The following is a 230,686-nucleotide window of genomic DNA, read 5'->3' as shown; positions in this document are numbered from 1 at the left end:
AATCAATTGAACAACTACTTTACACCTGAATTCTTGAATCGTTTTGATGGAATCATCGAGTTCAGTGCTTTATCAAAAGAAAACTTGATGACGATCGTTACTCTTATGCTTGATGATGTCAACCAATTGTTGGCGGCTCAGCAATTGCATGTGGACGTCCCTACGAATGTCAAAGAAAAGCTGGTTGATCTTGGCTACGATCCAGCAATGGGCGCACGACCATTACGTCGAACGATCCAAGAACAAATCGAAGATGGCATTGCCGAATTCTATCTTGATCATCCAACGATCTCTGATCTTAAAGCAAAATTAGATAAAGACGATAAAATCGTCATTACTTCTAAACCTGAACGTTTAGTCAAAGAAGCAAACAACGAACCGACAGAATAATTCCACACTCAAATGGTAGAAAAAATTGAGCGGAGAGTTTGCCACTCTCCGCTTTTGTTTTTATTTTTGGAAAAGATAGTAACGATTTTTTCTTATTCGTTTATTTTTAAGAAGACAAAATGCTGTTCATTTTACTAAAAAAAAATTATACTTAATGTAAGTTATTTCTTAAATACATAAGAGAGGTGAGCGCCATGAAACTAGTTAATGTAACAAACAGCCATTCACGATTAGTTTTAAACCAATTAGAAAATACAGATGCACATATGGTAAAGGTGTATACCGCAGGAAATACAACCGTTATTTATACAGAAGCTCCTGAGCACAATGAAATCGTCCTGATGAATGAAAACCGCAATATCCAACCAAAGGAAATTGAAGAAATCCAACACTACTTCTTAAAAAAAATCCATGACGCTGAGTACCATCCTGAAGACATCCAAGTGATCGAGTTACCTGGCTTAGTAGAAATCTCTATTCCAAAAAGAAATTTAAATGCACCAATTGCTATGTAGTACTAAAAAGTAAATCATGAATCAAAAGGGTTTTGTCGAAGTCACTTGGCATTCCCTTTTTTTCTTTTTCCTATTTCCAACTTCTCTCCCCTTTACTGGGCGATCCGCTTGGATGATCGAGCGGATTTCTTTGACGATCCGTTCATTCTTTTCCCAGTTCTCAATATCTAACATCTGACATAATTGACGCATTTTTGCTTTTTTTCTTTCAATACGCTGTTTTTTCTCGATTTCTGTTTCCATTTGTTCCCTGCTTTCTTTGCTTATTTTATATATATGTACGCAAAAATATTCTAATCTATTTTTTTATTTGATTTTAATTGATTTTTTCAAAATAACCAAAAAAACGTTAAAATCCAACAAAAACACACGACAATTCGCTGAAAACATGAATTGTCGTGTGTTCGTTTTTTATTTATATACTAAATAAATATTTTTAAGCTTTTATGCTAAAAATGGATCAATTGAACCAGCAACGAGAACCACTGATTACATCAAACTTTTTAATTTTACGTTTGGATATTTGTCAGCAAACCAGCGCTCTGCAAACTGGTTCTCAAATAAGAATAGCGGTTGATCGAAGCGATCTCTCGCTAAGATGTTACGACTAGAACTCATTTTCTCATCTAGATCTTCCGGTTCGATCCAACGGGCAATCTTATTACCCATTGGTGACATGATCACTTCTGCATTGTATTCATTCAACATCCGATACTGGAAAACTTCAAATTGCAATTGTCCAACTGCCCCGATGATGTATTCTTCGGTCACATAGGTTTTATATAATTGAATGGCACCTTCTTGTACCAATTGATTGATTCCTTTGTGGAATGATTTTTGTTTCATCACATTTTTAGCCGTTACTTTCATGAAAAGCTCAGGCGTAAATGAAGGTAATTCTTCATAAGCTACTTTTAGTTTTCCTTCATATAATGTGTCACCGATTTGATAGTTTCCGGTATCATACACACCAATGATATCTCCAGCTACAGCATTTTCAACATTTTCTCTGGCATCTGCCATAAATTGCGTGACATTACTCAATTTTAATTTTTTGTTCGTCCGCTCTAATGAGACGTCCATTCCTCGTTCAAAAGTCCCTGAACAAATTCGTACAAATGCAATACGATCTCGGTGAGCTGGATTCATATTGGCTTGGATTTTAAAAACGAAGCCGGAAAACTCTTGTTCATAAGGGCTGATTACTTGATCTTCACGTGTTTTGTGGCCATAAGGAGATGGCGCCAAATCAACGAATGTTTCTAAAAAGGTCTGTACACCGAAATTAGTCAACGCTGAACCAAAAAATACTGGTGTCTGTTCCCCACGAGCAATTTTTTCTTCATTAAATGAATCCCCAGCTTCTTTTAACAGCTCTACTTCTTCTAATACTTGCTCGTACAACGAATTATTTCTTAGTGGATGATCCTCCGGTAAGTGACCCTCTTCATCTAATTGAGCCAAGCGTTCATCTTGATAATTCTCAGGACGATAAAATTCTACTCGGTTATGATGGATGTCGTATAATCCTTCCAGTCCTTTCCCCATGCCGATTGGCCAATTCATTGGGCAAGATTCGATATCTAATAACTCTTCTAATTCTTCTAAAAGATCAAGCGGTTCTCGACCATCTCGGTCCAACTTATTGATGAAGGTGAAAATAGGAATGCCTCTTCTTTTGACTACTTGGAAAAGTTTTTTCGTTTGTGCCTCGATCCCTTTTGCGCTATCGATTACCATGACCGCACTATCGACCGCCATCAACGTACGATACGTATCTTCTGAAAAGTCCTCATGCCCAGGGGTGTCTAAAATATTGACTCTTTTTCCGTGATAATCAAATTGCATCACTGAACTGGTAACAGAAATCCCACGTTGTTTTTCGATTTCCATCCAGTCAGATTTTGCAAAATTACCTGTTTTCTTTCCTTTGACCGTTCCTGCTTGGCGAATCGCACCACCGAATAAAAGTAGTTGTTCGGTGATCGTTGTTTTCCCCGCATCCGGATGGGAAATGATCGCAAATGTGCGTCGATTGTCCACTTGCTGTTTTAATTCTGGATTATTCATAAATTTACTCCATTCTTCATTTGTCTATTGCTTCATAAAAGAGAACCCCTTCGACTATTCGATAGTTCCTCTATCCTTTTCTTCAACTCAAATAGTATAGCATGGATCTTAAGTTTGAAAAAGTAAGCGAAACAGTTTTACTTTTTCTTTTCATTTGATATCTCCAAAAAAAGAACAGATACATCACTTCAGAAAGCAAGTAATATATCCGCTCTTTGTTTCGTTAAAAGATCATCGAAGGTGCTTTATCTTCGTGGTTCGTCGTCTTCAAAATCTTTTTTGAAATAGCGACGTTCTTCTTCAGGCTCAGCTTCTATTTCTTCTGGATCATGGAAGATCACACGAATTTTAAGTATTCTTGAGCCTTCCATTTCTTCAGAGATCAAAGTAATGTTTTCAACATCAAATGACAGCTTTTCTCCTTCATCAGGGATCATACCTAAAGCAGTGATCAAGTAGCCAGCCATTGTATCCACATCACTCATGTGTAGATTACTTTCAAACGCCTCATTGAATTCATCGATCAGCATTCGACCTTGGATGATATATTCGTATTCACCGACTTGTTCGTAGAGATTTTCTACTTCGTCTGACTCATCATCGATTTCTCCAACGATTTCTTCAAGTAGATCTTCCAATGTCACTAAACCTACGACTCCGCCATATTCATCTAATAGGATCGCCATTTGGTTTTGTGTTTTCTTCATTTCATATAATAGATCATCAATAAAAATCGTTTCTGGAACAAAAAGCGGTTCCTGCATGATTTTTTTGATCTCTAAGTTTTCGAACCCAAATTTATGGGCAGCTTTTAATAAATTTTTCGTATGAAGGATTCCAACAACTTTATCTTTGTCTTCATTATAAACAGGAATCCTTGAGTAATTCTCCGATAGTACTTCGTTGACATTTTCTTCAATGGAGTCATTAATGTCGATCATAAAAGCATCTGTTCGAGGAACCATTACTTCCCTTGCAACTTTTGTGTCTAAAGAAAAGACACCTTGAAGCATTTCCAACTCTTCGTTGTTCAATACCCCTTCGTTTTCAAGCATATACCGCATTTCGTCGCGGGTCATCTTTGAATCTTCATCGTCAAAAGTCATTGGTGTAATCCGTGCCAACAAGCTGGTAGATGCAGATAACAGCCACACGAAAGGTTTCGCTACGACACCGATCATTCGGATCATACCAGAGGTGAAATTCGCTACCTCTTCTGATTTATTCAAGGCGATCCTTTTCGGGTATAATTCTCCAAAAACAATCGAAACATAGGTCAAAATAGCCAGTACGATAATATTTGCAATACTTCTTGCTGCGGCACCGCCACCTAATAGTGGGGCTAATCTTACGGATAAAGTATTAGCTAAAGATGCACCAGATAAAATATTGACCAAAGTGATTCCTACTTGGATAGTGGATAGGAAGTTATTTGGGTTCTGCAATATTTTTAAAAGCTTTTTAGATTTAACATCTCCTTCTTCCGCTTTTTGTTCGATCCGATTTTTATTGATCGATACAACTGCAATTTCGGAAGCTGCTAAAAAAGCATTGATCAATGTCAAAATGATCAATAATAAAATTTGCGCTAACAGCGGCTGACTCTCAGGGTCAGCATTCATAATCGCATTCTCTCCTTATTCATTTAAATTTTTATTTTTTTATAGAAAAAAACGTGGCTAAAGGTAGCCACGTTAAAATGGTATCATAAAGAAAATTTCTTTGCAATAAAAATAGCCATTACATCTTAAGATTCAAGAGTTGTTGCGATTTTTTTCTTATTCTCATTTTGTTTATCTTCTTTAACGATCTTGACGATATAAGAAATGATTGTTTTACAAATGGCATAGAATGGTACTCCTAGAAAAATCCCTAGTAGTCCGGCAATATTCCCGGCAACCAGTAAAACGATGATGATTGTCAAGGGATGGATCTTCAATGATTTTCCTATGACATTTGGATAAATGATATTCCCATCCAATTGCTGAACGATCAAGACAACCCCACAGCATAGCAGTGCTTTGAATGGATCATTGAATACTGTCACTAAAAACGCTGGGGCTAAACCTAAATATGGACCCAAATATGGAATGAGGTTAGTCAACCCTGCTATCACCCCGAAAAGAAAGGCGTAATCCACACCTATTGCAAAATAACCTAGAAAAGTGAATGTCCCAACGAATAAGCATTCGATTGCTTGTCCGCTGATGTAATTTGCTAATGTTTTATTCAATTGTCCTAATAACTCAACGATTTGTTCTCTCCGTTTTTCTGGGAAGAACCGTTTGATATTCGGTACAAGTTTTTCGCCATCTTTCAACATGTAAAACAAGATGAATGGTGCGGTAATAATAACGATGGTTGCTGAAGCAATCGTTCCAACGATCGAGCCTAAACTATTGGACAACCCACTTAGAAATTGTTGGATGATCGTACCATATGAGATATCCAACTGTTCAAAATATTTATTGATATCGACATCTTTGAATACGGACCATTGTGCGACTTCTGCTAACCAAGTCTCTACTTGACGAATAAAGTTAGGCGTATTCGAGGCCAAAGAAGAAATTTGTTGAACTAAACTTGGGATGACACTTAACAAGATCCAGACCAGAGCGGCTACTAACAATAACAGTACGATTGCTACTGCCCAGATCCGTTTCATTTTCGTTTTCATCAATAATCCAACGATCGGATTCAAAATATAATACAAAAAACCAGCAATCAAAACTGGTGCAAATAATGTGGAGAAGAATGTCCCGATTGGTTGGAAGACAAAGTTGATTTTCGAGGACACTAAGATCAATGTTGCTAAAATCAACAATTCAAATGACCAGAACATCAACTTTGATTGTTTTAACTTATCGAACAAATAATTCCCTTCTTTCCTTTTTTATGATATTATATAACATTCTTTTGAAAAAATCTGTTATTTTTGTTTTTATTATAGGCACTTTTCATTCCGATCACTTTACAGTATACTACTGGAAAGAAAGGTGGCTGTTTGATGAAAGTAGTTCATACAAAAGATACAATGAGTCCTATTTATCTCGATGCTGTACGTATCAGAAATCAAGTCTTCGTTGTCGAGCAAGGTGTTCCCTTCGAGAGAGAAATCGATCAGGATGAGGCACATTGTGTCCATTTCGTCCTTTATACAGATGCGCATGAGGCGCAAGGTACCGTTCGTTTACTGCCACTTGAAAATGGTCAGATAAAAGTACAACGTATGGCGATCCTTGCCGAATACCGTCAACAAGGTTTGGGGCAAGTCTTACTAAGAGAAGCAGAGTCTTTTGCTAAAAAACAAGGCTTTGATACGATCAAATTAGGCGCTCAACTGACCGCTATTCCTTTTTACGAGAAGCTTGATTATCACCCCTACGGTGAAGCCTTCGAAGATGCAGGCATCCAACATCTCAACATGAAAAAAAACTTGTGAAGCATCTAAGTAAAAACAGTAAGTAAGATGAAGATCCCTTCACTTACTTACTGTTTTCGTTTACTTTTGCGACAATTGCTTGTAACGGTCATACCAAATATCAATATAGCCTTCTGAGAATGGGCCATCTCCATTATTGATCCAGTCAACCAAAATCTTCACGTTCTCTTTTAAAATGAAGTCAATATCACTTGGATAATTCATCATTTGACTATGCATTTCATATTCATCGACATCTAACAAGCGCTTCTCGCCATCAGGAAAAACCTTGATATCTAAGTCATAATCAATATATTTTAATGCTTCATCATCTAATAAAAAAGGTGAAGCCAGATTACAATAATAGGAAACCCCCTTTTCTCTGATCATTGCTATTACATTGAACCAGTATTTTTTGTGAAAGTATACAATCGCTGGTTCTCGCGTCACCCAACGTCGTCCGTCAGACTCTGTGACAAGAGTATGATCGTTGACACCGATCATTGAATGTTCGCTTGTTTTCAATACCATGGTATCGCGCCACGTTCGATGCAATTTGCCGTCGTGTTTGTAACTTTGGATCGTTACAAACTCTCCTTCTTTTGGAACTCCCATCGCAATCCTTCCTTAGCAACATTTTGTGCTTTGTGTTGGGGTGTTCATTACACCGACATCGTAATTATTATAGCAATAAAAATCATCTTTGCCTAGAAAGGATTACTATTGTTTCGATTTTTATCCAACTGCTGGACGAGCTTCATTTGCACTTTCGGGAAAACCACTTGTTCAAACGCTTCTGGTATCAGCCACTGTGTCTGTTTTCCATTCTCAGACAGGTCTTTTGCATTCTTAGGCAATCGACCATAAAACAATAAAACATGCCATTTCAAGTGACTGAAGATATGCGTTACTTCCCCTAAGTGACGTTTTTGCCATACAACTTTGTCCACATGAGCAAAAGGCAATACTGAAGCACCATCTTCAGCCACTAATGCCTCATCGAACAAACTGATTTCGTCCGTAGGCTGCCAGTCTGATTCTAATTTTCCATATACTTCTTTCGTTACTTCTACCATCGGAAATGTCCACATATCAGCGAGTAGTTTTTGTTGATCTCGTTGTTCAAAATAATAAGCACCCTCTGCGTTTTCAATCGCGGCACAAACATAATAAACATCTCGTGGCTTGGCTTTTTTTGTTTTGACAGGGTAGGCGGTTTGGACCCCTTTTTCTTTTGCTAGACAAAATGCTTGGATCGGGCATTCTTCACATTTAGGCGAGGTCGGCGTGCAGATTGCTGAGCCAAGATCCATCAATGCTTGATTGAACTCACCTGGATGCTCTTCGTCAATGATTTTCCGCATGGCTTGATCAAATACTTTGCGACTCGATGCTTTCGCAATATCTTCTTCGATACAAAACAGTCGACTAACCACACGCATGACATTTCCATCGATCGCTGGTTCAGGTACCCCAAAAGCAATACTTGCAATTGCCCCTGTCGTATAAGGACCGATCCCTTTTAATGTACTGATTTCTTCCGGTGTTTGTGGCATCTTTCCGTCAAAATCTTCCATGATCTGTTTTGCGGCAGCTTGAATATTTCTGACCCGCGAGTAATAACCTAAGCCTTCCCAAGCTTTCAGCAGTTTTTCTTCGGGTGCTTGCGCCAACGCTTCGATCGTTGGGAACCACTCCATAAAGCGATAAAAATAATCAATGACTGTATCGACTCGGGTTTGTTGCAACATGATTTCTGATATCCAAATACGATAAGGGTCTTGATTGTAGCGCCAAGGGAGATTTCTTTTCTCGAGTTCATACCATTCAATGAAACGTTCTTGAAACTCTTTTGTTTTTTCTGAAGACCAGTTTTCCCATTCTCTACTCACTTGTTTCTTCTTCCTTTTCTATAATAAAGCGTTGGATCATCTCAAAATCAAAGCCTTTTTGATAGAGACTCTGCTTTACTTTCATCTTTCTTTTCTGCGGTTCAAAGCGACTGTTCTTACGCCAGATCTTCTCACCTTGTTGTACTAAAAGCTCGTATTCAGCTTCTGGATCAGTTTCCTGTGGTAATGTTTGTATCGCTTCTTGGATCACATCATTAGTAAACCCTTTTGTCATCAACTTCTGTTGGATATTCCGTAATAGATCCTTATGACTTTTTGCACGATTTTTTTCGTAAGTCTTTTCCGCTGTTTGTCGTGCATTTTCTACTTGCTCTTCAAACGGATACTGGCTTAAAGACTGCTCGATCACTTCTGGCGAGAGCCCTTTTTGTTGCATTTGCTGTGCTAATTTTTTTGGTCCTTTGTCACTCAAACGCATATTCGTTCGGACGTAACTTTCACCAAAAGTCAAATCGTCCACAAGACCTAATTCTTTTAATTTTTCAACGATTTTATGACGGTCTTCTTGTCCGATTTCTTTGTCTTTTAAATAGATCCGAATTTCTTTTTCCGTTCGTAATTGGTAACTCAAATAATTCAATGCTTGTTGTAAGCCAAAATCATAACCTGTACTTTTTTTGATTTCAGCTAATTTATCTTCTGTTAATTCTTGTCCTTTTAATAAACGATAGCGTACTAAAATATCTTCTGATACTTGTAGTGTTTCGCCATCCGAAAGATCGATCTGATAAAAAGGCCCTTTGCCTTTACTGATTCTTGCAATAGAAAGCAAACTATCCCTCCTCGAACATATATTCCTATCATAACATAGAAAATCCCCAACTCTCGCTATAATATGTTAGAATATAGCCACATAATGATAAAAAAGGGAGATACCTATGCCAGAAGCAATTGTTAAAAACGGCCAAACGATCACATTGAAAATCAAACGTTTAGGGATCAACGGAGAAGGAATCGGCTACTTTAAACGCATGATCGTCTTTGTTCCGTATGCTCTTCCTAAAGAAGAAGTCGTAGTGAAAATCACCAAAGCGACCCCTCGCTATGCCGAAGGACAACTAGTCAAAGTTAAAAAAACAAGTAAGGATCGTGTGACTGCTCCTTGTCCAGTCTATTATGAATGTGGCGGTTGTCAATTGCAGCATCTAGCGTACCATGCGCAGTTGGATTTCAAAAAAGATTTGCTTTTGCAATCGTTAGAAAAATTCAAGCCCGTCGGCTATCGTGAGTATCCACTTTTACCGACGATTGGAATGGACGATCCTTGGCGTTATCGGAACAAAGCGCAATTTCAATTAAGAAAAAATAAACAAACAGGCAAAATCGAAGCTGGGCTCTATCAAGCCAACTCTCATGACTTAGTGGCGATCACTGATTGTTTAGTGCAAGAGCCAGCTACACAAAAAGTGATGAATACAGTCATTGATTTATTGAATAAATATGATTTACCGATTTATGACGAACGTACTGATAGTGGGATTTTCCGCACGATCATGGTTCGAGTGGGTATACAGACAGGTGAGCTACAAGTTGTCTTTATTACTAGAAGTCAAAAATTCCCACAAAAAAATGTCCTGATTCGCGAGATCAATCAGCAACTCCCTGAAGTTGTTTCGATCATGCAAAACGTGCAACCTTTAAAAACCTCCCTCGTGATGGGCGACGAAACAAAACATATTTGGGGAAAAGAAGCCATTGAGGAACGAATCAATGAAGTGACTTTTGACCTTTCACCTCGTGCCTTTTTTCAGTTGAATCCTCAACAAACAGAAGTCTTATATGGTGAAGGAATCAAAGCTTTAGCCATCGAACCAGAAGAAACGATCGTAGATGCTTATTGTGGTGTTGGGACAATTGGTTTGAGTGTAGCAAACAAAGCAAAAGAAGTGCGTGGAATGGATACGATCCCCCAAGCCATTGCAGATGCACAGAAAAACGCACAACGTTTAGGGTATGAGAATACTCGTTATGAAGTGGGGACGGCGGAAGAGCTCTTACCAAAATGGTTGAATGAAGGATTTCGTCCGGATGGGATCATCGTTGATCCGCCACGTACTGGTTTAGACGAGCAATTGATCCAAGCAATTTTAAAAAACCCACCGCAAAAATTAGTTTATATTTCTTGTAATGTTTCAACTTTAGCAAGAGACCTCGTCCAATTAGCGAAAGTTTTTCACGTCGAGTATCTGCAGTCTGTCGATATGTTCCCTCAAACAGCACGTTGTGAAGTTGTCGTGAAATTAACAAAAAAATAATTCAACAGCGCCAACCAGAATCCTTATAAAAAATAAGCATTTTCCTCTGCATAGGTCAAAAACTATTTCAGAGGTCAATGCTTATTTTTTTATCCGATCATTTCTGATCGAATCTTATTTCATTTGTTTTTTTCGTTTCAATAAAGTAAAAAGCGTTTGAACTTGTCCTTTGAAAGACATGACATCATCAAAAATATCTTCGCCATCATTCAACATCTTCACTGTGATCCAACCTAATGATTCAGTGATCGTACTAGCGACAGTTGCGTTGATTGCTGCACCAGCCACTGTACCTACTGCCGGAATGATCTTGATGATATTCCCTACTGCACTTCTACCTAAACTAACAACGATCAACTCTTTTGAGACACTCTTACCTAATGATTCAGACCACGATTGCCCAAATAACTTGTGGAGACGTCCCATCATCGTTAGCTGAACAGGTACAAGTAAAAAAGCATCTGAAAAAGGGATCGGTGAACAACCGATGATAGCCGCTGTCAAAGAGGCCGCATGAATCGTTGCATGGCATTTTCTACGTAAAGGTTCGTCTACCCCTTTTAAGAATTCTTCAAATAGACGGTCGAATTGTGTTTTACTCTTTGCTAATGTTTGTTCCGCCTTGCTTTTCGACGAATCAAAATTTCGTAAAATAGCTGCGGATGTTTTTTGGGGAAGTCTTTTCATTGTTTCAGCAAAAAAGGAAGCAAATTCTTTTTGTTCCTCAGGTGTTTGCTCCAATGTTTCTTCCAACTCTGTTTCCTCATGTTCGATTACAGTATCTTCAATCGATTCTTTATTTTTCTTTTTTTTACGTAAAAATTTTTTCATTTGATTTCCTCCGTAACCCATTTCTTCTGGTATCCTTACTTCTATCATACAATACAATCTGAAGTTCGCCAAAAAAATGGGACCATCATTGTACCTGCCCCCTTTTGATTTTAGGTGGTTCGAATATACAAATAAACACCCATGAAGTGAAAATGAGAGTCACTTCATAGGTGTTCTTTATATGATCAGTTAAAAAGGTTTCTCTTCAAGGTTTATCTATTGAACATTGACATCGATTACTTGGTAGAACGCATTTGTTGTATCTGAAATATTCCAAACAGCTAAAATCACGTTGTAACCTTTTCTATCTTGAGGAACAGTAATTGTTTGATTTACTGTTTTTGGTGGAACTGTTGCTTTATCATCGATTTTTGTGATCAATTCAAAATCGCTGAATTTCAAAGGTTGGTTTTGGTTCCAACCTGGTTTTGTAATGTAGTAATCCCAAGTGCTTGTGCGATGTTGTGCAGTTAAGTTCCAAGTGATATTCAAAGGACCAGCATTAATTACACTTTTATGCCAACGATTGGCTGTCTGTTCATCTAATGGTTCAAATCCACTGACACCTGCACTCGCGATTTTTCCATCGATAAATGTATTTTTAGGGGCTTCAATACTTTGTGGTTCCCATTGTGCGCGTCCAACGTTTTGATTCAAATTACCTGCAGCTGCTGTACCGAAATAGGCACGACTCCCTGGAGATGTCACATAACCATGTGCATAACCAGATGTACCAAATCCAAACAAACCTAACATAACAATTCCTACGAACATCATAACACTAAACTTTTTCATAACTGAACCTCCTATTTTTGATAGGTTCATTGTAAACGTTTTCTAAAATAAAAACAAACGTTATGCTTTTATAACTTTATTGAAATGAATTCATTTTAGTTAAAACGATAAAAACGTTGTTTTAACAGCGTTTCCCATATGATAACTATAGTTATTTACCTAAAATGTTTTTTGATGCACTTAATATTTTCTTAATGTTTCAATATACATATTGTTTTTTACGTAAAAAGAAGAGAGCTTTTTTAGGACTCTCCTCTCTTACTTATCTATATAAATAATAACTTAACTATCATTTTTCAATACAAGTTATTAATATTTTTACTATTTATCATTTTATCTATGGAGTAATAAGAAATAGCTAGATTATTTAGTCACAAGTCTCCATGGGCCATAAGGACCAGATTCACTCGGAATATCATTTTGTGTCCAATGTCTCGCTTCATAGATCAGCCCTTCATATGTAACACGCTCTCCACCTAAGTAAACTGTTGCAGGGTCCCAAGCTGGTAGAGTAGATTCTGATTCTTCAAGTGTTGTAAAAGTATAAGTTGCTGCATCCGAAACATTTCCAGAACGGTCTTCTGCAACTACTTCGACTGTGTAAGTCGTATTGCTCTTCAAGTTTTCAAAGGTATGAGACACAGCCATTGTTGTCGCTGATACTGTTTCGCCTGCACCAGTTAATTTAAGATTGTAACGAGCAATGCGATCGTTATCCGTTGATGCTGTCCAATTGATACGCGCGCGTTGTGTCGTAATGAAATCTGAACCTACATTTGTCGGTGTTGATGGGTTTTGTGTATCTTCAGGCATTTCAGAACCATCTGTAAATCTTTGACCAACAGTTAAGAATTCATATTGGTTTTTCACTTGTCCTTGTCCACCGTCTACTTTGGCATCACGATTCATTGACCAGTATGATACCATACCGATTTTACGCTCTTTAGCGTGTTGTACAACCAAGTTGAACATATCTGTTGTAAAGTAAGGATGCTGCTCATTTTCAAATCCTACAGAAGGAGTCGTACCTAATTTTGCATAAGCTTGCTCATCTGTTAATGTTTTACCAGCGTATTGTTTGTAGTGATTTTTTAATTGAACCATTGTGTTATCTACAGCATCTAGTGAGCCTTGCGCATAGTCTGCCACACTTGATCCATAACACATCGTCATGATATTCACGTTAGTTAAATCAACGCCCGCTTCTAAATAAGCTTGTAAAACAGATAATCCTGTTGAAATCAATCCTGTAGGCATAACTGGTAATGTCAATGTTACTTCAACACCAGTTGCATCTTGTAATCGTTTTACCGCTTTAGCATTTGCTAGGTTTTCGTGATAACCCATTGCTGCCGCTTCTACGTCAAAATCGATACGAGTGAAGCCATAACCTTGGATTACTTCCATGTAAGCATCATAAAGCATATCTTCATCTTGTGTTACTTCCCAGAAGGCACCAGAATTTAATCCGCCAAATGACACAGCTGCATCTCCGCCTACTTCTCTTAACTCACGGATCGATTGCTTGATTCCTTCATATTGCCATTCGTCACTATCACTTTCACTCAATCCATTGAAACTTCCCCAAGCCCAATCAAGTTTACCATTTTTGATCCCTCTAGCTTGCATAAATCCTAGATTAAAGAAACGTTGACCTGTTTCTCTAGCAATTGCTGCCATATTTAAGGCACCTTTATTTGACAACACTTCATCTGAAGTATACGCCGTGATATCTACGAATGGTGCTACGACTTGTTCTGGCCACTCGATTCCTTGACCTACACCAAAATCAGGTGTTGCGCGAACTGTTTGCTCTGTTGCCGCTCCTTGCTCTTCATTTAAAAACAACGGTGCAACCAATAAGCTACACAAAGCTGCTCCAGCTAATAATCTCTTTACACTTTTTTTCTTCATTTTCCAAACTCTCCCCATTCAACTAATTCATTTCCCTTGTTCGTAATCGATTACAAATTTTATAATATCAGATAACTCAAAATAATATAACAAAAACAAAAAAGAAATTAAGGTTATTTAATCGTTTTATCTCCGTTTTATAGTTAAATAAAAAAGAAAAAACAAAAATGTTCGGTATTGCAACAACGCTTGAAAATTAACGTATAAATGCTTTTTCAATGGTTAAAACACCTCGATACTATCTTATACAGGTCAATATGTATGCTAAATTAACATTTCTTAAAATAACTTAAAAAATTACAAGCCATAAATAGGTGCTGTTATAAATAAATATGTTAAACTGTCTAAAGAAAGGAGTTTTTTTTATGGTATACACTATCAATCGATTAAAAGATTATCGTTTGTGGGTTTGCATTATCGGAATCGTTGCTTTAGGATTTTTATCTGGCATTCTTAGCGGCAATCCGGGAAGTTATTATTACTCGTTACAACTCCCAGCTTTTGCACCACCTAGTTGGATTTTCGGTCCTATGTGGACGATCCTCTATATTTTAATAGGCATTTCTTTGTACTTCATTTTAAATACACAAAATCAAAAACACCGCACTAGACTATTGTGGCTCTTTACAATTCAATTCATCTTCAATCTTTTATGGTCAGCTTTATTTTTCAATGTGCAAAATACTTTGATTTCTGCTATCGATATCACTTTATTAATGATTTTTCTAACAGCTTTGGTTTATCATTTATGGCTGCACAATCGCACAGCAATGTGGTTGACGATCCCTTACTATTTATGGGTATTTTTCGCGTCCATTTTAAATTACGCGATTTTTATTTTGAATTAAATCTCAGCTAAAGTGATTCGTCCGACTATAATAGTTAATACAAAAAAAGCTACGTGGATTTCACGTAACTTTTTTTGTATGAACTATTATTCGAAATTTTTAACCAATTTGTTTCCAAGGACCGTATAATCCAGAAGTACTTGGATTATTGTTTTGCGTCCAATATTGTGCTTCATAAACAATACCATCATAGGTCACTTTATTCCCTTGGAGGTATACTTTATCCGCTTCCCACGCTTCAATCTCATGACCACCTTCCGGAGTTCCAGAGATCAATTCCCACGGACCATATAGGCCTGATTCACTCGGTATATTGTTTTGCGTCCAATACTTAGCACGGTACAGAGCACCTTTATAAGATACAACTTCTCCGCCTAAATAAACTTTTGCCGCCTCCCATGCAGGAGCCTCGTCTGGTTCTTCCGGTTCTCCAGGATCTACTACGTCAGCTAACGTTACGAATGATAGTTTAGCGGTATCTGAAATATTTCCAGAGCGATCTTCTGCATTAATCTCTACGGTATATTCTGTATTGCTCTCCAAATTTGTGAAGGCGTATGAAAGTGAGGTAGTTGTGACATTAGTAGTTTGTCCATTTCCTACTAATCTTAAGTTATATTTTGCCACACGGTCATTGTCAATCGCCGCCGTCCAGTTGAAACGTGCACTATTTTTCGTGATATCGCCAACAGAAAGATTTGTTGGGACAGATGGTTTTTCTTTATCTTCCGGAGTTTCGCTTCCGCCACCATTATTACCTTCAGCAAATGCTTCACTCACTTTCAAGAATTCAAATTGGTTCTTTATTTGCCCTTGTCCGCCATCTGTTTTTGCATCACGGTTCATCGACCAATAAGAGACCATGCCAATTTTACGTTCTCTTGCATGTTCGACAACTTGATTGAACATTTCTGTCGTGAAGTATGGATGTTGTTCGTTCTCAAAACCAATCGAAGGAGTTGTGCCTAATTTTGCATATGCCTCTTCATCAGTCAAAGTGATACCAGCATATTGACGATAATGATTCTTCAATTGGACCATGGTATTATCGACCGCATCTAATGATCCTTGTGCATAATCAGCGACGCTCGGACCGTAACACATCGTCATAATATTGACATTGGTCAAATCGACCCCTGCTTCTAAATAAGCTTGTAATACGGATAGTCCAGTCGAAATCAAACCAGTCGGCATAACAGGTAACGTCAACGTCACTTGGGCACCAGTAGTATCTTGTAGGCGTTTGACTGCTTTTGCATTGACCAAATTTTCTGCATAACCCATTGCTCCTGCTTCCACGTCAAAATCCACACGAGTAAAGCCGTATCCTTGGACCACTTCTACGTAAGCCTCATAAAGCATATCTCCATCATGGCTAACTTCCCAGAAAGCACCAGTGTTCAATCCACCAAATGAAACAGCCGCGTCTCCGCCAACTGCTCTTAATTCACGGATCGTTTTTTTGATTCCTTCGTATTGCCATTGATCACTGTCATTCTCGCTCAATCCGGCAAATCCACCCCACGCCCAATCGATCTTACCATCTTTGATTCCTTTCGCTTGCATGAATCCTAAATTAAAGAATTTTTGCCCTGTCTCCTGTGCGATCGCTGCTAGATTCAACGCGCCATTATTCGATAACTCTGTACCTGACGTATAAGCCGTCATATCCACAAATGGTGCAACGACTTGTTCTGGCCATTCAATACCTTGCCCTACACCAAAATCAGATGTTGCTTTGACTGTTTGTTCTGTGGCTGCACTTTGTTGTTCATTCAAAAACAACGGCGCTACTAGCAGACTGCATAATGCAGCTCCAGCCAATAATTTCTTTAGACGAACATTTCTTTTCATTCGTATGTATCTCCCCCATCAACAATTTTATCTCGTGCTATGTATTTTTCTCTTGCACAACGATATCATAACAAATAAAAATTAAAAATATAACATTTTTAAATAAGAATTAGTGTTTTTTAATTTAGAGTATAAAATAAAAGATTACTCGTTTTTGAATAAAGTACCGCAAACCCCTAATAAAAAATGTTTTTGAGACTTTTTTGCAACAAATAAAATCTATCTATCATTCTAAGTTATGTTCCGTTATAAGAAAAACACTTAAAGTAAATTAAAAATAACGTATTTTAAAAAATAAAATAAAAAAACAGTGTCTGGGACATTAGTTCTCCTACACCACCTAAAACGAATAACCAGCGGGAACATAAGTAACCTCTTCAGAAATAAGGCGCCATCCACAAAAATTTGAAGAACAATTTTCGTGGATGGCGCCTTATTTCTCGAAGCTGAACACTTCTGTCCCGACCTCTATCTACTCATTTTATTTATTGTATAAATCATATGAACAAAGCTTTATTAATAGCCATTGCCTGTCCAAGTCTCTGTACCTTGCTCGTTTTGCTGACCGCCGTATGGGTCATAATATTGTTGCTGGTTATACTGATTCGGGTCGTAATATTGAGAGGTGTCTTCTGAGTAGACCGACTGCTGACCGTATCCATCAGTGCCATATTGATTGTACGTGTCTTGCGAATACTCAGATGTCTCACCGGTCGTGGTGTTAGCAGTGGTATTCCCTTCGCCATTTTCTGAGTCATCATAAAACATCATATAGGCATTGTCATTTTTTAAGTTAGGCAACGTATCACTTGGCTCGATTTCTAATTGTTTTTTCAATTGATTTTGGATCGATAATAAGTCATTCTGACCGAGTATTTGGTAGTACACATCATTGATCGTCGTGTCTTTACCTTTTAGCTGGTCTTGCTTGATCGTCTTGAAAGCAGCGGTGTAATTCGTTGCAATATCAAGCATATCATCCCAATCCAAATCAGTTGTCACATTGTTTCCAGCAGCATCCAGAAGTTTTCGATAATTGCTTACGCCATCGAGACTGACTACTTTATTGACGATTTTTGTTACGACCTCACGTTGGCGTGCTTGTCGGCCGATATCACCTTCAGGATCTTCATGACGCATTCTTGCATATGCCAACCCTGTTTCACCATCAACTGTTTGTTTTCCTTCTGGAACATGGACACCATCTAAAGTAAAGTCGATTTTATTGTCGATCTCGATCCCACCTACTGCATCGATCAAGTCCTTCATACCATCTAGATTGATTGTGACATAGTGGTCAATAGGGATATCAAGTAATTGTTCGATCGAATTCATTGCCATCTCCACGCCACCAAATGCATAAGCATGGTTTAACTTATCGACCGTCCCATATCCGACGATATTCGTATAGATATCTCGGTCCAAACTAATGATCGTTGATTTTTTTTGTTGTGGATTGACGGTCACGACCATCATCGTATCGGATCTCCCTTGTTCTGTGCGTCCAAGACCACCTGTATCTAACCCTAACAATAATACTGAAAAGGGTTCTTGGTCGTCGATACTTACACGATCGTCACGTTTTGCTGATACACGATCAGATTGTTTTGAAATCCGATTGACTGTTTGGCTCGCCTCTCCCATAAACTTGATTCCATAAGCTGAAACTCCGCCGACGAGAAGTACGATTATTCCCAATAAAGTCAATATCACTTTTTGCCACCGCTTCATAATACACCTCTATCATACATATTCTTGATTATTCTCTCATACACCCAATCATTCAGCAATCCACCTACTTAATCCTAATAAAACTTTAAAAAATAGTGTTTATCTTCGTGATTTATATGTATTTTTTGTAAAATTCTTAATTATCATACCATAGGGCGCATGAACAGAAAAGAAAGAAAGCGATTCTTTTTATACGTTTTATTGGATTTTTATGATTTTTCGTTCAATAAATAAAAAAGAAATGGTTATTTTTATGATTTGTCTATTCCTTTCTACTGAGCTTCTCCATCAAAAAAATCGGAGACAACGAAAATGAAATAACTTTTTTCGTTGTCTCCGTCTTTTTAAATTTTTTCAAAAGTGAATGTAGTTGAAAAAATATTGATAGTTTTCCTTGTGTGGTTCTTAGCTCACGCCATTTCTTGCAAAGAAAACTGGCGAATATACTTATTGATCTCATGAAAATCGCTACCTGTGACTGACCCCTTTGCCAAAACGATACTATCATTCGTCAAATGCTGTTCGATATTTTGTGTTAATTCAGGTAACGTTTCAAACCATTCGTATTTCTGGTCATTTTTACTTTGTTCATTGAATAATTCTCTGAAATGTTCCCCATAGCCATAAATATGATCTGCTGGTACGTCTGTTAATGCCTCCATCACTTGCTGATGGACATTTTCAGAAGCATTTCCTAAATCCGCGATTTGCCCTAAAACCAATATCGATTTTCCATTATAAAATGGGCGTACTGCTTTAAAGTAGTCGATTGCATTTTTCATAGCAGGTAATGACGCATTGTGTGTATCATCAATAAAAGTAAAAGATGGTTCATTCGGATAAACCTTTCTTTCTAAAACTTTAGGTAATGGTTTGAATGTCTCGAAAGAAGCAAGATAAGAAGAAACATCCCCTTTGATCTTCCAAATGGCTATCAATGTCGCCAACGTATTAGAAATCATCCCTAAAGAAGCAACACTGAGACGGATCTTGAACTCTTGCTCAAAAAAATGAATGCCTACTTCACAAAACTCTTTTTTCTGTTCAACGGATGAGACATATACATCTCTACTTGTGTCATATAGTGAATAAGTAAAAATTTCTGTTGTTTTCTTTTCGGCTGCTTGAATGAGTATAGCTAACTCTTCATCGCCCATGTCCGTATTGATGATCGCTGTACCATTCTTTTTTAAACCGTCAAAGATTTTTGATTTATAGTAAGCGACATTCTTAGTCGTTTTCAAGGAACTAAGATGGGCTTCACCTATCGAAGTCACGATTGCTATATCGGGTTGGATTAAAGTAGACATCGAACCCGTGTCATAGGTATTCAACGCATTAAGGGAAACTTCAAGGTTCAATAAATCAAAGTCTCCTACTAATTGACTTAAATAAAGAGGAATCGCGAATCTTACATTATGATTTCCGCGATTTTCTAGAACCTTTTCCTCTTTGAACGCATGGGTGATCATCATACGTGTAGATGTTTTTCCAGCAGAACCAGTAATCGCAATCACTGGTTTTTGGAATTCTTGGCGCATTTGATTGGCAAATTCTAATAGGAAACGCCAACTATCTTGGACAATGAATTGCGGTGTCGTCACAAGAGGGTCTTCGATTGGATGTTCTGTGACAATCAGAGCAAATTGATTTTCCTTTCCTTTGATTTGTTCATTTCCGTCCGCCCATTTGACTGGGCGCATTTGGTTGATATATTGACGCCGTTCATTTGTTATACAAACAAATAATGTTTTAGAATAATCTTTGGTTTGTTTTAGATGTCCGGAGAAGTACTCCAGTTGATCGATCTCCTGATCCAAACTAGCATACTCTTTAAAATAAGAACCTTCGATATCACTAAGTAATTGCTTGATCGTATTCATCTTTTCACCTACTTCATTTACCATTTTCCACGTTTTGGTCTTGCTTGATTGACATATCTTCTTGCTTTTTGATCAATTCGTTTGGGAGAGTCATCGGCATCAACTTCCCATGGATAAAGCCCTTCTTCATTTTTCTCGTATTGGCTTAGATCCGTTTCTAGCGATTCTGATTGATGATGCTTTTTCTTTTTTAGACGATAACCTAAATAGGAAATCCCGATCAATGCCAATGCTGCAAGACGAATAAATGCAACCATCTTATTCACTCCTTTTTATAATGACTTCGATAATTGATCAATCCAGACAAAAAATGCTCTGCATCATCGATCCGCATTCGAAAACGATCATGTCTTGCAAAAAAACCATAACTAATACTAACTGGTTTTTTAAAGAAAAGCGCATATTCTGGAAACATGACTCCTGTTTTGATTTCATGAGAAACGCGCTTCTTCATCACTGTATCGATTCGTTCCTTTACTTCAATGAAATCATTTTGCGTGTTGAAAAGTTCATTTTTTAGTTCACTATGTTCCAGCTTTCCCATCATTTTGGACGCTGCCACAAGTAATTCAAGCATTGTCGGGTAGGCAGTATCCCGCTGCTCAATAAAGTTGATATTTTCGAGGGCATTTTTGATTCCAAAACGATAATATGCAATTTTTTGTTTATGTTTTAGCATCTCGTTTGTCGCATAGCTCAACCAATGATCATGATATTTTTGATAATCTTCCATGACAAAATGTTCCATCAAGATTTCACACGTACTAAAAATCGCAGGATCATTTAGAATCTCATAAGCTCTTAGCAAAGAAAATAAAGCTTCCCCATCATAATAAATGATCCGAAAACGCTCTTTGATCGCCAATTGCTTATCCAGAACATGGATTGTTTGGTTATCTTTTGAGATAAATTTTCCAGAAATCGTATCAACAAGTTGTTCCAAGTACTTTTTATAAAAACTATCCTCAGATACTTGGATATATTTTGCGATTGCTAAAATTGCAGTTGCTTGGGCACCTAATTTGTATTCGATTTCTTTATTGAAATAATCTTTGACCAAAAAATATCCCTGTTCATTCGTTGTTAAGTTTTCAATCCCCCAAGCAAGGCCTTTTTCTGCCTGTAGCAACAGTTCATGATCTGAGAAATACTCAGCAGCTTCAATCAACGCATATAATGAAGAGAAATGTCTGACTGAATTATAGCCCTTGATTAATTGGTCATAACAAGGATAATAACCGTAGATAAACTGTCCAGTGTTAGTTAGCTGTCCTTTTAGATACTTACTTCCTTCTCTTATGACGGAATCAGTCACTTCATTCAAAGACTCTTCAGTGATCTTTCTCACCTGATTTCCATTTCCGTAATCTTCAAGCTTGATTACTTCGTCGTTTTCAATATAATAAGCTTTCGTTTTAAAAAGATAGATGTTCGAACGCATTAAGTAACTTAAATCCACCTCTTCTCGATTGTATTTTCGTTTCACATATCCTCGAAAATTCTGTGGATCAATTTGTAGATTCGGATGATTTTTTCCAATAATATGTGTTTTCACCGGTTTGATAATGGCATTTCCTACTAATTCTTCTTTTAAAAAAGAACGTTTCCTTAGCCCATCAAACCGTACATTAAAATCTATATAATTATTGCGCTTGATTTTTTTTAATTTTTGGTTTAAAAAGTCGAAGTCGATTTTTTCTTCTTCGGTTACAAGATCCATTCTTAAATAGGAATTTTTATCCCATTGATTCGTTTGATAAGCAGTCACGATATTATTCCAAAGCTGAGAGATATTTTTCCCATGTAACTCTATCGTTTTTCCACGTTCTTTGTTTTCACCAGTAGTAATGATGACGGTTTTTCTTTCTGTCTCCATCTCTGTGGTATCCAAGATATCTTTTAAAGTCGAGAGTCTACTACGTGTCTGCACTAGCATCATATCACCTCTATCAGAAATAGCTATGACAAGCAGACAATGTTCCGATTGCCATAGCTAATTTTCTAGTTCCTGTTCGTTAATCTTCTTTATTTTTTTTGGATTTCCAGATACCAACTCCTGAAAGTAGTGCAGTGATCGCACCTAACCAAGAAGTGGCAACAGAAGAATGCTCAGCTGTTTTAGGATACATTTTCGGTGTCGCTGAGTGGTGTCCACTAGGATTTACTCCACTTCTAGCAGATGACCAACCAGATTGGTTGCTTGTTCCACGTGTACTTAAGAACAATCCAACTGGATCTCCATCTGGATCATTTCCTGGGTCTCCCCCGTTGGTTCCAATCCCGCCTAGACGACCATCGGCGTCTGCATCAGCGTCTGCATCTGCATCAGCATCTGCATCGGCGTCAGCATCAGCGTCGGCATCGGCGTCGGCGTCAGCATCGGCATCGGCATCCGCATCGGCGTCAGCATCGGCATCGGCATCTGCATCCGCGTCAGCGTCAGCATCCGCATCGGCGTCAGCGTCGGCATCCGCATCGGCGTCAGCATCAGCGTCGGCATCGGCATCCGCATCGGCGTCAGCATCCGCATCGGCATCTGCATCAGCATCTGCATCGGCGTCAGCATCTGCATCAGCATCTGCATCCGCGTCGGCGTCAGCGTCGGCATCAGCGTCGGCATCTGCATCAGCGTCAGCATCCGCATCCGCGTCAGCATCGGCATCGGCATCAGCGTCGGCATCCGCGTCAGCATCAGCGTCAGCATCCGCATCAGCGTCGGCGTCGGCATCCGCATCCGCGTCAGCATCGGCGTCGGCATCCGCATCCGCATCGGCATCAGCGTCAGCATCCGCATCAGCATCAGCATCCGCATCGGCATCAGCATCCGCATCCGCGTCAGCATCAGCATCGGCATCGGCATCAGCATCCGCATCGGCATCGGCATCGGCGTCAGCATCGGCATCCGCATCGGCGTCAGCATCGGCGTCAGCATCTGCGTCGGCATCGGCATCGGCGTCGGCATCCGCGTCGGCATCTGCGTCGGCGTCAGCATCCGCGTCGGCATCTGCATCGGCGTCGGCATCCGCATCGGCATCCGCATCGGCATCCGCGTCGGCATCAGCATCCGCATCGGCGTCAGCATCCGCGTCAGCATCAGCATCGGCATCCGCGTCAGCATCCGCATCAGCATCCGCGTCGGCATCAGCATCCGCATCGGCGTCGGCATCTGCATCGGCGTCAGCATCGGCATCCGCATCGGCGTCCGCATCTGCGTCCGCGTCAGCATCGGCGTCGGCGTCAGCATCGGCGTCGGCATCGGCATCGGCATCCGCGTCAGCGTCAGCGTCAGCATCGGCGTCAGCATCGGCGTCGGCATCTGCATCGGCGTCGGCATCTGCATCGGCATCCGCGTCAGCGTCGGCATCAGCTTCTTCATCATCCGGGATAATTGCCGCCGTTGGTAAACTTGGATTATCATTTTGATCGTAGGCAATTAGTTGGATATCATCAAGCGGCGCAACATCGTCTTGAGAAATCGGTATCGTAAATGCACCTGTCGCATCTGCTTGACCTTCAGCGATCAAATTGTTGGCATCGTCATAGATCCGCACTGTAGCATTTGGATCGGCTAACCCAGTGACTTCATATCCTTCTGTTGAATTTCCTGTAACTTCAACATTATAAGGTGCAGTTACTTCGGCTGCTTGGTAAAAAATCGGTGAATAGCCGTCAGTAGTTGAACCTACATTAAGGTTCAACACATCTGCTTTCACAACAGTTCCTACAAAGCCTGCTTCATAAGGAGTTGATAAATCAATTCCTGCATTTGCTAAATCAGCATAATTCGGATCTTGGATCGTTGTCGGGATTGTGATTTCTGTTCCTCCTAGTACACTCGCATCTGCTACAACACCAACCAAAGAGGAAGTTGGTCCTAATAGACCTGTTGCAGTGGCAAACGCTAAGTTAAATACCGGTTTAACAGTTGCTGCCAAGGCAGTATTGACAATCCCAGCTGCCGCATTTCCTAAAAGGCCACTCCCAGTTGCTTGTAGCGCCTGAACGGCATTGTTCAAATCAGTTAATATTTCTGTTAACCCTTCTCTAACAACTGTTTCAAGTGCCCCATCAAGATCACCGTAAATATATTCATCACCTTGTACTTGCAATGGAATTTGCACTTCAGCAGAAGTCAACGTACTTAGATTTTGTAATAAGTTCAGTTGCTCATAGACTTCGGCAAGATTCACACTTGCTAATGGATTCGCACTCAACAAGGTATCAATTGCCGTGATCAAAGGAGTGACTGCCCCATTTACTGCATTCAGCAGTGGTGCTAATTCATCTTGTGGAAGTAATATATCTGTTTGGACAGTCCCGGGGCCTGCCGGAGAAACTAACCCCTGCATTTCCTCTGGAATCACTAAGACAGCACGTCTCGTTCCATTTAATAAATTCACATTGATTCCATTTTCTCCTGAAATCGTAAAGTCAACGTTTCTACTCGTCCCACTAAGCTGATAAGGAGCTGAAGCTGTCGTGCCACTTGTATTAGCTGTAGTCAAAGTATTGAATATCTGTCCACTGACCACATCTGCATAAGCTTGCTGCGTGCCAAGGGTAAATAAAGGTGTTGCAATTGAGATTGGAGTAACCCCTAACATTATTCCTGCCGCTATCGACGTACCTATCAATATTGTTTTTTTAGATCGTCTTTTGGCACGCGCCTTTTGATCCATACTTTTTTTGTAATCCTTTTTCATTCCCGTTCCCCCTAAAGCAGATTCATGTATTTTTGTTCTCCCCCACAGATTGAATCGACACGAATAAGTATGCTTTCCCTTGAATGACACTCCTTTACCAAAAATTTAAAAAGATATCTTTTTAATTTTTCTCATTACAACTTAAGTTATCTTGAATAGTAGCAACGACGATATAAGAAATCTATCATTATGTTCTGATATATTTTGAAATAACTACCTAAAAATAGAACACAACACCTAAAAATGTATATGTAATCGTTATCTTATGCAAAAAAATTTATTTAAAAGTCTAAATAACATATAATATTATTTGAATAGAGTATTATTTCTTATTTATTTTTACACAAAAAACGGGTACTAGATCTTTATTAAAATAACTAAAAAAACATTAGTACACCATACGATTCTCTACCACAAAAGCTATTGAATAAATTTATAATTATTATATTTTGAATAAAAATATAACGTTTTATAATAATTTATCTGTCTATTTTTAGTCTACTCAAGAAGGAGGTTCCTAATTGAATATTCATTCTATACTAGAGAAAAATATACAAGTACAACTGACTATTTTAAAAAGCTGTTACGAGTCACATCAACCGCTGACAATCGACGACCTTTCAGGTCTACTCCGCATAGATAGACGTTCCGTTTTCAATTATTGCGAACGCCTGTGTTCACTACCGCAAAATACTATATTCAAGAAAGACGGATCTAGTTACCATTTTATTGGTGACAATTATGACTTTCATCAACTGAAACTAGCAATACTTGAAAACTCGTTGAATTTCCAAATACTCAAAGCCGTCTGTCTACATTCAAATCTCACGCTTTACGAGTTCGCCGCTCATCACGGGATCAGCGAATCCTTTCTCAGACGGCAGTTGGCTCAAGTGAATCATTTCTTCAGTTACTACGATTTGAAACTAAAAACACGAGAAGGTACTATTTTTTTCAGTGGAAAAGAAACTCAAATTCGCTACACGATTTATTTGTTTTTATGGGAAGTATACGAAGGAGTGGAATGGCCTTTTTTAACGCTCGATTTCCAGAAGGTTTTAACGACAGTAAAACAAGTTTTTACCAATATCTCACTAAAAAAGAACAAAATAAAAACGATGGAATGGTGCTTCATATTAGCTGTTAATATCAATCGATCCAAGCAAGGGTATGCTGTCCCTGAACATGAACTTCCTCACTTTTTAGATCCTATGTTAGCAGGTCTTTCTGAGGTGATCAAAGACCTAAAATCGATTATTTCTGTTTATAATTTACCTTCTTCTGATTTAAATTTTATTTTGTTGTGGATACAAACTCGCCCACAATTTTACGTAAATAAAAATATTATGGTTCACACATCAAAGGTTCATAAAAAAAATGCAACCCCGATCAATGAACTTCGTGATCAGTTTTATCGTTACATGGTATCAGTTGGGATAAAGTCCAATGAAATCACCTCAAAGAAAAAGTTATTAGATGCAACATTATATGCAAATGGTATCCATGATTATCTTTTTAGCCCTTTTTCTGGTAAAAAACGAGAAGTTACTGATTTTATCGAACGAAATTATCCCTATTTCTATCAAAATATGGTTGATTTGACCCAACAAATGCAAAAAAATCAGTTCCCATGGCTTCAATTATCTACGTTGATCGAAGCATTTTTAGTCATCGCCCCACCTACATTTTTTGATAAAGAGATCAAAGTAAAATTAGAGAGTGATTATCCATTAAGTATCGAATTATTATATGTAAAGGTTTTACAGGAGCAATTACGCTTATATCTGAATGTATTTTTCACTAATGAACTATTGTTAAACCCTGATGTAATTATTCGCACAACTGAAGCACCTACCAAAATAATCAGTTATGAAAATGAAATTCCTTATATTACGATCCGCGATGACCTCTCTGGTTCAGAAAATAAACAATTAGTTCAAAGAATCAAAGAAATTATGTATGGCGACAACCAAAAGTAACTGGTTTTTCTTGTAAAACTATTTTTTCTAGAAAGAGAAAATAAAGAAACAAAAAGAAGATACGGCAAGCCGTATCTTCTTTTTCGTCAACATGATCTTATAATTTAGATACTTCAGCAGCTTGAGGACCGCGCGCACCTTCAACGATAGAGAATTCCACTTCTTGGCCTTCTTCTAAGCTTTTGAAGCCATCGCCTTGGATTGCTGAGAAATGTACGAATACATCGTCTCCGCCATCTACTGTAATAAACCCAAATCCTTTTTCATTGTTGAACCATTTTACTGTTCCGTGTTCCATAGATATATAGCCTCCAAAAAAGTTCTTGCAAGTAACCCTTGCACAAACATTATACCGAATTTAGAAAACGCTCGCAAGCATTGCTCCGTTAATTTTCTAAATTCAATGGTCAGTGGAAGAGTGCTATTTTATCCTGCGAAATGCTTGTTTACTTCATCCCAATTCACAACATTCCAGAAAGCTTCGATGTAGTCAGGGCGTACGTTTTTGTATTTCAAGTAGTAAGCATGTTCCCATACATCTAGACCTAAGACAGGTTTCTTGCCTTCCATCAATGGTGAGTCTTGGTTGGCTGTAGAAGTAATTGCTAGTTTGCCATCTTCAAGGACTAACCAAGCCCAGCCTGAACCGAAACGTCCTGCTGCTGCTTTTTTGAATTCTTCTTTGAATGTTGCAAAATCGCCAAACGTTTCGTTAATTGCGTCTTTGATTGCTCCTGTTGGTTCGCCACCAGCATTTGGTGCCATGATTTTCCAGAAGAATGAATGGTTCGCATGTCCACCACCATTGTTACGTACAGCAGTTTGAATGTCAGATGGAATAGCATCCATGTCTGAAACTAATTCTTCTATTGTTTTTTCACCTAATTCAGGATATTTTTCAATCGCTGCATTTAAGTTTGTCACATAAGTATTGTGATGTTTATCATGATGCAAATGCATCGTTTCTTCGTCAATATATGGTTCTAATGCATCAAATGCATATGGTAGATCTGGTAATGTGTAAGTCATAAAAAAATTCCTCCTCAAATTTGTTGGATATCTTTACACTAAAAGAGTAACAAAGTGAGGGGAATTCTTCAATTGTTATGCCTAGTCTTCCAATTTTTCGCTGGTTTCTGCTGGCTCTTCGATGATTTCTGTCTTATTAAAGATAAATAATTTACTAAAGACGTAATTTGCCAATACGACTAAGACCTGTGTAATGATTTTAGCCACATAATCATTCATATCCAACCCTTTGATCATCAAGAACATGGCGCCCATATCCAGTCCATAAGAAACGATTCGGTAAAAAACAAATTTCCCAAATTCAATAAATAAATGCGTATAACTTGGAGATTTGGATCGAAACACCCATACTTTATTGGTGACAAATGCAAACAAAACAGAACAGATCCAAGAAATCGTATTCGACACTGGCATCGATAACTGGAAGATTTGTTGCGCGATTGCATAACTGACGAAGTTGACAACTGTTGCTAATCCACCAAAAAATAGATAGATGAAAACTTCCCAATATCCTTTACTTTCTAAATAGCTTTTAAATTGAACATAAACCTTCATTATTCTACCTACCTTATCTATCATTCTTTCCTATCATACTCTATCTGCTAATATTTTTCATCTCTAGAAAACAATGAACGATAAGAATATAACCTTATCTATCGTGAGAGAATGTTTTAGAACTCTTGTAATTCATAGCATACTCCGCTAGAATTGCTAGTGATGACAATTCTACAGAAGGAGTAATTATGACAACAAAACAATTAATCATTAGCTCATTTGCTCGATTCACCGAGCTTAAAAATGCTAAAAACGTATCATTTGGAAAATCATTAGTCTATCTTTTATGTTTAAGCATACTGATGGCACTACCTATTTCTTACCAAATTTTTCAAGTGCTAGACACGATCAAATCAGATGGTCAAAAAATTGCATCTGAAATTCCAGATTTTAAGATTCGTGATGGACAAATCGATTCGCCAACAAATGAAGGTTTTATTTATCAAACGGATTCGATCATCTTCACCTTTGACCCAGAAGGAAAACGTACCCCTGAAGATATCTCTTCAGATTTGATAGGGAACTTCCTAAGTGTCGGTCTTCTGAAGGATCAGTTGGTATTAGCTTTACCGAATACTGGCACGACTTCGGCATTATTGAACAATAACCAATTTGAATTTGAGTATACGAATAATGCCTTAAAAAATCTAACTGGTGAAAGCTTACGCAGTACATTAAGTGAAGCAACGATTCCTTTTTGGATCAAAGCCTTAGTATTTTTGATTTCAATTTATCCTAGCTTTTTAAATTTGATCATCACTTTACTTATGGCAAATTTTGCAGCTTATGTATACGCAAGATTACGTTTAGCTAAAGTAACTTTTCTCGATTGTTTAAAAACGATGATCTATGCGATATCTTTACCTACTGTTATTGCAACGATCCTGATGATTTTTGCCCCTACTTTCGATACGACAGCGTTTATTGCATTTGCCGGCATATTCATTTTCGCTCAAGCAGTCAAAGGCTGGCCAAAAATCCAATTACCAAAATAAAAGAATCTCTGGGAGAGGTAGTCACTACACACCTCTTCTAGAGATTCTTTTTCATTTAATAACCTTCATTCAAATCGATTTCATTTACTTCTAATTCTGTTTTGTCTACGTAGGATTTTAAGTTTGTCAGAAAAATATCCATAAACTTCGTTTGGAAATGTGGTGTCTGACCGGCAATATGAGAGGTGATCAACACATCTTCTCTTTCCCATAATGGACTATCTTTTGCTAATGGTTCTTCTTCAAACACATCTAAAGCCGCAAAAGCCAGTTGACCATCGTCTAACGCAGCTATTAAATCAGATGTTTTTACAGAAGGCCCACGTCCTACATTGATGAATAGCGCTTCTTTATCAAAAGCTTCAAATACTTTTGCGTCAAACAATCCTTTTGTCTGATCTGTCAAAGGTAAGATATTCACCACAATCGTTGCTTTCGGCAAGATTTCTTTTAATTTCTCTAATGGATAAGTCTCTTTGAAACCTTCCACTGGATGTCCAGATGTATTGATGCCGATACATTCTAAACCAAATGTAGCTGCCTGTTGTGCCAATTTTTTTCCAATATGTCCAGTTCCAATAATTAGTAATTTTTGATCTGCCAATGCCTGATAATGGATATCTGATCCTAGCCACTCTTTATTGAACTGTGCTCGTTGAGCTTGGAACAATCCACGAGAATAGCCTAAAATAATGCCCATGGTATGCTCACTGATCGATTCTACATGGATACCACTCGCATTGGAAAGTAAGATATTTTTGTCAGCGAATTCGTTTAATGGAAGATTATCTACTCCAGCAGAAATCGATTGGACCCATTTTAAGCTGTCAGAAGCGAATATATCTTCTTGATAATCACCATTCCAGCCGATACTGATCGCTATTTCAGAAAGTTCGTCGGATGCTACTTCCGTTTGAAATGAATACTCTGGTGCTATTTCTTTGATCTTTTCGATAAATTCTTCACGAAACGAACGTACTGAATAAATAATTTTTTTTGTCATCACACCCCATCCTCTCTACCTATCAGTCTAGCTTAAACTCTCAAAAGAATGAAGTAGGATGCACTTCATACCTTGAACGACTTTTTCCTTTAATGACCACTGTAAAAGTGAATCAGCGTTTGACTGTCTAAAAAAACAAGCCTAACAATCCGAAAGTAAGTAAAACTTACTTTCCGTTCGTCAGGCTTGTTTTCCTAAATATATAAGACTATCTCTCACCTTATACATCCGCTGTTTCTTGGAAATGATATGTTGGTTCATCTAATTGAGGATCATAATCTACAACCAGATCATAGCCTTTGAAGAACCAATCATCGGCTTCATCAATAAAGAATAATAGACCATCGATCTTTTCTTGTTTCATCGGACGTTCCGGAAACTCCACAGACATACCGATTGAAAATCCCTCATGTACTTCTGTTTTGCCATATACTTTCCCAAAAAAACGGATACCATAATTTTCAGGTAAATCTACCTCTGCTTGAAACCATTCTTTTGCTTTGTCCGTTATTGTTAATTCCATGTGATGAGCCCCTTTTTATTGATTCATTTTATCATCAAGTATATCTACATCTTCTGTTTCTCCGATAACAAGTAGATTATCATTTTCACGTACATATTCGTCTGCGGCTGGCGACACTACGACAGAACGATCGAAGCGCCGGATGGCTACCACAGTCAAATCAAATCGCTGTCTGAAATTTAGTTCTGCTAACGTTTTATTAAAGAACTTGGGATTAGACACCCGAATCTCAGCAAGCGAAAATTTGTCTGACAGCTCTAAATAATCCAAAATATTTTTTGAAACAAGATTATGTGCGATCCGTATCCCCATATCCCTCTCAGGATGAACAACGCGATCTGCACCGATCTTTTCAAGAACCCGAGCATGATACTCATTTTGTGCTTTAGCTAAAATATTCGGAACGCCCATTTCTTTGACCATCAGAGTCACTAAAATACTTGCTTGGATATCTTCTCCAATTGCTACGATCACATGATCAAAATTTCTGATCCCTAAAGATCGTAAAGTCATTTCATCTTGTGCATTCGCAACCACTGCATGTGTTGCGATATTCATATATTCATTCACGCGATCTTCACTGCTATCAATGGCTAAAACTTCTTGTCCAGCTTCGACTAATGTCCGACAGATACTACCGCCAAAACGTCCAAGTCCTACGATTGCAAAATTCTGTTTCACTTTTCTCCTCCTTTTTCCATTCCATTTCAAGTATAGCAAAGCCACTCTAAAAACAAAAGTAACCCTGCTTTTCTTTACGGAAAACCCTAATTTTAATGGAGGGTCAAGAGAAGGACTACTATGGTAGACCATAGAATATTCCTTGATGTTTATACTAAAAAGGTATGCCTATATATACTAATTATTCCTACAATAAGTAACCTAAGAATACGTTAACTGAAATAAAGTAAATAAATAACCCAGCAATATCTTTGATCGAGGTAATGATCGGTGCAGATCCAGCAGCTTGATCAATATTCAATTTCAATAAGATAAAAGGAATCAAAAAACCCAAGGCTGCAGCTAAGGTCATTGCAAAGACCAAGGAGATTCCCACAGCTACACCTAACAATGGAATCCCTTGCCATACAGAAGCGACTATTCCAGATACGATCCCTACAACAATCCCTAAGCTTAAACCGATCCCTGTTTCCTTCAAAAAGTGCTTAATAAATGTGTTTAGATCAATATGTCCTAAAGATAATCCGCGAACAAAAACCGTCGATGACTGCGTCCCTACATTCCCACCCATATCCATGATCAAAGGAATAAAAATAGCAACAGCGGCCACTGATTCTAACGTTTGTTCAAACTCATCGATCACTAGACCAGCTAACATCCCTGCGACCAATGTGATGGCTAAGAAAGGCAACCTGACTTTCCAGATTTGCCAAAGACTGCCGTTGATCAGTACTGTACTACGATCAGCTTCTACAGAGGCGACATCTGCTAAACCAGCGGCATTGAACATATCCTCGGTTGTTTCTTGCTCTAAGACATCGATAGCGTCATCCACTGTCACAATGCCGACTAGTCGTGTTTCTTTATCCACGACGGGAATAGCGATCAAATCTAACTCTTGTAACAATCGTGCGGTTTCTTCCTGGTCAGTGTCTGTGGTTACATAAGCAACATGCTTGATCATGATTTCTTCAATGCGTTGATCACTTTCTGCAATGACTAAATCCTTTAATGATAGGACCCCTTCAATTTTTTTCGCCATATCTGTCACATACAAAATATAGATTGTTTCCATTTCTTTGGCTAATTTTCTGATTTTATGCAGTGCTTCTTCAACAGTCATTTCTTTCTTTATTGAAATAAATTCAGTCGTCATGATCCGTCCAGCCGTCTCATGTTCATAGCCCATCAATCGATTCGTCGTTGCACGCTCTTCTTCGGAAAGCTCTGCCAATAATTTTTTAGTCACACTCGCTGGTAATTCGTAAAACAACCTTACCCGATCATCTGGAGCCATCTCATTTACAAATTCAATCACTCCCTCATCCGTAAAAGAGCGAAGCAAGTCTTGTTGGACAGCTGGTTCAAATGTTTCAAAGATTTCGAGAGCTTTGTTCTTTGATAATAATCGAAAGACAAGAACTTGCTTATCTGAAGGTAGCGTAACAAATAGTTGGAGCAATTCCACTTTCTCGATCGTTGCTAAATAGTTCTTCAATTCTTCAAGCTTTTTTTGCTCAAGATAGTTAAGAATCGTCAATTGTGTTTCTAGGTTATTTGTATCATTTAGTGTTCTCATCTCGCATTCTCCTTTGTTACATCGTTTTTTCGATATAAACTTGTTGGATGGATTCGTTTAGAAAAACAGGAAGTACATAAAAAAGACGGCCTCCAAAAGAAGCCGTCTCATAAGATCCCATCAAAATGGTACCAGTGTTTACCTGAACGAACTTCTCGTCTGAGCTTTAGCACTAAAAGACGTAATTCTGGAAATATGATCCAGATAGCTACGTTAAGCACGCCTTAAGCCGACGTTGCCTGTTATACCCTGTGGCGTCTCTCGACGTTTGAGGGCAGTAGCCTGTGTTCTTTTAGGAGCCTCACCTAACAAGTTTTTATAATTAAACCCTACAGGTAAAATTGGTTTTTGTCAATAAGAGGATGAGTATTTGATAAAAAAATCCGGAATATTGTTAATCGTATCCCAATATAGTTATGCAATCATCCATTTTGTTTATTTTTACTTTACCAATCCATGCTTGAATGCGTAAATGGCAGCTTGCGTACGATCTTCCACTTCTAGCTTCGCTAAAATATTAGAAACATGTGTTTTGACTGTTTTCAAAGTGATAAACAATTCGTCTGCGATTTCTTGATTGCTTTTTCCTTCAGAGATCAACATAAGAATCTCATTTTCGCGATTCGTCAAATCATCGTGTAAGATCGGCTCATTGCGTCGACTCATTTTTTCCATCATTTTCGAGGTTACTTCAGGTTCAAGCACACGTTCGCCTCTTTGAGTCGCACGAATCGCATCAGCGATTTCATGGGCTGTCGATGTTTTAAGTAAGTAGCCCGTTGCGCCAGCTTCAATAGCTGGATATACTTTCTCATCATCAATAAAACTCGTGACGATAATGATTTTTGCTTCTGGCCAATCTTTGAGGATTGCTTTTGTAGATTCGATCCCGTCCATTTCTTCCATGACTAAATCCATTAAAATCACGTCCGGACGAAGTGCCATGGCTTTCTCATAGCCTTGCCGCCCATCCTCAGCTTCTCCGATCACTTCGATATCTTCTTGGATCGATAAATAGGATGAAACCCCTAAACGTACCATTTCATGATCATCGACTAGTAGTACTTTTATCATTTTTCCGCCTCCTTTATTAAAGGAACTTTGATTTCCACACTTGTTCCTTGTCCTTTGAAACTAATGATTTTTACTGTTCCACCAATACCTGCTACACGTTCTCTGATATTGTTTAGTCCGTAGCTACCGGTTTTTGTTTCATTCATATTGAAGCCAGTACCGTCATCGATCACTCGTAATAAAAGATTATTATCGATTTTATGCAGATACACTTCTAATTCATTGGCTTTTGCATGGCGTAACGTGTTTGAAAGTAGTTCTTGAACGATCCGGAAGAGATGATCTTCAATCGAATCAGATAAAGTGATATCTTCAATATCCCATTTCAATGCAATTTGTATCTTGTTTTTTAATTCTTTTAATAATTGCTCGATTCCTTGTTTCAAACTTTTTTCTTCAAGATTGACTGGTCGTAAATGTAGTAGCAACGCACGCATTTCAGATTGTGAAGCATTGATGATATCCGCTACCATCCTTAGTTGTTTACGAAACATTTCAGGCGTATCACTTTTTTCTGCTTGTTCCGTCAGAGCAGACATCATCATCATCGCTGCAAATAATTGCTGGGAAACTGAATCATGGAGCTCACGTGCTAAACGATGTCTTTCTAATTCTAAGATTTCTTCTTTTGTTTGTCCATCCACATATTGAGGTCGACTCGTCAATATTTGAAGTTCACTTGAGACTTCAACCATTTTTTCTTTGATTTTGGTTATTTCTTTTTCAATTTCTTTCACGTATATATCGTCAGAAGCGCTTGGTAAGGAATCATTTAAAACTTTTGCTTCATAATTGCCGGAAGAAATTGCACGTAATTGTTCTTCGATTTTCCCATAACGTGCTTTTTGTAAAAGAGAGACAATCAAAAAAACAATCAGGCCCACACCTGACGAAATCGCTAGTAAGTGAAAGATCAAAGGCACATATAAAATTCTGGCACTTAATAAAGTACGCCAAAAATGAGTTTGGTTGCTTGCGTAAAAATAAGTAAAAAAAGAAAATAAAATGACGATAAATGAGGCGATCGAAGCATAGATAGCTAGCATCGGTCGAGAAAGTTTCTCTATCATGCTCGGATCACCTCAATATCTCCAATCAATGTATTCGTAATGATTTTTAAACGACGTGGATTTTCATCGTAATCATTGCTATAGATTTTGATTGACTCATTCTTCAATGAGAATTGTTCTTCTTCAAATTGTACATTCCCTACTAAGGTTGCGTGCTCAAGACTGATTGCAATCCCTAAAGGAACTAAGATCCGTGTTCTACCGATGCCTTTTCTGACGATAACGATATTATCATCTTTAGGTAACAAGGTGTTTCCTAAATCAATGATCGTATCTCCTGAAAGAAGCGCGATATTGATATCGTCCCATTCATACACATCATTACCAATTCGCTGGTTACCGAATAATTGTTGTTTCTTTCGTTCATTGTTGTGGGACTTCACTTGCTCTGTTTGAACCATAATGATTTGTTTTTTTCGCCAAAAAGCATTTTTGGTTAGATCGATCCCAGAAATCTCTACGCCTTTAAGACCAATGAACAAGACAGCAAAAACTGCCATTACCCATAGCGCTGGACTATTGATCAAACTGAAGAAAATAACTAATCCACCTAGTACAAATTGAAAATTTTGAAAGCCCGATCTCGGTGATTTTCGCAATGCAAGATAGATATTAAAAATACCAAATAAGACTAATAGTAATAATTCAACATTATTTACGATTTGCCAAACTGCAAAGATCAATAGTAATGCTTCTACTACTATAAAAAAGCGCCAAGAGCTATTCATCGCTATTCTCCTTCCCTTTTCATTCTCTTTTTTATCATACCTATTTTTGTTTCGAGATGCTATAGGACTTTAGATGTAACTATCGATTTCTACAGCAAAAGGCCTGGGACTTTGTGTCATGGTCCCAGACCTTTTGCATAGACAAACTAATAATTAATTATCTGTGTCCAAATTTCTACTTATGCTTGTGCAACCTTGACGATTTTTACTTGCATATCGCCACCAGGTGTTGAAATCGTCACTTCATCATTTTTATACTTACCGATCAAAGCTTGTGCAATCGGTGAATCATTGGAAATTTTTCCAGAGAACGGATCTGCCTCAGCACTTCCTACGATCGTGTATTCTTCTTCTTCTCCGTCTGGTAACTCAATGAACGTCACTGTTTTACCAATAGACACTTCATCCGAATCAACCCCATCGTTGTCAATGATCTGTGCGAAACGGATCATATTCTCGATTGTAGTGATGCGCCCCTCTACAAAAGCTTGTTCATCTTTAGCTGCTTCATATTCTGAGTTCTCAGATAAATCACCAAAGCCACGGGCGATTTTGATTCGTTCAATGATTTCTCCCCGTTTAACTGTTTTTAATTCTTCTAATTCTTGCTCTAATTTTGCTTTTCCTTCAAGCGTCATAGGATATACTTTTTCTACCATGTATAACTCTTCTCCTTTTTCTATCGAATACCGCAAAAGGTAATCTTTTACGGACTACAGTCCAAAAAAGATTACCATGCTTTTTCTAAAATGTAAATGTTTTTCTAAAAATAAATCAAGATGTAGATAACGTTCAATTTTAGTTATTTACGTATTTTTGTACTAATTCCATATGCTCCTCATATGTTTTTGCAAAATAAACCTCACCTGTAGTGATATCTGCGACAAAATAGTAATAATCATTATCTGCCGGTTCAATCACAGCTTGGATAGCTGCTTCACTTGGACTGTTGAATGGTCCTGGCCCATATCCTTTATTTGTATAAAGGTTATAAGGTGAATCTACTGCCGTATCTTCATAAGAGACAAATTCTTTGTGTTCGCCTAACGCATATAAAATAGAAATATCTGATTGCAATGGCATTCCTATGTCAATGCGATTATAGAAAACTCTGGCAATATTTTTACGATCTGATTCAGATACCCCTTCTTTTTCGATCAATGAAGCAAGTGTCATGATTTCTTGAACCGTATGATTTTGTTGCTTGATCGTAGAAAAATAAGGTTGTAACACGGTATTCGTTTTTTCGACCATCTGAATGATCAGATCTTTAAGTGACATATCTTTATAGTAATCATAAGTCGCTGGGAATAAATAACCTTCTAAGCGATACTTGGTGTTTTCTGCCTTAGCTGCACTTTCTAATAAATCAGGGTATTTTTGAGTCAACTCAGTGAAAAAGGCTTCATTTTTTAGTAGATCTAAAAATTCCTGCTTATCTTTCCCAGTGATTTTTGCTACTCGTTCTGCAATCTGCTCTGCATCAAATCCCTCTGGTATCGTGATCTTCCCATCTGCCACTTCTGTAGGTTCTGAGGTGCCACCTTCTTGGAGCTCTTTACCGATTTCATCTAACGTCATGTTAGGGGCTAATTGATAGAAACCAGCCTGAAAACCAGTCATATTTTTAAATTTTGTATAATAATTAAATACGATACCGCTCTTGATGATATGGTCTTGTTCTAAAATCTCTCCGATTTGCTTATTTGAAGAGCCACTAGGTATTTCGATCGAAACCAATTGTTCATTCTCTGGGTCTAAAGGTTTTAAACCACTATCAATATAGCGATAGACCGTAAAACCAAATACACATCCAATAATTAGCAACGTAAGCGCAATCACTAAAATAATTTTTCCTACGATTTTATCTTCTTTTTTACGTAGGTCTTTTCGCTTACTGACTACATCTGTCGAATCAGTTGTATTCTTTTGTCGTCGTGTCTTCTCATCTGGATGTTGTTTGTTTTCTGACAAAACAACTCCTCCTTACTATCAACTTCATAACTTTATTCATTATACATGAAATTCAGGCGGAGGTGAATTATTTTTAACAATTCTTATGTCAAAATTGTAAGTAGTAAATCGATTCTCTTCGGCTTAAAATAGAAAATAAAATGATTCTTATTTACTAAATAACAATAATCTGCTTATTTTAATCACTAAGCTCCTAAACAGGAAGGATTGATAGACATGAACAAAAGTAAACATTTGAAAAGAAAACCAGCTTCCCGTTTTTCTTTTTCTCAAAAACTCTGCTTATTCATTTTAGTCGTAACTATTGGGATTATCACATGGTCTACCTATGAAATGGCCCAGTCAAGAGTATCCGCTTCGATTCAAGTAGCAAATGATTCCTTAGACTTGACCGAAGATGAACAAGCCCTTGCCGATCAGATCGATCAATTGTTACAAAAAAATGATTATGTTGGATCTGTCTATATTCGTAAAAATGGTCGAGTGATCCTTGAAAAGGGCTACGGATACGCTAACGAAGAGGCACAGCAACCAAACACTCTATCTTTGTATTATCAAATCGGTTCGATCCAAAAAGCAATGACTGCGCTACTGATACTCAAACAAGTTGATCTAGGGAAACTTTCTTTAGATACTAAACTGGCTAAATTTTATCCCCAAATCAACGGCAGCAACAAAATCACGATCAAAGATTTACTATATATGCGATCAGGATTGAAAAAAACAGCTTCTCCGACCGTACCGATGAATGATCAAGAGGTGATCCAATTTGCGCTTGATCATCTCGAATATACCAATGATCAAAGTTACAAATATGAACCATTGAATTTCACATTATTGACAGGTATTTTAATGAAATTGACCCATCAACCATACGAAAAATTGGTGTATGATCAAATCATCACTCCGTTACAGTTAAAACAGACGACCTTCTATGACCAAGTCAAAAACACTTCAGAACACGCAGTTTCCTATCAAATGAGTCCAGACGATGATTATCATCAAGCTTTGACTGAATCTGAAACAGATATACGCAATGAATTAGGAACTGGAAATATCAGTATGTCCGTGTATGACTTGAACGAATTTTTTACAAAAGTATTAAAAGGAAAATTGATTCCACAAGATTTACTTTTTTCTCTTTGGGGAAAGAATTTGAGTGGACGTCCATATAACGGCGGGGTCTACAGTGGGAGAGATACAATATTTGCTCAAGGGAACATCAATCGGTTCCATGCAGTATTAGCAATGAAAAAAGATACTTCTGATGCAGTTGTGTTGGAAAGTAATATCCAAGCCGATAAAAAATATAAAACAACAGCCACCGATCTTAGAGATCAGATTTATAAATTGATGGGAAATGATGAATAAGCAATTTGTTTACTTGCCATCTGTGGATAATTGAATAAGAATGAAGAAAACCTTGTATAAGCATTTTGGCTTGATACAAGGTTTTCTCAGTTGTTTCCTAGATATAGAAACTTTATGATTGTGTCGTATTTATTTCTGTTGCTAAATATTTTCTCATGCCATCAAGTATGCTGTGTTTAGGTTGATAACCTAGTGCTGAAAGCTTAGTGATATCAGCTAAAGAGTCATGGATATCTCCAGTTCTCTCCTCTTGGTAATCCAACAGTAATTCAACTTCAAGAATCTGATTGATCGTCTGGATCAACTCAAGTAAAGTTGTACTATTTCCCGTTCCAACATTGAATTGTTGCCCTAATGCTTTTTCTTCTTTCGAAACAAGCAATAAAGCTTGTACGACATCTTCAACATAGACAAAATCTCTTGATTGACTGCCATCACCGAATAAAGTAAATGACGCTTTTTCACCAGCAAGTTGCTTTTTATAGCGATCCACTAAAATAGAGATCACCCCGCTGTACGGCGAATTTGGATTTTGATTTGGACCGTATACGTTGAAGAAACGTACCGCAGTTCCTGGCACATCATACAGATGACAATAATCAAGTACATATTGTTCAGCAGCAAATTTATCGATAGCATAAGGCGTCAACGGTCGTATAACTGACTCTTCTTTTTTAGGTAGTGTTGGTTCATCTCCATAAACAGCTGCAGAAGAGCTAAATACGATACGCTTTAAATTTGGCTGATACTTACGAATCAACTCAAGTAACATCAAGACACTATCAAAATTCACTCGGTGAGTTTCCAGCGGACGTTCAACAGAATCAGCAACACTAGCTATAGCAGCTAAATGGAAGATATAGTCAAACTGGTGATTGTTTAATAGTTCTTCCATTGCTTTTTCATCAGCTACATCCCCCTCAACGAAGTCAATGTTTTTGGTGGAATCAAGATTTTCTTTATTTCCCATAGATAGATCGTCGATAACGACTACTTTATTATTTTCACTCAAATGATTGGCTAATGTAGAACCGATAAAGCCGGCTCCACCAGTGATCAATATGTTATACACTTTGTTCCCCCCGAATATTTATTAAAAAACATAAGCCTATTTTAACATGCTGGCGTAACGAAAACTATGAATTCTCTAGTATTAGAAAAGCTAAGTGTTAAATTATGGAAAGAACAGACAGAAAACATCCAATTTCTATCTGTTCTAATATTTCTCTTTATCAACACTACTTATCGAAGAATATGAGCTTTTTGATTTTTATAGTGTCTATCATAAAGAGGATTATCCATTTTTTCGTTATTTTTCATATTTATAAATCTCTTGGAGTTCATTTGATTCATTTAACAATTTGGGTAATAAAAATTCTAACCATTTAAAATCTTCTTCGCTGTCAATATCTAAAATTAAGTAATCTTTCATTTCTATAATGCCACAATTACCATCAAACAGATAATCATTGTCTCTTAAAAATTCTGGTTTAAACGAATACATTGAAGCATTCATTTCAAAAACATCAGGTGCCTGCTGTCTAGAAGTATAGTGCGATGAATTGACTATTGTCACGGTATTATCAATAAGCTTGACCATATTGAAATAAGGATTACGTCTTGCTGGTACAACAGAAAAATATACGTCTTTATCCATATTTTTCATGTGCAGTGAAATCAACTCTTCCAGATTAGAAACTTCTCGTAAAGGTGATGTTAAATCTAAATCTACTATCAAATCGAAGAAATGGTTTTTCGTTTTTAGATTTAAATATGTGTCCCTTATCACTTCGATTTTTCCAACAGTATCTGTGGCGAGCTGCGGTTTACGCGATATAATTTTTACTTTATCGTTTAGTTTTTTAGTTATTTCAATCAATTCATTACTGTCTGTATTCAACGCAATTGTACAACAATGCTCAGGATGTTTTTTCTTATAAATCTCAATGATTGCTAAAGCATAATGCACTAATGGTTTTCCAGATAAAAATTTTAAATTCTTATTTTTAAAACCTTTAGATCCTGCTCTTCCGCAAATAGTAAATAAAATTTCCATTTATTTTTCCTCGGCAATCTTTAGTACTTCATTCGCATGATATAAACTATTCCAATTACTTTTGTTTGTGATAACATTTTTTAAAAAATATTTTAATTCTTCTTCATACATATCATTAGAGTTCTCAACTAACTTACACACTACGCTATTATTTATGCTCACTTCATTAGTTAGTAAATTTATTTCAACTAATCCTTCAGTGGTAAATAGTTCCAATTTACGCATCGGGTCTTTACCAAAATAGTCCAAATGTACTTCGACGATTTTATCTTCATAACTCAATAAGTAAGTGGCTAAATCATTACTACCTATTTCAAGATGAGAAAATTTACCAAACTGCTTCTTTACTTCTTTTGGAAAGCCAAATAAATGAATAATATAGTCAAGTTCATGTATACAATCTAGTTCTACTCCACCTCCCATTGATTTGTATGCAGAATAATTAACCCTATAATCAGTGTTTTTCCGCCAATCAGGTAGATAAGTAGAACAAGTTGATCTAACAGAATATATGTTAGAGTCCATAATTTTTTTACGAGTCAAATCCATAATTTTTTTATATCTTAATGGGGCAGCTACGTAAATATTTTGTTCGTTATAATCATATTCAGCCAAATCAACACTTTCAGAAAAAACTGGTTTTTCTAAAAATATATAATTTGCCTTTTTATAAATCATATTCAACGTTGGAAGATGTTTAAAGGTTGGATTAGTAATAAACGCTAGATCATAGTTATCTTTTAACTCCTCTTCGTGTTCAATATATGCGATATCAGAAAATTCCTTTTTACCACTACTACTATACGCAGTAATATCAAATTTAACGGAATGTTCATGCCCAAATTTTATTAAATTTTTTAAATGTCTCTTTCCAATTGACCCTAATCCAAAAAAAATTACTTTCATTTTATGTTGCCTCAATTTCATTGATTAAATTAATAATATAGTCATCTTTTTCAAAAGTATATTCTAGCTCATTTTTAAATTTTAATGCATCAAAAAATTCCTTTATTTCTTCAAGGTACGCATCTTCGATAATTGTATGAGAGTAATTGCTATCATGCTCAATCTGATCGTATAAATTAATCTTTTCCATACTAGCATTTGTATCATTCCATGAGAATAAAGTTTCTGGATTACCGCCCCATTCAATGAACGTTCCTTCACCTATTACTGTTAATTCTCTTTTTGCACTTCTTGAAAGAATGTCTACAGTTAAGGTGCCAACAACTCCATCAACGTGCTCGATCAAAAGATTATAGCTATCTGGATAATCTATATCAAGTTGAGATAATTTTTTTGCTGTTACAGTAAAGCTATTAACTCTTCCAAATGTATTGATGATCCATGGTAATTCAATTGCAAAAATTTCTCTACAACCATTCGTGGTTTTATTTCCAACAAAAAAATTACGATAGTCTTCCCAAGGATGCCAATCTGGAAGGTACTGGCCAACATGATATCGATAAGAAACGTTTCTATCCTTACGGATTCTTGATTCAATATATTGAATCTCTTTTCTTTTAAGAAATGTAGAAGATAAATATAGTAATTTATCTTTATTTTTAGCAATATCGATTACTTCTGTATAGTAATTATTTAATAGATTGATTTCCGTAAAAACATGACAATCTAAATTTAGCGCATCTTTTATTATGCTCTCATGAGAGATAGGAGAAGTACATACGAAAACTATATCAATTTTAAATAGATTTTTTGCAGCTTCTAAATTATCATACGTGGGTATGCTATATTTTTTTTCGACCTCAACGCAACGTTCCTTATTAGTATCGATTCCACATACAAGAATATCTTTAAAGTTATTTTGGATAAGACGCAATCTTCTTTTACCCATCGATCCTAATCCTACAATTCCCACTATCATATAAATAGCACTCCTATTTCAATAATTTCTTAATTTTATTGATAACGTACTCTTGCTCATCCTCAGACATATTACTACCAGATGGCAAGCAAAGGCCTCGATTGAATAAATACTCTGATACGCAAATATCCTCGCTATGATAATACATCTTTGACTCTTTAAATAATGGCTGCAAGTGAAGTGGTTTCCATAAAGCTCTTGTTTCAATATTATGTTCGTTCATTTTACTTATTAGTTCGACTACCTGATCAATTGAATAAAAGTTTTTAATAGTTAACGTTGATAACCACCGATTTGGTTTCATATTTTCTACTTCAGGCATCATTTCTATCTGATCAATTCCTGAAAAAGCATCTCTGTATCTATCAAAAATTGCTCTACGTTTTGTAACACGTTCGTCTAAAACTTCCATCTGTCCTCGTCCAATCCCAGCAGATATATTACTTAGACGATAATTATACCCTAATTCACTATGCTGATAGTATGGAGCTTGGTCTCTTGCTTGTGTAGCTAAAAATCTAGAGTGATCTACATATTTTTTTTCATTTGCTATTAACGCTCCCCCACCAGAAGTAGTAATAATTTTATTTCCATTAAATGAAAATATTCCAATTGTACCAAATAATCCTGAAGATAAACCATTATAAGTGGAGCCTAAAGATTCAGCTGCATCTTCTACTATCGGTACATTATATCGATTGGCAAGAGCTATAATTTCTTCATACTTAGCCATCTGTCCATATAGATTTACAACTATTATTGCTTTAGGAAGTTTATTGTTTTTTTCAGCTTCTTCTAAAGCTTTCCCCAATGCAATAGGGCTCATATTCCAAGTATCTGGTTCAGAATCAATAAATATAGGTATTGCACCTTGATATAAAATAGGATTTACAGATGCAATAAATGTGAATGAAGGTGCAAAGACAATATCGCCTCTCTCCACATTTAGTAAACGCAATGCTAAATGTATAGCAGCTGTTCCAGAACTTAAAGCTGAAGCTCCCCCTTTAGAGCCGGTATAGTTTGTAATACTTTCTTCAAATTTATCTACATTTTCTCCTAGTGGTGCAATCCAGTTATCTTTAAACGCTTTTTCAACATATTTTTCTTCTGTTCCACCCATGTGTGGGCTTGATAATAGAATTTTAGAATTCAAGATAGATTCCCTCTTTCATTATTTTAGCTGGTGTCCCATAAGACAAAGTATAAGATGGGATATCACTTACAACCGTACTACCTGCACCAATTATACACCAAACACCGATTTTCTTCATTTGTATACATTGAGAACCTATTCCAATATGGGTACCTTTCCCTACATGTACTCCACCAGCTAGGGCTACATTTGGTGATAGATGAACATATGATTCGACTATACAGTCGTGTTCAATGATTGAACCTGTATTGACAATTACATGTTCACCTATCAGTGAACCAGGATTAACCACAGCATTAGCAAAAATAACAGTTCCAACTCCAATTGAAGTATCAGTTGACAATACTGCATTCGGATGAATGACTATTCCATAATTTTCATTTGTCAAACTTAAATTATCGGCAATCTTTTTTCTCAATGCACAATCACCCAAAGCAATTACAAACTTATAATTATCTTTTTTAGTTAACTCATTAATTTCACTTATCTTACCTAGATATGCTAATCCTTTTAAATCAGTTATATTATCATCGAAAAACCCATGTATTTCAATGTTTCTTAATTTTAAAATATCGATAATAACTTTAGAATGTCCTCCTGCACCAATAATTATATATGGATATCTAGATGAGCCTAATAAGCAATTCTTTTCTGAATCCACTTCAATTCTTCCTTATCTATCAGAATTTGGTTTAATTTCTCAACAATTCTTTGTGAACTTTTACCATCACCATAAATATTTTTAACATTTGATAGGTTATCTAAAAAAAGAGGTGATTGTATTTTTTTTAAAGCTAGTTGGATCTCCTCTACTTCTAATTTTACATTAATCGTATTTTTAGATTGTTCCCGTCCATTTTGTCTTGATCCTAGATTAATAACTGGAATTTTAAAAGACGCTGCCTCAATGATACCTGACGATGAATTACCAATCATAAATTTAGACTCTTTTAGTATGGTTAAATATTCATCCGAAGCTAAATTAGTGATATAACAGATATTTGATAAAGAGTTTTCTTGGTAAATTTTACGAATAAGTTCGCTACCCGCATCGCTATTGGGTAGTATACATAATATGTGAAAATTTTGATCTCGCATTGCGTTAATCAATGTCATAACTTGCTGGTTTATTTTATCCATTTCTGTTACTACAGGATGGAAAATTTGTAACGCATATTTTTTTTCATCAAAATTTAGATTATATTTTTTTTTGATTTCTTTGTAACTAGGTAACTTGCTATTAGCGATGGTGTCGATCCTAGGTGCACCTACATTGAATACACGCCAACTATCTTCTCCCATCTTCAATAAGCGTTCTTTACTTTTTTCTGTTGCAGTAAAATGAATCGAAGCCAATTTGGAGATTGCATGCCTAATTGACTCATCTACCGTACCGGAGCGTTCACCACCATGTATATGCGCTGTTTTTATACCTAAATATAAACAGGCAATTGCAGCAGCCAGCATTTCTCCTCTATCACCTAACAAAATTACAAAGTCAGGTTCATATTTTTCAAAGATAGTTGTAAAGCCACTTAGTTCCAAGGAAAGTGAACGTGCCATGTTACCTTTAGTGTTTTCTAAAAAAAGGCTGTGAATTTCTCCCACTATTTCAAACTTGTCTGCTGTAATCAACTCTTTCGTGAGGCCATATTTATTTGCCAGATGCATACCAGAAATAATAAATGAAACATCCCAACCATCTTTTTTCAAGGCTGAAGCTACAGGTTTATATATACCGTAATCAGCACGGGTACCACTAACTATGAGTACTTTTTTCATTCAACATCTTCCTTCAACAATACACTATCTATCCCTATTGATTTATTAACTTTCTTTCCAATACACTGGTACAAATATTTAGGTGGTAAACCATTCCCTGGGCGTTTGATTGTGAGACAATCTTCAGTTAAAACATCCCCTGGTTCTAAGTCTTTTGTCACAACTATGCTTTTCCGTGCTACCTCTTTTGTACTAATTTCAGAAGGCATTGCCCTTTTTACACCATTACCCAAAAATACTTCCGCGTTTCTAATATGATCGACAAATCGCTCAAATTCTTCCGGATTTAAAGAAGCTTTATGGTCCGGTCCAGGAAGAGACTTATCTAATGTAAAATGTTTTTCTATAACTTTAGCCCCTAGTGCAACTGAGCAAATTCCTACATCATACCCTAATGAATGATCCGAATATCCTACAGGTAAATCAAACTTTTCTCTCAATGTGTTTATAGCAAATAAATTAATATCTTCTGATGCAGCAGGGTAATTTGAGGTACAATGCAAAATTGTCACTGGACTTTCTGTAAAGCAATTAACAGCTTCTTTTACTTCCTCTAAGTCAGACATGCCTGTTGATAATAGTACAGGCAAACCATACATATCAATCTTTCTCAGAAAAGGAATATTTGTTAAATCTCCAGACCCAATTTTAAATCCTTGAACACCAATTTCTTTTAGAAATGCTGCACTTTCTTCATCAAAAGGTGTAGACAAAAACTCTATATTATTTTTAATACAATAATTCCGAATCTCTACAAAATCTGACTTTGTTAATTCTAACTTTTCAAGCATTTCAAATTGAGAAGTGTTGGTTTGCATGTTATCTTTCTGATATTTTGCCATTTTTGCTTTTTTGGATACTAACTTACTTGTTTTAAATGTTTGAAATTTTACTGCATTAGCACCACATTCTTTGGCTTTATCGATACTTTCTAAAGCTAAATCGAGACGACCGTTATGATTCACTCCAATTTCTGCAATCACATATACTTGAGATTTCACTTTTCCACCTCCTTACCAATTAACAACATTATTTTCTTTTAATATATCAAGAAATTCTTGTTCATTCATTAAATCAGTTGTATCAGAAGAATAAGCAGTAATTTTTATTTTTTCATAACCTTCATATATCGAATCTGTTGCATGATAATTAGGCGGAATAATGTACATCTCATCATTCTCATATGATCTTTCAATCTCATCAGCAGTCATTAATTCTTCATATAATTTCTCGCCGGGTCTTATTCCAACTATTTTTATTTTCCCCTGATATTTTTTATCGTGTGTATTGTTATAATATTGAACTAAAGCGTCGGCAAGTGTGGATATTTTAATTGAAGGCATCTTTAGTACATATGTTTCGCCAAATTTCGAGTTTATAGCGGCTAAAAGAACTAATTTCGCTGCATCAGGAATAGACATCATAAAACGTGTCATATTATTATCAGTTAATGTAATATCTTTGTCATGTTCTAGCTGGCTACAAAAAAGCGGAATCACAGAACCGCTAGAACCTATCACATTACCAAATCTTACACATGAGAAAATGGTCTTTGTTTTCCCTTTGTATTGGTTTGCTGCAATAATTAGTTTCTCACTTAATAATTTGGTCGCTCCCATCGTATTTGTAGGACTAACTACTTTGTCAGTACTTATGCCTACAAAATGTTTAACCTCATTTTTTATTGCTGCATCAATTATGTTTTGAGTACCCATAACATTTGTTTTAACGGCTTCCATAGGATTATACTCGCTCGCGGGTACATGCTTCATTGCTGCAGCATGAAAAATTATATCAACATCTCTACATGCAAAGTCAATTCTTTGAGAATCTCTAATATCTCCGATCAAAAATCTTAGATTAGAATAAGCTGAAAGCTCTTGTTGCATAAAAAATTGTTTTTCCTCTCCACGGCTAAAAATCCTTATTGCCTTGGGCTCATACTTTAATAACTGGCGTACAATCTCGCTTCCAATAGATCCAGTTCCACCTGTTACTAATATCGTTTTTCCTTTAAACACAGTTTTATCTCTCCTTATGAATTATACTCGTTTATAATTCTATCTTTATTTTTATAAAAATATATACCAGAAATTATAATTAACAAAACAATTAGTATATAGCGAAAAATTAACTGTTCAATCAATATATGAAGCACCAGTGAAAATAATGACACAAAAATTACTATGATACTTATTTTTTTAGTATCAAATAATTGTTTACCAATAATTCTTTTTGCAATATTATAATGAAAGAGAAATAATAAAAAGTAAGTAAAAACCGTAGTGTATCCTGCAGCTATTATTCCATAACGAGGAATAAAAAGCATATTTAATAAAATATTGATTACCGCACTAGCAACTGTCCCTACTGCTATAAATGTAGTCTTTTTCTTATAAAATTCCGCGTTTACAGGTAAACTATATAGAAACTGAAAAAAATAACCCAATGAAATAGGTATTACTAAAGATAACCCAGAATAATATTCTTTTGGCGCCATTATTTTTGCTAAATCAATTGAGATTACCATCACAATCATTGCAACAAAAGTAAATGCTAGTAAATAATAGTTACTTACTTTCCTCACTGTTTTTTCATTACCTTTACTCATTTCATTATAAAACCACGGCACCCATGCATTGTTCGTTGATGCCCATATAACACTTAATATTATTCCAATATTACTAATATATGAATATATCCCCCCAGAAGCTGGACCTAAATATGAATTTATCATGATTCTATCAAATTGTGCCAAAACAATATTTGCTACGGAGTGAGGAATAAGTGGTAAAGATATTTTTAGCGCATAAGACCATTGTGTTCGGTCAAAAAAGTATTTTCCCTTAATCATAATCCTCAGATAAATAACTAAACTGATTAATACAAGTGCTAATGTACCTCCAACTACACGGCCCACATATTTATCTTGAGAGAATATGGTTTGCATCAAGACTACTGAGACCCCAATATTTAGCATAGTAGATATAAAAGATAAAATTAAGAATTTAAAATGATTAAAATTAATAGTAAAGTATGCTTGGATATAGCTAATAATAAAACTAGCGAAACTTTGGATCAACATTAAGTTGAACAAAATTTGATTCATATCAAAAAAAGTATTAGAAAACGCAAAATATAGGTTTCCGATTAACATGAATGCCCCAAGCGAAATAGTCGCTAACGTTAGAACAGATGACATAAATTGATTAATTTGTTCTTTATAATCAAAGCTAGCATTGTTTACTGCCGAATTTAAGCTTAATCCGATTAGGATAGAAAAAATTGATACAAATGATGCAAAATTATTTATTAATCCATATTGTTCTTGAGTAGTAATATTAACAAAAATCGGAATAGTAATAAACGAAATACCTTTGATAAAAAAATTACCAATCGTATACCAAAAGCTAGAAGTAACTAATTTAGATTTGGAGAGCGTGTTAAGTAATCCCATAAACTTATTCAACCAACTTTCTTAATTGATCCCAATTAGCAGGGAGTAAAATTTTCATTTCAGATACTTCATTATATTTTTGACAAAATAATACGATATTTTCCAATATTTCTTTCTTTTCATTAGGTAAAGTTGAAAACTCATTTATTATTAGCTTAGCTAATAATATTGAATGGACTTTCTTCTCAAACATCATAGATGGAGAGAAGGAGATTGTAGAGATTGGGCTTATTATTAAACTATTCGAAAAATCATTTTCCGCCAATAAAACTTCAAATGGTAAAGCGGAATTCAATAACTGGTTCTGTCCATAACGGTTAATTTCAACTCTTGGATGAAGTTTGACTAAGATTTCTTTTTTTTTTGGAAGAATTTCTTTGATTTTTTCAAAGATCTGTGTTTCATCGACTCCGTAGCCATCTTTAAGTAAAGGTTGATCAAAGAATAAACACTTGTTTCTGATAAAAATTTTTTCTACTCCAAAAATAGTCGAAAAAATTCCCATTAGATCACTTTCTTCTTTTATTTTTGGAATTCTAGTGACTTTCTCTACATTGTAAAGCAACAATTCTGGACAATATACAAAGTAAGAATTAAATTTTTTTTTGAAAATGCTATGTTTATTGATTAAAGCAAAGAACTTCTGTATGTTTTTGCTTGTCGTAAAAACTTTATTGTTTAAATACGTTCCTAATCCATCTTCTATATAATTCATTTTGATGTCCGGATTATTTTTATGAAGTTTTGAGAATAAAATCTTTGAAAAATAGTTTTCACCTTGTAAGAAAATCTCATCATACCTACTTAGGTTGTCAGAAAAAAATGGATTGTGGTTAGTTATCAAATTAAGTTTTCTCTCTATAAATGAGCCCATTTTCTTGTAGTCAACTAAAACTACTTTATCAAATATTCCCAGTTCATCTATCCGACGGCTATAAGCCTCAGCATTTTCAAATTCAGAATAGATAAAAAGATCTCCTTGTGCTTCATGGTAGAAGTTGTGGTATACATTTATTATATTAATTAAGTGTAGTGGAGTCCAAGCAACAAAGGCTAATCTCATATTAATTCTCCTTTTTTAAATACATAAAAGATATATTTCCTAAATAATACCAAAATACTATTGATATTACATCACGCTTATTAAACAAGAGATGGGATTCCACTAATTCATTTGCAAAAATAGATAATAAGAAAATTAATACTATCCCTAAAAGGGCATAATCGATCTCCACACTTTGAGACTTCTTTATAAAGAATAATTTAATTAATTTAAAAATATTACACATATAAAATATATAAAAACAAATGAAACCAATTATTCCACTTGATACAATTACTTGGATATAACCATTATGCATATTCCCATGAGCTCGTCTTAATTCATTTATATCCATAGAATTAAGCTGCACTTTGTCTAGAACAGTTCCATCACTATTTCCAAAAAAATCAGTTTCGCCATGACCAAAGAATAGAGTTGGTTCTGTCGCTTTAACAGCAGCCTTCCAAATTGAGAATCTACCAGCTGAAAATTCAGAATTACCATCAGAATGTTGTACAACAACTTTGTCTGGTCTGTCAAGATTATCTTCTACTTGATCTGTTTTCTTTATTTCTATTTTATTTTCGATTGCCACGGGGATTTTTGCTAATAGATTTTTCGCATAAGTATTTCCAATAGTAAAGAAAACTAGAAAAATAAGCGCTATGGCTATTAACCATCGAATATTAATACTAGTCCTTTCAGTAACTGCCTTTCTAAAACTCGATTGAAAAAGAAATACAAGAAAAAGGAATAAAAAGCTGATTATAACTAACTGAGCACCTCTTGAGGATGAAAGTATAATATAAATAACTTGTACAGCAAAATTTATAATATATAAAAGTTGAATTTTTTTTGTTAAATTATTAAGCAGACCACTAAAAATGCTTAATATTATGGAAGTATAACCAAACATTGCCCCCACATTAGGACTAGTATATACTCCAAATAGTCTGTTTTCGATAAATCCTTGTCTTGCTACTATACCTGGAGTTCCGGTTGGAACACGATAAGAAATTAAGAGCACAAATTGTACTATCGAAATAAACGTTGCAATTAAAATAATAACTATGAATACATTGTTAAATTGAATTATTTTTTTCTTCCTCGTTTCACTATCTTGTGAGAAGTCCACTGGGTAAATAACTATCAATGTAATCATTAAATAAACCAGATTATAAATTGATGGTACAAAAAAATAAGCTCTATTTAATAATACAGTGATCATAAAACTTACTATTCCTAGAATCAATAAATAAGAATAACGCATTTTAAAAAAACTTCTTTTTATTAAAATTTCATATACGATTATAATACTGCCCCATACCACAGCACCCTTCATAGGCATGTTAGCTATGTTGTAAGTGCTTGGCATAAAATAAATTAAACATATAACTAGGTTTACAACTCTAAATAGATCACGGTTTAGTACAACAGATTCAAAGCAAGATATTATTTTATTCATCTTCATTTCCAACTTTCAGAATTTCTTTATCGATTTTATTTAAAAGCTTATCTGAGTACCCTGATTTTACTTTTCTGACAAAGAGTTTATCACTATTTTTTATTTGGTCAAAATCATGCTCATCAAACCATTTATTCATTGAAGGATCAATTATATGAAGATTGGCTAACTTCGAAGTTTGCAATGGTGTATCTTGTTCATTTGCTAGTTTTATTGGTTTATCTGGCCCTCCTATTAAATTATTATATTGAAAGGAGGAGTTAAAAAAAAGAGTATGAAAAAATTTTTCATCAGATGCAAACATACCAATTCTAAAGTTTAAATAATCTTTTTTATTAGCTGTATATGTCTCCATTAATTCAATCAAGCAATCCTTAGACAAGGCCCACCACTGCGAGCCATGATACAAATCAAACTTACGATGTCTTATTTTTTTAGAAAGCTTAAACCTTCTTAAAATACGATTAATTACTGCTCGAAATACTTTGAATATTGTTGTATTACTTTTATTTATCATCGGATAATCATGCTTTTGATAAACATCAATATGTTTAGCATATAATTCTTTGTTTTCATTTTTGTCCAAATTGATTCCACGAATAAACTCAACATTTTTATTTTCTTCAAAATAATGATAAATATAGGCACTAGATTTTATTGGATAATCAGAACCTGATAATAATACATATTTTAAATACTCTTCATTTTTCAGCGCTCTAGTCACTAAATTGATTTCAGCTTGAACTATCGAAAATCCCCCCCAATAAATTTTAATTCGCTCCTCATTATCCAAAAATATCACATTGTCATAACCTTTAAATTCATTAATAAAAGGTCGAATATTCGTTTTTTTATCAATATGAATAAAAAAAACTGCGTTTGTGTTTAGACGATCCACTAATCTTTTCAAGTTATAAACATCATTATAAGCTAATACTAAATAACATATATCTTTCAACATTAACCCTCCGAAACATTTAGAAATCAGTTCTTTATGCTCTTATTATATATTGCTTCCATCTGTTTAGCCGTATATGAAACATCATATTGTTCCAAATCTGGAGTAATTTCATTTGTATAAGGTTCCAATAATATTTGTTTTGCCCATTCTTTTTTTGTTGCTTTCAACGGTAAAAAGATAACATTATTTGTTAGCTTAGTATCCTTAGAGATAGTTTCAGCTAAAACAAGTTTTATTTCAGCTGCCTGAGCTTCTAGACCAACCATTGGAAGTCCTTCATAAAGAGATGTCATTACAAAGACATCAATAATTGATAATAACTCTGGGATATCATTGCGCTCACCTAAAAGTGTTACCTTGTCGCTTATGCCTAATTCATTAATTTTATTTTCTAATTCTAATCTTAGCGAACCTTCACCAACAATCAGAAGATAAGAGTTAGATTTTATTTTTATTATTTCTGAAAAAACATCCAATAAATATATTTGATTTTTTTGCTTTTCTAATCTTCCAATATTCCCTACAATGAAAGCTCCGTCAGGAATAGACAATTCACTTCTTTTAGCTTTTTCTACTTCATTGTTTTTTTTGTACATTTGCATATCTATACCATTATGAATGATTTTAAAAGGATGTTCTCTAAATAAACTTTGACCAGCTTCTTGGCTTACGGCTAAAAATTCAGTCGCATTATTCAATAAGAGATGTGTCAAAAAAAATCGTAGAATATTCATAATAATGTTTTGGGATTTCCCATCTTCTGTTGCATGGCTATGAGCAATTCTATGTTTAATTCCATTTTTTTTTGCCAGCCATAAATTAATTCCACCACCAAAATAAACCTCATTATGTGCTACATCGAAGGATTCCTTTTTCAATAAACGGTTCACTTGGAATAAGTATTTAATAATATTTTTTTTAGGATTTGCTACAACAAATATGCGTCCACCTAATTGCTTGATTTCTTCATGGTAATCCGTTACATTTGTGAAATCATCATATATCAAAAAATCGAATTGGTATTTACTACGATCTATTTTTCTATATAAATTCATCATAAACGATTCTGCTCCACCTAAACCCATTCTTCCTTGAAAATGAAGTACTCTTTTCATATTAAATCCTTTCTAATACTTTCTCTTAATATTTGCCATTACCTTTGGCATTTTTGTTTCTATAAATGAACCTAGATAGAACACAAATGTTACAAGTGGTATTGGCAAATTGAATAAAAGTTTAGTGATTTTTTTTGTCAAAGTATCGGTTATAGCAATATTCTTTGCTTCCTTGACTAAATCATCTTTTAAAATATTCTTTATTTCATTTTTTTTCTGTTGAATAGTTATTTCGTTAGTCTCAAAAATAGAAAAAATGACAGACGTTGTACCTTTCAGTAATAGTGCTGCCATCCCATCTTTATGTTCATTATTTGTTATAGCGTTACTACGTTCGTAAAATTCTTTAAATGTCTCAAATTTATCTTTTTTATATTTATTTGTAATTCCTTGACTACTTTCAAATTCATAGATATATTCAATTTTAGGATTCATAACTACCTGATTACAATATTTATAATAATCTAGATTAAATATCCGATCTTCACAACTGTGGTATTTTTCAAACCGAATACCATACCTTAAAATTACGTCTCGTCGATAACATTTATTCCAAACAACATACAATAGTTGTCTATTCATTAACTTATACATATCTAAAAGAAATTCACTATTACTTTGATATGTGTATCCATCTACAAGATAATTTTTTTCATCCACTATCTTATCCCTATCAATCGTTCTAAAAATAAAGGAACTTATAATCAAATCTACAAATGGATTCTTAGAAATAATAGCTGAATAATCATTTAGAATATTTATGTCTGGAAAATCATCTGCATCAAAAAAAAGCAGGAAATCTCCATTAGCACGTTCGATTCCGTAGTTTCGTGCAAATCCAGGACCTTCGTTCACTTTGTTTAACAGTCGAAAGCGAAAATCTTCAAATATACAATCTCTTATGACTTGTTCTGTATTATCTGTTGATCCATCATTAATAAGTAAGACCTCAAATTCTTCATTATTAAATTTTTTTAATATACTAATTAATTGAACGATTGTCTCAGCTGCATTGTATACTGGTATAACAATACTGAATTTTGGTGTAGACATCCTTTCACCTCAAATTATCTTAAAATCTTTTCGCTAGGAAATCTCATTTTTTTCAAAGATGTGTATATTTCCTCTTCTTCTAACCCTTGAGAGGACATTTTATCAAAGAGAATCTTGATTGTTTGTAATAGGATTTTTAAATCCATCATCAAAGAATACTTTTTAATATACAATAAATCAAATCGTAACTTGCTGTTATAATCAGAAGCATATTTTCCATATACTTGTGCATAACCAGTGATACCTGCTCGTACATTATGTCTTAAATAATAGTACGGGTTTTCTGCATTGAATTGATCTACAAAAAAAGGACGTTCTGGTCGTGGACCAACAATGGACATATCACCTTTTAGTACATTAAAAATTTGTGGGAGCTCATCAAATCGGACTGCGCGAATGAACTTACCCACTGGCGTTACTCGAGCATCATTACTTTTTGCTAAAACTGGTCCGGAATTGGCCTCAGCGGTTGCTGTCATTGATCGGAATTTGTAAATAGAAAATTCTTTTTGATTTTTAGTTATGCGAACTTGTTTATAGATTACCGGTCCTGGAGAAGTGATTTTGACTAATATTGCTGTCAGTAACATAAACGGTGAGGCAAGAATCAATAAAATAAATGACACAACAATATCGAATAATCGTTTAAATAATTCATATTCAGGTTGAATTCTAAATCCAGAAGCTTCAATGATACTTTCATCTTCAAAGTTCATGATATTCGGATTAATCATTGTTAGGTTCTCGAAGGTTGTATTCAAGAATAATTTTTTCTCTTTTTTAGTAATTAATTGATAAATTTTTGTCTTCTCTTTTTCTTCTATATGAGAAGCTATATATATGATATCTATGCTGTCAATCATTTTCTTCACATTTTTATAATAATGATCTACAATCACAGCCTCAACTTTATGCTTATTATTTTTTTTAGATTGGAAGTTTTGTATAGCCGGAGCCACATCTTTCTCAAGCCCAATTATTATCACCTTTTTATCTTTACTTACACGTAGATATAATTTGTAAACGAGTATCCGATATATGCTTAATAAAAATGCTCCTACAATAAAAGAGATTAAAATTACTGCTCGAGGGAAGGCGAACCATCTACCAACAAAAGTAACCACCATGATACCTAAAGACATTAATACCTGTCCAATAACTGTTACAGAGACGATATCGCTAATCATACGGTTATAGAAAACATATACTCCTAGTAAAATATTCAGCGCGACAAAAATAATGGAAGTAAAAAAAGCTGAATACTGAAATGTCTCAAAATTCCTTAACGGAATTTCTCCTTGAAACTTTATTAAGAAACTAATATATATTGCTGCATTGTAGACTAGGACATCCATTATGATAATAAGTATCCGTCGGGCAGCATTCCATTCTCCATTTTTATTCATTTATACACTCCTAACCACAAAATAATACCTTAATCATCTTACCATAGCACTATGTAAAAAACTAGTGAATAACCAAATTGTAACCTAATTTCAAAGATTTCTTTAGTCACTTAGGTAAGGTATAAAATCATGTTAAATAAGAACAAAAATAGAAGTAAATTTTGGCTGCTCAGCAAGAAAAAAGTAGCTCCATGTACTGGGCTATCATATTTAAAAACTACTGGTTTCCACAGAAAAAACTCATTCTTTCAAAGTTAAGAAGTTTTTAAATTTGAAATCAATGACTAGGTTTTGATGTGAGAAAATATTTGAAACAAATAAAAAAAATAGAAAAAGAGATATCCAAATTGATAGAATTAAGTCGTCTAAAACAAACTCTCTCAAGAAAGGATATCTCCATGGACTATCATACTAAAAAAATACTCGGTTTAACAGATAAAAATATTATTTTCCCTACAGAATGGCTTTCTGAAAAGAAAGAAGGTGGTATTACCACCTACGTGATTCATGGACGCTTAGATTACACTCCCACTTGTTGTACAAAATGTGGAATTAAAAATGAAGGACAAGTGATTAAATATGGTACGCATCAAACCACCATTCAATTATTACCAATTCATTCACATAAAACTGTCTTCAATCTTAAGAAAACTCGCTTTCTGTGTAAAGAGTGTGGCTCAACTTTCTCGTCTGAAACTTCTTTAGTCGATAGAAATTGTTCGATTTCTGTCGACTTGAAACGAAAAATCATGGCAGAATTAGCGACCAACTCCAAAGGATTCTTATCTATTAGATAGCTCACACTACCGTTATGATTATTCGTTTAAGCGACCGATGACTGAAAAAACCACAGTCGATGAACTACTAAGCTATGATTCCACATTGAAGCTGGCTTATGACACCTATCAATTTCTTCTGTATCACTATAAACAAAAAGATACAAACTACTTTTTTGAAGTGGTGAATACTTTAGACGCGCAGCTTCCTGAATGGTTTCGCAAGAAGCTCACTTTCTTAAATAAATATAGAAAAGGAATCGAAAATGCCTTCAAAACACCCTATAGTAACGGAGCATTAGAAGGGACAAATAATAAAATCAAAGTCATTAAACGTGTCGCTTATGGTTACCGTAATTTCCTCCATTTTCGTGACCGCATTTACTTGATTCAAGACTTAGTTTTCCAAGATCAATCCAGAACAAAAAAGAATCAATCGAAGCCTCTTTCTGCTTCGATTGATTCTCGATGAAATTCTTTCAATTTGAACTCACCAACACTACTTGTCGAAGAGCCACAAAAATTTGAAAATCAATTTTCGTGGCTAGGGCATTATTTCTAAAGGTTGAACACTTTTTCCGGATTCCTACATATGAGACAATCTAAACCGATTTTAGCCTCGTTATGCTTAACATTGCTATAATCGGTTTGATTGTTGAATTGATAAACATGACAAAACGATAAAAGCTAAATTGTACCACTATCTTACTCTGTGCTGTTAAAAAAGGATTTTCAAGTACTTCTTTTTTCAGTTTTTTATATAGGCAAGATTTTTAACTATCTATCAGCAACAGATAAAACTTGGATAATTGTTTATTTTGAAATCATATTATGTCGAACATTTATTCGATCAATTCAAACTAAATAATTGAAAATCTTTGAGAAATATATATTAGTCTAATCAGTGTGTTCTTTTTTTTACATTATACAAATAAAAAATAAGTAGAATTAACGATAGTATAGAGATAATTAAGGATACTTTTGATAAATATGTGTATGGATACTTGATTGAGACTTTATTTATTCCATTTTCACCTTTTATAGTAATCAAGGGACTGATTTGCTTAGGTGTTTCAATATCCTTGGAATTGACATTAACCCTTAAACCCTTGTAATGGAATACAGGAAGAACTATCGTTTTATCTTTTGATGATTTAAAAGTAAATATAATTTCATCTTTGTTTGGAGAAAAACTACTAGCAATAACTTGTCCATTTTCTGTAACCTGATGATTTTTCAAAAGTAATTGCTGTTTTTTATAACCCTTAGGAACATAGTCAAAGTTTTCAAAATTAGCAAGTTTGTTTACCATCTGTGAATTAGAATAAATTCCTTGGATATTCATTTCTTTTACCAGATTAACTACAGATGAGTAATTTAATATGGAGACAGCTAGTATTAATATTAATATGGTATCTCTTCTCTTTGTATGTGAAATTTTTTCTAGCCACGGGGAAATAAATAAGACTCCTGAAAAAGATATAAACAATGTTGAAAATATCATAAACCGCCAAGGCGCTTGAATAATATTTAAAGGAGTGTTTTGTAGTGCAAACCACGGAAAAATTTTCGTGCAAAGTAGAATAGATATTACGCCCATAGAATAAGTGAATTTAGATAAAAGCCCTAATTTTTTAAAGTTTATTGTTAATATAACTAGAAAAATAAGCAAGACTAAACCAATACCAAATGATAGTAAATCTGAATCTATACTTCCAATCAAAAACTGTTTACCTAGATATATTGCTCTTTTTTGCAATATATCCACGTAAGGACGATTCAAATCTTGGTATAGTGTTTGTTCAATCATAGGGCATATAAATGCTAGTGAAAGGAGTAACGTAACAATAGTTGCTTTTATTAATTTAATTACTATAGAAAATTCCACCTTCTTTTTTCGATAGAATTGAAGTATTAACGCAAGTACAATCATTGATACAGTCATTGCCACAGAAAGGACATGTGTATAAGTCAACAAAGTCATGCTAATTGCCAATATAATCCATGATTCTTTCTTGGAGTCGTAGAGTTTTATAAATCCAAGTAAAATAAGGGGGGTGATTGACATCGCGAGTAGTTCTCCTAGCGCTCCACGAAGAAATATTTCTACACTCCTAAATGAAGATGTTGTATATATAACAGCAAAAATAAAACTAGTAAAATTTTTTTTACTAATTTCAAACATTACATAATGGCATATAAATAGCGTAAATAATGTAACAACATAAAGGAAAAGATTATAACCTATAGCCAAATTTGTAAATTTAATTAACAAAAATAAAGGATATATTGTCAACCATGGATAAAAGATATTAACTTGCATACCATATGATCTAAATGTATTAAAATTAATAGGGGAACTAAAAATAGATTCCAAACTTAAAGCACGATTGATATGAAACGCACTATCATAAAAGCCAAAAATCTCCATATTTTTAAACGCCGGAAATAAGTACAAAAAGCTAACAAACACGTAAATTATAAATATTTTAATAAATATATATTTTTTTTTCATATATCTTCCTCACATTTTTTTATATTATAACAATAGCATTTTTTACTTAAATAATCTAGCTAAATAAAAATTTATGTACTAAGTTTCAGTAACACGCTGAAACTTAATTATAAACTCTTGGAAGAATATCAATACTCTTCCTATTCAGCGAATCAGCACTAAGCATCTCATAAAACCTAATTTAATCTTTACCAAGATGGTCGTTTATACTACCATTTTATAATCATAATGTTTCATCAGTGAATAGTTAGGACATTCAACAAATTAAAATTAATAGGATCATTTGACAGTATTTCGATTTCACTAGTAAACCATAAAACGAAGGTCTCATGATATTAAAATTAATTATATTGATCCATCTGCTTAAGCAATATCTTTAAAGTTCCAGTTTCCCTCGTACTCCCTACTTTCTTCCGTATAGCTATTATTTCCCTCTGAATTAACGATATGCTCAGCACGATTAAAAGTAACTTTTGTAGGGAATCATCATAAGGGAATTAAAGTAATAATGAGTAAATAATAATCCTGGCTATTTTATCTATTACCCTTACTAACTGATTCATTTCTTAATTTACTATTGTATTTGCTCGAGTATTATAAGCGATTATACCTTTCATCTATCTTGTACACAGATGATTGAGTCCACCTCCCTCGTATTATACTTTCGAATTAAGGTTATTTGAACAGTGTAAAAATTTAAGTAAAATTACTTTTTTCTTGCCATATTTTTTACTAAATCATATTTATTTTCTGGATATTATCGTTCTTATTCTTTATTGTATAATTATAGTGATAACCATTATTTTGAACAACTAATTCTAATAGAATTTCCGCAAACTTTAGTTTGAAATAATCGGTTAAAAATTCTGATGATTATCCACCATGTGCATAATCTCTTCACATTTTTGTGAAAAAATAGAAAAGAGATATCCAAATTGATAGAATTAAGTCGTCTAAAACAAACTCTCTCAAGAAAGGATATCTCCATGAACTATCATTAACCATCGATAAGTAGCGAAGGTCTGCTTAAGGCATAGCATAATATGCAAGAATTATTCTGGTCGCAACGAAAAATCGCCAATTCCTTGTTTTGTCAAATTGTCATTATAGAAAGGATCATGTGCGATATATTTTGGCCATTTATCTTGCATTTTTTTGATTTCACCCGCAAAGCGTTTCTGCTTTTCTGGCGTATCTTCGTACCCGCGAGATTTTGACTCAAAGTGATATAGTTCAACCTGATGAGCATACACATTGTTTCTGCCAAGTTCATAGACTTTAAGACATAAGTCTACATCATTGAAGGCAACTTGTAATGTCTCATCGAAGCCACCCACCGCTTTGAAATCATCTGCTTTGACCATCATACAAGCGGCGGTCACTGCTAAATAATCGACGTCGATCACTAAGCGACCAAAATAACCACAATGTGTGCGATCATAATTATTCAACGCATGACCAGCGACGCCGCCGATGCCAACTAGTACACCCGCATGTTGTGTCGTATCATCTGGATAATAAAGTTTTGCACCAACACAGCCAATCGAATCAAACTGAGCGTATGAGACCATTGTCGTCATCCAATTAGGTGCGATCACTTCCGTATCATTGTTCAAGAACAAATAATACTTCCCACTTGCTTTTTCTGCCGCAAGATTGTTGATACGAGAATAGTTGAAGGGAATATCGATCAACTCAACAATAAATCGTTCTTTCAGTTGTTCCTTATAGGAGTCAAAAAGATTCTGCATGTTCGGATCAGTACTACCGTTATCGGCTACGATGATCTCATAATTAGGATAGGTTGTTTTTTCGATGATTGAATCAATACACATTTTCAAATCGTCATACCCATTTTTAGTTGGGATGATGACGCTGACTAGCTCCTCTTGTAAGACGTCATAGTTGATCTCATAAAATCCTGAGATTCTACCTGGTCGCACTTGCCCTTTGATATTTCTACGAGCCAACGCATCCGTCAAAGCTTTCACACCAGAATCGTAAATATAGCTTTTAGCTTCGCCACTGCTGGCTGTTGATCCTGGAATCGTGCGCCAATGATAAAGCACGCGGTCGATATGATAAATATGTTCTGCTGGGATCTTTTCGGTAAAACGGAGAACTAAGTCATAATCTTGTGAGCCTTCATAGCCTTTACGGAAGCCACCTAGCTCTTTGACAATACTTAATCGATAGACCCCTAAATGAGAAATATAGTTATTTCCCATCAACGTATTAGGTGACCAGTCTGCTTTAAAATGAGGGTCGAAACGATTGCCATCCGCGTCGATCTTATCTTCATCACTATAGATCAAATCAAGTTCTGGTCGTTCATTCAACACATTGACTACTTCAAACAACGCATTAACAGGAAGTTCATCGTCGTTATCAAGTAATGCCATGAATTCCCCTTCTGCGATCTCAAGTGCAGAATTCGTAGCTAAACTAATATGTCCGTTTTCTTCACGAAAGACAACTTTGATCCGTGGGTCTTTTTGCTGATAACGTTCTAAACATTTATGGATTTTAGGATCGGTAGAGGCATCATCACTGATACACAATTCCCAATAATCATATGTTTGAGCAATCACAGAATCGATACATTTTTCTAACCATTTGATTTCTACGTTATAAACTGGCATCACGACAGAAATCAATGGGCGATAGCCAAAGGCTTGTGCTTTTGTCTTTTGCGCCGCTACATCGATTTGTTCATGTTTAGCAATCCATTGTGCATAGTCGATCGAACCTGGCTTCAATTCCATTTTCACGCGACGTACAGCCTTTTTCAGGCCATGGGTCCGAGCATAGTTCAACCCTTTTTTTAGTAATCTTTTTTTCTTTTCTAAACTAGACTCAATGCCATCATCATAAGGATAGCGCCCATTCAATTTGACCGATATCCCATTTTGATGATCTTTCGTTTGAAAATCTAAAATCGCTTTTCCCTTCATCTTTCCAGATAATCGAAGATTAAAACCACTTTGAGTTTTTACATCCAAATCATAAAGATGATTGATATCCAAACGTACGACTGGCGTATTTTTTGCTATAATATTTTCTTTTTCGACTTGGATCGTCGGAATTTCTTTCGTTACTTCATCGATTGCCCAACCAACGATCAATAAATCGCCAGTCGCCCGCTCACGAGTGATCTTATCGATAAATACAGCAATTTCTTTTTTTTGCACTGGTTTGGTACTCCTTTACCTAATAAGTTATTTACATTTCAACTAGCCAAGACTGCCCATTTTCTGCAATCAATTCGAATAAAAATGATTTTTCTTGTTCACACGCTATCTGGATCTCAAAACCAGCTTTTGTGTGGGGAGGAAGTTTTTCGGCTTCATTCACTTCGACTCGCTCGATCTGTTGAACCTCGAAGAATGGTGATTGATCTACAGATAGTTTGTAAGATAAAGGTTTACGTTCCGCATTAGAAATTCCCCATCCAATGATTTTGAGTAATTTTTTTTCTGGATCCCAACTTTTTTCGTCAACACAAAGAGAAAGTTCTTTGGCTTGGATTTTTTTCGCTGTTTCTTTTGATTTCACCAATCGTCCTTTTGGCTTTATTGCCCAATTGTTAGGTTGCAACAAGTCATAATATCGATCAGTCGTAGTCTTCAAGACTCTCGTCAGTTCTTTATTCTCTGCTTGTAATCGTTGGTTTTCTTTCGTCAGTCTCTCATTTTCGGCAGATAATTCTTTTTGAACAGCAGCCATAGGTTTGATTTCTCTAAGGACTTCAGCCATCGTTGCTGGTAATTCACCGATAAATCGATAATGGCAAGAGATTTTGATCGTTTCGCCACTTATATCGGTCAGTTCCAATCTTGGTGCTTCTGATCCATCAAAGATATAGCAGTCTGTCGCTGTTTTGATGACTGCATTCGATGTAATAAAATCAAGCTTTACTCCATCTACTTCCACACTGAACTCAAGGTAACTTGGTTGCTTTTCAAATTGAAAAATAAAACTGGTCGGTTCTTCTGTCAGTGGGAAAGTCAATTCTTGGTTTTCTCCCGTATGATTATTGAAGGGTATCTGCAATGTTTCTTCTTGCGTACTATTTTTGATGATTTCGATCATTTTGACATAATTTGAATTTTGCGGTGTATTGATTTTAGCTTCCACATTTGGGTGTTTTTTCAATGAAAAGAAATACTGATACACTTCGCCAAATGGACGCATTTTGAAATCATAACGAACTGCTTCTGGTAAGTCAGTATAAGCTGACTTCAATTCAGTATCCCCTACTGCTAGATATAAATAATCTTCAATGTTGATGTGCAGATCAGCTTTTGCAAATACTTTTTGAAAGCCTTCGTGGGTATAAAATGAATTATGTGTTTCATCCAGTAGCCCAAAAGAAGCCCACGGCAATTCGTTATTAAAGAGGTGGATCAATACAGAGTTATGCACGAGATTAGGAAAAGTAATCAAAATCTCGCCTTCTTCATTTAGAAACTCTCTGACTTTTTTTAATGTCTTCAAAGGATCAACTAAATGTTCCAACACATCTGCAAATAATATATAATCAAACGTTTGACCAGCATAATATTTTGCCCATTCAAAACTTTCGATATCCCCATAAAAACCATCTTGGGCGATTTCATTGACGTAATCAAATAGTTCTTTGTCCAGTTCAACAATGCTTACTTCACAGTTTTTTGCACCGATCAAATGTTTCGTCATGCGTCCATTGCCTGGACCAAATTCCAAGACTTTACTTCCTGGTTTGATTTGTCCGACAATCTTACCTACGCTACTTTGTTCATCTAAGTCCATCTCGAAATCATACTTCATTGTTTTGATCTCCTTCTTTCCACTGGTGATCCAAGACCACGATCCCTTCACCAATATAAGAACCTGTCACAAATAAGTTCATATACTTCGTCTTATAAACTAATGGAACAGTGGCATTTTCTTCAAAAACCGCCACATCGAAATAGTATTCACCAGCAAGTAATCCTAACTTCTTATACTTGAGATAAAAGACATTTTTTCCTTTTTCCCAAGGAATCGTGATATCGTCCAATAGAGTATTCAAGCCACAGACATAGAAATTATCGACCGTTCGCAGAGCAATCCCTAACACAGGTTTCTTGATGGTATCATCTTTTACTTCATAGGTGACCTTTACATAAAGATCTTCTCCTTGTTCTAACATATCGATCGGTTGCTTGTTTTCATCTAGTAATTCAGCGCTTAACACATCGACGATATCTGGGGCAGCAAAACGCTCCACTTGATTTTTGTTACGATCCACTGTTTTTACTGATTTTTTCTTTAAGAAGTTTTCGTAATTGGTTGTCACATCCATCGTGTCACCAAATTCTACGACTTCACCATTTTTTAGCCAGTAAGAGCGATCACAGAAACGACGGATCGAGCTGATATCATGGGAAACAAATAAAATCGTCTTCCCAGAATTTTTGATTTCTGTAAATTTTTCCATACATTTCAATTGGAACTCTAAGTCTCCAACTGCAAGTGCTTCATCAACGATCAGAATATCTGGATTGACGTTGATCGCTACCGCAAAAGCTAAGCGAACGAACATCCCACTTGAGTAAGTTTTGACTGGTTGATAAACGTGGTCTCCGATATCTGCGAAATCAATGATGTCATCCACCATCGCATCGACTTCTTCACGGGAAAAGCCAAGAACCATTCCATTTAAATAAATATTTTCATACCCAGAATATTCTGGATTAAAACCTGAACCCAATTCAAGTAAGGCAGAAATCTTTCCTTCGATCTCCATGGTTCCACTTGTTGGAGTCAAAACGCCTGTAATGATTTTGAGCATCGTTGATTTACCGGAACCATTTTCACCGACAAAACCAATCATTTCACCTTTTTTGATCTCTACATCAATATTTTTCAATGCATAAAAAACATCATGGTACGATTTCTTGAACGGATTCAAAGCTTCTCTAAAACGATCCGTCGGTTTCGCATACATATTATATGATTTAGTGATGTTGTTTAATTTAATTGCGTATTCTGTCATAACTATACTCCTTACAGCACATCTGAAAAATGTGGTTTCAATCTACGGAACACTAAGGAACCGATTACGAACATGATTAATGTAACTACCCAAAAATAGATTGTATAAGTGCCATGTTCCCAGAACCAAGCTTGACTTAGGAAGGATTCACGATAACCTTGGACAACATAATACAAGGGGTTTAGTTTTAGAATCTGTATGATTGCTGGATTAAATTGACTTGGACTCCAAAGAATCGGCAAGGTCCACATAATCAGCTGTAACAAAATCGTGATAAATTGCATGATATCTGGTATAAAAGGTTGGATCGATGCCGTCAACCACGTCAAACCAGTCAAAAAAGCGACCATGCAAAATAGGTAATAAATCAATTGTAAAGACATGACCGTTGGAAAAATACCATGTCCCATTGTTACGACTAATCCAATCAAAATAAAGAACATATGTGAGTACAAGTTTGAAAGGATTTTAGTTGTTGGTAAGATACGGATATTGAATACTACTTTTTTTACTAAATAGGTGTATTCCCGGAAAACAAGTGTTGTAGAGGTAAACGCATCTGAGAAAAAGAACCATGGAACCATCCCTGTGATCAGATAGACGATAAACGGATACTTCCCATCAGTCATCGCTGCTTTCAAGCCAAAGCCAAAGACTAACCAGTAAATGAGAACCGTAAACACAGGATTGATGAACGCCCATAAAATCCCTAAAAATGAACCCGCAAAACGTGATTTAAAATCATTTAACGAGAATTGAAGTAATAACTTTCGATTTTGATAGATATCCTTCATAAATAAAAACAAATCTTTAAACATTTGTGTTCCTCCAAGCAGTTTCAATTAATTACAGTCAACAGCCATTTTACCACATTTTGAGCTAAGGACTGCGATATTCGTTGTTTCTTAATTTTCTATTAAGCAAACTTTTTGTCAACGTTACTATTTTACAAAAGATGATACTTAAATGCAATGAAGCAAAAAACGTGGGTCTGCCTAAAAATGGCTTACCCACGTTTTCATTTTATTGATTGAGGTAAGAACAGAAGTGTTGAGCCTTATGTCAGAAGAGGTTGCTTCTGTTCACACCATTTATTCGATTCTAAGGTGACAGTCAAAAGTAATGGACACTTTTGGCGCACACCCTTATTTTTCAAATTTAGTGATAACGTGCAAGTCTTGAAGTTGACAGTTGTTCTTCCTCTTGTATTTTGATTCGCTTACCTGGTGGCTGATCGTAACGATGACTTGCCATCGCTAACAACAAGTAGCCGATAGGTACCCAAGGGAAAGAAGTCAATGTATCTTCCATAAACGATTGGATCATTACTGCCATGAATGCCCATAAAAACGTAAGCTGACCATTCGAAAAATCAGCTTTCAGTGTTAGTCTTCCGACAAAAACAAGTAATAAAATCCCTACAATTGCGATTCCTATCAATCCATATAAATTCAAAATAGAATTATAACTATTGTGATTACCTAAAACCTCATCCCCACGAAAATAAAGAAAAGGCTTCATTCCAACCAGTAGTTGCTCCGTACTCTCGGAAATCGTTTGATAAAATTTTAGCCATATACCCTCTCTACCAGTGAAGAGATTGATCTCTTCAGAAGTGGCAGCTAAATAGGAAATCGGTAGTGCTAGACTAAAAATAGCTAAATAGCCGATAAAAGGTGCCCGAATAAATTTAAAGAATCTTTTAGGCCAGATATCCAATAAAGCAAAAATGATGATCGCGATCAATGCTGAGCGTGATTGACATACCCAGATCCCTAAAAATGCAGCAATGATTGCTGGTACTCCAAGAATCCGAATATACCAACGTTCAAATGAACTGGCGAAACCACTGATCAGTAGTCCAAGCATCATCAACGAGCTACCGATCGTATTCGTATTGATCCAAATATCGGATAATTTATTATCTTGATTCCATATACTTTGTCCTTCAGGTACTTGAATCTCTGTAAAGACTCGATATACCGTAACAGCAAGGAAAAATGAGAAGACAAGCAAATAAATTCCCCGATCGACTTTGTCAAATTCGATCCACTTTACACTCAATCCAATCAGAATCAAGATCGGGATCAACAGATTACCTGCCAAAGAACCTTCTCGTATTCCACTGAAATACGTATAGAAACAGAAGATGACAACTGCTGCTCCTAGATAAAAAAAGTCAAATCCTCTTGCTTTATAGATATTCAGTCCTGTTAAAACAAAGACACCAAACGTGACGAATTGTGCGCTATGCTCATATAAAAATAAAGTAGTTGGTGTTCCTATACCGATCGTCCAGACAGAAAAAAGGGCGATCAGCATCAGTAACAAGATTCCAGTACTCATTTTATTTACGAATTTTTCTACAAATGTTTGAATGTTTTCCACCTCCTCTGCTAAACAATACATTTTTTAAACGGATCATTGGATCAGCGTTACCAAGAATTTTTCTGACTGATCCAATATCTCCATTTTTTTAGCACACATCTTTTTCAAACTACACATTTTTTATTGACCTGTTGATTGTGTTTGCCAAATAGCATAATTTGGATAGGTAACTTCATAAATCATGTGCCCATCGTCGTCTGGTCCATATAATTTAGTGAACTGTGCTTCATTGCGCTGGTTATAGTCATCTAAAGGACGTTTGGTTACCACATATTTAATGCCTAACTTTTCAGCATCATCAAAATTCAGAGTCACTGAGAACATGTCTGGACGATCTAGTTTGAAGGCTGTATCTTCTTTGGCAATAAAAGCTCTAGTATGGGCATAACGATTGTAGAAACGCTCATATTCGCCTTCTGGATCAATCAACTGCCATGCAGCTTTGTCGGGATAAAAACGGACCGTATTGAACGCCTTCACTCCTAAAGCTGGTGTGAAATTATAAAGCTCATCTTCCGTTAACCAAACTTGACCTGGATCTTGTTGATCGATTTTTTGGATTTCTTTGGCTAACGTTTTTTCAAAAATTGCGCCTGTTCCTTGGACAACTGGATTCACAAAGAAACCAGAAGCAATGATCAATGCACTAAATGAAAGGTAGAAAAGTAGACGTTGTCGAAACAGTACAAATGCTAAAAGGAGTGTTCCCAATACAATTACACTGATCAGCTCAAGGTCTGAGAAATATCCTTCCATCTTGGAACCTTGTAACGCATAGTAATAGATCCCTGCATTAGCAATCAATAAGACGAATTTATACCAAGTAGGGATGACATCGTGTTTCCAAATATATGCGATAAACCAAATCGATAGTAGAAAGGCCGCAAAACTGAAAGTCAAGATTGCACGAAACGGTGGGACAAATGATAACAACGTCAATTGAGCCATCGTTCTAGACAAGCCAACGGTGATCCAAAAAATCGCGAAGAGACAAAAAATCATTAAGATTCGACCAATGATTTTTTGATCGTCGTCTTTTTTCCCAAACAAGACAAATGGACTTGCTAAGAATACCGTTGGGAAGAAATGGTAAAATAGTGCTACTTCTGAATTATTTGAGAAACTGATATCCTCGAATGGGATTTTCCAGTTCGTTAAGAAATAGAAAAATTCACTTAGTTTCCATTTTCCACCTGTACTTACTCGATTCCCAGGATATAACGTATTTAAAGAGGCGAGCAAAGCATCTTTAGAGATTGACCAAAAATGCCACATGACAATGCCAATAAATAGTAAGGCGGCAGTAATCAACACCGCATCAAACCAATCCCATTGTATTTTTTTGCGGTAATAGATCAGTAACCCGATAAAATAAAAAACTAATAGATAGGCGAGCATCACTTGATGGGCCGGATAGATGACTAAGATAAATCCGAGACCGAATATGACTACTAGTAACATCATCAATGCGCGCAGCCACTTTTTTTCATGTTGATAAAAATAATGATAAAAGACGACCATTAAACCAATCGTAAAGAAAATCAAATCGCCAACGTGTTGCATGAACCACCATTGAACAGCTGGTGAGAAGGTCAATGCAAATGAACCAATCAACGAAAGTGGCTTGTTTCGTTTCGTCAAGATCATCAGGAGTTCAAATCCTAACAAAACCATGACTACCAGTTTCATTGCCCAATAAAAAGATAACCCTCGATCCCTTCCTAAAAAGAAGAATCCCCAGTTAAATGGTTTACCGATAACAGTGATATCTTTCACTGGTGAATTGTAGGCAATGATCATATTTTGACCATTCAGTGAATAATCTTCGTTGATGACCGGATAACCCGATTCTGCTTGAGAGAAGTAAAAAGGCGTTTGTACCAGCCATTCATCTGAGCGAACTTCTCGATTTTGACCAAAAATCACATCCGTCTTTTTCCCATCATCTCTTTGGGACACATAGTTATCCCAACTGCCGATCGAGCTACCATTCAAGTTGAAGGTCACAACGATAACGATCACCAGTAAGCCGATCACATAACGCAATTTCAATAGGATATCTAAAAATAGATTCGTCTGTTCTGTCTCCGGTTCTCGTGATTTATCTCGCCTTGCACTTCTTGTTTGTTTTTCCATAAAATTCTCCAATTTCTTCGTTGTTTCTTTTTTCTAAGGAAAAACCTTATTTGTTTAATTTTTCAGAAGCTTGTAACATTTGTTCAAGTGCTTCTTGCCACGTTGGGATTACAAAACCAAGATCTTCCGTTTTTTTCAGGCTCATCACTGAATACTGCGGACGTGTCGCTTTTTGTGGATATTCGGCTGAAGTAACAGGAGCTACTTCTACTGCTGTATCTTTTAAGATCTCTTTTGCGAATTCATACCATGAACAGCTATTCTCATTTGATAGATGATAAACACCATATGGTACTTTTTGTTCAATTACATAGACCATAAATTCAGCCAATGTGCGTGTCCATGTCGGACGTCCAAATTGGTCATTGACTACAGTTAAACGATCATGGGTTTGTGCCAAACGTTGCATCGTATAAACAAAGTTATGACCATATATGCCAAATACCCATGACGTACGAATAATATAATAATCTTCTAAAATTTCCTGCACTGCTTGTTCACCTAGTAATTTTGTACGACCATATTCATTCAATGGATTCGTTGCATCATCTTCTAGATATTCTTCATTTTCTTTTTTACCATCAAAGACATAATCGGTACTGATATAAATCAATTTTGCATTCACTGCTTTCGCTGCCAATGCAACATTTCTCGTTCCGTCTACATTGATTTTTTCATCTAGTTCTTTTCCTTCGTCTTCTGCTTTATCGACAGCGGTATAGGCTGCACAATGGAAGATGACTTCAGGCTTTAAGTCTGTGATATAAGTCATTGTTTTTTCTGCATCCGTGATATCCAGTTCTTGGGCATCAGTCGAAACATAATCTAACCCTTTCTCATCTAATAAATGACGTAACTCGGTACCAAGTTGACCATTTCCACCTGTTAATAAAAACATAACGCAATCGCTCCTTGATTTATTTATTTTTTTAAAGTGTTTTTGTAAAAATATCATTAGCTATCTTGTTGTATTTAATGAACGCTTTATCTTTTGAAGCCGATTCATTCAACTGTTTGTTCGGAGTAGCGGAAAAAATAACGGTATCTTTTTCTCCCCTTATCCCAAAACAACGGCAGAACAGTTATGTTCTAACCATGTTCTAACCACGTTCTAAGAACCAAGCTTATTCTACCATATCGGTTCTCGCTTTTCGAGAGGATGTGCATCCATCAGGTACTCTTAAAAACATTTCCATGAAAAAAGGGGCAGCGTCAGTTAAACGCAGTGCCCCTTCAATGACTATTTAAAAGAGGTTGAGTCTTTCAAGCTATCTATTCAAGCAAGAAAAACATCTGATAAGAGACAATCCCTTGCTCTTATCTACGCAGCTTGTCCGAGGGAGTTTGTTTTCTCGTCTCTTATTGTCCATTTTTAGCGTAAGCTGCTTCAACTGCTTCTTTTTCTTTTTGCCACCATTCTTGGTTTTCTTCGTACCACTTGATTGTTTCTGCTAAACCATCACGGAAATTAGTGAATTCTGGTTGCCAACCAAGCTCTTGACGAAGTTTGGTTGAGTCGATCGCATAACGCAAATCATGTCCGGCACGATCTTTGACATGTTCATAGGCATCTTTTGGCTGACCCATCATTTCTAAGATCATTTCCATCACAGTTTTGTTATCTTCCTCGCCATCAGCACCAATCAAATAGGTTTCTCCAATATTTCCTTTGGTTAGGATCAACCATACGGCTGAAGAGTGATCATTCGTATGGATCCAATCACGAACATTTTTCCCTTCACCATATAACTTAGGTCGGATACCACTTAAAATATTTGTGATTTGACGTGGAATGAATTTTTCAATGTGTTGATAAGGTCCGTAGTTGTTGGAACAATTTGAGATTGTCGCCTTTAGTCCAAATGAACGGACCCAAGCTTTCACTAACAGATCAGAACCAGCTTTTGTTGAAGAATACGGGCTGGACGGGTTATAAGGTGTTTCCGCAGTGAACTTCTCACCTTCACCTTCGCCATGACCTGGTAGATCCTCACGTAATGGTAGGTCACCGTAGACTTCATCCGTAGAAACATGATGGTAACGAACATCGTACTTACGGCAAGCTTCTAGCAATGTATACGTACCAATGATGTTCGTGTGTACAAATGGAAACGGATCTTTAAGTGAATTATCATTATGTGATTCAGCAGCATAATGAACCACTGCATCTGCTTTTTCCACTAATCGATCGACTAATTCTGCATCTGCGATATCTCCGACAACTAGCTCGACACGATCAGTTGGCAATCCTGCTAGATTTTCTTTGTTTCCTGCATAAGTTAATTTATCTAAGACTGTCACATGTACTTCTGGGTGGTTTTGTACAACATAATGTACAAAATTTGATCCAATGAAGCCTGCTCCACCAGTAACAATGATATTTTTCATTTAATATTTCTCCTCATCAAATGTTAGATTTCACCATAAACAAATGGGTTTTCCGCTTCAAATTCTTTCAGTGTAGGATGATTATGATCTTTTTCAGACATGATCGCTTTTGAAAGATCGATCGGCCAATCAATCGCTAACTCTGGATCATCAAATGCGATTCCACCGTCTGCTGCGGCATCATAATAATTATCGCATTTATAAAGGAAATTCACATTTGGTGTCAACGTCACAAAGCCATGTGCGTATCCCTTTGGAACAAGTAATTGACGATGATTGTGTTCAGATAAGATATAACTTTCCCACTGACCATAGGTTGGACTACCTTTACGAATATCGACGATCACATCTAAGACTGCTCCTGAAGTGACACGGATCAATTTTGTTTGAGCGGATGCCCCTTTTTGAAAATGCAAACCACGAATCACTCCTGCTTCAGCAGATAGAGAGTGATTGTCTTGGACAAAATCAAAATCTAATCCATGTTCCGCAAATTTTGCTTTTGAATAGCTTTCTGTAAAGAAACCACGATGGTCCCCAAAAACATCCATTTCGATAATTTTAACATCTGTTAATTTAGTATCCGTCACTTTCATCACTAAAAACTCCTTATTCAGCAGCCAATCTTAATAAGTATTGACCATATTGATTTTTTTTCAGTGGTTCTGCCAAAACAGCTAATTGTTGTTTGTCGATATAACCCATTCGATAAGCAACTTCTTCTAAGCATGCAACTTTTAAGTTTTGACGCTTTTCAATCGTTTCAATAAATGTAGAAGCTTCAAGTAAAGATTCATGCGTGCCTGTGTCTAACCAAGCAAAACCACGCCCCATGATCTCTACAGAAAGTTTGCCTCTTTCTAAATATGCTTTATTGACGTCAGTGATTTCTAATTCACCACGCTCAGATGGTTTGATTTCTTTTGCAATTGAAATCACATCGTTGTCGTAGAAATAAAGTCCTGTGACAGCATAATTTGATTTTGGTTCTGTTGGTTTCTCTTCAATAGAGAGAGCTTGCATATTTTCATCAAATTCGACCACACCAAAACGTTCCGGATCATTGACATGATACCCGAAAACGGTCGCTCCACTTTCTCTTGAGGCAGCACGTTGTAACATTTTTGATAGTCCGCCACCATAGTAGATATTATCTCCTAAAACAAGACAAACACTATCATCGCCAATAAATTCTTCCCCAATGATAAAAGCTTGAGCTAAGCCATCGGGACTCTCTTGAACCGCATATTCAAGATGGATACCTAGATCATGACCATTTCCAAATAGTTCTTTAAAGCGTGGGGTATCTTGAGGGGTTGAAATAATCAATATCTCCTTGATACCTGCCAACATCAAAATAGACATTGGATAATAGATCATTGGTTTATCGTAGACTGGCATCAACTGTTTCGAGGTTGCCTTTGTTAGTGGATACAAGCGTGTTCCGCTTCCTCCCGCAAGGATGATTCCTTTCATGAATATAAGCGCTCCTTTTTCTTTGAATTTTCACTTTCGTTATTATCTCATCAATCCTACTATTTGTCATGGATTTCTTGAGAATTTAACAATATCTTTTAGGGATATTTTTTCCATTTCCGCTGAATGAGTGCTTGGATCAAATGAATCCGCCAAGCAATTTTCTGACGCCAACTACTCTTCGTTTCGATTTCACTTGCATTAAAATCGTGTCTTCGATAAAGGGTCAACGGTTCTCGAATAAAACTTGCATGATTCCCAGCAAGCAATCCAATCCACATGTCATGCATCGGTACATTGTCAGGTATCGGTAAGATCGTCTCTTTTAATGAAGAGCGAAAAGCCATACCCGCACCGATATAGTTACTACGAATCAAATTCGTCAACCAACCTTCTTTGGATCTTCTAAAGGTAAAGTATGAGGAATGGATCTCATTCAACTGGCTATCTACGATCACTAAATCTGAAATAACTACTAATTGTTTAGGATGAAGACTAAAGTATTGTGTGATTTTCTCTACTTTCCCATCTAACCACACATCATCTTGATCTGCTAAAAATATTAGGTCTCCTTGAGCTTGTTCAATCGCAAAGCCAAAATTTTTGATCAGTCCTTGTTTAGGACCTTCAAAAAGTTTGATACGTGGGTCATTATGTGCATATTCTGTTAAAATCGACCAAGTATCATCAACAGAACCATCATCCGAGATAATCACTTCATCTTCTGGAGAAAGTTGCTTTAAGATACTATCTAATTGTTCTTTTAAATACGCGCTACCATTAAAGGTTGCTATACAAACCGATCGCATCATTTCACACCTTCCAATTATCAACAAACGAACGTAAAGTCATTCGCCAGATTTGACGATTCTTGACAGTCAAAAATTGCTTTGTCATTCTTAATACTAACTGCTTCCGATGTTGCGCCAAATGCTGACGGTCGTATTCTTGGTAAAAGATCGACTCAGCAGCCAATATCGACTGATAGCGTGTTACGTTGACTTTTTTATAATCCAATACTGAGAGATCATGAGTTATTCTAGTGGCTAAAACTACAATTTCTTTGTTTAATTGTTTGATTTGCCAAAAAAGCCAATGATCTAAAAAATCGAGTGGAAACACTGTATTATAGCCATTGATCTCTCTTAAAAATGTGAGCGAGAATGCCGCGCCAGAATTGATTGCCATAATCCGTTGACGTGTTACTACTGGCTCTTCGATCACTTCGAAGTGGCGATTGATATAGTGGTCTGCCCACACCGGAGAGATTTGTTTTGTACCAGAAAATACTAAGGGGACCGCAGCTACTCGCTCCTTTGTCCAAGTGAGTTCGGCTATGGTTTCTAAATAATTAGTACCTAACTGAGTGTCCTGATCTAATGTTATAAGTGTCTGTACTGTATCTGAAATGTGGTCAATTGCATAATTGTAAGCAACCGCTAGGCCTGGATTTGCTGGATCATGATGATAATGGACGTTCTTTTCTGAATAAAGCACATCAGCATGTGCAACAGGACTATTATCAAAAATAACTAACTCTACTGTCCCAGCTTGGGTAGCTGCTTTTAAATAATCGTAAGAAGGCGATTGGCTGATTTTTTGGTGATACAATACGATCACTACTGCTATTTCTGGTGTCATTAGAAGAAAGTCCACCCCCACTTATGGAAGAATTTCATCATTGAATTTAAAAATATTCGAAAAAGCTTGAAGTTACGATGTGCCCCTTTTCCATATAGATGGATGGCGCTATAACGTGGCGTATAAAGGATTTTTTCGTTTGCTTTTTCAAAACTTAAACAAAGATCATTATCTTCAAAATACATAAAGTAGCGAGTATCAAACCCATTGATTGATTTGAATTTCGCAACATCTACTACCATAAAACTACCAGAAATCATGCGAACATAAGAATCACGATCCTCCGGCAAATCACGACATTCAAAGCGATTCAATCGCCGATCAAACATTTTTTTGACAAATTTGAAAGGAATGAAACGTAGTACATAGTCGAATAGAGCTAAACGCTGTCTAATCAAGTATTGAGTCGTCCCATCTTCATTCAAGATTTTAGGTGCCAACATCGCACATTCAGGATGCGTTTCTAAGAGCGCAACCAGGTCGATCACCGTCTGCTCATCTACTAAAATATCTGGATTAAAAATCACCGCATATTTTGCAGCGCTTTGGAGCAAGGTATGGTTATGACCAAATCCAAAGCCTCGGTTTTCATTATTGAAATAAATATTCATGAACGGATATTTTAAATATTCGCGTAATCGGTCTTGGTATTCAGGTGTCGAGTTATTATCAAAAATTTGAAATTCAATTGCCGGTTCTTCACCGATCGTCGCAATGATCGTATCTAATGTCTGGAATATTTTTTTACTATTTGCTGTCACAATGCTAATTAAAATCGGCTTTTTTTTATTGTTCTCCATTAAGGTCTTTTCCATTTCTTAAAGTATTTCTGCATCACTTGTGTACGGTATTCTTTATTCCCTAAAAACCGTAATGTTTTTAGAATGAATTGGTATTTTTCATTGATCAATCCGATCAATTCAAATAATAAAATAGCAGCAAATAGCATCACTAAGAACAAAGCAATCGTTCCAAGACTTCCCGTATAATTCATGATCATTGCAGTAAATGAAAACATCAAAGCGATGGAGTAGATCGTCAAAACAGCTCCTTTATGGGTAAAGCCTAAAGCGAGCAATCGATGATGCAAATGCTTCTTATCTGCCGTAGAAAATGATACTCGATTCGCTTTTCTACGAATGATTGCAAAAAAAGTATCTGTAACAGGTACCCCCATGATGATCAACAAAGAAATCGATGAAACGAAAGTAACATTCTTTAATCCTTGCAATGATAAAACCGCCATCATAAAGCCTAAGAAAAGTGCACCTGTATCCCCTAAATATATTTTGGCAGGATAAAAATTGTAAGGAAAAAAGCCGATGATACTTGCGACTAAACAAAAAATAACTATAGGTATATAAACTGTTGAGGCATGTAAAAAAAAGTAACCAATAATACCAATGGTCATCAAGCCAATCAAAGATATCCCTGCTGCTAAGCCATCTAAACCATCAATCAAATTGACTGCATTAGTGATCCCAAAAATCCAAAAAATGGTGACAGGAAAACTAAGCCAACCTAATTGGATATATCCTAAGAACGGTAAGGTAAAAGAATCGATCCTGATATCAGCGACAAAATAGATGATCAAAGCCGCTAATAAAATACCAATACTTTTTTGCTTAGGTGAAAGTTCATATTTGTCATCAAGTAATCCGGTCAATACGATGACGGATGCAGCCAATAATATAGGTAGAATATAAAATTTAGGGATGATATCTTTGAATAAAAACAAACTAGATATCACGAAGGAAACAAAGATAGGTAAGCCACCAGCTGAAGGCATCGGCACTTTGTTTATTCGTCGTTCATTCGGTTTATCGACCATTCCAGTTTGAACTGAAATTATTTTAAAAATGGGGGTCAATATCAAAGACAATAAAATTGTCAAAAAAATCTTTATTACAATACTAAAAGAAACCAGCATACGGGCACCTACTTTATTTAAAGAGTCATTAATAATTATAAAACACTATCGCTATTTTACAATAAGAACTCGTGTTTCTAATTCTTTTTTTGAGAAAATTTATTTTTTAGTTTACCAAGCCATGTTGATGTGATGCTTCTTCGTTCTTTTATTTCGTTTCCTGTTATGTACTCTTGCACAACAGCATTGATGATTCCACCAAGAATAATGATCGTCGCAGCAAAGTTTAACCAAAGCATCAAAACGATAAAACTTCCGATGATTTGATAACCGCTCACACGCGTTGCAAAATAACGAGCATAAATTCCAAAAACTTGTGACAACAACATCCAACCAGTCGTTGCAAATACAGCACCAGGAATCACTGCTTTAAATTTCAATTGCGCATTTGGTACAATCCAATAAATCATAAACATGATCACAAATAAAGCCACCAAAGTAATCGGCCATTTCAATGTTTGGAATTGGTCAATAAAGTTTACAGGTATTTTAAAGATCGGTTGAATCGCCTCTAAAATCATTTGTCCTAATCCAAGTACTAAAGTGACACCACTAATCGCAATCATGAACAAGATGATAACTATTAAGGAAAAGAAACGGACAATGATGAAATTTTCTCTATTTTCAACTCCATACGCTTTATTCATGGCAATCTGTAACGCATTGATACTCTGACTAGCTGACCATAAAGCTGCAATAGCCGACAATGACAACAAACTACCAGAACTTTGTGTCAACAAATTTTTTACCGCCGGTCCAATAAACTGATAGATCGTTTCAGGAATCACTTGGCGAATATAAGTCAAGACAGTTTCTTGATCGATTTGAAGATACGGTAGAATATTTCCAAGCGCAATAATCAATGGAAACAAAGATAAGAGTAAATAATAAGCCACAACTACTGAAGTCGTTCCCATTTCAGAATCAACGATCCTCTTTTGCGTCGTCTCAATAAAACGCATTAAATTCTTATGTTGTTTTATTTTATTCAAAATATTCATAGTAATCTCCTGTTCAAGGTTGTGAAAAAGCCGGTCAGCTCCAAGTATTAAGAGCAACATTGAGAAAATAGCTTCTCATATTTTTTCGATGTTGCTCTTAATATCGTAGGAGTTGGCTTTTGAACACCGTTTATCATAGGTTGTGAGAAAAGCGCTTTGACCTGAGCATTAAGCTAAAAAATCAGAAAATAGCTCCCCATATTTTTTGATTTTTTAGCTTAATGTTGAAGGTCAGCTTTTCGAACACCGTTTATCTAGGTTGTGAAAGAAGCGGTCTACACTGAGTAATAAGGCAGAAAAATCGAAAATGGCTTTTTCATTTTGGATTTTTTTGACTTATTATTGAAGTGTTGCTTCTTGAACACCGTTTATCATAGGTTGTGAAAAAGCCGGTCAGCTCCAAGTATTAAGGCAGAATTTGAGAAAATAGCTCTCCATATTTTTTCAAATTTTGCCTTAATATTGAAGGAGCTGGCTTTCGAACACCGTTTATCTAGGTTGTAAAAAAACTAATAACACTGAGGAAAAGGGTGGCAAACCAGAAAATAATAGACATATTTTTCCAATTGCCACCCTACTATCTTAGTTACTAGCTTTCCTACAATTTTTATCCATTATTTGAAGAAGAAGGTCATCAACAACTTTCTCCATTTAATATTAAACAGTTTGCAAACTGTTCGTTGAAAGAAGAACTTAATAAGTTCCTTCCTCACCTTGAGAAGTCAAGATTCTTGGACCATCTTTGGTGATAGCCAATGTGTGTTCATATTGGCAAGATAATCCACCATCTCTGGTATAAGCTGTCCAACCATTTGGGTCCATTTTCATTTTCCATGTTCCTGTATTGACCATTGGCTCGATCGTAATGACCATACCTTCTTTTAAACGTAGCCCTTTACCTGGTTCACCATAGTGAGGAATAGTTGGTTCTTCATGGATCGTTGGTCCTACCCCATGTCCAACAAAGTCTCGTACGATTCCTAGATTTTCTCCTTCGACATACGTTTGGATCGCATGACCAATATCCCCAATACGATTACCAACTTGCGCTTGCTCAATACCGATATATAGTGCTTTTTTTGTCACTTCCATCAAACGATCAATTTCAGGTGTGGATTCACCGACTACATATGCCCAGCAAGAATCAGAGATTCCGCCTTTTAAGTCAATACACATATCCACTTTCACTAAGTCGCCACTTTTTAGTGGTTTTTTTCGGGGAAAACCATGACAGATTTCATCATTGATACTGATACATGTCGCATATTCATATCCTTCAAATCCAATTTGGGCAGCGACTCCGCCGTGACTTTCGATATAATCACGTACAAATACTTCGATATCCCAACTAGTTACTCCTGGTTTAATGAAGTCTCGCAGATTTTTATGGACATCTGCTAATAATGCACCAGACTCTGCCATTGCTTCGATCTCACGTGCTGATTTTAATGTTATCATCTATTCTCGTCTCCTTTTTACAAATCCTTTTTATTTTAACATAGTAGGAAGTATTTAGCCAAATCCCATAGTACCTTTATAAATCTCGCTTCCTTTTTCTCAAACTTTTGGTATAATTGGTAGTTGTTGAAATGCTATTCATTAAAATTTAGGAGGCGCCTTATGGCTTTAGCAAAAATCGTTTATGCAAGTATGACTGGTAACACGGAAGAAATCGCCGATATTGTTGCAGAGGCTCTGGAAAATATGGATATCGATGTTGAAATCAATGAATGCACACAAGTAGATGCAGAAGACTTTCAAGAAGCAGATATTTGCGTAGTTGCTACTTATACATACGATGACGGTGATCTACCGGACGAAATCGTTGATTTTTATGAAGATTTACAAGAACTTGAATTACCTGGAAAAATCTACGGTGTGTGTGGCTCTGGAGATACTTTCTATGATGAGTTTTGTAAGTCAGTGGACGATTTTGATGCTGCCTTTGCAAAAACTGGTGCTGTTAAAGGTGCCGAAAGCGTGAAAGTTGATTTAAACGCTGAGGAAGAAGATATTGAAAATCTTGAAGCGTTCGCAAAATCTCTTGTATCCATGTTATCTTAATCACAAAAAGAAGGATGTGTTTACCACATCCTTCTTTTTATTTAGAAGCATTACGTTTTGTAAATCAAGGCATTACTATCAAATGGGGTTGATCAATTTTTCAAATAAGCAGATCAGTCTACTTCAATCGGATCTTTTAAGCTTAAAATGGCATTGATGCTGTCTTGGATCATCTTCTCGATTTGTGTATCCGTCGGATGGATGATATTCGATGACATCAAAGCTGCGATACCTGTTGCAATGATCCAAGTCCCATTGTGAAGCGAGACTAGTTTATCATCTGACAAGTCCATGTATTTTGGATCTTCTTTCACTACGTCCATAAAGTAATTATAGGAGAAATTTTGCATCTCTCTTCCGCCGCCATACTCTTCCAAGTAAAGTGAGCTATATAATTTCTTTTCACGATTTGCGAAATGGATGTAATTCAACGCTAGATCGACAATCGTATTGCCGGTATGTTCTACAGGAAAGACTTCGTATTTTAGATAATCGTAGATTTGCTCAAATAGCGCGTGTTTCAAATCATCCATATTTTTAAACTCTAGATAGATTGGTTGAGTAGAACAGTTCATTTTATTTGCAATGTTTCTCGCAGTGAATTTTGAAAATCCTTCATTGGCAGCAACTTCATAGGCGGCTGCCAAAATCTGCTCCTTTGTTATCGTTTTTTTTCTTGCCATAATTTTCTAATCTCCTTGAAATTTTTTATAACGCTTCCACCATTGATTAATACTATTGTACCATTTTTTTTCAATAAGCAAAACTTGTTTTTTTATTTTTTACAAATTTTTCTGTCATTATACTCGGATATCAACGCTTTTTTGTGTTTTCTAATTAAAAACAAATGATTATTTTATCAGATGTTTATTTGTTTCACTTCTAATAAAATGTTATCATACAATGAGGAATTACAAAAAATACGATGAGGAGGAATTTAATTATGTTAGCTGATTTTAATGTTAATTTAAAAAAATACGCCCGTTTAATTGCAGAAACAGGGGTCAATGTATCGAAAGGGCACACAGTAGTCTTACAAATCAATGTAGAGCAAGCGGAATTAGCCCGATTGATCACGAAAGAGGCTTACCAATTAGGTGCAGATGAGGTGATCGTTCAATGGACAGATGATGTCATTCAAAAAGAATTTTTGGCTCACGCTGCAGATGATCGAATCTCTACAGTTCCACAATATAAAATCGATCAAGCAGATGATTGGATTGAAAAAGGTGCGAGCAGAATCAGCGTTGTTTCTTCTGATCCAGATGCATTCGCAGGAGTTGACAATGATCGTGTAGCCACTTATCAATCAGCAGTTGGAAAAGCATTGATGAATCTAAGAAAAGCGACACAATCAAATAAAGTAAGTTGGACAGTTGTCGCAGCTGCTGGGAAACAGTGGGCAGCAAAAGTATTCCCTGATTTACCAGAGGAAGAACAAGTCGACGCATTATGGGATGAGATTTTCAAAACGACTCGCATTTATGAATCTGATCCTGTAATTGCTTGGAAAAATCACGATGAAAAACTAGCGACAAAAGCAGAAGAATTGAACAAAGAACAATTTACAGCTTTACATTATACTGCCCCAGGGACAGATATCGTAATTGGCTTGCCGAAAAATCACTTGTGGGAAGGCGCTGGAAGCTATAATGCTCGTGATGAAAAATTCATGGCAAACATGCCAACAGAAGAAGTCTTCACCGCACCTGATAGTCATCGCGTTGATGGGTATATCTCAAGTACGAAACCTTTAAGTTATGCAGGAACGACCATTACTGGAATGAAATTTACATTTAAAGACGGTAAAGTCGTTGATTTTTCAGCGGAACAAGGACAAGAAGTCTTGGCAAAACTACTAGATACCGATGAAGGTGCACGTCGTTTAGGCGAAGTTGCTCTAGTTCCTGATCCTTCACCGATTTCACAATCTGGTATCATTTTCTATAACACATTATTCGACGAAAATGCTTCAAACCATTTAGCACTTGGTTCAGCCTATGCGTTTAGTGTGCAAGGGGGAACAGAAATGACCGATGAAGAATTGGCAGCTGCTGGTTTGAATCGAAGCCAGACGCATGTGGATTTCATGGTTGGTTCAGATAAAATGGATATTGATGGTATCCGCGAAGATGGCTCACGCGTACCGATCTTCAGAAATGGCGACTGGGCGTAATAATAAAACAAAAAAAGATCTGGAAATCTCAGATCTTTTTTTGTTTTTCCATAGATATGTTTATAATAAATCTTCTTTTTTAGTAAACGTAAATTTGCGACTTTCTTTTTCTACAGGTTTTTCTTCTTCGTGTTTTTGGATTGCCTCTTTCGTAATTTCTTCACGTTCTCTTTTTGCTTCATCTAAACGTTCTGCAATTACTTCTTCTTTTGGCTTATCAGACATAATCAAAACCCCCTTTATCACCCTCATTCTACCACTCAGGATTCCTTTATTGGAAACGTTTTGCTCTAAAAATCAGCTTGCATGTATGCCTTCAAAGCGCTAAAATAATAGTATTGATGCTTGTTCCTGTAGCTCAGTAGGATAGAGCGATCGCCTCCTAAGCGATAGGTCGCTGGTTCGATTCCAGTCAGGAACGTCTTAAACTTATCATGAGTTTGTGATAGTGATGTTCAGCTCCGAGAAATAAGCCCGCTCCCCAGAAATTTGTTCTTGTATTTTGGGGGACGGGCTTATTTCTTATGGACACTGTTTATTCAGTTTTAATAATCATGAGATCCCTCAAGTCACAATCCCCTATTATATTTCTGCTCTTTAAAAAATAGCGACAAAAGTAAAATCCCATTTTTTACTTATTACCAAATACATTATATGAAGTCATTTTATTCGATAATGAGGTAGCATCCATCTTTTGCTATTGGAATAAACTTTATTGATGTTTCCACCTTTTTAAATCTGGGAAAAAGTGATGCATGAATTCCCGTGCTTCTTCCTTTGTCTTGCCTTGTTCTTTCAGCATGCCTGATTCATTCATGTGCTTGACACTCTCTTCAATCATTTCATCCATTGTACAATCAGTTAAAAATGCGCCATCTTTGTAGCAGTAAATGCAATATTCTTCACTCTTGCTATTGTTTTTGTTTGTCCCTAAAATCTCAACTGAATCAAGTGGCATCCCACAACTTTGACAATACGTCATTGCTTCCATTTCTATGCTCCTCCTATCATCTGATTGTCTTCACTCAGAAATAATCATTGAGAATTGGTTGTTGGTTAGGCAGTGCTTGACTAAGTTCAGCCACCAATGCGCCTTCTACTTTGATTTTTTCATGGAAATTAAGCTCTTCAACTGTTTGATATCCTAACAATAATTGTGTCAAGCTTTGAATCGTTCCACTGACCACAGGTAATTCTGTCTGTTGGACTTTCTTTACTTCAAGTACTCCATTGACATAAGAAATATCAAAAAATCCTTCGTTCCATTTTGCATACGGATCTTCTGTCACATGGATAGAAAAGTTGATTGCATGTCGGAATGGATAAGTCTGCATAAATTTCTCAACATCTACGATTCTCCCCATCATATAAGGCGTGATCGTGGTTTTAGCAAATGGATTATCCAATAAATAATTTTTACTGTAGCCAGAAAAACCACATGTATACTCAAACGAATCAAATGCGCCACTATGTGAACCAACGAAACGCATCAATCCTTTCAATGCTTCATGATTCAGATAACCCATTTCGACGATGATAAATGTAGGGGCGGCTAATTTATAAACGACATATCCTGTAGCATTCCCCTCACGGTCGTAATACAGTGCATATTGATTCTCTTTTCGTTGTTTAAACTTGTAGGAATACCACCATTCTTCTCGGACCAAACCGCCTCGCGTACTCTCCGGCATATTTGTATAAATGGATCGTATGGCATCCACTGATTCTTCAAAACTTGTCCGTTTCATATAACCAGTTGTTTTCTTTACAGCTGGCATATCACGGCTCGCCAACTCATAGCTGATTCGATCAAATAATTGTTCGTAGCCATAGCGACGATAAAAAGGATAAGAAAATGGTGCTAGATAAGACAGCGTGACATTTCTTTCTCGACAGTCTTCAAGGATTTTTTCCATGATTCGATTGATACCGCCCTGCCCTCGCGCTTCAGGATAGGAAGCAACGTATCCAATCCCAGCCATCAAGTAATTTTTTCCATAGAAATCCACTGAAAAAGGTGTGGCCATTACTTGACTTGTCAAATGGCCCTCTGGATCTAAAAAGCCGTAGTTCCATGAATTCTCAACAATCATTTTAAATCGTTCACGTCGTTCGTCTGTATCTTGTGAATTAAAAGCATAGGTTGCTAAAGCGTACATTTCTTCTAGCGCTTGGTTCCCTAATTCTTTTATAACATTCGTCATACTTTCCCTTCTCCCTTTAAATATCTATACCAATTGTACTATTATTTTCTTTATAATAGCAAGCGGACCTTCATTACTTTCACAAAGTAGTATCTCTCAAAAAATGATTTACAAAAAATAGCGCTAAAAAGCCAAAATAGAACAAACGATTTTGGTTTTTAGCGCTTCGTTTTTTTGATCCAAACGTTGTTTCCACAACTTATTCTCATTTTGACCATTAGTTATCCTCTTGGATGGACGATTTGATTTACCATCCTCTTTTAATAGGATTCTTCAATCATCCCTAGCATCTTTTTAAAACGTCTCTTTTTAAAATACATCAACATCGTTCCTAAGATCATATCATTCATTTTCTGCAACATACCATGTGATTCCATTTGTTCCGTATAGTGGACTTCACACGATTTTTCATCAATTGGTTTGATTTGATAATGAACGACAAAATCATTTTTAGTCGTTGAGGTACGAAATTTATAAGATTGGTTATCAATGACTTCCTCAATGATAATGCGTGCACGATTATTTTGAGAGAATTGTTTGACGTATTCAAGATTCTTTAATTGTTTGCGTGTCACTGATTTCCCAGTGGCTTTGCGGACATCAAAAAGAACAGAATCCATCACTTTATCATAGAAAAACGATGCCGGAATGTTTAGTGTTTTAATTATTTCCATTAGTTCTTTTTCTCCTTTGCTTCTTCTTTTTTCTTACCTTTTAAAAAGAAGTAAATCCCTAGTCCTGCAAAAAACAACCCAGTGACCATACTATAAATGTCATATTGTTGTGTTCCCGGATTTAAACTATATAGTATGATCAGTGAACCAATACTACACAAAAACAATCCATTTTTTATCATTTGAACCACCCTTATCTTGTTTCTTAGACTGCTGCTGCTTGGAAATATAATACCGTGCCCCATGGTTGAGCTTTGATCAATTCTTTTGCTGTTTTGGCAGCTGCTTCTTTATCTTCTGCACTTGTTTCAAAGAATAATTTGATTCCTTGTTTTTCTTTGAATGTAAAGGTCACGCCTTCTTCATTGTATCCTTCTAATAATTCTTTGATTGCATCTTGTTGCATAGCACTAGCGATTGAAATCATTTGTTCTCCTCTTTTCTTTTTTATTGATTACTTTTAGTTTTACTCGAATGAAGCGAGGGCTAGGGATTTGACGGATCGTCATCGCCCATAGCCCCTACTTCAACTGATTATTTAGGTTCCCCTGCTGCTGGATCCATTTTATTTGCTGACATCACAAATGGTGCCCAGATCAGGAAGGTCACGACCATACATACTAATGTGACAATCGGCGCCCGCCAGTCTGCCCCTGTTGCAAGGAACGATAGCAAGAACGGTGGGACGACCCAAGTCACTTGTTGGGATACCGGTGCGACTAATCCTAGATAAGTAGCTACCCAACCAATCGTTGTTGCAACAACTGGCGCAACCAAGAATGGGATAAACATGATCGCATTCAAGACGATTGGTAAACCAAACATCACTGGTTCATTGATATTGAAGATACCAGGTCCAATCGAAAGTTTTGCTACAGTCAAGTAGTCTGCACGTTTTGATAATAGTAAGATAGCAATCAATAGAACGATTGTTCCACCTGATCCACCAAACCATGCAAACGCATCAAATGAGCCACGTACCCACATGTAAGCTTTACCATCTTCAATCGCATCTAATACTGCAGGTGTTCCTGTTTTGCCATTGTAACCTTTTTGGAAGATATCGATGTTGATCAATTGTGCTTGACCCCAAATACCTTCTAATACTGGTGCTAATACGTTCGGACCATGGATACCAAAGAACCAGAAAATCTGAACGAAGATCGTAACGATTAATACAGCACCAATACCTTGTGATAAGCCTAAGAAAGGTTCTGCAATATATTTTTGTACTAAATCAATGATCAGTTGACCATCTGCCACACGTCCAACAACATAATTAATGATAGCGATGACATATAATGAAATCGTTGCTGGTAGGATTGCTGCAAATGCTTTAGAAACTGCGGGTGGTACTGAGTCAGGCATTTTGATCGTGATATTAGCAAGCATCAATTTACAGAAAATGATAACAGAGATTGCACCCATGATCATTACTGTAAAGTAGGCGTTACCGTTTAAATGATCTAATTTCAACCATCCCCACAAACCAACTGATAGAGTGCCATCAGCAATCGTTGCCCCAATTTCCGAGCCATTGATCGCATCTGCCACATTTTGTGGAACATTGACATTCAATGCAGCTGATAATGACGGGCCAAAAGCGATTCCTTGGATCAGTGTTGCTAAACCAACGATCCCTCCTGCTAAATCATTCACGCCATATGCACGGGCTAAATTATATCCCCATGAAAAGGCAAAGATCAGTCCGGCGATTGCTAAGGTACCATTCCAAACGAACCCATTGATGCCGATGATCACATTCAATACAGCAAAAAAACCTTTGTCTGCTGCTAAGCTGTCAGCATACGTACTAATAAATTGCTGTGGTAAATCACGAATAATTGCGTTGATCATTACAGCTACTGATCCAGCCATCGTTGCAGGCATCGTACCGATAAAAGCGTCACGCAATGCCACTAAGTGCTTTTGCGCGCCGATTCTTCCGGCAACTGGAAGGATGTATTTTTCCATCCAACTTGTTAATCCATTCATTATTACTTCCTCCTATAAGTTTTTATATAAAGAATAACTCCTTATACCAAATTAAAAAAATCCGTTCAAAAATTTTTTTCTTCTTCCGTTCAAAAAAGAAGTATTTTGGTTATTCAACGTAAGTTCTACGATATAAATCAATGATTTCTTTTGCAAGGTCTGTAAATGCGATCGATGTCATCAAGTGATCTTGACTATGCACAGTCAACAGCGTTACTTGCATATGATTTCCTTGTGCTTCTTGCGTGAGCATTTGAGTTTGTGAATGATGTGCTTCTACCAGAGAGGCTTCAGCATCGCGTATTTTTTTCTCCGCTAAATCAAAATCTCCTTTTTTTGCCGCAGAAATCGCTTCCATTGCATCGCTTTTTGCATTTCCACCATACATGATCAATCCCATGATGGCTTCTAGATTTTGTTGATCTTCCACTATTCTACCTCCAGCTTCACGATTGATTATTTCATTAATTTTTCAGCTTGTTCAAGTACTTTTGCACCGTTCATCATGCCATAATCTTGCATATTGATAACATCCAATGGAATTCCTTTTGGCGCTAATTTTTGTTCAAATTGTGCTTTCATAAAGCGAACTTGTGGACCTAATAATAGAACATCTACATTTTTTGATTCAAGGTTATTGTCAGCATCTGAAGCTGAAACCGCAAAGATATCTGCTTCCATTCCTTTTTCTTCTGCTGCTTTTTGCATTTTTGTTACTAATAAACTTGTACTCATTCCTGCAGAACATACTAACATGATTGTTTTTTTCTCCATTTTTTCCACTCCTTTAAATTTGGTTTTACACTATAACTATAATGCAAGAAGCATGCCAAACACTAAACAGCTAAAATAGCGTTTTCATAACACTAATCAAACAAACACAGTGTACACACTAATAGTTAGTGTGTACACTGTGTAATTTCAATCATTTTTTTATTTTATTTTCTATAAACATTTGTGTGATAAAAGCAATTTCATGTTCTGGGATTTTCACACCATATTTACGTTCGATCCCGATCAAATTCGTTCGAACAATATCCATTTCTAAGCGATACATTTTTGCAAAAATGGGGAAATCATCAAATGTACGCAATTTTTCATGTTTGATTAGACCATCAATCAAAAAAGCAACATGGATCACGATACCCGTATCCACACCTGGTTCAACGATGATCGATAAGTCTGTTTGGATTTGTTGGATCGCTTTTTGCAAAGCTTGAATCAAACGCTCAACAGATGATATCGCATTCAATGAATCTTTTAATGAATCAACAATTTTTGCTGTCGGAACTTCGTCATCTGCGATACGTTTCAATGTATTGAGTTTTTCATCATCGAATACGTCATAGGCAGAAAAGAATGGGATATTTTGATAATCTACCTCAACAGTTCCGGCAATCGCCTTGATCTCATATTCTTCCAATAACGCATCAATGTGGCGTTTAAATGATTCACGTTCCAAAAACTGCATTTGGATCACTTCAACTTTATCCTGATTGATAACGGGCACAATTCGTTGATACAGTTTTGCTGCCACACCTTCTCCAGTAAAACAAGTCACGATCACTGCTTTTTTCCGTTCGTTCATTTCCTGCTTTTCGATTTTAAATTGATCTTTGACAATCGATTCAAAAGACATTTGGATACTTTGGTAGATATCTTCTAAGCTTCTACCAACATTTGCCATCCGGATTGCTTCGATGACGATCATGGTACTGGTCATTGTGATTGCTTTTGTACGTATCCCCGTCTCTTCATAGATCAAATCGCTGAATGTGTTCAGTGAACCCATATCAGTCAGTAAAATCAACCCATTTGTTAAATTGCTTTGACGATTCTTTACATATTTCAATACTTCTTCGTACATGGATTGAACTTCCATCTCTAATGGCATATTGAACGCTTGACCGATCGTTGTTCCGAGTAAAGCTTGCGCCATCTCCAACATACTTGAAGCGGTTTGTCGCCCGTGCATCAAGACTAACACGTCGACTTTATTTTCTTTGACTGGTTCACTTTCTCCGAGGTTGATCGATAAAAACATACTGATAAAGCCAATTTCATCAAATGGTATCTCTACTTGTTGATCTTCTTCAATGATCGTAGACAAATCGATTGCAACTTGAAATTCTTTTTTGAACTTCTTTCGTATATTATTCAAGTCTGGATGAACGATCATATGTCCATCTTTCACACGATCCAACGTACTTTGCAAATGTAAGGCAAAGGCAAAGCGTGCTTTTTGGTTATAGATTCGGTCTAGTCGTTTCTCAGCAACATCGTATAGCTCATTTGTCAAACGCCAGATGTCTTCTGGAAGTAAATCTTTAGGAATCGTACTTTTCGTCAATTCTTTGACATACGTTTGAAAATAGGCATCAACATCTTTCGAGATCAACGCCTCAAGATCAATATTTTCGCCACCCGTTTCAGAAAGCGACATCACCTTTTCTTCAATATCATTGTACACTTGCATATTTCTTTCTGGGTCCCGAGACCAAACCACATCAGCGAATCCTGGCTCAAATGTCAAATATTGACTCTTACTATCCATGAAGCGATCTAATCGTTCAGGGACTTCTTTGATTCGTAATAATCCTTTTTGGACTTGCAGGGATAACTCTTCTTTTCGAATAACTAATTTTTCTTCTTGGTGCATACGATAATGAAGAAATGACTTAGCACAGACTAATTTCAGGTCACGTTTCACTTGCCCGATATTTCCCTCTGCGTCGTATAACATAAAAGCTAAAATCGCTTCTTTTTCAATATCGATCCGCTGATTCAAGCGATTCGCTTCTTGCTTGATAAACAAGGAAATGATTTCATACCGCTCATCTAATGAACGAGAGGCCAGATTTGGCAAAGTGATTGCCATCGGTATCCTGCGGTTAAATGTCGTCAAAAAACTTTCAGATGATTCTGTCGTTGCTCCGATGATCTGAACAGACGCCTCATGGACTTGTGCGCTCTCCCCTAATGGGCGATAAACGCCTTTGTCGATAAACGTGAAGAGCATCTCTTGCCCTTCTGGAGGTAAGCGATGGATCTCATCTAAAAATAAGATCCCCCCATCTGCTTTAGCCATCAAACCTTGGCTATCTTGTGTTGCACCTGTATAAGCACCTTTTTTTATTCCGAAGATATGTCCAAACAACAACTGTGGGTTTTGCGCATAATCTGCACAATTAAATGAAATAAATGGGGCATCTGGAGAAAGCATTTCCGAATCGATTGCAAAATGGTACATACATTCAGCAAACATCGATTTCCCTGTTCCTGTCTCCCCAAAAATAATCGTATGCAATCCTCTTGGCGGATATAAAATCGCTGCTTTAGCCTGTTGGATACTTACTTTTAATGATTCATTCTCCCCTACTAGGGTTTCAAAAGTGACTTGTGTAGAAGCGTCCACATGAACTTTATCTGAAGCTGTTTTTTTGGGAGGCATAGAATAAACTACAGGTCTGCCAGTGCTTTTCACGATGTAATGCGCTTTATATAAATCACTTAGATAACGACTTGCATTACTACGATCAATCTCTAATTGCTTCGCAACATCCGTTGCTGTCAATCCTTGATGATTTTCCGTAAGTAAATCCAAGATTTCTTCCTGTCTTTCGTTCATGCTAACTCTCCTTTAACCAAACGACCTGTTTCCATTTTCAATATAATAACACAAAAAGGCGCTTATTTGCGCCTTGCTCCTTTATTTTTATCTTTTTTATGCTTGTTTTTGTGTTTTGTTTTAGGAGAAGAAGCAACTTTTTTTGTAACTGTTTCACTTGCTTCTTTTTTTCCTAATTCTTTCTTTTTTGGGAGCATTTTTGTTGGGGCTTTTTCAGGAGCTTCTGTCTGTAAGCCTCCCCCATAAATAAATAATTCAGTGAGTTCTGTTTCTGTTTGTCGAGCCATTTTTTTTAAGTCTCTTAGTGTATGTTCATTCACAAAGGTGATGACTTGTCCTTCTTGCCCCATTCGACCAGTTCTACCTGCACGATGCAAATATGATTCTTCTGTCATTGGAACGTCGACATTGACAACATAAGGCAGTTCCGCGATATCTAGCCCACGAGCAGCTACATCCGTTGATAACAACATGCTGATTTTGCCTTCTTTGAATTGATTCAATGCCGCTTTTCGTAACAGCTTGTTTTGGTCAGATGCTAAACTCGCCACGCGGATTCCTCGATAACTCATTTTTTCTTCCATCATGCCTAACTCACTCAACTGGTTGAAAAAAACAAGAGCTTGGAAACCTTCTACATGGGCTAGTCTTCTTAAATAATCTTCTGTTTTTCGTGCCGGGACACGAATGAAGTAGTGACTAAGTCCTTTTCTTGAATCATCCATTTTAGTGACATCGATGACTTTCAGCGATTGTTTAGTCAACGCTTCGATTTGCTCGATCGAACGATCGGCTGTAGCTGAAAAGAAAGCTAATTGATAGTCTGTTGGTGCTTGATGCATGATTTGATCGATAAATGGTCGATTTCCTTCATCAAACAGCTGATCCGCCTCATCAAATACGATTGTTTGGATTTGATGAGCCTTTATTTTTTTTTGTTTCATCAACTCTAATACACGACCTGGTGTGCCTACCAATACTTCCGGTTTCTTTTTTAGTCCTTCGATTTGGCGTTTGACATTTGCGCCGCCCACAACAGATTGGACAGAGATTGCTAAATCTTTTGCCCATTCACGGGTGACCTCAGCAACTTGGATCGCCAATTCTTGCGAAGAAGCAAGGATCAATAGGGTACTTGCCTCTCCTTTTTTCACATTCAATAGTAACGGCCATAGATAAGCTAAGGTCTTACCTGAACCGGTTGGAGAAACAGCAATTAAGCTTTTACCTTCTTTTAAGTCAGTGAATACTTCTTGTTGGATAAACGATGGGACAGTGAACCCTTTTTCTTCCCATTTGTTTTGCCAATTAGTTGGAAAATGTTTTACAAAATCAGTCATTACTCAGTTCCCTCTTTATCTGCATCGAATTCGATCCCACCACTGATTCGCAAATCATAAACGACTTGATTCACGTTTCGTGCAAGTTCGACCCATTCTTCATACTGTAATCCCCATTGTGGATCTTTAGGGTTCATGATCACATTCGCAAAATCTTCTGCCTCTTCACTCATTGGATTTTCAGAAGCTACGATCTCTAATTTTTCAATTTGTTCGTGGTTACGATCATGGTACTCTGCTTGCTCAATTGCATTGACGCCATTCATGATCACTGTTCCACTATCAAAATAAATCTCGGAAGGTAGATATGAATCACCAATTTTGCCCGGTTGGATTGCTACATCAAAAGTAGCATAGCGCAAGATCCCCCAACCTAATCCATCAACACCTGTAGCTATTTTTCTAGGGAAATAATGGACTTCTTGCGGCTTGCCAAACCAACCTACAGCTGCGTAGACAAGGTAAACGCCGAGATCCATCATTGCTCCACCTGAAAAACGCGGAGAGAAAATATTCGGTTCTTCCCCATCTAATACTTGATCATAACGAGAAGAATATTTCATATAGCTGAAATTTGCGCCAATGATCTCATCTTTCAAAGGTAAAAATTCTGCAATTTTTTTAAACCCAGCTTCATGGATATTTCGCGCGGCTTCAAAGAAAAAGACTTTCTCTTGGTTTGCCAAATGAATGATCTCTTCCATTTCTTTTGGTGTACTAAATGCCGGTTTTTCTACAATCACATTTTTTCCTGCCAAAATTGCTTGCTTCGCATGCTGAAAATGCAAACTATTTGGCGAAGCAATATAGACCGTATCCATGTGTTCTAACTCAAAAAAAACAGTTAAATCTGTTGCGAATGCGATATCGCCTTCATATTCTGCGCCAAATTGTTGCGCTTTTTCTAAATGTCTTGAATAAACAGCTGTTAGTTCATACTTACGTGTCGCTAATGCTGCTTGAACAAATTGATGGGTAATCCAATTTGTACCGATTATACCTAAATGGATCATCTTTACGCCTTCTTTCTATAAATTAGGATCTTCAAAAACTGTATTTAGGTCAAATGGGATTGCTTGTTTCAATACCACTTGTTTTTCTGTTACTTGACAATTATATACGATTACTTGAACACCTGCTTGTTGAGCAAAACGAAAAGCAGTAGCTAATTCTGGTTGCATCTGTTCATGGATCGTTGCTTGATGCAAGTGTTCAAATTGTGCAATAAAAAGAATATAGGTCTCATAGCCTTCTTGATGCGCGCGGATCAATTCATTGACGTGTTTAAGTCCACGAATGGTCGGTGCATCGGGAAAAGCACCTATTGCTTTGTTTTCCAGGGTCATCCCTTTGACCTCTACAAATGCTTTTTGACCGCAACTTGTTTCTAAATAAATATCGAATTTAGACTTTCCAAAGGTCACTTCACGTTTGTAGAACTCAATATCACCATTTAAATTTGGTAAGTGGATCGTCCCATCTAAAATTCCATCAATCGCTAATCGGTTTGGTAACTGACTATCGATATTGAACCACTGCTGCTCTTTTTTTACAGCAATTAGATCATAGGCAGTTTTACGTTTTGTTCCAGGAATGTGTACTAACGCCACCTCTGCACCAGGAAGCAACAACTCTTTGCCTCTACCTGTATTCTTAACATGAGTTTTGACTACTTCTCCTTTTTTGTTCAAACAAAAAGCAATAAAGCGATTTGGTCGTTCAATGAAGTAAGCAATTTCAACATCTTGGTAGTCCAATAGTCATCACCTGTCTCCCTACTACTGTATCCTACCATATTTTTACTAAAAACACTTGAAAAACCAGTCGAAAGTCTTAGAGAAATCATGCACTTTCTTTAGTAAACTATAAGAAAAGGAACAATAAGCAAAATATGCTTTTATCATAAATGAAGACAAAGGAGTGGAAAAAAATGAAAAAAAGAATCATCTATATCCTACTTGCCGGTATCGCAACACTTGCTGGAAAAAAAGTACTCGATCATAAAAAGAAAGAAGCACAGGTCGATCATTTGAATAAATACTGTGGAACTTGGTCATTTACGGATACCAGCCAAACACACCATGAACTGACCATCCATTCTGATTATTCTTTTTGGCTTGATGACCGTTCTTTAGGAACACTATTAGTCGAAGTAACCTCCGAAAAATTGATTGTTAGAGATCAGTACGGCTTTTACCTAACGTTTTCTTACAACGACATGTTACTGTACGATGAAGCAATTGATTCCGCTTATTTATTATCAAAAAAATCATGATTATCCTAGCTTAGTAGATGTTACACTGCCAATCACTTCATTAACGTACTTCTTTTTTATAAAAACGAGACAAAGGGTTTAGAAAATTGCTGTTTTCTAAACCTTTTGTCTCGTTTTACAAGTTTCATCCATGCAATTTCCTCTAGGTCACAACGATCGAACAAATTATGCTATGATAAGAGCAAAGTACTTTTTAATTAGCGGCTATTTGATCACTATACATCTCAAACAACTACTTAGAAAGATGGACAAACGATGGCATACGAAAAATAAAAAAACCGACATTTCCGTCCTATTTTTTTCGCATAAAATAGTCAATTTGTGTTTTTTTTGTTACACTTACAAGTGATGGTTTCTTACCATGAAAGGATGATCGCATATGACACCAAACCGAGAAGATTATTTAAAAATCATTCTGGAATTAGGCGGTGACACAACAAAAGTCAATAATAAACAAATCGTTTCTAGCCTAGCAGTGTCACCTGCTTCAGTAAGCGAAATGATTTCTAAACTCGTTAAAGAAAAACTAGTCGAACACTCTCCTTACCAAGGTGTACAATTGACTGATAGCGGACTGATAAAAGCAAGTAGCCTGATACGTAAACATCGGTTATGGGAAGTTTTTTTAGTCGAACATTTAGATTACAACTGGAATGAGGTTCATGACGATGCTGAGGTCCTTGAGCATGTGACTTCTGAACAGCTTGCGGATCATTTAGAAAGTTATTTAAATCATCCTAAACATTGCCCACATGGAGGCATTATCCCTAAAAAGGAACAGGTTGTCCATGAAGAGCGTCGTCAAACACTGGAATCCTACCCAGTCGGTACCAAAATTCGGATTGCTCGTGTCCTTGATGAAAAGGAATTATTAGACTATTTAGTCACAATCGATGTCAATATTGATGAAACTTATGAAATTACTGATGTAGCGGCCTATGAAGGACCAATCACCATCCAAAATAAAACTAAAAAAATTCCTGTCAGCTTTAAAGCCGCCAGTACAATTTTTGTTGATAAACTGTAAAGGAGATTACCCAAATAATGAATGAAAAAAACGTATTATTTACTATATTTGGCGGTACAGGAGATTTAGCACAACGTAAATTGTATCCTTCCCTTTTTCGTTTATACAAAAAGGGCAACTTGAGCGAACATTTTGCTGTGATCGGTACAGCACGTCGTCCTTGGAGTGATGAACACTATCGTGAAGTGGTTAAAGGAACAATCGAAACATTGAATCCTTCTGCCGAAGAAGCCGAACGATTTGCTAGCCATTTTTATTACCAATCTCATGATGTCAATGATTCTTCTCATTACCAAACATTAAAAGAATTATCTGATCGTTTAGATGAAAAATACCACTTGAATGGTAATCGAATGTACTATTTAGCCATGGCTCCACAATTTTTCGGTACGATCGTTTCACATTTGAAATCTCAGAAAATCATCACTGAAACTGGCTTCAATCGATTGATTATCGAAAAACCTTTTGGTTCTGATTTCCATTCAGCCTTTGAATTGAATGAAAAAATTCGACAAGTCTTTCCAGAAGACGATATTTTCCGTATTGACCATTATTTAGGTAAAGAAATGATCCAAAATATCTCTGCGATTCGCTTTGCCAATAATATTTTTGAGTCTCAATGGAACAATCGTTACATTGACAACATCCAAATCACTTTTGGTGAGAGTTTAGGTGTTGAAGATCGTGGCGGCTACTATGACCACAGTGGTGCGTTAAAAGATATGGTCCAAAATCATATCCTTCAAGTATTAGCATTACTTGCGATGGAACCACCCGTTGCCTTTTCCGAAAAAGAAATCCGATCAGAAAAAATCAAAGCGTTAAAAGCGATTCGTATTTATGAAAAAAAAGAAGTCTTAGAAAATTTTGTACGTGGGCAATATGCTGCAGGTCAACTAGATGGCCAGACATTCAAAGGCTATCGTGAAGAAGACAACGTTGATCCAGAATCAACAACTGAAACATTTGTTGCTGGAAAATTCACGATCGATAATTTCCGTTGGTCTGGCGTACCGTTTTATGTACGTACTGGGAAACGTCTTACTGAAAAAGGTACACGAATCAATATTGTCTTTAAACAAGTACCTGTCAATGTATTTAAAACATCGATCGACGAACCTTGTAATGATCCAACGTTACCACCAAATGTTTTGACTATCTATATTCAACCAACAGAAGGTTTTTCATTTACATTAAATGGAAAAAAAGTTGGTCAGGGTTTTGCAACAGATCCAATCAAATTGGAATATCGCAATAGTGCTGAAATGGTCGAAAATAGTCCTGAAGCCTATGAAAAGCTTATGTTAGATGCGTTGAATGGCGATAGCACAAACTTCTCTCACTGGGAAGAAGTCGCACAATCTTGGCACATCGTTGATGTGATCCGCCAAGTTTGGGATCAAGTACAACCAGATTTCCCAAATTACAAAGCTGGTTCTATGGGGCCTGAAGCAGCATTCGAGCTTTTAGAAAAAGACGGGTTCGAATGGATCTGGCAACCAGATCATTGGTACCGTGAACGTGGAAAATTGGATTAGTCACCAATCACTTGTTATTCGCTTAAAAATACTTTTTTATATATCAAAAACAACCAAACACAAAATGTGTTTGGTTGTTTTTTACTAACTTTTATTCAAAACCTTCTGCGACTGCTTCTGGGTAGAACGCTTCAACAAGCTGTGCACAACGTCCGCATAAGTGTGGTAATTTTTCATCAGTTCCAACATCTTTACGGATTTGACGGCAACGATCACATGTTTCACCTTCTGCTTTTTCGACTAAAATCGCTACATCATCAAAGACTAAAGCATTCTCAGGCGCTTCAGTGTTTTCTGGCATAATCGTAAAGTAGTCTGGTGAGACGATCAATAATTGAGGAATGTCAGCAGCAACTGCTGTCAATAATTGATTCACCTGTTGATTTGGATAGATCGTTAATTTTGCTTCTAATGATTTTCCGATCAATTTACTATTTCTTGCTTCTTCTAGTGCTTTTAAGACTTTATCACGGAAATCCATGAAGGCTGCCCATGTATCTAACAACTCATCTTGGTTAGCATATTCAACATATCCTGGTAGCTCACTTAATTGAACATAAGCTTCTTCTTCTTTTAAGAATGACCAGATTTCCTCTGTTGTATGAGGAATGATCGGTGTCAATAATTTCGTTAATGAAACAGCCGTTTCATAAAAAACAGTTTGCATACAACGACGTTGATGATCATTTTCTGCTTCAATATAGACCACGTCTTTCGCAAAATCCAGATAGAAAGAAGAAAGATCCACTGTCAAGAAGTTCATCACCGTGCGATAGATTTGCATAAAGTTATACTTATCATATCCTTCTTCACGGATTTCTTTGATGACTTGATTCAAACGAACTGTCATATATTTATCAACTGAACGACGATCTTCATACGCTACTGCATCTTTCTTAGGATCAAAATCATCCGTATTTGCTAATAAGAATCGCATCGTATTTCTGATTTTCCGATAAACTTCAGCAACCTGACCTAAAATATCCATTGATACACGAACATCTGCTTCGTAGTCCACACTAGATACCCATAGACGGAGGATATCCGCACCAAATTGTTTGATCACTTTATCTGGAACGATCGTATTGCCTAATGATTTACTCATTTTTCGACCTTCACCATCTAATGTGAAGCCTTGTGATAAAACTGATTTGTATGGCGCAACGCCATTGATTGCGACACTTGTTGTAATACTTGAATTGAACCAACCACGGTATTGGTCAGAACCTTCAAGGTACATATCCGCCGGGAAAGATAACTCAGGACGTTGACGTAAAACAGCTTCATGAGAAGAACCTGAATCAAACCAGACATCCATGATATCTGTCTCCTTCGTAAATTCGCCATTTGGTGATCCTGGATGCGTAAAGCCTTCTGGTAGTAAGTCCTTCGCTTCTTTTTCAAACCAAATGATTGAGCCATGTGCCGCAAATAATTCAGCGACATGTTCAATCGTCTCAGGTGTAATGATTGCTTCACCATTTTCAGCATAAAAGATTGGTAGCGGAACGCCCCAAGCACGTTGACGTGAGATGACCCAATCGCCGCGATCACGTACCATATTGTAAAGACGTGTTTTTCCCCATGGAATGATCCAATCAACTTTTTCCACTTCATCAAGGATGTTTTGGCGGAAATCATTGATTGAAGCAAACCATTGTGGTGTTGCACGATAGATGACAGGTTTTTTAGTACGCCAGTCATGTGGGTAACTATGGGTGAAGAAATCTAATTTCAGCAAAGCACCTTTTTCTTGTAATAGATCCGTGATCATTGGATTGGCTTTGTCATAAAAGATCCCTTCAAATCCAGGTGCTTCATCAGTAAATACACCTTTAGAATCAACTGGCGAAACCACAGGTAATTTGTAACGATTTCCAGCAATATAGTCATCTTCCCCGTGCCCAGGTGCAGTGTGGACTAATCCAGTACCTGCATCCAAGGTCACGTGATCGCCTAAGATCACTAAAGATTCACGATCATAGAATGGATGTGTCGCTGTCATGTATTCCATCTCTTGTCCTGCAAATTCTTTTAAGACTGTGACTGTTTCCCAGCCAATTGCCTGTTGCACCGTTTCCATCAAATCTTTGGCAACGACAAATTTGCGACCATCAGCTTCTACTAAGACATACGTAAATGTTGGATTTACAGCAATCCCTTGGTTAGCTGGTAATGTCCATGGTGTCGTTGTCCAAATAACGAAAGCAGTATCTTCATCCAAAAGGTCTTTGCCATCTTTCACAGTGAAAGCGACATAGATTGAAGGAGATTTGACATCTTTATATTCAATTTCAGCTTCAGCTAATGAAGATTCACTAGATGGTGACCAGTAAATTGGTTTTAATCCTTTGTAGATATACCCTTTTTCAGCCATTTTACCAAACACACGGATCTGTGCAGCTTCATAGGAAGGATCTAAAGTGACATAAGGATTTTCCCAATCACCAGCAACGCCTAAACGCTTAAAGTCTTCCCGTTGTTTGTCTACTTGTGAAAGGGCGTATTCACGACATTTTTCCAAGTATTCAGCCATCGTCATTTCTTTTCTTTTGATCCCTTTGTTCGTCAGCACTTGCTCAATCGGCAAGCCATGCGTATCCCAACCGGGAACGTACGGCGCACGAAAACCAGACATTGATTTTGAACGGATGATGATATCTTTACTGATTTTGTTTAAAGAATGCCCTAAATGGATATTTCCGTTTGCATACGGGGGGCCGTCATGAAGAATAAAGCTCGGTTTGCCTTCATTCAACGCTTGTCTTTGTTGATAGATTTGATTTTCTTCCCATTCTTTTTGCCACTCACCTTCACGGTTCGGCAAATTCCCACGCATAGGAAAACTTGTTTTTCCTAATTGCAAGGTTTCTTTCATTTTCATATAAACACTCCTTAGCTTTAGTTTACAGAACGCAAAAAAGGCATGTTCATCCTAGGGACGAACATGCCGTGGTACCACCCAAATTTAGTTACGATCGTAACTCTCAAAGACCGATAACGAGGTTAACCGCTATTTCTTACTATCGTTCAGAAATAAAACAAGTAGAGGATCTTTCACTTTGCAGGGTCTTACCAATCTTACACTGTCATTGGCTCGCTTTAAGAATGTCAAAATGCTTTTCTGTTCTACTCTTCTTCGTATTCTCCAGGAATGATCGAAAGATCGATTGCTTGCGTATCAAAAGCAGTCACTGGAGACTCGTATACTCCTGTTTCAGAGTGTACATCACTTTCAATTTCATTGTCAAGCTGTTTTGCCAAAACTTCTTTGATTACTTCATGGCTGTCCGTTACATAACTAGAGAATGGTTGTAAGATCTCATCCCATTCTGGACTTTTCACTTGTTCAAGTTGTGATTCTAACATCAAGCTGATTCGTTGATGGAATACACGTGTTTTCTTCTTCAAATCTTCTGTTTCTGTAGCTAGTTGTCTTGCTTTTTCAGTTGCGTCTGTCAAAATACGACGTGCTTTTTCTTCTGCATCCGTTGTTAATTGATGTGCGCGTTTTTCAGCGTTTGCTACCATTTCGTCTGCTTTATTTTGCGCAGAAGTCACGATCACTTCTGATTCTTTACTTGCGCTTGTTTTTACTTTGTCGGCTGTATCTTGTGCCACGATAATCGATTGATTCAACGCATCTTTCAGTTCATTGAAGTATTCAAGTTTTTCTTCTGAATGCTTCACTGCTTTTTCTAACTCACGATTTCTTTGTGTTACTTCTTCGTAATCACGAACAACTAAATCTAAGAAATCATCTACTTCGTCTTGATTATATCCCCGCATTTTTGTTGGGAATGTTTTATTTTGAATATCTAATGGAGTTAAAGCCATGAGTAAACCACCTTCTTGTTTTATTTACGTAATACACCAAACAACACCCTGCACTTGTCTTTCTTTGTTTTCCCCTCAAGGTCTTGGATTTGTATTCTACCATATCCTCTGATCGAAACAATATCTAATAACTCAAGCAAAAAATCCGGTTTCGTATTTTCTGTCCAATTCACTTTTACTTTCCCCGATTCGATCAGTTGCTTTGAACGCTGTCTTGAAATATTATAAATTTCCGAAATCACACTATCCAGTCTAAGTGAACTGACCGTACCTCTTTCTTGAGTCCAGCTGTCTTTTGGCAAGATCATATCTGTGTAATTGATCTCCTCTAAGCGAACAGCCACTTTGCCAATTTTAGTCACTTGATTAACGACAAAATGATCGATTTCGTCTGCAATGAAAACTTGCCATCGGTCATCATCTGAAATAATATCACCGAAGTAAGAACGTTTGATCCCTGTGCCAACTAGTGTACCTAAAATCTTTCCATGACTCAAACTGGCAAATTTACTTGGGTAATGGATTTCATATAACGACATTTCAAAATCATCGTCAACTGGTTCATAGTAGTCTGGGAAAATCAAGCATCTTTTCCGTTCTGCTTGCTCATAGCCACCGTATAATTGAAAACGCAAGTCACTATTTTGACGAATCAAGGTCTCCAAGATGTAACATTGTCTTGGGTCAAGAAATTCTGTCAGATAAGGTGCATACTGACTCTGGACCTGTTCGATCCAATCTCCAACAGAGTCAATAAACGGACGTTCATCTACTCGGAAATGCTGATACACATTCGTATCCACTTGATTCCCTCCTATATATCCCTGGTTGTTCTACACTAAATAGCTAACGTAATCATCCATAAAACGATATGCTGCAATCCTTGGACAGCAAGATTTAAAATCACAATTGATGCTAAGATCGTAAAATCCATTGGTCCAAATCTTAAAGGCAAACGATCGAATAGGCTGATATATGGTTCACAAATCTTTGCTAATATACGTCCAAGGCTAGATTGATACCCTCCTGGAAACCAAGATAGTAACGCATAAACTACTAGGATCATGCTATAAAAGTATGCAGCACGTGAAATTAAATTAAGTAACATAAAAAGAATATAAATGTTTGCTCCTCCTCTTTACAGATCAAACATACTTCCATCTGCGAAAGATTGAGCCGTTGAACTATCGATTTCCAGACCAGCTGGTGTGCAAAGGAAAATCTCATCACCTACTCGTTTGATATCGCCGTCTAACGCATAGACTGTCCCTGTTAGGAAATCCACGATACGTCGAGCCTGCTTTTCTTCTACTAACCGAAAGTTGACTAATGTTGCTTCTCCCGCAATGATCCTTTTAGCAATCGTCATTGCTTCAGAGTAGGCACGAGGTTCCATCACTGTGATTTTTCCTGCTAACTGTGTGTTAGGTTGAACAGATGGTCTCGTTTGTCGTTGGTCTTTTTGCGTATTTTTTGTAGAAGTTTGATGTAATTCGATAATTTTTTTTGTTTCGTTCGTCGGCGCATTCTCACGACCAACCGGACGAGATGTCGTCGTTGGGCGTTGTTTTTTTTCAATCGGCTGTGAAACAGCTGGAGAATGTTGTTGATACTGTGTGTTTGATTTAGTTGGCTGCTTAGCAACCTGTTGTTGTTCAGGATAATCTTCGTATTCGTACTCTTCTTCATCAGCTAATCCGAAAAAATTAGCAATTGCTCCCCTGTTTAAAAGTGGCATTATTCTTCCTCCTCGTCTTTGAATAGCGCTGTTCCTACACGGATAAATGTAGCTCCTTCTTCAATTGCAAGTTGAAAATCTTGGCTCATCCCCATGCTCAGTTCGGTACATGGTGCATGTGTGTATTGTTTTGATTGGGCAAGATCACGCAATTCTCTCAGCGTTTCAAACACTTTACGAATTTGTTCAGCAGAAGCGTCCTTCGGTGCCATAGTCATAAGTCCCACTACCTGTATATTTGGATAGGCTGCTAAAGATTCTAAGAAAGGTAGAAGCTCCGCTGGTGAGATACCGTGTTTCGATACTTCACCAGACACATTGACTTCCACAAAACAAGCTAGCTGTTTTTCTAATCTTTTTTGGATTTCTTCTGCTAATTTCAAACTGTCTAACGCATGAAAGTAATCAATTTCATTTACAATCAATTTTACCTTTCTGCGTTGTAAATTACCAATTAAATGCCACTTCACTTCAGAATATTTAAGCAAATCTTGTTTTTTTTGCAACAATTTATCGACACGATTTTCTGCACAATGTGTGACTCCAGCATTGATTAATTCTTCAGCTTGGAGTGATTCTACAGATTTTGTAACAGCTACTAATGTCACTTCTTTCGGGTCACGATGAACAAGAGCACACGAATCCTGAATGTCTTGCTTGATATTCTGCAAGTTGTCAGCAATCATGTGCTCTTCCTCCTTTTATTTTTTACGACGGAAAAACGGCGGTGTATTCAATTCGTCGTCACCTTTTGTTTTTGTTTCTTCACGATTGAATGTATCAAATTCTTTTTTCTCAATAGTTTCGTAATTAGACTCATCCACTTTTGGACGAACATTTTGTTCGCGACGGATGTCCCAATCACCAAAACTGCTTTCATCTTCAGCAGTAATTGGTTTTGCTTGGTCCATGTCTAATCGATTGCTTTGAGCAGAAGATTGCGTTTTAGTTGACGTTTGTCTAGCTGGACGACTAGACTTCCGTTCCTTTTTTGTTTCATCAATACCTGTAGCAATGACCGTTACACGGATTTCATCGCCCATTTCTTCATTGATCGATGTACCTAAGATGATATTTACATCGCCAGTTGCTGCATTTGCTACGATATCTGAAGCATCTTGTGCTTCGAATAACGTCATATCCAAGCCACCAGTGATGTTCAATAGGACTTGTTCTGCCCCATCGATCGATGTTTCTAATAATGGAGAAGAGATTGCTTTCTTCGTTGCTTCGATCACGCGTTCTTCACCGCTTGCTACTCCGATACCCATCAAAGCAGTACCTTGGTTTGCCATCACTGTTTTCACATCAGCAAAATCCAAGTTTACGTAACCTGGTGCAGTGATTAGATCAGAGATACCTTGCACACCTTGTCGTAAGACATTATCTGCCTCGCGGAATGCTTCAAGCATTGGTGTCTTTTTGTCAACGACTTCAAGAAGTCGGTTGTTTGAGATGATCAATAATGTATCTACGTTTTCTTTCAAACGTGCGATACCTTCCGCAGCAAAACGGCCACGTTTTGGTCCTTCAAATGTAAATGGACGAGTGACAACACCTACTGTTAATGCGCCTAATTCTCTAGCGATTCCAGCAACGATCGGTGCAGCACCAGTACCAGTTCCACCACCCATACCAGCAGTGATGAAGATCATGTCTGCGCCTTCTAATGCTTCACGTAAAGATTGTTCACTCTCTTCAGCTGCTTTTTGGCCAACTTCTGGTTGTGAACCTGCTCCTAAACCACGTGTGTATTTAGGGCCTAATTGGATCACTGTTTCAGCTTTTGAATTTTTTAATGCTTGAACGTCTGTGTTGGCAGTGATAAATTCAACACCTTTAACGTTTTCTTCAATCATACGGTTTACAGCGTTTCCGCCTCCACCACCGACGCCGATTACTTTGATGACTGCGCCGTCATTGATGTTATTATCAATTGAGAATTCCATGTTTTTTTCCTCCCACGATGATTAATCAAATATATTGGTAAAAAATCCTTTGATTTTACTTGTTACGTTTTCGCCAGAATTTTTTTCTTCTGGTTCTTCGTTATACGTTGTTTCTTCTGCCACATCGTATTGTTCATAAGATGTGTGAGCTTCCGGCTCATTGGTTGTATAATGAACAGGTGCTGATTCCCCCATAACAGCGATTTTAGCTAATTGGTATACTTCACTTAAATTCGCCGAGTAATCAACAATACTGATCACGTTTGTAAATACTGGATTTCTTAGACCCATTTGATTTGGTACATAAAGCTTCACATTTACGCCAAATATTTCCTGTGCCAAATCAACGACACCTGGAAGGCTAGCTGCCCCACCAGTTAATACGATACCACCAGGCAGCTCTAACGCTTCGATTTGATCTAACGCTTCTTTTGCTTTATTGAAGATTTGTTCCATTCGAGCAGAGATCACTTCTGATAGGTAATGTTCATCGACTCGAACAGGTTCTGTTTGGCCGATCACATCTACCGGAAATTCTTCTTGCTCTGAGGTACGTTCTGGATATGCATCCCCGTAATTTATTTTTAATGCTTCTGCATTGTTGAAGGAAGTATTTAAAACAATGGAGATATCTTTTGTGACAAATTCGCCACCTTCTTGATCTAGGCTCGTGAATTTCAACTGTTTGTCATGCATGACAGCTGTTGTTGTTTGTCCGCCACCCATATCGATAACGATTGTACCAAAATCTTTTTCTCCATCCGAAAGAATTGATTCAGTCAACGCTAAAGGTGTGATCACTAATTCATTGACGATCAATCCCGCATTTTCAACACATTTACGAATGTTATGAATGATTGTTTTTGGTCCAGTAAATAATAGACCATACATTTCTAATCTGACACCGATCATCCCACGAGGATCTTTGATGCCTTCGAATCCATCTACCGTAAAGTCCTGTGGTAAAATTGACACGATTTGACGTTCAGGAGGTATTGAACGAACCAGTGCAGCTGAAGCCACATTGCGGACATCTTCATCGGTGATTTCTTTTGAATCTCCGTTTACTGCAATCATCCCTTGGCAGTTTTCTACTTCAAGCATGTTTGCTGGTAGACCCACGCTTACACTTTTGATTTGAATGCCGGCTTTTTCTTCTGCTTGACGCACTGCTCGCTGTATCGCTTGTACTGTTTTATCGATATCAACGATGATGCCTCGGTTAATCCCTTCTGATTTTGCGTTCCCTACTCCAATAATATTCATTTGGCTGTCGATATATTCAGCCACGACAACTTTGACAGATGTCGTTCCAATATCAAGGCCTACGTACATTCCTGTTTTTGCCATGAATGGGATTCCCTCCTACTTAACTATTCCATATACATGCGAACCAATAACGTCCGTTTTAAAAATATACTTTATAGATATATTCACTGTTTCCAATTTTACCATAAATTACCAGTTTTTAGAAAGTAGATTATCACATTTTACAGTGGTTTTCTTAATTTTCATCTAAACTTGACGAAGATGGGGTCGTATTTTCATTCGTTGGATTCATTTCGTCTTGATTCTCACTTATTTGAGGCTCATCAACGCCTGTTTCTGGAGTAGAAGTTTGATCCGCAGTTTGCGGACTTTCATCTGTACTTTCTTCTGATCCATCTTCTTGCGCTTCTTCGCTATTATTTGAGTAAGGGTAAGAAAAAATCCCTACTTCCATGTCGATCACACCATTTTCTTCCATTTCGCTAGCTACTTGCGCATAAAAATTCATTTGCGTTGCTAAGTTAGTAATATTGACGATCACTTGGTTCCCATCGTTCATATTCAGCTGGATCAAATTTTGATTCGTATTACGCGGCGTATATTTGATTTCCGAAATGGCTTTTTGTAACTCTGGAGATAATTTATTATATTCTTTTGCTAAATCTTTGATTTTTGTTGAGTCAGTAAATCCTTCTAGGATCGGCAAATTTTTTGTTGGACTTTCAACTATTTCATCCAACACTGTTCCATCTTCGATCACAGGGCTATATTTTCCGTCCGTTAAAATCAAAGCAATCTCTTTATATTCAGTGACAGACAGATCAAATGTATTGACACTACTAAAACCGATCGTAGCAGATTTTATTCGAGGCTGCTCTTTTTTCAAATGATCGATGTAACTTTGGCGCTGCCAATACTGTCCCCAAATATGCTGATTCAATGCCAATTGCGTATCCTTCAATATTTCTTCTTTCGAAACAACTTCATTTCCGGAAATAGAAACGCCTTCTAATTTGCTCAACGGGGAAACGTAATAAATCAAAAATAACAAAGGAATCAAAAGAATGGAAATGATTAAACTCAGCCTTTTGTATAAAACTTTGTTTCGATAATTTTTTAAATTAGGCAAGCGATCGATAAACGAACCATTATACGGTCCCCCGTCTTTCTTATGTTCGATTTCTTCATAGTCTAATAAATCATCTTCTTCAACAAGCAGTTCTTCTTTTTTAGGAGGTGTAGGTTCTTTTTGTCCCTCTTTATGCTCGCTTTTTTCACTTGTTTCTGTCTGATGATCTGTGTGTTCTTTATGTTCTTCTAAGTATTTTCGGTTGGCCATTTGCCAAGGCGTCAGCGAGTTTTCATCGTTTGACTTCTCAGGCATTTTTTTTGTTTCTTTTTTCTTACTCATCTATGACCACCACCTTATTCTATGATTAACGATTTTGCTAGTTGATACAAGCGCTCAGACGCATCCGGAATACCTAATGTTTTAGAGGCAGTTGACATGTTTTGTTGCAGTGATTCATCTGTCATGATCTCATTTATCGCGGCACCCAACGAATCACCATCCAACTCTCCATCCGCAATCATCTTAGCCGCCCCAACTCGAACGAGACTCATCGCGTTTTTTGTTTGATGATCGTTTGTCACATAGGGACTCGGGATAAGGATCGCAGGTAACCCTAAGGCAGTCAATTCAGCAATCGATGTTGCTCCTGCTCGACCAACTAACAAATCACTTGCCGCCATCACTTCAGCCATATCATTGATATAAGGTTGGATGCTGATGTTTGCTTTCGTTTCTCCAAGTGTTTCCTTGATGCTTTGATAATAGCGATCACCTGATGCGTAGAGGATCTGATAGTCAGTAGCAGTAAACGTGCCTAAATAAGAAGTAACGGCTTGATTGATTTTTAATGCCCCTTGGCTCCCACCAAAAATCAAAACTGTTTTCTTCTCAGGATCAAGATCAAATTTTTTTAGAATATCTGTTTTCATCGTATCTGCAACTTCTTGTGCTCGCGGGTTACCGATTAAAACTGATTTTTCCTCCGGGAAAAAAGTTGCTGCATCTTTAAAAGAAAGCGCGATTCGATCCACATAACGACTTAGAAATTTATTTGTCATCCCCGGCACACTATTTTGTTCATGGATGATTGTCGGAATCCCTAACTTAGCAGAAGCATACACAACTGCCCCAGAAACATACCCACCGGTTCCGATCACGATATCTGGTTGAAATTCTTTTAGTATTTTTTTCGCTTGATGGATACTTTTTAAGAATAATTGGATCGTTTTGACATTAGCTAGTGAAAACTTTCGCTGAAATCCTTGGATCTCTAAGGTATGAAAAGGAATCCCAGTGGTTGGAACGATTTTGTTTTCCAAACCACGTTTTGCACCTACATACATAAACTCGGCGTTCGGCTCTTGTGTTTTCACATAATTGACGAAGGCTAGCGCGGGATAGATATGTCCACCGGTTCCTCCACCTGTTACCAAAATTTTCATAGTTATTATCGCTCGTTTCTACTTTTCTATTTTCAATTTTCTAACGGCTTCCATAAAGCGATCACCACGGATCTCAAAATTAGGATATTGATCCCAACTTGCATTGGCTGGTGATAATAAAACCACCTCTCCTGGCTCGCTATTTTCTAAAGCTACAGGAACCGCAGCTTCCACAGACTCTGCTGTGCAGATCGTTGGTATGCCCGCTTTTTCACCAGCATCCTTCAATTTCTCTTTGGTTTCACCAAAAGTGATCAATCCCTTCACACCTTCAAGTGATGGAATGAGTTCATCAAAGCTATTGCCCCGATCAAGTCCACCGGCGATCAGAATCAATTTTTCTGGTTGAAATCCGCTTAATGCCATCTTGGTCGCTAAGATATTTGTGGCTTTCGAATCATTGTAAAATTTACGTCCTTGGACCTCACCGACATATTGTGTACGATGTGGTACGCCATGAAAATGACTCAATGTTTCTTTAATTTCTTCATTTGAGATATTGTATTGTTTTGCAACAGTAATAGCTGCTAACGCATTTTCGACATTGTGTGCCCCTGGAACACCTATTTCTGAGATCTCCATGACTTTTTCTTTGTCGTAATAAATAACTCCTTCAAAAGAATAAGCACCTGTCTCTAAGACTTGATCTGTCGCAAAAGGTAACACTTTCGCTTTTGTTTTTTTACTTAGTTCCTGTAATTCTTTCTGATTCCAATTCAGTACAAGATAATCCTCTGACGTCATGTTTTTTTGCAAATGCCATTTAGCTTTGACGTAGGCTGGACGAGAGCCATGATAGTCGATATGTGCTTCATAGATATTCGTGATCACTGCAATGTGGGGACGAAGATCAGTAATCCCCATCAATTGAAAACTTGAAAGTTCCATAACAATCTTGTCTTCCGGATTAGCTTCTTGTGCCACACTACTTGCAGGGAAGCCAATATTACCAGCTAAACGAGTGATACCTGCTGATTTCCCCGCATTCAACAATAACCCAGTCATTGTTGTCGTCGTCGTTTTTCCGTTGGTGCCTGTTATGCCGATAATTGGGCATTCCGCTACTTCGTAAGCCAGTTCAACTTCCGTAATTACCGGAATACCCATTTCTTGAGCTTTTGCAACTAATGGATGTGTGTAAGGAATACCTGGATTTTTGACCAGCATTGAAAATTTTTCATCTAATAATTCAATTGGGTGACTACCAGTCACTACTTTGATCCCTAAAGAAAGCAATTCTTGTGCTTCAGGATTTTCATCAAACGGTTTTCCGTCATTAACGGTGACAAGTGCGCCCAGTTCATGTAATAACTTGGCCGCACTGAATCCACTTTTTGCTAATCCTAATACAAGGACTTTTTTATTTTCATAAGTTGTTATTTTTTTCATTCTCGTCATCTCCTACCATACGATCCACAATGTGATTAATGAAGTAATTACACTTGTTATCCAAAAGACAGTATCTATCTTCCATTCAGACCAACCACTCATCTCGAAATGATGATGGATCGGTGACATTTTAAAGATTCTTTTACCAGTCAATTTGAAAGAAGATACTTGTAACATCACGCTAGCTGTTTCGATGACATACATCAGACCGATCAATAGTAATGTCCATTCCTGATTGAGCATGATCGAGATTGCTGCTAACAATCCTCCTAATGCTAAGGAACCGACATCCCCCATGAATATTTTGGCAGGCTTGCGATTATAGACGAAAAATCCTAGTAAACCACCTAAAACACTCAAGCAGATAATTAAGACATCATACTGCTGTTGGTGCCAAGCGATAACTGCGTAGGTCAAAAAAGAAATACTTCCTAATCCAGCTACTAAGCCATCAATACCATCTGTTAAGTTAACAGCATTGGAAAAGCCAACTAACCAGAAAATCGCGAATAATCCGTACAACCAACTTAATGGAAGATCAATTCCAAAAAAATTCAGTGTTCCAGGGTATCCTTCACCACGATAAACGAGATAAAAGATGATTCCCCCAACAATTTGGCCAATCAATTTTTGCTTTGAGTTCAATCCCATATTTCTTTTCTTGAAGATTTTGATGAAATCATCTAAAAAACCAATTGCTCCATATAGGGCAAGTACAAAAAGTAGGATGAAAAGAGTAGGCGTCAACTGTTGTTGCCAAGCGCCTACCCAGATACCAGTCAAGAGCGCACTGACTAAAAACACCAATCCCCCCATCGTTGGAGTTCCGGCTTTTACATTATGCCATTTAGGTCCTTCCTCACGAATGGCTTGGCCTTGTTTTTTCATTTGAAAATAACCAATAAATAACGGCATTGTTGCAATCGTCATTGCACAACTACTCGCAATGGGAATTAATGTTTGTGTCAAATCCATGCTCTCTTCTCTCCTATTATTCTTTTAGATGGAAACTTAATGTTTCATCAGATATTTTTTCATAAGGTGCGAGGCTTTGTTCTGTACAGTAACCATCACCGTGGAACGTCACTTCGACACCAAGTATTTTTCCTAATTTCATGATATCCGCCTTTGACCAACCTGTCACATCAGGCATCAACGCAGTACCACCACTATATAGAATCAATTTTTCTCCCGATATCAGCTCATCCCCATTTGCTGTGGATTGCGCTTCTACCTTATTTCCATCGCCAATGACTACTGGTTGCAAACCACTCTTTTGTGCATCAGCAGCGGCAATATCAGGATTTAAATTACGATAGTCAGAAACAGTGATATTTTCCGTCTTTTTCTCTTCTGGCGTAGCTGTTTCCGCTTCTTTGAAATCCATTGCTCGTTTCAGTAATGGGTTCGCAATTTTTGCTAAAGCCGTGCGTTCATACGTCTTAGGATGTTTCATTGTCAGATAAAGGACATATTCGGGATCTTCAGCTGGTACCATTTCGACGATCGAATACAGATATGCGGTATCACCTGTTAGATAACCTCCTGTATCTGAAGCAATCTGGGCTGTTCCTGTTTTAGCTGCAATATTGTATCCCGGAACATTATATACTCCGTAAGCACTACCGTAATTTTCATTTTCTATGACATCTCGCATATACTCACGAACTTTTTCTGTCGTTTCTTTTGAAAATGGCTGTCCTAACACTTCCGTTTCAGTAGAGACTTCTTCTCCAGTATTTGGATCAACGATCTTACTAATGTAACGTGGTTGGATCATCGTGCCGTTGTTGGCGATCGCAGTGAAAGCTTTCATCATTTGGAAATTCGTCACACCAATCGCTTGACCATACGCACTCATCGCTTGGTCAACGATATTAGCAGTTGGTAAAGCACCCGCAACTTCATCATCCAAACCAGAGTGAGTACTTTGCCCAAATCCTAGTTTTTGCAAATAGTTATACCACTTGCCACCTAAACGCTGTTCCAGCATTACCATACCCACGTTACTAGACCATGAAAGAGCTTGACGCATGGTCAGCATTCCTTTTTTACCAAAGTCATGGTCATTGATCGTGGCATCAGCTACTTTGATCTGTCCGGATAGGAAAGACTCATTTTCATCGAATTTACCTTCTTCGATCGCTGCTGCTGTCGTGAAGACTTTGATTGTTGAACCTGGTTCATAAGAATCTTGTACAAGGATGTTACGCCACACAGCATCTTCACCAGTCAACCCTTCCATCGTCTCAGGATTGAACGTCGGGCGTTGACTCATCGCAGTGATCTCGCCAGTTTTAGCTTCCATCAATATCGCAGTCAATTCTTCAGGTTGATATTCTTCATTGACTTGATCCATCAATGTTTCTAAGTAACTTTGCAGACGACTATCAAGAGTCGTATACACATCTTTACCGTCTGTTGCCTTTTCTTCTTCTGCTACAGTACCTGGTAATGGATTTTGGAAATTATCTTTTTGATAGTAGATCTTTCCGTTTTGTCCACTCAAAATATCATTATAAGCAGATTCGATCCCAAGTCGGCCGACCAAGCCATTTTCTTTTTCATCCGGTACCGCGTAACCAATAAAATGGGAAGAAAATACTCCACTAGGATACATACGTGCAGGGTGGTTATCGAAATAAAGCCCAGTAACATCGGCTGCTTTCATTTCTGCTTCGATGTTTTGTTTCGTCTCTTGGGTGATATTACGTCCATAATTCCCAAATTCTACTTGGTAGAGATTTTGCTCGGCTCCATCGCGTAGCACCTTCAAGGCTTTACTTTTTTCCATTGAAAGGTTTTTGCTGATAATATCCGCAAGTGTATCGAAATCTTTTTCTTGTGCATATAATTTTTTGTTTCCAGTCGTGTATGTTTCGGAAAGAATTGCTTTGATCGAGTAAGACGTGGCATCTTCTGCTAGTGCCACCCCATTACGATCAAAGATCGTGCCTCGTTTTGCCTTGACCTCTTCACTACCTTGATAAAGCTGGTTCGTCTTTTCTTCTAGTGATGTGCCAGCCACATGTCCACCGATCACGATGTATGCAAAACGAACGGCAAATAAAAAGAACAATCCAATACTCGTAGCAAATAAAATGATACCTACTTTTTTGCGATTGTTCATCGGATTTAGATTTTTCTTTTCCATAAACCGCCGGAATTTATTTTTAAGACTCATTTACTTCACTTTCCTTAAATTGTCGTCATTGATTGACAACCCTTTTTCTTCTGCGATTTTTTTAACACGCTCGGTACGAGAAAGTTCACTTTTCTCTTGTTCCAAACTGATTTTTTCTTGATTTTTTTCGTTATATTCAACCTGTAACGCACCGATTTGCTTTTCCATACCACTAATATTGGTTCGTAACATCACTGTTAATACGCAAAGTGCGATGACAGAAAAAGCAATACACACTACGGCAAGCTTTTCGAAAATAGAGATTTGCTTCAAGCGTTTTGCTGGAGATTGAGGAAGAACGATTTCTTTCTCTGAGGGTGAATCTGGCAGAGGTTGCTCTGGTAGTTCAATTTCTTGTAAATCATATGGATATTGTTGGACTTTCTTTAGTTCTGCCATTCTTCTACTCCTCTTTCTCTCGTATTTTTTCAGCGATACGCAATTTTGCACTACGAGAACGATTGTTTTCTGCCAATTCTTCTTCAGATGGCAACATCGGTTTTCTCGTTATCACTTTTAATTCAGGTTGGAACTCATCAGGTACGACCGGCAACCCTGGTGGTAAATCTTTGACCGTACTATATTCTTTGAACATGTTTTTGACGATCCGATCTTCTAATGAGTGGAAAGTGATCACACTGATCCGGCCACCGACCTTCAATAAGCGGATTGCTTGCTCTAAAGAGGCTTCCTCCGCACCTAGCTCATCATTGACTGCAATTCGCACAGCTTGAAAAATGCGTTTTGCAGGATGACCGCCTTTTCGTCTTGCTGGGGCAGGAATCACCTGTTTGATGATTTCTACTAATTCCCCGGTTGTTTCAATCGGATGATCTTTTCTCACCCGTTCAATTTCTCTGGCAATTTGTTTTGAAAATTTTTCTTCTCCATAACGAAAGAAGATCTTTACTAATTCGTTGTAAGGATATTCGTTGATCACATGATATGCTGACAAAGGTGCCGATTGATCCATTCGCATATCCAAAGGCGCATCTTGATGATAACTGAATCCACGTTCTGCTTCGTCTAATTGTGGCGAAGACACGCCTAAGTCGTAAAGTATCCCATCGACCTTAGGTACGTATTCAGTCAAGCGCTCTTCAAGCTCACGGAAATTTGCTTTGATAAAAGTGACCATACCTTTTTCGACATACTCAGCCAAACGGATTTTTGCGTGATCGATTGCTATTTGATCTTGATCAAACGCATAAAGATGACCCTCTGTATTCAGTTGGCTTAATAAGTATTCGCTATGCCCGGCTCCGCCGAGTGTACAGTCCACATAAATTCCGTTCGGTTTGATTGCAAGTCCATCTACCGTTTCTTTTAACATGACTGTATAGTGTTGAAATGTTTCAGTCATTGGTCAGCCTCTTCCTATTTCTTATAATCCGAAATCAATCATATTTTCAGCGATTTCATCAAAGTTTTCTTCCGCAGCTTCTGAAAATTCTTGCCATTTGGCTTCATCCCAAATTTCGATCCGGTTTGACACACCAACAATGACACACTCTTTCGTTATTGTTGCGTAGTTTCTTAATGTATTAGGGATATTGATACGTCCTTGCTTGTCCAACTCACATTCTGTAGCTGCTGAGTAGAAAAAACGGACAAAGGTTCTAGCGTCTTTCTTTGCTAGGGGCATATCATTGAGTTTCGACTCTAATTCGTTCCATTCGCTTATCGGATAGCCAAAAAGACAGCCATCTAATCCACGAGTCAACACGAATTGTTCGCCTAATTCTTCGCGCAGTTTTGAAGGCACGATCAAGCGACCTTTTGCATCAATATTATGCCGAAATTCGCCCATTAACATCGAAACTACCCCCAATCCTCCACTAACTAAAATCAGTCTACCACAATCCCCCACTTTCTACCACCTTTTATGGGAAATCTGAGAATAACTTTTTGATTAGTAAAAAAAATTTTAACAATCAGGCTGCTAAAAGATTTTTTAAAGTCTTTTAACAGCCTGATTGCGCCATATTAGAGAAACGAAAGGATGTTTAGGACGATCAAAACGATATACATGACTAATGTCACCAAAAAAGTAAGACGCCAAGTCATTTTGAAATAACGTGAATACACAAGTTCGTCATAGTAATAAGCTTGGAATAACGCGATACAGATTGCCATTAAAAGGATGGTGATCAATAAAAAGGGCAAAAATGAAGACGTAGCGGTATTACGAGACAATGCGTGGATGCCTCCCCACAAAAAAGGAACGGCTAAATCAGGTGCTTTGACTTTGAAACGACGAGTCAATGCAAACATTTTTACTAGAAATTGACAACCAAAAATCACGATTGCCGGAAAGATGTACCAAAACAATACAAGTGGTGAAAAACTGCCCATTCGACAAATCTCCTTTTTTATCGTTGCGTTCAGTATACGTGATTTAGTTTACACAACGATTTCATTTAGTTTAAATTTATACTGTTTTATTATTTTGTTGCAGCCATTTTTTGACCAATCAAGATTGATGATCAGTGGGTAGTCTCTTTCAATGTGTTCTTTTCAAGAATTGGTTATAATAGAAGAAAGAAGTATTGAGGAGGTTCCCAATGATAAAGTATTTCACACTTGAAGACCAGAAATTGGTTGATTCAATGGAAGAAACGGCTGAAACCATTTGGTATTGTGTCGAGCGACCAACAGAAGAAGAAATCAATCAATTGATCAAACAGTTCCAAATACCTAAAGATTACCTCACGTCTGTCTTAGACGATGCAGAAAACTCCCGGGTAGAAGAATTTAATCAAGAAAAGCTAACAAAACCAGCATTAGTATTATTACAATACCCTTTTCCAAAAACTAGTCCTAGCGGATATTTCCAAGTAGATACTTATCCGTTTTCGATTATTCTCACGCCCAAAAAGAAGCTTATCACAATTACGAATCACGAACCACTTTTTTTGAAAAAAGTCTTTCATCAAACGTTTCAAAGAAACGATCTTTCGACAACTCTAAATATTTTTATGCAGTTACTTTGGCAGATCACTCAGTCCTATAACACCTATCTCTCTACCTTACTTGCCCAATGCGATCTGTTGGAGACACAACTAAAAGTGTCAACTGAAAATAAACAATTGTATCAAATCATGGATATCCAAAAAAGCTTGGTTTATTTCAAAGAAGCGACTGCCTCGAATCTTGAAGCGTTACAACAATTAGCCGAGAACCAATCGGTAAAAAATAATCACGCGATGATGAATCACCTCAGAGACGTGATCATTGAAACAGAACAAGCAAAGACCACCGCTCGTATCCGCTTGAAGCTTGTCGAACAGATGAACCAAACTTTTTCAGCCATTATTTCAAACAACTTGAATAATATTATGAAAATTTTAACTTCTTTAACGATTATCTTAACGATTCCAACAATCATTGGAAGCATTTACGGCATGAACATTAAACTACCAATTGCCGAAAGGGATGATGCTTTCCTTTGGTTGATACTATTGACCGTGATCATTTCACTTCTGACCACTTATTATTTAAAAAAAGGTAAGTTTTTATAGAGATGCCCTCTTGTAGAATCAGTGAAAAGCATGTAAAATCAAGATAACAATAATAAATCGAGGTAATCACGATGCGAGAAAAAAAACAAACAAGCACTTTTGCGAAAGTCACAAAATTAGTGATTTGGACAATGTTGATTTTGACAATCGGTTCAGTCGTTCTAACTGCTGTAATCAGTGTTATGTAAAAATAATGGAGGTTGCGCCAAATTTGGCGCAACCTCCATTTCCTGTTATTAGCTGTTATCAAGAGTCTGTCACATTGATGACTACATACTTAAACTAACCTCTTTTTTGTTTGTTCTTTGTTGCTGCCTTGCTTGATTCGATATATTTTTATGTTGGCTTTTTACTCTCGCATCACTTGTTAGCATCGAAAAACTTTGCTTGTTTTCATTTCGAACTCCAGCCCCCGACCGTGTTGAATGACCCACTTGTTCGAATCTTACTTGATTACTTCCTTCTTTTTGCTTTTTCTGATATTGAGCCCCACTATTCTCTAAGGTTGACACTTTTTTACCTGTTGCTGTTTGAGTAGATTGTTGATTCATCAAAGTATTGGGCAATGGATTCGAATGTCGATTATTTAAAGCCAAATTCTGCCGAGAATTTTTCTGTGTTCCTATCATAGCTTCTTTAAATTTATTAAAGTTTTTTTCTAATCTCGTATCGAAATTATTCGGATCGATTCCCACTTCTTTATTAGTCGTCATTCTTTCCACACTGTTTGCCAGATGTGAATTTTCGCGATCTGCGGACATTTCTCTTTGATTCTTCACTCTATCTGGCTCATCCCATTGCTTTATCACTTCTCTTCTTCTTTTTAAGTACTCTTGTTCTAATTCTTTCTTACTTGAAACAGGGATATCAGTAGCCTGAGGATGAAGAATTACCTCAGTATTTTTGAAATTGCTCATTCCAGGCTGAGAATCAAATTGACGTTGATTGGATTGGCTTGAAATCTTCGCTTCTGGCGTAAGCCCTGAATTTTGCTCATCCCTCAGGTTTTTGTAACTTGCTATCTCCTTCGATAATCTTTTAGATAAATCATGGTTCGTAAACACATTGATTAGCGTTTTTGTTGCATCCAAAATTTGAGTTGCAAAATTTTCTTGTCCCAAACTATGGTCAGAGGAAGTAGGTTGATCAAACGATTGGGGTGATATATTGTCTTTATTTGCTTTCCCTAGATTAATAGTAAATAATTGGAGATCAGGTAATGCAAAAGACATCAAATTTGAAACATACGACAACATGGATTGATCCTTTGCTCCTTGCCCACCACCTCTATCAGTTGGTGTTTCATATTGCTTGAAAAAATCAGTAAAGACTTTAGTTACTTTATCCCAAAATGCCTCGTTTATCTTGGGAGGGTGATCCAATCGTTCAAGTGCTGTGCTAGGCTTGGACATTTCCTCAAACGTTTTTTTAACTGGTCCAATCGCTGTTTGAGGCTTCTGGGCTTCCCCAAATGGTAGATTTACTTGTCCAACCGCTGTCGGGGGTTTCTGGATTTCTTCTAAGGGTAGGTTTGCTGCTCCAATCGACGTCGGGGGTTTCTGGATTTCTTCTAAGGGTAGGTTTGCTGGGCCAACCGACGTCGGGGGCTTCTGGATTTCTTCTAAGGGTAGATTTGCTGCTCCAACCGACGTCGGGGGCTTCTGGATTTCTTCTAAGGGTAGATTTGCTGGGCCAATCGACGTCGGGGGCTTCTGGATTTCCTCAACAATACCTTTCAAAGTATTTTTAAGTTGTTCTGCAGCATTTTCTGCTGTAAGATTTCTAAATTGGCTTCGCTGATTTGGTGTTCTTCGTGATCTCTGAGGAACATTTTTATTAATATCCTTTTTATTTGAAACCATTAAATTGTTAAGTTCAACGTCCCAGTGGTTAAGTGTATTTTTTAAATCAATTGTCATGTTGTGAGGGGAAACGTTATTGCTCTGTGTATGACTAGTTGTGATGTTGGAGGTGCGTAGATAATCCATTGATTGTTCGGAAGTTCTTTTCATTTCGTTGTTTTTTTCTTTTGGTACATTCAATCGATTAGGGCCATGCGCAACCACTGGTGTTAACATACTTAACACACTGGTTGCGTATACCGCTCCCGTGAAAGCAGAAAATTTCCCTCTATTCAGATGAAATCTTCTTTGATTACTCAGAGCCCTTAACTCACGCTCTAACCCATGCGGATCTTGCTTGTCTATAACACTGTTGTTGAATCGTCCTATTCTCTCGTTATGATTTTCTCCTGGCATTCCTTTCACTCCTTCTATTTATTTAATTGGCATTCATTATTTACCGTAGTTAACATTCTGTTTTCCCGTTAGCCTTGATAACGTTTGTGGTAGAAAAGTACTACTATCCTAATTTTTTAGTCATCTTTTTATTGTCTTCAATTAACTATATGCTCAAACTTGGTTCTTTTCGATTTGCTCTTGGACGCTGTTTTTCTTGATTAATTATATTTTGACTTTTTACTTTAGCATTCCCTACAAGCATAGATAACCTTGGCTTATTTCCGTTTTGTTTTTCAATAAACGTTTGTGGATTTTTATCAATGTTGTTTTTTTCTTTGGCTGACGAAAATTGATCGATGCTTAGCCCATCTGAAAACTTCTTAAAGATTCCTGGATTCTCTATATTCGTTAGTCGATCGAGTGATTCTGCTCTCTGATCCCCCTTGGATGCTCTGGCTTCAAATTTAGGCGTTCCATAAACAAAAGAAGTCACATCTTTTTTTTTGCTGCTCGTGCCGTGTACCAACTGATCATATAGTTCCCTTGACTCTTTCTTCATTGGTTCTAAACTTTCCTGTGACAAATGAGACTTTTCTTTTTGCCAAGAATCGATCCCATTGCTTGCTATATGATGTTCTTCTCTCAATCTAAAGTCTGGAATTGGAATGTCTTTTGTCTGGGATGAAGGAGCTTGCTGTAAATCTTTCAAAAAATCCTTCAATTCTGCGGGGAAATTCTGTCCATCCGATGATTCTATCATTTTTAAAATATATTCACCTGTCCGCGTATCTTTTAAATCAATAGTTTTTTGATTCGCCAAGCTGTGATACAGATCCTGTGATTTATTTTGAGACGGTTGCGTAGGAATCGCCTGTTGATATATTTCATCCTTAGAACGATAAGGGTATGCTTGCTCTCCGAACTTGATTAGACTTTCTCCTATACCGTGTGTTAAGCTTTCTTCGTTTTCACCTCTTATATTTCTTGCTTCAAATACAGGATTATCATTGAGATTGCGCAGTTTAACTGTGTCAATTTCTTTTTCTCCATGCGTTGTAAAACTGACCTCTGAATTCGGATTATCTTTTGTTTGGGATGAAGTGGCTTGCTGTAAACCTTCTACAAATTCCTTTGTCATTCTCTGTTTTTCCATATAGATTGTCCGATTACGTGAGTCTGTTCCCTGATTTCGCTTGGATGGTCTTGCTTCAAACTTAGATATGTCATCATTTTGAATACTCTTCAAACTTTGTATTACCTTATCCTGTAGTTCAATCGTCGATTTCTGAGTTGTATCTAAACCTTCCTGTGACAAGTGATACTTTCCTTTTTGCCATGACGCTATTCCAGTGCTTGTTGACTCATTTTCTTCTCGCAATCTAAAATCTGAATTTGGACTATCTTTTGTTTGGGATGAAGAGGCTTGCTGAGAACCTTCTACAAATTTCTTTGTCATTCCCTGATTTTCCATATTAGTTGTTCGATTACGAGAGTCTGTTCCCTGATTTCGATTGGATTGTCTTGCTTCAAACTTATGGATTTTATAAACAAAAGAAGTCTCATCTTTTTGAATAGTATTCAGACTTTTTACTTCCTGATCATGTAGTTCACTTGTATCTTTCTTAATTGAATCTACACCTTCCTGTGACAAGTGAAACTTTTCTTCTTGCCAGGAAGTATGCCCATTATTCGTTAGCTCATTGTCTTTTGTTTGGGATGTTTGCTCTTGGTTGGATGATCTTACTTCAGACTTAAACATTTCATCTTTTTGAATACTATTCAGAATTTTTACTCTCTGATCATGTAACTCACTTGTGAATTTCTTGATTAAATAGGAGGATTTCTTGGAGAGCGCACGCTGTTGTCTTGGATTGATCTGTCTACTTTCATTTAGGGATTGTTGCAATACATCACTTGTATTGCGAGATGTATTGCCCTTATATTCACTTGATTCTTTACGTTTAAATTTCAATTTCTTTTTAGAAACATACTCACTATTAAATTGTTTAGGAACCGTACCTGTCACATTAGCTAGCTCATTTGGCGCTGTAACTCTTTGATCTATACTGACTTGGGGAATGCTCTGTAATACATTACGATAGCTTTGAGTTGCATTTGCTCTAGTATTTAAATCAAACGAAGGATTTTCTTGATTTCTTTCTCCAAATGAGGTGCTTGCATTTCCTACAATTCGATCATTCCTTTGATTTATCGGCTGTAGTGTTATATTTTGAAGAATACCTGTCGAATAATAAAGATAAGAAATAATTGGGTTTGCTCTCACATTTAAGGATTCATTTCCTATGCGAACAGCTAATCTACTCAAATCTTCTTGAGTATTTGTCTTATTAGCGTCATGCATTCGATTAATGAACTTTCCACCGGTTTCTCTGAAATCAATTATTGGCATATCTTACACTCCTCGCATTTTTATATATTTGTTTTGTTCCAATCCTTTTTCTTAGGAAACTTCTAAAGTGGATGTTCCTAAATCACCCATTTACAAAAAAATTTTAAATGAATTGTCCCTTCCTCCCTTTCTTGTCGGTATTCTCTATGAGTAAAAATACGACGTAACCACCATTTAGACAAAAACAACGAACAATAATCATTGAGTTTGCTATTTCTATAACAAATAAATCACCAGCGGAAACGAATCATTTACATAGACGATATGACGATACTTTTAATACAATACTTTAAGTGAATCAATGATAGCTTTTATTGATCTAAGAATATTCGTATTATTCATTTACTAATCTATTACATTCTTACAAACCTATCTTTTATCCGTAGTAGTTACACAGATAATATTTCTTGTTTATTTACAGAAATACTTTAGACTATTTATGACATCCTTTTCCTACTAACCTCAAGTATCTGTTCTTAGCGTTCAAAAAAGAATTATTTTCAATAATCATACGTTTAAACTAATTTATGTGTAGTGCTTTTTTTTCAAACATAATCAAAATCTGGGAAAACATTACTACTGACTTTATCTTTTTGTCATTAAACAAAATTTTTATGCTTAAAAATGATAGGACTTTGTAAGCGAATTAACTATTGATTGACTATCGACAGCTTTTGGATTTACAAATTTCATTCTCAAAATCAAAAAAAAAATATAATAAAATACAATATAAAAATAACTAATTATTTTTTCTGTCGGGAAAGATTTCAACTGTTTTGTTACCTCTATTCCTTAAAAAAGCAAAATAAAATCACCCTAGCCAATGTAGGCAAAGGGTGATTTTTATTTTTTATTTATTTTTTCGCCAAACGTAACAACTCTTTGGCGTGTTCGATCGTTAAAGGCGTGATTTCACTTCCCGCTAACATTCGTGCGATTTCATTTTCTCTTTCGGTTGCGGCTAATTCGGCGACGGATGTTTGTGTTCTTCCACCGACGACTTCTTTTACAATGTAATATTGATAATCCGCTACCGCCGCCACTTGAGGGAGATGCGTGATACAAAGTACTTGGGAATATTTGGATATTTTCAATATTTTATCTGCAATGGCTTGTGCCACTCTGCCACTAACACCAGTATCAACTTCATCAAAAATGATACTAGTCACACCTTGTTCCGAAGAAAAAATGGTTTTCAGAGCAAGTAATACTCGTGACAATTCCCCACCTGATGCTACCTTGACTAGTGGCTTCAATGGTTCTCCTGGATTTGTCGTGATATAAAATTCGACAATATCAAAACCTTGCTCATCTAAGCGTCCATTTGCTTGTGTTGAAAAACGAACTTCAAATTCGGTGTTTTCCATATAAAGACTCTTTAATTCGCGCAGAATTGACTGTTCTAAGTCACTGGCGATCGCTTTTCTTGCTTGATGGAGTTCTTCTGCACATTGAAACGCCCACTCTTCTTTTTGGGTCAGTTCATTCTTCATTTTATCAAGTTGACCTTCTGTAAAATCAGATGAATCTAATTCTTCTGTGATTTCTTCATAGTAGGCTAAGATAGCTTCAACTGAATCGCCATATTTACGCTTCAATTGACGAATCGTTTCCATGCGTTGCGTCACTTCTTCCAAACGATTCTCATCCAGTTCAAGCAGATCGATTTGCCTGCTCATGTCCCCTACTGCATCTTGCAATAAATAATAGGCACTCTGGATATTATCAAAAATTGCTTCATACTCTGAATCAAGGTGGGCAATACTTTGGATCTCGGAAACAGCCATTCCCACCCCATCAAGACTGCTTTGTTCGCCTTCACTGAGCGCCCCATAAGCAGTAGCTAAACCATCGACGATTTTTTGATAATTACTTAATTTATCGCGCTCTTCTCGAAGTTTTTCTTCTTCACCAACTTCTAATTGGGCGGCTGCGATTTCTTCTTGTTGGAAATTCAACATATCGATACGTTGGACATAGTTTTTTTCGTTTTGTTGGATCTTACGTACTTTTCTTTCAAGTTCACGATACGCTTGATAGGCTTCTTGGTACGCTCTTTTTTTCTGTTGAAATGTCGAGTCTCCAAAACGATCAAGTAACACAAGATGTGATTCAGGTTGTAATAGTTCCTGATGTTCATTTTGACCTTGGATATCCACTAAATAACTACCTACGCGTCGCAAATTCGCTAATGTCACGATATGTCCATTCACTCGACAAACATTCTTACCTGCTAAAGACATATCTCGACGGACGATCAGATTTGAACCATCGGACTCAATCCCTAACTCTTCCATCAAAGCTTCAAAACCTTCTTGTTTAGGCCATTCAAACAACCCTTCCAGAATACATTTATCGGCACCTTGACGAATATAATCACTTGATCCGCGACCACCTGCTAATAAGCCCAAAGCATCAATAATAATTGACTTGCCGGCTCCGGTTTCTCCTGTTAATGCTGTCATTCCTTCATGAAACGACAAACGCAATTCAGGAATAATCGCAAAATTGGTGATACTGATTTCTTGTAGCATTGCAATCACTCCTTAGATTAAAGGTAATGCAGAAAATCTTTCTTTAATTGAACAGCATCTTCTTCCAATCGTGTGATCATCAACACATTGTCATCATCGTTGATAATCGAGAATAATTCTTTTTTGTAACGTTTATCGATTAAATTTGCAGCTGCAGAAGCATTGCCCGGTAAAGTCTTTAAAATAACAAATTTTTCCATCTGGTCAACTGCTACAAATGCGTCCTTCAATAGTTTTTCTAGCTTTGTGCTCACATCTTCACTTGTTTCAGCAGGCAGACTATAGCGATAGCCACCATCAACTGCGGGAACTTTGATCAATTTAAGCTCTTTGATATCTCTTGAGATCGTTGCTTGTGTAACAGAAATCCCTTTATTTTTTAATATTTCAACAAATTCTTCTTGTTTACGTATATCTTGTTCATTTAGTAATCGAGTAATCAAACGATGTCGATCTTTTTTTCTCATGCTCAATCCGCTCCTTCACCAATCCTTCTTCTTTCAATGATAGCTTATTTTAAGCGCTTAATAAAGAAGAACTCATAGTCTTTTTTGTCAATTTTCAGACTACCGCTTATGCGTGAATTGTTCATGAGCCATTTCAACGATGTGAGCTGGATCAACGTTCGCATAGATCGTTCCTTTATCTGATACTTTTTTTAAGTGCGCTAAAAATTCAATATTTCCTTCTCCACCTGTAATAGGAGAGTAACTTAGATCTAATACATCAAACCCTTGCTCTGTGGCAAACGTCAAAATTTGTTCGATGACTTGTTGATGGGTTGTTGCTTCTCGAACAATGCCGTTTTTACCGACTGCTTCTCTACCTGCTTCAAATTGTGGTTTGATCAATGCAATGACTTCACCCTCTGGCTTCAAAATTGCATGTAATGGCGGTAGCATCAGCTTCAAAGAGATGAATGATACATCAATGACAGCGACTTCTGGTACACCTTGATCAAAGTCTTCAGGTTTTGCATAACGAAAGTTAACACGTTCCATCACGACCACTTTTGGATCTTGTCTGATTTTCCATGCTAACTGATTGTAGCCTACATCTAAGGCATAGCTCATTTTTGCTCCATTTTGTAAGGCAGCATCGGTAAACCCTCCTGTGGATGCCCCAATATCAAGCAATACTTTATCTTTGACTGTTAGATCAAATTGTTTTAATGCTTTTTCTAGTTTCAACCCACCACGAGAAACATACGGCAATTTTTTCCCTTTGACTTTTAATTCACTACTAACGGGGATTTTTTCTCCTGGTTTATCAAAACGTTCATTTTTTTCATTATAGATCAACCCTGCCATCACGGAACGTTTTGCTTGTTCCCTTGTTTCAAATAGCCCTTGTTTGACGGCTAATACATCTACTCGTTCTTTTTCCATCCTCTTCCTCACTTCTCATCAAATCGTTTGACCAACTGACGAAGAATCTCTCCATCAAATGAACAAACTTCTTGTTCTAACTCGGCAATGATCCTATTGGCGGAATGGATTTCTCGTTGCAACGCAGCTCTTGTCTGCTCGATCCCTAATAAGCGTGGATACGTATTTTTGTCCGCTCGTTCATCCTTGCCAGCTGTTTTTCCTAATGCTTCTGTCGTACTAGTCACATCCAATAAATCATCACGGATCTGAAAAGCTAACCCAAGATGAGCGGCAATTTGTTGTAATTGTACCAAAACTTCTTCTGGTTGTTCTGCTAAAATCCCACCTGCTAGCAAAGCATAACGTATCAAACGTCCAGTCTTTCGTTCATGGATCAATGCTAGTTCTTCTAGCGTCAAATCTTTCGTTTCCCCTTGGATATCTGCCGCTTGTCCTGCAACCATGCCTTGTGTCCCAGCACTAACAGCCAATTGTTGCAATAATAACAATTTTGGTGAGTTCGTTAAGTGGGTCATGCTGATCAACTGGAAGGCACCCGTCAATAATCCATCCCCTGCTAAAATTGCGATTGCCTCCCCATAGACTTTATGGTTGGTTGGTTTTCCTCGACGCAAGTCATCGTTATCCATTGCTGGAAGATCATCATGGATCAATGAATACGTATGGATCATCTCTAATGCTGCTGCTACTTGATAAGCTGAAGCATCGATCTTGGCATCAAAAGAAGCCACGGTTGCTAATAAAGCAAGTGGGCGGATTCTTTTTCCTCCTGCATGGATCGAATAGATCATACTTTCTTTCAAGCGTTCATCCGAAGTATATTCCGTAATGAAAGAAACCATTTCTTCTTCTACCAAAGGAAGGTGCGTCGCAGAAAAATCGGTTAGTTTCATTGTGTCCCCTCTTTCTCGTCAAAAGTGATCTCTTCATTCGTCTCAGTCATCATTTTTGTAAGGGTTTCTTCTGCTTTAGAAAGAGTATCTTGACATTGCTTACTTAATTCCATTCCTCTTTTGAACGCATCTAACGCTGATTCTAATGGAACGTCTCCTTGCTCTAATTGCATGACGATTTTTTCTAATTCTTGCAATGATTCTTCAAATGTTGGATTTGCCATCTTATTCTGTCTCCTTTTTGATCTGTTCCACTTTGCCTTTGACCTGTCCATCTGCATAATGAATGACTAACTCATCACCGACTTGGATCTCATCGACACTTTTTGCCACCTGATCATGCAACGTGGTGTAGCTATACCCTCTACCCATGATTTTTAAAGGACTAAGTAAATCAAGTGATTGAACCGTCTGTTGAAACTTTTGTTGCTGTTGTTGCATATATTGGTACATTTTTTCTTCTAGTCGTTTTTCTAAGTAGCTCGTTTCTTGCTTGGCTGATTTCACTCGATAAATTGGTGCAACTTGTTGCAACTGATGTCTTAAGGTCATGGTTTGTTTTTCTTTTGCATGGTAAATTTGTTGCGTTGCTTGATACAAGCGTTGCCGCAATTGGTCTAGTTTGATCGTTTGTCCCTCATAAAGTCGTTCAGGTTGGCGAAAGACATAGGATTGTCTTGAGCGGGCAAACCGCTCTTGTTTTCGTTGGATTTGGCGTAAAAACCCTTGCTCTAAGCGGGCTTGTCTTTCCTTGATCCGCATCAACTCTTCCGATAATACTGGAACAGCCAACTCAGCTGCTGCCGTCGGTGTCGCTGCTCGAACATCAGCCACTAAGTCAGCAATCGTCGTATCTGTCTCATGACCGACAGAAGAGATGCTCGGTGTTTTTGCTTGATAAATCGCACGAGCCACCCGTTCTTCATTGAAAGGCCAAAGATCCTCGATCGACCCACCACCACGTCCGATGATCATTGTATCGAAATTTCCTAACGCTTCAACGCGTTGGATATTGCGGACGACATCATCTGCTGCTTGGTTTCCTTGCACAACAGTTGGGAACAAAACAAGTTGCGCGATTGGGTAGCGGCGTTTGACCGTCGTGATAATATCACGAATGACCGCACCACTAGGACTTGTTAAAACGGCGATGCGTTTTGGAAATCTCGGCAATGCCTTTTTAGGTCCAGCAAATAGACCTTCTTTCATCAATTTCTCTTTTCGTTCTTCTAGCTCTTGATATAACGCACCGACGCCATCAGGCTCCATATGTTCCACGTAAATTTGATAAGAACCGCTGGCTTCGTAAAGGGAGATCCGACCGATCACCAACACTTTCATTCCCTCTTTTGGTTGAAAACGTAACTTTTGGAAAGCACCTTTGAACATGATCGCAGAGATTTTTGCATGATCATCTTTTAAACTGAAATATTGATGCGCATTCGCTCGCATACGGAAATTCGAGATTTCGCCAGTTAGATAAACTCTTTCCAGATATGGATCTGCTTCAAATTTTCGTTTCAAATATTTGGTTAAGGTGGTAACTGTTAAATATTCTTGCGTCATAACTCTCCTCGCTCTGCTTCAGCTGATTGGACCGTTTGTGCCATCAACATCGTGATCGTCATTGGACCTACTCCTTTAGGGACAGGCGTGATATAGCTTGCAAGAGGAGCGACTTCATCGAATTTGACATCACCGATCAGTTTTCCATCCTCATTCCGATTCATCCCTACATCGACAACTACCGCACCTGGTTTGACGAAGTCTTTTGTTACAAAATGGCCACGCCCGATCGCTACTACGAGTATATCTGCTTCACGAGTTAACGCTGGAAGGTCTTTCGTTTTTGAATGAGCAATGGTGACTGTCGCATCAGCCATCAACAAAAGTTGCGCCATGGGTTTACCGACAATATTACTGCGACCGATCACTACTGCACGCTTGCCAGTCAAATCAATATCATATGCTTCAAACATCTTCATGATCCCATAAGGCGTACAAGGGATCTTATCAGGATTCCCTGCAAATAAACGTCCTAGATTCAATGGATGGAAACCATCAACATCTTTTTTCGGATCGATTGCTAATAACACTTTCTCTTCATCAATATGTTTTGGTAAAGGCAATTGCACAAGGATCCCATGGAAGCGTGGATCATTGTTATATTTTTCAATTTCATTTAGAAGCTCATCTTCGGAGATTGTTTGACTATAACGCTCTACTTTTGAATAAATACCTAATTGATTCGCAACTCGTTCTTTGTTACGAACATAGACTTGACTTGCTGGATTTTCTCCAACTAATAAAACAACTAATCCGGGATTGATCTGTCGTTCATTAAGCTCTTTTACTTTTAACGCAAGTTCTGCTTGCATTTTTTCTGCTAATTCTTTTCCATTCATCAATTCTGACATACGATCACTCCCAGATATTTTTGCTTTCATTCTACCATATAAACCACTTGTAACATAACCAGATTTACTAACTATCATAGAAAAAAGCTAGGACTTACGCCCCAGCTTCTAATTCTTTTAACACATTCGATAACATACCATTTACAAACTTACGTGAACGGTCGTCACTGAATGTTTTAGCTAACTCGATTGCTTCATTCAATGCAACAGTTGCAGGCACGTCATCCACGTACATCATTTCGAAAATCGCGATTCTTAAAATAATCAGATCCATTTTGGAAATGCGGTTGATCCGCCAATTATTTTTTAAATGCTTTTCGATGATCGTGTCTAACGATGCTTTTTTTGCACAGACGCCACCAACTAGTGTGTCTAGATATACTGGAACAAATTCTGATTGCTCTTCATTGATCATCTCTTGATGGTCCAACTCGATCGCATTGAAAATTGCATCTTCTTTTGTCAGATCAGTGTTGAAATCTAATGGGAACAATGCCTGTAATGCCATCTCGCGGATCTCGTGTCTTGATAACTCTTTATTCATTTTCTTCCTCTTCGTCCTCAAAAAGTTCATCGATTGCTGGTTGTTCCAATTTTTCTGGTACAACTGCTACGACATGGATATTGACTTCAGCTAATGCAATGTCGGTCATGAAAAGTACTTCTTGGTGAACACGATCCTGCATTTCCATCGCTACTTTTGGTACTGATACGCCATATTCTAAATAACAATATAAGTCAACTTTCAAACCTTCTTCGTCATTGACTAAATATACACCTTTACCATGCGCTGCGCGACCTAGCAATTCTGTGACATTGCTAGCAAAAGTCCCACGCATTCCGTAGACCCCTTCGACTTTAGAAGCTGCAATACCGATAATGACTTCGATCACTTCTGGTGCAATCACGATTTCTCCTAAATCTTGATTAGCATGTAAGACTAAGTTTTTTTCGTCTGCCATTTTTATTTATTCCTCCTTTTGCCTACATACATCTTTCACTTCAAAAAGCGAAGTCATGTACCTAGGAAAACTGTCGCCTGTAAATCAGTCATGCGTGAAAAAACGCGCCGTTTACAATCGCTTGATTTCTCTTATAGTGTATCATTAAATGAGCCCATTTTCTATAACAAAGTCTGAGTTTTGACATTTACATTTATTGAAAAACGCTGATTATCACAAAATGATCAATTCTTTTGGTGAGTGAGTCAATACCCGGTTTCCTTCAGCAGTGATCAATAAGTCATCTTCGATTCGGACGCCACCGATTCCTGGTAAGTAGATTCCTGGTTCATCCGTAATGACATTGCCCACAACAAATGGTTTCTCTGCTCGCGCAGATACATTAGGACCTTCATGGATCTCTAAACCGATACCATGGCCAGTGGAGTGTCCAAATGCTTCTCCATAGCCGTATTTGCTGATGTAGTCTCTTGCTACTGCATCCAGTTGGATACCTGTCACTCCAGGTTTCGCTGCTTCTAGAACTGCCAATTGGGCATCTAAAACGATTTGATAGATTTCTTTCAATTGTTCTCCAGGATCGCCGATTGCAAACGTACGTGTCATGTCAGAAACGTATCCTTCATAGTAACAACCAAAATCGATCGTGATCAAATCACCTTGTTCAATGATCTTTTGGCTAGCCACTCCGTGTGGCATTGCTGAACGAACACCACTTGCCACGATGGTTTCAAAAGACACACCTGATGCACCTAGTGAACGCATATAGAAATCTAATTGATTCGCGACCTCGATCTCTGTCATCCCTGGTTGGATCATTTTAAGGATATGATCATAAGCCATATCAGCGATGCTACAAGCTTTTTCAATGATTACTAATTCATCTTCATCTTTTACTTCCCGTAATTCTTCGATCATGTCAGAAACTGGGATCAACTCTGCATCCAGTAATTCTTCCAATACTGAATACTCTAAAAATGAAACTGTACGTTCTTCAAATGCTAGATTCTTCAATCCTTCTTTTCGAGTCAAATCAGCGACTTCCTCAAAAATCGGCGCGACATTTTTGATGATCTCAAAACCTTGCGCTTGCGCAGCTGCTTGTTCTGTATAACGGAAGTCCGTAATAAAGAAGGCTTTCTCTAATGTGATGACCGCTAACCCAGTCGTTCCTGTAAAATTAGTCAAATAGCGGAGATTGTAAGGACTTGTCACTAAAAATGAATCTAGATTCGCTTCTCGCATTTTTTTGCGTAACTTTTCTACTCGTAACATCATGTGTAAATTCCTTCTTTCTTTGCACTCTTTTTATCATTATAGCAAACTTTCTTTTTTAAAGGCATAGGAAAGATAAATTCCTTCAATAGAAACGAACAAAGCGTTTTGACTTGAGCTTTCCCCTCAAGTCAAAACGCTTTAGACTTTCATTTCTAAGATCTTTTACCAAAGAAAAATGAAACAACTGCAACTAAAATCACTGCCCCTAAAATAGATGGAATAAGTGCCATACCAGCAGCGCTTGGTCCCCAGTTGCCAAAAATCGCTTGACCGATCGTTGAACCAATCAAACCAGCAATAATATTTGTGATGCATCCCATTGAATTTCCTTTACTTGTGATTGCTCCAGCAATCGCTCCAATGATTGCACCAACAATCAATGTCCATAACCAACTCATCGTATAACCTCCCTCTTTACTCTTTAATTTTATCATAAGAAATAAATAGCAGGCAAACGATGAGGGCTAACTACAGATCATTTACGCTTGAAAATACCGATCACGCCTCGTTTGACTACGTCAACTAAACTTAACGAGCGGACCATGTGACTAGGATCGACATACTTTCTAACTGCTCGCAAAACTTCTTTAGGATGCTTTGCAGAAAATGAATAAGTTCCGTTTTTCTTTGTGCGAATCGCAAAACGTGGAATCCATTTTCCTTTGAACATCACTGAGGCAATCACGACATCTACCTCTTCCCATGGGATCTGGACGAATTTCCGCGCATCACGATCATTGTAAAATTCAAAACCTTTATCACCAATCATGATCTTCCCATATTCTGCCACACCTAGATAAGATGTCGCATTCATCGTTAAGTCAACTTTTGTATTCAGGGATTGTACCATTTCAAGCACTCCATTTCTAATCAATCTAAAGTTACAGTACTTAGAAGTCGTACCGTTTCAATGATTTGGCTATTCGTTCAGCTTAGCCATCCTTTTAATTTCACGTTTTTTACTTCTATATCAAAGACATCTTATCATAAATAGTATACCTTTTCGAGCATAGATACTATCTCCAATAAACGGTTCTCCACAATCGTCCACCATTCGATCAGAAGAAAGCTGAAGTAAAGTCTCGTCGCATTCTATGAAAAAAGCTGCAACAAAAATCAATGATTGATTTCTGTCACAGCTTATTTAGTCTTTTATTGCCTTAGATTACATTAATCCGATCAAGTGGAAAACGATACCCACTACGAATAATCCAAGAATGATAACGATTGGTGAAACTTTTTTCTTCAATAACCACATACAGAACAATGTTAGTAACAACGCAGCTAATCCAGGGATCAAGCTGTCTAAGTTGTCTTGTAATGTTGTTACTTTGTAGTCAGATAGAGAAAGTCCAGCTGCTTGTTGTTCCAACGCACTCTTGATACCTTCTGCACCTGCAGGTAAACTACTCCAATCAATGTAAGCACCTTCGTCAAGTTTAACGCTTGATACTACTGGCGCAAAGCCGATTGATACCCAACGGTTAACTAATGAACCTAAGATGAACATACCTAAGATCGAAGCACCTTTAGTGATGTCTTGCAACAAACCACCAGATAAATCTTCTGTGATTTTAGAACCCGCTTTATAGCCGAATTCTTGTGTGTACCACATAAATGCCATACGGATGATATTCCAAGCGACGAAATAAATGATTGGACCTAAGATATTTCCAGCCATCGCTAGAGAAGCAGCTAGAGCTCCAAGGATTGGTCTTACTGTAAACCAGAAGACTGGATCACCGATACCAGCTAAAGGTCCCATCATACCAACCTTAACCCCTTGAATCGCCACATCATCAACAGGTGCGCCATTTGCACGTTCTTCTTCCAGTGCAAGAGTCACCCCTAGAATTGGTGAAGCAACATATGGGTGAGTGTTGAAGAACTCTAAATGACGAGTCAACGCAGCCGCACGGTCTTCTTTTGTTTTATATAATTTTTTGATCGCTGGGATCATTGAGAATGCCCAACCACCATTTTGCATACGTTCGTAGTTCCATGATCCTTGAAGGAAAGTCGAACGCAACCAAACAGAAATACGATCTTTTTTAGATAATTGAATTCTTTCTTCTGCCATTTCGTGAACGCCTCCTTTAATAGTTATCGATGATATCGCCTAGTGGGTCACCAGTGTTTGAGCTTCCGCCGTTACCTGAACCACCTTGTTTAGAAAGTGCCAAGTAAATAAGAGCTAAAGCAACACCGATTGCGCCTAGACCGATAAGAGTGATTTCTGATACAGTTGCCAATACAAAACCGATTGCAAAGAATGGCCATACTTCTTTTGTAGCCATCATGTTGATAACCATTGCGTAACCTACGGCAACGACCATTCCACCACCGATAGCTAAACCGTCTGTCAACCAAACAGGCATAGATTCAAGCAAGCTTCTTACTGGACCTTCACCAATAGCTAAGATCAAACCAGCAGGGATCGCAATACGAACACCTTGCATACAAATTGCAACAATATGCCATAATTCAACTTTTCTAAAGTTACCATCTTTTGCAGCAGCATCCATCAAATGAACAAACGCTGTCGCAATCGTACGACAAATGATTGTTAATAATAAACCAGCAACAGCAAGTGGCACAGCAATCGCGATTGCTGAAGAAACGCCGGCTGAACCTTGACCACCTAAAACTAAAATAATTGCAGATGCAACAGATGCTAATGCAGCATCGGGAGCGACAGCGGCACCGATATTTGCCCAACCTAAAGCGATCATTTGTAATGTACCACCTAAGATAAGACAAGGAACTAGATTTCCAGTTACTAAGCCGATCAACGTACATGCAACAACTGGTTGATGGAATTGAAATTCATCAAGAATTCCTTCCATACCAGCTAAAAATGCAACGATGATGACTAAGATCACTTGAATAATATTTAAATCCATGATAGTAATCCTCCATTTTTTCTGATAATTAATTAAGCACGATTTTTTAGTTCTTCTTGCGCTTTTTTCAAAATTTCATCCATGTTTCCTTTAGAGTCATTCGGTACTTTACGTACATCGAATTTCACGCCAGATTCTTTCAATTTATTGAATGAATCAATATCGTCTTGACTGAAAGCAAGTACTTTGTTCGGTTGTACTTTACCTGGAGAATGTGCCATTGATCCGACGTTCACTGTTTCTAATGGTACGCCACCTTCAACTGCACGCACGACATCTTGAGGATTTTCAAACAATAGCAATGCGCGTTGTCCGCCAAAGTGTTGATCATCTTTTGCAAGTTTGATCATTTGTTCAACTGGTACAACGTGTGCTTTTACACCAGGAGGTGCAGCTTGTTGGATCAATTTTTTACGTAACTCATCTTTTGCTACAGCATCAGATACAACGATGATCCGTGTTGGATTTGTTGTTTTTGTCCAAGCAGTTGCTACTTGTCCATGCAACAAACGTGAATCAATACGTGCTAAAACATAAGTGAACTTACCAGGTGTTCCTGAAGGTGCAGCTTCTTGTGCCGCAGCTTTTGTTTCTACTACTGGTTCTAATTCTTCCGGTTTGACTTTCACGCCTTCTTTTGCTGTTTCAATGATATGAGCAGCAATTTCATGTGCTGATTCCATTGAAAAACGTGAAGCATATGCTTCGATCAGCATAGGCAAGTTCAAACCACTTACGATTGCCCACTTATCTTTGTGTTCTTCAAATAATGTGTTTGATTGATTGAACGGTGTTCCGCCCCATAAATCAACTAAGAATAAGACTTCGTCTTGGTTATCGAAGGAAGCGACTGCTTCTTCTAATTTGGCTCTCAAGTCATCTGGACCTTCACTCGGTTGTAAAACAACAGCTTTGACGTTTTCTTGTTCGCCAAAGATCATTGAACCCGACTGTAAGATTCCTTCAGCAAATTGCCCATGACTTGCTAGGATAATCCCTACCATATTTATACCTCCTACTTCTTTTTGTTGTAACAAAATCAAAAATAAAAATAAGTGCTTGCCTTTTACAACAGATACATTTGACCGTTACGCAACAACAATTTTATGCTTTCTTGGCTTTGGTCAGTAATTCCATTAAAAAGATTTTCCGATCAGCGGGTACCTTCCGAATCTCCAACTCCACACCTTGACCATCCAAAAAATGAAAGGCTTCGATATCTCGTTGATCGACGGACACAAAATTTGTGATCATGGTCTTCCCTTCAGAAAAACTCATTCCCCCGATATTTAGAGAATCAATTCGGATACCACTTTGGACAATTTTCTCAACGTCTTTAGGATTAGTAAATAAAAGCATCACTTTCGTTCGCGCTAAGAGTCCACTCTCAAAGATCTGGATCATCTTTTCAACAGTGATGACATTTGCCATGATCCCTGGTGGAGCAGCTTCTTTTAAAAGAAACTTTCTTAACTTGTCTTTCGCTACTACGTCACTTATGACGATGATACGTTCAACGCCAGTCAATTTAGACCAGACAGTTGCAACTTGCCCATGGATCAAACGATCATCTATACGTGCTAATCGAATATCCATTCGTAAATCTCCTTTTTATTAAATCACTACTCAAAACATCTTCCCACTTCTGTCGGAAGCATTTCCGTTAAGCACACTTTATTAAAAGCAAGAACCGTGCCAACTTTTTAAAGATACACTGCTTTATTTAATGGTTTCTTATACAATACACAAAAACGATACACTATTTTAGTGTATCGTTTTTGTGTATATCTTCATTAGTGTATTCTTTTTTCTCCAAATGGTTAGTGATCATTTTCAATAGATAATACACTTCTTCTAACGGAAACTTCACTTTGATCTTTTCTTCTAAATCATTTAGTGGCCCAACAATTTTAACATAGAGCGGATCGTTTTTAATCGAACGATTATCTTGATTTTCTAAAGAGAGCGGTTCATTTAAGATGACACGCTCAATCATTCCCGCCGCATGTAGAACAAGGTTGATCATAAATCCGTATTCTTTTACATCAATGCTTGCTGAATCCATTAACCCATCTGCAAATTTCCAGAGAGGATCGATTAACTTTTCTCCATTGATAAATGTAAAATTATCTGCGATAAATGACACACATGTACTTTTGGCTGTTTCTTCATTTAATAAAACATCTTCGGTTTCATCTAACTCTGATTCTAACAGTAATTGATCTAAAATCACCTCAATGTTTTGATCAATAAATCTTTCCAAAGGAATGAATGGTGCATCGATATGTGGGTCCGTGATCCCAGTTGTCGCAATGATTTGATAATTTTTTTGGATATTTGGTAGCTTAGTTTTCAAATCAACGATGGACAAAGCAATTACTTCCAATTGAGCTTCTTGTCTTTTACTGACTGCACGCTCGATCAACGATTTGATTCGTTGTGCTGTTCCCTCTCCTGAGGCACAGATCGCCACTACGGCCTTTCGTTGTTTGTCGTCCGCTTCTGCAACATTTCCACTTGAGACTTCAGCATACCCTCGGAAATTCTTCAAGGATTCATATAGCAAGTCAAGATCTGTTCCCAGCACCGACACTTTACGTACTGTTTCTAAAACTAAAGAAGTCGTGACCATATCGACTGTTCGGACAGGGATACCCGTATCTTGCTGTATCTGAGCATTGAAGGACGCAAGCGAACCCATGTCCACCAGAAGAATCGTTCCACTCCCCTCATCTACTTCTTGCACACTACGCTCAATCCGACTTAAAGCAGTTTTAGGGTCCATGTCTAGTGGCATATCCACTGCCCGGACGTTATCCGCATCTAGCAACTGTTGAACCACTTGCACCATACTGCTTGCGGTACTATTGCCATGTGCAGCCACAACGACCCCGATCCGACCACTTGCTTGATTGGCTCGTAATGAAACAAGTAATACAGTCAAATAGTAATCTTCACTTTCTGGGATCTCCACTTGGAAATACATTTCGATATGTTTCCGTACTTCTTTCGCCAGTGCGTATTCCTCAGGAAAATCAATGGCCATTTCTCGGATATTATCATTTGTATGCCGCTCTTCTCCTAAATGGATTCGTTTTAGAAAAGAACTGATATGCAGACTCATCGCATAAATAAAATTTTGTTGAAACTCATATGGTAAAGATTGCTTGACCATCATATAAATCTGATTCGTTACTTCAATGATTTTAGGATCGACAAACTCTGCTAACTTATTGTCTGCATTAAATGAAAATCCATGATCTTTGTAGAATGACTTTAAATGGATATTGATATCCGTTGAGATAAAATGATTGATGGCTTCTTGGTCCAATCCGTCTGACTTCAGCAATGCTGCTTTATCGCCAATAATATCGTATAAATTGTAAGGTAACTCATAAGAGTCCGCTTGTAACTGCATCACATCATCGTTCGGATAAACCGTGATTTTTGGATCAAGAATCTTAGATAACTCTGCCATCTCTTTCCGATTACTTGCCAATTGGATCAACCCACTACGAATCCCTTCCGTCAAATCATCGATCGTGATCGATATTTCAGGTTTATTCATGTGATTCAAAAATCCACGCGCACAAACTAATTGGATATTCGACTTCAACTGTCCAATGTTTCCATAAGTAACACTGCCTATTAGCGCTTTCACAACATCTTCTGTTAAAGAAATTTTTCTTTGCGTACGATTCGCTTCGTGAGCGATCATGATTTTGACTAAATCGATTTTTTCATTCGCTGGACGTCGGTCAAAAGCAGGCAACTTGATATTGATCGGAATACGGCGTACAAATGTCTCAAGTAATGCCGAACCTGGATCTTCAGTCGTTGCACCGACGATTCGAACATTCGCTTCATGAGATTTCGTTGTTTCGCCCAATCGACTATAGGTACCATGGTCCATAAAGTAAAAAATCATTTCTTGTCCTTCGGGTGGTAGTCGATGAATTTCATCCAAAAAAAGCATCCCGCCATCCGCTTGATCTATGATTCCCATTTTTTCTTCTTCCGCACCTGTAAACGCACCTTTGACATACCCGAAAAGATGACTCATCAGTAATTCAGGGTTGTTAGCATAGTCCGCACAGTTAAAGACGATCAACTCTGTGTCTTCTTCCACCACATGGTTGGTTTTAGCAAAATGAAACATCGCATGAGCAAAATAAGTCTTTCCAGAACCAGTCGGACCAGTGATCAAACAGTTCAACCCTCTGGGAGGATACAAAATGGCAGCTTTTGCTTGTTCCACTGAATTTTTCATACTACCATTGGCGCCAATGATTTTGGCAAAAATATCTTTTGTATCTACTTGAAGACTCGGTTTTTTCACGTGAGTCAATTCTTCTTTATAACTAGGTACATATTTGGATAATGGTTTCTCAATGGTCGGTCTTTCTTGATAGACATACCGAACTGGACGACCATCCATTTTCTTTAGTTTTCCTTCACGTACTAATTTATTGAGATCTTTACTACTATTGGTACGTTGAATACCCAAAACTTCCGCGATCTCTTGGGTCGTTACACCTTGATCGTTTTCATCTATAGATAAATGAGCGGTCTTTTCTTTGACATACGTATAAATTCGGTCAATTCGTTTTGCCAATATTTTCGCCCCTCTTCTCTTGTCCTTAAAACCTAATACTATTGATTTAATCACTATTCGTCAACTATTTATATCAAAAAAGAAAACAAGACACGCTTAAAATAAAAAAGAACATTCGTTGTTTATTTATTAAGCAATTTAGACAAGTCTAAACGTGTACTATTTTTTCAGATAACAGATAACGATTATCTCTTTTTTACTTTGCGCGATATCTTTTTCCAGTTAGAACTAGCGAAAATAGTAAACCAACTATTTTTACAGCCAATCATTCTCCTAACGCAAAAAAAGCCTGACTCTGTTTGAGCCGGAAATCATTATTGATTCAGAAAAAATGAAAAAACTCTATTCCTCGCTAGGCAAGGAATAGAGCCAACTGTTCATTAAGCTTCTTGAGCTACTGGATAAACAGACACTTGTTTTTTGTCGCGGCCTTTACGTTCAAAACGAACAACACCGTCAACTTTAGCAAATAAAGTGTCATCTCCACCAATACCTACGTTCACACCTGGATAAATTTTTGTTCCGCGTTGGCGGTAAAGAATTGATCCACCTGTAACTGTTTGTCCGTCAGCACGTTTTGCACCTAGACGTTTTGATTCTGAGTCACGGCCGTTAGATGTAGAACCGCCACCTTTTTTGTGGGCGAATAATTGTAGATTCATTGTTAACAACATGGTCTGCACCTCCTATTTATCATTAATTGTTTTTGTTTGGATATATTCTGGGTTTTCAGCTTCGATCGATTGTAAACCTAATAGGAGATTCTCCAATAAGATTTCCGCAATATTGTTTTGCTCTTGTGTCAATCGTGAAATTACTTCGACGTACAAATAGCCGCCTTCTTCTTCATTCATGTCAACAATCGGTTCAAAACCAGCTAATGATGAAATCCCATTGACAGTGCTGATCGCTAAGGCAGAAACACCTGCACAAACGATATCACTTCCGTAAGGACCGGCATCAGCGTGCCCAGTCAAAGTAAATGAAACGATTTGACCAGCGTCATTTCGTTTAAAAGTCCCTTTGATCATTGTTTAGGCCTTCTTTCTCAAACGCAGATTAAGCGTTGATCGCGTCGATAACCACTTTTGTGTATGGTTGACGGTGACCTTGTTTACGGTGTGAGTGTTTTTTAGGTTTGTATTTGAAAGTAACGACTTTCTTTTGTTTGCCGTGTTTTTCAACTGTACCTTCAACTGTTGCACCAGAAACGGTTGGAGCGCCTACTTTCGTAGTTTCGCCACCTACTAAAATAACTTCGTCAAATACAACCTTTTCGCCTGCTTCAACGTCAAGTTTTTCGATGTAGATTGTTTGTCCAACTTCAACTTTTACTTGTTTACCACCTGTTTTAATAATTGCGTACATGCTTTAAAGCACCTCCTTATTTTCATACTTAGACTCGCCATCCAGAGTGACAGGGTGTCCTGCACTTAATCAAACTCATTCTGTGCGGTTGTAGCTGTGGAGACCACAATTACAACATTACTAGAATAACAAATCCTACTATAATAGTCAACAACTTTTTTATTTTGCCAATCATTCGTCAATTGAACGATTTCTTTCTATAATGGACAAGAATAGGAGTTGATACTATGGATTACCCAAAACATTTGATTGACGAAGCAACTCGGCGTATTCAAGGACACCGTGTGGAAGGATTTGTCGCTGGGCAAGGTCCTATCCGACCCAAATTGATGTTAGTTGGCGAAGCCCCTGGTAAAACAGAAATTGAGAATCACATTCCATTTAGCGGTCAAGCTGGCAAAGAGTTGATGAACGCACTAAAATCAGTCGGTTTATCTCGAGATGAAGTGTATATTACTAGCGCTGTCAGAAGCCGTCCTTATCGAATCGTCCAACGCATTAATGGACGGACAAAAAAAAAGGAGATCGTTTATCCGAATCGAACGCCCAGTAAAACGGAAGTTTTTGCTCATGCACCAATCTTAGATTACGAACTGCAACATATACAGCCCTCTTTGATTGCCACACTAGGCAATATTGGGCTACAACGTTTATTAGGTAACGGCTATACGATTTCAAAAAATCATGGAAAACTGTATACCGGACCAGTCTTAGAGTTGAATCCACAGCATGATGCTTATCAATTTTCCACTAAACAGTATCGTGTTCTTCCCCTCTTCCACCCAGCGGCCATTTTTTATAATCGAACACTGACAGAAACGATTTTAGAAGATTGGCAAGAACTTGGAAAAATACTTGCTGAAAAAAAGTAAAAGCAACAAAATAACCAACCAGTCTTTCAAATCATGATCGATTGGTTGGTTATTGGTTTTAGCGACTAAATCAAACTAAGATTGGATCTCCTTTGACCAAATCTTGGTTATAACGCGCGATTTTCTTTTGGAGACGTTCCTGACAAGCTTGCATCTCTGCAATTTTTTTTGCCAATTGTTCACTTTCTTTCATAAGAAGATCCCTACGAGCAAGGATTGTTTCATCACCCGCGCTATATAAACGAATATATTCCGTCAAAGATTCAATCGATAAACCCGCACTACGCATACATAAGGTGAAATCGACCCAACGTAAATCTTCTTCCGTATAGTCTCGGATACCTCCGTTTGTTCGGTTCACCGGTGGGATCAAACCGATTCGTTCATAGTAGCGTAACGTATCCGCAGAGATTCCTTTTTCTTCACTCACTTGTTTGATATTCATCCATTCCTACCTCCCGAACGTCTATAAACTTATTTTACCTTAGAACAGGCGGCAGCCACAATTTTTTTTTAGCGAATCCACTGACTATATTTCACTGTCTAACATATATTGTTTGTGTAAAGAGGTCAGCGCATGAGCCACCGTCAGATGTTGTTCTGTCTTTTGTTTTTCCCAAAGATGTTGCAATTGCTTTTCCACTTCTGGTTGTAACGAGGTGTAAATAATCGTTTGTTCTTTCATAGCAGCTTTTTCTTGAAATTCTTCAAATAAACTTTGCGCCGTCAAATCAATACTTGGCACCCCGCGCATTGAAAAAATGATTCCTTCTTTATCTGCTAATTCTGTTAACGTCGCTTTCAATCGTTCGGCGGACATGAAGAATAAAGGACCACTGATATAAACAACTGCCCAATTATCCAACTTTTTCGTTTCCGGTAAGCTCATTCGCTGCCAGTCGATTTCCTCCACTGAGATCGTGATGGCTGCACTCTTAACAATAAAAAATACACACCCACTAATAATTCCTATAACGATTGCAATACTTAGATCAAAAATCACTGTACACCCCATTGTCAAGAAAAATAGAAGAAGCGCTGACCAGTATCTTTTAGCGAATAGTTCTTTGATCGTTTCCCATTCATTCATACGCCAAGCAGTGACGATCAATACACCTGCTAATGCTGGCATCGGAATGTTCGACATGATTGGTGCAAAAATAAGCATGGATAGAAACAATACGATTGCATGGATCATTCCAGCTACTCTGGTTTGAGCACCGGATTTGATTGCGACACTCGTTCGAGCAATGGCTGCTGTAGCTGGAATCCCACCAAAAAATGGTAACAGTAGATTACCAATTCCTTGTGCGACCAACTCCTGATTACTATCTAACTGACGATTCGCCATTCGGCCTGCCGAAGCACCACACAACAAACTTTCGATCATACCTAACAGTGCAATGCTGATTGCTGGTACAATCACTGTTTGGATCGCTGACAAACTAAAATCACCAAGTACCAAACGATTACTACTGAACAACGTTTGGGGAATTTCCCCTACGGTCGCAATTGGCCAATCAACGATCATCATCAATGCAGTTGTGAGGATGATTGCCAACAATGAGCTTGGGATCTTTTGCCCCCATTTTTTGGGATAAACCAACATCCCAATAATGACCAAACTTCCCATTAAAATCGTTGGAAAGGAAATTTCAAAGCCTAAGTTTTGATAACTAGCCAATTTTTCCATCACATTGGCCCCTTCTGAATGAACACCGAATAAATTATCGATCTGACCTAAAGCAATAATGATTGCAATACCAGAGGTAAACCCTGTGATGACAGGTGCAGGGATAAATGAAGTCAGCGTTCCTAATCGTAAGACACCTGCAGCGAGTAAAAGAACTCCAGCCAAAAAAGTAGCCAGTAAGACGCCTTGCATTCCTTGTTTTGCGGCAATCGACATCAAGATTGCTGCCATCGCGCCAGTAGGACCAGAAATCTGATAGAACCCACCAGATAAACCACCAATGACTAGACCAGCAATTACAGCAGTGATCAGACCAGCAGCTGCGTCTGCCCCACTTGAAACACCGAAAGCTAAAGCGAGTGGCAAAGCAACCGCCGCGACTGTAATACCTGCCAATAAATCTTTTTGAAATACTGAAAGATTATAACCAGAAAATTCTTTTTTCAATAAACCAATATAATTCTTTAACAACACTACTACCCCATTTTCATAAAAAATTGATAAAATGCACGTTACAGGATAGCATATTTTGTTGATTAAAGTAAGTTTTTTCACAAACTTTCATAATTTTTTTCAGCAGTTATTCTTTTATATTCTAAAAGAATAACGTAATGAGTGCAATCGCTGCTAACCCACCTTGTTTGACGATGATCAAGCGATCACTAGTAAAGCTACCATAAGCCGCCACCAGCAAAATATAGATCAATAATAGCCCCGTGATTTCTTTTGGTGCATTTGAAAAATAAGCGCCGTACACCAATGCTACACCAAGTAACCCATTATAGATCCCTTGATTCTTAAATAAAGTCTGTACGGACTGACGTCCTAATTCTTCCTTCGGCATGTTGAAGACTCGACTAGTTGTTGCAGATTCCGTCGCAAAAGTTTCAATATACATGATATAAAGAAATTCCAAGGCAACAAGTGTAACTAAAATTTGAGATAATAATGTCATCTGTTTTCTTCCTTTCTAAAATCGGCGATCGACCGTCTTTTTTTAGCTGGATCATTGCTATAAGTACCAAACGAAAACGATCTCTCTTTGATTATAAAGGAACTGTTGTTTTTTTTCTGTAACTTACTCTCAAAAATCAAGAGTGTAACAATACAAACAAGTGACGGGAACATTACTCCTTTTGCATATTATAAAACTGAATAAACGGCGGGAACAGAAGTAACCTCTTCGGAAATAAGACTAAACACTTCTGTCCCGACCTGTAGCAGTAGTCTTTATTTAGTCATAAGGTCGTGCTTAGTAAGTAGCAGGTCATTGATTCTCCTCCATCTAGATCGACTGGTTGGCGACCAAAAATGGTAAATCCTTTTTTTAAGTAAAATTGGTAGTTGCAGTTAGAGTCTGTATAGAGAAATATTCGCTTATTTTTATAGCGTCTCTCTATTTCTTCTAACAAGCGTGAACCAATCCGCTTACCCATCAATGTGGGATCAACAGCGAAATAAGTGACTTCGCCTTCTGGATGAGTGGATGCAAATTCATGATACATTGTTTGATTGGCTTGGTCATAAGTTCCTATCGCCTCTCGATATCCGGTCAATCCCATCAATTTTTCTGCTACGTTGACAAACAAGCGTCTCCCCCATCCAACAGGAACTTTTGTTTCCCCATCGAAGCGAGCAAAAAGAAAGCCGACAAATTGACCGTCTAGATACGCACCTAATGTGACGGTTGATTTCATCAATGCGCCTGTAAATGCATACTGACGATAGAGATAAAGTGCAATAGGATTTTCTGTATAGCTCGAAAAATTCATCCCTTGTGCTGCAAATTCACTTGCTTTGTTTAAGTCTTTTCTATCAATTGAACGAATCGTTAATTTTTCCATATCCATCTACTCCTTTTGAAACAAAACTTTCTTTCTTTACGTAACTTTATTATAATTACTTAAAAAGTGACTTCCTATAGGCAATGATTCAACATCTGTCCAATAATGAACACTTAGAAAGATACTGTCTAAAAAAGGAGATACAAATGGATCGTCGAAGCAAAAGAACGAAGTACGCAATCAAACAAGCCTTTTTAGATTTAACGAAAGAAAAACCCATCAATAAAATCACGATTGCGGAGCTTTCACAACAAGCAGATATCGGGAGAGGGACGTTTTATACTCACTATGAGGATATCTATGATTTGCGTTCAAAAATCATTGAAGAATCGATTTGTACACTGACAGATATCTTCGATCAAACTTACCCCAACAAAGAGCAATATGACTTTCGCCGATTCGTCCATACTTTAGTCAATCATGTAGATGAGAACAAAGCTGTTTTTCACTTTTTCTTCAATGATTTCATGGATGATGAACTCTCTGTCCAACTTACGCAGATCCTGATAAAAAGAATCATGGACGAAGAACAATTAGATATGAAAGATATCAAAATTAAAGTAGAGGTTCTTTTTTCTATTTCCGGCACTACCAGTGTCCTGACTGAGTGGATCAATGGAAATCTAAACGTGGAGAAAGAAGAATTGATTGCTATTTTAGATGACATCATCACACGGTTTTAATAAAAAAGAAGAACGACTATGCAACGACAATATCGTTGCTAGTGTTCTTCTTTTTTTCGTAAGTGATATCCTTACTCGAGTTGCATCAAAAATTCTCTTTGTTCATCACCTAAAGGGATGATTTTTTTGATGATTCGAAACCGCCAATGTTTACTGCCAGTGGAAAAACGCCAGATAACTGATAAACCGCCACCTAATGTTACTTGTTCCTCTTCGATCGCTGTGCGTTCATACGTGAGATGATCAATAACCTTCGTTTGAAAAAAATTCAAAAATAAAATCGTCACTTTGGTCTCATCGATCAATAAAATCACTTTACTACTGATACTGTCCAAACTCTGAGATTCCGCTAAACAGCGAAGCATTCCTGATGTTCGATACGGACTTGTTAAACGATCCATCCATTTTTTGGTGATTAACATAAGCGCTCCCCTTTATCCTCTCTTGAAATACACCCATTCGATTTTCGATCTAAGGAACATCAGTCCTTATTAATCGTCCAGTTGATGTTGTTACTTTATTTTATCATAGATATCTACTTTCCCTATATTGATCCAAATGAAAAAACTTCAAAAAAAATAGGTAATGATTAAAAAGATCTTTTTTTCCTTTTGATAAGCAAATTATTCTATTGTCAAAAAAGGCTAATTTACTGAGTACTCGTATTCATTCCATTTTTATCTACTTATGATGTCTCTAATCAAACGCTAAAAATGACAGCAAATTATTTCTCGATATTCCATCTCAATGTTACAATCGCCCTTTGTTGATTTTATTTATAGGAGGAGTTATTTAATGTTCGCAATGTTTATAACTGTCAAATTCAATCTGTGGCGGTCACTCTTAGCACTCATTATTTTAATTTTTGCTGATTGGGGAATGATGACATCTTATCCGATCTTCTCAGGTAGGTTAGATTGGACCTTTTTACCTATAGGGGGAGCGCTTGCTTTAATCATACTGATTGGTTGGAACAACACAAACACTTTATTCAAAAAACTCAATAAGAGAGATTGGCGTTGGATTGCTTTTATCCTTATCCTTGGTTCACTACTTTCAGATATTTTTATCTTGACTGGAAAACTGCTGAATCAAACCATGGCCGCAAATGCTGGTGGAGATAACTGGTACGAAGGGTTAAACGTTGGTGGAATAATTCTATATTTATCACAGCTTAGCGTGAGCCTGATTGGAGAAGAACTTTATATTGCTGCGATTTTTGTTTTGATCTTTCTTTTACTTTCTACATTTATGCGTACTAAATTTTCTATTTGGGGCGCTAGTACGATTTCTCTATTGGTTTTTGGTCTCAGCCATTATGCCGTATACGATGGAAATCTCTATCAATGTATTTTTGTTATTGGTTTGGCTCATGCCCCTTCTCTCTATGCCTGGTTAAAAACACAAAACTTATTGATCCCTATGCTTGCGCATATCTTATATGATTTGATTTTACTTTTTATCATTTTACTTTTTGGAATTTGAACCATCGATTGTTTATCCGATCAAGTTAACACCCTCAACGCTCAGCGATGAATCAATCTTATTTAGCACAAGAGACAAAAAAACCGCTAGAAACAAAAGTTTCTAACGGTTTTTTACGTCACAGGAGGGATTCGAACCCCCGACCGTCCGCTTAGAAGGCGGATGCTCTATCCAGCTGAGCTACTATGACAGCTTTAGCGGAACAAAAATAATTATAGATAAATTGAAAGCTTATGTCAATACAAAATAGTTATTTTATGAAACAAAAATTTTTATCGTACTTTTTTCTTACAGATTTTACTATAAAAATACAGCCACGATTTTCATATTATAATTTTTTGCTACGATCGACTTGTCATTTTAACATAGAACATGAAAGTCTGTTTCGTTCAACATAGTAAGGCAGAACTTGATTGGATAGATTTCCTACTTTCAACTTCTGCCTTGCTATCAATGAAATTGACTTAGCTACTCGCTTAGCTTAGCTAGCATTCTTTTGAATCTTTACTAAAAAATCTGGCAATTATAAGTCGATTGTTTCTGCCTCTTTCGTGATCAAAATCACACCATCACCCAAAGGTAACAACGTAGAGGTCAAATCCGGATGTTCCATGACCACGCGTAGAAATTCATTCAATTTACGATGGATCGCTCGTTTTCCTCTTGGGATCTCTTCATCTGACAGAAGAATCGTCCCTCCTTGAAAAATATCATCAACCATCAAGACGCCGCCTTTTTTCAATACACGAAGGCATTCAGGCAAGAATTCGATATATTTTGATTTTGCACTATCCATAAATATAAAGTCATACGGACCTGTCAATGTTGGCAAAATATCAGCCGCTTGGCCTTCTAATAATGTCACTCGATCCGTCATCTCTAAACGCTCATACGTTGCTTTCGCTTTTCTGATCATCACGTCAAAGCGATCGATCGTCGTCACATGACCTTCTTTTCCAATGACTTGTGCCATCAAACTAGAGGAAAAACCAATCGCAGCTCCAATTTCAAGCACTTCTTTTGGTTTGATCTGTCCTAATAAAAACTGCAAAAAGACGACCGTCTCATGAGGAATGATCGGCACTTCCGCCGCATGTGCTTCCTCTTCAACTTTCCCCAATTCTCCAGTTAACTGTTTTTGTTTTGTCCGCATAAAATCCAATAACTCTTCTTTTACAACGGGACGATGCATCATTTCATTACGCATACTTCCCCTCCTCTTCCAAACATTATACGAAGAAACCTATCTTTCGACAAGAGGGAGAAGCTGGTAAATAAAAATATGATTATTACATGTCAGAAAAAAAATCAGTTTCTTTCTCTCGACGTTGTTTCAGCTCAAGGTAGGTATGCCAAGCTGTAATGGAGGACAAGCACACAGCGATTCCTAGGAATACCCATTTCATCCAATTGAACGCATGCCGTGAGAACAATAACCCTATGTACGGGATCTTGAATATAGGCGTGCCAATAATATTACGATCTCGTACTGCTTCAACTTCGATTTGCGTTTTTCCATCAGCTTTCGTGTAAAAATACTGGTGTTGATCTTCAATAGCAACGACCCTTCTTGTCACGATATGTTTACCTGAATTTTCATAGTAGGTGATCACATCTCCAACTAAAATCGTATCTGTCTTTCTTTTCTGTACATAGATCAGACTTCCTTCTGCATAAGACGATGCCATCGCTTGATCATCAATGATATGCGGTGTCAGCCCAAATACTCGAGGGAGTAGCACGACACACAAAATGATTGCTAAAAGAACCACTAACGAAATCGAACTGAAAAAAGTTATTTTTTTATAGATAGGCACATTGAACCTCCTTAAAAAACATTTTATTAAATCTATAATATAATAACGAAATTTTTTTGACAATATTAATACTCAGTTTGAGGATTCTCTATAAAAAAATAAACAAGCAAACAAAAAAAACGATAAAAATAGCTAAAAATTGACTGTTAAATGAAAAAAGTTTACTCTGGAATTAGATAATTGATTAAAGGAGATTTGTCTACGGTTCTTTTTAATAACAGACTTAATAAAATTATACCATTCTCTATGAAAATCAAATGGAGCGTACTTATTATATTTGCATCGTTATTTATAATAAGTATCGCTTATTTTTTTCATTACCTCTTCACGCCAATCGACAATAAACAAATGTCTCAGATTGATGATTCATGGGTCTATTATTCCGAGCACGATCCTTATTTTCAGTTCGACAGTAACCATATCGACTACATGCCGTCCATCGACAAGAATGAACCATTTATAATGGAAACTACTCTACATAAAGAATTGGCGGATGCCAATCTCTTGATCAAAGGCAATCATCAATGGTTAAGTGTCTCATTAGATGACACGCTACTCTACAGTCGCTCCAAAGAAAGCGCACGAAACAATCCTGGATTGTCTTTATCGATCATCGATCTACCAGAGCCCTATGTAGGCAAGACGTTGAAAATCGTTGTTTCCTCGCCTTATCAAAATTATGCTGGTCTAACACCCAAAGTTTATTTGGGGACCACCAGTCCAATGATCAGCTTCATTTTTTCACAATCGATCCCACAAGTCATCGCGATGATCTTGGCTTTCGTTATCGCCATCGGATTGTTGATCTGGACTAGCTATATTCTCTACAGGCATAATAGATTAGATCGTTCATTATTGATTTTGAGCCTATTTTCTTTCGTGCTTGGATTTGAATCGATTTCGGAAGATATCTTGAGCGGTGTTCTTTTTGAACCAATCGTACATTCGATTTTTTCACACTTATTTGCAATCTTGACTTCTATACTGATTATTTTTTACTATCAGTCCAAAATGACAAACTATCAGAAATGGTATGGTTATTTCTGCTATTTCCAAACATTTGTTTTTGCCAACATCTTACTTTATGCATTATTTTCAGATTTTGAATTACCTGAATTGATGCCCTTTGCTAGTGTTGTTAGTGTTGTAAGCACTCTAGTTACTTCTATAGCAAGTATCGGTGAAGCATATAAACAAAATCGTTTTTTCACTGTATGTAGTCCTTGGATCGTTTTGATCGCTATCTTTCATTGTATGTTTTATATTCAAACTGCCTTAGGGATTGGGCATTCGATCATCAACTGGTCCACGCTCTTATTTGTGATTCTCCTGATTGTTATTGTCGGGTACAATATCATGGAGAATATCATGAAAATCGATAGTTATCATAAAGAACGTCTTTTCTTACAAACTAAAACAGATCTGATCGAAACACATTATGCAAAAATCCAAGCACAGATCCAACAAATCGATCAAGCAAAAAATGACTTTGTTGTACAAATGGAAGAACTGAGTCAATTGATTGATACAAATGAACAAGCCGAAGTGAAAACTTACTTAAAACGCATCGTAGACGAAACAAGACGATTGGATTTGTCTCTTTTTCCGACAGGTCACCAACTAACAAATTTGATTTTGGCTAGATATCAAGAAGTCGCTGCTAAAAAGAATATCAAGGTTGATTTTCACACCCACATCCCAGCTTCTTTACCGATCCATGATGAAGATTTCACACAATTACTCATCCATATTTTAGAGCATTCGTTTCGCGAAACACAAGCCATTGAAAATCCTTTGCATCGAGAAATCTATTTATCGATCCAAGAAATCAATTCTCACATCCAGATCCACTGTGAGCACAGTACACACTATGAGAAAAATATTTTTTCCAAACATGTGACAGAAGAATTGATACGACAGGAACAGTATGACTTGATGATGATCCAGACCACGCTCGACAAATACAGCAGCACCTTGGTCCAAGAAAAAGATAAGTGGGTCGATCGCTTAAAAATCAATATATCTCCTGGCTAAATAAAGACCTTCAAAATCAGTCAACAGACTGTTTTTGAAGGCCTTTATGTTATCTTACAGATTTGTCGGGTATGAGACATTGGTCATCTTATCCCCTAGAACCAAATAAACGGTGTTCCAGAAGCTGACCTTCAACATTAAGCTAACAAATTGTAAAATATGAAAAAAATATTTTTCAATTTTCTATCTCACTGCTCAGATCAAGTCGCTTCTGTCACAATCTCATTTAGTACAGTAGTTCCAATAAATCTTGTGCTTCGATCGCACCAAAGTATTTCTTGATATCGATGGTTTCAACTGCTTCTTGTAAGGTAGATTTGTCATATTTTAACCCTGTCAACACTTGTTCAACATCTTTGATATCTCCTAGACCAAAGAAATCGCCGAAGATTTTTACATCCTCGATTATCCCTTCTGAGACATTCAGATGTACCTCGATCGACCCAATCGAAAAGCGTTTTTGGCGTGAAAAGTTGAAATCTGGTGATTTTCCATAATTCCAATCCCAATTTCGATAATACTGCTCAGAAATTTGATTGATTTTTTCCCAATCTTTTTCTGTCAATTCATAGGTCTTTACGTCTTCTACTGAAGATACGCCGAAAATTTTCAAAAGAATGTCTTCACGAAATTCTTCGGTTGTCATCCCTTGTTTTTCCTCAGGTAAGAATGGTTTGATATTTGTAACTCGTGAACGAATCGATTTGATTCCTTTGGATTCGATTTTTTCTTTTTTCACTTTCAGCGCATTGACTACCTCATCAATGTCTGAATCGAACATGATCGTTCCATGTGCAAACATTCGACCATTTGTAGCATACATAGCATTCCCTGAAAACTTCAAGCCATCGATTACCAGGTCATTACGTCCTTTTAATTCGGCACCTGAAATACCTAATTCGTGTAACGCTTGGATGATTGGTTTAGTCACCTTCGCAAAGTCACGGAACGAATCCCCATCATCTGGCATGATGAAACTGAAATTCAAGTTACCAAAATCATGATATACTGCTCCACCACCGCTTAAACGACGTACCACATGGATGCCATGTTCTTCAACATATTCACGATTGATTTCTTCGATCGTGTTTTGATTTCGACCAATAATGATTGACGGTTCATTGATGTAAAAAAGCAAGATTGGTTCTTCTAATGGCATCTCTTGGAGTAAAAAGGTCTCGATTGCTAAATTTACTCTTGGATCATGGTTTTCATTTGGTACAAAAATCATTCTGCTCGTCCTCCTATATATCAAACACTTTATCGACTTCAGCTAAAGCAACTTCGATTTCTTCTCCAGCCGCTTCTTTTGCTTCATTCTCTAATTGTGTTAGGTCACCGAATTGTGGCAAGTGTGTCAAAACCAGTTTTTTGACTTTTGCCGCTTTTGCGATTTCTCCAGATTCTTTTGAAGTGAAATGCGCTTTGTGTCGCTCATTTCCTGCAAAAAGATACGTGTCTGCCAAAAAGAGATCCGCCTCTTTAGCGAAGGGAATAAAACTCTCTAAATAGCCAGAATCTCCTGTAAAAACAAGTACTTTTCCGGTGGCTCTTTCGACAATACGCATGGCATAACAAACCACTGGATGAATCGTTTCCAAGAACGTGATCGAAAATGGTCCGACTTCAAGTTCTTGGGTTGGATCATATGCCACTCCTTGGGACACTCCTGGCATCGTCAATTGTTCAAAATGACTGGCATCTTTCGTATGTCCATAGATTGGTAATAGCTTTTCCTGATCTCTGTTTGGATGCAATTGCCATTCATATTGCAAAACACCTAGATCTGCGATATGGTCATGATGATAATGGCTGATGATCACAGCATCTAAAGCAAGCGGATCAAGATGGTCTTCCAATTTCACAAGCGTTGCGCTCCCTGCATCAATCAACAAATTAAATTGATCAGCTTGCAACAGATAACTCGTCGTTCCTTGTTTTTTATAAGGATATGCACCTAAGCAACCTAAAACGGTTAATTTCATGACTGATTCCCCCTCAAAAACTTATGCTACCACAATTTCTTATTTTCATAAGAAAAACTGCTTATTCGAAGTGAAAGTATTCCATTGGGCTGCCTTTTTCAATACGAGCTTGTTCGTAAAATTGTGCAATCGACACATTGACATAAGCAATTACCCAAAGTAAACCAAAGAACAGCGCAATAAATCCGAGAATATACCAACCAATAAATGAAAGTTGTAGAAGAAGATAGGTCCCAATACGATCTTTCAATAAAAACCAGGCATATTTCAAACTTTGGATAACTGTCAGTTTCGGATAGTCAAACTTTGTCCAAGCAGCAAATTGGAATAATCCTGCAACGATCGTCATCACAAATAGCGACACGAAGAATAGTAAAGTTGTAAAGACTGCAAAACTCAGATCAATCGTAAAATCATTCATCATCCCTTGCGGTGACGCATTTCCATTAAAAAGTAGATTGATATACGTATTGAATCCGCCAATCAAAAAACTAGGCAAAAGTATAATACCGTTGATTAACCAATTAAATACGGTATTTAAAAGATTGATAAGCAGAATCGGTACAAAATATTCTTTTTGAAAAACAGCAAACAACAGATTGGATTTTGCTCGCCCACCTCTGACCACAACTAATGAGATATAATAGACCCCATAAGTAAACGCAAAGATCAATACGTGTTGGAGCAAAAAATTGAGTATGTTTGCCTGTGTGCTATCTGTTGGGAAGATACCTACAAAAAGCTGCTGGATGATCAACCCAATAAAGACTGAAAGGAAAATGATCCAAGCATTGATCCCCCACTGTCCTTCTAAAGATGCCCGGGCTTTTTTTCGATATTCAGAAACATTCTTCATTACTCATAACTCCTGATTTCTGCTACTTTTTCACTATCCAAACGTTTGACTACTTCAGTAACTAACTTCACTGTGTTGAAGTAATCTTCTTCATGGATGATCGATGTATGTGAATGCAGATAACGAACGGGTACCGTGATTGCAATAGATGGCACACCATTACGTGACACATGCATTTGGCCTGCATCTGTTCCCCCACCGGTGATGACAGTATATTGGAATGGAATAGCCATTTCTTCTGCCACTTGGATCACAAAATTCAATAATTTTTTATGTGGGATCATCGAAGCATCGAAAATCAAGATTTGTGGTCCTTTACCTAAAACTGAATCTGCCTCTTTCGGTGTCATCCCTGGTGTATCTCCAGCAGTACCTGTATCTAAAGCGATCGCAATGTCAGGGTCGACCAAATGAGTACTTGTGCGCGCACCTCTTAAACCAACTTCTTCTTGTACATCACTTCCAGCAAATAAGACATTCGGATGTCCTTCTTTTGCTAGATTTTCAAGTACACGTAAAGAAACAGCTGTCCCAATACGATTGTCCCATGCTTTTGCTAACAAGAATTTTCCATCATTCATTCGACGATATCCAATATAAGGAGTGACCATATCACCAGGACGAATGCCCCATTCCGTCGCTTCTTCTTTGCTTGTCGCCCCGATGTCAATAAACATATCTTTGATATCATAAGGTTTGTTACGAACTTCAGCAGTCAAGACATGTGGTGGTTTTGAACCAATCACGCCATGGATGATTTTTCCCTCTTGGGTCTTGATTTCTACTTGTTGTGCCAACATGACTTGGCCCCACCAACCACCAAGTGTTTGAAATTCAATAAATCCTTTATCTGTGATCTTTGTAACCATAAAACCAACTTCATCCATATGTCCGGAGATAAATACTTTAGGGCCCTTGCCAGAATCATGTTTTGCGATGATACTACCTAAACCATCGTAAAAAATATCATCTGTGAACTGCTCTGCATATTTTTTATAGACTTTTCGTACCTCTTCTTCATTTCCTGGTACGCCACGCGCAGTTGTTAAATCAATCAATAATTGTTCTTCATTTTTATTCAAACGCTTTCCCTCTTTTCCATACTTAATAGTAGAATTATATCATTGTTCACTGATTTTTGGGCAGCATATTTGTTTGATTTATGCAGTCATATTATAACACCAGTCTTCTTTTGAATCTGCTAACATCTAAAAAATAACCCATAACATCCTCTCTATTGGGACGTTACAGGTCATTCCTCGAATTTCTTCATTCGTCTTTTCTTTTGGTTCCAATGCATCGTTTATTTTTCTGGTAGTGTATCTGGGGTTTGAAATTGCCAATCCTTACTATAGAAAGCATCATCCATCTGATAATGAGACACAGGTTGTTTCTCTTCTAGGAAAGGTTGGATATACTGATCTGCAGTCAACCAGCCTTGCCACCCAAGATGGATCGTATCTTCCATAAAGTAGGGAACACTAGCCATTTTGGTTAGATCTGCGATGTGTTGAAATCCTTGTTTCTTTAATTGATACTTGATTTTTTTAGCAAATCCTTGCAACATTTCTTGAGACAAACCGGTATAATCACTCCACTTTTCATTCACTGGCGGAAGAATGAATAATGCTTCAGTATGTTCATTTGCTAGTTGCTGCAATAATAATTGAAAATCAGAATATTCCTTTGAGAAACGATAATCCCAGTCTTTCTGTGAGTCTTTCAACTCAGCTAAATGGTGTTTGATTCGGGTATTATAAAAATCATCTTTTAGCGCAAAAGGATTATTCTTAGTTTTACTAGCACCAATCTGCGTAGCGAGCTTATTTAGTTGTTCTTTTTCATAGCTAGTCGGTAATGGTTTAGTCGCTTGATCGATCTGTTTTTGTTTATCCGTCAAACCAATCCCACTAAATAATTCATCCTCACGCTTCAAGATGTTCCATTTATCTTCCAAGCCCGCTAATTCTTTATCATTGGGTTTGATTCCTTTTTGTACTGTACTTAAAATCCGCGTAATGTCCTCATCTTTCGAAACGATTGAAAAACTTAATAAACGTCGCGCGAAATAGCGATCTGAAGCGGTCACTTTTTTTATTGAAAACAGCCAATCCAATGTCTGTAACTCTGAATAGTGGGTACTGAAATAGTCTTCCTTCACCCCGTCTTTTACGAACCACTGAGGAGACACGATGACCACTACTTTTTTATTTCTGAGATCCTTACTAGCTGAGCGCATCATCATGAACTGGCTCAGCGATTGAGTCCCAGGGGCACCTAATAAAAATGGTTCGTAGCTCCGTTGATATTTCTGGGCTAAAACAGAAGGATGAAAAGGACTGATCCTACTCAATTCACTCGAACCAAGAAAAGGCACATACTGTTTTTCAGCAAAAGCTGTATTTTTGATTACATCCCCTCGTAAGACGTTGTCTGACATCGAACTGGCTGCTCTATGAATGATTTCTGGGTCAGCTACATTCACGCGATAAGATGAAGTGAAAAAAATCGCAATCAGTATAAACGCAAGTATCACTGGACCAAAAATCGCAAACAGCTTTTTCTTCATCATTATCCCTTCAATTCGTTGACTTGATCAATGATTTTGTTTGGTGTTGCCCATTCTTCCCGATCAAATTCTGATACAGGAACTTGTACATCAAGCTGTCCATCCAGCTCAACTAATAATTGAACAGACCCTAGTGAATCCAATAAACCTTCACCAAACAAATCGATTTCTTTATTTTCTTTCACTTCATCTGTACCTGTAATCTCTGCTAAAATCGTTAAAACTTGTTCTTCCATATCTATTCTCTCCTTTAAACTCGTCATTTATTTAAAAAATAGTTGATCTAAAAATCCTGAAAAAATCAATAAGCTAGCACATACTGCTTGAAACGTCATGAAAACAGAAAATGCGTGGGTCAAGCGATTGGAAGGAAGTTTTTTCTTCCGTTTTTTCTTATAGCGAATCCATGCATCTGTCACACAAATCAGCGTTGCATGATAGATACCATACAAAATGTAGTACCATGTCAAACCGTGCCAGACACCCATCAATAGAAACAATGCAAAGTATCCGATATTTGACGTCACGATCTTACTCTTGAACAATTTTTTCTTCATCAAGAAGAACATCAACCGCATATACACGTAATCTCTGAACCAGAAGGACAAAGACATATGCCAACGATTCCAGAACTCTTTGATGTTCCAAGCTAAAAATGGTTTGTTGAAATTGATCGGGGTATCATAGCCCATCAAATAACTCGTACCAACTGCAAACAAACTATAGCCAGCAAAATCGAAAAAGAGATACAAACTATAGACATACATGTAACCCAATAGCCACCATGAGATTCCGCCATGAGCCAAGGCACCTTTTGATACGATGGGTAACAGTACCTGTCCGAGATAATGACCGATGATGAATTTGTATAAAAAACCCATAAACAAATGATGGACCCCTTTTTCCAACATTTCCAGATATTGTTCCTTTGTTGGTGGTTGGAGCTGATCTTTTTCAAATCTTCGATAACGATCGATTGGTCCTGAAGAAATGGTTGGAAAAAACAACAAGAACTGAATATAACGGTAAGGATGATAGGTTTTGATCATACCGTCTCTCATTTCCATGATCATTTGTACCGATTTGAATGTTAAATAGGAAATACCCAGAAAACTAAGCAGTGATCCCTTACCAGATGTTAGAAATGGTGTGACTTTCGTAATCGCTAAAGGTAGAATTGCTAGAACTACCGCTAGATAAAACCATACACTCTGATTTCTTTTTTTTCGATAAGTGAAATAACACCAAACAAGTATACTTTGCCAGACCACATAGCCAATCAAAGCAAGCCCTTGTTGCCAATACGTTCCTCCAAAACTGATGAACAAGAAAAAGAAAGTTACAAGAACTTGATAAGTTCCTAAACGTTTCTGGAAAAATAGTAGAGAAAAAATGATTGGCGCTAACGCGAAACTCAGTAATAGAAAATAATACGGCTCCGCATAAGGAATCATATGTGGGAGACTCATCACCTATTCACCTCAGCTGTCAATGCTTTTCGATCAATTTTCCCATTGTTCGTTTGTGGCAATTGGTCAATAAACGCCACTTTTTGTGGGATCATATAGTCCATTAGAAAATCGGTCAACCTTTGTTTGATCGAACGTATCAACTGATAGTTAGTATCCGGAATCGCTTGGTTCAGTACAACAAACGCCACTAATTGTTGGACTTTCGACCCTTGATATTTGGGAACAACGATTGCTTGATTGATTCGTTCATCTTTAAGCAACGCATGTTCAATATCACCTAATTCAATGCGGTAGCCATGTAATTTCACCTGTTGATCGATTCTTCCTTCAATAAAAAGCAAACCGTCCTCTGCTAAATATCCTGCATCTCCTGTTCGATAGTTTTGATGCCCAGTTACTTGAAAGAACACTTCCTTCGTTTTTTCAGGATTGTTCAAATAGCCTTTTGACACGCTAGGACCAGTAATCAAAATCTCGCCACGATCACTTTCGCCATTTTTCAAAATGGATACGGTCGTATCGGACTTGACATAGCCAATTGGTAATCGTTCATACGTAGCCAATACTTCTCTTGTGATCAATATACTAGAAATGGCTACTGTCGCTTCTGTCGGCCCATACGTATTGAAAATTTTTGCTGAAGGAAACCGTTCGAGTAACGCTTGCGCCGTTTTCTTCGTCAATTCCTCGCCACAGAAAATGAACGTAGTCAGCTCTGGTAAATGCCCCTCGTCAAATGATGCGTCCATCAAGCAAATATCGACAAACGAAGGAGTCGATACCCAGATATCCAGTTTTAATTGTGGTAAAATAGCAAATAATTTTTGAAAATCTTGGACGTTTTCCTTGAATAAAGGCTTGATGATCCCACCAGAAACTAATGCTGGATACAAAGTGAACACAGATAAATCAAAAGAAAAAGGTGCTTGTGCTAAAAAAGCTTGTCCCTCTTTGATTGGAAAGTCGCGCAAGACCCAATCGACAAAGCTCACCAAGTTATCATGACTGATTTGCACGCCTTTGGGTTCTCCTGTGGTGCCCGAAGTAAAAATAAGATAAAAATTTTCATCACCTTTCACTGCATGCTCAAATGGATAACCAACTATTGAGGCGATGATCGAGCGTAAACAATCTTTTTGGATGATTGGTATATCTGTCTCAATCTCCCAGTCACTTAAACTAATGATCATACTAGGCTGTGCGACACGTAAAATCGCTTCGATCCGTTCCTTCGGTGTTTGGGCATCAATCGGTAGATACGCATGTCCTGCTTTCACTACGCCCAAGAATGATACCACCATCTCAAACTCTAGATTGCCGAACACGACGATTGGCCCCTTCGTAGTCAAACGCTTCTCTAAGTAATAGCCTAATGCATCTGAGGAGTGCTTCAGTTCTTGATATGTGTGTTGCTCCTCTGCTGTCTGATATGCGATTCTATCTGGGTCTGCTATTCCCCAAAAATCGATCGCAGCCACGATTCCTTTTTTCTTCATCGTTTCCCTCCTAGAATTCGTTATATATAAATGTTCCACCTTGAATATTTTTGTAATGATACAAATAAATGAGTAATAATAGTATCGTCGAATAAACAAGGGTTCGAAGCATAAAAGTTCGCCAATATCGAACCTGTGGTTGCTGCCACCATTGTTTCATCTCTTTTTCCTCCTATTTAGATCCTTAGTCAAATTCTACTCATTCTATCCACAAAAAAACATTTGTTTTACTAACAGAATGCGCTTTACAGCTAACAGTTTTGTCACTAACTAAAGAGAACAAAAAAAGAGCCGTACGAAAATAAATTCGTACAACTCGATTCTGTCCTTCGTTCAGCTAGAATAAGATCCCCTTTTTGCTCTATTTTTCTTATTCCTCAATGATCCGACAATATAAACGACTAGTCATAAAGTAAAAGAGTAGGTAAATGACGATCAATAAGCCACAGACAAAGTATGCCAACCAATAGTCTGCCCCTTCTACATATTGAGAAAACACATTGATGGCAAATACTGCATGAGTGATGCCCAAAATCATCGGTGGAAAAAACATCAACGCATTTTGTTTATAGATCATCCGATTTGTTTTGCGTTGAGCAATCCCTAATTTTGTCAGCAATTGATAATTGGTTCGTTCAATTTCAGCTTCGGATAATTGTCGCACCATCAAGATACTACCGGTTGCGATGATCACGATCATTCCAACAAAAAGGGCAACAAAGATATTAATCCCAATTTGGCGGTCGATGGCACGCAACCTAGGATAGCGCGCATTATAATTCAAACGTGATGTTTGTCCTGTCAATTTATTTTCTGAATATTCGTTTTCCTCTTCTTTAGAAGCATCTGTATGGATCGTCCCAACTATTCCTTGGTCAGTAATCTCATAACTATAATAAATCGTGTGTGTCCAATTAGTAGCTATTTCTTTATTTAATCGTTCGGTCATTTTTTCTTGATTACCGCCAGTCACATTCCAATTGATGATCTGATATTCTAATCCAGTGACACGGTCAAAGACTTCTTGAGCAACGACCAATGTCGGTCCATAATAGGTCATGCCCTCATCTCCTAAAAATCCAGGAAGAACCTGTTGGATCAAAAGTTCTTGTTTATCCGGCAGATAGATCTTTTTCCCATAACTGGAAAAATTACGAAACATCGTTTCTACTGAATCTAACATAATTGCATGGTCTTTCTCTGTAAGTTTGATGTTTGGCAGACTAGGTTTGATTTTGCGAAAGGCGCGGTATTCTTTTTCTGAAATCAAATTGACTGGCTTGATTTCATTGCCACCAGATACCGAACCGATACTCAGGTTATAATAGCTCCCTACTACTTTGTAATGAAAGACTAATTCGTCGCTGATTTTCTGATTCTCTTCTGTTAAGATTGGTCGCAGTTTATCTGCCGTTTGAGTATCTAATTGATAAGAAACAGGCGCATCAATTTCCTCACGATGAGCAATGAGCGTCGAGATTCCAATCATTCCGCCGATCATTGCCAAAGATAGGCCAATAACTAATGTGATCAACGAATTCATTCGCCAGCCTTTTAACAGATGGATTTGTGTATTCCCAATCAACAAAAAATTGGTTCCCCGGTACTTAAATCTCGATTCACTCAACAAATGGAGCAGTAATCGAAAAGAATAACGAAAGAACAGGTAGGTCCCTAATATGCAGACAAACAATATTGAAAAGGGAAAAGCAATCATCAATCCTAGATTGACTTTTTTTTCAAATAGCTGGCTAATTGTTTCTCTGAAGTTCAATGCAGCGAAATAGCTGCTAGAAATCATCAATACTCCAATCACGCCCAATAAACGATGCCTTGTGCGAATACGCAACATTGAACTTTCCACTTGTTCTCTTTCCCCAAAACTACGATTCATGGGATAACTCCAAATCTTCCATAGTGAATAAAGAGAAACTGCCGAAAGAATAACAAAAAATACCACAACGGTTTCAAAAATGGACGGGATAGAAATAAAAAAACGACTAGTAATGTCCATCTTCATCATTCGTACTAAAATCATTTGAAACAATTTTGAGAAAATACTTCCCAATAAAATCCCTAACATACAAGCAAAAAAACCAATGGTCATCGTTTCCAACACATAGATTGATGAAATCTGGAATTTGCTGATTCCGAATAATTGATAGATCCCAATCTCTTTTTGTCTCCGATTGAGAAAAAAGCGATTAGCACTGAGTACGAAAAAGAGTAAGACAACAGTAATGATCCAACTACCAAGCTTTAAAATATTATCTATCGAAACATCTTGACTTGCCCTTCGAATCAGTGATTGGTCATAGGTCATCGCGCTAAATGAGTAATAGATCATCGTCGATAAGGTCAAACTGAAGAAATAGACAAGGTAGCCCCTTGATTGTTTTAAAAAACTTTTTGCGGCTAATTTATAAAGCATTGATTTTACCGCCTCCTCCAATCGTCGCCTGCATATCGATGACTTTTTCAAAGAATTCTTTTCTCGTCCCACGGCGGATCACTTCTGAAAAAATCACCCCATCTTTGATAAATAAAATACGGTTGCAATAACTAGCTGTATAAGGATCATGTGTCACTAATAAGATCGTTGATTTTTCAACTTCGTTCACTGTTTTTAAATAATTCAACAATTCTGTTGCTGATTTTGAATCCAATGATCCGGTTGGTTCGTCTGCGAAAATCACCTCTGGTTCTACTACTAAAGCTCTAGCTGCCGCAATGCGTTGTCTTTGTCCAACTGACATTTCATCAGGATAACGTTTTAGTAATTCTTCGATCCCCAAAAGCTGGGCAACATGTAAAACTCTTCGGTCCATTTCATCTTTCGCCATATTTTCAACAGCCAAAGGAAGTAAAATATTATCTTTACCATTCAATGTATCAATAAGATTGAACGTTTGAAAGATAAAGCCGATTTTTTTTCGTCTGAAATCACTCAATTCATGTTTTTTCATTTTTGTGATTTCATTTCCTTGGATCATCACACTACCCATCGTCGGTAGATTGATCGTTGATAAGATATTCATCAGAGTAGTCTTTCCCGCTCCACTCGGCCCCATGATCCCAATAAACTCTCCTTCTTCAACTGAAAAAGAAACATTGTCTAATACTTTGACCGGTGATTTACTACTTCCATAACTTTTACTTAAATGTTTTACTTCGATTATTTTACTCATGCTAGTCCTCCACCTTTATCCTTAATTGAATAGTAGCACATCCTTTCCTTTTTTTCCCTTTTGATTTTGTCACCTGATCACTCACGAAAATTATCCTGGAAATTTTTTTATTCAATTTTTTTATTCAAAAAAAAATAATTCGTATTTTTCAAAAGCTGATACTGCACGTTTTCACTTTTTTTCACAAGATAATATACACCATATATAGTATACTCATTCAATTATACAGCGACAAAACACTATATGTAGCAGATAATTAGTTGCTCCTTTCTTCAATTTGTTTTATGATAGACAAGAACTATTTTTTGTAGGAGCTGAAGAAAATGAAACGAACAGATCAAGAAATGGCTGTGCTAGAAAAACAGCCTGAAACCAAAAAAATGACTGTCATCAAACGCGATGGACGCGAGGTGCCATTTGATGAACAGAAAATAAATGCCGCACTGATCAAAGCAGAAAAGAAAATTCACGGTTCCTTATCTCCTATTACGTACGAAAAGATCCAATCAATCGCAGAACTTGTGATCAAAGAAGTCAAAGATCGCTTCGCAAATAACGTAAAAATCTATGAGATCCAAAACATCGTTGAACATATTTTGTTAGAAAAAAACGAATATGCCTTAGCAGAAGAATATATCCATTATCGAACAAAACGTGATTTTGCTCGTAGTAAAGCAACTGACATCAACTTTTCGATCGAGAAACTGATCAATAAAGACCAAAGTGTTGTCAATGAAAATGCGAACAAAGATAGTAATGTATTCAATACGCAGCGTGACTTGACTGCTGGCATCGTTGGGAAATCGATCGGATTGAAATTACTTCCACCGCATATTGCCAACGCCCATCAAAAAGGCGATATCCATTATCATGATCTCGATTACCATCCGTATACACCAATGACAAATTGCTGTTTGATCGACTTCAAAGGTATGTTGAACAACGGGTTTAAAATTGGAAATGCAGAAGTCGAATCACCAAAATCGATCCAAACAGCAACGGCACAGATCTCACAGATCATTGCCAATGTTGCATCTAGCCAATATGGCGGATGTTCTGCCGATCGCACAGATGAATTGCTTGCTCCTTTTGCACAATTAAATTACAAAAAACATTTAATTGATGCCAAAGAATGGATCGACACACCCGAACGGCAAGAAGCCTATGCAAAAGCAAAAACCAAAAAAGATATTTTTGATGCCATGCAAAGTTTGGAATATGAGATCAATACACTTTTCACTTCCAACGGACAAACGCCTTTTACTTCACTCGGCTTCGGTCTAGGTAAAAATTGGTTTGAACGAGAAATCCAAAAAGCGATTTTACAAATCCGAATCAATGGATTAGGCAGTGAGAAACGGACAGCGATCTTCCCCAAATTGATATTTACACTAAAAGACGGAATCAATCTGAAACCAACTGATCCAAACTATGATATCAAACAATTAGCCTTAGAATGTGCCACAAAAAGAATGTACCCAGATATTCTAAATTATGACAAGATCGTTGAATTGACAGGAAGCTTCAAAGTACCAATGGGCTGTCGCTCCTTCTTACAAGGTTGGAAAGACGAGAACGGTGAAGAAGTGAATGTCGGAAGAATGAATCTAGGTGTGGTTACGTTGAACTTGCCGCGGATCGCCTTAGAAGCAGACGGTGACCAAGAAAAATTCTGGCAATTACTTTCAGATCGCTTGTCGATTATGAAAGATGCCTTAGTTTATCGTGTCGAACGTTGTAAAGAAGCGATTCCAGCAAATGCACCGATCCTTTACATGTATGGTGCATTCGGTAAACGACTATCTCGTACAGACGCCGTAGATGAATTATTTAAAAATCGTCGAGCAACTGTTTCATTAGGCTACATCGGACTTTATGAAGTCGCTGCTTCTTTCTTTGGCGGTGAATGGGAAAATAATGCTGAAGCCAAAGATTTCACTCTAGATATCGTGAAAAAACTAAAAGCCAATGCCGACGCTTGGGGAAATGAATATGGCTATCACTTCAGCGTATACTCCACACCAAGTGAAAGCTTGACGGATCGTTTTTGCCGTTTAGATACAGAGAAATTCGGTATCGTTGAAAATATCACAGATAAGGAATATTACACTAACAGTTTCCACTATGATGTGCGTAAAAATCCAACGCCATTTGAAAAGCTTGAATTTGAAAAAGACTATCCAAAATACTGTTCTGGTGGCTTTATCCATTACTGTGAATATCCAGTCTTGCAACAAAACCCTAAAGCATTAGAAGCTGTTTGGGACTTTGCCTATGACAAAGTAGGCTATTTAGGAACCAATACACCGATCGATCATTGTTACCAATGTGGTTTTGAAGGAGATTTCCAACCAACTGAACGTGGCTTTGAATGCCCAGAATGCGGCAATCACGATCCAAAATCATGTGACGTAGTCAAACGAACATGCGGCTACCTAGGAAACCCACAAGCCCGCCCAATGGTCCACGGCAGACACAAAGAAATCTCATCACGCGTGAAACATATGAAGTAAGGTTGTGAGAAAGCCGTTCAGCTCCAAGTAATAAGGCAGAAGATGGAAAAATAGTTTTCTATATTTTTTCATCTTTTGACTTATTATCGTAGGAGTTGGCTTTCGAACACCGTGGATAAGGTTGTGAAAGAAGCGTTTAGCACTGAGTAATAAGACAGAAAAATCAAAAATGGTTCTTTCATTTTAGATTTTTTTGACTTATTACCGAAGTGTTGCTTCTTGAACACCGTAGATAAGGTTGTGAGAAAAGCGCCCAGCTCCAAGTCATACGAGAGATAGCATCCCTTCCTCTGGCTATTTTCTTATGTCTCCTACGACCGTCAAGAATTTTTTATAACGGATACCATTTTATAATGAAAGAAGTTTTACTATGAGAAATCCTAAACCTAAAGAATGGCTGGCTCAAGATTATAGTCATGACTATATCGCCGATTATAAACCGTTCAACTTTGTGGATGGCGAAGGTGTTCGTAATAGCTTATATGTAAGTGGCTGTTTATTTGCCTGTGAAGGTTGTTTTAACAAAGCCGCTCAGAATTTTCGTTACGGCAAACCATTCACTCCAGAACTGGAAGAACAGATCATGGCTGATCTACGTAACGATTACGTCCAAGGATTGACACTCTTAGGCGGTGAACCTTTTTTGAATACGAATGTTTGCCTACGTGTAGTTGATCGAATCCGGCAAGAATTTGGTCACAGCAAAGATATCTGGTCATGGACTGGTTATACCTTCGATGAATTATTACAAGATTCGGAAGATAAACTAGAACTGCTCTCGAAAATCGATATTCTCGTTGATGGCCGTTTTGAATGGTCAAAAAGAGATTTCAAATTACAATTTCGTGGAAGCAGCAATCAGCGCATCGTTGACGTGCAACGATCGCTTGCTGAAAAACAAGTCGTCATCTGGGAAAAATGTACAGATGCTACGCAAACATATGAACAAATAAAAAAACAAGAACTGATTTAACTATACTCAGTTTTGATTGAACAAAATAAAGAATGCTCCATCTAAAAGACCAAGACAGAAGTGAATTCCGCTTTTGTCTCAAAGTCTAAGATGGCGCATTCTTTATTCTATTTCTGGTTCTATCGCTTGCGTTTCCCACAAAGGTAACACAATATTCTCATAAGTCATCGGATCTAAATTCGTCAGTGTGATACCTAATAAACGAATCCCCTTCTCTATCCCTAAAATCTCTTCCCATATCAGACTGGCTTGATAAAACAGCGCTTCTTTTTTATAGACATATTCTGGTAATGTCACTCGCTTCGTTACTGTAGAATAATCGGTATAACGGACCTTCAAGACAACTGTTTTTCCATGTTTCTGAACACGCCGGAGAGAATCTTCCACTTTCTCAGCCAGCTGACGCAACTGACCAAGAACTTCTTCTTCTGTTCTTAGTGGTTGTCCATACGTATGCTCTTTCCCGACTGACTTACGCTCGCGGGTGACATTGACCGGCGAATCATGGATACCTCGTACTTTTCGATACAACGAATACCCCATTTTACCAAACTGTTGGATCAACATCATTTCAGTACATTGATACAGATCTTCTCCTGTAAAAATACCTAATTCATGCATTTTAGGAACAGTTTTCTTGCCGACACCATGAAATTTTTCGATTGGTAATGCTTTTAAGAAATCGACAGCTTCTTCGGGGGTGACGACCGTCATTCCTTTAGGTTTTTGAAAATCTGATGCAAGTTTCGCTAAAAATTTATTATAGCTGACACCAGCCGAACAAGTCAGATGCACCGTTTGCCAAATATCAAGTTGGATCATTCGGGCGATTTTAATCGCTGATTTACAATTGATTTTATTATTCGTGACATCTAAATAAGCTTCATCAATACTAACTGGTTCGACTAAGTCTGTATAGCGATAAAAAATCTCCCTGACTTCTTTTGATATCGCACTATATTTTTGGTGGTCTCCCGGTTTGAAAATCGCTTCTGGACAAAGTTCATAGGCTTTTTGGGCACTCATTGCTGAATGGATGCCGAACTTACGTGCTTCATAGTTAGCCGTCGTCACTACCCCACGCCCGCCAGTATCACTGGGATGTCTGGCGATCACTAAGGGTTTTCCACGAAGTTCAGGGTGATCTCGTTCTTCAACGGACGCGAAAAAAGCATCCATATCGATATGAATGATTTTTCTAGACGTATCATTATGTAAAGGAAACTGTAATTCCATCAGACTCACCCTACTATTATTATACACGAACTTTTGTTCCCTTTCAAGAAAAGATCTTTCCTTAAATCCTGTGAATACGCGCTGTCTTTTCTTTGGCACACGTCCCTATTTGTGCAAGTCTACTTATTCGTTTGGACACGCTCAATATTAAATAACAATTCTTATGATTTTAAAACATCATTATATTATGCTATTATCTGTTTGTAAAAGACTGGCCAGTCTTAATTAAAATTAAAGGAGAGTAACCATGTTAAATAACTTAAAAAATAACGTTAGCCCCGTTTTAGAAAAAGAGTTTAAAAAAATCAATCAGTTCAGAACTAAATTCTTAAAAAAAAATTTGACAAAAACTACTCCCGATAATACTCTACCATCCAATCATATTGTGAGTACTTCTGATATTTTTACTTTAACTCCTGATAGTGCAAAAAAAATTGGTATAGCGTATCAGCAAATCAAATGTCCTGATGTTCAGACTCTCAAACTATTGACTGGAACGCCCGATTTTCTATTTGAAAATGAGTTAACAACCAAAGATGAACGCTTCAAAGTACTACCAGATATCAATTTAAAAGAAAACCGTACAAGTCAAAATCTATGTACTGTTCTAAAAGCTTATGTATATGGTAATTCTAATGATGCTCAGGTGTACGAGGAAATGTTGAATCGCTTTATCTTCCCTATGACTCTCCAGCATTATGGCAGCAAGGAGCAAAATCTCACAATCAAAGAAAACACTAGTTTTGTGATTGATTCTGGCGATACTGTCTCCCTTTCTTTTAAGTCGGTGACATTAGAAAAGAACGCTAGTCTCGTTTGTGCACACACACATGTCCACTTTCAAACTGAACAGATGACTCAATTGGAGCATACTTCCTTGAATAATGGAATTGTCGTCATTGGGACACATGGAGGAAATGGCGGAAATGGAGGGAATGGCGCAGCTGGAGCAAACGGAGGAAACGGTGGTTCCGATATTAATAAAAAATTGGGTGGAAATGGGACTGAGGGTGCAGATGGCTCTCCCGGAACAGAGGGTGGCAACTCATCTGAATGTACGTTTTATATCAAAAAACTTACAGGAGATACTCCTTTTGGCAGCTATGGTGGGAATGGCGGAAATGGCGGAAATGGTGGAAATGGTGGCAGTGGCGGAGACGGCGGAGACGGCGAAGACTCAAAGAGCTGCACGGATGGGGGAAACGGTGGAAACGGAGCAAAAGGTGGAAATGGCGGAAATGGTGGAAAAAGTGGAAACGGAGCAAATATAGTTATCTATATAGATGAAGGAGTGGAATATATTCTTACAGGTATACATGACGTTTCCCCAGGAAGTGGTGGACAAGGTGGAAATGGCGGGGCTGCTGGAAAAGGCGGGTCTAAGAAAAGTGATGGCAAGCCGGGCTCACCGGGAACAAGTGGTAGTGCTGGAAAAAGTGGTAGCGCTGGGCAAGCCGGGCAAAGCGGGAATATCTCTATTTTACCTTATCGTGATCCTGTAGATTAATCCGTTTAACCATTCTTATATCACTTAGATGCAATCAAACGAACAAGCTGTCGAAATAATTTCTGCATCAAAAAAGAGTGGATTCATCGCAGTAAACTAAATAGCTGTATTGTTCCCTTCTACTCTTTTCAAAATACGAAAACTAAAATTTAAGAAATGATTCATCAATAATAAGCGGAGAGACGAAAATCTAAACCTGATTTCCGTCTCTCCGCTTCATTTATCTAGAATAGTTGATGTAGCTTGTTCTTCTTATTTCATTTAATTATCCAATTCATGGAACTGACGATACACGTCTTGTTTCTTGATTCCGTTTTTGACTGCAATCGTTTTGATTGCCGCATTCGGTTTTTCTCCTTGATCGATCAATTGTTGTACTTGTTCTTTCAAGGTACCTTGAAGCTGTTCAGTTGGAACGATTTCCTCGTTGCTTCCCTCAACAAGTAAACAGCATTCTCCCTTGATCGGCTGTTTTTCTAAATAACCAAGTAATTCTTCGATGTCTCCGCGTAGGTATTCTTCATGGATCTTCGTCAATTCTCGACAAAGCACCACTTGACGATTGCCGAACACTTCCAACATGTTAGTCAACGTTGCGGCTACGCGATAAGGTGATTCGTAAAAAATCAATGTTGCTTTCTGTGCGACAAGAGAGGCTAATATGTCTTGTTGTTCCTTTTTCTTTCTAGGTAAGAAACCATAGAATAAAAATGGTTGCGGAACGAGCCCAGAGGCAATCAATGCGGTCATACCCGCTGTAGGACCTGGCAATGCTACAACTGGGATATCTTCTTTGATACAAGCAACGACAAGCTCATGTCCAGGATCACTGATAGATGGCATGCCCGCATCGCTTACTTGTGCTATCGTTTTTCCTTCTTTTAGCCAGTCGATCAATTGAGGAATACGTTCTTTATAATTATGTTCGTGCAAACTTTTTTGGGGAGTTTGGATCTCGAAATGATTCAATAGCTTTTGTGTATTACGGGTATCCTCACTCGCGATCAAATCCGCTTCTTGTAATGTCCGCACACTGCGAACAGTCATATCCTCCAAGTTTCCGATCGGTGTTGGAACGAGGTAAAGTGTACCAAACACGTGATTTCCTTTAAAGCTCTTTTGGTTATACATATGATTCTCCTTATCAAACAGAGTAAAGGAAGCTACTCTAATTAAAAAATTTATCCTGGTAGTTCAACGACGAATACCGCAAAACAAGAATGCTTTGCGGTATTCATTGACTGTGATAGAAGCCACTGGATCCTTTGATTTAGCGTCCACTTTCACGATAGATCACTTCTAAACAGAACGCACAAGGTTCATCATTTTCACGTCTTGAACCATACAAATCATAACAAACATGGAATCCTTCTTCATAAATCTTTTCAAGATTCATTCGGGATTTTGATAGTTCTTGTTTGGCATTTTCAGCTGGAGCTTGCGCCACTTGGTTCAATTCACGAAGATGTTCACGTAATCGTTGATTTTCCATCTCTAAGGTGGTATTTTTCTCAACGATTTCATGCAGTGCATGTTTCATCTCTACTAATTCAGTCAATGTATTTCGTAACTCTGACTCCAATTGGTTCAACCCATCATATAATGATCTCTTATCCATTCATCTCACCTACTTGGATGAAATTTTTTAGTTCATCCCATTCATATTCAACAGGATTCTCCCGTCCGTTCAGTCGCACACTAACTAAGCGACTAAGCAGGTTCAATCCTACGACTTTCCCTTTACCATCAGGAGTTTCAAGTGTTTTCCCAAAGTCAGGGAGTTCTTTTTTTGCGGCTTCATATGCTTCACTTTCATACTGTAGACAGCACATCAAGCGACCGCACAAGCCAGAAATTTTAGTTGGGTTCAGTGATAATCCTTGTTCTTTTGCCATTTTGATCGAAACAGGGACAAAATCTCCTAAGAAAGAAGAACAACAGAGTGGTCGCCCACAAGGCCCGATACTTCCGATCATCTTCGCCTCATCCCGAACACCGATTTGTTTCAATTCAATCCTTGTACGAAAAACGGCCGCCAAATCTTTCACTAATTCACGAAAATCAATACGTCCATCTGCCGCAAAATAAAAAGTCAATTTGCTTCGATCAAAAGTATATTCAACTTGGACGATCTTCATTTCTAGTTTTCTCTCTCTAATTTTTTCTTTCGCAATCAAAAAAGCTTTTTTTGCATCTTCTTCATTTTTGTTGCATTTTTTTAGCTCAGCAGTTGTTGCTTTATGCAAAATGGGATTGATGGTTTCAGGTAAATCTTCCAGATCAATATCTCTTTTGGGAATAGCAACCGTTGCGATATGTAAAGTTTGCTGAGACTCGACTAACACTTTATCATTGTATGCATATTCTGAATCTCCGGGTGTAAAATAATAGACATGACCAGCATCTCTATAACGGACACCTACTACTTCTACCATTTGTGGCCTCCTTGATTACGCAAAATATAAATTGACAAATCAAAAAATCGTTTGTAATACAAATTGCTCAGCGACGGCTTGAAAACTCACATTGCTACGCAGTTTTTGTTCTGCTAACAAAATACGTTCAATCGTTTGATTCAGCCGTTTGACTTTACCATACTCCCCAGATGTTATCGCCTGTTTTTGAGCTTCCTGATAATAATACATTAAAATTGAAAAACCAGTAAATTGTTGATTTTTTTCTTTAAATACTTTCACCAATCGTTTTTGGACATAGATAAAGGCTTGTGTATCTCTTTTATCTAAGTAGACAAACCATTGATAAATCAAGTCCTTAGCCTCATTAAACCATTCATCTTCTGAGATTTCAACTGCTTTTCCTAAACTGTTTGTCAAGAATGACAAAAGTTTTGCTTTTTCCGCAGAAATTTGCTGATCTTGTAATTTTTGAATCAATGAATCCTTTGACAATTCTTGGAAATGCAAGGTTTGACAACGAGATTGGATCGTAGGTAAGATCCGACCAACGGCTTCCGTTTCTAAAATCGCTAGAAAATCACCAGGTGGTTCTTCTAAAAATTTCAATAGACTATTGGCCGCACTCGCGTTCATTTTTTCTGCTTCCTGGATCAAGAATACTTTTTTCCTTGATTCATATCCACTACGACTAAACTCTGTCTGTAAGCGCCGGATCTGATCGACCTTGATCGACTGACCATCGGGTGCAAGAACGAGTACATCTGGATGTTCTTGATTTTTGATCCGTTGACAATTATTGCATCTGCCACAAGGTTGTTGGTTGTTCATATTCGTACAATATAAATGTTGTGCTAACCAAATGCCTACCTCATGCTTTCCTGTACCTTTTTCACCTTCAAAAAGATAAGCATGAGCGAGACGCCCATGCTCAAAACTTCGTTGAAGTTGTTGATACACGAGAGGTTGCATTTGCGCAAGTATGTTTTCTTGAGCCATAGTTCCTCCTAGAAATGGTGGAATCCTTCAACTGGTAAGACAAAGACTGTTGCTCCGCCCACTTCTACTTCTACAGGATAAGGAACGCCACCGTCCATTGAAATATCTAACGTTACTGGAGTAGAAACAAATTGTTTTCTTGACTCACATGTTTTTTTGATGATCTCTAATGCTTCTTCGACACGATCGTCCTCAATACCAACGATAAATGTGCTGTTTCCCGCTTTAAGGAAACCACCAGTAGAAGATAATTTAGTCGCACGAATGTTTGCATCGATCAATTCATTGGACAAACGGTTGCTATCTTTATCTTGAATGATTGCTAAAATGATTTTCATTTACGTTCACCTTCCTGACTTTCAAAATATTGTGGAAATTGGTTGATAATTGCGTGGTAACTCAATTGTAACACTTCTTCAAAACTATTTCTTGCATCGATCTTATGGATACGCTCTGGATGCTCCTCTACCAATTTCAAATAGGCATGACGGACACGCTGGTGGAACTCTAATCCTTCTGAATCTAAGCGATCGATTTGATTCTGGCGATTTTTAGCGATGCGACGTAATCCTGTGTCAGAATCCACATCAAGATAAAGAGTAAAATCAGGAGTCGTTCCTTCTGTAGCAAATTCATTCAGTTCAGCAATCTCGTTTACGCCGATCCGACGACCCGCACCTTGGTAGGCCAACGAACTATCGACAAAACGATCACACAAAACGATTTTCCCACTCGAAAGTGCAGGTAAAACTTTTTCGACCAAGTGTTGTCGTCGAGCAGCTGCGTATAATAAACTTTCTGTTCTCTCGTCCATGCGATCATTTTTGGGATCAAGAATCACTGCACGAATCTGTTCAGCAATTGGTATCCCCCCTGGCTCCCGAGTTTGAATGATCTCTGTTTTTGCTACTTGTTGTAAAAGAGGATATAGTTCTTTGATGATACTCGTTTTACCTGCACCATCAGGTCCCTCGATCGTAATAAATAAGCCGTTCACACTTGTTCCTCCATCTCTTCTCTTGCTTTTCTATTGTATCTGAAAATCTTTGTTGATCAAACTACCGCGATCTGACTCGTAGCAAAAAATCATAGTTCACGTCTGCCTTCGACCGCTTTCATTAAAGTCACTTCGTCTGCGTATTCGATATCGGAACCAACAGATAAGCCATGTGCTAACCGTGTGACTTTGATACCAGCAGGCTTGATCAATCGTGAAAGGTAGATTGCTGTTGCTTCTCCTTCAGTGGTCGCATTCGTTGCGATGATCACTTCTTGGACCTCTGCATCATGCAAACGTTGTAAGAGAGGAGGAATATTGATATCTTCTGGACCCGTACCTTCCATTGGTGACAATACACCATGTAGCACATGGTACAAGCCACGATACTCACGCATCTTCTCCATCGCCATGACATCTTTTGGTTCTTCAACGACTAAAATGATGCCACGATCTCTCGATGGATCTTTACAGATCTCACAAGGATCTTCTTCTGTGATATTTCCGCAAATACTACAAAAATGTAGATCGCGTTTGACGCTCAATAAAGCTTTAGCAAATTCATTGACCACTTCATCTTTCATATCGATCGTATAAAAAGCCAGTCTTGTCGCTGTTTTTTGACCAATACCTGGAAGTCTCATATAACTGTCGATCAGTTTGGCAATTGGTTCTGGATATTGCATGTTCATTTCCCCTTCAGGAAAATTTAAAAGGGTAAGCCCTTAGTGTATTTTCCCATTGTTTTTTCTGATTCTGTATCGATTTTTTCTAATACGTCATTGACAGCCATCACGATCAAATCTTGTAGCATTTCTGTATCTTCTGGGTCAACTACTTCATCATTGATCTGGATATCTTTCATTCGACGATTACCAGTAAAGACGACTTTGACTAGATCATTCGTAGAACTACCAGTAAATTCTGTTTCATTTAGTTTTTCTTGGGCTTCGCCCATTTCTTTTTGCATTTTTTGGACTTGTTTCATCATCCCTTGCATATTTCCCATTCCGCGCATCATTATTATCGCTCTCCTTTTCTAATCATCGATTACTGTGACTGCTGAACCGAAAAGTTCTTCAGCTTTCGTCACTACATTTTCTTGGTTTGTTTGTTCTTGAGGAAGCAATTCGATCTCGTCTGATTCATCATCAGACGCAAACGATTCTTCGGCTTCTCCATCCTTTGCTTGGACGAGATAATTTTTTCTTAGACCAGGCCAACTTTCCCGTGTGATATAGACAGGCTCTGGCGCATAATCTTTGATCATGCGACTAAGTTGGTTGTGGATCGCTAATTGAAGCTCTTCGTCATTAGCTGCGCGCTGACAGACGATTTCATAATCAAAAGCAATCACTAGTCCATTAGGTCCTGCCGCAACTGGTTCACTTGCTTTGAGCATCGCTCGCTGGGTCACTGACAAACTCATCAAAAGATCATCCCAGACTTCTTTTACTTCATTCAAGTGTTTCCTTGTCGCCTCTTTTAGTACATTATACACCCGTTCCGTAGGAATACGGTATGTACTTGGCTGTTTTTTCTGAACAGGTGATTGCGTCGTTTGCTGATTCGCAGTGACTTTCACCGTGCCATTTTTGATTTCTTTGATTTCCTTTTTCAGCTCTTGGATCTCTTGTTGCAATTGTTTTACTTGTTGCTGATCGATTTCACTAGGCACTTGCTGACTTTCATTTGCTGAAGATTGAGCTAGTTTCACTGTCGCAACCTCTAAATAAATAGTCGCACTATTTGTAAAACGCACCTCATTTTGTGTATCGCTCAAAATTTGGATCATTTGAAACAAACGTTGTGCCGGGATTTCTTTCGCCAATGTCGTGAATGTTTCTGTTTTGACATGTGAGGTTTCCTCTAATAGATTTGGTGCTTGCTGAAACATCAATAGATCACGGCAATAAGACAACAGATCTTCTAAAAAGCGCCGTGATTCTTTTCCTGCCGCTAAAATTTGATTCAACTCTTGTAAGGCTTGTGGGATCTCTTTGCTAAAACAAGCGGATAGATACGCATCCATCATCTCATTCGTCAAACTCCCCGTGACTTGCATTGCATCATCCAACGTGATCGTGCCATCACTGAAAGAAATCGCTTGGTCAAGAATACTTAACGCATCTCGCATCCCACCTTCTGCTGCTCGTGCGATGACTGTCAACGCAGGCGCTTCGTAAGCAATCTCTGTTTGATCCAAGATATATTCTAAATGTTCGGTAATATCTGCTGCATTGATCCGTTTGAAATCAAAACGTTGTGTTCGAGAGATGATCGTTGCAGGGATTTTGTGCGGTTCAGTGGTTGCTAAAATAAAAATAACACTTTCTTTTGGTTCTTCCAGTGTTTTCAGTAAAGCATTGAACGCTCCAGTCGAAAGCATGTGGACTTCATCAATGATATAAATTTTGTAAGCGGCTTTTGTTGGTGCATAATTTGCTCGATCTCTGATGAAACGGATCTCCTCGACACCATTGTTACTTGCCGCATCGATTTCAATGACATCTTCTTGTGTCCCAGTCGTGATCGACTGACACATCTCACAATGATTACAAGGTTCACCATCTTTGCTGTTTGGGCAATTGATCGCCTTGGCAAATATTTTTGCCGCACTTGTTTTCCCTGTCCCTCTTGGTCCTGTAAACAAATAGGCATGTGAGGTTTTATGGGAAACAATCGCATTTTTCAATGTTTGTGTCACAGCTTTTTGTCCAACGATATCCTCAAATCGCTGTGAACGCCACACACGATAAAGTGCTTGATATGCCATAAGGATCCCCCTTCTTTTGAAAAATTCACTAACTTTTATTATACGTGATTTAGCCAAAAAAAACTACTATACTTTATTCGGTTGTAACAGAAGTGAGCAACACTTAGAAATAAGCCTTAACATTCAAAAAAGCTGCTCGTATTTTGGGATGTTTCGGCTAAATACCAATTTCGAACATCGTTTGTCTAGGTTGCGAAAGAAACCTTAAACTCTAGACTATTAGACAGAAACAGTCAAAATAGCTATTTCATCGTTGATTTTTTTGAGCTGTGTCCAAAGAGTTGCGCCTTGAACAGTATTTATCCAGATTCTGAAAAAAAGTTCAGTTCTAAAACGTATGGCTGAACGTGGAAAATAGTTGCTCTGGTTTTCTACATCTTTCGACTGAGAGCATTTTCAGTCTCCTATGGTATAATACAAACATATACGTAGTAAAAAAATACTTGCTCACAGGGAGGACTTTTTATGGGACTTATTAAAGCAGCAACTAGCATGATCGGCGGCGGATTAGCAGATCAATGGATCGAAGTCATTGAACCAGACAATATGAGCGACACCACAGTCATGACAAAAGGTGTCAAGGTACGTAAAGACGATAAAAGAGGATCCAATCGAAAAGGTACAGAAGATGTATTGACAGATGGCACAGTCGTTCATGTCTATCCGAACATGATGATGCTTTTGGTAGATGGTGGAAAAATCATCGATTACACAGCTGAAGAAGGCTATTATACGATCAAAAACGATGCTGCCCCTTCCATGTTCAATGGTTCATTGAAAGGTGCAATCGCTGAAACCTTTGACCGCTTTAAATTTGGTGGCGTAACTCCACAAAAACAACAAGTATTCTATATCAATCTACAAGAGATCAAAGGAATCAAATTTGGCACAAGCGCGCCATTAAATTACTTTGATAATTTCTATAATGCAGAATTATTCTTACGTGCACATGGAACGTACTCGATCCATATCACCGATCCAATCTTATTCTATACAAATGCAATTCCTAAAAATAAGACGCAAGTTGAAATTGCAGATATCAATGAACAATATTTAGCAGAATTCTTGACTGCTTTACAATCAGCGATCAACCAAATGTCTGCTGATGGGCAACGTATTTCCTATGTCCCATCAAAAAGTTTAGAACTAAGCAAATATATGGGCACAGCGTTAGACGATTCTTGGCGTGAGCTTCGTGGGATGGAGATTGTTTCTGTCGCAGTTGCTAGCATCTCTTACACAGATGATTCGGTCAAACTCATCAACATGCGTAATGAAGGTGCCATGTTAGGTGATCCTAGTGTCCGTGAGGGCTATGTGCAAGGTTCGATTGCTCGTGGGATGGAAGCTGCAGGTAAAAATGATGCCGGTGCGATGACTGGCTTTATGGGTATGGGAATGGGCATGAATGCCAATGGCTCCTACTTAGCTCAGTCCGCACAAAATAATCAAGAACAAATCAAGCAACAACAAGAAAAACAAAACCAACAAACAGCTCAAGGTACTAACGATACATGGACTTGCCCTGTCTGTGGTACCGAAAACACCGGGAAATTCTGTTCAAACTGTGGTGCTGCAAAACCAGTGGCAAATAGCCAACCAAAGCTTGAAATGAAATGTAGCGAATGTCATGAAGTAGTGGATCTTTCAAATGGAATTCCTAAGTTTTGTCCAAATTGTGGAAAACCATTCAAAGGTATCCCACTCGACTAGTTGAAAGGGGTGCCTGAATGGATGCTTTAACACATAAATGCCCCAATTGTGGCGGACCATTGACCTTCGATCCAAAAGATCAAAAATTTCATTGCGACTATTGCCTAAATATTTATACAGAAGCAGAAGTCAGCCAATATGAAGAGGAACAAAAAGCGGCCCGCGACATCAATGGGACTCAAGATCAACCAGTTGCAAAGGATGAGTTCACCTTTACAGCAGAAGAACAGCTCGATCAAATGGATGAAACAGAACGTCAAGCATTTGCCGATGCTGGTGGAATGACTGATACAGAGGCAACAGCTGAACAGACGGCTACTGACGAACAAAGCAACATGGAACTATTTTTATGTCCAAACTGCGGTGCAGAAATCGTCACAGAAGCCACTACAGCTGCTACCTATTGTTACTACTGTCATAATCCAGTCGTGCTATCCGGACGACTAAGTGGTGACTTCTTACCAAATAAAGTTCTGCCTTTTGCTGTAGAAAAAGAAGAAGCAATTAAACAGTTTCTCGCATGGACGAAGAAAAAATGGTTTGTACCAAAAGCATTTTTCAATCAGGAGCAAATCGACAAATTAACTGGCGTTTATTTCCCATATTGGGCAACCGACGCTGAACTAGATGGTTCTTTACAAGCCAACGGGACAGTTGTCAGAATCTGGCGTATCGGTGATATCGAGTATACCGAAACAAAACAATATGCCGTACACCGTGAAGGAAAGCTTTCCTTCAAAGAATTAGTAAAAAATGCTTTGTCAAAAAATACTCAACAAAAAATGGTGGAAGCTGTCCAACCATTTCCTTTAGCTAAAGCTATCGGATTCAAGAGTCAATATCTCGCTGGATTCCAAGCAGAGAAACGTGACATTGAGTACCAAGCAATCAAAGCAGATATCCAAAATGAGTTACGTGACTATTCCGAAAAATTGTTGCGAGATACAGCCAATGGCTATACTACTTTGACCGGAGTACGTGCTTCTGCAGAAATCACTGGCGAAAAAAATGAATATGTCTTGTTACCGGTCTGGCTTGTTACTTACCGTAGCAACGATTCTAACAAGAAAGTCTATTATTATGCAATGAATGGCCAAACGGGTAAAGTTAGCGGTGTATTACCGATCAGTCATAAAAAACTCGCTTTGACCTCTTTCGGGATATTCACTGTTTTAGCGATCCTCTTTATGATTGGAGGCTATTTGATATGATGAGTAAAAAAAGTCTCTCCATTTTCTTTTTATTAGCCATTAGTTTACTGTGGACACCGATCGTAGGAGCTGCTACCCCAACAATCAATGATGAGGCGAATTTATTTACAAGCGAACAAGTCAACACACTGAGCCAACAAGCGAAAGAAATCAATGACAAGATCAAAGGACAAGTATTTATCGTCACGACTACCTCAAATAGTGCAGAACCTAGAGACTTCGCTGACAACTATTTAAGAACCGCAATAGGAAATGATCAAAATGGTTCTGTTTTACTTTTAGATATGGGGCAACGAGAAATCTATATCTCCACTTCTGGAAATATGATTGACTATTTGACGGATCGCCGGATCGATTCGATTTTAGATGATGTCTATGATCAGATGACGAATGCAAACTATTATGCAGCAGCCCAAGCCTATTTGACCAAAGCTTCTACTTATGTAGATGAAGGAGTGCCTGGCGGTCATTATCGTATAGATGAAGCCACAGGTAAAATCACTCGGTATAAAGTTTTGACTACCGTCGAAATAGTGATTGCGGTGGCTTTGGCAGCTATCTTAAGCATCGCTTTTTATATGATCACCGCCTCACGATACCAATTGAAATCCGGGACATATAAATACCCATTTCGTGAAAAGGCAAGTATCAAATTGACGGACAAAACAGATCGTTTAACGAACTCCTTTGTCACGACTCGTCGTATCCCTAAAGCGCCACCCCCAGGAAACGGTGGTGGTGGCAGCACGACTCATTCGAGTGGTGGCGGTACCTTTGGCGGCGGCGGCCGAAGCTTTTAATTAAACGAAAACAGAACACAAACCAAAACATGGATCAGATTATGAGGGACTCCCTCTATCTGATCCATATTTTTTGATTCTTTCATCAAATACTTACAAACTTGTCCATACATCATAGGTATAGAAATAAAATTACGTTAGATAGATAAATATATTGATTTTTAATTTCATAAATGTATACTTGATTTATGAAAGCGTTTCAAATAAACAAAAGGAGGTCTCACCATGAATAACAAAGAAACCGTTCCATCAATCATTCATTTTGGGATGAAATCGGCTTGTTACTTGCTTCTTGCTTGTATCGTCAGTGGTATCTTCATTCCCTATTTATTCTATTTATTGCACTGGGAAGTTCGACTGGGTGTCTTTCTCTTTCTTCCTCCCTCTTTAGCTGCTGTCATCACTGGCAATTATTATTTTATTTCAACTAATACAGGTTTTACTAAAGGATGTATCCGAACATTTCTTATCGCTACAGTCTGTCTGATGTTCGTCGCTTATCTATGGTTGTATCAAGGCATCATCTTCTAAATTCTATCGATAAAAAAGGAGTGTCAATATGTTAACAAAGTTTACAGAAATCATTGAGTGTTATTTGGCAGGTCCAATGGCTACAATTGCCAACCAAAGACATTTACGTGCCATTCGTGATGGGATCATCGCTACATTGCCACTAATTATCGTCGGTTCGTTTTTCTTGATCATTGCTTTTCCGCCCTTACCGCCCAATTGGGGGATCTATCAGTTCTTGTCCGAAAATGCAGCAACTATTTTATTACCTTATCGCATGACCATGTATATCATGTCTCTATATGCGACATTTGGCATCGGTGCCAGTTTAGCCAAAACCTATAAACTAGATGTTGTTTCTGGTGGGTTACTCGCTACGATTGCTTTTTTGTTGACCTTTATCCCTGTCAATATTCCTCTTGAGGCTGCGGAAGCTGCTGGTACTTCTGGTTTTGTTTTGCCTATGGCCAATCTTGGCGGTGGTGGGATGTTTGTCGGAATCATTACTTCAATTTTTGCAGTCGAAGTGTATCGTTTGACGGATAAATCGAAATTTAAAATCACAATGCCTGAGCAAGTACCTCCTGCGGTCGCTCGTTCTTTCGAAGCATTAACGCCAACCTTGATCGTGATTTTAGTCATGGCATCGATCAGCTATTACATCGGCTTTGATTGGCACACTGCCGTTTCAAAAATTGTCAGCCCTTTGATCAGCGCAACCGATACGTTGCCGAGTGTCTTGTTGCTGATTTTTCTAATCACTTTTTTCTGGGCATTCGGTATCCATGGCGTATCCATCATTGGTTCACTTGCTCGCCCCTTATGGTTGCAGATCTTAGAATCCAATACAACTGCAGCAGCAGCTGGTGAGGCTTTACCCAACATTGCAGCTGAACCTTTTTATCAATGGTTTGTTTGGATCGGTGGCGCAGGTTGTACGATCGGTTTAGCGATTCTGCTTGCCTTCACAGCCAAATCAAAATATGCTTCAAAATTAGGTAAAGCAATCATCACTCCTTCTATTTTCAATATCAATGAGCCAGTTATCTTTGGCGTACCGATCGTATTGAATCCAACACTAATCATTCCGTTTATCTTTGCTCCAATGGTTTGCGCAACCATCGCTTGGTTTGCGACTAAACTAGGTTTAGTCAGTGCTGTTACCATCACCGCACCATGGACGCTCCCTGGTCCTATTGGTGCTTACTTAGCTACAGGTGGTGACTGGCGGGCAGCCGTATTGAACATTTTATTGATCATTCTTTCCATTTTCATGTATTATCCATTTGTTAAGATTTATGATAAAAATGAATTAGCAAAAGAACAGGCTTTAGAAACTGGAACACCAAGAGAGACACCACTATCTAACTAATTTGAGAAATACTTAAAGTAAGTTTGAGTCAACTTCTTTTATTTCATAAAAACAGCACCTACTTTCCTTAAAGAAAGAAGTAGGTGCTGTTTTTCATTACTGTTTTTTTATTCTAGTAAAACTGATTTGTTGCAACTTATTATTTCAATACCCAGACACTGCTTGTTTCGGGATTGCTATTAGTATTCCACCATTTTGCTTCATAAGACTTTCCTTTGTAGACGACTTGATCCCCACCAGAATATGCTTTGTTCGCTACCCAATCTTGTGTTTGTGTTTTATCTACTTTTTCCCATGCTTGAGATGTATCAGGACGTTCACCTCTGACCCACCATTTAGCACGGTATTGGATGCCGTTATAAATCACTAAGTCTCCTGCTGTGTAAATTTGGTCACTGCGCCAAGTATCTTGAATAACATTTTGCTCGTTGGTCTTGATTGTCACTGCCTGACTTTTTCCTGACTCATTACCTGCTCCATCATAAGCACTGACTTGATAAGTATAGCTAGTATTGCTTGCTAGATTTGTATCAGTGAAATTCAAACCTGTTACTGAATTGATTTTCACCCCATCACGATAGATATTGTAGCCAGCTACACGTAAATTATCTGTCGCAGCAGTCCAAAGGATCTGTGCGCTATTAGTCGTTACACTTCCCTGTGTCAAACCTGTAGGGATGCTTGGTGCTTCGTCATCTTTTTCTTCTTGTCTTGTAACAACAGTCAAGAAACTCGTTCTTGCTGATTCGTTCCCTGCTTCATCATAAGCGCTTACCTGATACACATATACTTCGTTGCTCTTTAGATTTCCATCTAAATATTCTGGCTTATCCGTTGTACCCACTTTTACGTTGTTCCTATAGATATTGTACCCTTTGACTTTCGTGTTATCTGAAGATGAGTTCCATGCTAATTTGACAGAATGACTTGTTACCTCATTCGCCGCAAGACCTGTTGGGATCGTCGGTGCTTCTTTGTCATTATTGTTCGTACCACCATCGATATCCCCTACTTCACCTGTCATCTCATCTCGGTATTCCCAGATTTTTTTAGTCAAGCTTGGTAGTTTTTCCATTTCGATTCGACTTTCAGCAGTCACTTGGATGCCCCATTTTTCAAAGAAAGGTTGCAAGTTTTGACCACTGATTTTTGAAGCTGCAACAACAAAATACTGACGTTTTTCTTGTTCCGTCGGCAGTGATCGTTGTTCGTTTCGATACATTTTATGTAAGTTTGGATAGAAATCTTCACCAAATGCTAATTCCAATTGCCAGAACATTCCTAATTTTGTCCAAACGTTTTGGCTATCAAATTGTTTTTGTCCGGTTCCATTCAAATAGTTGAAAATAATTGGATAACGATTATCTCTTTCTAGACGACTACGCTCGCCCAGTCCTTTTTCTGCACGCATAGAATAGATGTTTACTGTGACCTCCGTCAAGTCTTTCCAATTCATTCGTGATAATTGATAGGTATGACCAAGTTCATGCCAAATCCCCCATTGTCCCATAGTCGTAGGATTCAGTACTACTCTCATTGCATCTGAGGTGCTGCTATAAGCTGTATGTTGGTAAAAAGCGTACATATAATAGCCAGACTGAATAGTTTCTCGCAAATGTTGGAACAACCCAACTGGCTTACGATGGACAGTAGAACTACCATCTAAACCAGATGTTTGATTATGGAACGTAATGACTTTCTCATGTGCATTAAGAATCGTCTCAGGATCCTTTGCATCTTGGAGTGTTCGATTCGATCCTGTCACTAACACACGGTCACTGACTAGTTCATAGCCTACTGCTGTCGGATTATCGGCAATCATTTTTGTCCATTCTTGCTGAGTTGTTTCGCCAAGAATAAATCGAGGAATCGTTACCCCGCCTTTGATTTCAATACTTAGTTTTCCTTGCGCTGTTTGACCAGATTCATTACGAATGTGGATCAGACCGACTTGCGAACCAGAAATCACATTACGTCCCTTAACAAGTTGTGTTCCATTTGCCGAGCCTTCCGAAAAATTCGTTAAAGCAGGTGTAGTAACTGTATATGTCGGTAGTTGTGTTTGATCAGTTGATTCATCTACGTATATCTCGATCACATCATTCGCACGTTTATATATTCCGGTCGATTGATTAGTACTCGGACCATATGGATTATCTAAAATAGTTGATCTATATGTATTTAGATTCTCACTCTGTTTGAGTTCTAGTTTAGTAGAAATATTTTGATTGTTTTGTACGATTGCAGATGTGGTAGCTTTTTCATTATCCCCCGAATGAATAACTTCCTCTGCGGTAGTTACATCAGAAAACATAACCATCCCTAACAGTGCAGCGCTAAATAATAAACTTTTCTTCATTTTTAAAATAACTCCCCTAAAATCATTTTTTATTACAAAATAACTATAACATCCACAATAATGTGTTATTTACCAATTTTTCTTCACATCTAAAAAAAATGGAAGAAAATTTATTTTATTTGTGCATCTATCTAAAAAAGCCCATAAAATTGCTGTTTATATCACTATCCTTATCAAATAATGAGGTAAAAAAAATAAACAACAGCACGTTTGTCATATTTTCTCACAGTAATAAAAAAACGTGTTCGGGCTATCCATCCTCTCCCACCATCTGAAATCAAATAAGCGGTAGGAACAGAAGTAACCCTTTTAGAAATAAGGCACCATCCACAAAAATCGTTCTCCGAATTTTTGTGGATGACGCCTTATTTAATGAGACTTCCCGATCTCGTGTTAGAAACAATATTAGGCTTTTCAAGCAAATAGATTTTTCTTATATTGACCAATGAGCGCCACAAGTATAAGAAGTAATCCTGAACAAAGATAAACGAGTTTCACGCCAAAAAGATCAGCAATTTTCCCCATAACTAGCATCGCAGTCGAAAAAGTGCCCATATGGATAACTCCTGATATCGCATACACAGAAAGTAACTTTTCTTCTGAAATCTTTTGCTGAATGATCGTTGCTTGCGGAATATTTTTTATCTGGAAAAAGATTCCGATCATCAACGTACAGAGCAAAACAAATGACGCATAAGGGAGCAACACGACTAGCAAAGTTGCTACACCACCCAAAAAAGAGCCTCCTACGATTGCTTTTCCTTTACTTTTATCAAAAAATTCCGGACTTTTCATCACGATCAAACTTCCGAGTAACGCGCCAATAAAATAAGCAGTATTGATATAGCCCCACCAGTTAGCTGGTTGTTCCAATAATACCGATACAAAAACCAGCACAATAGAAGAGGCCCATGCGGTATTGGCAATTCCTTCTATTGTATCCATGATCACGACTATCCGTATCAAAGGCTCTCGCCAAACGTATTGCCAACCTTTTTTCAACTCTTGCCATTTTGAGTGATTTGCTGCTTTTTCAACAGCTTTAGGTAGAAATAAAAATAAAACAGAACAAACTAAAAATAGTCCAACATCTATCCAAACTAACTCAGAAACAGAAAACCAAATAAGTAGAGAAGCACCTACCGCCCAACTGCCGATATTAACGACTTGAAGCATCGTGCTAAATAAACTATTTGCCCGAATCAACTGATCTTTTTTGATATATCGAGGAATAAGTGCCATACTGACTGGTTCCGCACATCCGTCTAAAAATGCAATACAAGCTATCAAAAGATAAATCACGCCTAGGTTACTTGGTTTAGGCAAATAAGAGAGATAGACTGCTAGAACGGTCAAAATAATGGTCTTCATTATTTGACTCCATTTCAACATGCTATCAAGCGATATTTTCATGGATAATAAGGGTGTCAAAAAGCTAGCCAACATCATTGCTCCTGTTACAACGACTGGTACAACGGCTGAAGCAAATGCTGAATTTGTCCAAGAAAAAACTGCACTGATGATTGCTACTGTATAAATCGTATCACCGATATTCGCTACTGCTTGACCGAACATCAAACACAAAAAAGCTTTTTTATCCTTCATTTTTTTCTCCTTTTTCTGCGCCTCTTCTCTTACATGTTTTTGTTGCATGAGATTATTAATTACCAAATAATCAATGTGAGGTCTTGCCATCTCTTTTGTAATCTATATTATCACAAGTCAGACTTTAAAAATTAGAGATTAGAATAATAAAAATATTCGGGTCATAATTTGATTTACACCCAATTATTTGGTAGAATTAAACAAACATTCGGGTTGAAAATTCGTTTAAACCCAATTATTTGCCCAGGAGAATTATTATGTCTAGTAATTTATACAAAAATGAGCTAATTGATTATTTAAAAAACAAATCAGAAGTTTCCACGCAAGAACTCTTGGTATTTTATCGGCAATTCACTCCCGAATTACCATTAAATACATTACGTTGGCGAATTTATGCGCTCAAGCAACAAGGAATCATATATAGTCCCAAAAGAGGTGTCTATGCACTCAATGAAAAGGAGACATTTGCTTTAGTACCTAATGATAAAATTTTACGCATAGCCAACCTTTTACAAACTAAGTTTCCGTATATGAATTTCAGTATATATTCTACAGGATGGATTGGGAATTTATCCAATCACATGTATCAGACAAATAATTTAATCATCGAGATTGAGATTGATACCTTAAATGCTGCCTTTCATTATTTGAAGGAACGGTTTCCAAATACTTTTGTATCCCCAGATCAAAAGATGTATGACTACTATATTAACCCCTCAGAAGAAAATATTATTGTCAATAGGTTATATGTTGATGCTCCTTTAAATAGGTTTGATGGGAGCTTTTATACTCCTAAAATAGAAAAATTAATTGTCGATTTGCTTGTAAACAATCCGATTATTCTTCCAATCAGTTCTTCAGAAATCCAGACAATTATCTCTACTGCTCTAGATACGTACAATATTAATTATTCAACACTTACCCGTTACGCAAACAAGAGAAATGTACACCAAGAACTAAAAAAAATATTGCCTATATAAGGAGAAGAAGAATGATTCAAGAATCAAGTTTTACTACTGACTGGTATGCCTCTGTAGAAAATAACTATCAAAACTTAGATCATAACTTATTGGACAAAGTAACTCACGCTTTATATTTACTAGAAAAGCTTACAGATACTCAATTAGAGTTTATTTTCAAGGGTGGAACTTGTTTGCTTTTATTACTGGAAAAAATCAAACGATTCTCTATTGATATTGATATTGTTATTACTGAAATAATCTCCAAAGAAAAACTTGCTAATACGTTGCAAACAGTTATTGACTGTTCTATTTTTACCCGATTTGAAGAACAATCACGCTATCAAACTGAGATTCCAAAGGCCCATTTCAAGTTTTTCTATCCATCGCCATTAGATGGTACAGAATCCTATGTGTTACTTGATATTTTATTTGAACCCTCTCCCTACAATCATTTAATAGAACTTCCAATCAAAAGTCCTTTTATTATTACTTTACCACCAAACAAAACAGTTTCCGTCCCAGATATCGAAAACATTCTAGGCGATAAGTTAACTGCATTTGCCCCAAATACTACTGGTATTCCTTACAATAAAGGAAAAGAAATGGAAATTATTAAGCAGTTATTTGATATTGAAAGTTTATTTGATCAAGCAATTGATTTAGGTAAAATAAGAGCTGCATTCAACAAATGTGCTAAACAAGAACTTATATATCGTGAATTGAGTAGCTTGAATCCTGAAGATGTTTTAGACGATATCTTAAAGACCGCATGTATCATTGGAGGGCGTGGTAGTAGCTATAAAGAAACATTCTTAAAATTAGAAGATGGAATACGTAGAATCAAGTCTCATATCATTAGTAGAAACTATATTTTAGAAGAAGCTGTGGTCAGTGCTTCTAAAGCTGCATATTTAGCTTGTCTGTTAAAATCTAATCATACTAATATTGACCATTACAATTCCTCTAAACCTTTATCTGAACTAACTGGCGTTCCACTCTTTAAAAAAATGGGAAAGATTAAAAAATTTAGTCCAGAAGCATATTATTATTTTGTGAAGGCTCAAGAAATTATTTAGATATAACAAACGAATAAACTTAACATTTATGATTATTCGTAAACACATAACCAGTAATCAGAAGAAACAGCAAATCGTTTTGCAGTTTTTATGAGCTCTACATAAGAATTACAAAAGATCAAAAAAACAGACTATCCTGATAGGATAGTCTGTTAAACCTTGACTTAACAATGGTTTGATTATTCTGCAGCGTTTTCGTCTTTGAGACCGTATTTTTTGTTGAAACGGTCCACACGTCCGTCTGCTTGTGTGAATTTTTGACGTCCAGTGTAGAATGGATGTGAGTCAGAAGTTACTTCGACACGGATGACTGGGTATGTATTACCGTCTTCCCATTCAACTGTTTCTTGTGAAGTTTTTGTTGAACCTGACAAGAATTTGAAACCAGTTGTAGAATCCAAAAATACGACTGGATGGTAATCTGGATGGATATTTTCTTTCATGCTATTCGCTCCTTTGCCCTGCTTCATTTGCTGAACCAGAGTTGATTTGTCGATTTACAACATTTACATCTTACCATGTTTCCTATAAGCTTGCAATTATCTTTTTAAATTTCTTGTGGGATTTTTTTTGCCAAAAGAAACATCTTGGAAATCTTTAAAAAATTGTTGGTTATTTTTAGTTTTTCGCAAGAAACGGATCAATTGTTCCGTATATTCTAATGAGTCGCCAATCATATGCTTACGGAGTTTCCAGATTTCTTCTAGCTGATCACTATCCATCAATAACTCTTCTTTACGAGTACCTGATTTTTTGATGTCGATGGCAGGGAAAATACGGCGTTCTGATAATTCACGAGATAGTTGTAATTCTAAGTTCCCTGTTCCTTTGAATTCTTCATAGATGACATCATCCATCCGACTACCAGTATCAACTAATGCTGTTGCCAAAATCGTCAAGCTACCGCCTTCTTCGATATTTCTAGCAGCACCAAAGAATTTCTTCGGTTTGTACAATGCCGCCGGGTCGATTCCTCCACTCAATGTACGACCACTTGGCGGTACAACTAAGTTATATGCGCGCGCTAATCTTGTGATACTGTCCATCAAGATAACTACATCTCGTTTGTCTTCGACTAAACGCATGGCACGCTCTAAAACCAATTCAGAAACCCGCGTGTGGTTTTGTGGTTGCAGATCAAATGTGGAAGAAACCACATCGCCTTTGACACTACGCTCAAGATCGGTTACTTCTTCAGGTCTTTCGTCGATCAATAGGACGATCAATTCCACTTCTGGATGATTTTCAGTGATTCCATTAGCGATTTCTTTCAAGATGGATGTTTTTCCTGCTTTCGGCGGTGCAACGATCAATCCACGTTGTCCAAAGCCAATCGGCGAGAAAATATCGATCATGCGTGTTGCAATTTGTTGCGGTGTCGTTTCTAAACGAAGTTGCTTCTCCGGATAAAGCGGCGTCAATGCTGGGAAATGCGGGCGCTCTTTCGCATCTTCCGGATCTCTCCCATTGACACTTTCAACGTGCATCAATCCGTAATATCGTTCTGATTCTTTAGGCGGTCTTGCTTTACCAGCTACTTTGTCACCGTTTCTTAAACTGAAGCGACGAATTTGGGAGGCAGAGATATAAATATCTTCGACACTTGGACCATAGTTGATCGGACGCAAAAAACCATAGCCGTCTTGTCCAACGATATCTAAAATCCCCTCCATATAGTAAAAGCCTTGTTTTTCAGCCTGAGCTCGAATAACAGCTAGGGATAATTCCTTTTTGTTCATCTTACTGTAATAAGGAATCTTAAATTCTTTTGCATAACTGTAAACATCTTTTAGTGTTTTGTTTTCCAGTTCGGCCATTGTCAAATAATCGCTCATTCGGCTTCCACTTCCTCCACCATTTTGATACTTGCTCCGATTGCTGTTAATTTCTCGATGATATGATCATAACCACGCAAAATATATTCGACATTATAAATCGTTGTCGTGCCTTCTGCCATCAATCCTGCGATCACTAAACAAGCCCCTGCGCGTAGATCTGAAGCAACAACTTCAGCGCCATGGAGTTTATTCGGCCCATTCAGGATGATCATATTACCTTCTACTGAGATATCAGCACCCATTCGTGCTAATTCAGGAACATGATTCACTCGCTTCGAATAGATCGTATCCACGATCTCAGCAGTACCAGTTGTCATCAATAATAACGGTGTCAACGGTTGTTGTAAGTCTGTGGCAAAACCTGGATACGGATAAGTCATCACATTCGCGGCTTTTAAATTCTTTGAAGGATAGACTTCGATCTCGTCTTCACTGATTTTCATGCTCACACCGATTTCTTGAAGTTTAGCAATAAAACTTTCAAGATGCTCATAGATCACATTCTTGATTTTCACGCCATTCCCTGCGGCAGCAGCTACAGCCAAATAAGTCCCTGCTTCGATACGGTCAGGAATCATGAAATGACGGCAGCCATGCAGTTCTTCTACTCCTTCAATACGGATAACATCAGTACCTGCTCCACGGATCTTGGCACCCATATTGTTCAATAATGTCGCAACATCAATGATTTCAGGTTCACGCGCCGCATTTTCGATCGTCGTCTGTCCTTTTGCTTTCACTGCTGCTAACATGATATTGATCGTTGCACCAACAGAAATCACATCCATAAACACACGATTTCCGTGAAGCGTTTTGTTTTCTGTTCGTAGGTACATCGCACCATGTTCATTGGTTACCTTTGCTCCTAACGCTTCAAATCCTTTGATATGAAGGTCGATTGGACGCGGACCAAGATAACAGCCGCCTGGTAGACCAACAACTGCTTCGCCAAATTTAGCTAATAAGGTGCCCATAAAATAGTAAGAAGCACGCAAGCTATTGATCTTCCCACTTGGCATCGGTACTGAAACGACACCACGTGGATCGATTTCTAATACATTGTTTTCAAAACGGACAGTTGCGCCCATGATTTCTAAAATTTCTATCAATGAATGAACATCTTGAATGTCAGGTACACCTTCCAAGATCACAGGAGAATCTGCTAAAATCGCTGCTGGTATCAAGGCAACTGCACTATTTTTAGCACCACTGATCGTTACTTCACCAGTCAATGGACGATTTCCTTCGATGATTATTTTTTTCATTTGTTCCCCACCTTGTTTATTCCTCAAATTTTATACATATGCTTGTATTTTATCATAGATGAAACGAAGAAACGAGTATCGTTCCTTTTATTTAAATAAAAAAAGAGAACAATCGCCGGATCGGCACATTGTTCTCTTCTATCAGTTATCTCGTTCGATCTAACTTTTATCGATTATGCTTTGTTAGCAGAACCGAACCAGTCGATATGAGATTCAGCATCTTTAACGATTGCTGCTTTACCTGGTGCTAATAATTTACGAGGGTCAAATCCTTTACCTTCGCGGTCTTTACCAGCTTCGATATATTCACGAGTTGCTGCAGCAAATGATAATTGGAATTCAGTGTTCACATTTACTTTAGAAATACCCATTGAGATAGCTTTTTCGATTTGATCTTGAGGAATACCAGATCCGCCGTGTAATACTAAAGGTACATCTGAACCTACAGCATCAGCAATTGCTTGTAAGTGATCAAATGCTAATCCGCTCCAGTTTTCTGGATATTGACCGTGGATGTTACCAATACCACATGCTAAGTAGTCAATACCTGTTGCTACCATTTGTTTACATTCTTCGATGTCTGCTAATTCGCCTGTTCCGATGATTCCATCTTCTTCTCCACCGATTGAACCAACTTCACACTCAACTGAGATTCCTTTAGCGTGAGCTTTTTCAACAACGTCTCTAGCTAATTTCAAGTTTTCTTCGAATGGTAAATGAGAACCATCGAACATAACTGAAGTATAGCCAACTTCGATACATTCTAATGCAGCATCGTAGTCACCGTGGTCTAAATGGATTGCCACTGGAACAGTGATGTTCATTGATTCAACTAAATTAGTGATCATGTCTTTACATACTTTGTAACCACCCATGTATTTAGCTGCACCCATTGAAGTTTGGATAAGTACTGGTGCTTTTTTAGCTTCAGCTGCTTCTAAGATCGCTTGAGTCCATTCTAAGTTGTTTGTGTTGAACCCGCCGACAGCATAACCGCCTTTACGAGCAGCTTGTAAAAATTCAGCTCCTGATACTACTGGCATAATAAATTCCTCCTAAATTTTGTGAAAACTAAATTTGTTAAGATGATCCTTAACCAACGAACCTATTTTACCAAACATTTCACTAGTTTTCTACTAAAATCAATAAAAATGAAAATTTTCAAGACGCTTTTTTCATTAAATAAATAAAATCCACCGAAATATCGTAGGTAAAAGGTTCTCTATAAACATTTAAAATATTTATTAATAACAATTCTAATAATTTGACACCCGCTGATTTTGACGGATCAATTTCTAGTATTTTTTATTTTGATTCGCGTTCCGTTAACGAAGCACCAACAAATGCTTTGATCAATTTTTGCGGACGGTTCGGACGTGAAATCAATTCTGGATGGAATTGACAACCAACAAAGAATTTCTTATCTGTGATCTCAACGATCTCAACTAAACGATTGTCTGGAGAGACACCTGAGAAGACTAAGCCATGTTCTTCAAATTGTTGACGGTATTTATTGTTGAATTCATAGCGATGACGATGACGTTCTTGAACCACTTCTGCCCCATCATAAGCTGTAGCAGTAGTCGTGCCTTTTTTGACTTTACATGGGTAAAGCCCTAAACGTAATGTTCCACCAAGATTTTCAATGTTTTCTTGATCTGCCATCAAGTCGATGATGTTGTTTGCAGTTTCTGGAATCGTTTCTGCTGAAGCAGCGTCTTCTAGACCTACAACGTTACGTGCAAATTCAACACAAGCCATTTGCATCCCTAAACAAATTCCTAAGAATGGGACATCATTTTCACGCGCATAACGAATGGCTTCGATTTTGCCTTCGATTCCTCGATCACCAAACCCACCTGGTACTAAGATCCCATCGGCCTCTTTCAATCGTTCATCCACATTTTCACTCGTTAACTCATGGGCTTTTACCCAATCCAATTCGATATCCGCATCAAACGCAAAACCTGAGTGTTTCAATGCTTCAACAACTGAGATATACGCATCAGGTAATTCAACATATTTCCCTACTAAAGCAATGCGAACTTTTTTCTTCAAGTTCAAGACACGATTTTCTAATGCTTTCCATTCGGTCATATCTGCTTCTGGTGTTGAAAGCTTCAAATGATCACAAACGATCCGATCCATTCCTTGTGATTGCAATAATAACGGGATTGAATATAGTGTATCTACGTCTGGTGATTCGATTACTGCTTCTGGTTCAACATCACAAAATTGTGCCAATTTATTTTTGACATCTTGAGATACTGGTTGCTCTGTACGCACGACTAAGATGTTTGGTTGGATACCTAATCCACGTAATTCTTTTACGCTGTGTTGTGTTGGTTTAGTTTTCATTTCACCAGCCGCTTTTAAATAAGGAATCAACGTTGTATGGATATACATCACATTGTCAGAGCCAACATCAGCTTTCATTTGACGCAACGCTTCTAAGAATGGCAGTGATTCGATATCCCCAACTGTGCCGCCGACCTCTGTGATAATGATATCTGAGTCAGTCATTTTAGCTGCACGCATGATTTTTTCTTTGATTTCATTCGTAATATGCGGAATCACTTGGACAGTTGCACCTAAGTACTCCCCTTTACGTTCTTTACGTAAGACTTCTGAATAAATTTTTCCTGTCGTCACATTGGAGTATTTGTTCAAGTTGATGTCAATAAAACGTTCGTAGTGGCCTAAGTCCAAATCCGTTTCTGCTCCATCATCTGTAACGAAAACTTCTCCGTGTTGGTATGGACTCATTGTTCCTGGGTCCACGTTGATGTATGGATCAAATTTTTGGATCGTTACTTTCAATCCACGATTTTTCAACAAACGGCCTAAAGATGCTGCTACGATCCCTTTACCAATCGATGAAACCACGCCGCCTGTCACAAAAATGTATTTTGTCATATGTTCAAAAACTCCTTCTTGTTTTATCTGCAGGAAAAGTCTAAGAAAATAAATAAGGCTCCCTATCCTTCTAAAGAATAGGGAGCGTTGATTTCTGTAAACTTCTGACCCTCTAAAAGGGTGCCCAAGGTGTATATTACAAGCTATCTAAACGAAAGTCAAGTATTCAATTACGTTTATACCTACTTGATGGATAAAAGCACTTTCACTGACGTCAATACATTAAGTCCTATGAAACGGAATAAAAATAGTGAAAAAAATATTACTATATATATCGAAATAGTTGGAACAAAAAATCTCATAAACGATCAAATAATCGCTTTATAGGAAAATTTTATTTGGATGTCACCTTTTTTACTCCTTTCCATACTCTATCAAAGCAGGTAATGGGAAAGTTTTCTCAGGATCCACTACAAACGAGCCACAAGGCCAAAAATTCACACTCCAGTGATGAAGAAAAAAAGCGTCTGAGACATTAATCCTCTTGTACCACCTAAAACCGAATAAACGGCAGAAACAGAAGTAACCTCTTTGGAAATAAGGCGCCATCCACAAAAATTTGAAGAACAATTTTCGTGGATGGCGCCTTATTTCTCGAGGCTGAACACTTCTGTCACGACCTCTTCTATACTTTTCTTTGATTTAACGGGATTTTATTAGTAAAGCTCTAAATATTGTTCTCTTTCCCATTCAGAAACGGTTTGTCTAAAGGCTGCCCATTCCAGACGTTTGGCTTCCACAAAGTTTGCAAAGATATGATTGCCTAACGCATCGATCATCACTTTGTCTTTGCGCAATTCTTTGATGGCATTGTGGATCGTTGATGGAAGATCTTGGATTTGCGCTTCTTCACGTTCTTCTTCGTTCATCACGTAGATGTTACGATCAACAGCCGGTGGGGGTGTCAATTCATTACGGATACCATCTAAACCTGCTTGTAATAAAACAGCCATTGCTAGGTATGGGTTCGCTGCTGGATCGACAGAACGTAATTCTAAACGAGTGGATAAACCACGAGATTCCGGTACACGTACCAATGGCGAACGATTACGTCCACTCCATGCCACGTAAACAGGTGCTTCGTAGCCTGGAACTAAACGTTTATAAGAGTTGACCGTCGGATTGCAGACCGCCGTATACGCGCGCGCATGTTTCAGTAAGCCACCTAAGAAATGATACGCAGTTTGACTTAATTCTAGATCTCCGTCTTTATCGTAAAAGGCATTTCCATCTTCATTGAATAAAGACATATTGCAGTGCATTCCAGAACCGTTGATCCCGAATAATGGTTTTGGCATGAAAGTCGCATGCAAGCCATGTTTACGAGCGATGGTTTTCACGACTAATTTAAACGTTTGGATATTGTCACAAGCATCAACGACATCCGCATATTTGAAGTCGATCTCGTGTTGTCCAGGAGCCACTTCATGGTGAGAAGCCTCCACTTCAAAGCCTAAGCTTTCTAATTCCAATACGATATCTCGACGGCAATTTTCGCCTAGATCCGTTGGTGCAAAATCGAAGTAACCACCTTTGTCATTCAACGTCGTAGTGATGCCACCATCTTCATCTAATTTGAACAAGAAGAATTCTGGTTCAGGCCCTAAATTAAATGAGGTAAAGCCAAGTTTTTTCATATCGTTTAATGAACGTTTCAGATTGCCACGAGGGTCACCAGCAAATGGAGTACCATCTGGATTATAAATGTCACAAATCAGGCGCGCCACTTTGCCGTGGTCGCTTTCCCATGGGAAAATCATCCAAGTAGAAAGATCAGGATACAAGTACATATCACTTTCTTCGATTCTGACAAATCCTTCAATCGAAGAACCATCAAACATCATTTTATTCTCAAGTACTTTGTCGATTTGACTCACTGGAACTTCAACATTTTTGATTGTTCCTAATATATCTGTAAACATCAAACGTAAAAAGCGTACGTTCTCATCCTCAATGATTCGTTTAATTTCTTCGCCTGTGATTTGTTTCTTTACCATGGTATCCCTCTTTCTTTTTTTTATTTCATTCAGTCAAAGTATTGACGTTGTTGCAAGCCTTGTGACTGATAATGTCCTGTTTTGGCTAACCCGCCTTGAGCTAATATCTCATCACGGAAAATTTGACGAACGTCGTGATCGGTCAGCGGTTTTTTACTTTTTTCTTCTTGTTTTTTCGCCTGTGCCATTTCATAGACCCGTTTGATTCCAGCCATATTCAATCCTTCTGAAAGATAATCCTTGATTTCTAATAGAATATCGATATCATTCAATGAATACATGCGTCGATTTCCTTCACTTCGCTCGGGATGAACAAATTCCTGTTCTTCATAATACCTGATTTGTCGAGCAGTCAAGTCTGTTAGTTTCATAACTGTACCAATTGGAAATACTGACATTGAACGACGTAATTCCTTTTCTCCCATCTGACGTCTCCTTTCGTCCTATCAATTGAATAAAGTATACCAATCACAAAAAAGACTGTCAACCTCTCATGTTAGGTTTTCTTACATAGGGAGCAGTTTTTTTTATAAAAAAACTTGATCCACTTCTATATGAAGTCGATCAAGCTCGTTTTTTCTTATTATTTCATTTTTAAAATAACTCATCTTTTTTTAGCCATTTTGAATTTTTATTCGCAAACCCACGTACTTCATAGCTATTTTGTTCTTCAATGAAGTGTTCATCTAATACAAGTGTCTGCCGTCTCAACTCACTTAATGTTTGTCCTTGATCACTCGGCACAATTTTCGTATAAGGAAGCATCAACTCCATCAATTGCCGTTTGATGGCCTCGATCAAGCGTTCTTTCCCCTCTTGTGTCTGAGCAGAAATCAAGACATTCGGAAATAAAGTCGGTGTAAATCCTGCTGTGTCGATCTGGTCTGATTTATTATAGACAGTCAATACAGGCATTTCTTTCATATCTAACTCGTCCATCAACTTTAAAACTGTTTGTTCTTGCAAGATTCGATCAGAAGAACTTGCATCGACAACATGAAGCAAGAGATCCATCCCTTGACTTTCTTCAAGGGTTGAATGGAACGCATCAATCAACTGGGTGGGCAGATCTTGGATAAAACCAACGGTATCCGTTACAGTCAATTCGAATCCTTCCGCAAAACGCCATTTTTTCGTCAGCGGATCAAGGGTGGCAAATAGTTGATCTTTCGCATATGATTCAGCTTGCGTCAATAAATTAAGGATTGTTGATTTACCCGCATTTGTGTAACCGATCAAACCAATTTGAAACACTTCGCTACTTTGTCTTTTTTGCCGATTACGTTCTCGATGGGCCTCCACTGCTTTTAGCTCTCTTTTTACGCCTAAGATCTTGTTGCGGATATGCCGACGATCCGTTTCCAGTTTCGTTTCTCCTGGTCCCCTTGTACCGATCCCACCACCAAGACGAGAAAGCGACTCACCTTGTCCAGCGAGACGAGGTAGTAGGTATTGCAATTGCGCCAATTCGACTTGCAGTTTCCCTTCTTTAGATCGCGCACGCATCGCAAAGATATCCAAGATCAATTGGACTCGATCAATGACCGGCGCCCCTACCGCATCGGTAATCAGCTGACTTTGACGCGGAGTCAATTCGTGGTTGAATATGACAAGATCTGCCTCGTAAGCATCTGCTAATTGGGTCAATTCTTGAAGCTTTCCTTTACCGATCAGCGTTTGCCGATCTACTTGAGGGCGCTTTTGCGTGAGTCTATATACGACTTCACCAGCTGCTGTATCGATCAATTGTTCCAATTCTTTCATTGATTCAGCAAAATATCGCTGATTTTCTTCCGTTTCTACACCAACAATGATTACTTTTTCTTTTGCTTCTTTCACGCGCTCACCGTTGCCAAAAATCTATAAATATTTCTAACCAACTATCAAAGTTGTCAGATTGATGTTTATTTCCTGTTTCTACGTGTCCGATTTTGCCACTTCCTCGCTACTCTCGTTTGTTCTAACACTCCACAGGCGTCAATTCGGATACAACGAATCCTACCTACTCTATGTTTTTCGTTTCAGTAGAAGCTCGTAGATCAAGCAATATAACTAGCTAAATTTAAACTTGCATGATAATCTCTATCCGCTGTATATCCGCATTCTTCACAATGATAGGTGCGGTCAGACAATTTCAAGTCTACTTTCTTATGCCCACATTCATGGCATAGTTTGGAGCTTGGATAGAATCGATCTGCTTCTACTAATTCAATTCCATACCCTTCACATTTATATTGAAGTTGGCGTTTGAACTCATAGAATTTTTGTTGTGCAACTGATTTCGCTAGATGCTTATTCTTCATCATTCCTCTTACATTCAATGTTTCGATAACGATTTTTGATGGTTTGGTTTTCACGATCTCTGTCGTTGTTTGATGGATGTAGTTCTGACGAATATTTGCTAGTTTTCGATGTGTATACCGAATTTCCTTTTCTAATTTATAGATGTTACACGTTTTGACAAATCGGTTTCCCTCCTTATTCATCTCGTATTTTCGAGAAACTGTACGCTGTAACCGACGTAGTCGTTTCTCAATTTTTTTCACTTTTTTTGTTTTATTAATATTTTGGTAGACTCTTCCATTGGAAACAGTCGCTAAGTCTTTGATACCCAGGTCAATTCCCAGTATCTCACCTGTTAAGTTCTGTTCTAACTTCTCTTTTTCAATCCCCACTGAAAGATACCAGTACTTGCCATCAAAACTAATTCGTGGATTAAAATACTTTGTATTCCTTGGGAGTTGTTCGCTGGTTTTCACCCAACCAATTTTTTCAAGTAAAACTGATTTTGCTTTCACTTTCAGCTTGAAGTTGTCATTGTAAAAAGCTGGTTTCGTCTTCTTCCTTGACTTCAACCTTGGCTTTTCAGCCTTTAAACGACTTTTGCCTGTCCTACCACCAAACCATTTTTTGTAGGCATCGCAAGCATCTTTTACTGCCTGTTTCGCAATGTTGTTGGAAACATCGTTCAGCCAACCATACTTAGGACGTTTTTTGATTTTAGTAATATGCTTTCGTAAATGATTGTTGGCGATAAATTTCCCGCCAAATCGATGGTTCATTTCTTGCATCTTTAGTGTCCAGTTAAATATCCAGCGAGCTGTTCCGCTTGATTGCCACAATTGTTTTTCTTGCTCTTTCGTCGGGCGTAGCCTTATTTTCCTGGCCCGTATCATCTTCCATCAACTCCTAAATCATTTTCTTCGCTATTTCTCCGTTGGTCATTCGATCTATCAACTGATTTAACACTTGGGATATCCTCATGCAATCATGTAAGTTTTTACATTCTCAATCTGACGTTCTAAGTCATCTTTTTGTTTGAACTGCCTCTACAATAGCCAATAGTTCTTCGCTTAGGTTGCTTTCTTTCAGCGATTCCTAAAATTGATTTCGTTGTTCTTCAGAATAATAACGAGTACCACCTTGCAAAACATGAGCAGGTGTCAATCCACCTTTTTTATCCTAGTTTCTTAAGGTTTGTGGTGTTACGCCTCTTTGTTTTCCTAATTCTCCTATTGAATACATAGTCATCGTTTTCACCCCAATATGAGCATCCTACATATCGATAATAAAGACTATATATTTATAGATTTTTATAGATACTAGTTAACTGTTGTTAGCCTCTTTTAACCAACCTTCGATGGCACTTTCGATGTTTGCAAGATCTGTCGGTTCTTTTAATAGATCAAACCAATTCGCCGTCAAACGATTACGAAACCAAGTCAGTTGTCGTTTGGCATAGCGCCGAGAGTTCAATTTGATTTGTTCGACTGCCTCATCTAGAGTGATGTTTTCTTCAAAATAAGGAAAGAATTCTTTATAGCCGATCCCTTGACTGGCTTGAACCGCCCCTAATTCATAGACCTTTCTTGCTTCTGCAATCAATCCCTCTGTGAGCATTTGATCCACTCGTTGGTTGATTCTACTATAAAGGAACTCACGCTCCGTATCCAGACCGACCATATAATAATCATACAAGCACTCAGGTCTATCTTTCGGTGCCATGATACTATAGCCTGTTGTCTCAAATACTTCTAATGCGCGAATCACTTTTCGCTGATTATTCCAATGGATTTTCCCCGCTGCAAGCGGATCGCGTTCATTCAAATAAGCCCAAAGTTTTTCTTTTCCTAGTTCTTCAGCCATTTTTTCATATTTCTCTCGAACAGTAGCATCCGTTTCTTCATTTGCTCCTAATTGAAAATCGTACAATAACGATTGAATATATAAACCGGTGCCACCAACGATGATCGGCAAATGTCCTCTTTCGGTGATTTCCTTGATCAACTTGCGACCTGCCTGTTGAAAATCCGCTGCCGAATACTGCTGGTCTGGCTCGATCACATCAATCAAATGATGAGGAATCCCCATCATTTCAGTTGGCTTGATTTTTGCCGTACCGATATCCAGATGTTTATAAATTTGTAAGGAATCTCCACTGATGATCTCGCCGTTGAATTTTTGGGCAAGTGTCACACTTAACGCTGTTTTACCAACTGCTGTGGGTCCTACGATCACTAATACTTTTTCCATATGGCTCCTACTTTTTCATTAATTGTTTAACATACCAAGCACGTTCAGGAAAGTCTGTGATGAGTGCATCCACAGGTTCCTTTAATCCTCTTTCAAGCTCTTCTGTCGTATTGACTGTCCAAAGACGAATACGCTTTGGAAACTCCTGTATTTCCTGAGGATGCGCAAATGCCCAAGTTGCTTTAGGGTGAAGACCTTCAATAAAAGGTAAGGTCTTAGCTAGATCTAATTTTTTCATTGAATCACTCATTAAAAGATCCAGTTGTGCGTCTGGTTCGATGACGGATAAACGTTCTAAGGAACGAAGGTTGAAACTACAATAAGCATGACGAAACGGCCACTCATTTTTTGTCATAAGTTCAGATACTTGTGCTTCGATCCCTTCATACTCATACTTGTCCGTTTTGATTTCGATCATCAATGTTCCTCGATAATTTTTTTGGAGAAGTAGCGAGAGTACTTCTTTTAGCGCAGGGATTTTCGCTGCTGGGAAATCTTTACTAAACCAACTGCCTGCATTCAATTTTTTCAGCTCTTCGAGAGTCTTTTCTCGAACAAGGCCTTTGCCATTGGTTGTTCGATCAACGGTTTCATCATGGATAACAATCAGTTGACCGTCCTTACTAAGATGGACATCTAGCTCGATCCCATCCGCCCCCACTCTTACTGCTTCAGAAAAGGCGGGCAATGTATTTTCCGGATGGGTTCCTTTACTTCCTCGATGTGCATAAATCTGTACCATAGTCCTCACTCCGATCATCCCTATTTTACCACAGGAACAAAAAAGAAAAAGCTTGGACTCGTTGTAAGTGCCCAAACTTTTACTTTATCAAAATGTTTAGTTTCTCTTATCCTTGAGTAAACAATATGTTTTGTTTAGCTCCACACATCATCTTTTGAGAAAAAGCCGATTGGTTGTCTCGTTGTATTTTTCAACTGGGATTTTTTCTCATTGATCATTGCGGTCAAATTATCTGTGAAATTTTCCAAAATGACACGCCCACCTTTGTAAGCATAGCCGCCGATCTTCATCGTTTCATCCGGTGAAAGAATCACTTTACGATGAGCGATATTTTGGAATAATTCATCTAAAATATAATTTGGTAAATAAAAATTATTTTGTGCAGAAAATGATTGCAAATACGCAAAGTCATCGATTGTGATATAACAATCGTCAAAAGCATCAAAGCTGACATATTCTTCCAACAAGCTCGCACGCTTTTGGAGAATCTCATTGATTTTTTTATTTAATTGATTCAGTGTTTCGATTTCTTTGACTTTCAGTTCCAATTCGCGTCTACGTTGCTCTTTATTCTCAAGATGACGCATTTGGATCGCCATCCCTAAGTAGACTAAGATCGCTCCTACTAATACACCGATAAAACCTGTGATAGCAATTACCAATTACGGTTCCTCCTTCTTATTGATTTCTTTTTTATCATAACATAAACTCACTTTATGAGACTAGCTCTCGGAAAGTTTTTTCATTTGACCTTTATTGACCAAAAATGTATACTACTTTGTAGGTAATCAAAATCAATTTATGTTACACTATTTCTAAACAAATCAAGGAGGAACCTTATTATGAATTTAATTCCTACAGTTATTGAACAATCCTCACGTGGGGAAAGAGCCTACGATATTTACTCACGTTTATTGAAAGACCGCATCATCATGTTGAGTGGACAAGTAACAGATGATCTAGCAAACTCAATCATCGCACAATTGCTATTTCTAGATGCACAAGATTCTGAAAAAGACATTTACATCTATATCAACTCACCTGGTGGTTCTGTGACTGCTGGAATGGCCATCTATGACACAATGAATTTTGTCAAAGCAGATGTCCAAACAATCGTTATGGGGATGGCTGCTTCAATGGGAAGTTTCTTATTGACTGCCGGAACAAAAGGAAAACGATTTGCTTTACCAAATGCTGAAATCATGATCCACCAACCACTTGGTGGCGCACAAGGACAAGCAACAGAAATCGAGATCGCTGCACGTCATATCTTACAAACCCGCGAACGTTTGAATAAAATCTTAGCGGAACGTACTGGTCAACCAATCGAAGTGATTGAAAAAGACACAGATCGTGACAACTATATGACTGCTGAACAAGCCAAAGCATATGGCTTGATCGATGAAGTCATGGAAAACAGTGCTTCATTAAGCTAATCAACCTATCAAGATCAAAAAAGAAGGCCTTCATCCTTGGATGACAGACCTTCTTTTTTTGCTGTAAAAACATGTGTTAAAACGATTGTTGCCATTCTTTGAAGAATCCATCTGCATGTTTTTGTCCCATTTCGATATAATGCGTGATATTCTGTTTATTTTTTTGGATTTCTTCTTCTGTTAACGGACGGATTACCTTGGCTGGTCGACCAAAAGCTAAAACATTCGGTGGGATGATTTTTCCTTCTGTCACAAGTGAGCCTGCTCCGATCAAACTATTCTCACCGATGACTGCATGGTTCAAAACAGTTGCTCCCATACCGATCAACGCACCCTTTTCGATTTTACAACCATGCAGCATACATTGGTGTCCGACTGTGACATTTTCAGCAATTTCTACTGGGGCATCATGATCAACGTGTATGACTGTTCCGTCTTGTATATTGGTTCCTTTACCGATCTTGATCCAATTGCTGTCGCCACGAACCACTGCTTGGTACCAAACTGTGACATCTTCTCCTAATTCTACATCACCGATAACCGTTGCATTATCTGCTATAAACCTTGCCATCTTTTTCCCTCTTTTCATTTATTGAAGAAAAAAGGTCCTAGAAGGCTGTTCGCCCCTAGAAACCTCTTTTCATTATTCCGCTGCTTCAGCAAATTGGCTGTTATAAAGTTTCTCATAGAAACCGCCTTTTGCTAATAAACTTTCATGTGTTCCTTTTTCAATGATTTGACCTTGATCCATCACTAAGATCAGATCGGCTTCACGGATCGTTGATAGACGGTGAGCGATCACAAAACTCGTTCGTCCTTCCATGACTTTATCCATGGCTTTTTGGATCAACGCCTCTAGTCTCGTATCAACGGAACTAGTCGCCTCATCCAGAATCAATATCTTCGGATCGGAAACAACCGCACGAGCAATCGTCAGCAATTGTTTTTGTCCCAACGAGACATTGTCTCCTTCTGAATTGATCTCCATTTCATAACCATCAGGCATCGTTCGGATAAAATGATCGACATTCGCTGTTTTCGCTGCATCAACGATCTCATAATCCGTTGCATCTAATTTACCAAAACGAATGTTGTCGGCAATCGTTCCTTCGTACAACCAGGCATCTTGCAGTACCATCCCAAACATGGAACGAACATCACTTCGGCTCATCGCTTTCGTATCAATACCATCAATTTTGATCGCGCCATGCGTCACATCATAAAAACGCATCAATAAGTTGATCAATGTTGTTTTCCCAGCGCCCGTCGGTCCGACAACTGCCACCATTTGTCCAGCTTTCACCTCAAAGTTCAAGTCTTGGATCAAAGGTTTCTTCGGATCATAAGCAAAATCGACATGTTCAAACGAAACATTTCCATGGATCGTTTCTGGCAAAGGAACATCGGTCTTATTTTCTTTTTCCTCAGGTTCATCTAAAATCTCAAATACCCGTTTCGTGGCTGCGGATGCACTTTGCAATACGGAAGATAATTGCGTCACATTACCCATTGGTTGGCTGATTTGCCAAATATATTGGATAAAGGCTTGTAATTGCCCAACCACAATGACTCCAGAAATTACATAAAAGCTTCCCAAAACTGCCATACCGATATACGTAGCGTAGGCAGTTAATTGTACTAATGGCATCATCAATCCAGAAATAAAGGCTGCTCGAAACCCAAAATGTTTCAAGCTATGGTTGACCTTATGAAATCCTTCAAATGTTTCTTTCTCACGACCGTATACTTTTAACACACTGAATCCAGTCATGTTTTCCTGAACATAGCCATTTAATTCACCTAAAGAATTTTGCATTTCTTGGAAATATTTTTGAGAAGCATTGATCACTCGTTTAGATATCCAAATTGACGCTGGAATCATGATCATTGAAATCAACGCCATGACCGGTTGGATATAAAACATCATCGCTGCTGCCATCGTGATGCCCAAAATAGCATTGACAATACCGATAAAGGCTTGTTGCAAGGCTCCACTAACTGCATCTACATCATTCGTTACACGAGATAAAATATTTCCTTGTTGATTTTTATCGAAATAAGAAACCGGCAAACGATTGATTTTTTCTTCAATATCTCTACGCAAGTCTTTCATGGCACTCTGAACAACATTTGTCATCAATACCCCAGAAAGCAATTGAGAAATACTATAACCTGTACCAACCACCGCGATCCAAATCAAACAGTTGATGATATAAGAAAAATTGATTGCCTCATTATTCACTAGATTTTTGCTGATTTCTGTTGTTGGAAGCCCGACGACATAAGGCAATGCCGCATTGAAAGCCACCGTTAAAAATGTAAATAGTAGCACTAAGATAAACGTCAATCGGTAAGGACGGATATAGCGAGCTAAACGTTTAAAAGAAGCGAAGGTTTTTTTCATGCTAGTTCCTCCTTCGATAATTGAGAAGCGGCAATGTCGTAATAAATCGGACAATTTTCTAGTAGTTCACGATGTGTGCCCATACCTACTACTTCTCCTTCATTTAATACGATGATCTTATCGGCGTGCATGATCGTACCCACACGTTGGGCAACAATCAATACGGTTGATTCAGTTGTTTCTTTTTTCAATCTTGCACGAAGTTTTGCATCCGTTTGATAATCAAGTGCTGAAAAACTATCATCGAAAATATAGATTTCTGGTCGGCGGATGATTGCCCGAGCAATGGCTAACCTTTGTTTCTGCCCACCTGAGAAGTTTGCGCCCCCTTCAGAAAGATGTTCATCATAACCGTCCGCTTTTTTAGAAATAAAATCAGTCGCCTGCGCAATATCAGCCGCACGTTCCATTTCCTCTTGCGTTGCATCTTCTTTTCCGTATCTCAAGTTTTCAGCGATCGTCCCAGTAAACAATAGTGCTTTCTGTGGAATAAACCCGATTTTTTGTCTTAGTTTACTCAACTTGTACTTACGCACATCTACGCCGTCAATTAGGATCTCACCATGCGTAACATCATAAAAACGTGGAATCAATTGGATCAATGTAGACTTCCCACTACCTGTACTACCAATAAATGCCACTGTTTCACCAGGTGAAGCAGTAAAGCTGACGTTACGGATCACTGGTTCTTGCGAGTGTCCAGGGTACGCGAAGGTCACATTTTTAAATTCAATGTAGCCTTTCGTTTTTGTTTCCGATATGCCATTTGGATCTTCAACAATAGCAGGAGTAGCATTTAAAGCTTCTTGGATACGACTAGCAGAGACTGCTGCTCGTGGATACATCATAAACACACTCGCAAACAACATAAATGAAAACAACGCGTGGAAAATATATTCAATAAAAGCAATTAGATTCCCTACTTGCAACTGTCCATCTGCAATTTGTAGCGTACCACTCCAAATAATCAAAATCATCACGATATTGAATAAAAAGAAAAAGCCAGGTTGGGCAACTGCCATTAAGCGAAAGAGACTTTTAGAACTTGAAGCATAGTTTTCGTTGACTTTTTCAAATCTTTTTTCTTCGAATTTTTCATTTACAAACGCGCGGATAACGCGTAGACCTGATAGGTTTTCACGTAAGATACTATTGATTCTGTCTAAATTCTTTTGTTGGATTTTTGATAAAGGTTCAGAAAATTTAGCAATCCCAACAACAGCTAATAATAAGAATGGCAATGCACCAATCACGTATAAACCAAGAGATGGACTTGTTCGCATAACCATATACAAACTAACAACAAACATCATCGGTGCCATAAAACCGATTCTTAAAATATTTTGTAGAAACAACATGATTTGATACGCATCATTGGTCGTACGAGTGATCAATGATGATACGCCTAGTGTTTCATATTCTTGATGTGAATACGTTTGGATATGTTTGAACAGATCATCACGAATGTCTGCAACGATATTCGTCGTGATCCTTGACCCAAAATAACCTAAAAATATATTCATTATGATCCCGATCACAGTGATCACGATCATCAATAGTCCTTGTTGTTTCACATAGTCAAAATCATCGTTGAGGATTCCAACATCGATCATGCGTGCTAAAATAGTTGGTAGACCTAGTTCGATCAGAATAAAACCGAACACACAAATAAAATTCAACACCAAATATTTTTTGTAGCGCATGGTGTAATGCCACATTAACTTCACTTTATCATCTCCTTTAAATATTCTATCTTGCCATTACTTTCAATAGTAGCACAATCTACTACTTTATAGAACACTACATTTTTTAAAAAGAAATTTTTCTGAAAAATATTTTCTCTTCGTACGTTTTTTTCATTTTACAGTGACCGTTTTCTATACTTATCTCTTGATTTATGCTAGAATAGCAATTAACTATTGTATGTTTCATACAGAGGATCCGAGTAAAAAATATTCCAATTGGATAAGCAAATGCGAGGCTTGTCTCTTTAAGGAGAATCAAGTATTTTTCTTAAAGTATAAAAAAACACAGGTGGCTTGTCCCCTCGTTTTGTGTTGTCCAAAAAATACGCTAAATTACTGCTTTAAGCAGATAAAGGAGACATAAACCATGATTTACAAAGTTTATTATCAAGAGTCAAAAATCCGTAACCCAAAACGTGAAGAAACACAATCGCTATACATCGAAGCAAACAGCGATGTTGAAGCACGCCAACGAGTGGAAGAAAATACCCCATACAATATCGAATTCGTACAACTTCTAGAAGGTAACCATCTAGAATACGAAAAAGAAAACCCAGCATTCACATTAGTGGAGTTTTAAGATGAAACTTTCCATCAAAAATAATGAGACAGGCGTCTTTGCGATTGGTGGATTAGGTGAAATCGGGAAAAATACGTATGGGGTACAATTCCAAGATGAAATCATTATCATCGACGCTGGAATCAAGTTTCCAGAAGATGAACTGCTTGGCATTGACTACGTCATTCCTGATTACAACTATATCGTACAAAACATACACAAAATCAAAGCATTAGTAATCACTCATGGACACGAAGACCATATTGGTGGGATACCTTACTTATTAAAGCAAGCAAATATCCCGATCTACGCTGGCCCTCTAGCTTTAGCTTTGATCACAAATAAACTGGACGAACATGGCTTACTTCGTGACGCTGTGCTAAATGAAATCAATGAAGACACTGTGATCCGTTTCAGAAAAACATCCGTCAGCTTTTTCCGAACGACCCATAGTATTCCGGATGCTTTAGGTGTGGTTGTCAAAACACCTTCTGGTAACATCGTGGCTACTGGAGATTTCAAATTCGATTTTACACCTGTAGGAGAACCAGCAAATTTGCATAAAATGGCTCGTATCGGAGAAGAAGGCGTTCTTTGCCTCCTTTCAGATAGTACCAATGCAGAGATTCCAACGTTTACGAAATCAGAAAAAACGATTGGCCTTTCTATTTTGAAAATATTTGAGAAAATCGAAGGTCGGATCATTTTTGCTAGCTTTGCTTCCAATATCTTCCGTCTACAACAAGCAGCGGAAGCCGCTGTAGCAACGGGTAGAAAAATTGCTGTTTTCGGGCGTAGTATGGAAAATGCGATCGTCAACGGACAACGTCTCGGCTACATCAAAGTGCCTGACGGTACCTTTGTCGATGCGCATGAAATCAATCGTTTGCCTGCAAATGAAACAATGATCCTATGTACAGGTTCGCAAGGTGAACCAATGGCTGCATTGAGCCGCATTGCGAATGGTACCCATCGTCAAATCCAAATCCAACCAGATGATACGGTGATTTTTTCTAGCTCACCGATCCCAGGTAATACAACAAGTGTGAACCACTTGATCAACTTATTGTCTGAAGCTGGTGCTGAAGTAATTCATGGAAAAATCAATAATATCCACACATCTGGTCATGGTGGTCAAGAAGAACAAAAATTGATGCTTCGTTTGATGAAGCCAAAATATTTTGTACCGGTGCATGGTGAGTTTCGGATGTTGAAGATCCATGCCTCTCTTGCACAAGACACAGGTGTACCAGCTGAGAATTGTTTTATCATGGAAAACGGTGATGTATTAGCATTGACAAGTGATTCTGCTCGTTTAGCTGGAAAATTCGTCGCTGGCGATGTGTATATCGATGGCAGTGGAATCGGTGATATCGGTAATGTTGTTTTACGAGATCGTCATTTACTTTCAGAAGAAGGACTCGTTCTTGCAGTGACAACTGTCGATATCAAGAAAAAAGAGATTCTAGCTGGACCAGATATCCTTTCTCGTGGCTTCGTCTATATGCGTGAATCAGGGGATATGATCAATGAAGCACAACGTATTTTGTTCCACGCATTGCGTGATGTGCTAAATGCCCCCGACTGTTCGGAGCATAAATTAAAAGAAGCGATGGTCGGTGCATTACAACCTTACTTGTTCGATCGTACAGAAAGACATCCAATGATCATCCCTATGGTGATGACACCGGATCAAAACTAACTTAAAACCGAGGTTGCGACATAAGTGTTCAACCTCGATAAACAAGGCGCCAGCCACGAAATTTGTTCTTCAAATTTTTGTAGCTGGCGCCTTGTTTATCGAAGCGGTTCTTCTGTTCCCGCCGTTTATTCGGTTTTAGGTGGTGAGAACTAATGTCCTACTCCCAGATTTTTATAGAAAAAAAAGCGAGACCCACAAAAATGTGAAAGAACAATTTTTGTGGGTCTCATCTTATTTTTCGAGGGAAACACGTTGGTTTCAACCTCTGTCATCAATTATTTGGTTCGCTCCATGACGAAGCAAGCCTCATAACAGTATATTTTCGTATAGATTACGCTTTTTCAACGTTTGTAGCTTGTGGGCCACGATCTGAATCTTCTACGTCAAAAGTAACTGCTTGACCTTCTTCTAATGTTTTGAATCCGTCACCTTGGATTGCTGAAAAATGTACGAATACGTCGCTTCCATCTTCACGTGAGATAAAACCAAATCCTTTTTCAGCGTTGAACCATTTAACTGTTCCGTTTTCCATTAATAATACCCTCCTCGTGCCAAAGCACTTATTTGATTGTAACATTGCTCGTGTACGATAGAGGTGCAACAGATGTTTCAACTTCTATTCCCAAACAAAATTACATTATAATTGTACACTTGGTTGTTTTTTTTTGCAAGAAAGCTACATCATTCTTTTTCCATTAATCCTTCTTCACGCAAACTAAAGTATTGTTTGCTGCCAATAATCAGATGGTCAAGAACTTCGATCCCCATCATCTCTCCACATTCCTGAATGCGTCGTGTCAATCGCATGTCTTGCTTGGATGGAAGAACGTTGCCGCTGGGATGATTGTGAGCAAGTACCAGCCGTGCTGCCGAATAGCGGACTGCGTAATGGAACACTTCACGAGGATGCGCGATCGTCTGATCCAATGACCCGATGAACAAGGTTTTCTTTAGTAAGATTTGATTTTTTGTATCAAGATAGATGCAAACTAAATGTTCTTGTTTTTGATCTTTTAGTTCTAGGATCAATTCTTTTGCCAATTCATAACTCGCATGGACAGTCGTTGTTTGACGCAACTGATCGACTTGTATCCGTCGACCAAGCTCGATCAATGCTTTGATCTCTAAGGCTTTGACCCGACCAATCCCACGAACCGCTTCTAATTCTGCTAGTGTTGCTTGTCTCAAGAGCGCTAAACCACCAAATTTCTTCAATAACGTACCCGCAACTTCTAATACGTTATATGGATGCTGACCAGTCCGAAGCAAAATGGCTAAAAGCTCTTGATCTGATAACGCATCCTCTCCATAAGTCTCCATCCTCTCCCTTGGTAGAGACGTGGCGGGTACTGTTTGAAGCAAATTTTTTTCCATAAAAAACCTCCTTTCCCGTGCGCTCAAAATAAGATACGAAAAAGGAGGATATTTATTTTATTTTTATTTGATCAATGCCGGAACTTCATGAAGTGAAGAAACAATCGCTGTTGTCTTAGCGGCTAATTCATCAGAAGGCGCTAGTAAATCTGGCACCATGATTACTGGGATTCCTGCACCATACGCTGCTAGTACCCCATTTTGTGAATCTTCTAATATCAATGTCTCCGCTTTTTCAGTACCTAAAAACGCCTGGGCATGTAAAAAGATTTCTGGATCTGGTTTTGCACGTTTGACATTTTCAGCTGAGACGATCGTATCAAAACGATGACGTAGATTATTTTTTTCTAGCAACAGTTCAATGACCTGTCGCTGATTACTTGATGCGACTACTTTTGGGATATCTTTTTCTTCCAAAAAGTTCAAGAATTCTAAAACACCTGGTTTTAATTCAACTTGACCTAAAGCAAAACGATCAAGCGTTTCTTGATAGGAATCGTCGATAAATTTTTGGACAGTTTCTCGACCAAAGTTTGCAAAAATAGTATGGTAGTTCGCCCAAACTTCTTCATCAGAAACGCCTAAAAATCGCAAGTAAAGATCTTTGTCATAGGGAAACCCCATCCGATCGGCTACTGTTTGTGATGCCTCATAATAAACGATCTCTGTATCAAATAATAAGCCATCCATATCAAAAATCACTGCATTAACTTTCATTTTTTCCTCCCAACTGTACAAGCAAACGTCGCACTTCCGAAATAAAATAGAGTGAACCTGTCACTACAAGAACATCCTCAGCCGTCATCTTCTCCAAGATCTCTGCAAGCCCAAATTGCCACATTGAAACAATCGTAACTTTCTCATCAGTCGTTGCTTGGATATCCGACAGCTCAATGGCTTTAGGATAATCAAAAGTAGTGACGTAGATTGTTGCATCTGGTACTTCTTGTAATTGGTGTAACATTTTATCAACCTCTTTTGTTCGTAAAGCAGAGAACAAAAGATGGATATGATACCCTTTGAATTCTTCTTTTAGATTTTGGACTAAACGTGCCATGGCATGCGTATTATGTGCCCCATCTAAAATCACTAATGGTTCTTCACTTAATCGTTCCATTCGTCCAGGCCATTGCGCCTTTTTCAAGCCATTCATCACGTCTTTTTCGCGGAATGGGAGATTCATCATTCCACAATAGATTTGATACATTTCAATCGCCATACCAGCATTTTCAACTTGATGTTTCCCAATCATATGGATCGTCAACTTAGGGATTTTACCAAATTCATTTTGGAATGAAAAAATTTCGCCCCATTCTTCTGCCGGATGTTTGTAGGTAACCGTATAATCCTCTCCACATGCGTGATGTGGCGCATTTTTTAATTTTGCTTGCTTTTCGATCACTGCCATCGCTTCTGGTACGATCTTCCCAGTGACTAGTGGCACATTTTGCTTGATGATCCCTGCTTTTTGAGCAGCGATTTCTTCGATCGTGTCGCCCAAAATATCTGTATGATCCATACCGATCGTTGTGATGCCCGTTAACAAAGGTTTCGCTACGTTTGTTGAGTCGAGTAAACCACCCAATCCCACTTCAATGATCGCGACGTCCACTTGTTCTTCCAAGAAATAATCAAATGCCATAGCAGTCAACGTTTCAAATTCGGTAATGCCAGCTACTGCTTCAAATTGATCCATTTGCTCAACTAGCGGTTGATATTTCTTTACGAATCGAATCAATGATTCATCAGGAATGCCTTGTCCATTGATCGAAATGCGCTCATTGAAGGATTCGATATATGGGGATGTAAATGTCCCGACTGTCAAGCCGGCTTCTTCTAATAAATATCTTAAATAAGTCACTGTAGAACCTTTGCCATTCGTCCCTGCAATATGGATCGTTTTGACTTTTTCTTCTGGGTGTCCGACTACCTCTAATAAGGCCTCTACTCTGTCTAATCCAGGACGTGAGCCAAATGGTAATCGGCTATGGATCCAATTGATTGCTTCTTCGATTTTCACGTTACTATCCCCCCATTCCTCTTCATTATAACAAAAAAGCTTACGTAGGAAACAATGAAATCCAGAAGAGCTCTTTTTACTTAAAAAAGAGAGGCAACTTCCGTCACCTCTCTCTTTCGTCTTACTTGATTGATTTTAATTGCGCAATACGTTCATTGACAGCTGCTTGTTTTTCTAAATAATCTTTTTCTTTTGCACGCTCTGCTTCAACTACATCATCCGGTGCATTCGATACAAAACGCTCATTACTTAATTTTCCTTGTACACGTTTTACTTCGCCTGTCCATTTTGCTAGTTCTTTTTCTAGACGTTGGATTTCTTCTTCAATGTTGATCAGCCCTGCTAAAGGTAAGAAGATTTCCGCGCCAGTCAAGACCGCAGACATTGCTAGATCCGGGGCAGTTACGTCACTTGAGATCGTCAACTCTTCTGGATTACAGAAGCGCTCGATATAGCTAGTGTTTTCATTTAAGAATTGATCGATCTTCGGATCATTTGTTTTGATCAGTAACGTGATTGGTTTTGATAATGGTGTATTCACTTCAGAACGGATATTACGTACAGAACGAATCAATTCTTTCAGTACTTCCATCCCTTTTGAAGCAGCTTCATCATCGTATTCCGGTTGCACGACTGGATAATCAGCCACTACTAAAGATGTTCCTTTATGAGGGATGTGTTGCCAGATTTCTTCTGTAACAAATGGCATGATCGGATGCAATAAGCGTAAGATCTGATCCAACGTATGGACAAGAATACTACGGTTCGTTTGTTTCGCTACTTCGTCCTCACCGTAAAGTGTTTCTTTACTCATCTCGATGTACCAGTCACAGAAATCATCCCAGATAAAGTTATACAATTGGCGACCAGCCTCACCAAATTCAAATTGTTCAAATAAGTCAGTCACTTTAGCGATTGTTTCATTCAAACGTGTCAAAATCCAACGATCGGCTACAGTTTTCTCCCCTGAAAGATCAATATCTTCTACGGTCATCCCTTCAACATTCATGATAACGAAACGAGAAGCGTTCCAGATTTTATTGATGAAGTTCCAAGAAGCATCCATTTTTTCGTAACTAAAACGTACGTCTTGTCCTGGTGCTGAACCATTAGATAAGAACCAGCGTAACGCATCAGCACCGTATTTTTCAATGACTTCCATTGGGTCGATCCCATTTCCAAGAGATTTACTCATCTTGCGTCCTTGTTCATCACGAATCAATCCATGAATTAGTACATTCTCAAATGGACGACGTTCTGTAAATTCCAAGCTTTGGAAAATCATTCGGCTTACCCAGAAAAAGATGATATCATAGCCTGTTACTAATGTACTTGTTGGGAAGTAACGTTGGTAATCTTCATTGTCTTCGTCAGGCCAGCCCATTGTTGAAAAAGGCCAAAGCGCTGAACTGAACCAAGTATCCAACACATCGGGATCTTGTAACCAGTTTTCACTGTCTGCTGGTGCTTCCATGCCCACGTACATTTCACCAGTTTCCTTATGATACCACGCAGGGATCTGATGTCCCCACCATAGTTGACGTGAGATTACCCAGTCATGAACATTCTCCATCCAGCGTAAGAAGGTTTGGTTGAAACGTGGTGGGAAAAACTCAACTGCATCATCAGTTTCTTGATTTTGGATCGCCTTTTCAGCTAAAGGTGCCATTTTTACAAACCATTGTGTTGATAAACGAGGTTCAACAACTACTCCTGTACGCTCAGAATGGCCTACATTGTGGATCATCGTTTCGATCTTGATCAGACGACCAAGTTCTTTTAGATCCGCAACGATCGCTTTACGTGCTGCAAAACGGTCCATTCCTTGATACTTACCTGCTAATTCATTCATCGTGCCATCTTCATTCATGACATTCACTCGTGGGAGGTCATGACGGTTACCGACTTCAAAGTCATTTGGGTCATGTGCGGGCGTGATTTTTACAACCCCTGTTCCAAATTCCATGTCGACATATTCATCTGCTATGATCGGTATTTCTTTATTCACTAGTGGTAAAATGACTTTCTTACCAATCAATGCTTGGTAACGCTCGTCTTCTGGATGAACAGCGATTGCCGTATCACCAAGCATCGTTTCTGGACGGGTCGTTGCGATTTCCACCACACCTGAACCATCAGCCAATTCATAGCTCATATGATAAAAGGCACCTTCGATTTCTTTGTGGATCACTTCGATATCAGAAAGAGCTGTGCGTGCTTGTGGGTCCCAATTGATGATGTATTCGCCACGATAGATCAACTCTTTTTCGTATAGGCTAACGAATACTTTACGAACAGCTTCAGACAAGCCATCATCTAAGGTGAAGCGTTCACGGCTATAATCCAAAGATAAACCCATTTTTGCCCATTGTTCACGTATATGACCGGCATATTCTTCTTTCCATTCCCATACTTGATCAATAAATTTTTCGCGACCTAGATCATAACGAGAAACACCTTGCTCACGTAATTTTTCTTCTACTTTTGCTTGTGTTGCGATCCCTGCATGATCCATCCCTGGTAACCATAACGTATCATAGCCTTGCATTCTTTTTTGACGAATCAACATATCTTGCAATGTTGTATCCCAAGCATGACCTAAATGGAGTTTACCAGTCACGTTGGGAGGTGGGATAACGATTGAATAAGGTTTTGCTTTCTTGTCACCACTTGGTTTGAACAAATCTTCGTCTAACCAGCTTTGATAACGACCCGCTTCTACTTCTTGCGGATTGTACTTTGTGGATAGATTCTTTTCTTCCGTCATACTGTTTTCCTCCTTTAAAATAAAAAAAAACGCCCTAAATACTTTCGTATTTAGGACGTATAAATTACGCGGTACCACCTAATTTGTAATAGTTGCCTATTACCTCTCAAAGTGAGTTAACGATCACTACTCGTTCATCTCTACTCGATTCAAGACAAAAACTCCCAAGCTACCTTCACTAGCTTTCGTTAAGAACGTTCCACCATTCGTTCTCTCTCTCTAAACGTCGGACTAGTTACTCCTCTTGATCAACATCTTGACTCATTTTACAATGGTTAGTAGCCAAAGTCAATAAAAGCTCTTAACGAATCGCTGTTCGATTCACATAAAGACTCCCTTTTTGTGCGATCTTCCCACTTAGTTTTTACTTGGAAGGAAAGACTTGCGAATAATTTTCATCAAAATAGATCAACGTCTGTAGCTCAGTTGTCAGATCGATGTATTGCATATGGACATGTGGCGGAACATTGACACGATCTGGCGCAAAGTTCAAGATCGCAGTAATGCCTCCTTTGACGATTTCATCGATAGCTGCTTGTGAATACTTACTTGGTACAGTCGATATCGCCACTTTGATTCCTTCTTTTTCAACGATTTCACTAAAACGATCCATAGGATAAACCATCACACCTTCGATTTCTTTTTCAACGATGGCTGGATCATTGTCAAATACACAAACAATATTCAAATTTGCATTTCTTCTGAAATTATTGTGTTTCAATGCTTTTCCTAAATTCCCAAAACCAACTAAAGCGATTCTTTTTTCTTCTTCTGTGTTCAAAATTCGATCAAATACTTCAATCAAATAGGGAACATCGTACCCATAACCGCTTCGTCCTAATTCCCCTAAATGAGAAAAATCTCTACGGATCGTGGCAGAAGGTACTTGTGTGATCTCACTAAATTCATTTGATTTGATTCGTTGAACACCAGAATCATTCAACATATTTAAATAGCGCAAATATAAAGGCAACCGTTTCGCTGTTGCTTTGGGTAACGTTTCTGATTTTTCTCGCATATCGTTTCTCCTTGTTAATCATTTCACATAATTTTAGTTTAGCATGGAACAAGGAACCTCGCAATAGGAGGAAGCTTAACTCCATGAAAAACAAGAAAAATAAGGTACCACCCACAAAATTTGACATACAATTTTTGTGGATGGCGCCTTATTTCTCGAGGCTAAACCATTGTCTCGTCCTCTTTCACGTGTCTACTTCTTGAGACTGGATCTTTTATTTCGAATGATCGACTCGTACAAGAAGTACAAGTTCCTTCGTTTAAAGTAAATCAGAAAATTCTTCTACTTGTTCTTTTGCTGTTTCTGTGTGGATCGTTTCGATCTTTAAGCCTGCCAAAGCACGTTCGATCATCCCATCGATATCCAAACGTTCTTCGTATTGATGCACTTTTTCTAGTCGTGGACGAGTCTTAGGCTGTGGCGGTGCAAAAATCGTGCAGCAGTCTTCAAATGGTTGAATGGACAAATCAAACGTATCGATTTGTTCAGCCACTTCGATGATCTCTAATTTATCCATCGTCGCTACAGGACGAATGATCGGTGTATTCGTAACCTCATTGATTGCCACCATACTTTGGAGTGTTTGGGAAGCCACCTGTCCTAATGATTCACCATTTAAAATCACTAGTCCATGACGAATACGGCGGATCTCATCTGTCAAACGAAGCATCATCCGACGTGTGATCGTCATCCAGTAGCCTTGGGGCACCACTCGTTTGATCTCTTCTTGCACTTCTGTAAACGGTACTTCGATAAATTCGATTTTACCAACATAGGGTGTCAGCTTCACTGTTAAGTCTTTCGCTTTTTGCAAGGCTTGTTCACTCGTGTAAGGTGGACTAGCAAAGTGGACAGCTTCAATTTCTACCCCACGTTTCATGGCATAATAACCGGCAACTGGAGAATCGATCCCTCCAGAAAGCATCAACATACCTTTTCCGCTTGTACCGACAGGCAGACCGCCAGCTCCTTTGATCGTTTCATAGGAAAGATACGCACCATCTCGGCGGATTTCCACACGCAACGCAATATCTGGCTTTCTCATTTGTACTTGGATATCCGGAAAAACATCGATGACTGCATTTCCTAATGTTTGGTTTAGTTCATTGCTGTCCAATTCAAAGCTATGATCACTACGTTTTGCAATGATCTTGAATGTTTCTTTTCCTGTATAGATTTCTTGCATGATTTCCTGAACCGCTTGTTTTAAACTTTGTACTTCTTTTTCTACTCGCACGCTAGGTGAAAAGTTTTGGATCCCAAATATCTTCGCTAACTTAGGGATAACTAAGTCTCCGTCTACACCATTCAACAGTAGATGCATCCGATCACGCTCTGCGTGGATCTTGATTTCAGGAAAATCGCTCAATGCCTGTCTGACATTTTGTGCCAACTGCATAATAAAACTTCGACGATTTTTTCCTTTTGTTGAAAGTTCACCATAGCGAACCATGATTTCACTGTACTTCACAAAAACACTCCTCTGTTTCTTAATTGATGACTGAAAACTTCTTGTACAACTGTTTAAAGATGATCATGAATTGTTCGACTTCTGCCATCGTATTGCTTTCATCTAAGCTGACGCGAATCGCTGAAGTAGCTAAATCATTGGGTACTTGCATCGCATGCAGCGTACTACTTGCCATGTGCTTTCTAGAAGAACAAGCGCTTGTCGTAGAGACAAATATTTGTTTTTCTTCTAATGCATGGACCAATACCTCACCACGAATACCTTTTAATGAAAAACACAAAATATGGGGTGCGTAATCTTCACCTTCAGAAAAAATCGTTACTTTATCATACGTATGTAAAGCTTCAATCAATGCTTGTTTAAGATAGGCAGTTTGGTTTGGTTTTTGTGCTTTGATATCTAGAGCTAAACGCAACGCTTTTGCCATCGCGACGATCCCCGGCACATTCTCTGTTCCACTCCGTTGATTTTTCTCTTGTCCGCCTCCAGTGAACAGCGGTGCTAAACGTCGGCCTTTTTTCCAATAAACAAAACCAACACCACGAGGCCCGTGGAATTTATGGGCAGAAAAAGTGGCAAAATCCACACGTTCAGTCAACCATTCCTCTAAAGGAACTTTACCAATCGCTTGTACCGCATCCACATGGAAATGGATTTTAGGAAAATCATTTAAAAAACTACTGATTTCTTTGATTGGTTGAATCGCACCTACTTCATTATTCACTGCCATAACGGAAACCAAAATCGTTTCTTTACGTACTAATTTTTTCAACTCATCTACGCGGACGATCCCTCTTTTATCGACAGGAGCAATACTCACTTCGATACCGAGTTTTTTTAACTGCTCAGCTGTTTCACTGACAGCAGGATGTTCAACGCCTGATATGATCATGTGGTTACCGTAACCTAGTTTTTCAAGCATCGTTCCTTTAAGCACCCAGTTATTTCCTTCTGTTCCACCTGACGTGAAATACACTTCTTCAGGAGACACAGCAATCAGTTCAGCGATTTGTTTTCTCGCTTGTTGTAGCAGACGGTTCGCCTGATTGCCTAAATCGTGTAGACTTGATGGATTCCCGATGATCCGTTGACTTGTTTTGACATACGCATCCAAACTTTGCGGATAGATCGGTGTTGTCGCACTATTATCGAAATATATCATATTTAAACCTTCTTTTTTTGAAATTCTTACCTATTATAACGGTTGTCCCTTGTGCTTTCAAGTGGCGTTTTCTCCGAGTTGGACTCTATAAAAAAATCGATCGAATCAATGTATTCCCTGCCCAACAGTTACGCATCAATGACTTCCAAAAAAAGACAACACTCGGCACTTGCCTGTGTTGTCTTTTTTGATCGCAGGATTATACTAAATCAGGATGATTGAAGTAAAAATCTTCGATTCGTTTGAATGCACCTGGTTCTGTGCGCTCTAATGCTGTGCCGATCTCATCCAAAGCCTCTTGATAGTGATATTCTTTATTGAATAAGTAATAACTCTTTTCAATGGCTTCCTTCACTTCTTCATGTGTGTGACGGTAACGGTTCGCATATTGCAACATTTGCTCGGTTAATGCTGCTGCATCCACTAGATCGTGGGTTTTCTTATCGAGTAACTCTAGATCTTCTTCACATAATGCTACAAGACGTTCGACCTCATCCATGTTGACTCTGATTTTATTCAACACAGTACTCAATTCTTCGATACGTTCTGTTGCCACAAAGAAAAACTCTAGATAATCATTTGGCAAACCTGGTAAACGTTGTTTTTCAACAAACCGTTTAAGACTGCGCAATTTAAATTCGAATGTGTCGATTTTTTCTTGCGCTTCTTTTTCACCTTTTCTTAGTTCGTGTAAAGAATCGCTGATTTCAACCTGTTGGTTTTCAATATCTTCTAATACTTTGAAGACTTTCTTATAGAACGTTCTTACTTCTGAGTAAGGCACTTCATGTTGTTGTAACTGTGGTTTGATTTGTTCGTTTTGACGTTCGATTTCTTCCACTTCTGTTTGGAAACCACGTACACGCCCGATTTCGTTATGGTTCAATGTATAACTTTGAGCGGTATGATCTAATTCGATCAACAATTGACGATTGTTTTTCGTCGCATGTTTGATATATTGTTCGATCGTTGCTTGATTTTTAGTCACAAATACTTGTGCTTCCATCTCACGTTCTAAAATATCGTATAATGCATCGATCAGATTAGCCGTTTCACGATTTTCAAATTCAACAGTTTCAACTTCCGTTTTCTCAATATTGATCAACGAACGTTCGATTCGACGATTGATCGTTTCGATATCGCCAGACAGGTTTTCTTCTGGAAAAACATACTCCTCTTTGATTAAGCGGTCATAGGTCTCTTGGATCTCTTCCACTTGCGCCGGGAAAGTCGTATTCAAATCTTCAAATAATGGCGGGATTTTTTTCATTAACGCATCCACTTCATACGTGTGTTTTTCCGCTTTATCCAGCACTTCACGAGCTTCAACTGGATCACCTGAAGTATTTAACGTAACAAATTGTGTAAACTCATTTTCAATCGTTTTCACTTGCTTTTGTAACTCAGGTAAAGCTGGACCGTATTGCTGTTCTTCTTCTCGGATCGTTGCTTTTAGTTCCTCATAAACGTCTAAAGCTTGTTGAACAGCTAAGGAATTACGTTCTTCTGTTTCACGCAATTCTTTTAAGCCGTCACGAATCTCCGCAACTTCTTTTTCCATTTGGTTCATGGTTGCTTCGGCTTCTTCTACTGCTTTTTTCCCTTTTAGGAATCTAAAGCTCTCGTTGAGATTTTCAACTTCAAAGATCTGACTTTCTAACTCGGCAAATGATGAGGTAGAGATGTCATTCCATTTTTGACTCCATTCACGAAAGGTATTTTGGCTTTGCCCCACTAGATGCATTTTTTTGACATCGTCAACTTCTTCAATCACAGGCAAGTCGAATAATTCTTCCTTGCGTTTTTCTAAGACGTCCAATCGATCTTGGTTTTTTTTCTTCATTACGTAACTAACCAAAAAAGCCAGAATGGCGACTATAATGATTGCAATGACGATCCCGATGATAACATTATTTCCCATTTAAGGTTCCTCCGTTTTCAATATGCATCTACTGTCTCTATTTGTTTATGATCAGACGAATCTGATTTGCATAACATTGTAAATACGTCTTTCGTGCAAAAAGACATCTATTTTATATTATAACATACTATGTTCAGTCATACACTACCTACATAAAAAATCTTTTTTGCTATCTTTCTACCAACTAAAATGAGAAGACCTTATCAAAGACTCGTTGAAGCATTTTCTTCGGCAAACTTTAGTCGCTCTGCCTTCTTCATTTGTTCCTTGATTTCCTTTGCGATCCTTTCTTCAGGTGCATAATCCTTTTGCCAATTGTCTGGCTTCAATACTTTGTTTGTAACAGGATCGTAGTGAGGTTTTCCATCTGGAAACAGTTTTCCCATATTCGCTTGATGGACAATATCAAAAATCCTCGTAGGATCAACGCCCAGCAAAGAAAAAGAGCCATACGTAAAATAAAGCAAATCAGTCAGCGCATCCACTTGCTCGACGAGACTTTCCTCTCCCCAATTTTGTTTTGTGAGAATCTTTTTTTCTGCTTGATCAAGTGCGTGATGCAAGTATTGGACGGAATCATGCAATTTTTCAGCATCACCGTCACTGGCTGCCGCCACAAATTCAACTAATTCTTCGATTTTAAAACCCGCTCGGTCATCTGCATGTTTTTTTGTAAACGCAGTGGGTCTCTCTGGTATTCTTGGATCGAACGTCCGATGGAATTGTTCTACTTTTTGATAAGGTGTTTCTGGTTCCATATTGAATGTATTCCTCCTAACTGACACATATTCAATCGACTACCCCAAAATGCTTCAATCCTCTATAAATACCATCCGCTTCATTTGATGCCGTGACAAAATCCGCTTGCTGCTTCACACCAGTTGGCGCATTGCCCATTGCAACACCGATTCCTACTCCTTTTAGCATTTCAACATCATTGTAATGATCGCCAAACGCCATGATTTCGGACAATGCAATTCCTTTACTTGTCGCAAATTGTTGGATTCCTAACAATTTGGACCCCCCTTTAGGAATAATATCGACCGTATAAGGATTTGAGCGTTGGAACGAACATTCAGGGAATCGTTGGATAAGTTTTTCTTGCTCAGATGTTTGGCTTAATAAAATGCATTGATAAATCGGCTCATTCAAGATCGCTAATGTTTCATACCGTTTTCGTTGTCGGTGAGGACTGAACACTTGTAAGATTTTTTTCAATAGACGTACAGGGAATTTTTTTGGTAAGTGGTTGACTATTTTTTTGATGATGATCGATTGACCTAACATCATCGTCGTTGAACCATCTAATTGATCTCGCCCACCAAAAATGATTTGTCGGTGATGGGCATCCGAAAAGTGGACGATATCCGCTAATACTGTTTTATCAAAAGGATGGTCGACGATCGTTTGATCACGGTCAAAGACTAATTGACCATTGTAGACGACGAACATATCTAGTTCAAGTTCATCGATCACTTCTTTGATTCTTACAGGGCTGCGCCCAGTGGCAACACCGCATAATATGCCCTTTTTTTGTAGTTGATCAATCGCATCTTTAGTTGAAGCCAACGCTTTTGCTTGGTTGTTGACTAATGTGCCATCGATATCAAAAAAAACTGCTTTGATCATGTCGTTCCATCACCTCTTCCGATTATTATTTAGTAAAAATTTCTAGTTGAACAGTTTCATTTCTTATTGGTAAGGCGTGCTTGCTACTTTTTATATAGAGTGGTTACAACAGCCAGGTCTTCAAAACAAATCGATTTGTTTTGGATTTAGCTCATCTGGTTCGATACCTAAGATTTTTTGTAATGCCAAAGCATTTTCAGCCGCATCTCCACCAGAGTTATTATTGAAGATCACCCCAATATGTTTCGTTGACCCTTCTACTTTTTTGATGGCTGCTGCTAATTCCTGTAACTCTTCTTCAGAATACCGATACAACGTTCTTTTTTTTCGCCAATCCTGATCATTTGCTTGCCAACCTTGCTCATTTCTTCCATGAAACCGGAAAAGGGTAAAATCCGAATTTGTCACGTAAGGATCAAATGGGATCGTCGTGTTCAGTAATTGTGGTTCATCGATGATTGCTAAGGAAAACATTGCGCGAGTCATAAACTGTCTCGTGCGTGATAGAAATTGATCGCTATACCAAGAATAATCACGTAACTCAATAGCTACCGGATAGCCATTGAACCATTTTCTTAGTTTTCTTAAATAGGCAACATTTTCTTTGGTGCATTTAAATGAAGCAGGGAATTGAACTAAAAAACAAAAGAGTTTTCCTGACTCGCTCATTGGTGCCATCACATCTAAAAAGCGTTCAATCATCTCTTCTTCGGATTGATAATACTTCTGCCAGTCACCTTGACCACTGATTCCTTGATAGGCTTTTATCACAAAACGAAAAGCTGCCGGCACCTCATTCACCCACTTTTCCACAGATGATTTTCTGGGGATGCCATAGTAGGCGGTATCTAATTCGACTAATGAAAGGACACTCGCATAATCGTAAAGAGTATTATTCTTTTTTCCTGTTAATTTGTCATGTTCTTTAAATGAAGTCAAGCCAACTTTGATCACGGCGAATCACTTCCATTCGTTTAAATTCATTTTATCTTTTTGTTCAAGTTATTCCGTTTGATTCATTCATAGCAAAACTCTTTTATATAGTATACAATAAGCTAGAAACCCTATGCAAAATTATTCGTGAGGAAGTTCTGAAAATGAAAAAAATTCTTATCTTACACACAGGCGGTACGATCGCCATGAAAGAAAATTCTTTAACAGGTGGCGTAAGTCCAGATGTGGCGAACCCACTATTAGATGCAGAAGTAACGATTCCAGAAAATGTTGATTTGATCATGGAAGATATCTTTAATCTTCCTTCCCCACACATCATGCCTAAACATATGTTACAACTTAAAGAAAGAATCAACCAAGCCGTTCTTTCTGACATCCAAGGGGTCGTGATCACTCATGGGACAGATACGTTGGAAGAAACAGCATTTTTTCTAGACTCAACGATTGGTGATAAATTACCGATCGTCTTAACAGGAGCGATGCGTTCAAGTAATGAGTTAGGTAGCGATGGTCTATATAATTTTGAAAGTGCGATTCGGGTAGCAAGTTGTGATGAAGCAAAAGACAAAGGTGTTTTGGTCGTGATGAACGATGAGATCCACTCAGCACGCTATGTCACTAAAACCCACACGACTAATGTTGCTACTTTTCGTACTCCTACGTTAGGACCAATCGGTTTGATCACTAAAAATCGTATATTGTTTATGCAAGAATTACTTGAAGCGCAAAGACTAGATATCGCATCAGTCAAAGGAACGATCCCAATCGTCAAAGCCTATGCGGGTATGCAAGGTGATTTATTAGAAGCACTTGCCCATTCGAAAGTCGACGGTCTGGTCATTGAAGCTTTAGGCGCTGGGAATCTGCCTCCGCAGGCATTAACAGCATTAAAGAAACTCTTGATCCAAAAAATACCAGTAGTCTTGGTTTCTCGTTGTTTCAACGGAATCGCTGAACCCGTCTATGATTACGAAGGTGGCGGAAAAGAACTCGCAAGTATGGGCGTTATTTTTTGTAATAGTATCAATAGCCAAAAAGCTAGAATAAAACTTTTGATTGCCATTAACGGTGGCTTGTCAGAAGAACAGTTGATCAAATTTATGACACAATAGAAATCAAATTGAGTAATACAGGGTTTGCTCGCCTCTTCATATGGAAAACTCAATAGACGCTACAATCACATCATTGTTAAACGGAGTTCCAAATGAAACTCCTTTAGAAATAAGCGTGAAAAAGAAAGTGAGACAAAAATAAAATTCATTTTTGTTTCTATCCTTAAAAGCGAATAAACGGTGTTCCAGAAGTAACTCCTTCGGAAATAAGCCGAGAAACCCAAAAATTTGAAAAACAATTTTCGGGTTTCTCGGCTTATTTCTCGGAGCTGAACACTTCTGTCACAACCTCTTTTCGCGCTTATTTATCGAAGCAAAATATCTCACAATCTTATCTCACTCGATTTATTTTGTTTCTTCATTTTTCTCCCATAAGATATTCGCTGCACAATAAAGTTGCTCTTGCATTCTGATCTCATGTCTCGTTTTTACCTCTGTTCCAGACACCGTTTGTTCATAATGACTCTCGATCTCATTGCCATATTCAACTTCTTTATCAAAACGGATCAACACATGTTTAGGTGTATGTGTTGTCAAAAAATCGTAACCTAAAACATCAATGATCCAGTTGAAGTACATCGCATTGTTCACATGTTGATTGCTGTCAATATCATAAAATCGCACACGATATGGCAACATCAAGCCTGATTCGATTGGCTCGATTTTTTCTTGTCGTTTGATTTTCTTGATTTTTTCACTTTCAAAAGGTGCAATGATTTCTTCATTCACACTACTCATCTTACGGTTCACTAGATCCATCAAAACAAAGACTGATTCGATTTCAACTAATTCATTTCCTTCCTCATCATGAATCCAAAAATTACGATAACAAAAGAATTTATTATACTGCATCGCTTGTGTGGTAACATCGATTTTTTCACCGACATGAGGCAAGCGATTGATGTTCATCGAATAGTTCGTGATTACCCAAGTCAAGCCAAAGCTACTGACAAAGTCGGTTCCTCGGCCTAAATGATCACTTTGTTCTTCCGAAGTCTTGATGACCACACCCAGCATGGACGGAAAAGTCATTGTTTTGTTGATATCACATTCATAATAAGATACTTCATGTTTTTTTGTATATTTTTGTGCCAAAAGAAAACCTCCAATTACTTCTTCATTAATATATGATCGACCTGTGTCCCATAACTCTCTCCAAACATATTGAGATGCGCCAACAAGTAATAGAGTTGATAGAGTGGCAAACGACTCTCCCAGCCCTCTTCCAATGGCCAGCTTTCTTGGTAAGCTTCCAGGAATTCAGGACGAAAGCCACCGAACAACTGACTCATCGCAATATCTTGCTCGCGATTCCCATAAGAAACTGCTGGATCGATAAACACTGGTCTTCCTTGCTTATCATAGAAAACATTACCACTCCATAAATCTCCATGCAAGAGGCTAGGCGTAATCTTCCTATGATCGTCACGATTTAGTAGCTCTTTTTTTAACCGTTGATACTCTTTTTCACGTGTTTCATTCCATCGATTGTTTTTCTCCGCTATGTCGATTTGAGCCTCCAAGCGATTTTTGAAAAAGAAGGTCCACCAATCTTCTTCAAATGTATTGAGCTGTGGTAAACTCCCTAGATAGTTGTCCTTGCGAAAACCAAACTGTGGTGCAGTTGAACGATGGATTTTTACTAAGTCTTTTGCCAGTTCTCGAGGATCACCTTTCCCTGGTTCGATCCATTCCATCAATAGATAGGCACCTTCATTTGTTTCGCCTAACATATAAGTTTCAGGTACTCGTACATGTGGTGCAAGCTCTTTCAGACCATCCACTTCTGCTTCAAAAAAGCGTTTGGTCACATGAGGATGGATTTTTAGAAAATAGGATTTTTGCTGTTCTTCAATTCGATAGTTTTGATTCACATCTCCCCCAGTAATCGGTATCACTTTACCACTCAAACGAATCTCTGTTAACACTTCTTGGATATCCATTTTCACTCCTCCTTGCTATTTCACAAGATCGATGATTCATCGATCAAGTACGCCCGCAACAACTCCTATATCATTTTAAAGTATAACACAGGTATTTATAAAATCCTGAAATCAAGAAATCAACAAAAAACAGATACAGAAAACTATCAAGTCTCTGTATCTGTTTTGATTGATATTGAAATTAAGCTAATGCCCCCATTGGGTCCCAAGGAGCTAATAAAATTGGTTCAGCATTAAATGCGGCTAGCTGTTCTTCCGTCAATAAATCTTTGCGGACAACGATTTGATACGTATATTCATCCATCCACTCGTCACTCATCACAAAGAATCCTTTATCTCCGACTTTTTCTCCCCAGCTATTTTCGACTTTCCATTTCGTTGATTTTCCATCAACTAAATCGACACCAGTCAAGACCATCGCGTGAGTCATCAAACTTTCGCCATGATCCAAACGCTCCGCTTTCGTCATAGAAAAATCTAAATCAAATAATTCATCCATCTCATAAACGTCTGTTGCCATGATGCCGCTATCTCTTGTAGAAGATTGACCAACATCACACCCAAACCACACAGATTCTCCTTGTTCCAATTGAGCAATCGCTAAATTTTTGAACGTTGTCATATCGACATTAAGATATTTGACTTCTTTTCCTCCTACAACATTCCCTAACATTTCAACCGTATAAGAGCGATCATACGGTTTGTCTGCGGTCGGTGCATTGATGATACTTACATAATCATCCAAATTTACACCTATATATTTATCGTAAAACATTTGTGGAGTCAATTGTTGATCGATATGGTAATTTTTTTCTTCATCTCGATACTCAAAATCAAATTCAGTTGGTGGAGTACCTAAAGAAGTTGTTAGAAATTGATAGATCCCAGCTAACATCTTTTCTTTTTCTACTTGGATCTCTTCATTTGTTTTTCCTTCTGCCACTAATTGACGTAGTTTAACGGCGTCTTTACGCAATAATTTGTTTAAGTAGTTATTCAAATCACGAGAATTTGAGCTATTCGCGCTTTCTGGCATCACTGATTTTGGTACGACACCATATTTTTGGAATAATGATACGATCATATCCCATTGTCCACCATCTTGTTGGGGAACAGCCAGTAAAAAAGCGACTTTACGACTGTCTAATGCTTCATTGCCAGTTGCAAGAATATTTTCATAAAAATAGTTTGCTTTCTCGTATTTATCCCAAAAGAAAGTATAATTTTGTGATAATTCAAATTCCTTTAAGTGGAATTGAGTCAACAATTTGTGACGGAATGTATTCAACGCCGCAAACATCCAGCAACGGCCAGATTGTTTTTGGTTTGAGACTTTTCCAGTCGCTAGATCTACAGAAAATACCGGTGTGTTTTTTGTATGTGAAGCAATATTTTCTGCTGAAGCTGTGATCCCATTCTTTACAACAGCATTTTGTAAGGCTTGTTGCTTTTTATTCGTTTGAAATTGATCGGCAAATTTTTTTGTCATATCTGGTGTAATTGCGTTCATTTAATCATCCTTCCCGATTGAAAATATATCTCCATTTTACTCTTTAACCCTTTGAATTACAACGTGCTATTCTGAAAATTCAGAACAATCATGCGATTCAATCTGCCTATTCTCATTATAAAACAAAAAAATCCAGAAGAACTCTTCTGGATTTTGTATAGTACTCCGGCAGTAGGACTCGAACCTACGACATCATGATTAACAGTCATGCGCTACTACCAACTGAGCTATGCCGGAATCAAATTACATAAATATAATATCAATTTTCATCATATAACGCAATACTTTTTTTCAATTTTTCAAATAATTACTAATTAACCATCGTTATTTTATATTTGTGAAAAACAACTCAATTTCTTTTAAATGTCGTCTGTTCATAGAGAAAAGTTATTGACAAATGACCATAAATTAGTTATCCTATTTAGGTAGTAAAAATGCCGCTTTAGCTCAGCTGGTAGAGCGCTTCCATGGTAAGGAAGAGGTCGACGGTTCAAGCCCGTCAAGTGGCTTCATTAAGACAACGTTGTTGAGACGTTGTCTTTTTTGTTAAAAAAAAGACAGTATGACGATAGTCCTTCATGAAAAATAGAAACGAATCCAATTTTTGATGTATTTTGTCAAAAATGAATTCGTTTTTGCTGGTAACCGCACGTTTCTCTCCATGTATTTCCCTAACTTTCTCAGATTTAGTGCATAAGCGCCAATCCGACATCAATCGTCGTTCCTTATTTATCATATAAGTAAAAACAGCGGAACGTGAAATGAACTTTTAGATGATCAAAAACTTCTTTTTTACATTCTGCCTTGAAGTAGCGCTAAGAATTATTCACTAGAAGTTATCGCTTTTTTACATACTTTTCAAACGGGTACATTGACTCCAAACTGGACAAGCTTGACATTCTTCGCATTCATAACCTTTGAAATCTCGGACAAAGCTCCTTTTATCTTTCCTCCGACTATAGCCTTTAAATAAGGTAGGTTAGTTTGCTGAACAAATATACTCATATTGTTTTTTCAGATAGAACCAATTTCTATGTTGCATGAATGTTCCTTGTTCTTCTTTTTGCTTTCTTTGTAATACGTACTGTAGGTGATCAAAGGTGTTTTATGTAGAACATCAATGATATACATATAATTTTGTTCACTCCCATAACCTACATCAATTCTAGTAGCTCTTTATATTGTTCTAAAAATGGTGCTGAGCTTTGAATGTTCCTTAGGTTTAGGAATAAGTCATAGGGTAAGACATACTGGTTTTCTGTTTTGATTTGTAAATTATACCGTTCTAATTCATTGATGCGGTGTTGAGAAATTGCTACGACTAGGGATTTGAAGGCAAAAGCAATATAAATTTCTTGGATAAACTGTTACTTAGGCAGGGAGAAAGTTGTTTGATTGATAGGATAATTTTTAAACATAAAGCACACTCTTTTTTGATTTAGTTTCGTCACTTAAATCATTTAAGGTTGTGTGCTTTTTTATGTTCTTAAATTCAAAAAATGAGCGATAATCAGATATTTTTCTGATTATCGCCCTACTCTCTACTGATTTAAGCAAATCGTTTTTTGTCTTATTTTTAAACTGTGCCTTCTACATGAACAATATATCGTTGATTAGCACTACCATCCCTGCCGTTAAGAGGTGATAATATCAATGCTCGGTTATTTTGTCCATTAGGCGTTTCCATCACAAGGCTTGTACTAACATTTTGGATATAAACTATATTGCCATTTGCATGCGTATTTACTCTATACATTCTCCATTTATCGCTGCTTATATTCCAGCGAGTGTCTACTTTAAAACCTGAACCTGTTGATGCAGCTGATAAGTAGGCTGCTCTAAATATTCCACCTGGGCCACCTGCACTTAAAGGTCCACCCATAATTTGGTAAGTACGGTCAACATTATTATAGATTAGTATCCATTTTTGATTACGCGAATTAGTATTATTAAACATAATCACATCATTAATATTGGACATACTCCAGTCGATAACGTTCCTTGTATTAGCAGGGCTTTGAATCGAAACCATTCGATTATGATAGATCCCGCCCACGTCAACCCCGCGACTTTCAATCTGAGCTTTTGCAGTATTTTCATCTGCACTTACAGTATGCGAACCTAGTATTGCACCAAATGTTGTAGCTAAAAAAATTCCAAAAATCAGTTTCGTAATTTTTTTCATATCTTATTCTCCTTTATTACGATTTGCTTAAACTTAGTATCTCAAAGTTATGACTTATAATTACATTTTGATTAGTATTGCAACAAAAAAACTAACTATAAACAAATTTTTAATTAATCTTATTTTAAAGTTAAAGCATATTCGAACTATTTCATCACATGTTTACCTGGACATAGATTACAACTAAATAAGAATTTCGGTACTATAGTTACGTTTAAAATTCCTGTGTAACTTGATAAAATGAAGAGATAAATTGATTTTTATGTGAAAAAGCGACTCTACAAATCATAACCACCTTCCAAAAGGTGGTTATGATTTAAATTCAGTAACAGCTTATGTAATTCTAAGACAACAAAAAAACACAACAGCTTATGTTGTGTTTAAGAACTCCGGCAGTAGGACTCGAACCTACGACATCATGATTAACAGTCATGCGCTACTACCAACTGAGCTATGCCGGAATAATAATACCAGCGTGGCGGCGTCCTACTCTCACAAGGGGCAACCCCTCACTACAATCGGCGCTAAGAAGCTTAACTTCTGTGTTCGGCATGGTTACAGGTGTATCCTTCTCGCCATCGCCACCACACTTGGTGTTATCTATATTGAGTAAATCTTATTCACTCAAAACTGGATTTGAAGTATTAGTAAGAAACTCTCCGAGTTTTTCATTTTATTTTGGTTAAGTCCTCGATCGATTAGTATCAGTCCGCTCCATACATCACTGTACTTCCACTCCTGACCTATCTACCTGATCATCTCTCAGGGATCTTACTTTCTTAAAGAAATGGGAAATCTCAT

At 37.7% G+C, this 230,686-nt stretch carries 210 protein-coding genes, 5 tRNA genes, 2 rRNA genes, 1 pseudogene, 1 riboswitch and 2 other annotated features (2 of these 221 running past the window's edge); of the genes and pseudogenes, 37 read left to right on the top strand and 181 right to left on the bottom strand.

Annotation, left to right across the window (positions count from 1 at the left end):
* Both IGJ14_RS04425 and IGJ14_RS04420 read left to right on the top strand, forming a co-directional pair.
* Positions 1–390, top strand: partial view of an ATP-dependent Clp protease ATP-binding subunit gene (locus IGJ14_RS04425; protein WP_104871385.1) — the final stretch only. 1,848 nt of this gene lie to the left of the window's left edge; 390 of the gene's 2,238 nt are visible here — the last part of the coding sequence; its start codon lies off the left edge, out of view; its stop codon occupies positions 388–390.
* A gap of 194 nt (positions 391–584) precedes the next feature.
* Positions 585–905 (top strand): DUF1827 family protein, encoded by a 321-nt coding sequence (locus IGJ14_RS04420; RefSeq protein WP_104871386.1) that lies wholly within the window; start codon positions 585–587, stop codon positions 903–905.
* 21 nt (positions 906–926) lie between these two features.
* Here IGJ14_RS04420 and IGJ14_RS04415 read toward each other — a convergent pair whose 3' ends face one another.
* From IGJ14_RS04415 to IGJ14_RS04400, 4 genes are all read right to left on the bottom strand, one after another.
* Positions 927–1,148, bottom strand: coding sequence for a flagellar motor switch protein (locus IGJ14_RS04415; protein ID WP_104871387.1), 222 nt, complete (start codon positions 1,146–1,148; stop codon positions 927–929).
* 246 nt (positions 1,149–1,394) lie between these two features.
* Positions 1,395–2,975 (bottom strand): peptide chain release factor 3, encoded by a 1,581-nt coding sequence (locus tag IGJ14_RS04410; protein ID WP_066025689.1) that lies wholly within the window; start codon positions 2,973–2,975, stop codon positions 1,395–1,397.
* A 245-nt stretch (positions 2,976–3,220) separates the two neighbouring features.
* On the bottom strand, positions 3,221–4,597 hold the full coding sequence (locus IGJ14_RS04405) for a hemolysin family protein (RefSeq protein WP_430608334.1): 1,377 nt from the start codon (positions 4,595–4,597) through the stop codon (positions 3,221–3,223).
* A gap of 125 nt (positions 4,598–4,722) precedes the next feature.
* A complete protein-coding gene (locus IGJ14_RS04400; RefSeq protein ID WP_104871389.1) occupies positions 4,723–5,847 on the bottom strand; it encodes an AI-2E family transporter in 1,125 nt (374 codons plus the stop codon).
* Positions 5,848–5,982: 135 nt separating this feature from the next.
* On the opposite strand from IGJ14_RS04400, the gene IGJ14_RS04395 reads away from it, so the two are divergent.
* On the top strand, positions 5,983–6,417 hold the full coding sequence (locus IGJ14_RS04395) for a GNAT family N-acetyltransferase (RefSeq protein ID WP_065096200.1): 435 nt from the start codon (positions 5,983–5,985) through the stop codon (positions 6,415–6,417).
* Positions 6,418–6,477: 60 nt separating this feature from the next.
* On the opposite strand, the gene ntdP is transcribed toward IGJ14_RS04395, so the two are convergent.
* The 3 genes from ntdP to recX all read right to left on the bottom strand — a co-directional run bounded on the left by ntdP (position 6,478) and on the right by recX (position 9,081).
* Positions 6,478–7,011, bottom strand: coding sequence for a nucleoside tri-diphosphate phosphatase (gene ntdP / locus IGJ14_RS04390; RefSeq protein WP_010735893.1), 534 nt, complete (start codon positions 7,009–7,011; stop codon positions 6,478–6,480).
* A gap of 92 nt (positions 7,012–7,103) precedes the next feature.
* Positions 7,104–8,288: an A/G-specific adenine glycosylase gene (gene mutY, locus IGJ14_RS04385; protein WP_104871390.1), complete on the bottom strand. Its 1,185-nt coding sequence runs from the start codon at positions 8,286–8,288 to the stop codon at positions 7,104–7,106.
* Positions 8,281–9,081 carry a recombination regulator RecX gene (gene recX / locus IGJ14_RS04380; protein ID WP_108144148.1) on the bottom strand — a complete coding sequence of 267 codons (801 nt, stop codon included), beginning with the start codon at positions 9,079–9,081 and terminating at the stop codon, positions 8,281–8,283. Before recX ends, mutY begins: the two co-directional genes overlap by 8 nt.
* A 106-nt stretch (positions 9,082–9,187) precedes the next feature.
* Between recX and rlmD the strand changes: the two genes are divergently transcribed.
* The gene (rlmD, locus tag IGJ14_RS04375; protein WP_108144149.1) at positions 9,188–10,564 is read left to right on the top strand and encodes a 23S rRNA (uracil(1939)-C(5))-methyltransferase RlmD; all 1,377 of its coding nucleotides are present in this window, start codon (positions 9,188–9,190) and stop codon (positions 10,562–10,564) included.
* Positions 10,565–10,678: 114 nt separating this feature from the next.
* Here rlmD and IGJ14_RS04370 read toward each other — a convergent pair whose 3' ends face one another.
* The 3 genes from IGJ14_RS04370 to IGJ14_RS04360 form a co-directional block, all read right to left on the bottom strand.
* Positions 10,679–11,395, bottom strand: a complete 717-nt coding sequence (locus IGJ14_RS04370; RefSeq protein ID WP_065096204.1) for a YcjF family protein — start codon at positions 11,393–11,395, stop codon at positions 10,679–10,681.
* Positions 11,396–11,611: 216 nt separating this feature from the next.
* On the bottom strand, positions 11,612–12,220 hold the full coding sequence (locus IGJ14_RS04365) for a lytic polysaccharide monooxygenase (protein WP_374955048.1): 609 nt from the start codon (positions 12,218–12,220) through the stop codon (positions 11,612–11,614).
* 333 nt (positions 12,221–12,553) lie between these two features.
* A complete protein-coding gene (locus tag IGJ14_RS04360; protein WP_430608332.1) occupies positions 12,554–14,104 on the bottom strand; it encodes a fibronectin type III domain-containing protein in 1,551 nt (516 codons plus the stop codon).
* Between the two features lie 365 nt (positions 14,105–14,469).
* Here IGJ14_RS04360 and IGJ14_RS04355 point away from each other — a divergent pair, with 365 nt between their 5' ends.
* Positions 14,470–14,952 (top strand): TspO/MBR family protein, encoded by a 483-nt coding sequence (locus IGJ14_RS04355; RefSeq protein ID WP_104871394.1) that lies wholly within the window; start codon positions 14,470–14,472, stop codon positions 14,950–14,952.
* Positions 14,953–15,051: 99 nt separating this feature from the next.
* On the opposite strand, the gene IGJ14_RS04350 is transcribed toward IGJ14_RS04355, so the two are convergent.
* The 6 genes from IGJ14_RS04350 to IGJ14_RS04325 all read right to left on the bottom strand — a co-directional run bounded on the left by IGJ14_RS04350 (position 15,052) and on the right by IGJ14_RS04325 (position 25,123).
* Entirely contained in the window at positions 15,052–16,806 is a 1,755-nt protein-coding gene (locus tag IGJ14_RS04350; RefSeq protein WP_430608330.1) for a carbohydrate-binding protein, read from the bottom strand.
* A gap of 516 nt (positions 16,807–17,322) precedes the next feature.
* Complete coding sequence (locus IGJ14_RS04345; protein WP_430608328.1) at positions 17,323–18,537, bottom strand: LCP family protein; 1,215 nt, start codon at positions 18,535–18,537, stop codon at positions 17,323–17,325.
* A gap of 410 nt (positions 18,538–18,947) precedes the next feature.
* Complete coding sequence (locus IGJ14_RS04340) at positions 18,948–20,420, bottom strand: Mur ligase family protein (RefSeq protein ID WP_104871504.1); 1,473 nt, start codon at positions 20,418–20,420, stop codon at positions 18,948–18,950.
* 17 nt (positions 20,421–20,437) lie between these two features.
* Complete coding sequence (locus IGJ14_RS04335) at positions 20,438–20,677, bottom strand: hypothetical protein (RefSeq protein WP_108144153.1); 240 nt, start codon at positions 20,675–20,677, stop codon at positions 20,438–20,440.
* A gap of 5 nt (positions 20,678–20,682) precedes the next feature.
* A complete protein-coding gene (locus tag IGJ14_RS04330) occupies positions 20,683–22,356 on the bottom strand; it encodes a hypothetical protein (protein ID WP_430608326.1) in 1,674 nt (557 codons plus the stop codon).
* 79 nt (positions 22,357–22,435) lie between these two features.
* Positions 22,436–25,123, bottom strand: a complete 2,688-nt coding sequence (locus tag IGJ14_RS04325; protein WP_430608324.1) for an adhesive domain-containing protein — start codon at positions 25,121–25,123, stop codon at positions 22,436–22,438.
* A 521-nt stretch (positions 25,124–25,644) separates the two neighbouring features.
* Here IGJ14_RS04325 and IGJ14_RS04320 point away from each other — a divergent pair.
* Positions 25,645–27,102, top strand: a complete 1,458-nt coding sequence (locus tag IGJ14_RS04320) for a helix-turn-helix domain-containing protein (RefSeq protein WP_430608322.1) — start codon at positions 25,645–25,647, stop codon at positions 27,100–27,102.
* A gap of 97 nt (positions 27,103–27,199) precedes the next feature.
* Here IGJ14_RS04320 and IGJ14_RS04315 read toward each other — a convergent pair whose 3' ends face one another.
* From IGJ14_RS04315 to IGJ14_RS04305, 3 genes are all read right to left on the bottom strand, one after another.
* Positions 27,200–27,400, bottom strand: coding sequence for a cold-shock protein (locus IGJ14_RS04315; RefSeq protein WP_010735910.1), 201 nt, complete (start codon positions 27,398–27,400; stop codon positions 27,200–27,202).
* A 128-nt stretch (positions 27,401–27,528) separates the two neighbouring features.
* Positions 27,529–28,131 (bottom strand): superoxide dismutase, encoded by a 603-nt coding sequence (locus IGJ14_RS04310; RefSeq protein ID WP_074799770.1) that lies wholly within the window; start codon positions 28,129–28,131, stop codon positions 27,529–27,531.
* 81 nt (positions 28,132–28,212) lie between these two features.
* The gene (locus IGJ14_RS04305) at positions 28,213–28,686 is read right to left on the bottom strand and encodes a GtrA family protein (RefSeq protein WP_104871495.1); all 474 of its coding nucleotides are present in this window, start codon (positions 28,684–28,686) and stop codon (positions 28,213–28,215) included.
* A gap of 188 nt (positions 28,687–28,874) precedes the next feature.
* On the opposite strand from IGJ14_RS04305, the gene IGJ14_RS04300 reads away from it, so the two are divergent.
* Complete coding sequence (locus tag IGJ14_RS04300; protein ID WP_108144926.1) at positions 28,875–29,681, top strand: DUF1189 domain-containing protein; 807 nt, start codon at positions 28,875–28,877, stop codon at positions 29,679–29,681.
* Positions 29,682–29,736: 55 nt separating this feature from the next.
* Here IGJ14_RS04300 and IGJ14_RS04295 read toward each other — a convergent pair whose 3' ends face one another.
* From IGJ14_RS04295 to mltG, 9 genes are all read right to left on the bottom strand, one after another.
* Positions 29,737–30,684 carry a phosphoglycerate dehydrogenase gene (locus tag IGJ14_RS04295; protein ID WP_108144925.1) on the bottom strand — a complete coding sequence of 316 codons (948 nt, stop codon included), beginning with the start codon at positions 30,682–30,684 and terminating at the stop codon, positions 29,737–29,739.
* Between the two features lie 220 nt (positions 30,685–30,904).
* Entirely contained in the window at positions 30,905–31,207 is a 303-nt protein-coding gene (locus tag IGJ14_RS04290) for a HesB/YadR/YfhF family protein (protein WP_104871492.1), read from the bottom strand.
* 15 nt (positions 31,208–31,222) lie between these two features.
* Positions 31,223–31,888 (bottom strand): potassium channel family protein, encoded by a 666-nt coding sequence (locus IGJ14_RS04285; RefSeq protein WP_010735916.1) that lies wholly within the window; start codon positions 31,886–31,888, stop codon positions 31,223–31,225.
* A gap of 187 nt (positions 31,889–32,075) precedes the next feature.
* Complete coding sequence (gene mgtE / locus IGJ14_RS04280) at positions 32,076–33,467, bottom strand: magnesium transporter (protein WP_430608319.1); 1,392 nt, start codon at positions 33,465–33,467, stop codon at positions 32,076–32,078.
* A gap of 144 nt (positions 33,468–33,611) precedes the next feature.
* Positions 33,612–33,787, bottom strand: a riboswitch (M-box (ykoK) riboswitch).
* A gap of 121 nt (positions 33,788–33,908) precedes the next feature.
* Complete coding sequence (locus IGJ14_RS04275; RefSeq protein ID WP_104871489.1) at positions 33,909–34,541, bottom strand: response regulator transcription factor; 633 nt, start codon at positions 34,539–34,541, stop codon at positions 33,909–33,911.
* A complete protein-coding gene (liaS, locus tag IGJ14_RS04270) occupies positions 34,538–35,611 on the bottom strand; it encodes a two-component system sensor histidine kinase LiaS (RefSeq protein ID WP_104871488.1) in 1,074 nt (357 codons plus the stop codon). The genes IGJ14_RS04275 and liaS overlap by 4 nt, the downstream gene beginning before the upstream one ends.
* Positions 35,608–36,339: a cell wall-active antibiotics response protein LiaF gene (gene liaF, locus IGJ14_RS04265; protein ID WP_104871487.1), complete on the bottom strand. Its 732-nt coding sequence runs from the start codon at positions 36,337–36,339 to the stop codon at positions 35,608–35,610. Before liaF ends, liaS begins: the two co-directional genes overlap by 4 nt.
* A gap of 179 nt (positions 36,340–36,518) precedes the next feature.
* Positions 36,519–36,998, bottom strand: a complete 480-nt coding sequence (greA, locus tag IGJ14_RS04260) for a transcription elongation factor GreA (RefSeq protein ID WP_010735922.1) — start codon at positions 36,996–36,998, stop codon at positions 36,519–36,521.
* Positions 36,999–37,137: 139 nt separating this feature from the next.
* Entirely contained in the window at positions 37,138–38,313 is a 1,176-nt protein-coding gene (gene mltG / locus IGJ14_RS04255) for an endolytic transglycosylase MltG (RefSeq protein ID WP_108144923.1), read from the bottom strand.
* 216 nt (positions 38,314–38,529) lie between these two features.
* On the opposite strand from mltG, the gene IGJ14_RS04250 reads away from it, so the two are divergent.
* Positions 38,530–39,684 (top strand): serine hydrolase domain-containing protein, encoded by a 1,155-nt coding sequence (locus tag IGJ14_RS04250; protein WP_108144922.1) that lies wholly within the window; start codon positions 38,530–38,532, stop codon positions 39,682–39,684.
* Between the two features lie 112 nt (positions 39,685–39,796).
* Here IGJ14_RS04250 and IGJ14_RS04245 read toward each other — a convergent pair whose 3' ends face one another.
* The 16 genes from IGJ14_RS04245 to IGJ14_RS04170 all read right to left on the bottom strand — a co-directional run bounded on the left by IGJ14_RS04245 (position 39,797) and on the right by IGJ14_RS04170 (position 57,062).
* Complete coding sequence (locus IGJ14_RS04245; protein WP_108144921.1) at positions 39,797–40,756, bottom strand: NAD-dependent epimerase/dehydratase family protein; 960 nt, start codon at positions 40,754–40,756, stop codon at positions 39,797–39,799.
* Positions 40,757–40,993: 237 nt separating this feature from the next.
* Entirely contained in the window at positions 40,994–41,740 is a 747-nt protein-coding gene (locus IGJ14_RS04240; protein WP_108144920.1) for an acylneuraminate cytidylyltransferase family protein, read from the bottom strand.
* Complete coding sequence (locus IGJ14_RS04235; RefSeq protein ID WP_108144919.1) at positions 41,741–42,646, bottom strand: Gfo/Idh/MocA family protein; 906 nt, start codon at positions 42,644–42,646, stop codon at positions 41,741–41,743.
* 1 nt (position 42,647) lies between these two features.
* Positions 42,648–43,625: a Gfo/Idh/MocA family protein gene (locus IGJ14_RS04230; RefSeq protein WP_108144918.1), complete on the bottom strand. Its 978-nt coding sequence runs from the start codon at positions 43,623–43,625 to the stop codon at positions 42,648–42,650.
* Between the two features lie 13 nt (positions 43,626–43,638).
* Entirely contained in the window at positions 43,639–44,781 is a 1,143-nt protein-coding gene (locus tag IGJ14_RS04225) for a DegT/DnrJ/EryC1/StrS family aminotransferase (protein WP_108144917.1), read from the bottom strand.
* A complete protein-coding gene (locus IGJ14_RS04220) occupies positions 44,771–45,442 on the bottom strand; it encodes an acetyltransferase (RefSeq protein ID WP_108144916.1) in 672 nt (223 codons plus the stop codon). The genes IGJ14_RS04225 and IGJ14_RS04220 overlap by 11 nt, the downstream gene beginning before the upstream one ends.
* Positions 45,415–46,563, bottom strand: a complete 1,149-nt coding sequence (gene neuC / locus IGJ14_RS04215; RefSeq protein WP_108144915.1) for a UDP-N-acetylglucosamine 2-epimerase — start codon at positions 46,561–46,563, stop codon at positions 45,415–45,417. The genes IGJ14_RS04220 and neuC overlap by 28 nt, the downstream gene beginning before the upstream one ends.
* Complete coding sequence (neuB, locus tag IGJ14_RS04210) at positions 46,560–47,564, bottom strand: N-acetylneuraminate synthase (protein WP_108144914.1); 1,005 nt, start codon at positions 47,562–47,564, stop codon at positions 46,560–46,562. Before neuB ends, neuC begins: the two co-directional genes overlap by 4 nt.
* A 12-nt stretch (positions 47,565–47,576) precedes the next feature.
* Positions 47,577–48,584, bottom strand: coding sequence for a UDP-N-acetylglucosamine 4,6-dehydratase family protein (locus IGJ14_RS04205; RefSeq protein ID WP_430608315.1), 1,008 nt, complete (start codon positions 48,582–48,584; stop codon positions 47,577–47,579).
* Positions 48,585–48,598: 14 nt separating this feature from the next.
* A complete protein-coding gene (locus IGJ14_RS04200) occupies positions 48,599–50,020 on the bottom strand; it encodes a lipopolysaccharide biosynthesis protein (RefSeq protein ID WP_108144928.1) in 1,422 nt (473 codons plus the stop codon).
* A 4-nt stretch (positions 50,021–50,024) separates the two neighbouring features.
* Positions 50,025–51,083 (bottom strand): polysialyltransferase family glycosyltransferase, encoded by a 1,059-nt coding sequence (locus IGJ14_RS04195; protein WP_430608314.1) that lies wholly within the window; start codon positions 51,081–51,083, stop codon positions 50,025–50,027.
* 1 nt (position 51,084) lies between these two features.
* On the bottom strand, positions 51,085–52,533 hold the full coding sequence (locus tag IGJ14_RS04190; RefSeq protein WP_430608313.1) for an O-antigen ligase family protein: 1,449 nt from the start codon (positions 52,531–52,533) through the stop codon (positions 51,085–51,087).
* On the bottom strand, positions 52,520–53,488 hold the full coding sequence (locus IGJ14_RS04185) for a beta-1,6-N-acetylglucosaminyltransferase (RefSeq protein WP_108145086.1): 969 nt from the start codon (positions 53,486–53,488) through the stop codon (positions 52,520–52,522). Before IGJ14_RS04185 ends, IGJ14_RS04190 begins: the two co-directional genes overlap by 14 nt.
* Positions 53,489–53,511: 23 nt before the next feature.
* The gene (locus IGJ14_RS04180; RefSeq protein ID WP_108145085.1) at positions 53,512–54,603 is read right to left on the bottom strand and encodes a glycosyltransferase family 1 protein; all 1,092 of its coding nucleotides are present in this window, start codon (positions 54,601–54,603) and stop codon (positions 53,512–53,514) included.
* A gap of 12 nt (positions 54,604–54,615) precedes the next feature.
* Positions 54,616–55,656 carry a glycosyltransferase family 2 protein gene (locus tag IGJ14_RS04175; RefSeq protein WP_430608310.1) on the bottom strand — a complete coding sequence of 347 codons (1,041 nt, stop codon included), beginning with the start codon at positions 55,654–55,656 and terminating at the stop codon, positions 54,616–54,618.
* A 14-nt stretch (positions 55,657–55,670) separates the two neighbouring features.
* The gene (locus tag IGJ14_RS04170; protein WP_108145103.1) at positions 55,671–57,062 is read right to left on the bottom strand and encodes a sugar transferase; all 1,392 of its coding nucleotides are present in this window, start codon (positions 57,060–57,062) and stop codon (positions 55,671–55,673) included.
* Between the two features lie 308 nt (positions 57,063–57,370).
* Here IGJ14_RS04170 and IGJ14_RS04165 point away from each other — a divergent pair, with 308 nt between their 5' ends.
* Positions 57,371–57,859, top strand: a complete 489-nt coding sequence (locus IGJ14_RS04165) for a transposase family protein (RefSeq protein ID WP_146156685.1) — start codon at positions 57,371–57,373, stop codon at positions 57,857–57,859.
* 37 nt (positions 57,860–57,896) lie between these two features.
* Entirely contained in the window at positions 57,897–58,310 is a 414-nt protein-coding gene (locus IGJ14_RS04160) for a transposase (RefSeq protein ID WP_108144910.1), read from the top strand.
* A gap of 429 nt (positions 58,311–58,739) precedes the next feature.
* On the opposite strand, the gene IGJ14_RS04155 is transcribed toward IGJ14_RS04160, so the two are convergent.
* From IGJ14_RS04155 to map, 17 genes are all read right to left on the bottom strand, one after another.
* The gene (locus IGJ14_RS04155; protein WP_430608308.1) at positions 58,740–60,353 is read right to left on the bottom strand and encodes a hypothetical protein; all 1,614 of its coding nucleotides are present in this window, start codon (positions 60,351–60,353) and stop codon (positions 58,740–58,742) included.
* A gap of 1,052 nt (positions 60,354–61,405) precedes the next feature.
* Positions 61,406–63,544: a glycosyltransferase family 2 protein gene (locus IGJ14_RS04150; protein ID WP_108144908.1), complete on the bottom strand. Its 2,139-nt coding sequence runs from the start codon at positions 63,542–63,544 to the stop codon at positions 61,406–61,408.
* A gap of 31 nt (positions 63,545–63,575) precedes the next feature.
* Entirely contained in the window at positions 63,576–65,162 is a 1,587-nt protein-coding gene (locus tag IGJ14_RS04145; RefSeq protein WP_108144907.1) for a methyltransferase domain-containing protein, read from the bottom strand.
* Complete coding sequence (locus IGJ14_RS04140) at positions 65,152–66,372, bottom strand: ABC transporter ATP-binding protein (RefSeq protein WP_010735938.1); 1,221 nt, start codon at positions 66,370–66,372, stop codon at positions 65,152–65,154. Before IGJ14_RS04140 ends, IGJ14_RS04145 begins: the two co-directional genes overlap by 11 nt.
* Positions 66,373–66,383: 11 nt before the next feature.
* Positions 66,384–67,190, bottom strand: a complete 807-nt coding sequence (locus IGJ14_RS04135; RefSeq protein WP_104871472.1) for an ABC transporter permease — start codon at positions 67,188–67,190, stop codon at positions 66,384–66,386.
* A gap of 340 nt (positions 67,191–67,530) precedes the next feature.
* A complete protein-coding gene (locus tag IGJ14_RS04130; RefSeq protein ID WP_181265159.1) occupies positions 67,531–68,760 on the bottom strand; it encodes an EpaQ family protein in 1,230 nt (409 codons plus the stop codon).
* 120 nt (positions 68,761–68,880) lie between these two features.
* Positions 68,881–70,896, bottom strand: coding sequence for a DUF7657 domain-containing protein (locus tag IGJ14_RS04125; RefSeq protein WP_108144906.1), 2,016 nt, complete (start codon positions 70,894–70,896; stop codon positions 68,881–68,883).
* A 46-nt stretch (positions 70,897–70,942) separates the two neighbouring features.
* A complete protein-coding gene (gene rfbD, locus IGJ14_RS04120; RefSeq protein ID WP_104871470.1) occupies positions 70,943–71,794 on the bottom strand; it encodes a dTDP-4-dehydrorhamnose reductase in 852 nt (283 codons plus the stop codon).
* Positions 71,795–72,255: 461 nt separating this feature from the next.
* A complete protein-coding gene (rfbB, locus tag IGJ14_RS04115; protein WP_019722601.1) occupies positions 72,256–73,284 on the bottom strand; it encodes a dTDP-glucose 4,6-dehydratase in 1,029 nt (342 codons plus the stop codon).
* Positions 73,285–73,307: 23 nt separating this feature from the next.
* The gene (gene rfbC, locus IGJ14_RS04110; RefSeq protein WP_010735944.1) at positions 73,308–73,880 is read right to left on the bottom strand and encodes a dTDP-4-dehydrorhamnose 3,5-epimerase; all 573 of its coding nucleotides are present in this window, start codon (positions 73,878–73,880) and stop codon (positions 73,308–73,310) included.
* Positions 73,881–73,893: 13 nt separating this feature from the next.
* Positions 73,894–74,760: a glucose-1-phosphate thymidylyltransferase RfbA gene (gene rfbA, locus IGJ14_RS04105; RefSeq protein WP_010735945.1), complete on the bottom strand. Its 867-nt coding sequence runs from the start codon at positions 74,758–74,760 to the stop codon at positions 73,894–73,896.
* A gap of 98 nt (positions 74,761–74,858) precedes the next feature.
* Complete coding sequence (locus IGJ14_RS04100; RefSeq protein WP_430608468.1) at positions 74,859–75,569, bottom strand: glycosyltransferase family 2 protein; 711 nt, start codon at positions 75,567–75,569, stop codon at positions 74,859–74,861.
* A 4-nt stretch (positions 75,570–75,573) separates the two neighbouring features.
* Positions 75,574–76,401 carry a glycosyltransferase gene (locus IGJ14_RS04095; RefSeq protein WP_430608305.1) on the bottom strand — a complete coding sequence of 276 codons (828 nt, stop codon included), beginning with the start codon at positions 76,399–76,401 and terminating at the stop codon, positions 75,574–75,576.
* Positions 76,401–77,201 (bottom strand): glycosyltransferase, encoded by an 801-nt coding sequence (locus IGJ14_RS04090; protein ID WP_019722605.1) that lies wholly within the window; start codon positions 77,199–77,201, stop codon positions 76,401–76,403. The genes IGJ14_RS04095 and IGJ14_RS04090 overlap by 1 nt, the downstream gene beginning before the upstream one ends.
* A complete protein-coding gene (locus tag IGJ14_RS04085; RefSeq protein ID WP_010735949.1) occupies positions 77,201–78,331 on the bottom strand; it encodes an MraY family glycosyltransferase in 1,131 nt (376 codons plus the stop codon). Before IGJ14_RS04085 ends, IGJ14_RS04090 begins: the two co-directional genes overlap by 1 nt.
* A 77-nt stretch (positions 78,332–78,408) precedes the next feature.
* Positions 78,409–79,332, bottom strand: a complete 924-nt coding sequence (locus IGJ14_RS04080; RefSeq protein ID WP_010735950.1) for a YihY/virulence factor BrkB family protein — start codon at positions 79,330–79,332, stop codon at positions 78,409–78,411.
* 693 nt (positions 79,333–80,025) lie between these two features.
* Entirely contained in the window at positions 80,026–80,790 is a 765-nt protein-coding gene (gene map / locus IGJ14_RS04075) for a type I methionyl aminopeptidase (RefSeq protein ID WP_104871465.1), read from the bottom strand.
* 162 nt (positions 80,791–80,952) lie between these two features.
* Here map and IGJ14_RS04070 point away from each other — a divergent pair, with 162 nt between their 5' ends.
* Entirely contained in the window at positions 80,953–81,396 is a 444-nt protein-coding gene (locus IGJ14_RS04070) for a flavodoxin (protein ID WP_010735952.1), read from the top strand.
* A 113-nt stretch (positions 81,397–81,509) separates the two neighbouring features.
* On the opposite strand, the gene IGJ14_RS04065 is transcribed toward IGJ14_RS04070, so the two are convergent.
* Positions 81,510–82,079: a TetR/AcrR family transcriptional regulator gene (locus tag IGJ14_RS04065; RefSeq protein ID WP_010735953.1), complete on the bottom strand. Its 570-nt coding sequence runs from the start codon at positions 82,077–82,079 to the stop codon at positions 81,510–81,512.
* Between the two features lie 260 nt (positions 82,080–82,339).
* On the opposite strand from IGJ14_RS04065, the gene IGJ14_RS04060 reads away from it, so the two are divergent.
* Positions 82,340–83,572: an aminopeptidase gene (locus IGJ14_RS04060; RefSeq protein ID WP_065095678.1), complete on the top strand. Its 1,233-nt coding sequence runs from the start codon at positions 82,340–82,342 to the stop codon at positions 83,570–83,572.
* 60 nt (positions 83,573–83,632) lie between these two features.
* On the opposite strand, the gene IGJ14_RS04055 is transcribed toward IGJ14_RS04060, so the two are convergent.
* Positions 83,633–83,797 (bottom strand): hypothetical protein, encoded by a 165-nt coding sequence (locus tag IGJ14_RS04055; protein ID WP_010735955.1) that lies wholly within the window; start codon positions 83,795–83,797, stop codon positions 83,633–83,635.
* Between the two features lie 122 nt (positions 83,798–83,919).
* Between IGJ14_RS04055 and IGJ14_RS04050 the strand changes: the two genes are divergently transcribed.
* Positions 83,920–83,993 (top strand) — tRNA-Arg (locus IGJ14_RS04050).
* 291 nt (positions 83,994–84,284) lie between these two features.
* On the opposite strand, the gene IGJ14_RS04045 is transcribed toward IGJ14_RS04050, so the two are convergent.
* The 12 genes from IGJ14_RS04045 to sfsA form a co-directional block, all read right to left on the bottom strand.
* Positions 84,285–84,563 (bottom strand): zinc ribbon domain-containing protein, encoded by a 279-nt coding sequence (locus IGJ14_RS04045; RefSeq protein ID WP_019722905.1) that lies wholly within the window; start codon positions 84,561–84,563, stop codon positions 84,285–84,287.
* Positions 84,564–84,597: 34 nt separating this feature from the next.
* Positions 84,598–85,776 carry a GNAT family N-acetyltransferase gene (locus IGJ14_RS04040; RefSeq protein WP_019722906.1) on the bottom strand — a complete coding sequence of 393 codons (1,179 nt, stop codon included), beginning with the start codon at positions 85,774–85,776 and terminating at the stop codon, positions 84,598–84,600.
* Positions 85,777–86,036: 260 nt separating this feature from the next.
* Positions 86,037–86,450 carry a DUF3284 domain-containing protein gene (locus IGJ14_RS04035; protein ID WP_010735958.1) on the bottom strand — a complete coding sequence of 138 codons (414 nt, stop codon included), beginning with the start codon at positions 86,448–86,450 and terminating at the stop codon, positions 86,037–86,039.
* Positions 86,450–86,632, bottom strand: coding sequence for a DUF3188 domain-containing protein (locus IGJ14_RS04030; RefSeq protein ID WP_010735959.1), 183 nt, complete (start codon positions 86,630–86,632; stop codon positions 86,450–86,452). The genes IGJ14_RS04035 and IGJ14_RS04030 overlap by 1 nt, the downstream gene beginning before the upstream one ends.
* A gap of 23 nt (positions 86,633–86,655) precedes the next feature.
* Positions 86,656–86,877, bottom strand: a complete 222-nt coding sequence (locus IGJ14_RS04025; RefSeq protein WP_019722908.1) for a hypothetical protein — start codon at positions 86,875–86,877, stop codon at positions 86,656–86,658.
* Between the two features lie 107 nt (positions 86,878–86,984).
* Entirely contained in the window at positions 86,985–88,445 is a 1,461-nt protein-coding gene (locus IGJ14_RS04020; RefSeq protein ID WP_010735961.1) for a PTS sugar transporter subunit IIC, read from the bottom strand.
* A gap of 109 nt (positions 88,446–88,554) precedes the next feature.
* Positions 88,555–88,875, bottom strand: coding sequence for a PTS lactose/cellobiose transporter subunit IIA (locus IGJ14_RS04015; protein ID WP_019722909.1), 321 nt, complete (start codon positions 88,873–88,875; stop codon positions 88,555–88,557).
* A 26-nt stretch (positions 88,876–88,901) separates the two neighbouring features.
* Positions 88,902–89,219 carry a PTS sugar transporter subunit IIB gene (locus tag IGJ14_RS04010; protein ID WP_010735963.1) on the bottom strand — a complete coding sequence of 106 codons (318 nt, stop codon included), beginning with the start codon at positions 89,217–89,219 and terminating at the stop codon, positions 88,902–88,904.
* Positions 89,220–89,370: 151 nt separating this feature from the next.
* Positions 89,371–92,073, bottom strand: coding sequence for a sigma 54-interacting transcriptional regulator (locus IGJ14_RS04005; protein WP_019722910.1), 2,703 nt, complete (start codon positions 92,071–92,073; stop codon positions 89,371–89,373).
* A 62-nt stretch (positions 92,074–92,135) separates the two neighbouring features.
* Positions 92,136–93,413 carry a DEAD/DEAH box helicase gene (locus IGJ14_RS04000; protein WP_019722911.1) on the bottom strand — a complete coding sequence of 426 codons (1,278 nt, stop codon included), beginning with the start codon at positions 93,411–93,413 and terminating at the stop codon, positions 92,136–92,138.
* Complete coding sequence (locus IGJ14_RS03995) at positions 93,413–94,426, bottom strand: Gfo/Idh/MocA family protein (protein ID WP_010735966.1); 1,014 nt, start codon at positions 94,424–94,426, stop codon at positions 93,413–93,415. Before IGJ14_RS03995 ends, IGJ14_RS04000 begins: the two co-directional genes overlap by 1 nt.
* A gap of 15 nt (positions 94,427–94,441) precedes the next feature.
* Positions 94,442–95,170 (bottom strand): DNA/RNA nuclease SfsA, encoded by a 729-nt coding sequence (gene sfsA, locus IGJ14_RS03990; protein ID WP_019722912.1) that lies wholly within the window; start codon positions 95,168–95,170, stop codon positions 94,442–94,444.
* 173 nt (positions 95,171–95,343) lie between these two features.
* On the opposite strand from sfsA, the gene IGJ14_RS03985 reads away from it, so the two are divergent.
* From IGJ14_RS03985 to zwf, 3 genes are all read left to right on the top strand, one after another.
* Positions 95,344–95,688 carry a DUF4828 domain-containing protein gene (locus IGJ14_RS03985; RefSeq protein WP_019722913.1) on the top strand — a complete coding sequence of 115 codons (345 nt, stop codon included), beginning with the start codon at positions 95,344–95,346 and terminating at the stop codon, positions 95,686–95,688.
* Between the two features lie 379 nt (positions 95,689–96,067).
* Positions 96,068–96,715 (top strand): metal-dependent transcriptional regulator, encoded by a 648-nt coding sequence (locus tag IGJ14_RS03980; protein ID WP_010735969.1) that lies wholly within the window; start codon positions 96,068–96,070, stop codon positions 96,713–96,715.
* 14 nt (positions 96,716–96,729) lie between these two features.
* Positions 96,730–98,253 (top strand): glucose-6-phosphate dehydrogenase, encoded by a 1,524-nt coding sequence (gene zwf, locus IGJ14_RS03975; RefSeq protein WP_029593992.1) that lies wholly within the window; start codon positions 96,730–96,732, stop codon positions 98,251–98,253.
* Positions 98,254–98,344: 91 nt separating this feature from the next.
* Here the strand turns inward: zwf and ileS are convergent, their stop codons facing one another.
* The 17 genes from ileS to IGJ14_RS03890 all read right to left on the bottom strand — a co-directional run bounded on the left by ileS (position 98,345) and on the right by IGJ14_RS03890 (position 116,488).
* Positions 98,345–101,137, bottom strand: a complete 2,793-nt coding sequence (gene ileS / locus IGJ14_RS03970; protein WP_195273379.1) for an isoleucine--tRNA ligase — start codon at positions 101,135–101,137, stop codon at positions 98,345–98,347.
* A gap of 245 nt (positions 101,138–101,382) precedes the next feature.
* Positions 101,383–102,090, bottom strand: coding sequence for a DivIVA domain-containing protein (locus tag IGJ14_RS03965; RefSeq protein ID WP_019722916.1), 708 nt, complete (start codon positions 102,088–102,090; stop codon positions 101,383–101,385).
* Between the two features lie 20 nt (positions 102,091–102,110).
* Complete coding sequence (locus IGJ14_RS03960) at positions 102,111–102,893, bottom strand: RNA-binding protein (protein WP_065095675.1); 783 nt, start codon at positions 102,891–102,893, stop codon at positions 102,111–102,113.
* Between the two features lie 35 nt (positions 102,894–102,928).
* Positions 102,929–103,198: a YggT family protein gene (locus IGJ14_RS03955; RefSeq protein ID WP_430608299.1), complete on the bottom strand. Its 270-nt coding sequence runs from the start codon at positions 103,196–103,198 to the stop codon at positions 102,929–102,931.
* 30 nt (positions 103,199–103,228) lie between these two features.
* Positions 103,229–103,828, bottom strand: a complete 600-nt coding sequence (locus tag IGJ14_RS03950) for a cell division protein SepF (protein ID WP_019723316.1) — start codon at positions 103,826–103,828, stop codon at positions 103,229–103,231.
* Entirely contained in the window at positions 103,828–104,514 is a 687-nt protein-coding gene (locus IGJ14_RS03945; protein WP_019723317.1) for a YggS family pyridoxal phosphate-dependent enzyme, read from the bottom strand. The genes IGJ14_RS03950 and IGJ14_RS03945 overlap by 1 nt, the downstream gene beginning before the upstream one ends.
* A 15-nt stretch (positions 104,515–104,529) precedes the next feature.
* Positions 104,530–105,777 carry a cell division protein FtsZ gene (ftsZ, locus tag IGJ14_RS03940; protein WP_104775502.1) on the bottom strand — a complete coding sequence of 416 codons (1,248 nt, stop codon included), beginning with the start codon at positions 105,775–105,777 and terminating at the stop codon, positions 104,530–104,532.
* A 21-nt stretch (positions 105,778–105,798) separates the two neighbouring features.
* On the bottom strand, positions 105,799–107,127 hold the full coding sequence (ftsA, locus tag IGJ14_RS03935; RefSeq protein WP_019723318.1) for a cell division protein FtsA: 1,329 nt from the start codon (positions 107,125–107,127) through the stop codon (positions 105,799–105,801).
* A gap of 154 nt (positions 107,128–107,281) precedes the next feature.
* A complete protein-coding gene (locus IGJ14_RS03930; protein WP_065095672.1) occupies positions 107,282–108,457 on the bottom strand; it encodes a cell division protein FtsQ/DivIB in 1,176 nt (391 codons plus the stop codon).
* Between the two features lie 14 nt (positions 108,458–108,471).
* A complete protein-coding gene (gene murG / locus IGJ14_RS03925; RefSeq protein WP_065095671.1) occupies positions 108,472–109,560 on the bottom strand; it encodes an undecaprenyldiphospho-muramoylpentapeptide beta-N-acetylglucosaminyltransferase in 1,089 nt (362 codons plus the stop codon).
* Between the two features lie 18 nt (positions 109,561–109,578).
* A complete protein-coding gene (murD, locus tag IGJ14_RS03920; protein ID WP_065095670.1) occupies positions 109,579–110,949 on the bottom strand; it encodes a UDP-N-acetylmuramoyl-L-alanine--D-glutamate ligase in 1,371 nt (456 codons plus the stop codon).
* A 12-nt stretch (positions 110,950–110,961) separates the two neighbouring features.
* Complete coding sequence (gene mraY / locus IGJ14_RS03915) at positions 110,962–111,924, bottom strand: phospho-N-acetylmuramoyl-pentapeptide-transferase (RefSeq protein ID WP_066026042.1); 963 nt, start codon at positions 111,922–111,924, stop codon at positions 110,962–110,964.
* 16 nt (positions 111,925–111,940) lie between these two features.
* On the bottom strand, positions 111,941–114,133 hold the full coding sequence (locus IGJ14_RS03910) for a penicillin-binding transpeptidase domain-containing protein (protein WP_195273377.1): 2,193 nt from the start codon (positions 114,131–114,133) through the stop codon (positions 111,941–111,943).
* Positions 114,134–114,532, bottom strand: a complete 399-nt coding sequence (ftsL, locus tag IGJ14_RS03905) for a cell division protein FtsL (RefSeq protein WP_010735984.1) — start codon at positions 114,530–114,532, stop codon at positions 114,134–114,136.
* A 4-nt stretch (positions 114,533–114,536) separates the two neighbouring features.
* Positions 114,537–115,496: a 16S rRNA (cytosine(1402)-N(4))-methyltransferase RsmH gene (gene rsmH / locus IGJ14_RS03900; protein ID WP_065095669.1), complete on the bottom strand. Its 960-nt coding sequence runs from the start codon at positions 115,494–115,496 to the stop codon at positions 114,537–114,539.
* 21 nt (positions 115,497–115,517) lie between these two features.
* The gene (gene mraZ, locus IGJ14_RS03895; RefSeq protein ID WP_195273410.1) at positions 115,518–115,949 is read right to left on the bottom strand and encodes a division/cell wall cluster transcriptional repressor MraZ; all 432 of its coding nucleotides are present in this window, start codon (positions 115,947–115,949) and stop codon (positions 115,518–115,520) included.
* Between the two features lie 170 nt (positions 115,950–116,119).
* On the bottom strand, positions 116,120–116,488 hold the full coding sequence (locus IGJ14_RS03890) for a DUF3397 domain-containing protein (protein ID WP_019724001.1): 369 nt from the start codon (positions 116,486–116,488) through the stop codon (positions 116,120–116,122).
* Positions 116,489–116,697: 209 nt separating this feature from the next.
* On the opposite strand from IGJ14_RS03890, the gene IGJ14_RS03885 reads away from it, so the two are divergent.
* The gene (locus tag IGJ14_RS03885) at positions 116,698–117,654 is read left to right on the top strand and encodes a magnesium transporter CorA family protein (protein WP_010735988.1); all 957 of its coding nucleotides are present in this window, start codon (positions 116,698–116,700) and stop codon (positions 117,652–117,654) included.
* 71 nt (positions 117,655–117,725) lie between these two features.
* Positions 117,726–117,842 (top strand): DUF4044 domain-containing protein, encoded by a 117-nt coding sequence (locus tag IGJ14_RS03880; protein ID WP_010735989.1) that lies wholly within the window; start codon positions 117,726–117,728, stop codon positions 117,840–117,842.
* An 81-nt stretch (positions 117,843–117,923) separates the two neighbouring features.
* Here IGJ14_RS03880 and IGJ14_RS03875 read toward each other — a convergent pair whose 3' ends face one another.
* From IGJ14_RS03875 to rplU, 22 genes are all read right to left on the bottom strand, one after another.
* Complete coding sequence (locus tag IGJ14_RS03875; RefSeq protein WP_195273376.1) at positions 117,924–119,912, bottom strand: hypothetical protein; 1,989 nt, start codon at positions 119,910–119,912, stop codon at positions 117,924–117,926.
* A gap of 145 nt (positions 119,913–120,057) precedes the next feature.
* Positions 120,058–122,304, bottom strand: coding sequence for a hypothetical protein (locus tag IGJ14_RS03870; protein ID WP_104776851.1), 2,247 nt, complete (start codon positions 122,302–122,304; stop codon positions 120,058–120,060).
* A gap of 854 nt (positions 122,305–123,158) precedes the next feature.
* Positions 123,159–124,838, bottom strand: a complete 1,680-nt coding sequence (recN, locus tag IGJ14_RS03865; RefSeq protein ID WP_066026046.1) for a DNA repair protein RecN — start codon at positions 124,836–124,838, stop codon at positions 123,159–123,161.
* 17 nt (positions 124,839–124,855) lie between these two features.
* Positions 124,856–125,305, bottom strand: coding sequence for an arginine repressor (locus IGJ14_RS03860; protein WP_010735995.1), 450 nt, complete (start codon positions 125,303–125,305; stop codon positions 124,856–124,858).
* Between the two features lie 99 nt (positions 125,306–125,404).
* Complete coding sequence (locus IGJ14_RS03855; RefSeq protein WP_010735996.1) at positions 125,405–126,226, bottom strand: TlyA family RNA methyltransferase; 822 nt, start codon at positions 126,224–126,226, stop codon at positions 125,405–125,407.
* 8 nt (positions 126,227–126,234) lie between these two features.
* Complete coding sequence (locus IGJ14_RS03850; RefSeq protein ID WP_108145737.1) at positions 126,235–127,122, bottom strand: polyprenyl synthetase family protein; 888 nt, start codon at positions 127,120–127,122, stop codon at positions 126,235–126,237.
* Positions 127,119–127,346, bottom strand: coding sequence for an exodeoxyribonuclease VII small subunit (locus IGJ14_RS03845; RefSeq protein WP_010735998.1), 228 nt, complete (start codon positions 127,344–127,346; stop codon positions 127,119–127,121). The genes IGJ14_RS03850 and IGJ14_RS03845 overlap by 4 nt, the downstream gene beginning before the upstream one ends.
* A gap of 1 nt (position 127,347) precedes the next feature.
* A complete protein-coding gene (xseA, locus tag IGJ14_RS03840) occupies positions 127,348–128,688 on the bottom strand; it encodes an exodeoxyribonuclease VII large subunit (RefSeq protein ID WP_108145738.1) in 1,341 nt (446 codons plus the stop codon).
* Positions 128,685–129,539, bottom strand: coding sequence for a bifunctional methylenetetrahydrofolate dehydrogenase/methenyltetrahydrofolate cyclohydrolase (locus IGJ14_RS03835; RefSeq protein WP_066026049.1), 855 nt, complete (start codon positions 129,537–129,539; stop codon positions 128,685–128,687). The genes xseA and IGJ14_RS03835 overlap by 4 nt, the downstream gene beginning before the upstream one ends.
* A gap of 94 nt (positions 129,540–129,633) precedes the next feature.
* A complete protein-coding gene (nusB, locus tag IGJ14_RS03830) occupies positions 129,634–130,083 on the bottom strand; it encodes a transcription antitermination factor NusB (protein ID WP_010736001.1) in 450 nt (149 codons plus the stop codon).
* Positions 130,076–130,501, bottom strand: a complete 426-nt coding sequence (locus IGJ14_RS03825; RefSeq protein ID WP_010736002.1) for an Asp23/Gls24 family envelope stress response protein — start codon at positions 130,499–130,501, stop codon at positions 130,076–130,078. The genes nusB and IGJ14_RS03825 overlap by 8 nt, the downstream gene beginning before the upstream one ends.
* A 213-nt stretch (positions 130,502–130,714) precedes the next feature.
* Positions 130,715–131,779, bottom strand: coding sequence for a M24 family metallopeptidase (locus tag IGJ14_RS03820; protein WP_104776846.1), 1,065 nt, complete (start codon positions 131,777–131,779; stop codon positions 130,715–130,717).
* A gap of 152 nt (positions 131,780–131,931) precedes the next feature.
* A complete protein-coding gene (locus tag IGJ14_RS03815; RefSeq protein WP_010736004.1) occupies positions 131,932–132,177 on the bottom strand; it encodes a GlsB/YeaQ/YmgE family stress response membrane protein in 246 nt (81 codons plus the stop codon).
* Positions 132,178–132,254: 77 nt separating this feature from the next.
* Positions 132,255–132,629: a DUF956 family protein gene (locus IGJ14_RS03810; RefSeq protein WP_019724013.1), complete on the bottom strand. Its 375-nt coding sequence runs from the start codon at positions 132,627–132,629 to the stop codon at positions 132,255–132,257.
* A gap of 315 nt (positions 132,630–132,944) precedes the next feature.
* On the bottom strand, positions 132,945–133,859 hold the full coding sequence (locus IGJ14_RS03805; protein WP_019724014.1) for a PTS system mannose/fructose/sorbose family transporter subunit IID: 915 nt from the start codon (positions 133,857–133,859) through the stop codon (positions 132,945–132,947).
* Positions 133,860–133,875: 16 nt separating this feature from the next.
* Positions 133,876–134,682 carry a PTS mannose/fructose/sorbose transporter subunit IIC gene (locus IGJ14_RS03800; RefSeq protein ID WP_010736007.1) on the bottom strand — a complete coding sequence of 269 codons (807 nt, stop codon included), beginning with the start codon at positions 134,680–134,682 and terminating at the stop codon, positions 133,876–133,878.
* A 32-nt stretch (positions 134,683–134,714) separates the two neighbouring features.
* Entirely contained in the window at positions 134,715–135,686 is a 972-nt protein-coding gene (locus IGJ14_RS03795; RefSeq protein WP_010736008.1) for a mannose/fructose/sorbose PTS transporter subunit IIA, read from the bottom strand.
* A gap of 100 nt (positions 135,687–135,786) precedes the next feature.
* On the bottom strand, positions 135,787–136,278 hold the full coding sequence (locus tag IGJ14_RS03790; RefSeq protein WP_195273375.1) for a mannose/fructose/sorbose PTS transporter subunit IIB: 492 nt from the start codon (positions 136,276–136,278) through the stop codon (positions 135,787–135,789).
* A 163-nt stretch (positions 136,279–136,441) separates the two neighbouring features.
* Positions 136,442–139,297: a sigma 54-interacting transcriptional regulator gene (locus IGJ14_RS03785; RefSeq protein ID WP_430608294.1), complete on the bottom strand. Its 2,856-nt coding sequence runs from the start codon at positions 139,295–139,297 to the stop codon at positions 136,442–136,444.
* A 380-nt stretch (positions 139,298–139,677) separates the two neighbouring features.
* Positions 139,678–139,971: a 50S ribosomal protein L27 gene (rpmA, locus tag IGJ14_RS03780; RefSeq protein ID WP_010736011.1), complete on the bottom strand. Its 294-nt coding sequence runs from the start codon at positions 139,969–139,971 to the stop codon at positions 139,678–139,680.
* A gap of 12 nt (positions 139,972–139,983) precedes the next feature.
* A complete protein-coding gene (locus IGJ14_RS03775; protein WP_010736012.1) occupies positions 139,984–140,328 on the bottom strand; it encodes a ribosomal-processing cysteine protease Prp in 345 nt (114 codons plus the stop codon).
* A gap of 28 nt (positions 140,329–140,356) precedes the next feature.
* Positions 140,357–140,665, bottom strand: a complete 309-nt coding sequence (gene rplU, locus IGJ14_RS03770) for a 50S ribosomal protein L21 (RefSeq protein ID WP_019723824.1) — start codon at positions 140,663–140,665, stop codon at positions 140,357–140,359.
* Positions 140,666–140,685: 20 nt separating this feature from the next.
* Positions 140,686–140,765, bottom strand: a sequence feature (ribosomal protein L21 leader region).
* Between the two features lie 127 nt (positions 140,766–140,892).
* Between rplU and IGJ14_RS03765 the strand changes: the two genes are divergently transcribed.
* Entirely contained in the window at positions 140,893–141,537 is a 645-nt protein-coding gene (locus IGJ14_RS03765; RefSeq protein WP_065096684.1) for a uracil-DNA glycosylase, read from the top strand.
* Positions 141,538–141,607: 70 nt separating this feature from the next.
* Here IGJ14_RS03765 and IGJ14_RS03760 read toward each other — a convergent pair whose 3' ends face one another.
* The 4 genes from IGJ14_RS03760 to IGJ14_RS03745 form a co-directional block, all read right to left on the bottom strand.
* Positions 141,608–141,982 (bottom strand): MerR family transcriptional regulator, encoded by a 375-nt coding sequence (locus tag IGJ14_RS03760; RefSeq protein ID WP_065096685.1) that lies wholly within the window; start codon positions 141,980–141,982, stop codon positions 141,608–141,610.
* Positions 141,983–142,066: 84 nt separating this feature from the next.
* On the bottom strand, positions 142,067–143,701 hold the full coding sequence (locus IGJ14_RS03755) for a SulP family inorganic anion transporter (protein WP_065096686.1): 1,635 nt from the start codon (positions 143,699–143,701) through the stop codon (positions 142,067–142,069).
* Positions 143,702–143,825: 124 nt separating this feature from the next.
* Entirely contained in the window at positions 143,826–144,185 is a 360-nt protein-coding gene (locus IGJ14_RS03750) for a DUF1304 domain-containing protein (RefSeq protein WP_010736017.1), read from the bottom strand.
* A gap of 283 nt (positions 144,186–144,468) precedes the next feature.
* Positions 144,469–145,074: a GNAT family N-acetyltransferase gene (locus tag IGJ14_RS03745; protein WP_065096687.1), complete on the bottom strand. Its 606-nt coding sequence runs from the start codon at positions 145,072–145,074 to the stop codon at positions 144,469–144,471.
* Between the two features lie 146 nt (positions 145,075–145,220).
* On the opposite strand from IGJ14_RS03745, the gene IGJ14_RS03740 reads away from it, so the two are divergent.
* Positions 145,221–145,757, top strand: coding sequence for a TetR/AcrR family transcriptional regulator (locus IGJ14_RS03740; RefSeq protein WP_065096688.1), 537 nt, complete (start codon positions 145,221–145,223; stop codon positions 145,755–145,757).
* Between the two features lie 71 nt (positions 145,758–145,828).
* Here the strand turns inward: IGJ14_RS03740 and IGJ14_RS03735 are convergent, their stop codons facing one another.
* Positions 145,829–146,179 carry a hypothetical protein gene (locus IGJ14_RS03735; protein WP_065096689.1) on the bottom strand — a complete coding sequence of 117 codons (351 nt, stop codon included), beginning with the start codon at positions 146,177–146,179 and terminating at the stop codon, positions 145,829–145,831.
* Positions 146,180–146,552: 373 nt separating this feature from the next.
* Here IGJ14_RS03735 and IGJ14_RS03730 point away from each other — a divergent pair, with 373 nt between their 5' ends.
* Entirely contained in the window at positions 146,553–147,242 is a 690-nt protein-coding gene (locus tag IGJ14_RS03730; protein WP_195273373.1) for a CPBP family glutamic-type intramembrane protease, read from the top strand.
* A 116-nt stretch (positions 147,243–147,358) separates the two neighbouring features.
* Here the strand turns inward: IGJ14_RS03730 and IGJ14_RS03725 are convergent.
* The 3 genes from IGJ14_RS03725 to IGJ14_RS03715 form a co-directional block, all read right to left on the bottom strand.
* Positions 147,359–147,432: transfer RNA gene (locus IGJ14_RS03725), tRNA-Arg, on the bottom strand.
* A gap of 333 nt (positions 147,433–147,765) precedes the next feature.
* Positions 147,766–148,449 (bottom strand): O-methyltransferase, encoded by a 684-nt coding sequence (locus IGJ14_RS03720; protein ID WP_010736023.1) that lies wholly within the window; start codon positions 148,447–148,449, stop codon positions 147,766–147,768.
* 82 nt (positions 148,450–148,531) lie between these two features.
* Positions 148,532–149,059: a signal peptidase I gene (locus IGJ14_RS03715; RefSeq protein ID WP_023519280.1), complete on the bottom strand. Its 528-nt coding sequence runs from the start codon at positions 149,057–149,059 to the stop codon at positions 148,532–148,534.
* A gap of 246 nt (positions 149,060–149,305) precedes the next feature.
* On the opposite strand from IGJ14_RS03715, the gene IGJ14_RS03710 reads away from it, so the two are divergent.
* A complete protein-coding gene (locus tag IGJ14_RS03710; protein ID WP_195273409.1) occupies positions 149,306–151,093 on the top strand; it encodes a hypothetical protein in 1,788 nt (595 codons plus the stop codon).
* Between the two features lie 226 nt (positions 151,094–151,319).
* Here the strand turns inward: IGJ14_RS03710 and IGJ14_RS03705 are convergent, their stop codons facing one another.
* The 11 genes from IGJ14_RS03705 to IGJ14_RS03655 form a co-directional block, all read right to left on the bottom strand.
* Positions 151,320–152,324 carry a lipoate--protein ligase gene (locus tag IGJ14_RS03705; RefSeq protein ID WP_019723714.1) on the bottom strand — a complete coding sequence of 335 codons (1,005 nt, stop codon included), beginning with the start codon at positions 152,322–152,324 and terminating at the stop codon, positions 151,320–151,322.
* A 13-nt stretch (positions 152,325–152,337) separates the two neighbouring features.
* A complete protein-coding gene (locus IGJ14_RS03700; protein ID WP_062805527.1) occupies positions 152,338–153,078 on the bottom strand; it encodes an MBL fold metallo-hydrolase in 741 nt (246 codons plus the stop codon).
* 61 nt (positions 153,079–153,139) lie between these two features.
* A complete protein-coding gene (locus IGJ14_RS03695; protein ID WP_065096692.1) occupies positions 153,140–153,934 on the bottom strand; it encodes a DUF975 family protein in 795 nt (264 codons plus the stop codon).
* Complete coding sequence (locus IGJ14_RS03690) at positions 153,934–155,016, bottom strand: M42 family metallopeptidase (protein ID WP_065096693.1); 1,083 nt, start codon at positions 155,014–155,016, stop codon at positions 153,934–153,936. The genes IGJ14_RS03695 and IGJ14_RS03690 overlap by 1 nt, the downstream gene beginning before the upstream one ends.
* Positions 155,017–155,237: 221 nt before the next feature.
* Positions 155,238–156,503: a D-alanyl-lipoteichoic acid biosynthesis protein DltD gene (dltD, locus tag IGJ14_RS03685; RefSeq protein ID WP_195273372.1), complete on the bottom strand. Its 1,266-nt coding sequence runs from the start codon at positions 156,501–156,503 to the stop codon at positions 155,238–155,240.
* Between the two features lie 2 nt (positions 156,504–156,505).
* A complete protein-coding gene (gene dltC, locus IGJ14_RS03680; protein WP_010736032.1) occupies positions 156,506–156,739 on the bottom strand; it encodes a D-alanine--poly(phosphoribitol) ligase subunit DltC in 234 nt (77 codons plus the stop codon).
* A gap of 27 nt (positions 156,740–156,766) precedes the next feature.
* The gene (dltB, locus tag IGJ14_RS03675; RefSeq protein ID WP_065096695.1) at positions 156,767–157,972 is read right to left on the bottom strand and encodes a D-alanyl-lipoteichoic acid biosynthesis protein DltB; all 1,206 of its coding nucleotides are present in this window, start codon (positions 157,970–157,972) and stop codon (positions 156,767–156,769) included.
* Entirely contained in the window at positions 157,972–159,471 is a 1,500-nt protein-coding gene (gene dltA / locus IGJ14_RS03670) for a D-alanine--poly(phosphoribitol) ligase subunit DltA (protein ID WP_065096696.1), read from the bottom strand. Before dltA ends, dltB begins: the two co-directional genes overlap by 1 nt.
* Positions 159,472–159,481: 10 nt before the next feature.
* Positions 159,482–159,631, bottom strand: coding sequence for a teichoic acid D-Ala incorporation-associated protein DltX (locus tag IGJ14_RS03665; RefSeq protein WP_010736035.1), 150 nt, complete (start codon positions 159,629–159,631; stop codon positions 159,482–159,484).
* A gap of 210 nt (positions 159,632–159,841) precedes the next feature.
* On the bottom strand, positions 159,842–161,902 hold the full coding sequence (locus tag IGJ14_RS03660; RefSeq protein WP_065096698.1) for an ABC transporter permease: 2,061 nt from the start codon (positions 161,900–161,902) through the stop codon (positions 159,842–159,844).
* Entirely contained in the window at positions 161,892–162,659 is a 768-nt protein-coding gene (locus IGJ14_RS03655; RefSeq protein WP_019723768.1) for an ABC transporter ATP-binding protein, read from the bottom strand. The genes IGJ14_RS03660 and IGJ14_RS03655 overlap by 11 nt, the downstream gene beginning before the upstream one ends.
* A gap of 323 nt (positions 162,660–162,982) precedes the next feature.
* Here IGJ14_RS03655 and nrdD point away from each other — a divergent pair, with 323 nt between their 5' ends.
* Both nrdD and nrdG read left to right on the top strand, forming a co-directional pair.
* Entirely contained in the window at positions 162,983–165,172 is a 2,190-nt protein-coding gene (gene nrdD, locus IGJ14_RS03650; protein WP_195339136.1) for an anaerobic ribonucleoside-triphosphate reductase, read from the top strand.
* 370 nt (positions 165,173–165,542) lie between these two features.
* The gene (gene nrdG / locus IGJ14_RS03645) at positions 165,543–166,145 is read left to right on the top strand and encodes an anaerobic ribonucleoside-triphosphate reductase activating protein (RefSeq protein ID WP_195339137.1); all 603 of its coding nucleotides are present in this window, start codon (positions 165,543–165,545) and stop codon (positions 166,143–166,145) included.
* 102 nt (positions 166,146–166,247) lie between these two features.
* Here the strand turns inward: nrdG and dinB are convergent, their stop codons facing one another.
* Complete coding sequence (dinB, locus tag IGJ14_RS03640) at positions 166,248–167,384, bottom strand: DNA polymerase IV (protein ID WP_029594210.1); 1,137 nt, start codon at positions 167,382–167,384, stop codon at positions 166,248–166,250.
* A gap of 244 nt (positions 167,385–167,628) precedes the next feature.
* On the opposite strand from dinB, the gene IGJ14_RS03635 reads away from it, so the two are divergent.
* Positions 167,629–168,888: a collagen-like protein gene (locus tag IGJ14_RS03635; protein WP_195339138.1), complete on the top strand. Its 1,260-nt coding sequence runs from the start codon at positions 167,629–167,631 to the stop codon at positions 168,886–168,888.
* Between the two features lie 261 nt (positions 168,889–169,149).
* Here the strand turns inward: IGJ14_RS03635 and rsmI are convergent, their stop codons facing one another.
* From rsmI to dnaX, 9 genes are all read right to left on the bottom strand, one after another.
* A complete protein-coding gene (gene rsmI / locus IGJ14_RS03630) occupies positions 169,150–170,019 on the bottom strand; it encodes a 16S rRNA (cytidine(1402)-2'-O)-methyltransferase (RefSeq protein ID WP_066026214.1) in 870 nt (289 codons plus the stop codon).
* 139 nt (positions 170,020–170,158) lie between these two features.
* Positions 170,159–170,506, bottom strand: coding sequence for a DNA replication initiation control protein YabA (locus IGJ14_RS03625; RefSeq protein WP_010736045.1), 348 nt, complete (start codon positions 170,504–170,506; stop codon positions 170,159–170,161).
* Positions 170,499–171,323 carry a PSP1 domain-containing protein gene (locus IGJ14_RS03620; protein ID WP_065096085.1) on the bottom strand — a complete coding sequence of 275 codons (825 nt, stop codon included), beginning with the start codon at positions 171,321–171,323 and terminating at the stop codon, positions 170,499–170,501. The genes IGJ14_RS03625 and IGJ14_RS03620 overlap by 8 nt, the downstream gene beginning before the upstream one ends.
* Positions 171,324–171,362: 39 nt before the next feature.
* Positions 171,363–172,301 (bottom strand): DNA polymerase III subunit delta', encoded by a 939-nt coding sequence (holB, locus tag IGJ14_RS03615; RefSeq protein WP_066026213.1) that lies wholly within the window; start codon positions 172,299–172,301, stop codon positions 171,363–171,365.
* An 8-nt stretch (positions 172,302–172,309) separates the two neighbouring features.
* Positions 172,310–172,639, bottom strand: coding sequence for a cyclic-di-AMP receptor (locus IGJ14_RS03610; protein WP_010736048.1), 330 nt, complete (start codon positions 172,637–172,639; stop codon positions 172,310–172,312).
* On the bottom strand, positions 172,636–173,298 hold the full coding sequence (tmk, locus tag IGJ14_RS03605; protein ID WP_029594255.1) for a dTMP kinase: 663 nt from the start codon (positions 173,296–173,298) through the stop codon (positions 172,636–172,638). The genes IGJ14_RS03610 and tmk overlap by 4 nt, the downstream gene beginning before the upstream one ends.
* 89 nt (positions 173,299–173,387) lie before the next feature.
* The gene (gene recR, locus IGJ14_RS03600; RefSeq protein ID WP_019722633.1) at positions 173,388–173,984 is read right to left on the bottom strand and encodes a recombination mediator RecR; all 597 of its coding nucleotides are present in this window, start codon (positions 173,982–173,984) and stop codon (positions 173,388–173,390) included.
* Positions 173,985–174,007: 23 nt separating this feature from the next.
* Positions 174,008–174,319, bottom strand: a complete 312-nt coding sequence (locus IGJ14_RS03595; protein WP_010736051.1) for a YbaB/EbfC family nucleoid-associated protein — start codon at positions 174,317–174,319, stop codon at positions 174,008–174,010.
* 18 nt (positions 174,320–174,337) lie between these two features.
* A complete protein-coding gene (dnaX, locus tag IGJ14_RS03590; protein ID WP_066026212.1) occupies positions 174,338–176,074 on the bottom strand; it encodes a DNA polymerase III subunit gamma/tau in 1,737 nt (578 codons plus the stop codon).
* 465 nt (positions 176,075–176,539) lie between these two features.
* Between dnaX and IGJ14_RS03585 the strand changes: the two genes are divergently transcribed.
* The 5 genes from IGJ14_RS03585 (at position 176,540) to IGJ14_RS03565 (ending at position 181,680) form a co-directional block, all read left to right on the top strand.
* Positions 176,540–177,787 (top strand): SPFH domain-containing protein, encoded by a 1,248-nt coding sequence (locus tag IGJ14_RS03585; protein WP_010736053.1) that lies wholly within the window; start codon positions 176,540–176,542, stop codon positions 177,785–177,787.
* Between the two features lie 17 nt (positions 177,788–177,804).
* A complete protein-coding gene (locus IGJ14_RS03580; RefSeq protein ID WP_104775783.1) occupies positions 177,805–178,998 on the top strand; it encodes an ATP-binding protein in 1,194 nt (397 codons plus the stop codon).
* On the top strand, positions 178,995–179,798 hold the full coding sequence (locus IGJ14_RS03575; RefSeq protein ID WP_104775782.1) for a TPM domain-containing protein: 804 nt from the start codon (positions 178,995–178,997) through the stop codon (positions 179,796–179,798). The genes IGJ14_RS03580 and IGJ14_RS03575 overlap by 4 nt, the downstream gene beginning before the upstream one ends.
* Positions 179,799–180,023: 225 nt before the next feature.
* Complete coding sequence (locus tag IGJ14_RS03570; protein WP_010736056.1) at positions 180,024–180,329, top strand: hypothetical protein; 306 nt, start codon at positions 180,024–180,026, stop codon at positions 180,327–180,329.
* Positions 180,330–180,357: 28 nt separating this feature from the next.
* The gene (locus IGJ14_RS03565) at positions 180,358–181,680 is read left to right on the top strand and encodes a PTS sugar transporter subunit IIC (RefSeq protein WP_104775781.1); all 1,323 of its coding nucleotides are present in this window, start codon (positions 180,358–180,360) and stop codon (positions 181,678–181,680) included.
* Positions 181,681–181,819: 139 nt separating this feature from the next.
* Here the strand turns inward: IGJ14_RS03565 and IGJ14_RS03560 are convergent, their stop codons facing one another.
* Positions 181,820–184,039 (bottom strand): M60 family metallopeptidase, encoded by a 2,220-nt coding sequence (locus IGJ14_RS03560; RefSeq protein ID WP_104775780.1) that lies wholly within the window; start codon positions 184,037–184,039, stop codon positions 181,820–181,822.
* 414 nt (positions 184,040–184,453) lie between these two features.
* Complete coding sequence (locus tag IGJ14_RS03555; RefSeq protein ID WP_104775779.1) at positions 184,454–185,644, bottom strand: MFS transporter; 1,191 nt, start codon at positions 185,642–185,644, stop codon at positions 184,454–184,456.
* A gap of 257 nt (positions 185,645–185,901) precedes the next feature.
* Between IGJ14_RS03555 and IGJ14_RS03550 the strand changes: the two genes are divergently transcribed.
* Positions 185,902–186,624: a DUF6577 family protein gene (locus tag IGJ14_RS03550; protein WP_104775778.1), complete on the top strand. Its 723-nt coding sequence runs from the start codon at positions 185,902–185,904 to the stop codon at positions 186,622–186,624.
* Between the two features lie 11 nt (positions 186,625–186,635).
* Positions 186,636–187,682, top strand: coding sequence for a nucleotidyl transferase AbiEii/AbiGii toxin family protein (locus tag IGJ14_RS03545; RefSeq protein ID WP_104775777.1), 1,047 nt, complete (start codon positions 186,636–186,638; stop codon positions 187,680–187,682).
* 179 nt (positions 187,683–187,861) lie between these two features.
* Here the strand turns inward: IGJ14_RS03545 and IGJ14_RS03540 are convergent, their stop codons facing one another.
* The 12 genes from IGJ14_RS03540 to IGJ14_RS03485 form a co-directional block, all read right to left on the bottom strand.
* A complete protein-coding gene (locus IGJ14_RS03540) occupies positions 187,862–188,125 on the bottom strand; it encodes a type B 50S ribosomal protein L31 (protein ID WP_010736059.1) in 264 nt (87 codons plus the stop codon).
* 96 nt (positions 188,126–188,221) lie between these two features.
* On the bottom strand, positions 188,222–189,517 hold the full coding sequence (gene rho, locus IGJ14_RS03535; protein ID WP_010736060.1) for a transcription termination factor Rho: 1,296 nt from the start codon (positions 189,515–189,517) through the stop codon (positions 188,222–188,224).
* Entirely contained in the window at positions 189,514–190,785 is a 1,272-nt protein-coding gene (locus tag IGJ14_RS03530) for a UDP-N-acetylglucosamine 1-carboxyvinyltransferase (RefSeq protein ID WP_019722643.1), read from the bottom strand. The genes rho and IGJ14_RS03530 overlap by 4 nt, the downstream gene beginning before the upstream one ends.
* Before the next feature lie 173 nt (positions 190,786–190,958).
* The gene (locus IGJ14_RS03525) at positions 190,959–191,828 is read right to left on the bottom strand and encodes a class II fructose-bisphosphate aldolase (protein WP_010736062.1); all 870 of its coding nucleotides are present in this window, start codon (positions 191,826–191,828) and stop codon (positions 190,959–190,961) included.
* A gap of 262 nt (positions 191,829–192,090) precedes the next feature.
* A complete protein-coding gene (locus tag IGJ14_RS03520; RefSeq protein ID WP_010736063.1) occupies positions 192,091–193,701 on the bottom strand; it encodes a CTP synthase in 1,611 nt (536 codons plus the stop codon).
* Between the two features lie 656 nt (positions 193,702–194,357).
* Positions 194,358–195,698, bottom strand: coding sequence for a type I glutamate--ammonia ligase (gene glnA, locus IGJ14_RS03515; protein WP_010736064.1), 1,341 nt, complete (start codon positions 195,696–195,698; stop codon positions 194,358–194,360).
* 29 nt (positions 195,699–195,727) lie between these two features.
* A complete protein-coding gene (locus tag IGJ14_RS03510; protein WP_010736065.1) occupies positions 195,728–196,123 on the bottom strand; it encodes a MerR family transcriptional regulator in 396 nt (131 codons plus the stop codon).
* Positions 196,124–196,292: 169 nt separating this feature from the next.
* Positions 196,293–197,537 carry a GTPase HflX gene (hflX, locus tag IGJ14_RS03505; RefSeq protein WP_108145667.1) on the bottom strand — a complete coding sequence of 415 codons (1,245 nt, stop codon included), beginning with the start codon at positions 197,535–197,537 and terminating at the stop codon, positions 196,293–196,295.
* Positions 197,538–197,737: 200 nt separating this feature from the next.
* Entirely contained in the window at positions 197,738–198,874 is a 1,137-nt protein-coding gene (locus IGJ14_RS03500; RefSeq protein ID WP_065096106.1) for an RNA-guided endonuclease InsQ/TnpB family protein, read from the bottom strand.
* Positions 198,875–199,304: 430 nt separating this feature from the next.
* A complete protein-coding gene (gene miaA / locus IGJ14_RS03495) occupies positions 199,305–200,231 on the bottom strand; it encodes a tRNA (adenosine(37)-N6)-dimethylallyltransferase MiaA (protein WP_195475897.1) in 927 nt (308 codons plus the stop codon).
* A 7-nt stretch (positions 200,232–200,238) separates the two neighbouring features.
* Positions 200,239–200,973, bottom strand: a complete 735-nt coding sequence (locus IGJ14_RS03490; RefSeq protein ID WP_034689101.1) for a glycerophosphodiester phosphodiesterase — start codon at positions 200,971–200,973, stop codon at positions 200,239–200,241.
* Positions 200,974–201,107: 134 nt separating this feature from the next.
* Positions 201,108–201,572 (bottom strand): hypothetical protein, encoded by a 465-nt coding sequence (locus IGJ14_RS03485; RefSeq protein WP_371740687.1) that lies wholly within the window; start codon positions 201,570–201,572, stop codon positions 201,108–201,110.
* Positions 201,573–201,815: 243 nt separating this feature from the next.
* Here IGJ14_RS03485 and clpP point away from each other — a divergent pair, with 243 nt between their 5' ends.
* The gene (gene clpP, locus IGJ14_RS03480) at positions 201,816–202,409 is read left to right on the top strand and encodes an ATP-dependent Clp endopeptidase proteolytic subunit ClpP (RefSeq protein WP_010736070.1); all 594 of its coding nucleotides are present in this window, start codon (positions 201,816–201,818) and stop codon (positions 202,407–202,409) included.
* Between the two features lie 76 nt (positions 202,410–202,485).
* Here clpP and IGJ14_RS03475 read toward each other — a convergent pair whose 3' ends face one another.
* The 3 genes from IGJ14_RS03475 to efrA form a co-directional block, all read right to left on the bottom strand.
* The gene (locus tag IGJ14_RS03475; protein WP_019722962.1) at positions 202,486–202,980 is read right to left on the bottom strand and encodes a gamma carbonic anhydrase family protein; all 495 of its coding nucleotides are present in this window, start codon (positions 202,978–202,980) and stop codon (positions 202,486–202,488) included.
* A gap of 72 nt (positions 202,981–203,052) precedes the next feature.
* A complete protein-coding gene (gene efrB, locus IGJ14_RS03470) occupies positions 203,053–204,813 on the bottom strand; it encodes a multidrug efflux ABC transporter subunit EfrB (RefSeq protein WP_062805557.1) in 1,761 nt (586 codons plus the stop codon).
* Complete coding sequence (gene efrA, locus IGJ14_RS03465) at positions 204,810–206,540, bottom strand: multidrug efflux ABC transporter subunit EfrA (RefSeq protein ID WP_029593997.1); 1,731 nt, start codon at positions 206,538–206,540, stop codon at positions 204,810–204,812. The genes efrB and efrA overlap by 4 nt, the downstream gene beginning before the upstream one ends.
* 385 nt (positions 206,541–206,925) lie before the next feature.
* Here efrA and IGJ14_RS03460 point away from each other — a divergent pair, with 385 nt between their 5' ends.
* Complete coding sequence (locus IGJ14_RS03460) at positions 206,926–207,138, top strand: DNA-directed RNA polymerase subunit epsilon (RefSeq protein WP_010736074.1); 213 nt, start codon at positions 206,926–206,928, stop codon at positions 207,136–207,138.
* 1 nt (position 207,139) lies between these two features.
* A complete protein-coding gene (rnjA, locus tag IGJ14_RS03455) occupies positions 207,140–208,819 on the top strand; it encodes a ribonuclease J1 (protein WP_010736075.1) in 1,680 nt (559 codons plus the stop codon).
* Positions 208,820–209,150: 331 nt separating this feature from the next.
* Here the strand turns inward: rnjA and IGJ14_RS03450 are convergent, their stop codons facing one another.
* From IGJ14_RS03450 to IGJ14_RS03395, 12 genes are all read right to left on the bottom strand, one after another.
* Positions 209,151–209,351 carry a cold-shock protein gene (locus tag IGJ14_RS03450; protein WP_010736076.1) on the bottom strand — a complete coding sequence of 67 codons (201 nt, stop codon included), beginning with the start codon at positions 209,349–209,351 and terminating at the stop codon, positions 209,151–209,153.
* Between the two features lie 149 nt (positions 209,352–209,500).
* Positions 209,501–210,193 carry a RadC family protein gene (gene radC / locus IGJ14_RS03445; RefSeq protein WP_010736077.1) on the bottom strand — a complete coding sequence of 231 codons (693 nt, stop codon included), beginning with the start codon at positions 210,191–210,193 and terminating at the stop codon, positions 209,501–209,503.
* A 63-nt stretch (positions 210,194–210,256) separates the two neighbouring features.
* Complete coding sequence (locus IGJ14_RS03440; RefSeq protein WP_019722966.1) at positions 210,257–210,910, bottom strand: HAD family hydrolase; 654 nt, start codon at positions 210,908–210,910, stop codon at positions 210,257–210,259.
* Positions 210,900–212,213, bottom strand: a complete 1,314-nt coding sequence (locus IGJ14_RS03435) for a bifunctional folylpolyglutamate synthase/dihydrofolate synthase (RefSeq protein WP_195273367.1) — start codon at positions 212,211–212,213, stop codon at positions 210,900–210,902. The genes IGJ14_RS03440 and IGJ14_RS03435 overlap by 11 nt, the downstream gene beginning before the upstream one ends.
* Positions 212,214–212,334: 121 nt before the next feature.
* Complete coding sequence (locus IGJ14_RS03430; protein WP_108145661.1) at positions 212,335–214,980, bottom strand: valine--tRNA ligase; 2,646 nt, start codon at positions 214,978–214,980, stop codon at positions 212,335–212,337.
* Between the two features lie 48 nt (positions 214,981–215,028).
* Positions 215,029–215,241: a binding site (T-box leader), on the bottom strand.
* A 103-nt stretch (positions 215,242–215,344) separates the two neighbouring features.
* The gene (locus IGJ14_RS03425) at positions 215,345–215,998 is read right to left on the bottom strand and encodes a redox-sensing transcriptional repressor Rex (RefSeq protein ID WP_195273366.1); all 654 of its coding nucleotides are present in this window, start codon (positions 215,996–215,998) and stop codon (positions 215,345–215,347) included.
* Between the two features lie 259 nt (positions 215,999–216,257).
* Positions 216,258–217,469: a tRNA uracil 4-sulfurtransferase ThiI gene (thiI, locus tag IGJ14_RS03420; RefSeq protein ID WP_065095655.1), complete on the bottom strand. Its 1,212-nt coding sequence runs from the start codon at positions 217,467–217,469 to the stop codon at positions 216,258–216,260.
* 19 nt (positions 217,470–217,488) lie between these two features.
* Complete coding sequence (locus IGJ14_RS03415; protein WP_019723566.1) at positions 217,489–218,631, bottom strand: cysteine desulfurase family protein; 1,143 nt, start codon at positions 218,629–218,631, stop codon at positions 217,489–217,491.
* A 199-nt stretch (positions 218,632–218,830) separates the two neighbouring features.
* Positions 218,831–220,552 (bottom strand): septation ring formation regulator EzrA, encoded by a 1,722-nt coding sequence (locus IGJ14_RS03410; protein ID WP_019723567.1) that lies wholly within the window; start codon positions 220,550–220,552, stop codon positions 218,831–218,833.
* 203 nt (positions 220,553–220,755) lie between these two features.
* Positions 220,756–221,310: an HAD family hydrolase gene (locus IGJ14_RS03405; RefSeq protein ID WP_195273365.1), complete on the bottom strand. Its 555-nt coding sequence runs from the start codon at positions 221,308–221,310 to the stop codon at positions 220,756–220,758.
* Between the two features lie 31 nt (positions 221,311–221,341).
* A complete protein-coding gene (locus IGJ14_RS03400) occupies positions 221,342–222,181 on the bottom strand; it encodes a Cof-type HAD-IIB family hydrolase (RefSeq protein ID WP_195273364.1) in 840 nt (279 codons plus the stop codon).
* A gap of 120 nt (positions 222,182–222,301) precedes the next feature.
* A complete protein-coding gene (locus tag IGJ14_RS03395; protein ID WP_195273363.1) occupies positions 222,302–223,135 on the bottom strand; it encodes a DUF72 domain-containing protein in 834 nt (277 codons plus the stop codon).
* 143 nt (positions 223,136–223,278) lie between these two features.
* On the opposite strand from IGJ14_RS03395, the gene IGJ14_RS03390 reads away from it, so the two are divergent.
* Entirely contained in the window at positions 223,279–224,247 is a 969-nt protein-coding gene (locus IGJ14_RS03390; RefSeq protein ID WP_010736088.1) for an asparaginase, read from the top strand.
* A 345-nt stretch (positions 224,248–224,592) separates the two neighbouring features.
* Here IGJ14_RS03390 and IGJ14_RS03385 read toward each other — a convergent pair whose 3' ends face one another.
* The 4 genes from IGJ14_RS03385 to IGJ14_RS03370 all read right to left on the bottom strand — a co-directional run bounded on the left by IGJ14_RS03385 (position 224,593) and on the right by IGJ14_RS03370 (position 227,937).
* Complete coding sequence (locus IGJ14_RS03385) at positions 224,593–225,342, bottom strand: acyl-ACP thioesterase domain-containing protein (protein ID WP_010736089.1); 750 nt, start codon at positions 225,340–225,342, stop codon at positions 224,593–224,595.
* Between the two features lie 14 nt (positions 225,343–225,356).
* Entirely contained in the window at positions 225,357–226,190 is an 834-nt protein-coding gene (locus IGJ14_RS03380) for a fructosamine kinase family protein (RefSeq protein WP_019723571.1), read from the bottom strand.
* Positions 226,191–226,371: 181 nt separating this feature from the next.
* Entirely contained in the window at positions 226,372–227,700 is a 1,329-nt protein-coding gene (locus IGJ14_RS03375) for an aminopeptidase C (RefSeq protein WP_066026626.1), read from the bottom strand.
* Between the two features lie 163 nt (positions 227,701–227,863).
* Positions 227,864–227,937: transfer RNA gene (locus IGJ14_RS03370), tRNA-Asn, on the bottom strand.
* Positions 227,938–228,136: 199 nt separating this feature from the next.
* Here IGJ14_RS03370 and IGJ14_RS03365 point away from each other — a divergent pair.
* Positions 228,137–228,209: transfer RNA gene (locus IGJ14_RS03365), tRNA-Thr, on the top strand.
* On the opposite strand, the pseudogene IGJ14_RS03360 reads toward IGJ14_RS03365, so the two are convergent.
* From IGJ14_RS03360 to IGJ14_RS03340, 5 genes and pseudogenes are all read right to left on the bottom strand, one after another.
* Positions 228,200–228,980 (bottom strand): annotated as a pseudogene (locus tag IGJ14_RS03360) (IS5/IS1182 family transposase); the annotation flags it as partial. The gene IGJ14_RS03365 and the pseudogene IGJ14_RS03360 sit on opposite strands and share 10 nt — an antisense overlap.
* A gap of 296 nt (positions 228,981–229,276) precedes the next feature.
* The gene (locus IGJ14_RS03355) at positions 229,277–229,885 is read right to left on the bottom strand and encodes a hypothetical protein (protein WP_430608280.1); all 609 of its coding nucleotides are present in this window, start codon (positions 229,883–229,885) and stop codon (positions 229,277–229,279) included.
* Between the two features lie 387 nt (positions 229,886–230,272).
* Positions 230,273–230,346 (bottom strand) — tRNA-Asn (locus IGJ14_RS03350).
* A 12-nt stretch (positions 230,347–230,358) separates the two neighbouring features.
* Positions 230,359–230,474: ribosomal RNA gene (gene rrf / locus IGJ14_RS03345) — 5S ribosomal RNA — on the bottom strand.
* 89 nt (positions 230,475–230,563) lie between these two features.
* A 23S ribosomal RNA gene (locus tag IGJ14_RS03340) occupies positions 230,564–230,686 on the bottom strand (it continues 2,792 nt past the right edge of the window).

The organism is Enterococcus sp. DIV1304_2 (assembly GCF_050555445.1).
Taxonomy (GTDB): Bacteria; Bacillota; Bacilli; order Lactobacillales; family Enterococcaceae; genus Enterococcus_B; species Enterococcus_B pernyi.
The sequence above is the reverse complement of the archived record's forward strand: the minus strand, read 5'-3'. Positions and strand labels throughout refer to the sequence as shown.

What these genes read in the sequence shown, in the direction of transcription:
- IGJ14_RS03595 (WP_010736051.1), bottom strand. Translation starts at nt 174,319, where the DNA reads ATGATGCGCGGAATGGGAAATATGCAAGGGATGATGAAACAAGTCCAA.
- IGJ14_RS03805 (WP_019724014.1), bottom strand. Translation starts at nt 133,859, where the DNA reads ATGGCAGAAGAAAGAATTCAATTATCTAAAAAAGATCGTATTTCTGTT.
- IGJ14_RS03870 (WP_104776851.1), bottom strand. Translation starts at nt 122,304, where the DNA reads ATGCCAATAATTGATTTCAGAGAAACCGGTGGAAAGTTCATTAATCGA.
- IGJ14_RS04420 (WP_104871386.1), top strand. Translation starts at nt 585, where the DNA reads ATGAAACTAGTTAATGTAACAAACAGCCATTCACGATTAGTTTTAAAC.
- IGJ14_RS03460 (WP_010736074.1), top strand. Translation starts at nt 206,926, where the DNA reads ATGATTTACAAAGTTTATTATCAAGAGTCAAAAATCCGTAACCCAAAA.
- nrdD (WP_195339136.1), top strand. Translation starts at nt 162,983, where the DNA reads ATGAAACGAACAGATCAAGAAATGGCTGTGCTAGAAAAACAGCCTGAA.
- IGJ14_RS03475 (WP_019722962.1), bottom strand. Translation starts at nt 202,980, where the DNA reads ATGGCAAGGTTTATAGCAGATAATGCAACGGTTATCGGTGATGTAGAA.
- IGJ14_RS04010 (WP_010735963.1), bottom strand. Translation starts at nt 89,219, where the DNA reads ATGGAGAAAAAAACAATCATGTTAGTATGTTCTGCAGGAATGAGTACA.
- IGJ14_RS03860 (WP_010735995.1), bottom strand. Translation starts at nt 125,305, where the DNA reads ATGAGAAAAAAAGATCGACATCGTTTGATTACTCGATTACTAAATGAA.
- IGJ14_RS03730 (WP_195273373.1), top strand. Translation starts at nt 146,553, where the DNA reads ATGTTCGCAATGTTTATAACTGTCAAATTCAATCTGTGGCGGTCACTC.
- IGJ14_RS04330 (WP_430608326.1), bottom strand. Translation starts at nt 22,356, where the DNA reads ATGCTAGTGCAGACACGTAGTAGACTCTCGACTTTAAAAGATATCTTG.
- IGJ14_RS04090 (WP_019722605.1), bottom strand. Translation starts at nt 77,201, where the DNA reads ATGGAGAACAATAAAAAAAAGCCGATTTTAATTAGCATTGTGACAGCA.
- murG (WP_065095671.1), bottom strand. Translation starts at nt 109,560, where the DNA reads ATGAAAATTTTGGTAACAGGTGGAGGAACCGGTGGACATATCTATCCC.
- IGJ14_RS03410 (WP_019723567.1), bottom strand. Translation starts at nt 220,552, where the DNA reads ATGGGAAATAATGTTATCATCGGGATCGTCATTGCAATCATTATAGTC.
- IGJ14_RS03580 (WP_104775783.1), top strand. Translation starts at nt 177,805, where the DNA reads ATGGATGCTTTAACACATAAATGCCCCAATTGTGGCGGACCATTGACC.
- IGJ14_RS04345 (WP_430608328.1), bottom strand. Translation starts at nt 18,537, where the DNA reads ATGAAGCGGTGGCAAAAAGTGATATTGACTTTATTGGGAATAATCGTA.
- rfbC (WP_010735944.1), bottom strand. Translation starts at nt 73,880, where the DNA reads ATGAAAGTGACGGATACTAAATTAACAGATGTTAAAATTATCGAAATG.
- dnaX (WP_066026212.1), bottom strand. Translation starts at nt 176,074, where the DNA reads ATGGCATATCAAGCACTTTATCGTGTGTGGCGTTCACAGCGATTTGAG.
- IGJ14_RS04035 (WP_010735958.1), bottom strand. Translation starts at nt 86,450, where the DNA reads ATGGAAATAATTAAAACACTAAACATTCCGGCATCGTTTTTCTATGAT.
- IGJ14_RS03555 (WP_104775779.1), bottom strand. Translation starts at nt 185,644, where the DNA reads ATGAAGGATAAAAAAGCTTTTTTGTGTTTGATGTTCGGTCAAGCAGTA.
- IGJ14_RS03500 (WP_065096106.1), bottom strand. Translation starts at nt 198,874, where the DNA reads ATGATACGGGCCAGGAAAATAAGGCTACGCCCGACGAAAGAGCAAGAA.
- IGJ14_RS03760 (WP_065096685.1), bottom strand. Translation starts at nt 141,982, where the DNA reads ATGAATATCAAACAAGTGAGTGAAGAAAAAGGAATCTCTGCGGATACG.
- IGJ14_RS03765 (WP_065096684.1), top strand. Translation starts at nt 140,893, where the DNA reads ATGGATTACCCAAAACATTTGATTGACGAAGCAACTCGGCGTATTCAA.
- IGJ14_RS03705 (WP_019723714.1), bottom strand. Translation starts at nt 152,324, where the DNA reads ATGATTTTTGTACCAAATGAAAACCATGATCCAAGAGTAAATTTAGCA.
- IGJ14_RS03525 (WP_010736062.1), bottom strand. Translation starts at nt 191,828, where the DNA reads ATGCCAGTAGTATCAGGAGCTGAATTTTTACAAGCTGCTCGTAAAGGC.
- IGJ14_RS04060 (WP_065095678.1), top strand. Translation starts at nt 82,340, where the DNA reads ATGTTAGCTGATTTTAATGTTAATTTAAAAAAATACGCCCGTTTAATT.
- xseA (WP_108145738.1), bottom strand. Translation starts at nt 128,688, where the DNA reads ATGACGCAAGAATATTTAACAGTTACCACCTTAACCAAATATTTGAAA.
- IGJ14_RS03890 (WP_019724001.1), bottom strand. Translation starts at nt 116,488, where the DNA reads ATGGGCAGTTTTTCACCACTTGTATTGTTTTGGTACATCTTTCCGGCA.
- IGJ14_RS03625 (WP_010736045.1), bottom strand. Translation starts at nt 170,506, where the DNA reads ATGGATAAGAGATCATTATATGATGGGTTGAACCAATTGGAGTCAGAG.
- IGJ14_RS04315 (WP_010735910.1), bottom strand. Translation starts at nt 27,400, where the DNA reads ATGGAACACGGAACAGTAAAATGGTTCAACAATGAAAAAGGATTTGGG.
- IGJ14_RS04355 (WP_104871394.1), top strand. Translation starts at nt 14,470, where the DNA reads ATGGTATACACTATCAATCGATTAAAAGATTATCGTTTGTGGGTTTGC.
- rho (WP_010736060.1), bottom strand. Translation starts at nt 189,517, where the DNA reads ATGAGCGATTATTTGACAATGGCCGAACTGGAAAACAAAACACTAAAA.
- liaS (WP_104871488.1), bottom strand. Translation starts at nt 35,611, where the DNA reads ATGATAGAGAAACTTTCTCGACCGATGCTAGCTATCTATGCTTCGATC.
- IGJ14_RS04045 (WP_019722905.1), bottom strand. Translation starts at nt 84,563, where the DNA reads ATGGAAGCAATGACGTATTGTCAAAGTTGTGGGATGCCACTTGATTCA.
- IGJ14_RS04170 (WP_108145103.1), bottom strand. Translation starts at nt 57,062, where the DNA reads ATGAATAAAAATGGAGAATGGAATGCTGCCCGACGGATACTTATTATC.
- IGJ14_RS03700 (WP_062805527.1), bottom strand. Translation starts at nt 153,078, where the DNA reads ATGAAATTAACCGTTTTAGGTTGCTTAGGTGCATATCCTTATAAAAAA.
- murD (WP_065095670.1), bottom strand. Translation starts at nt 110,949, where the DNA reads ATGAAAAAAATAACAACTTATGAAAATAAAAAAGTCCTTGTATTAGGA.
- IGJ14_RS04340 (WP_104871504.1), bottom strand. Translation starts at nt 20,420, where the DNA reads ATGAATACGATCAAGCAATTACTTAGTGATATCGAAGGTTCTTATTTT.
- IGJ14_RS04135 (WP_104871472.1), bottom strand. Translation starts at nt 67,190, where the DNA reads ATGTTTAAAGATTTGTTTTTATTTATGAAGGATATCTATCAAAATCGA.
- IGJ14_RS04080 (WP_010735950.1), bottom strand. Translation starts at nt 79,332, where the DNA reads ATGAATATTTTGAATAAAATAAAACAACATAAGAATTTAATGCGTTTT.
- IGJ14_RS03980 (WP_010735969.1), top strand. Translation starts at nt 96,068, where the DNA reads ATGACACCAAACCGAGAAGATTATTTAAAAATCATTCTGGAATTAGGC.
- IGJ14_RS03560 (WP_104775780.1), bottom strand. Translation starts at nt 184,039, where the DNA reads ATGAAGAAAAGTTTATTATTTAGCGCTGCACTGTTAGGGATGGTTATG.
- liaF (WP_104871487.1), bottom strand. Translation starts at nt 36,339, where the DNA reads ATGAATAGCTCTTGGCGCTTTTTTATAGTAGTAGAAGCATTACTATTG.
- IGJ14_RS03665 (WP_010736035.1), bottom strand. Translation starts at nt 159,631, where the DNA reads ATGAAACAATGGTGGCAGCAACCACAGGTTCGATATTGGCGAACTTTT.
- clpP (WP_010736070.1), top strand. Translation starts at nt 201,816, where the DNA reads ATGAATTTAATTCCTACAGTTATTGAACAATCCTCACGTGGGGAAAGA.
- IGJ14_RS04160 (WP_108144910.1), top strand. Translation starts at nt 57,897, where the DNA reads ATGACTGAAAAAACCACAGTCGATGAACTACTAAGCTATGATTCCACA.
- IGJ14_RS04365 (WP_374955048.1), bottom strand. Translation starts at nt 12,220, where the DNA reads ATGAACCTATCAAAAATAGGAGGTTCAGTTATGAAAAAGTTTAGTGTT.
- IGJ14_RS04295 (WP_108144925.1), bottom strand. Translation starts at nt 30,684, where the DNA reads ATGACAAAAAAAATTATTTATTCAGTACGTTCGTTTCGTGAAGAATTT.
- IGJ14_RS03355 (WP_430608280.1), bottom strand. Translation starts at nt 229,885, where the DNA reads ATGAAAAAAATTACGAAACTGATTTTTGGAATTTTTTTAGCTACAACA.
- IGJ14_RS03820 (WP_104776846.1), bottom strand. Translation starts at nt 131,779, where the DNA reads ATGATGTTACGAGTAGAAAAGTTACGCAAAAAAATGCGAGAAGCGAAT.
- IGJ14_RS03965 (WP_019722916.1), bottom strand. Translation starts at nt 102,090, where the DNA reads ATGGCTTTAACTCCATTAGATATTCAAAATAAAACATTCCCAACAAAA.
- IGJ14_RS03405 (WP_195273365.1), bottom strand. Translation starts at nt 221,310, where the DNA reads ATGGAACCAGAAACACCTTATCAAAAAGTAGAACAATTCCATCGGACG.
- IGJ14_RS03585 (WP_010736053.1), top strand. Translation starts at nt 176,540, where the DNA reads ATGGGACTTATTAAAGCAGCAACTAGCATGATCGGCGGCGGATTAGCA.
- IGJ14_RS04310 (WP_074799770.1), bottom strand. Translation starts at nt 28,131, where the DNA reads ATGACTTACACATTACCAGATCTACCATATGCATTTGATGCATTAGAA.
- IGJ14_RS03740 (WP_065096688.1), top strand. Translation starts at nt 145,221, where the DNA reads ATGGATCGTCGAAGCAAAAGAACGAAGTACGCAATCAAACAAGCCTTT.
- IGJ14_RS03530 (WP_019722643.1), bottom strand. Translation starts at nt 190,785, where the DNA reads ATGAAAAAAATAATCATCGAAGGAAATCGTCCATTGACTGGTGAAGTA.
- IGJ14_RS04305 (WP_104871495.1), bottom strand. Translation starts at nt 28,686, where the DNA reads ATGAAGGTTTATGTTCAATTTAAAAGCTATTTAGAAAGTAAAGGATAT.
- IGJ14_RS03620 (WP_065096085.1), bottom strand. Translation starts at nt 171,323, where the DNA reads ATGGTAGAAGTAGTAGGTGTCCGTTATAGAGATGCTGGTCATGTCTAT.
- IGJ14_RS03575 (WP_104775782.1), top strand. Translation starts at nt 178,995, where the DNA reads ATGATGAGTAAAAAAAGTCTCTCCATTTTCTTTTTATTAGCCATTAGT.
- IGJ14_RS04235 (WP_108144919.1), bottom strand. Translation starts at nt 42,646, where the DNA reads ATGAAAGTAATTTTTTTTGGATTAGGGTCAATTGGAAAGAGACATTTA.
- IGJ14_RS03800 (WP_010736007.1), bottom strand. Translation starts at nt 134,682, where the DNA reads ATGGATTTAAATATTATTCAAGTGATCTTAGTCATCATCGTTGCATTT.
- IGJ14_RS03775 (WP_010736012.1), bottom strand. Translation starts at nt 140,328, where the DNA reads ATGATCAAAGGGACTTTTAAACGAAATGACGCTGGTCAAATCGTTTCA.
- radC (WP_010736077.1), bottom strand. Translation starts at nt 210,193, where the DNA reads ATGGAAAAAAATTTGCTTCAAACAGTACCCGCCACGTCTCTACCAAGG.
- IGJ14_RS04125 (WP_108144906.1), bottom strand. Translation starts at nt 70,896, where the DNA reads ATGGAAAAACAAACAAGAAGTGCAAGGCGAGATAAATCACGAGAACCG.
- IGJ14_RS04000 (WP_019722911.1), bottom strand. Translation starts at nt 93,413, where the DNA reads ATGACTGATTTTGTAAAACATTTTCCAACTAATTGGCAAAACAAATGG.
- IGJ14_RS04250 (WP_108144922.1), top strand. Translation starts at nt 38,530, where the DNA reads ATGAACAAAAGTAAACATTTGAAAAGAAAACCAGCTTCCCGTTTTTCT.
- rfbB (WP_019722601.1), bottom strand. Translation starts at nt 73,284, where the DNA reads ATGAAAAATATCATTGTTACTGGTGGAGCAGGCTTCATTGGATCAAAT.
- ntdP (WP_010735893.1), bottom strand. Translation starts at nt 7,011, where the DNA reads ATGGGAGTTCCAAAAGAAGGAGAGTTTGTAACGATCCAAAGTTACAAA.
- IGJ14_RS04275 (WP_104871489.1), bottom strand. Translation starts at nt 34,541, where the DNA reads ATGATAAAAGTACTACTAGTCGATGATCATGAAATGGTACGTTTAGGG.
- IGJ14_RS03430 (WP_108145661.1), bottom strand. Translation starts at nt 214,980, where the DNA reads ATGACGGAAGAAAAGAATCTATCCACAAAGTACAATCCGCAAGAAGTA.
- IGJ14_RS03400 (WP_195273364.1), bottom strand. Translation starts at nt 222,181, where the DNA reads ATGATCAAAGCAGTTTTTTTTGATATCGATGGCACATTAGTCAACAAC.
- IGJ14_RS04200 (WP_108144928.1), bottom strand. Translation starts at nt 50,020, where the DNA reads ATGGGATTACTTAACACGCTCTCCAAATCTAAATTAGTTACTTCTAGC.
- IGJ14_RS04300 (WP_108144926.1), top strand. Translation starts at nt 28,875, where the DNA reads ATGACAACAAAACAATTAATCATTAGCTCATTTGCTCGATTCACCGAG.
- IGJ14_RS04065 (WP_010735953.1), bottom strand. Translation starts at nt 82,079, where the DNA reads ATGGCAAGAAAAAAAACGATAACAAAGGAGCAGATTTTGGCAGCCGCC.
- IGJ14_RS04230 (WP_108144918.1), bottom strand. Translation starts at nt 43,625, where the DNA reads ATGATAGTGGGAATTGTAGGATTAGGATCGATGGGTAAAAGAAGATTG.
- IGJ14_RS03885 (WP_010735988.1), top strand. Translation starts at nt 116,698, where the DNA reads ATGATAAAGTATTTCACACTTGAAGACCAGAAATTGGTTGATTCAATG.
- IGJ14_RS04155 (WP_430608308.1), bottom strand. Translation starts at nt 60,353, where the DNA reads ATGAAAAAAAAATATATATTTATTAAAATATTTATAATTTACGTGTTT.
- IGJ14_RS04195 (WP_430608314.1), bottom strand. Translation starts at nt 51,083, where the DNA reads ATGAGATTAGCCTTTGTTGCTTGGACTCCACTACACTTAATTAATATA.
- IGJ14_RS04025 (WP_019722908.1), bottom strand. Translation starts at nt 86,877, where the DNA reads ATGATTTCAATCGCTAGTGCTATGCAACAAGATGCAATCAAAGAATTA.
- greA (WP_010735922.1), bottom strand. Translation starts at nt 36,998, where the DNA reads ATGGTAGAAAAAGTATATCCTATGACGCTTGAAGGAAAAGCAAAATTA.
- IGJ14_RS03825 (WP_010736002.1), bottom strand. Translation starts at nt 130,501, where the DNA reads ATGGCAGACGAAAAAAACTTAGTCTTACATGCTAATCAAGATTTAGGA.
- IGJ14_RS03375 (WP_066026626.1), bottom strand. Translation starts at nt 227,700, where the DNA reads ATGAACGCAATTACACCAGATATGACAAAAAAATTTGCCGATCAATTT.
- IGJ14_RS03490 (WP_034689101.1), bottom strand. Translation starts at nt 200,973, where the DNA reads ATGGTACAGATTTATGCACATCGAGGAAGTAAAGGAACCCATCCGGAA.
- IGJ14_RS04070 (WP_010735952.1), top strand. Translation starts at nt 80,953, where the DNA reads ATGGCTTTAGCAAAAATCGTTTATGCAAGTATGACTGGTAACACGGAA.
- IGJ14_RS04335 (WP_108144153.1), bottom strand. Translation starts at nt 20,677, where the DNA reads ATGGTTGCATTTATTCGTCTTGCAGCATTGGCATTGATCGGGATTTCC.
- mraZ (WP_195273410.1), bottom strand. Translation starts at nt 115,949, where the DNA reads ATGTTAATGGGCGAATTTCGGCATAATATTGATGCAAAAGGTCGCTTG.
- IGJ14_RS03950 (WP_019723316.1), bottom strand. Translation starts at nt 103,828, where the DNA reads ATGCCACTTTTAAACAGGGGAGCAATTGCTAATTTTTTCGGATTAGCT.
- IGJ14_RS03415 (WP_019723566.1), bottom strand. Translation starts at nt 218,631, where the DNA reads ATGATATATTTCGATAATAGTGCGACAACACCGATCTATCCGCAAAGT.
- IGJ14_RS03810 (WP_019724013.1), bottom strand. Translation starts at nt 132,629, where the DNA reads ATGGTACAATCCCTGAATACAAAAGTTGACTTAACGATGAATGCGACA.
- IGJ14_RS04290 (WP_104871492.1), bottom strand. Translation starts at nt 31,207, where the DNA reads ATGGAATTAACAATAACGGACAAAGCAAAAGAATGGTTTCAAGCAGAG.
- ileS (WP_195273379.1), bottom strand. Translation starts at nt 101,137, where the DNA reads ATGAAAATGAAAGAAACCTTGCAATTAGGAAAAACAAGTTTTCCTATG.
- rnjA (WP_010736075.1), top strand. Translation starts at nt 207,140, where the DNA reads ATGAAACTTTCCATCAAAAATAATGAGACAGGCGTCTTTGCGATTGGT.
- dltB (WP_065096695.1), bottom strand. Translation starts at nt 157,972, where the DNA reads ATGAGTCTCCCACATATGATTCCTTATGCGGAGCCGTATTATTTTCTA.
- IGJ14_RS04350 (WP_430608330.1), bottom strand. Translation starts at nt 16,806, where the DNA reads ATGAAAAGAAATGTTCGTCTAAAGAAATTATTGGCTGGAGCTGCATTA.
- IGJ14_RS04175 (WP_430608310.1), bottom strand. Translation starts at nt 55,656, where the DNA reads ATGTCTACACCAAAATTCAGTATTGTTATACCAGTATACAATGCAGCT.
- dltA (WP_065096696.1), bottom strand. Translation starts at nt 159,471, where the DNA reads ATGAAGAAAAAAGGAATCGTGGCTGCGATCGATTTTTGGGGAATAGCA.
- IGJ14_RS04020 (WP_010735961.1), bottom strand. Translation starts at nt 88,445, where the DNA reads ATGAATGGATTAACAAGTTGGATGGAAAAATACATCCTTCCAGTTGCC.
- IGJ14_RS03945 (WP_019723317.1), bottom strand. Translation starts at nt 104,514, where the DNA reads ATGATTGCTGACAACTTGCAGAATATCAAGCAAGACATTCAGGATTCG.
- rlmD (WP_108144149.1), top strand. Translation starts at nt 9,188, where the DNA reads ATGCCAGAAGCAATTGTTAAAAACGGCCAAACGATCACATTGAAAATC.
- IGJ14_RS03635 (WP_195339138.1), top strand. Translation starts at nt 167,629, where the DNA reads ATGTTAAATAACTTAAAAAATAACGTTAGCCCCGTTTTAGAAAAAGAG.
- IGJ14_RS04140 (WP_010735938.1), bottom strand. Translation starts at nt 66,372, where the DNA reads ATGACAGAATACGCAATTAAATTAAACAACATCACTAAATCATATAAT.
- IGJ14_RS03750 (WP_010736017.1), bottom strand. Translation starts at nt 144,185, where the DNA reads ATGACATTATTATCTCAAATTTTAGTTACACTTGTTGCCTTGGAATTT.
- IGJ14_RS03550 (WP_104775778.1), top strand. Translation starts at nt 185,902, where the DNA reads ATGTCTAGTAATTTATACAAAAATGAGCTAATTGATTATTTAAAAAAC.
- IGJ14_RS03610 (WP_010736048.1), bottom strand. Translation starts at nt 172,639, where the DNA reads ATGAAAATCATTTTAGCAATCATTCAAGATAAAGATAGCAACCGTTTG.
- rfbA (WP_010735945.1), bottom strand. Translation starts at nt 74,760, where the DNA reads ATGAAAGGAATCATCCTTGCGGGAGGAAGCGGAACACGCTTGTATCCA.
- IGJ14_RS04040 (WP_019722906.1), bottom strand. Translation starts at nt 85,776, where the DNA reads ATGACGAATGTTATAAAAGAATTAGGGAACCAAGCGCTAGAAGAAATG.
- IGJ14_RS03660 (WP_065096698.1), bottom strand. Translation starts at nt 161,902, where the DNA reads ATGCTTTATAAATTAGCCGCAAAAAGTTTTTTAAAACAATCAAGGGGC.
- IGJ14_RS04145 (WP_108144907.1), bottom strand. Translation starts at nt 65,162, where the DNA reads ATGAAGTATGATTTCGAGATGGACTTAGATGAACAAAGTAGCGTAGGT.
- IGJ14_RS04325 (WP_430608324.1), bottom strand. Translation starts at nt 25,123, where the DNA reads ATGAAAAAGGATTACAAAAAAAGTATGGATCAAAAGGCGCGTGCCAAA.
- IGJ14_RS04370 (WP_065096204.1), bottom strand. Translation starts at nt 11,395, where the DNA reads ATGAAAAAATTTTTACGTAAAAAAAAGAAAAATAAAGAATCGATTGAA.
- IGJ14_RS03485 (WP_371740687.1), bottom strand. Translation starts at nt 201,572, where the DNA reads ATGGCGATCCAAATGCGTCATCTTGAGAATAAAGAGCAACGTAGACGC.
- dltD (WP_195273372.1), bottom strand. Translation starts at nt 156,503, where the DNA reads ATGAAGAAAAAGCTGTTTGCGATTTTTGGTCCAGTGATACTTGCGTTT.
- IGJ14_RS03540 (WP_010736059.1), bottom strand. Translation starts at nt 188,125, where the DNA reads ATGAAAGAAAATATCCATCCAGATTACCATCCAGTCGTATTTTTGGAT.
- ftsL (WP_010735984.1), bottom strand. Translation starts at nt 114,532, where the DNA reads ATGGCAGAACTAAAGAAAGTCCAACAATATCCATATGATTTACAAGAA.
- IGJ14_RS03380 (WP_019723571.1), bottom strand. Translation starts at nt 226,190, where the DNA reads ATGGATATCCAAGAAGTGTTAACAGAGATTCGTTTGAGTGGTAAAGTG.
- IGJ14_RS03440 (WP_019722966.1), bottom strand. Translation starts at nt 210,910, where the DNA reads ATGAAAGTTAATGCAGTGATTTTTGATATGGATGGCTTATTATTTGAT.
- IGJ14_RS03910 (WP_195273377.1), bottom strand. Translation starts at nt 114,133, where the DNA reads ATGAGTCTTAAAAATAAATTCCGGCGGTTTATGGAAAAGAAAAATCTA.
- mraY (WP_066026042.1), bottom strand. Translation starts at nt 111,924, where the DNA reads ATGGATTTGACACAAACATTAATTCCCATTGCGAGTAGTTGTGCAATG.
- IGJ14_RS04055 (WP_010735955.1), bottom strand. Translation starts at nt 83,797, where the DNA reads ATGTCTGATAAGCCAAAAGAAGAAGTAATTGCAGAACGTTTAGATGAA.
- IGJ14_RS04085 (WP_010735949.1), bottom strand. Translation starts at nt 78,331, where the DNA reads ATGCTGGTTTCTTTTAGTATTGTAATAAAGATTTTTTTGACAATTTTA.
- neuC (WP_108144915.1), bottom strand. Translation starts at nt 46,563, where the DNA reads ATGAAAAAAGTACTCATAGTTAGTGGTACCCGTGCTGATTACGGTATA.
- IGJ14_RS04405 (WP_430608334.1), bottom strand. Translation starts at nt 4,597, where the DNA reads ATGAATGCTGACCCTGAGAGTCAGCCGCTGTTAGCGCAAATTTTATTA.
- IGJ14_RS04190 (WP_430608313.1), bottom strand. Translation starts at nt 52,533, where the DNA reads ATGAAGATGAATAAAATAATATCTTGCTTTGAATCTGTTGTACTAAAC.
- rsmI (WP_066026214.1), bottom strand. Translation starts at nt 170,019, where the DNA reads ATGTATAACCAAAAGAGCTTTAAAGGAAATCACGTGTTTGGTACACTT.
- IGJ14_RS04410 (WP_066025689.1), bottom strand. Translation starts at nt 2,975, where the DNA reads ATGAATAATCCAGAATTAAAACAGCAAGTGGACAATCGACGCACATTT.
- IGJ14_RS04240 (WP_108144920.1), bottom strand. Translation starts at nt 41,740, where the DNA reads ATGGAAATTTTATTTACTATTTGCGGAAGAGCAGGATCTAAAGGTTTT.
- IGJ14_RS04415 (WP_104871387.1), bottom strand. Translation starts at nt 1,148, where the DNA reads ATGGAAACAGAAATCGAGAAAAAACAGCGTATTGAAAGAAAAAAAGCA.
- IGJ14_RS04100 (WP_430608468.1), bottom strand. Translation starts at nt 75,569, where the DNA reads ATGCGATCGGTTTGTATAGCAACCTTTAATGGTAGCGCGTATTTAAAA.
- IGJ14_RS03955 (WP_430608299.1), bottom strand. Translation starts at nt 103,198, where the DNA reads ATGTTACTTAATTTAATTTCACGTGCTGCATACTTTTATAGCATGATC.
- IGJ14_RS03720 (WP_010736023.1), bottom strand. Translation starts at nt 148,449, where the DNA reads ATGCGTAATGAAATGATGCATCGTCCCGTTGTAAAAGAAGAGTTATTG.
- IGJ14_RS03655 (WP_019723768.1), bottom strand. Translation starts at nt 162,659, where the DNA reads ATGAGTAAAATAATCGAAGTAAAACATTTAAGTAAAAGTTATGGAAGT.
- IGJ14_RS03930 (WP_065095672.1), bottom strand. Translation starts at nt 108,457, where the DNA reads ATGAGTAAGAAAAAAGAAACAAAAAAAATGCCTGAGAAGTCAAACGAT.
- IGJ14_RS03545 (WP_104775777.1), top strand. Translation starts at nt 186,636, where the DNA reads ATGATTCAAGAATCAAGTTTTACTACTGACTGGTATGCCTCTGTAGAA.
- IGJ14_RS03510 (WP_010736065.1), bottom strand. Translation starts at nt 196,123, where the DNA reads ATGGGAGAAAAGGAATTACGTCGTTCAATGTCAGTATTTCCAATTGGT.
- IGJ14_RS04005 (WP_019722910.1), bottom strand. Translation starts at nt 92,073, where the DNA reads ATGAACGAAAGACAGGAAGAAATCTTGGATTTACTTACGGAAAATCAT.
- rfbD (WP_104871470.1), bottom strand. Translation starts at nt 71,794, where the DNA reads ATGTTTTTATTAACAGGTGGAAATGGTCAACTTGGTACCGAGTTACGT.
- IGJ14_RS03520 (WP_010736063.1), bottom strand. Translation starts at nt 193,701, where the DNA reads ATGACAAAATACATTTTTGTGACAGGCGGCGTGGTTTCATCGATTGGT.
- efrB (WP_062805557.1), bottom strand. Translation starts at nt 204,813, where the DNA reads ATGAAAAAAACCTTCGCTTCTTTTAAACGTTTAGCTCGCTATATCCGT.
- IGJ14_RS03795 (WP_010736008.1), bottom strand. Translation starts at nt 135,686, where the DNA reads ATGGTAGGGATTATCCTAGCAAGTCATGGGCAATTTGCTGAAGGAATC.
- IGJ14_RS03985 (WP_019722913.1), top strand. Translation starts at nt 95,344, where the DNA reads ATGAAAAAAAGAATCATCTATATCCTACTTGCCGGTATCGCAACACTT.
- IGJ14_RS03845 (WP_010735998.1), bottom strand. Translation starts at nt 127,346, where the DNA reads ATGGCAAATCCAACATTTGAAGAATCATTGCAAGAATTAGAAAAAATC.
- IGJ14_RS03735 (WP_065096689.1), bottom strand. Translation starts at nt 146,179, where the DNA reads ATGTTAATCACCAAAAAATGGATGGATCGTTTAACAAGTCCGTATCGA.
- nrdG (WP_195339137.1), top strand. Translation starts at nt 165,543, where the DNA reads ATGAGAAATCCTAAACCTAAAGAATGGCTGGCTCAAGATTATAGTCAT.
- holB (WP_066026213.1), bottom strand. Translation starts at nt 172,301, where the DNA reads ATGGCTCAAGAAAACATACTTGCGCAAATGCAACCTCTCGTGTATCAA.
- IGJ14_RS03995 (WP_010735966.1), bottom strand. Translation starts at nt 94,426, where the DNA reads ATGATCCATTTAGGTATAATCGGTACAAATTGGATTACCCATCAATTT.
- IGJ14_RS04360 (WP_430608332.1), bottom strand. Translation starts at nt 14,104, where the DNA reads ATGAAGAAAAAAAGTGTAAAGAGATTATTAGCTGGAGCAGCTTTGTGT.
- map (WP_104871465.1), bottom strand. Translation starts at nt 80,790, where the DNA reads ATGATAACATTAAAATCAGCACGTGAGATCGAAGCAATGGCAGAGTCT.
- rsmH (WP_065095669.1), bottom strand. Translation starts at nt 115,496, where the DNA reads ATGACTGAAACATTTCAACACTATACAGTCATGTTAAAAGAAACGGTA.
- IGJ14_RS03425 (WP_195273366.1), bottom strand. Translation starts at nt 215,998, where the DNA reads ATGCGAGAAAAATCAGAAACGTTACCCAAAGCAACAGCGAAACGGTTG.
- dltC (WP_010736032.1), bottom strand. Translation starts at nt 156,739, where the DNA reads ATGGAAGAACAAGTTTTAACGATTTTAGCAGAGATTACAGGTACAGAT.
- rpmA (WP_010736011.1), bottom strand. Translation starts at nt 139,971, where the DNA reads ATGTTGTTAACAATGAATCTACAATTATTCGCCCACAAAAAAGGTGGC.
- IGJ14_RS04095 (WP_430608305.1), bottom strand. Translation starts at nt 76,401, where the DNA reads ATGACACCAGAAATAGCAGTAGTGATCGTATTGTATCACCAAAAAATC.
- IGJ14_RS04395 (WP_065096200.1), top strand. Translation starts at nt 5,983, where the DNA reads ATGAAAGTAGTTCATACAAAAGATACAATGAGTCCTATTTATCTCGAT.
- mgtE (WP_430608319.1), bottom strand. Translation starts at nt 33,467, where the DNA reads ATGAGAACACTAAATGATACAAATAACCTAGAAACACAATTGACGATT.
- rplU (WP_019723824.1), bottom strand. Translation starts at nt 140,665, where the DNA reads ATGTACGCAATTATTAAAACAGGTGGTAAACAAGTAAAAGTTGAAGTT.
- glnA (WP_010736064.1), bottom strand. Translation starts at nt 195,698, where the DNA reads ATGGTAAAGAAACAAATCACAGGCGAAGAAATTAAACGAATCATTGAG.
- recR (WP_019722633.1), bottom strand. Translation starts at nt 173,984, where the DNA reads ATGCAATATCCAGAACCAATTGCCAAACTGATCGACAGTTATATGAGA.
- IGJ14_RS03450 (WP_010736076.1), bottom strand. Translation starts at nt 209,351, where the DNA reads ATGGAAAACGGAACAGTTAAATGGTTCAACGCTGAAAAAGGATTTGGT.
- IGJ14_RS04030 (WP_010735959.1), bottom strand. Translation starts at nt 86,632, where the DNA reads ATGATAAAAAATGGATTGTTTTTGTGTAGTATTGGTTCACTGATCATA.
- nusB (WP_010736001.1), bottom strand. Translation starts at nt 130,083, where the DNA reads ATGAATAAAGAGTTATCAAGACACGAGATCCGCGAGATGGCATTACAG.
- ftsZ (WP_104775502.1), bottom strand. Translation starts at nt 105,777, where the DNA reads ATGGAATTCTCAATTGATAATAACATCAATGACGGCGCAGTCATCAAA.
- IGJ14_RS03815 (WP_010736004.1), bottom strand. Translation starts at nt 132,177, where the DNA reads ATGAGTTGGTTATGGACATTGATTGTTGGTGCAATCATTGGAGCGATT.
- IGJ14_RS03850 (WP_108145737.1), bottom strand. Translation starts at nt 127,122, where the DNA reads ATGAAACTAACCGATTTTTCTGCGACGCACCTTCCTTTGGTAGAAGAA.
- ftsA (WP_019723318.1), bottom strand. Translation starts at nt 107,127, where the DNA reads ATGGCAAAAACAGGAATGTACGTAGGCCTTGATATTGGAACGACATCT.
- recN (WP_066026046.1), bottom strand. Translation starts at nt 124,838, where the DNA reads ATGCTACAAGAAATCAGTATCACCAATTTTGCGATTATTCCTGAATTG.
- IGJ14_RS04180 (WP_108145085.1), bottom strand. Translation starts at nt 54,603, where the DNA reads ATGAAAAGAGTACTTCATTTTCAAGGAAGAATGGGTTTAGGTGGAGCA.
- IGJ14_RS03835 (WP_066026049.1), bottom strand. Translation starts at nt 129,539, where the DNA reads ATGTCAGAATTGATGAATGGAAAAGAATTAGCAGAAAAAATGCAAGCA.
- IGJ14_RS03745 (WP_065096687.1), bottom strand. Translation starts at nt 145,074, where the DNA reads ATGGAAAAATTAACGATTCGTTCAATTGATAGAAAAGACTTAAACAAA.
- IGJ14_RS03875 (WP_195273376.1), bottom strand. Translation starts at nt 119,912, where the DNA reads ATGCCAGGAGAAAATCATAACGAGAGAATAGGACGATTCAACAACAGT.
- IGJ14_RS03880 (WP_010735989.1), top strand. Translation starts at nt 117,726, where the DNA reads ATGCGAGAAAAAAAACAAACAAGCACTTTTGCGAAAGTCACAAAATTA.
- IGJ14_RS03790 (WP_195273375.1), bottom strand. Translation starts at nt 136,278, where the DNA reads ATGGATATTCGATTAGCACGTATAGATGATCGTTTGATCCATGGGCAA.
- IGJ14_RS03565 (WP_104775781.1), top strand. Translation starts at nt 180,358, where the DNA reads ATGTTAACAAAGTTTACAGAAATCATTGAGTGTTATTTGGCAGGTCCA.
- IGJ14_RS03570 (WP_010736056.1), top strand. Translation starts at nt 180,024, where the DNA reads ATGAATAACAAAGAAACCGTTCCATCAATCATTCATTTTGGGATGAAA.
- IGJ14_RS03390 (WP_010736088.1), top strand. Translation starts at nt 223,279, where the DNA reads ATGAAAAAAATTCTTATCTTACACACAGGCGGTACGATCGCCATGAAA.
- IGJ14_RS03710 (WP_195273409.1), top strand. Translation starts at nt 149,306, where the DNA reads ATGAAAATCAAATGGAGCGTACTTATTATATTTGCATCGTTATTTATA.
- IGJ14_RS04185 (WP_108145086.1), bottom strand. Translation starts at nt 53,488, where the DNA reads ATGTTGAAAGATATATGTTATTTAGTATTAGCTTATAATGATGTTTAT.
- IGJ14_RS03855 (WP_010735996.1), bottom strand. Translation starts at nt 126,226, where the DNA reads ATGGAAAAAGAACGAGTAGATGTATTAGCCGTCAAACAAGGGCTATTT.
- IGJ14_RS03695 (WP_065096692.1), bottom strand. Translation starts at nt 153,934, where the DNA reads ATGAAGAATGTTTCTGAATATCGAAAAAAAGCCCGGGCATCTTTAGAA.
- miaA (WP_195475897.1), bottom strand. Translation starts at nt 200,231, where the DNA reads ATGGAAAAAGTATTAGTGATCGTAGGACCCACAGCAGTTGGTAAAACA.